The sequence below is a fragment of the Dyella sp. SG609 genome (genome assembly GCF_012275375.1).
GTDB lineage: Bacteria > Pseudomonadota > Gammaproteobacteria > Xanthomonadales > Rhodanobacteraceae > Dyella_D > Dyella_D marensis.
Map to the genome: position 1 here is coordinate 453,723 of NZ_JAAZQJ010000002.1, position 200,460 is coordinate 654,182.

A 200,460-nucleotide genomic window follows, 5' to 3' on the forward strand; every position below is an offset into this window, starting at 1 on the left:
CGGGGCAGAGGGATTCGAACCCACGACTTCCAGCTCCCAAAGCTGGCGCTCTACCAGGCTGAGCTATACCCCGATTTCGAACCCTCGACCGCTTTCGCAATGCCGAAGCTTTGAAATGCTACGGGTGACGCTTCGCCCAGTCAATCCGTATCGAAGCACACCGAACACATCTTTCGTCCGGTTCCTAGGAGCGGTGTTCTGCTCTTCGGATGCAAACCGTGATGCGAACATCACTGCCTGCCTTGTATGGCGCGCCCGGAGAGATTCGAACTCCCGACCACCAAGTTCGTAGCCTGGTACTCTATCCAACTGAGCTACGGGCGCGTTGTAAAACCTTTGCCATCTTCGCTTAACCACCGGAGTGGAAAGCGCCGAAGCGAGAAGCGGAATTATTCAGATTCGGACAGTGGTCGTCAATACTTTTTTCAGTTTTTTTTCACCGGATGCCGAAGCATTCATATCCCGGTGCCGACGACCCGCATCGAAGCCGCGCATTCTAACGGCCGAAAACAGGATCGCCTAGAGGGAAAGCAGAATGTGTTGCTTCGTTCTGCTTCGCGTGTCGCGCGGCATCCATCGATGATGGAAACGACGAGGGCGGCCATCGCCGCCCTCGTTGCCATCGCCATGCCCTGCCCGCTCAGCCGTGCGGATGACGGCTCTGCGTGGCCGGGTCGCCCACCTTGGCGCCGGCATCGCCGCGCGGCGGCGGAGGCGGCGGCGTGGAACCGGTGGCGGACTTGGTCCAATCCGCCGGCGGGCCCGGCACGCGGCCGGCCATGATCTCGTCGATCTGGTGCGCGTCGATGGTTTCGTACTGCAGCAGCGCTTCGGCCATCACGTGCAGCTTGTCGATGTTGTCGGTGAGCAGCTGCTTGGTGCGCGCGTAGTTGCGGTCCAGGATGGCGCGCACTTCCTCGTCGATCTTGCGCGCGGTCTCGTTGGAGACGTTCTTGTGCTGCGTGACGGCGCGGCCGAGGAACACTTCGTCCTCTTCCTCGCCGTAGGTGACCGGACCGAGCGTGTCGGACAGGCCCCACTTCGTCGCCATGTTGCGCGCCATCTTGGTCGCGCGCTCGATGTCGTTGGACGCACCGGTGGTGACCTTGTCCTCGCCGAAGATCAGCGCCTCGGCCACGCGGCCGCCGTACAGCGAGCACAGCTGCGATTCGATCGCCACGCGGTTCATGCTGTACTTGTCGCCTTCCGGCAGGTACATGGTCACGCCCAGCGCGCGGCCGCGCGGAATGATGGTGACCTTGTAGACCGGGTCGTGCTCCGGCACCAGGCGGCCGACGATGGCGTGGCCGGCCTCGTGATACGCGGTGAGCTTCTTCTCGTCCTCGCTCATGGCCATGGAGCGGCGCTCCGTGCCCATCAGGATCTTGTCGCGCGCCTTGTCCAGATGATTCATGCGCACGTCGCGCGCGTTCTCCCGCGCGGCGAACAGCGCCGCTTCATTGACCAGGTTGGCCAGGTCCGCGCCGGAGAAGCCCGGCGTGCCGCGCGCGATGGTCATGGCGTCGACGTCGGCGGAGGTCGGCACCTTGCGCAGGTGCACCTTCAGAATCTGCTCGCGGCCCTTCACGTCCGGCAGGCCGACCACCACCTGGCGGTCGAAGCGGCCCGGACGCAGCAGCGCGGGGTCGAGCACGTCGGGGCGGTTGGTCGCCGCGATCACGATCACGCCTTCGGTGCCTTCGAAGCCGTCCATCTCCACCAGCAGCTGGTTGAGGGTCTGCTCGCGCTCGTCGTGGCCGCCGCCCAGGCCGGCGCCGCGGTGGCGGCCGACTGCATCGATTTCGTCGATGAAGATGATGCAGGGCGCGTGCTTCTTGGCCTGGTCGAACATGTCGCGCACGCGGCTGGCGCCGACGCCGACGAACATCTCGACGAAGTCGGAACCGGAGATCGAGAAGAACGGCACCTTGGCCTCGCCCGCGATGGCTTTCGCGAGCAGGGTCTTGCCGGTGCCCGGCGGGCCGACCATCAGCACGCCGCGCGGAATCTTGCCGCCCAGCTTCTGGAACTTGCCCGGGTCGCGCAGGAACTCGACCAGTTCGCCGACTTCCTCCTTCGCTTCGTCGCAACCGGCGACGTCGCTGAAATTGACCTTGATCTGGTCCTCGCCCTGCAGCTTGGCGCGCGAACGGCCGAAGCTCATGGCGCCGCGCCCGCCGGCGCCGGCCTGCATCTGGCGCATGAACCAGATGAAGACACCCACGATCAGGATGATCGGCAGCCAGTTGAGCAGCAGGCCCAGCAGGGAGAAGCCGTTGTTGGCCGGCTCCTGCCGCACCTCGACGCCCTTGTCCTGCATCTGCTTGACCACCGAACTGGTGGAGAAGCCGAGCACGGGGGCCACGGTGCGGAAGGCGCTGCCGTCCTTGAGCTTGCCGCTGATCGTGGCCGGCTGGTCGGCGCTGATCACGGCGGTGGACACGTTGCCGTTGTCCACGCTCTGTACAAAGCTGCTGTACGGCAGGTCGGAGGACGACGCGCCATGCGGATTGAAGCTCTGGAACACCGTGAGCAATACCACGGCGATGATCAGCCAGAGCAACAGATTTTTAGCCATCTCATTCATGCACGGTTCTCGCCCGGTTGAGCGCCACTGACCTTTCTTCCTGTGGCCAGCGCATAGACCTCACGCGAACGGGCGCGGGAGGCTTTGGGTTTACGCATAGTTACGCGCGAAAACTCCGTGCGCAAGCTACGCAAGTAATCGTCGAAGCCAGCTCCCTGGAATAACTTGATCAGGAACGAACCGCCCGGTTTCAGCCAATGGCGGCTGAAATCCAGCGCCAGCTCGGCCAGATCCATAGCCCGGATCTGGTCGGCCAGCGCGACACCACTCATATTGGGGGCCATGTCGGATAGGACAAGATCGAGCTGCTGGCCCTCCAGGCGGCTCTCCAGCTCGCGCAGGACGGACTCCTCGCGGAAGTCGCCCTGCAGGAAATCCACCCCGGCGATGCCCTGCATGGGCAGGATGTCCAGGGCCACCACCTTGCCGGTGTCGCCCAGGCGCTGGCGCACCAGCTGGGACCATCCGCCCGGGGCGGCGCCCAGGTCGACCACGCGCATGCCCGGCTTGAGCAGGCGGTCGCGCTCGATCAGTTCTTCCAGCTTATAGACGGCACGGGAGCGCACGCCCTCGGCCTGGGCTTTCTTCACATAGACGTCATCGAAGTGTTCCCGCAGCCAGCGGGAACTGCTTTTGCTGCGGGACATGGGTCGGCAACGGCCACAGATAGGGGGTAACGGGGCGGCATGATACCCTTGTCGGTCCATTCGCCGCGAATCCGAGACTGAACGCATGTCGCTCTCCCCCTCCCAGCGCCGCTATCTGCGCAGTCTGGCCCACGACCTCAAGCCGGTGATCCTGCTCGGGGCCAAGGGCGCGACCGAGGCCGTGGTCAAGGAACTGGACCTGGCCCTGACCCACCACGAACTGGTGAAGGTGAAGCTGTCCGGCGGCGACAAGGACGAGCGCCAGGAGCAGATCGACTTCCTCGCCGGCGGCACCCGCGCCGAGAACGTGCAGCAGATCGGCCATATCGTGGTGCTGTTCCGCCGCAACGAGGACGAGCCCAAGCTCGCCCTGCCGCGCTGAGCCGGCCCGCATGGACCTTTCGCTCGACCGCCCCGGCGAATACCTGTACGTGCGCCGGGTCGGCGCGCGCAGCGTCACCGTCGTCGATCGCGAGTTCACCCGCAGCCTGGTGCTTTCCCCGGAAAAAGCCATCGAGAACTGGCCGGTCACCCACGCCGGCCAGCTGGATGCCGGCCACGTCGACAGCATCCTGGCGCTGGACCCCGAAGTGGTGGTGCTGGGCACCGGGGAGCGCCAGGTGTTCCCCGCCGCCGCCTTCCTGGCCGGCTTCCTGCGCAAGGGCGTGGGCGTGGAAGTGATGGACAACGCCGCCGCGGCGCGTACCTACGACCTGCTGGCCGGCGAGCGCCGCCGCGTGGTCGCGGCTTTTATCCTGCCGGAAGCCTGAGCGCCGCCGCTCAGCGCGACGGCAGATAGCCCAGCGGGTCGACCGGATTGCCGTCGCGGCGGATCTGGAACTGCAGTTCGTCCCGCGTCGCGCCGGTGGAACCCATCTCGGCGATCTGCTGGCCCGCGCTGACGCGCTGGCCTTCCTTCACCAGGCGCTTGCTGTTGTGCCCGTAGGCCGACAGGAAGCTGTCGTTGTGCTTGATGATCACCAGCTCGCCATAGCCGACCAGGCCATTGCCGCTGTACACCACCACGCCATCGGCGGCGGCGCGGATCGGATCGCCGGACTTGCCCAGGATCTCGATCCCCGGAATCGCATCGCCCGACTGGTAACGCTTACCCAGTGAACCGTCCGCCGGCCAGCGCCAGTTGATACCGGCGCTGGAGCGTGTGGCGCCTGGGGCCACAGCCTGCGGAGGAACCGGCGGTGGCGTCGCGGCAGCCGCCGCGGTGTGCGCGGTCGCCGGGGAGCCGGCCACCGGCACGACGGTGACCGCCGTCGAAGCCGGAGCAGGCACCGCCACGGGCGCCGTGGACGGTGCGGACTTGGCCGGGACCGACGCCACCGGAGCCTCGGCCGGCGTCGCCGCCGGATTGTTCTGCACGTTCTGGAAGCCGCCGCCGCTCGGGGGATTGGCCGGCACGAGCACCACCGGGTGGCTCGGCGGCTTCGGCAGCGTGGCCGCAACCGCCGCATGGCTGGCCGCCGGTGCAGCCGCTCCATTGGGCGACAGCTTCAGCGTCTGCCCCGGCCAGATCGTGTACGGCGCGGCGATGCCGTTCCACGAAGCCAGGTCGCGGAAGTCCACGCTGTTGCGGAAGGCGATCGAATACAGCGTGTCGCCCTTTACTACCTTATAAGTGCCGCCTGGCGCCGCCGCGCGTACAGCCGCCGGCGCCACCGTGCGCCCCTGCGTGCCCGCAGCCGGTTCGACCACCACCGAGCTGCGTGGCGAGACGCAGGCGGCGAGCAGCAGGGAGAGCGCGGCGGGGACGAGGTAGCGGCTGGGTCCGTTCATGCGGTGAGCATAGCGAGGCAAAGGGTGATTTTCATGCGGATGTCCTGTTTCGGACTTCGCCCTAAGCTCAATGGCGCAGCACCCACCACAAGAGCAAACCGGCCAGGATTACCACCGCGGCCCAGCCGATGCGCTCGATATGCTTGTGCAGGATGCGCTCGGCGCGTTCGCCGAAGATGCGGATCAGCAGCGCCAGCAGCCACACGCGCTTGCCGCGGCCCACCGCCATGCACACCAGGAATGGAACGATCGGCACGCCGACGATGCCGGCTGCCCAGGTGACGAACTTCATCGGCACCACCGGCTGCAGCGCGGCCAGCGCCAGCACCACCAGCAGCCCCAGCCAATGCGTGTTCATCTGCGCGCGCAGGCTTTCCACGCCCTGCTCGATCGGCGCCAGCAGGTGCAGCGCCTCCAGCACCGGATGCAGCGCCTGGAACGCCCAGTGGCCCAGCGCATAGCCGACCAGCGAGCCGAGCAGCGAGAACACGAGGCTCAAGTTGGCGTAGAAGAACGCCTTGTGCCGCTTGCCCAGCATCATCGGCGCCAGCATCACTTCCGGCATGATCGGAAAGATGAAGGCTTCGACGAAGCTCAAGCCGCACAGGTAGTAGACCGCCCTGGGATGGCGCGCCCAGGTCAGGGCGCGTGCGTACAGCGTTCCGAACAAGCGCATCTAGCGTCCTTCAAGCGAGGGCAGCATCAGCCGATGCCGCCGAGCAGCGGCACGAAGCTCACCGGTCCGAGTTCTTCCTGCACGAAGTCGCCCTGCCCGTCGCCGCGCATGCGGATCAAGGTCTGATGGCTGGGCGAACCCACCGGCGCCACCAGCACGCCGGTCGGGCTGAGCTGGTCGAGCAGCTGGGTGGGAATGGTGTCGCCGGCGGCGGTGAGGATGATGGCGTCGAACGGCGCCTCGTCCGGCCAGCCGAGCTTGCCGTCGTCGTGGCGCGAGCGCAGGTTGGCCAGGCCCAGCTGGCGGAAGCGCCGGCGCGCCTGGCGCAGCAGTTCCTCGATGCGCTCCACCGTGTACAGCTGCGGCACCAGCGCGGCCAGCACCACCGCCTGGTAGCCGGAGCCGGTGCCGATCTCCAGCACCTTCTGCGGCGTGCCGAATTCCAGCAGCGCCTCGGTCATGCGCGCCACCACCCAGGGCTGGGAGATGGTCTGGCCATGGCCGATCGGCAGCGCGGTGTTCTCGTAGGCGCGCGAGTGCAGCGCCTGGTCGATGAAGTGATGGCGCGGCAGGTTGCGGATCACCTCGATCACGCGCGCATCCTTGATGCCGTCTTCCTTCAGCTTGGACGCCAGCCGGTCGCGGGCGCGCTGCGAAGTCATGCCTTCGCCTTTGAGCGCGGACGGCGGCAGCGGGTGCACGTTCATGGTCACGCCACCTTCGCTCCGCTGCCGGCGCCCATGCGGTCGCTGAGCGCGGTCATCCAGCTGCTCACCTTCTCCAGCGCCTGGAAGCGCGTGAGGTCGACGTGGATCGGCGTGACCGAGACGTAGCCGCGGCGCACCGCGTCGAAATCGGTGCCGGGGCCGGCGTCGTCCACGTCGCCGGCCGGGCCGATCCACCAGATCGGCTTGCCGCGCGGGTCGGTCTGCCGGATGCACGGCGCGGAACGGTGGCGCTTGCCCAGGCGGGTGACTTCGAAGCCGTGGATCTGTTCCCACGGCAGGTCGGGCACGTTGACGTTGAGGATGGTGTCGGCCGGCAGCGGGTCCACCAGCAGGCGTTCCATCAGCATCAGCACGGCGCGCGCGGCACAGTCGTAGTGCTCGCCGTGGTGGTCCTTGCTCACCAGCGAGACGGCGATCGCCGGCAGGCCGAGGAAACGGCCTTCCATCGCGGCGGAGACCGTGCCGGAATAGATCACGTCGTCGCCGAGATTGGCCGAGTTGTTGATGCCGGACACCACGATGTCGGGCTCGTCGTCGAGCAGGCCGGCCAGCGCCAGGTGCACGCAGTCGGTCGGCGTGCCCGCCACGCGGTAATAGCCGTTGTCCATCCGCAGCACGCGGATCGGCGCGTCGAGGGTGAGTGAATTGCTGGCGCCGGAGCGGTCCCGGTCGGGAGCCACCACGGTGACCTGGCCGACCGCGCCGAGGCGTTCGGCCAGCACGCGGATGCCGGGAGCATCCACACCGTCGTCGTTGCTTACGAGAACTCGCATTGTCATCCGTTCGAAAAACCCAGGAGCCGGCGCGTTCCCCGGCACGCCAGCGATACGCGGAAGTCTACCCGAGCGGGCCAGGGGTTTCATCGCCGACGATGTCACGTCCCGGTTGCACCGTGTCCTGGTCTACGATGTCGCGATGAAACGCCGCCCGCCCACCGTGAACGACGACGACGCGCGCCTGTTCCGCGAGGCGATCGGCGAAGTCCGCCGTCTCGACCCCGCCGAGCCGGCACCGGCCGCGCCCCGTCCCGAGCCGCGCGCGCACATGCTGGAAGCGGACGAAGCCGCGGTGCCGGGCGAATTGCTCGACATGGCCTTCGATCCCGGTCTCATGGAGGTCGGCGAGGAGCTCAGCTACCTGCGCGACGGCTATCCGCCGAAACTGCTGCGCCAGCTCAAGCGCGGCCAGTTCAGCGTGCAGGACGACATCGACCTGCACCAGATGAATGCCGCGGCGGCCACCGCGACCATCGCCGACTTCCTCGCCGAGGCGCACGAGCGCGGCTTCCGCTGCGTGCGCATCGTGCATGGCAAGGGCCTGCGCTCGAAAAGCGCCGGGCCGGTGCTGAAGGTGCTGACGGACCGCCTCCTGCGGCGGCGGGACGACGTGATCGCGTTTGCTTCGGCACGGCCGATGCAGGGCGGCACGGGTGCCGTGGTCGTATTGCTGAAGGACTGAACTCTTCTCCCCTCCGGGGAGAAGATGCCGGCAGGCAGATGAGGGGTCGCTCTAGCGACAGTTTGTCTACGAAGTGAAGAAAAGCTCTTAGGCTTTCCCGACCTTCCGCTCACCGCTCCGCCCGGCCCCTCACCCCAGCCCTCTCCCCGGAGGGGAGAGGGGGTTAGGTTGTGGCGAGTTCGCGCACTACTACGGTGGCATACGCACCGGCCGGCAAGCCGAACGTCAGTTCCAGCGCATCCTCGCCCAGCCACTGCCAGCGCAGCTGATCGGGAATGAGCCGCAGCGGGCGGCGTTCCTGGTCCATCCGCGCGGCCACCAGCCCCGCGACGAGATCCGCATTCGCCGCGGCCATCGCACTTTCCAGTTCAGCCAATTCACCGCCCGCCGGCGTCTCGCCCTGCCCCCACAGCGGCCCGGACGGATGGATGTCGCCGCGCGCCAGCCGCTCGGCCAGCACGCCGTCGAACGGCTCCGGCCCGAACCACGAACGGCTGCCGGCCAGCGACCACAGCTCGCCGTCCAGCGGCTTATCCCAGGCATCGCGCTCCACGCGCGCGGCCAGCACTTCGTTGAACAGGTGCGAGCGCGCGGCGGACAGCAGGAACTGGCGCTTGTCGCGGTCCACCCGGCGCCCGGCGAACATCGCGCGCGCCTGCTCCACATTGCCGCCGCCGCGGCCGAAGCGCTGCTCGCCGAAATAATTCGGCACGCCGCGCGCGGCGATGCGCTCCAGCACTTCCTCCGCACGCGCGCGGTCGCCCTGCACCTGGCGCAGCACCAGCACGAAGCGGTTGCCGCGCAGCGCGCCGCGCTTGAGCTTGCGCTTGTGCCGCGCGGCCGACAGCACCTGCACGTCCGCATGCGGAAACGCCGACCAGTCCGGATCGGGCTTGCCGGCCAGCTGCACCGAGAAGGCCTGGCGCGTGACCGCGTGACGGTCCTTCAGGCCCGCATAGCCCACGGCCACCTGCGGCACGCCCGCGTAGTTCGCCAGCTCGCGCGCCACCCAGTCGGTAGTGGCGCCGCGCTTTTCCACCAGCAGCAGCGCGTGCTCGCCTTCGCCGTCGGCTTCGTAGCCGAGGATCTCCTCCACGCGGAAATCCTCGGGCGTGCTGCGCAACTGGGCGCTCAGCGGCGGGGTGCCATGGGCGTAGGGAAGATCGCTCATCGAATGGATACCGAAAAAAGAAAACGCGTCAGACCAGGAACACCGTGGCCAGCCCGAGGAAAATAAAAAAGCCGCCGCTGTCGGTCATCGCCGTGATCAGCACGCTCGAACCCAGTGCCGGATCGCGCCCGCGGCGCGCCATCAGCATAGGGATGCCCACGCCGCAGAACGCCGCCAGCAGCAGGTTGAGCGTCATCGCCGCGGTCATCACCAGGCCCAGCGCCAGATGCCCGTACAGCGCCCACGCCACCAGGCCGATCACGCCGCCCCAGACCAGGCCGTTGGCCAGCGCCACGCCCATCTCCTTGCGCCATAGCCGCTTGGCGCTGGCGGGCGTGATCTGGTCCAGCGCCAGCGCGCGCACGATCATGGTGATGGTCTGGTTGCCGGAATTGCCGCCGATGCCGGCCACGATCGGCATCAGGGTGGCCAGCGCCACCAGCTTCTGGATCGAACCTTCGAACAGGCCGATCACGCGCGAGGCGATGAATGCCGTGACCAGGTTGATCGCCAGCCAGGTCCAGCGGTTGCGCACCGATTTCCACACCGAGGCGAAGATGTCTTCTTCCTCGCGCAGGCCGCCGCGGCTCAGCGCCTCGCTCTCGCCTTCCTCGCGGATCACGTCGACCATGGCGTCGATGGTGATGCGGCCGATCAGGTGGCTGTTGTCGTCCACCACCGGCGCGGTGACCAGGTCGTAGCGCTCGAAGGCCTGCGCGGTTTCGTAGGCGTCGTCGGCCGGGTGGAAGGTGTTGACGTCCGGCGCCATCACCTCGCTCACCATTTTTTCCGGCGAATTGACCAGCAGCCAGTGGATCGGCAGCACGCCGGTGAGCAGGTTGTCGTGGTTCACCACGAACAGCTTGTCGGTCTGCGCGGGCAGCTCGTCGAAGCGGCGCAGATAGCGCAGCACCGTTTCCAGGCTGACGTCCTCGCGGATGGTGACCATCTCGAAGTCCATCAGCGCGCCGACCTGGTCGTCGGCCCAGGACAGCGCCGACTGCAGCTGCTCGCGCTGCTGCGCGTCGAGGCTGGCCATCAGCTCGGGCAGCACTTCGGTGGGCAGGTCTTCCACCAGGTCTGCCAGCTCGTCCGCTTCCAGCGGCTCGACCGCGGCGAGGATCTCGCGCTGGTCCATGTCGGCGATCAGCGATTCGCGGACGGCGTCGGAGACTTCGAGCAGGATCTCGCCGTCGCGGTCGGCCTTCACCAGCTGCCAGACGGCAAGGCGGTCTTCCAGCGGGAGGGCTTCGAGGACGTAGGCGATGTCGGCCGGATGCAGGACGTCGAGCTGGCGCTGCAGTTCCGACAGGTGCTGGCGGTGCAGCAGGTTGTCGACCAGCTCCTGGTGCGGACCGTGCTGCGCGTGCGCCACCTGCTCCACCAGCTTGTGCCGGCGCAGCAGTTCGTTGATGCGCTCCAGCTGCTCGTGCAGCCGGCCGGCGGAGCCGCGGGCCTCGGCCTCGCTCACGCCAGCACCAGCAGCGCGCAGGCCTGCGCGGCGATGCCCTCGCCGCGGCCCGTGAAGCCGAGCTTCTCGGTGGTAGTGGCCTTGATGCTCACGCGGTCGACCTCGCAATGCAGGTCTTCGGCCAGCAGCTCGCGCATGGCCTGCGCGTGCGGGCCGACCTTGGGCGCTTCGCAGATCACCGTCACGTCGACGTTGCCGATCGCGTAGCCGCGCTCGCGCATGAGCGTGTAGGCGTGGCGCAGGAACAGCCGGCTCTCGGCGCCGCGCCAGCGCTCCTGCGAAGGCGGGAAATGCCGGCCGATATCGCCCAGCGCCAGCGCGCCGAAGATGGCGTCGCACAGCGCGTGGATCACCACGTCGCCATCGGAATGCGCCACCACGCCGCGGCTGTGCGGCACGCGCACGCCGCCGAGCATCACATGGTCGCCGTCGCCGAAGGCGTGCACGTCGAAGCCCTGGCCGATCCGCATCATGCGCGCGCCCTCACGCCGTCCTGTCCAGAAGAAACTCGGCCAGCGCGAAATCGGCGGCCGTGGTCACCTTGATATTGTCCTCGGCGCCTTCGACGAGCAACGGGGCATGGCCCGCGCGCTCCATCGCCATCGCCTCGTCGCTGGGCTTGAAGCCGCCCGCCGCCGCCGCGCGCAGGGCCACGGCCAGTTCGGCGCGGCGGAACAGCTGCGGAGTGAAGGCGCGCCAGCGTTCCTCGCGCGGCTCGGTCGCCACGCTGCGGTGCGCGGCGTCGGCACGCTTGAGCGTGTCGCGCAGCGGCGCGCCGAGCAGGCCGCCGCCGGCCGGCACAGCCAGCTCGATCAGCCGGGCGATGTCGGCCGCGCGCACGCAGGGGCGCGCGGCGTCGTGCACCAGCACGAAATCGTCGGGTTTCACTTCGGCCGGCAAGGCATCCAGGCCGGCCAGCACCGAATCGCAGCGCTCGGCGCCGCCGAGCGTGGTCAGCACCGGCTTGCCGCCGATGCGCCCCAGGCCGGGCCAGCGGTCGTCGCCCGCGCCCAGCACCACCATCACGCCGGCAATGCGCGGATGCGTGGCCAGCCGCGCCAGCGTGTGTTCGATCAGCGGCCGGCCGGCGAGCGGCAGGTACTGCTTGGGAATGTCGCCACCGACCCGGGCGCCGCGCCCGGCGGCCGGCACCACGCACCACAGGGAAGCCATGTCAGTGTCCGCCGCTGCTGGCGGCGGGCGCCGGTGCCGCGCTGGCGGCGGCGCCCGGCTGCTCGACCACCTGGTAGAAGGTCTCGCCCGGCTTGATCAGGCCCAGTTCGCCGCGCGCGCGCGCCTCGACCGCCTGTTCGCCGTGCTTGAGATCGTCCACGTCCGCGCCCAGCGCCTGGTTGCGCTGGAGCAGGCGCTGGTTGTCCTCGGTCTGCTTCTTCACCGCGGCGCGCAGGGTTTCCACCTCGTGCACGCCGCCGTTGCCGGTCCACAGTTTCACCTGCAGACCGATCAGCACGAGCAGCAGGATGAGGGCGATCCAGCGCAGCATGGCCGTGGACTTCGCTCCCTCAGCCCGGCAGCCTGGCCAGGCTCGGGAACGCGTTGCGGCCGGCGTACTGCGCGGCGGCGCCGAGCTGTTCCTCGATGCGCAGCAGCTGGTTGTACTTGGCCACGCGATCAGTGCGGCACAGCGAACCGGTCTTGATCTGCGTGGCGGTGGTGGCCACGGCGATGTCGGAGATGGTGGTGTCCTCCGTCTCGCCCGAGCGGTGCGACACGATCGCGGCGTACTTGGCGGCGTCGGCCATGGCGATGGCTTCCAGCGTTTCCGACAGCGTGCCGATCTGGTTGACCTTGATCAGGATGGCATTGGCGATGTGCTTGTCGATGCCTTCGCGGAAGATCGCCGGATTGGTCACGAACAGGTCGTCGCCGACCAGCTGCACCTGCTTGCCGATGCTGTCGGTGAGCAGCTTCCAGCCGTCCCAGTCGCCTTCGGCCATGCCGTCCTCGATGGTGACGATCGGGTACTGCTTCGCCCAGCTGGCGAGCAGGTCGACGAACTGCGCGGGCGTGTAGACCTTGCCCTCGCCTTCCAGGTCGTACTTGCCGTCCTTGAAGAACTCGGAGCTGGCCACGTCCAGGCCGAGCAGGATGTCGCTGCCGATCTTGTAGCCGGTGTGGTTGACCGCTTCGAGAATGGTGTCCAGCGCCTCGATGTTCGAGCGCAGGTTCGGCGCGAAGCCGCCCTCGTCGCCCACCGCCGTGTTCAGGCCCTTGCCCTTCAGCACGCTCTTGAGCGCGTGGAAGATCTCGGTGCCGGCGCGCAGCGCCTCGGCGAAGCTGGGCAGGCCGACCGGCAGCACCATGAATTCCTGCACGTCGACGTTGTTATCGGCATGCGCGCCACCGTTGATGATGTTCATCATCGGCACCGGCAGCGCGCCGGGCTTGCCGGTGGTGCCGTTGATGGTGGCCAGGTACTGCCACAGCGGGCGGCCCTGCTGCGCGGCCACCGCGTGCGCGGCGGCCATCGACACGCCGAGGATGGCGTTGGCGCCGAGCTTGCCCTTGTTCGGCGTGCCGTCGAGCGCGATCAGCCTGGCGTCCAGGCCCTTCTGGTCGGCCGCGTCGAAACCCTTGAGCGCACCGGCGATGGCGCCGTTGACGTTGCCCACCGCGTTCTTCACACCCTTGCCCAGATAGCGCGACTTGTCGCCGTCACGCAGCTCCACCGCTTCGCGGGTACCCGTGGAGGCGCCGCTCGGCACCGCCGCGCGGCCGAAGCCGCCGCCGGCCAGGGTCACTTCCGCTTCGAGCGTGGGATTGCCGCGGGAGTCGAGGATTTCGCGGGCGTGGATGCGGGTGATGTCGGTGCTCATGCAGTTCCTGTCCAGAAAGGGCGAAGGGGACGAACTAAAGCGGGGAATGAAACTTGAAGGATCAAAGCGTCTGTTCGAGGAAGCCATGCCGCTTGGTCACGGCATCCAGCTCCATCAGGGTTTCCAGCAGCGCTTCCATCTTGCCGAGCGGCCAGGCGTTGGGGCCGTCGCTCAATGCCTTGGAGGGATCCGGATGGGTCTCGGCGAACAGGCCGGCCACGCCCACGGCGATCGCCGCGCGCGCCAGCACCGGCACGAATTCGCGCTGGCCGCCGGAGCTGGTGCCCTGGCCGCCGGGCAGCTGCACCGAGTGGGTGGCGTCGAACACCACCGGGCAGCCGGTGTCGCGCATCACCGCGAGCGAGCGCATGTCCGACACCAGGTTGTTGTAGCCGAAGCTGGCGCCGCGCTCGCACACCAGGATGTCGTCGTTGCCCACGGCCTTGGCCTTGTCCACGACGTTCTTCATGTCCCACGGCGCCAGGAACTGGCCCTTCTTGATGTTCACCGGCTTGCCGGCGCGCGCCACCGCCTGGATGAAATCGGTCTGGCGGCACAGGAAGGCCGGCGTCTGCAGCACGTCGACCACCGCGGCGACTTCGGCGAACGGGGTGTATTCGTGCACGTCGGTGAGCACCGGCACGCCGACCTGGCGCTTCACTTCGCCCAGGATGCGCAGGCCCTCTTCCATGCCCAGCCCGCGGAAGCTGCTGCCGGAGGAACGGTTGGCCTTGTCGAAGCTGGACTTGAAGATGAAGTTGATGCCGAGCCGGCCGGTGATTTCCTTGAGCTTGCCGGCGGTGTCCACCTGCAGCTGCTCCGACTCGACCACGCAGGGGCCGGCGATCAGGAACAGCGGCTGGTCCTGGCCGACCTCGAAACCGCACAACTTCATGCGACGTTCTCCCTGGTGTTCGGGGTGGTTGCCGAGGCCAGGCGCTCGCCTTCGCGCACCGCCTTGTGCTCGCGCGCGGCGCTCACGAAGCCGATGAACAGCGGGTGGCCATCGCGCGGCGTGGAGGTGAATTCCGGATGCGCCTGGCAGCCGAGGAACCACGGGTGCTGCTGCTGCGGCAGCTCGACGATCTCCACCAGCAGGTCGTCCATCGACTTGCCGGAGATCACCAGCCCCAGGTCTTCGAACGACTGGCGGTAGCGGTTGTTGAACTCGTAGCGGTGGCGATGGCGCTCGCGCACCACTTCCTGGCCGTACAGCTCGCGCGCCAGGGTGCCGGCCTTGAGCCGGCATTCCTGCGCGCCCAGGCGCATGGTGCCGCCGAGGTCCGAGCGCTCGGTGCGGGTTTCCACTTCGCCGGCGGCGGTGGTCCACTCGGTGATCAGCGCGATTACCGGGTTGGGCGTGTTGCGGTCGTTCTCGCTGGAATCGGCGTCGGCGTGGCCGGCCACGTGGCGGGCGAAATCCACCACCGCGGCGTGCATGCCGTAGCAGATGCCGAAGTACGGCACGCCGTGCTCGCGGGCGTATTTGGCGGCCAGCACCTTGCCTTCGAAGCCGCGCTTGCCGAAGCCGCCCGGCACCAGGATGGCGTCGACGCCGCCCAGTACCTTGGCCGCGCCCTCGGCTTCCACCTGCTCGGAATCGACCCACTGCAGGTTCACCCGGGTCTGCTGCTTGATGCCGCCGTGGCGCAGGGCTTCGCCCAGCGACTTGTAGGCGTCCTTGTGCTCGACGTACTTGCCGACGATGGCCACGTTGACCTCGTCCTTGGGATGCTCCACCGCTTCCACGGTGCGCTGCCAGGCGGAAAGGTCGGCCGGGCCGGCGTCGAGGCCCAGGCGCTTGACCACGATCTCGTCCAGGCCCTGCTTGTGCAGCCACAGCGGCTGCTTGTAGATGATGTCCACGTCGGTGGCGCTGATCACCGCGTGCTCCGGCACGTTGGTGAACAGGGCGATCTTGCGGCGCTCGCCGTCGGGCAGCGGCTGCTCGCAGCGGCACAGCAGCACGTCCGGCTGGATGCCGATCGAGCGCAGTTCCTTCACCGAGTGCTGGGTGGGCTTGGTCTTGATCTCGCCGGCGGCCTTGATGTACGGCACCAGGGTGAGGTGCATGAACAGGCACTTCTCCGGACCGTGCTCGATGCGCAGCTGGCGGATCGCCTCCAGGAACGGCAGCGACTCGATGTCGCCCACCGTGCCGCCGATCTCCACCAGGGCCACGTCGAAGCCGCGGGTGGCCTCGTGGATGCAGTGCTTGATCTCGTCGGTGATGTGCGGAATCACCTGCACGGTGGCGCCGAGGTAGTCGCCGCGGCGCTCCTTGCGGATCACCGACTCGTAGATCTTGCCGGTGGTGATGGAGTTCTTGCCGGTGAGGCGGGTGTGGACGAAGCGCTCGTAGTGGCCCAGGTCCAGGTCGGTCTCGGCGCCGTCGTCGGTGACGTAGACCTCGCCGTGCTGGAAGGGGCTCATCGTGCCGGGGTCGACGTTGATGTACGGGTCGAGCTTCATCATGGTGACCGAGAGGCCACGCGCTTCCAGAATGGAAGCCAGCGACGCCGCGGCGATGCCCTTGCCAAGCGAGGACACCACACCGCCGGTGACGAAAATCAGGGGGGTCATGGGATGCAGCCGTGCTGGAAATCGGCATTTTAGCGGAGGTCGCTCCGGGCCGCGAGCGCTACGTTGAAAATTCCTCCGGCGGTTCATCGAGCCGCGCTCCACGGAATCGGGCGCGGATCGGCTCGATCCGACTGCTAGCATGAACGGATGAGCGAACCCATTCCCTCCCGCCTCGCCCTGTTGCGCCAGGCCATGCGCCGCCACGGCGTCGATGCCTGCCTCGTCCCCAGCGCCGATCCGCACCTGTCCGAATACCTGCCGGCCCACTGGCAGGCGCGGACCTGGCTGTCCGGCTTCACCGGTTCGGCCGGCACCCTGGTGGTGACCGCGGACTGGGCCGGGCTGTGGACCGATTCGCGCTACTTCGCCCAGGCCGAGCGCGAACTGGCCGGCACCGGCGTGGAACTGATGCGCCAGCGCACGGCCAACGTGCCCGAGCCGCAGGAATGGCTGCACCAGCAATTGCACGAGTCCCAGGTGCTGGCCGTGGCCGGCGACAGCCTGCCGCTGTCCAGCCGCACGCGCATCGAACGCCAGTTCGAAAGCACCGGCGCGCGCCTGCGCACCGACCTGGACCTGCCCGGCGAAGCCTGGAACGACCGCCCGCCCCTGCCCGCCGCGCCGGTCACCGAACACCCGATCCGCTACGCCTGCATCGCCCGCGCCGACAAGCTGGCGCGCCTGCGCACCGCCATGCGCAAGCTTGGCGCCAGCCATCACCTGGTCTCCAGCCTGGACGACGTGGCCTGGCTGACCAACCTGCGCGGCAGCGACGTGGAGTGCAATCCGGTTTTCCTCGCCCACCTGCTGGTGGCGGCGGAAGGCCCGGCCGTGCTGTTCGTCGACCGCGGCAAGCTCACCGACGCGCTGGTCGGCGCGCTCGCCGCCGACGGCGTGCGCATCGCCGACTACGCCACGGTCACCGACGCGCTCGGCGAACTGCGCGAAGGCGACCGGCTGCTGCTGGATGCCGGCCGCGTGGCCTGCGCCGTGGCCGATGCGATCGCGCCGGCCGCGCAGCTGATCGACGCGGCCAATCCGTCCACCCCGATGAAGGCGCGCAAGAGCGCGGCGGAGCTCGATCACGTGCGCGAGGTGATGCGCCGCGACGGCGCCGCCCTGTCCCGCGCGTTCCGCCGGCTGGAGGAACGCCTCGCCGCCGGCATGCGCCAGACCGAGCTGGACGTGCACGCCCTGCTGCGCGAGGAGCGCTCGGCCCAGCCCGACTTCGTCGGCGAAAGCTTCGCCACCATCGCCGGCTACCAGGCCAACGGCGCCCTGCCGCATTACCGCGCCACGCCCGAACACCACAGCACGCTCAGGCCGCAGGGCCTACTGCTGGTGGATTCCGGCGGCCAGTACCTGGGCGGCACCACCGACGTCACCCGCGTGCTGGCCCTGGGCGAGACCACCGCCGAGCAGCGCCGCGACGCCACCCTGGTGCTGAAGGGCCTGATCGCGCTGTCGCGCGCCCGCTTCCCGAAGGGCGCCAGCGGCCCGCAGCTGGACGCGCTGGCGCGTGCGCCGCTGTGGGCCTCGGGCATGGACTACGGCCACGGCACCGGCCATGGCGTGGGCTATTTCCTCAATGTGCACGAGGGGCCGCAGAGCATCCGGCCGCCGACCAGCGGCCCGCTGGTGGCGCTGGAGCCGGGCATGATCAGCTCGATCGAGCCGGGCCTGTACAAGCCGGGCCGGCATGGCATCCGCCACGAGAACCTGGCGGTGGTGGCCGAGGCCGACCAGACCGAGTTCGGCGAATTCCACGCCTTCGAGACCCTGACCCTGTGCCCGTTCGACCGCCGCGCGCTGGAGCCGGGCCTGCTCAACCCCGAGGAGCGCGCCTGGCTGGACGACTACCACGCCCGCGTGCGCGCCGCGCTCAGCCCGCTGCTGGAAGGCGCCGACCTGGTCTGGCTGGAGCGCCATTGCGCACCGCTGTGACGCGCAAACTGGCTTGACCTCCTTGGCCGGCCACCCCATTCTCCCGCGGCTTTCCCCGCTTAACTTCCGGCAGAACCCCCGAGCATGAGCAGTCGCTACAACGCCGCCGACATTGAAGTCCTCTCCGGCCTTGACCCGGTCAAGCGCCGGCCGGGCATGTACACCGACACCAGCCGCCCGAACCACCTGGCGCAGGAAGTCATCGACAACTCGGTGGACGAGGCCCTGGCCGGCCACGCCAGCGCGATCGAGGTGATCGTCTACACCGACGGCTCGGTGCAGGTCAGCGACGACGGCCGCGGCATGCCGGTGGACATCCATCCGGAGGAAGGCATTCCCGGCGTGGAGCTGATCCTCACGCGCCTGCATGCGGGCGGCAAGTTCTCCGGCAAGAACTACAACTTCTCCGGCGGTCTGCACGGCGTGGGCGTATCGGTGGTGAATGCGCTGTCCAGCCGGGTGGAAGTGACCATCCGCCGCGACGGCAACGAATACCGCATGGCCTTCGAGCACGGCGACCGCGCCAGTGCACTGGAAGTGATCGGCAGCGTGCCGAAGAAGAAGACCGGCACCACCGTGCACTTCTGGCCCGACCCGAAGTACTTCGATTCGCCGAAGATCCTGCTCTCCAAGCTCAAGCACCTGCTGCGTGCCAAGGCCGTGCTGTGCGCGGGCCTCAACGTCAAGCTCACCGACGAGGCCAGCGGCGAAGTGGTGTCCTGGCACTACGAGGACGGCCTGCGCGACTACCTGCGCGGCGAGCTGGAAGGCGCCGAGACGCTGCCGGCCGAGCTGTTCGTGCATCACGTGCAGCGCGACACCGAAGGCCTGGACGTGGCCCTGGCCTGGCTGCCGGAAGGCGAGCTGGTACAGGAGAGCTACGTCAACCTGATTCCCACCGCGCAGGGCGGCACCCATGTGAACGGCCTGCGCAGCGGCCTGACCAATGCGGTGCGCGAGTTCTGCGACATCCGCAACCTGCTGCCGCGCGGCGTGAAGCTGGCGCCGGAAGACGTGTGGGAACGCTTGTCCTTCGTGCTGTCTGCCAAGCTGCAGGATCCTCAGTTCGCCGGCCAGACCAAGGAGCGCCTCTCTTCGCGCAACGCCGCCGCCCTGGTGGAAGGCGTGGTGCACGACGCCTTCAGCCTGTGGCTGAACCAGAACGTGGAGCTGGGCGAGCGCATCGCGCAACTGGCGATCGAGCGCGCCAGCGCGCGCCTGAAAGCCTCCAAGCAAGTCATCCGCAAGAAGATCACGCAGGGCCCCGCCCTGCCCGGCAAGCTGGCCGACTGCAGCGCCACGGACCTGAGCCGCACGGAGCTGTTCCTGGTCGAAGGCGACTCCGCCGGCGGCAGCGCCAAGCAGGCGCGCGACAAGGATTTCCAGGCGATCCTGCCGCTGCGCGGCAAGATCCTCAACACCTGGGAAGTGGAATCCGGCTCGGTGCTGGGCTCGGAGGAAGTGCACAACCTGGCCGTGGCGATCGGCTGCGACCCGGGCAAGGACGACCTGAGCGGCCTGCGCTACGGCAAGGTGATCATCCTGGCCGACGCCGACTCCGACGGCCTGCACATCGCCACCCTGCTCAGCGCGCTGTTCCTGCGCCACTTCCCCGCCCTGGTGCGCGAGGGCCACGTGTTCGTGGCGATGCCGCCGCTGTTCCGCGTGGACGTGGGCAAGCAGGTGTTCTACTGCCTGGACGAGAACGAGAAGGCCGCGATGCTCCAGCGCATCGAGCGCGAGAAGATGAAGGGCCAGGTCAGCACCACCCGCTTCAAGGGCCTGGGCGAGATGAACCCCGGACAGTTGCGCGAGTCGACCATCCACCCGGATACGCGCCGGCTGGTGCAGCTGACCGTGGAGGATGGCGAGGGGACGGCGAAGCTGATGGATATGCTGCTGGCGAAGAAGCGGGCCAGCGATCGCAAGGCTTGGCTGGAAGAGAAAGGCGACCTCGCCACGCTTGAGGTGTAAGCCTTACCCTCAACGCACTGCACTCGCGACACCGTCATCCCGGCGCAGGCCGGGATCCAGTAACGTTGCCGTTTGGTTGTCGCGAGAAGCTCAAAGACCGCAGCTGGTGATGCTCAGGCTTGCATGCAGCGCCCGGTTACTGGATCCCGGCCTGCGCCGGGATGACGGTGTAAGAAACGGTGCTAACTTAGCCGGACTTCATCCGAGCCTTCCACCATGGCCCTGACGCCACCGCTGGACCTGCAACGCTGGATCGACGAACACCGCCACCTGCTCAAGCCGCCGGTGGGCAACAAGTGCATCGTCGACGGCGACTTCATCGTGATGATCGTCGGCGGCCCGAACGCGCGCACCGACTACCACTACGACGAAGGCCCGGAATTCTTCTACCAGCTCGAAGGCGAGATGGTGCTGAAGGTGCAGGACGACGGCGCCGCGCGCGACATCCCGATCCGCGCCGGCCAGATGTTCTACCTGCCGCCGCGCGTGCCGCATTCGCCGCAGCGCATGCCCGACTCGATCGGCCTGGTGATCGAGCGCCGCCGGCTGGCGGACGAGAAGGACGGCCTGCTGTGGTTCTGCCCGCAGTGCAACCACAAGCTGTTCGAGGAATATTTCGCGCTGGAAAGCATCGAGCGCGATTTCCCGCCGGTGTTCGAGCGCTTCTACCGTTCGCTCGAAGCGCGCACCTGCACGCAGTGCGGCACCGTGCATCCCGCGCCGGCCCAATATGCGTAGGTTGGGGTGACAACCCCAACACAAGGGCGCGGCCGGCGTAACGATGTTGGGGTTGTCACCCCAACCTGCCGAGCCATTTCTTAGCCATGCGCCGCAGCGATTCGTCCGCGGCAGCATCGCCCGCGATCTCCGCCACCGGCTTCCACGCCAGCGCCAGCGATTCCTCGCTCACCGCGAACGCCTCGCTGCCGCCGGCGCGCACCACGTAGCGCACGTCGTAATGCCAGTGGCCCGGCTCGCCGGCGCGCTCGGGAATCCAGTGGCAGTCCAGGTCGAACGGCAGCGGTTCCACCGCCAGCTGGGTCAGGCCGGATTCTTCCTCCGCCTCGCGCAGCGCCACGCCGGCCAGATCGGGGTCGCCGTCGGCGTGCCCGCCCAGCTGCAGCCAGCGGCCGAGCTTGCGGTGATGGGTGAGCAGTACCCGCGCGCCGTCCGCGCTGACCAGCCAGGCCGAGCCGGTGAAATGCCCCACCGCATGGGTGCGCTCGAATACCGTCGGCGCCGAGCGCAGGAATTCGCCGAAGCGGGCGGCGACTTCGCCCTCGTCCGGATGGGCCTGCGCGTAGCCGTTCAAATGCGCGGAAAAAGCCTGGCGGTGATCGTGCATGACTTGCGACACATAGGAATAGGATGAACCTGCGATTGTAGCTGCGGCGCGACTTGTACCCCTCCCATGGCTCGGCTAAGGTTCGGTGCTTCCGCGCCGAGCGCAACCAGCTCGTGGCGTCGAAATCCTTTGCCGGACAAGCCCGTAGGGCCAGTCATTCGGTAGTCGTCCGAAAAATTACAAGCAGCCATTCCCGGAGGGGGGAACCCATGCTGAAAAACCTGTTTGCGACGACGCAGATCTCGCCTGCGTCCGCCGATCTGCCGGAGGGCGGCGCGCACGGCGAGGCCACCCTCAAGCGCGCGCTCACCGCGCGGCACCTGGTCCTGCTGGGCATCGGCGCGATCATCGGCGCGGGCATCTTCGTCATCACCGGACAGGCCGCGGCCCAGCATGCCGGCCCCGCGATCGTGCTCAGCTTCGTGTTCGCCGGCATCGCCTGCGCCCTCGCCGCGCTCTGCTACGCCGAGTTCGCGGCGATGCTGCCGGTGTCCGGCAGTGCTTACTCCTATTCCTACGCCACGCTGGGCGAATACGTCGCCTGGTTCGTCGGCTGGAGCCTGGTGCTGGAATACCTGTTCACCGTGGCCACGGTGGCGGCGGGCTGGTCGGGCTATTTCAACAAGCTGCTGGCCCTGATCAGCGGCTGGATCGGCCAGGACGTGAGCCTGCCGCAGACCCTGGCCGCGGCGCCGTTCACGGTGGTCGACGGACATATCCAGGCCACCGGCATGTTCATCAACCTGCCGGCGGTGGCGATCATCGCCGCCATCACCGGCCTGTGCTACGTGGGCATCACCCAGTCGGCCTTCGTCAACTCGATCATCGTGGCGATCAAGGTCACCGTGATCCTGCTGTTCATCGCCTTCGCCACCAAGTACATCAACCCGGACAACTGGCATCCCTTCATCCCGGCCTCCGAAGGCGCGTCCAAGTACGGCTGGGCCGGCGTGGGCCGCGCGGCCGCCATCGTGTTCTTCTCCTATATCGGCTTCGACGCGGTCTCCACCGCGGCCGGCGAGGCGAAGAACCCGCAGCGCGACATGCCGATCGGCATCATCGGCTCGCTGATCCTGTGCACCATCCTGTACATCATCGTCGCCGGCATCCTCACCGGCATCGCCGACTTCCGCCTGCTCGGCACGCCCGAGCCGGTGTCCACCGCGCTGGACAACTACCCGAGCCTGCACTGGCTGCAGATCATCGTGGTGATCGGCGCGGTCACGGGCCTGAGCTCGGTGATGCTGGTGATGCTGATGGGCCAGCCGCGCATCTTCTATTCGATGGCGCGCGACGGCCTGATCCCGGCGGTGTTCGGCCGCATCCACCAGAAGTTCCGCACGCCGCACGTCGGCACCGTGGTGGTCGGCGTGCTCGCCGCCGCGCTGGGCGGCCTGTTCAACATCGGCGTGCTGGGCGAGATGGTGGCGATGGGCACCCTGCTGGCCTTCGCCACCGTGTGCGTGGGCGTGCTGGTGCTGCGCTATACCCGCCCGGAACTGCCGCGCGCCTTCCGCGTACCGGTGCCGTGGATCGTCTGCCCGCTCGGCGCGCTGGCCTGCATGGCGCTGTTCCTGCAGTCCTTCCTGGAGCACTGGCGCTGGATGCTGGCCTGGATCGCGATCGGCCAGGCGATCTACTTCCTCTACGGCTATTCGCACAGCAAGCTGCGCAAGCCGGCCGCCTGATCCATCCCGCCTCCGAGGGCCGGCTCCGCGCCGGCCTTCTCTTTTATAGTCGGCCCGATCCGACACCCGCATCACCCAGGTCCACGCATGCTCAAGCAGCTTCTCGCCCGCAAGACCGATTTCTCCGACGCCGACGACTGCCACGGCGGGCCGGCCCTGCGCCGCACCCTGGGCAAATGGGGCATTACCGCCCTGGGCATCGGCGCGGTGATCGGCACCGGCATCTTCGTGGTGACCGGACAGGCGGCAGCGGAGCATGCGGGCCCGGCGGTGCTGATCTCGTTCATGCTGGCGGCGATCTGCAGCGGCTTCACCGCGCTGTGCTATGCGGAATTCGCCACGCTGATCCCGATCTCCGGCAGTTCGTATTCCTACGCCTACGCCACCCTAGGCGAACTGGTGGCCTGGTTCATCGGCTGGAACATGGTGCTGGAGTACGGCATCTCCGCCTCCGCGGTGGCGGCGAGCTGGACCGGCTATTTCACCAGCCTGCTCGACCACGTCGGCATCCACCTGCCGGTGGCGCTGACCGAGGCGCCGCTGGCGTTCAAGGACGGGCACCTGGTGTCCACCGGGCATCTGCTCAACCTGCCGGCGGTGGCGATCGTGCTGGCGCTGACCTGGCTGTGCTACGTCGGCATCCGCGAATCCTCGGGCCTGAACGTGCTGATGGTGGCGCTGAAGGTCGGCCTGATCATCGTGGTGGTGGTGGCCGGCTACCGCTATATCGATCCGGCCAACTGGCATCCCTTCATTCCCGCCGAGCAGGAGCCGGGCAAGTACGGCTGGTCCGGCATCATGCGCGGCGCGGCGATGGTGTTCTTCGCCTACATCGGCTTCGAAGCCACCTCCACCGCCGCGCAGGAATGCAAGAACCCGCAGAAGGACCTGCCGTTCGGCACCCTGGTCTCGCTGGTGATCTGCACCGTGCTGTACCTGGCCATGGCGGCGGTGCTCACCGGCCTCATTCCGTATACCGAACTGGGCACCAGCGAGCCGGTGGTCACCGCGATCCGCAACCATCCGGAACTGGGCTGGCTGCGCCTGGTGGTGGAGATCGGCGCGATGATCGGCCTGTCCTCGGTGATCCTGGTGATGATCATCGCGCAGCCGCGCATCTTCATGATCATGTCGCGCGACGGCCTGCTGCCGCCGGTGTTCAACCGCATCCATCCCAAGCACCGCACGCCGCATCTCAATACGGTGATCACCGGGGTGGGCATCGCCATCCTGGCCGCGGTGTTCCCGCTGGACCTGCTGGCCGACCTCACCTCGATGGGCACCCTGATCGCCTTCGTGGCCGTCTGCGCCGGCGTGCTGATCCTGCGCTACACCTCGCCGGAACTGCCGCGCCTGTTCCGCGTGCCGGCGGCCTGGTTCGTCTGCACCGCCGGCGTGCTCAGCTGCCTGGCCCTGCTGTACTTCATGGCCTGGTTCAACTGGTTGCTGATGATCGCGTGGACGGTGATCGGCCTGTGCATCTACTTCGGCTACGGCCGGCGCCACAGCCGCCTGCGCCGCGCCTCCTGAGGCGATCTCCGCCGAACGCCCGCCAATGGCGGGCTACGGCGCCAAAGATCAGCGTATGGTGCTCAACTGAACAGAACTGCCGCGAAATGCGCAATCGACGCGGATTTTTGATGCTCAGTCACGAATAACGCCATAAGCTATTGTTTTTTCTCGTTTTAACGAGACTTTTTCGGGAAAAATTTTTCGCCCGGATGCCCCAAACGGCGGTTTGGGGAGTAACATCTGCCGTCCGTGGGTAGATCACTTGGCAGTGGGCCCCGGATTGCCGCCCGGCGCGTCAGGCGGGTCAGCTCCTCGGCCTGACGCGTCCGGGTTGCATCTTCTCTCCGGCTCGATCTCCGATCGCCGATGGATGCCTCCAGACACTCTCTTCAAACGCGCTACGGCGCGTTTTTTCATGTCCGCCGCGCAAAGAAAAAGGCCGGCACCAGGGCCGGCCTCTTTATGCATGCCGCGATCGCTCAGGCTTTCTTGGAATGCGACACGCACCAGCCCTTCGCATTCACCGACTTGCCCGGGAACAGCTGGCAGGGGCCGTAGCCCGAAGCGCCGCCGGAATAGAACTGGCAATTGGCGCACACGTCGCCGGCCTTGTGCTTGGCGTCCTTGGTGGTGCCCGCGTCCTCGACGTAGCCCAGCGCCTTGGCGGTCGGATCGTCCGGGCTCACATGCGGCAGGTCGGCGGCGCGCGCCACGCGCGGCAGCGTGCCGATCACCGCGGCGACGGCGACGGTGCCGCCGGCGATCTTCAGGAACTGGCGGCGGGACTCGAGTGTTTTGTCGTTCGACATTGGGGACAACCTCCGTCTTGGGGACATGGCGCCGCGCCGGGCGGCGAATCGGCGGCCATGGTACGCCCGGCCTGCACAACACCATGAGAATGGCTCGCATTCGGCGCCGCGGCTGTCAAAAGGGCGTGCGGACCGGCGTGCTATAGTCCCCTGCCATTTGGACGTCCATATCGCAATGAGCCAGGTCCTTCCCTCCTCCATCGCGCCGGAACTGTTCGCCGAACGCGCCGACGCCATCGCCGACGCCGCGCGCGAACTCGCGCTCGCCGGCTGGACGCCGGCCACCAGCAGCAACTTCTCCATGCGCATCGACGCGGAGCACGCGGCCATCACCATCTCCGGCCGCGACAAGGGCAAGCTCGGCCGCGCCGACATCATGCTGATCGACATGCACGGCAAGGCCGTCGGCACCGCCGCGCGCCCCAGTGCGGAAACCGAACTGCATACGCAGATCTACCGCCGCCTGCCGCCGATGAACGTGGTGCTGCACACCCACTCGCGCACGCAAAGCGTGGCCTCGCGCCTGTTCGCGAACGAGGGCGTGGTGCGGCTGCAGGGCTGGGAGCTGCAGAAGGCCATCGCCGGCGAGACCACCCACGACGCCGTGCTGGACATCCCGGTGTTCCCCAACACCCAGCACATGCCCGAGCTGGTGGCCCAGGTCGATGCCTGGCTCGACAGCGGCAAGCCGCTGCACGCCTACTTGATCAACGGCCACGGCATCTACACCTGGGGCAGGGACATGGCGGAAACCCGCCGCCACCTGGAAGCCCTGGAATTCCTGCTGGGCTGCGAACTCGATCTGAGGAGATTGTCCGCATGAGCCGCCTGCGCATTTTCGACGACCAGCGCCCCGACGCGCCGCTCGCCGTCCACACCGAACACGCCGATATCGCGCGCGAGCTGGGCCGGGTGGGCGTGCGCTTCGAGCAGTGGGAAGCCGGCCAGCCGATCGCCCCCGGCGCCAGCCAGGACGAAGTGATCGCCGCCTACCGCGCCGACATCGACCGCCTGATGCACACCGAGGGCTACCAGGCCGTCGACGTCATCAGCCTGAAGCCCGACCATCCGGACCGCGCCGCGCTGCGCCAGAAGTTCCTGAGCGAGCACACCCACAGCGAGGACGAAGTGCGCTTCTTCGTCGCCGGCGCCGGCCAGTTCACCCTGCACATCGACGGCAAGGTCTACGACGTGCTGTGCGAACAGGGCGACCTGATCGGCGTGCCCGACGGCACCCGCCACTGGTTCGACATGAGCGAGGCGCCCTACTTCGTGGCGATCCGCCTGTTCACCAACAAGGAAGGCTGGGTCGCCAACTTCACCGGCGAGGACATCGCCCAGCGCTTCCCGCGCATGCTGCCGCACGCCTCGGGGAAGGCGGCCGCCTGAACCGCTCCGCGCCCCGGCGGCGCGGCTAAGCTTGCCACTCCGGGCCCGGCTGCACGGGCCCGCGTTTCCGTCATCGCTTCCACGGCTATCCGCATGACCGTCATCCGCGCCATCGTCACCGACATCGAAGGCACCACCAGCTCGATCAGCTTCGTCAAGGACGTGCTGTTCCCCTATGCGCGCAAGCGCCTGCCGGCCTACGTGGAAACCCACGTCGACACGCCCGAGGTGCAGCACTGGCTGCACGAGGCGGCCAAAGAAGCCGGCCTGGTCGAGGCCAGCCGCCAGGAGATCATCGAGCTGCTGCTGCGCTGGATCGACGAGGACCGCAAGTCCACCGCGCTGAAGGCGCTGCAGGGCATGATCTGGAAGGACGGCTACGCCAGCGGCGAATACCGCTCGCACATGTATCCGGAAGTGGCCGCCCGCCTGCGCGAATGGCGCGGCGAAGGCCTGCGCCTGTACGTGTATTCCTCCGGCTCGGTGGCCGCGCAGAAGCTGCTGTTCGGCTACAGCGAAGCCGGCGACCTCACCCCGCTGTTCGCCGGCTATTTCGATACCGAGACCGGCCCCAAGCGCGAGCAGGCTTCCTACGCGAAGATCGCCGAGGCGATCGGCGAGCTGCCGGAGCACCTGCTGTTCCTGTCGGACATCGTGGAGGAACTGGACGCCGCCAAGGCCGCCGGCTTCCACACCGCCTGGCTGCTGCGCCCGCCGCTCGCGGTGCCGGCCGCGCCGCGCCACCCCGCCTATACCGATTTCGACGCCATCCAGCCCTGAGTTCGCGTCTGCCGCCATGCGCATTGCCCTGACCGCCCTGCTCGCCTTCGCCGCCGGCGTGCTGCTCACCTTGCTGGTGCACCGCGCCGCGCCCGCGCTGGCGGCGCATCACGATGCCCTGCCGGTTGCCGCGGCAACAGTCGCCAAGGCCGCGCCTGCCGTGGCCAGCTCCGCCGAGCTGCCCGCCCCCGCCGCGGAAGACGAAGCCGACCGCTGGCCGGAAAAAGGCTCGACGCCGGAGCAGGTCGCCTATGCCCAGCCGCGCATGCTGCGCGAGGCCATCGCCAAGCTGGGGCCGCGCGTGGCCGGCACGCCGAATCTTTATCTGGTGGCCTTTGCCGGCGACGGCGGCGAGGACGTGTTCCACAACGAAGTGGAATACGCCGGCAAGCTGTTCGCCGACCGCTTCGGCGCCACCGTGCATCCGCTGCTGCTGGCCAACAGCCCCGACACGCTGGAAACCCGCCCGCTGGCCACCTGGAGCAACCTCGAAAGCGCGCTCGATGCGCTGTCGGGCGTGATGAACAAGAACGAGGACATCCTCGTGCTCTATCTCACCTCGCACGGCGATCCGGACCACAACCTGCTGGTCGACATGGACCCGCTGCCGCTGGACCAGATCGGCGCGCCGGACCTGGCCGGCATCCTGGCCAAGCATCCGTTCAAGTGGAAAGTGGTGGTGGTGAACGCCTGCTACTCCGGCGGTTTCGTGCCGCCGCTGAAGGGCCCCGGCACACTGGTGCTGACCGCCGCGCGCGCCGACCGCAGTTCGTTCGGTTGCGGCAGCGATTCGGACATCACGTATTTCGGTCGTGCGTGGCTGGTGGATGCGATGAATCGCACGGCGGATTTTATTGCCGGGTTCCAGCAGGCGAAGGGGGAGATCGCGCAGTGGGAGACGCGCGATCACCTGACGCCGTCGGAGCCGCAGATCGACGTGGGCGCCGGTATTGCGGACCAGCTTGCGCGCTGGCGCGGGCATGTGAAGCCTGGGGCGGCGGTGGCGTTTGAGCCATCGCATGGGGATGTGCCGCCTGCGGCGCGGTAGCTCGCCCTTCTTGCTCGTCATCCCGGCGCAGGCCGGGATCCAGTAACGGTATCGTTTGATTTTCGCGGTGACGCGATTTGGCCGCTTATGCAGCGGGCATTTCGGACGCCTGCCGGCGCCCGAGTCACTTTCTCTTTGCTGGCTCAAAGAGAAAGTAACCAAAGAGAAATAGCCTTAGAGCAAAGGCTCGCGACGCGACTAGAAGGAGCAGTGGACGGCTGCGGTAACCTGATTAACCTGGGTCTACACGAAACATCAGTGCGTTTACGTAACGGCTGCTTCAACGTGCCGTGGCCGAGAGGATGTTCAAGAACTGAGGCCAGCTTTTGAGCTGCCTGTTACCTCAACCTCCCAGTACGAATCCTTCTCCCTCCGGGAGAAGGTGGCGGCAACCGGATGAGGGTTCGGGCGGAGCGCAGCGTTACACCCCGCGACGCTGGCGTAGGTTGGGGTGAGCGTAGCGAACCCCAACGTGGCGAAGCGCGTGAAGGTGCGGGTGTTGGGGTTCGCCTGCGGCTCACCCCAACCTACGCCGGCAAGATTTGGCCTTGCGCTCCGCCCGGCCCCTCACCCTGCCCTCTCCCCGGAGGGGAGAGGGATGAAAGCGTGAGGTAGGCAGGAACGAAGAACCAAAGCCAGCCTCAGTTCTTGAACATCCTCTCGGCAACGGCACGTTGAAGCACCCGCTACGTAAACGCACTGTCGTTTCGTGTAGACCCAGGTTAATCAGGTTACCGCAGCCGCCCACTGCTCCTTCTAGTCGCGTCGCGAGCAGTGGCTCTTAGGCCATTTCTCTTTGGTTACTTTCTCTTTGGGCCAGCAAAGAGAAAGTGACCCGGGCGCCGGCAGGCGCACGGAATGCCCGCTGCATAAGCGGCCAAATCGCGACAACCACACCTAGTCGCTACTGGATCCCGGCCTACGCCGGGATGACGAGCAAGGACTCCACCAACCCCTTAGTGGCGCTGGCTATGCCGCGCCTCCAGCACACGGCACACCTCACGCATGCCGAGGCCACGCGCGCGCAGCACCACCATCAAGTGGAACACCAGATCAGCGGCCTCGCCGAGCAACGCCTCATCATCCTGCGCCACCGCAGCGAGAGCGGTCTCCACCCCCTCCTCACCCACCTTCTGCGCCATACGGCGAATACCACCCTCAAACAGACGCGTGGTGTAGCTGCCCTCCGGGCGCTCAGCGTGGCGCCGCTCCACCAACCGGTCGAGCACGGCCAGAAAGCCCAACGGCGGCGCCACCCCCACCTGCTCGCCGAAGCAGCTCGACGTGCCGAGATGGCAAGTCGGTCCCTGCGGTTCCGCCTGCACCAGCAGCGTGTCTGCGTCGCAATCCACGCGCAGCGACTTCAACGCCAGCACGTGTCCCGAGCTCTGGCCCTTGGTCCACAAACGCTGCTTGCTGCGGCTGAAGAACGTGACCTGGCCGGAATCCCGCGTCTTCGCCAAAGCCTCGGCATTCATATAGCCGAGCATCAGCACCTCGCCGGTCAGCCAGTGCTGCACCACCGCGGGCAGCAGGCCGTCGCCCTTGCTCCAGTCCAGTCGCGCGAAGTCGGTGTTGAAGTCGGTCATGGTCGATTCCGGTCAGAGACGTGTCGCAATGCCCGCGCCACGCAGGTAGTGCTTGAGCGCGGGAATGGCGATCGTGCCGCTGTGGAACACGCTGGCCGCCAATGCGCCGTCCACGTCGGCCACCGCGAACGCATCGCGGAAATGCTCCGGCGCACCCGCGCCGCCGGAGGCCACCAGCGGCACGCGGCACAACCTGCGTGCGGCGTGCAGCTGCTCCAGGTCGTAGCCTTCGCGCACGCCGTCGCTGCCCATGCAATTGAGCACGATCTCACCGGCGCCCAGGTGCTGGGCCTCCTCGATCCAGTCCAGCGTGCGCCGCGCCAGGGCCTGGGTCTTGCCCGGGTCGCCGGTGTACTGGCGCACGCGCCATTCGCCGTCGGCGTCGCGCAGGCTGTCAACGCCGACCACCACGCATTGCACACCGAATGCATCGGCCAGTTCGCCGATCAGCGCGGGCCGTTCCAGCGCGGGCGAGTTGACCGAGATCTTGTCGGCGCCGGCGTGCAGCACGGTGCGCGCTTCTTCCACGCTGCGGATGCCGCCGGCCACGCAGAACGGGATGTCGATCTCGCGCGCCACGCGCTCGACCCAGCCGCGGTCCACGCTGCGCCCTTCCGGGCTGGCGGTGATGTCGTAGAACACCAGTTCGTCGGCGCCTTCGTCGCGGTAGCGCATGGCCAGCTCGACGATCTCGCCCATCACCACGTGGTCGCGGAAGCGCACGCCCTTGACCACCTTGCCGTCGCGCACGTCCAGGCAGGGAATGATGCGGCGGCTCAGCATGCCAATGCCTCCTCGATGGTGAAGCGGCCTTCCAGCAGGGCGCGGCCCAGGATCACGCCCTGCGCGCCCGCGTCACGCGCCGCCACGATGTCTTCTATGGAGCGCACGCCGCCGGAAGCCTGCACGGCCAGCGCCGGCACGCTGCGCGCGAGCTCGCGGTAAAGCTCCAGGTTGAACCCGGCCAGCATGCCGTCGCGGTCGATGTCGGTGCACAGCAGCTGCTGGGCGCCGCGCTCGGCGTACCAGGGTGCCAGTTCGTCCAGCGAGCGGGCTTCCAGTTCGGTCCAGCCGGCGCTGGGCAGGGCCCAGCGCCCGTCGATGCGGCGCGTGTCCAGCGCGATGGTGAACCGCTCCGCGCCGTACTCGTGCAGCCAGCCGCCGACCCGTTCGGGCTCGCGGATGGCCACGCTGCCGAGCACCACGCGCGCCACGCCGGCATCGAACAGGCGGCGCAGATCGTCCTCGCCGCGCACGCCGCCGCCGGCCTGCACGTGCATGCCGTCGCGGGCGATCGCCTCGATCACGCGCAGGTTGTCCAGGCTGCCGGAACGGGCCCCGTCCAGGTCCACCACATGCAGCCACATGGCGCCCGCGCCGGCGTAGCGCAGGGCCAGCGCGCGCGGCTCGAACTCATAGGTGGTCTGCTGGGCGTAGTCGCCCTGGCGCAGGCGCACCACGCGGCCGGCGCGCAGATCGATGGCGGGGATGACGGTAAAGCTCATAGTTCGAGGAAGTTCTGCAGGAGCCTGGCGCCGACGGCGGCGGAACGCTCGGGGTGGAATTGCATGCCGTGGAAATTGCCGCGCGCGACGACGGCCGAGAACGCACCGCCGAAATCGGCGCTGGCCAGCGTGTGCTCGCCCGGCGGCAAGGCGTAGCTGTGCACGAAGTAGGCCCAGCCTTCGTGCCCCGGTCCGTTCCCGAGCCCGGCCACCAGCGGATGCCCGCGCTCGACGCGCAGCTTGTTCCAGCCCATGTGCGGCACGCGCAGCTCCGGCGTGTCGGCGAAACGGCGCGCCGCGCCGGGGATCACGCCCAGGCACTCGGTATCGCCTTCTTCCGAGCGCTCGAACAGCAATTGCATCCCCAGGCACACGCCCAGCACCGGCTGGGTGAGCGAGCGCATCAGCTCCACCAGCCCCAGCTCGCGCAGGCGCGCCATGCCGGGGCCGGCGGCGCCGACGCCGGGCAGGATCACCTTGTCGGCGGCGCGGATCGCCTGCGCATCGGCGGTGAGCGCCGCATCCGCGCCCAGCCGCTGCAGGGCGTAGCGCACCGAGCCGATATTGGTGCCGCCCGCATCGACCAGCACCACGGCCATTACAGCGCTCCCTTGGTGCTGGGCAGCTCGCTGCCCTCGCGGCGGATGGCGTCGCGCAGGGCGCGCGCCACCGCCTTGAAGCAGGCCTCGACCATGTGGTGCGCGTTCTCGCCGTAGACGCTCAGGTGCAGGTTCGCGCCCAGGGTCTCGCACAGCGAGCGGAAGAAATGCGGCACCAGCTCGGTCGGCACCTCGCCCACGCGTTCGCGCGGGAAATTGCCGTCGAACACGAAGTACGGGCGGCCCGAAAGATCCAGCGCCGCGCTGGCTTCCGATTCGTCCATCGGCAGCACGAAGCCGTAGCGGCCGATGCCACGCTTGTCGCCCAGCGCCTGCCGCAACGCCTGCCCCAGGGCCAATGCGCAGTCCTCGATGGTGTGGTGCTCGTCGATATGCGTGTCGCCGTCGCACTCAAGTTCCAGCGCGAAGCCGCCGTGCTTGCCGATCTGCTCCAGCATGTGGTCGAAGAAGCCCAAGCCGGTGCGGGCCTTGGGCTCGGCCACGCGGTCCAGGTCCACGCTTACCGTGATGCGGGTTTCCTTGGTGTTGCGCACGACCGTGGCGGTGCGCGGCGCATCCAGCAGCTGGTGCGCGATCTCTTCCCACGACTGGCCCTTGGGCCCGACCAGGAAGCCGCGCACGCCCATGTTGGCGGCGAACTGCAGGTCGGTCTGGCGGTCGCCCACCATGGCCGAGAGGCCGCGGCTCCAGCTGTCGTCGGCCAGGTAATGGCGCAGCATGCCGACACCGGGCTTGCGCGTGTCCAGCCCGTCGCGCGGGAAGCTGCGGTCGATCAGCACTTCGCGGAAGCGGATGCCCTGCGAGGACAGGATGCGCATCAGCAGCTCGTGCGGGCCGGTGAAATGCGCCTCGGGGAAGCTGTCGGTGCCCAGGCCGTCCTGGTTGGTGACCATCACCAGCTCGTAGCCGGCGGCCACGCAGCGCTGCAGCGCGGCGATCACGCCGGGCAGCAGGGCGAGTTTCTCGTAGCTGTCGATCTGTTCGTCGGCCGGTTCCTCGATCAGGCAGCCGTCGCGGTCGACGAAAAGCATCTTGCGGCTCATACGCGTCCTCCATTCAGCACTTCGAGCACACGCGTATTCTCCGCCGGAGTACCCAGGGTAATGCGCAAGGCATCGGCAAGATTCGGATAACGCCGTACGTCGCGGACCACGATCCCGGCCGCGAACAGGCGCTGATAGGCGCCGCCGGCATCGTCGAAGCGCACGGCAAGGAAATTCGCCTGCGAAGGCAGCACCTCGCGCACGCCCGGCACGGCGGCCAGCGCGGCGGCCATGCGGCTGCGCTCTTCACGCACGATGCGGATATGTCCGGCCGCTTCCGCCTGGCCCGGCACCGACAGGCCGTCCAGCGCCGCCGTCACGCAAGGCAGCGGCAGCGGATACGGCGGAATGATCCGACGCAACAGGGCGATCACCTCGGCATTTGCCAGCAGCGTACCGACGCGCGCGCCGGCCAGCGCCCAGGCCTTGGACAAGGTGCGCAGCACGGCGAGGTTGTCGTAAGTGTCGATCAGCTCCGCCACGCTGCCGCCATCGGCGAATTCGACATAGGCCTCGTCCACCACCAGCAGCGCGCGGCCGGCCAGCTCGCGCGCCAGGCGCTCGATGGTGGCGCGCGGCACCGGCTGTCCGGTGGGATTGTTCGGCGTGCAGACGAAGACCAGCTTCACCGCCGGCGTGATGGCGGCCAGCAGAGCGTCGGCATCCACCGTGAAATCGGCGGCGAGCGGCACCTCCACGATGCCCGCGTCCTGGATGCGCGCGCACACCGAGTACATGCCGAAGGTCGGCGGCTGGATCGCGATGGCGTCGCGCCCCGCGCGGCAGAACGCGCGCACCAGCAGGTCGATCGCCTCGTCGCTGCCGCGGCCGACCAGCAGTTGCTCCTCGCGCACGCCGTAGAGCTGGGCCAGCGCCTGCAGCAGCGCGGCCGGCTGCGGATCGGGATAGCGGTTGCAGCCCTGCCCCGCCGCGCCCGCCGGCGCCCAGGCCGATTCGTTCGCATTGAGCAGGATGGCGCCGCCGCTGGCTTCCATGCGCGCTGAGGAATACGGCTGCATGGCGCGGATCTCCGGACGCGCCAGATCGAGCACGCTCATGCCTTCGCCTCCAGCGCGGCCAGGCGCAGCGTCACCGCGCGGCGGTGCGCTTCCAGTTGCTCGGCGGCGGCCAGGGTCGCGGTGCAGGGGCCGATCGCGCGCAGGCCGTCGGCGCTCAGTTCCTGCACGGTGATCTGCTTCTGGAAACTGGCCACCGACACGCCGCTGTAGCTGCGCGCATAGCCGTAGGTGGGCAGCACGTGGTTGCTGCCGCTGCAGTAGTCGCCCACCGATTCCGGCGTCCAGGCGCCGAGGAAGATCGAGCCGGCGCTGTCGATGCCGTCCAGCAGCGCGCGCGGCGCGGCCACCTGCAGGATCAGGTGCTCCGGCGCGTAGCGGTTGCTTACCGCCACCGCCTGTTCCAGCGAATCGACCAGGATCAGGCGGCTCTGCGCCAGCGCCTGCGTCGCGATGTCCGCCCGCGGCAAGGCCGCGCACTGGTTGTCGACTTCCACCGCCACGCGGTCCAGCAGCGCATCGGAGGGACTGAGCAGGATCACCTGCGAGTCGGGGCCATGCTCCGCCTGCGACAGCAGGTCGGCGGCGACGAATTCCGGATCGGCCTGGCCGTCGGCGATCACCAGCACTTCCGAAGGACCGGCCGGCATATCGATCGCGGCGCCGTCCGGGTCGCCGGATACTTGCAGCTTGGCCTCGGTGACCCAGGCATTGCCGGGGCCGAACAGCTTGTCGCAGCGCGGCACGGTTTCCGTGCCATAGGCCATGGCGGCGATCGCCTGCGCGCCGCCCAGCTTGAACACGCGGTGCACGCCGGTGACGCGCGCGGCATACAGCACCGCCTCGTCGCAGCGGCCGTCCGCGCGCGCGGGCGAGCACAGCACGATCTCGCGGCAGCCGGCGATGCCCGCCGGCACGCCGAGCATCAGCGCGGTCGACGGCAGCGGCGCGCTGCCGGCCGGCACGTACAGGCCGACTTTGGCGATCGGACGCAGCACGCGTTCGACGCGCACGCCCGGGGCGGTGTCCACGGCGACGGGTCGCGGCGCAGACTCGCGATGGAAGGCCGCGATGCGCGCGGCGGCTTCTTCGATGGCGGCCTTGAGCTCCGGTGCGAGCGCCGCTTCGGCGGCGGCGAATTCCTCCGCTGTCACCTCGATCGCCTCGATCGCGCAGCGGTCGTACTTCGCGCTCAGCTCGCGCAAGGCGGCATCGCCTTCGGCGCGCACCTTGGCGACGATCGCCTCGACGCCGCGGCGCAGTTCCTCCGCGCGCGACTGCGCGGGACGGGCCAGTGCCTGCACCTGCGCCGCGGGATCGAGCGCATTCCAGTCCAGTCGTTTCATGCCAGCATCTTCTCCACCGGCAGCACGAACATCTCGCGCGCGCCGGCCTTCTTGATCTCTTCCAGCTGCCGCCAGCTCACCTCGCCCGCGCACAGCGCCTGCAGCATCAGCTGGTCCGGCTGCCCCGCCACCGGCAGCAGGGTCGGCTGCGGGCCGCCCGGCAGCAGGCGGGTCACCGCGTCCAGGTGCTGGCGCGAGGTCTGCAGCAGCAGCAGGCGCGACTCGCGCACCTGCATCACGCCGTCGAGGCGCTTAAGCAGCAGCTCGATCATGTCGCCGCGCTCGTCGGTGGGCAGCACCTTGGGGCCGGCCAGCACCGCCTCGCTTTCCAGCAGCACGTCGGCCTCGCGCAGCTGGTTGGCGACCAGGGTGCCGCCGCTCTGCACCAGATCGCAGATCAGGTCGGCCGTGCCCAGCCGCGGCGCGATCTCGACCGAACCGGCCAGGGTCACCACGCCGGCGTCGACGCCGCTGCGGCGCAGCCAGTCGCGCAGCAGTCCCGGATACGAGGTGGCGATGCGCAGCCCGGCCAGCTGCGGCGGCTGCTCGTAGTTCATCTCTTGCGGCACCGCGATCGACAGCCGGCAGCGGCCGAAGCCGAGCGGCCGCCATTCGGCCAGCGGTTCGGTCTCGCGCCCGTCGGTAAGCGAGTACTCGCTGAGCACGTTGCGGCCGACGATGCCGAGGTCGCACACGCCCTGGGCGATCAGCCCCGGGATGTCGTCGTCGCGGACCAGCAGCAGGTCGACCGGCTCGCCTTCGCCGAACAGGAACAGCTTGTCGCGGCTCTGGCGGAAGCTGAGGCCGCAGCGGTTGAGCAGGTCCAGCGCCGGCTCGGTCAGCCGGCCGGATTTCTGCATGGCGATACGCAGGCGGTCACGCGGTTTCATGCACGCCCCTTCTTCGCCGCCCGGCGGCGCGACGCACGGGCCGCGGCGGCGAGATAGCCGCCATTGCCCTGGTTGAGGAAGCGCGCCACGCGCCCGATGGTGGTGATGCTCACCGCCGTGCGCTCGTGGATCTCCCGGTACGGCACCTCGTCCAGCAGATACGGCACCACCCGCCAGCGATCCACCAGCACTTCCAGCTCGGCCGGCGTGCACAGGTCGCGCAGGAAGGCGCTCATCTCCTCGGTGTTCTTCAACGACAGCAAGGCCTCGCTCAGACTGAGCTCGGCGGACTCGGCAGGCAGTTCGGGATCCAGCGATCGACGCTTCATAATGTACTAACGCGTTAATACAGTGGAGCAGACTATAACCCGCTTGTGCGCTTGCAGCAAGCCCGCTACCCGGGGCTTATTGCCCACCCGGACCGCCACACCCGCAACGACCGCTTCACCCGCCCAAGGCCTACAATCCGCGACTTTCCGCCCCAACGCGCCCCATGACCGACACGCGCCCCGTCGCCCCGACCGCCCATCTCCTCCTGCTCACCACCACCGTCTTCGCCCTGGTCTGCGGCGCCGCCCAGTTCTGGCGGCACGACCTCGACCCCATCGCCATCCCCCTCAGCTTCTATCTCACCGGTCCCGGCGGCGCCTACGTGCGCCTGGCGTATTACCTGATCTCGGCCGGCCTGCTGGGCTTTGCCTTGGGCGGATACCGCGCAACATCGCCACCACTGCGCAGCCGCCTGGCCTCGACGCTGTTCGCAGGCGCCGGCCTGGCCCTGCCCGTCGTCGCACTCACCGAGCTATTCCTCGGCTCACCGTACGAACAACCGGCACGCCTGATTCACGGCCTCGCCGCGCAGGCCACGTTTCTGTGGCTGAGTTTCGGGATGCTGCTGTTGAATGCACGCTGGCGACGCGATGCCCTGCTGCGCACAGGCAGCACGGCGGGATGGATCGTGGCGTGGCTCGCGACCGTGGTGCTGTGGTCCCACGTATTCCTGCGCGACCTGCCGCATGGGCTGATGCAGAAGCTGACGATCGGCTTGATTCTGGTGTGGCTCGCATGGGCGGCGCGGCATATGCGGCGCGCGGCTGGCGTCAGATAAAGGGCTTTGGCTCGATGCGTGTTGCCGCAAGCCTTGGCCCCTCACCCTGCCCTCTCCCCGGAGGGGAGAGGGGTGATGTCGTGAGGCAGGCAGGAACGAAAAGCAAAAGCTGGCCCCGGTCGCTGAACGTCCTCTCGGCAACGGCACGTTGAAGCACCCGCTACGTAAACGCACTGTGGTTTCGTGTAGACCCAGGTTAATCAGACTACCGCAGCCGCCCACTGCTCCTTCTAGTCGCGTCGCGAGCCTTTGCTCTAAGGCTATTTCTCTTTGGTTACTTTCTCTTTGAGCCAGCAAAGAGAAAGTGACCCGGGCGCCGGCAGGCGCACGGAATGCCCGCTGCATAAGCGGCCAAGTCGCGACAACCTCACCTAGTCGCTACTGGATCCCGGCCGACGCCGGGATGACGAGTAGGGAGGCCTACGCCAGGACGACGAGCATTCAGCCGACAGCGCGCCGCTGCACCAGCTCGCACACCGTGCGCACATCCCCATCCATCGCGCGATCACGCGACATAAACCCAATGTGCCCACGCAACACATCGTGCGCCTTGCGCACCGCCTCCCCCGCGTGGAAATCCCCCACCCCGGCCAAGGCCGAGGTCAACTGCTGCACCTCCGCAGCAAACTGCGCGTAATGCGCATGATCCTCCCGCGGCGCATTCGCCACCTTGGCCGCCAGCGCCCTCCAGTCGCCACGCGCCGCCAACCGCCGCGCGGCATTCAACATCGCCTGGCGCAAATCCAGCGCCTGCGCCGCCGTATACAACTCCAACGCAATCACATGGCTGAGATCATCCAGCATCTCCAGCACATGCCGCGCCTCATTGGCGCCCATGGAGACATGATCCTCGGCATTGGCACTCGTCGGCACCGAGTAGACGCTGGCCGGATGCGCCCGCGTCGCCAGATCGTTGACCAGCGCCGCCGCCGTGTACTGCACGATCATGAAGCCCGAGTCGGTACCGTCCTCGTTGCCGGTAAGAAACGCCGGCAGCCCGTCGTTGGTCGCCGGATCCACCAGCTTGTTGAGCCGGCGCTCGGAAATCGAAGCCAGCACCGGAATCGCGGCCTTGACGTAGCTCATCGCCAGCGCCAGCGGCATCCCATGGAAATGGCCCGCCGAAATCACCTGCTCCTCGATGAACTGCGCACCCTCCGCGTCCGGGAAGATCAGCGGATTGTCGGTCACCGCATTGAGCTCGATATCGATCACGCGGCAGGCCTGCGCCCAGGCATCGCGCACCGCGCCATGCACCTGCGGCATGCAGCGCAGGCAATAGGCGTCCTGCGGCTGGTGCTTCTTGCCGCCCTTGAACGGCAGGAAGCGGCTGTAGAAGGCCTCGCGGCCGTGGCGCTGATTGGCCGGCACCCAGTCCCAGCCGATGTCGAAGCTGAGCGCCTGGTCTTCCGGCGCCGTCCACGCATCGGAAGCCCACTGCTTGAAGCGCGGCACCAGGTGGTAAGGAATATCCACCAGCGTGCTTTCGGTCAGCAGCTCGCGCACGTGCCCGGCGGCTTCCACCTGGCCGGGATGCGGGCGCAGCGCGTGCACTTCCGGGCGCAGCGCGCCGCTGCGGCCGGCGAAGGCGTCCAGCGTCATGGCGGCGGCCAGGTCCGCGGTGTCCAGCAGGTATTCCAGCGTGTCCAGCGCCAGCGCGGCGGTGGCCAGCATCTGCGCGGTGCCGTTGTTCAGCGCCAGGCCTTCCTTGAAGGACAGGCGGATCGGCACCAGGCCCGCGCGCTCCAGCGCTTCGGCGCCAGGCAGGCGCTCACCCTGGTAGAACGCTTCGCCGCCGCCGAGCAGCACGATGGCCAGGTGCGACAGCGGGGCGAGATCGCCGCTGGCGCCGACCGAGCCCTTCTCCGGCACCACCGGCACCACGCCGCTGTTGAGCAGCGCGGCCAGCGCGCGCAGGGTTTCCACGCGGATGCCCGAATGGCCGCGCATCAAGGTATTGATGCGGATCACCAGCATGGCGCGCACCACGTCCTCGGCGAACGGCTTGCCCACGCACACGGCATGGGTGGTGATGAGGTTGTGCTGCAGTTCTTCCAGCAGCGTGCCTTCCGGCTTTTCAGGGTGGCCGCCGGGCAGCTCATCGCGCAGGCGATGCGCGCCCAGCAGCTTGTCCGCGTTGCTGCCGAAACCGGTGGTGACGCCGTAGGTCGGCTCGCCGCAGCTCACCTTGTCGGCGAGGAAATCCGCGGCGCGCTGCACGCGCGCCAGCTGCGCCTCGTCCAGCACCACCGGCACGCGCTCGCGCGCGGCGGCAACCAGTTGCGCGCGAGTGAGGCTGCTGCCATCGAGTCGGATCTGCTCACGCTCATGGATATGGCTCATAGGTGTGCTCCGCGCCGGTGGGCGCTGGTCTCATGGGGAATGGGGATGCGGCAAGAGGAACCGCGCGGACGCCATCGGCGACGGCGTCCGCGCCGGGATCACGGCGCGATCTCGGCCTGCGCCAGCTCGACGCGCAGCGTCTTGATCAGTTCCGCGCGGGCGACTTCGAACTGGTCCTCGCGGCGCATGTCCTTCACCGTGACCACGCCCTTGGCCAGTTCGTCCTCGCCCAGCACCAGCACGAAGCGGATGCCCGCGCGGTCGGCGTACTTGAACTGCCTGGCCAGCTTGCCGCCTTCCAGCACCACCTCGGTGGCGATGCCGGCGCCGCGCAGTTCGCTGGCCACGGCCAGGTAGTCGGCCATGCGCGACTCGTCCATCTGCGTGACCAGCACGTCCACCGTGCTGCGCGCGGTGCTGACCAGGCCGGCTTCGCGCAGCTGCCAGTACAGGCGGGTCAGGCCGATGGAGATGCCCACGCCCGGCAGGCGCGACTTGGTGTACTGGCCGGCGAGGTTCTCGTAGCGGCCGCCGGAGCAGATCGAGCCGATCTGCGGGTAGTCGTTGAGCGTGGTCTCGTAGACGGTGCCGGTGTAGTAGTCCAGGCCGCGCGCGATCGACAGGTTCAGCGCGAAATGCGATTCCGGCACGCCGAAGTCGCGGATCAGGCCCAGCACTTCCTTCAGCTCCGCACGGCCCTGCTCCATCGACTCCGGACCCGCGCCGAGCGCGTCGAGCTGCTCGAACGCCTCGCGCACCGAGCTGGAACGCACCTGCACGAAGGCGAGGATCTTCTCGGCCACGTCGGCGGCCAGGCCGAAGCTTGCGCCGGTGAGCGTCTCGCGCACGTAGTCGGCGCCGCGCTTGTCCAGCTTGTCCACTTCGCGCAGCACCAGGGTCTGCTGCTCGGCGTCGCTCACGCCCAGGCTCTCGAAGAAGCCGCGCATCAGCTTGCGGTTGTTGAGCTGGATGGTGAACGCGCCGATGTTCAGCTCGCGGAATACGCTGTAGATGACCGCCGGCAGCTCGGCGTCGTAGCGCACCGACAGGCCGTCCTTGCCGATCACGTCGATGTCGCACTGGTAGAACTCGCGGAAGCGGCCGCGCTGGGCACGCTCGCCGCGGTACACGCGCTGCATCTGGTAGCGGCGGAACGGGAAGCTCAGGTCGTGCTCGTGCTCGGCCACGTAGCGGGCCAGCGGCACGGTGAGGTCGAAGCGCAGGGCAAGCTCGGGCTTCTCGCCCTGCTCCAGCGACCCGGTGGACTGCACGAAATACACCTGGCGCTCGGTCTCGCCACCGGTCTTGGTCAGCAGCACCTCGGAGAACTCCATCACCGGCGTTTCCACCGGCAGGAAACCGAAGCGCTCGTAGTTGCGGCGGATCGTGTCGAGCATGCGCTGGAACGCGATCTGGTCGAGCGGCAGCAGCTCGAGTACACCGGGCATGGTGCGGGCCGGGGTAAGCGCCATGAAATCCTCTGCTTCGAAAGGGAAACGCTGCCGGCGCCATGGCGCGCGGCGGTAGCCGCATAGGTTAGCAGAAGGCCTGCGCGGCCCTTCGCCGGGCGCGGCGCGGAATCGGAATGTTCCGGACCTGTTGCGAAGTCCGCCGAGGGTCATTAAGATACGCGGCTCCCACGGGGTGTAGCTCAGCCTGGTAGAGCGCTACGTTCGGGACGTAGAAGTCGCATGTTCGAATCATGTCACCCCGACCAATTCGATGATCAAGCCGGCCCAGCGCCGGCTTTTTCATGTCCGCGCTTCGCCGCGGCAACGCAGGCAGCTCAGTCGAGCAGCGCCAGTTCGGCCAGCCGGTCCATTTCCTCGGCGTCGAAGCCCGCTTCCAGCCGCGCCTGCCGGTTGAACGGTCCGCGCGGCGTGCGGCCCATGTAGCCGCGCAGCAGATCCAGGAAGGCCTGGCGCGGCTCCAGCCCGTCGCGTTCGCAGCAGTGGCGGAACCAGCGCGTGCCGGCGGCGACGTGCGCCACTTCCTCGCGCAGGATCACTTCCAGGATCGCGATGGTGCGCTCGTCGCCCGCGCCGCGCAGGCGCTCGATGATGCCGGGCGTCACGTCCAGCCCGCGCGCTTCCAGCACGCGCGGCACCAGGGCCATGCGCGCGGTGTCGTGATGCGCGGTCTTCTCGGCCATTTCCCACAGGCCGTTGTGCGCGTCGAAATCGCCGTAGGCGTGGCCCAGTTCCGCCAGGCGCTCGCTGAGCATGTCGAAGTGGCGCGCCTCGTCGTGGGCGCAGCTGGCCCAGTCGCGGTAGTAGGCGCCGGGCTTGCCGCGGAAGCGGTAGACCGCGTCCCAGGCCAGGTTGATCGCGTTGAATTCGATATGCGCCACGGCATGCACCAGCGCCGCGCGGCCTTCGGAGCTGCCGAGGCCGCGGCTGGGCACCTTGCTGGCGTGGACCAGCAGCGGGCGTTCGGGGCGGCCGGGCGCGCCGATGGGTTCGGGCGCCGGCGAGGCCGGATCCGGCTGCAGTTCGCCGGCCAGCAAGGCGTTCCAGGCCGCGTGCGTCAGGCGCACTTTCTCCGCCGGATCGGTGGCGTCGAGGCAGCGCTTCGCGGCTTGGTACAGGTCGTTCATGACGCAAGTGTAGGTTGGGGTGAGCCGCAGGCGAACCCCAACATCGCGATGCGCACGGCGGTGGCGGTGTCGGGGTTCGCCTGCGGCTCACCCCGACCTGCCCGTTGCGGCAGGGTGCTTACGCGCTGCGGCGCGCCGCCTTCGCATCGTCCGAGCGCAGCATCTCGATCTGTTCCAGATACTGCTTGTCCAGCCCGGTGACGTATTCGCCGTTGAAGCAGGAGGCGTCGAAGTGGGTCAGCGACTCGTTGCCGTCCTGCACCGCCCAGAACAGGTCCTTCAGGTCCTGGTAGATCAGCCAGTCGGCGCCGAGCACCTGCTCCACTTCCTTCTCGGTATGGCCGGCGGCGACCAGTTCCGACGCGGCCGGCATGTCGATGCCGTACACGTTCGGATAGCGCACCGGGGGCGCGGCGGAGGCGAAGAACACGTTGCGCGCGCCGGCATCGCGCGCCATCTGGATGATCTGGCGCGAGGTGGTGCCGCGCACGATGGAGTCGTCCACCAGCAGCACGTTCTTCTTGCGGAATTCCAGCTCCACCGGATTGAGCTTGCGGCGCACCGATTTCACGCGCTCGCCCTGCCCCGGCATGATGAAGGTGCGGCCGATATAGCGGTTCTTGACGAAGCCCTCGCGGAACGGCACGCCCAGCGCCTCGGCCAGCGCGCTGGCGGCGGTGCGGGCGGTGTCGGGGATGGGAATGACCGCCTCGATGCCGTGGTCCGGACGCTCGCGCAGGATCTTCTCGGCCAGCTTCTGGCCCATGCGCAGGCGCGCCTTGTAGACCGAGACGTTCTCGATCATCGAGTCCGGCCGCGCCAGGTACACGTATTCGAAGATGCACGGCGCATGCGTGGCGCCCTCGGCGCACATGCGGCTGAACAGCTGGCCGTCGACGCTGATGAACACCGCCTCGCCCGGCGCCAGGTCGCGCAGGCGCTTGAAGCCGAGGATGTCCAGCGCCACCGACTCCGACGCCACCGCGTATTCGCGGCCTTCCGCGGTGACGCGCTCGCCCAGCACCAGCGGACGGATGCCGTTGGGATCGCGGAAGGCCAGCAGGCCGTAGCCCAGGATCAGCGCCAGGCAGGCGTAGCCGCCGCGCGCGCGGGCGTGCACGCCGGCCACGGCCTTGAAGATGTGGTCGGGCGTGAGCGCCATGCGGTCCTGGATCTGCAGCTCGTGCGCCAGCACGTTGAGCAGCACTTCGGAATCCGAATCGGTGTTGATGTGGCGGCGGTCGTCCTCGAACATCTCGCGCCGCAGCGTTTCGGTGTTGACCAGGTTGCCGTTGTGCGCGAACGCGATGCCGTAGGGCGAGTTCACGTAGAACGGCTGCGCTTCCGAGGAACCCTCGGAACCGGCGGTGGGATAGCGGCAATGGCCCATGCCGATGCGGCCGCGCAGGCCGGTCATCGCGGTCTGGTTGAACACGTCGCGCACCAGGCCGTTGCCCTTGTGCAGGCGCAGCCGCGCGCCCTCGACGGTGGCGATGCCTGCCGCGTCCTGGCCGCGGTGCTGCAGCACGGTCAAGCCGTCGTAGAGGGCCGATGCCACCTCGGTGGTACCGACGATGCCGATGATTCCGCACATGGTTGTGATGCCTGTAAGTGCTTTAAGGATTCGTTGTCTGGCGCGGGGCGGCTTCCACTGCCTTGGGGTCGCGCGCGGCGCTCATGGCGGCCGGGTCGCGCGGTACCGCGGCGTCCGCGCCGGGCGCGCGCGCTGCGCTGCGGGCCGGTGCGGGCGCCAGGCCCTGCAGTGCCGCCGGCAGGCCTTGCAGCTGGCCTTGCCATTGGCTGGGCAGTTGCGGCAGCTGGCTGGGCAACTGGGTCGGCAGCCGCAGCTCCGGCAGCTTGTCCGGCAGCGACGGCAGTCCGTCCATCGCCGTCGACGGCTGCTGCAGGAAGCGCCGGGCGCTGCTCGGCACCTGCTGGTTCAGCCAGCCGGCCACGCCGGTGAACTGCGGCAGCAAGGCCGACTGCTGCCACCACGGATCGCGCGTCAGCGCGGTGAGGCTCACCAGGAACACGCCTACCGTCACCACCAGCACGCCGCGCGCCAGGCCGAACAGCATGCCCAGCAGGCGATCCGTGCCGCTCAGGCCGGTGCCCTGCACCAGCCTGGCCACCAGGAAGCGCACCACGATGCCCAGCACCAGCACGCCGACGAAGGTGGTGGCATAGCCGGCTGCCAGGCGCGCCGAAGGCAGGCTGATCTTGTTCGCGTACAACTCCGCCACGTGCGGACCGAAGGTCCAGGTGATCCACGCCGCGGTGACCCAGATCAGCAGGCCCAGCACCTCGGAAATGAGGCCGCGCCACAACCCGATCAAGACCGAGATGCCCAGTACCGCCAGGATGATGTAGTCGGCCCAGTTCATGGCGGCGCTGGCCTCGATGCTCAGGGCGCGGAGACGACGTTGCCGGCGAGGCCGAGCTTGGTCTTGATCTGGTCGCGCACGCGCACCGCGTCGTCGCGCTGGGTCTGCGGGCCGGCGCGCACGCGCCACAGCTGCTTGCCGCTGGCGTTCACGGTGTCGACGTAGCCGTCGAAGCCGTTGGAACGCAGCTTGTCGCGCAACGCGGTGGCGTCGGCCTGGCTGCCCATCGCGGCTACCTGCACCGCCCAGCCGCCCGCGCGGGCGGCGGGCGCAGGCGCGGCGGCGGCCGGCTTGGCGGCGGGCGCCGCCGCGGCCGCGGCCGGAGCGTCGTCCTGCGCCGGCGTGCTGGCGCTGCCTTCGAGGCGGGCCGGGGCGCCGGGGATGGTCTGGGTGATCTTCAGGCGCGCGGCCTCGGCGGCGGCGCGGGTGTCGAACGGGCCGGCGGTGACCAGGGTCAGCTGCTTGCCCGCCTGGTTGAGCGGGCGGCTGGACACCGGATAGCCGAGCGCGCGCACGCGCTGGGTCAGGCTTTGCGCGCTGGCAGCGGAAGCGTAGGCGCTGAGATTGAGGGTGTAGCGGCCATGCGCCGCGGTCGCGGCCGGCAGGTCGGCGGCGGGTGCCGGGGGGGTGGCGGCGGGCTTGGTCTGCGCGGGAATCGCCGGCTGCGCGGCCGGCTTCGGCGGCGCGGCGGCCTGGTTCGGGATCACCGGCTGGCCGGGCGCGCCCGGGCGGGTGACCGTGGTCGGCGCCGGCTGCTGGCCGGCGGCAGGGTCGGTCTCGACGTCGCGCGGGCGGTTGGAACCGATCTCCACCGTGGCCAGCTTGTCCGAGCCGGCCGGCGTGGCGGCCTGGCCCGCGGCCGAGGAAGCCGCGGCCGGCGCGGCGGCGGCCGTGCCGGCGGTGGCGGCGCCCGGGGTCAGGCTCATGGTGCGCGTCTGCAGGTCGCGGTCCGGCGCCGGCGGGATGGCCAGGCTGACCGTTTCGTCGCCGCCGGTCTTGGGCGGCGTGCTGGAAAAGAACATCGGCACGAACAGAACCGCCAGCGCGATCAGGACGGCGGCACCCAGCAGACGTGTTTTCAAGACAGGCTCCAAGGCGGCAAAAGCGCAAACACGAAACGGCGGGATTATACCTGACGTGGACGATCACCCATGCGGACGCGGGAATGACCGTTTCGAGCGTTCAGTTCTGCAGCACCGCGGCGGCGACGAAGAAGGAACCGAACGCCAGGATGCGCTCGCCCGGAAGTGCCGCCGCACGCGCCGCGGCGAGCGCGCTGCCCACGTCGGCGTGAAGATCGAACGCGGCCGGCGGCAGCGCCATCTGCAATTCCTTGCGCAAGGCCTCCGCCGGCAGGCCGCGCGGCGTATCGCGCTCCAGCCCCGCCAGGTGCCAATGCCCGATGCGCGCGCCCAGCGCGGCGATCACGCCGCCCACGTCCTTGTCCGCCAGCGCGCCGTACACCGCATGCACGCGCCCGCCAGGATGCGCGTCCAGCCATTCGGCCAGCGCGCGCGCCGCCTGCGGGTTGTGGCCGACGTCGACGATCAGCGCCGGATCGCCGCCCAGCGCCTGCAGCCGCGCGGCGACGGCGGCGGTCTTCACGCCTGCGGCCGCGGCTGCCGCGAGCGCGGCGGACGGTATCGGCGCGTGCGTACCTTGCGCATGCAGCGCGGCGATCGCCGCCGCCGCATTGGCGTACTGCACCGGAGCGGCCAGCGATGGATCCGGCAGCCCGAACGCCGTGCCGTCGGCATGCCGCCAGGTCCAGCCCTGTGCATGGCGTTCCACCCGGAAATCCACGCCCGCCCGCTCCACCCGCGCGCCGATGGCGGCCAGCGCCTGCAGCAGGCCGGCCGGCGGCGCCGCCTCGCCCACGATCGCCGGGCGGCCGTGGCGGGCGATGCCGGCTTTCTCGCGGCCGATGCTGTCGCGGTCGTTGCCGAGCCAGTCCATATGGTCCAGATCGACGGTGGTGATCACCGCGACGTCGGCGTCGACGATATTGATCGCATCCAGCCGCCCGCCCAGCCCCACTTCCAGCACGGCGGCGTCCAGGTCCGCGCGCGCGAACAGGTCCAGCGCCGCCAGCGTGCCGAATTCGAAATAGGTCAGCGGAATATCGCCGCGCGCCGCCTCGATGCGTTCGAAGCTGTCGACCAGGGCCTGGTCGCCGGCATCCTGGCCGTCGATGCGGATGCGCTCGTTGTAGCGCAGCAGATGCGGCGAGGTGTAGCAGCCCACGCGGCGTCCGGCCGCGCGCAGCATCGCTTCGAGCATGGCCACGGTGGAACCCTTGCCGTTGGTGCCGCCGACGGTGACGATCCAGCGCGCCGGCGCCGGCGCGCCCATGCGCCGCCACACTTCGCGCACGCGCTCCAGGCCCAGCTCGATGCTGCGCGGGTTGACGCTTTCCTGATAGCTCAGCCACTCGGCCAGCGTGCGCGACATACAGGTGTTTCCAGATAGAGAGTCAGGCGTCCAGCGGACGCAGCCAGAAGCGCAACCGGTGGCTGCTCGGCGCGGCGGCGCCGGCTTCCTTCCAGTCCAGTGCGCAGAACATGTCGTCCTGGCGCGCATAGCCGCGCTTGTGCCAGAACGCATCGTTGGGGCGGTAATCGGCGGGGCGGCGCGGATCGTCGTGCGCGCGTTCCACCGCGCAGAAGGCGGTCAGGCGGAAACCGCTCAGGCGCCGCGCATGCGCTTCGCGTTCGTCGAAGAAGCGGTGGCCCAGGCCCTGGCCGCGATAGGCGGACAGCAAGACCGACTCGCCGAAATAGAACACCTCGTGCAGCGGCCATCCACGTTCGAGAAACGGCCGGTGGAAGGCCTCGCCGTCATCGGCCAGCGGCAGTCCCGTGGAAGCACCGACCACGCGGCCGCCGTCCAGCGCCAGCACGAACACGCTGCGCGGCGAGCGCGCGTAGGCGGTGAGGTAGCGCTGCTCGTAATCGGCATCGCCTTCGTACAGATACGGATACTCGCGGAACACCGCGATGCGCAGCCGCGCCAGGTCGCCCAGATAAGGGGCCACTGCCTCGCCGCTGCAGGTGATCACCTCGAGCGCCATGCTCAGCCGCCGACCTGGGCGATCCAGTCGTTGAGGTTGTAATAGTTGCTGACGCGGGCCAGCTTGCCGTCGCGGACGTCGAAGAACGCCCCGCCCGGCAGCACGTAGCGCTGGCCCCGCGCGGGCGGCAGGCCTTCGTCGTCGGCGAGGTATTCGCCGTGCACCACGTATTCGGCCGCGGCATGCGCGCCGTCGGCGCTGACCATCACCACGATGTCCTTCAGCTGCTCGCGGTAGCTGCGCTCCATGCGGCCGAGAAAGGCCTTGAACGCATCGATGCCGGTCTCGCGGCCGCCCTGGTTGATGTCGTGGGCGACGTCGCCGGCGAGACAGCCGAGCATGGCGGGCCAGTCGGCGGCATTGAACGCGGCGTAGTAGCGGCGGATCAGGGATTCGGTGGGGGACATGGAGGCTTTGGATTGCGGTTCGTGCGGCAAAGATTAATGCATCGCGCGCCCTACCCCCTCTCCCCTCCGGGGAGAGGGCTGGGGTGAGGGGCCGGGCGGAGCGGTGAGCGAAGGGTCGAAAAGACCTAGGGCTTTTCATTTCTTCGTAGAACCGCCATCGCGAGCACCCGCCCCTCATCTGCCTGCCGGCATCTTCTCCCCGGCGGGGAGAAGAGTTCTATCGATGGGTTTTGCGTAACCCTGCCGATACCAGCCTGCGCAGCACACGCTCCTGCAAACTGCCCTGCCCGATCAATTCCATCCGCACCAGCGCCTCGCCCTCGCCCTCCACCGGCTCCCCCGGCTGGAACAAGGCACGCAGCAACTCCCAGCGCCCGCGCCACGACCCGCTCTTCGACTTCAACCACCCCAGCGCCGGCAACAGCCGCTGTTCCACCTCGGTGAAGTCGCTGCCGAACGGGAAGGCCGGAAACAGGCCGCGGCGCTCCATCGCGCCCAGCGCCTCGCGCAGATGCTCCGGCGTGTTGAGGCGCCACTTCTCCGGAATCTGGAAATCCGGCGACAGCTTGCCCGCCGACTTCGCCTCCGCGCACAGCGCGTCGAGGAAGCGCGCATCGCTGATCGCCAGCATCGCTTCCACGCATTCGTTGTCGGACTTGCCGCGCAGGTCCGCCACGCCGTACTCGGTGACGAACAGATCGCGCAGATGCCGCGGAATGGTGCAGTGGCCGTAGTTGAAACGGATATTGGTCTCCACCGTGCCGCGCACCTTGCGGGTGGCGCGCAGCAGCAGGGCGGAACGTCCGTCCGGCAGCTCGTGCGCCATCGCCACGAAGTTGTACTGCCCGCCCACGCCGCTGACCACGCGGCCGTCTTCCAGGCCGTCCGACACCGCCGAGCCCAGCAGGGTCGCCATCATGCAGGTGTTGAAGAAGCGCGCGCCGCGGCGCTGCAGCGAGGCCAGCGCCTGGTGGTTGCCGTACAGCTGGTTGACGTTGGAGACGCGGCACATGTCGATCGCATCGGGATCGGCCGCCTCGGTTTCGTCCAGCCAGCGGTACAGCTCCCGCGTGCCGAGAAAGAACGCGCCGCGCAGGTAATGCCCGCCGGGCGTTTCCGGCGCCAGCCGCCCCGCCGCCGAAGCGCGCTCCAGGCCTAAGTTGTCCCAGCTGCGCCGCCGCAGGATGCCGGCGCGCTGCAGATGCATGAAGCCGTCCATCACCATTTCGCTGGCGCCGTACAGGCCGGTGTCGAACGGCGCCAGCCCGCCGAAGCGCGCGGCCAGCGCGTGGGTGGCGCCGCGCGGATCCAGCGCCACCAGGGCGCGGCGCCAGTGCACGTTGTCGCGCTGGCGCAGCAGCAGCGCATGCACCAGTGCGTCGGACAGCGCGCCGATGCCGATCTGCAGGCAGCCGCCGTCCTTCACCAGCGCGCTGGCGTGCAGGCCCAGCGCGTATTCGGCCAGGTCCACCGGCTGGCGCGGCAGGGCGAACAGCGGGGCGGCGGTTTCCGGCCGCAGTTCCAGGTCGAAGAAGTTTGCTTCCACTTCGGCGTGGCCGCTGAGGTACGGCAGATCCGGATGCACCACCGCCACGCACAGCGGCCGCGCGCGGCCGGCGGCCCGGGCCTGGTCGAGGAAATCCAGGGTGAGGTCCGGATTGCACGAAAGGCTGTAGCGCACGCCTTCGGGCGTCTCGCGGCGCGCGACCAGCTGCACCAGCAGATTGATGTCCTGCACCACCAGGTCGCGCGCGACGTGCGTGTAGTTCTGGCTGATGTAGTTGCGCTGCGCGCTGCCGGACTGCAGCAGCGCGCCGGACTGCATGTAGAACTCGTGCACCGCCACGTTCGTGGGCAAGGCATTGCGCGCCTGGTCCACGGCGTATTGCGGGTCTTCCGTGTCGAGGCCGAAGTGGCGGTCGAGAAAGGGTTTGGCGAAGCGCTCTTCCAGCCCCGGCTGCGGACGCGGACGGGTCAGCGACAAGGCGGTGTACAGCGTCATGGAGCGCGAGCCGTCGGCCTGGGTCAGCCGGTACAGCGCGTTGAGCAGCCCGTGCGGCTTGCCTAATCCGAGCGGCGCGGCGATGCGCAGATCGGGACCGAGCCGTTCGGCGATGTGCCGTGCGCAGGCTTCCGTGTCGGTACGACATTGCTCTGGCGTCATGGGCGCGGAGCATGCCAAAACGCAGTACATGCTGCATAGCCGGCGCTTTCATGCCCCCTTCACCCGCCGCGGCAGTCACAAGCCATGCCCTACACTGCCGGCATGAACTTCGCCGCGTCCCCGACCTCCCCCACCCGGCGCCTGGCCGAACAGGCGCTCAGCCGCGCCGCCGGCGCGCCGCTGCTGCCGGGCAACCGCATCGACCTGCTGATCGACGCGGCCGTGCATTTCGAAACCTGGCTGGCGGCGATCCGCGGCGCGCGCAAGCGCGTGCTGCTGGAGAACTACATCATCCGCGACGACGAGGTCGGCCGCGCCTTCCGCGACGCGCTGGTGGAGCGCGCCAGCAGCGGGGTGACGGTGGCGGTGGTGTACGACTGGATGGGCTGCCTGGGCCAGTCGCGCGCCAGCTTCTGGGCGCCGCTGCGCGCCGCCGGCGGCCAGGTGCGCAGCTTCAATCCGCCGCAGCTGGGCCAGCCGTTCGGCTGGATCAGCCGCGATCACCGCAAGCTGCTGGTGGTGGACGGCGAAAAAGGTTTCCTGTCCGGCGTGTGCATCAGCCAGAAATGGCTGGGCGATCCGGCGCGCGGCATCGCTCCGTGGCGCGACACCGGCGTGGCGCTGCACGGCCCGGCGGTGGCGGAGCTGGAACTGGCCTTTGCGCAAAGCTGGTCCTGCATCGGCGAACCGCTGCCGGACTTCCCGCTGGAACCGGTGCAGCCGGCCGGCGAGGTGGCGCTGCGGGTGATCGCCACCCAGCCCTCCACCGCCGGCATGTACCGCATGGACCAGCTGATCGCCGCGATGGCGCGCAAGACGCTGTGGCTGACCGACGCCTACTTCGTCGGCGTGGCGCCCTACGTGCAGGCGCTGGCTTCGGCGGCGAAAGACGGCGTCGACGTGCGCCTGCTGGTGCCCGGCAGCAGCGATATCCCGGTGGTCGCCGGCATGTCGCGTTCCGGCTACCGGCCCCTGCTCAAGGCCGGCATCCGCGTGTTCGAGTGGAACGGCTCGATGCTGCACGCCAAGACCGCGGTGGCCGACGGCCAGTGGGCGCGGGTGGGTTCGTCCAATCTCAATATCGCCAGCTGGCTGAGCAACCGCGAGATCGACGTGGCGGTGGAAGACGCCGCCTTCGCCCAGCAGCTGGCCGCGCAGTACGAGCAGGACCTGGCCAATGCCACCGAGATCGTGCTGACCCCGCGTCCGAACCGCCCGTACAAGGACCGCGTCAGCGCCTCCGCCCGGCCTACCCGCACCGGCCGCATGGGCGGCAGTTCCAGCCGCGCCGCCGCCGGCGCCCTGCGCATCGCCAACACCATGGGCGCCGCGCTCAGCGACCGCCGCGTACTGGGCGACACCGAGACCGGCCCGCTGCTGGCCGGCACCGCCGCGCTGGCGGCGCTGGCGGCGGTGGCGATCCTGTGGCCGGCCGTGGTGGGCTGGCCGATCGCGCTGCTGGCGGCGTGGTTCGCGCTGAACTTCGGCATCCGCGCCTGGCGGGCGCGGCGCAGGCACCAGCGGCGGATCGAGGCGGCGGACGAGCCGGACGCCTGAGCGGGCGTAGGTTGGGGTGAGCCGCAGGCAAACCCCAACGTTGCCGCACCGTTGGGGTTCGCCTGCGGCTCACCCCAACCTACACTTCAACACTTTGCGGCAAGCTCATGACAGCGCGGCAGTTCCTGCGCTAGTCTCCCGCTTTCCATGCCCGCCCCCGACGCTCCCACGCCGCCCTCGCGGCACATCCTTACGCCGAGCACGCTCAACCGGCTGGTGCGCGACCTGCTGGAGGATGCGCTGCCGCTGGTGTGGATCGAAGGCGAGCTGTCGAACGTGGCGCGGCCCGCCTCCGGGCACCTGTACTTCACCCTGAAAGATGCCAACGCCCAGGTGCGTTGCGCCATGTTCCGCCCCAAGGCCATCGGCCTGCGCTTCCGCCCCGCCGACGGCGCCCACGTGCTGGTGCGCGCCCGCGTCGGCCTGTACGAACCGCGCGGCGAATTCCAGCTGGTGGCCGAGCATATGGAGCCGGCCGGCGAAGGCGCCCTGCAGCGCGAGTTCGAACAGCTCAAGGCCAGGCTCGACGCCGAAGGCCTGTTCGACCGCTCGCGCAAGCGCCCCCTGCCCGCCTTCGCCCGCCGCATCGGCGTGATCACCTCCGCCACCGGCGCCGCCGTGCGCGACGTGCTGAGCGTGCTGTCGCGCCGCTGGCCACTGGCCGAAGTGGACGTACTGCCAGTGCCGGTGCAGGGCCGCGAAGCGCCGCCGGCGATCGTCTCGATGCTCCGCCGCGCCTCCGCCAGCGGCCGCTACGACGTGCTCCTGCTGACCCGCGGCGGCGGTTCGCTGGAAGACCTGTGGGCCTTCAACGACGAACAGGTCGCGCGCGCCGTGCACGCCAGCGCCGTGCCGGTGGTGTCGGCCGTCGGCCACGAAGTCGATTTCAGCATCGCCGACTTCGTCGCCGACCTGCGCGCGCCCACGCCTTCGGCCGCCGCCGAACTGCTGGTCCCCGACGCGCAAGCGCTGGAACGCCACCTGCGCCAGCTGCGCCAGCGCCTGGCCACCCTGCAGCAACGCCGCCTGCACGCCCTGATCCAACGCACCGACCACCTGCTTACCCGCCTGCAAGCCCAACGCCCGCAAGCCCGCCTGCAACGCGACCGCGAACGCCTGTCCCACCTGCGCCACCGGCTGGTCGTGGCGATGCGCGAAACCCTGCGCGAAGACAGCCGCCGCCTGGAACGCAACCACGCCCGCCTGCTCACCCGCCATCCCCGCCACCGCCTGCCGCTCTACACCCAACAACTCGCACAACAGCAACGCCGCCTGCACCAGGCCATCGCCCGCATCCTCGAACGCCACCGCGCCACCCTGACCCAGACCGGCCGCGCACTGCACGCCATCAGCCCCCTGGCCACCCTCGACCGCGGCTACGCCATCCTGTTCGACGAACAGGGCCGAGTCATCCGCTCCGCCGCATCCGTCACGCCGGATGAGCGCGTCCGGGCGAAGCTGGCCGATGGGGAGCTGATGTTGAAGAACGAGGGGCAGCGCTCCTAAGCGCTCACCGCAGGCTTCAACTCCTCGCTCCGCCCGGCCCCTCACCCCGCCCCTCTCCCCGGAGGGGAGAGGGAGAAGTGATGTGGCGCCGCATACAGGAACGAAGAGCAAAAGCTGGCCTCGTTCCTTGAACGTCCTCTCGGCCACGGCACGTTGAAGGACGCGTTACGAAACCGCACTGGTGTTTCGTGTAGACCCAGGTTAATCAGGTTACCGCAGCCGACCACCGCTCCTTCTAGTCGCGTCGCGAGCCTTTGCTCTGAGGCTATTTCTCTTTGGTTACTTTCTCTTTGAGCCAGCAAAGAGAAAGTGACTCGGGCGCCGGCAGGCGTCCGAAATGCCCGCTGCATAAGCGGCCCATTCGCGTCACCGCGAAAATCAAACGATACCGTTACTGGATCCCGGCCTACGCCGGGATGACGAGCAGGTCAGGATGACGCGCAGCAAATAACAGACCCCCAAATTCCATATAACCAAACCCACCCCATCTCACACCTTTTAAACGAGAACGAGCGCATCCTGCCCGGCCATCCCCCCGATGGAACGCGAATGCATGAAAGCAGCAGCGTTATTCGTAAAAGCCCTCGAAGCCGAAGGCGTAAGACGCATCTTCGGCGTCCCCGGCGAAGAAAACCTCGACCTCGTCGAAGCCCTCCGCGACTCCAAGATCGAACTGATCGTCACCCGCCACGAACAAGCCGCCGGCTTCATGGCCGCCACCTGGGGCCGCCTCACCGGCGAAGCCGGCGTAGCGCTGTCCACCCTCGGCCCCGGCGCCACCAACCTGGTCACCGCCGCGGCCTATGCGCAGCTCGGCGCCATGCCGATGATGATGATCACCGGCCAGAAACCCATCCGCACGCACAAGCAGGGCCTGTTCCAGCTGGTCGACGTGGTCGACATGATGCAGCCGCTGACCAAGTACACGCGGCAGATCGTCTCCGCGCCGACCATCCCCGCACGCGTGCGCGAAGCCTTTCGCCGCGCCGAAGAGGAACGCCCCGGCGCCGTGCACCTGGAACTGCCGGAAGACATCGCCCGCGACGAAGTGGACGAAGCCATCCTGCTGCCCACCGAATACGCGCGCCGCCCCTCGCCCGACGACGCCGCGCTGGTGCAGGCCGGCGAGGCCATCACGTCCGCGAAGCACCCGATCCTGATGATCGGCGCCGCCGCCAACCGCCAGCGCACCGCGGTGGCGCTGCGCACCTTCATCGACAAGCTCGGCATCCCGTTCTTCACCACCCAGATGGGCAAGGGCGTGGTCGACGAGGACCACCCGCTGTGGCTGGGCAATGCCGCGCTCTCCGATGGCGACTTCGTGCATCGCGCGATCGACGCCGCCGACGTGATCGTCAACGTCGGCCACGACGTGGTGGAGAAGCCGCCGTTCTTCATGCACAAGGGCCGGCGCACCGTCATCCACATCAACTTCTCCTCGGCGGAAGTGGACACGGTCTATTTCCCGCAGATCGAAGTGGTGGGCGACATCGCGCATACGGTGGAACGCCTGACCGACGCGCTGACCCCGCAGGCGCACTGGAACTTCAAGTACTTCGACAAGGTGCGCGAGGCTTTCCACCGCCAGCTGGCCGAGCACGAGAACGATCCGCGCTTCCCCATCCACCCGGTGCGGCTGGTCGCCGACACGCGCCGCTACATGCCCGACGACGGCGTGCTGTGCCTGGACAACGGCATGTACAAGATCTGGTATGCGCGCTACTACCGCGCCCGCCAGCCCAACACCGTGCTGCTGGACAACGCGCTCGCCACCATGGGCGCCGGCTTGCCCTCGGCCATGGCGGCCAAGCTGGTGTACCCGGAGCGCAAGGTGCTGGCGATCTGCGGCGACGGCGGCTTCATGATGAATGCGCAGGAGCTGGAAACGGCGGTGCGCCTGAAGATGGACCTGGTGATCCTGCTGCTGCGCGACGACGCCTACGGCATGATCCGCTGGAAGCAGGCGGAGATGGGCTACCAGGATTTCGGCATGCAGTTCAGCAACCCGGACTTCGTCAAGTTCGCCGAAGCGCACGGCGCGCATGGCCACCGTCCGCAGAATGCGGACGAGTTCCTGCCCACGCTCAAGCGCGCCTTCGACCAGGGCGGCGTGCACCTGATCGACCTGGCCATCGACTACAGCGACAACCACCGCATCCTCAACGAAGAGATCCGCCGCCTCAGCGCGGCGGTGTGACCGGAGCGCCTGCATGCTTGAGAAAAAATATCCCTACTACCTGGCCAACAAGGCGCAGACCTCCAAGGAATGGATGGACGTGCTGGACAAGTACAGCGGCAAGGTCGCCACGCGCGTGGCGGTGCCGGATGCCAAGGCCACCGAGCAGGCGATCGCCGCCGCGGTGAAGGCCACCGAGCCGATGCGGCAGTTCAAGCCCTGGGCGCGCCAGGCCGTGCTGCAGCATTGCGTGCAGCGCTTTACCGAGCGGCGCGACGAGCTGGCTTATGCGCTGTGCGTGGAAGCGGGCAAGCCGATCAAGGATTCGGCCGGCGAAGTCACCCGCCTGATCGAAACCTTCGGCATCGCCGCCGAGGAAGCGGTGCGCACCAACGGCGAAACCATCAACCTGGAAATCGCCAGGCGGCTCGATGGCTACCACGGCTATACAAAGCGCGTGCCGCTGGGGCCGGTGTCCTTCATCACGCCGTTCAACTTTCCGCTCAACCTGGTGGCGCACAAGGTGGCGCCGGCCATCGCGGCCGGTTGTCCGTTCGTGCTGAAGCCGGCCGAGCGCACGCCGATCGGTGCGCTGATCATCGGCGAGGTGCTGGCGGAAACCGATCTTCCCAAAGGTGCATTCTCCATCCTTAACCTCGACGGCAAGCACGCCTCGCCGCTGGTGGAAGACCCCCGCTTCAAGCTGCTGTCCTTCACCGGCAGCCAGATCGGCTGGGACCTGAAGACCCGCGCCGGCCACAAGAAGGTGACGCTGGAACTGGGCGGCAATGCGGCCTGCATCGTCGATGCGGACCAGCAGCCGCGGCTGGACCACGTGATCGAGCGGCTGGTGTTCGGCGCGTTCTATCAGTCGGGCCAGAGCTGCATCAGCGTGCAGCGCATCTACGTGCAGGAGAGCCTGTACGACGAGCTGAAGAAGCGCCTGGTCGCGGCGGTGAAAAACCTGAAGTCCGGCGATCCGAAGAAGAAGGAAACCTTCCTCGGCCCGATGATCGACGAAGCCGCGGCCGAGCGGCTGCATGGCTGGATCGAGGAAGCGCGCAAGGCCGGCGCCAAGGTCCTGTGCGGCGGCAAGCGCAAGGGACCGATGCTGGAGGCCACCTTGATGGAGGGCGTGCCGCGCGACGCGAAGGTCAACCGGCAGGAAGTGTTCGGGCCGTTCGCGCTGCTGGCGCCGTTCAAGACGCTCGACGAAGCGATCGCGATGACCAACGATTCCGACTACGGCCTGCAGGCGGGCATCTTCACCGACAGCCTGGCTCATGCGATGCGTGCGTGGAACGAGCTGGAACAAGGCGGCGTGATCGTCAACGACGTGCCGAGCTTCCGCGTGGACAATATGCCGTATGGCGGCGTGAAGCTGTCCGGCGCAGGGCGCGAAGGCGTGCGCTATGCGATCGAGGATATGACTGAGATTCGGTTGATGGTGATGAGAGAGAGCTGAAAGACAGAACTCTTCTCCCCTCCGGGGAGAAGATGCCGGCAGGCAGATGAGGGGCGGGGCTTGCCATGTAGGATCGACAGGGCGCTGCTCGCGCTCTCTTCCCGCATCTACGCTCCGCCCGGCCCCTCACCCCAACCCTCTCCCCGGAGGGGAGAGGGAGCAGAAGCGGGTCACGCCACACTTGCTTCCACCCTCAACCGCACCACATCCCGCAGCGGCGGCGCGCCGAAATGCCGGCTGTATTCGCGGCTGAACTGCGACGGGCTTTCATAGCCCACGCGATGCGCCGCGGTCGCCACGTCGCAGCGCTCCGACAGCAACAACCGCCGCGCCTCCTGCAGCCGCAGCTGCTTCTGGTACTGCAAGGGACTGACCGCCGTCACCGCGCGAAAGTGGTGATGCAGCGACGAGGTCGACATGTTCACCTGCGCCGCCAGATCGTCGATGCGCAACGGCCGCTGATAGTGCTCGCGCAGCCACTGGATGGCGCGGGTGATCTGATGCCCCTGGCTGCCCGCCGTGGCGATCTGCGCCAGGCGCGCGCCCTGCTCTCCCGTCAGCAGGCGATACAGCAGCTCGCGTTCCAGCAGCGGCCCCAGCACCGGCAGGTCTTCCGGCGTCTCCAGCAGGCGCACCAGGCGCAGCACCGGATCGAGCAGGTCGCCGGTGACCGGGCTCAGCGCAATGCCGCGCGAGGGAGCCGACGCGCGCGCCGCGCGCACTTCGGGCAGCAGCTCGCGCACGCGCGGCAGGTCGAAACGGATCTTGAGGCACAGGCAAGGCTCGTCCGGCGCCGCGCGCGACACCTGCGCCAGCACCGGCACGTCCACCGAGGTGAGCAGATAGCGGCCCGGCTCGAACACCAGCGCTTCCTGGCCCAGCACGATCTGCTTGGCCCCGCGCAGGGCGATGCCGAAGCTGGGCTCGTACAGGGTGCAGGTGGGCGTACTGGTGGAGTCGGCGCGGAACACCGTGAGCGAGCCCCACGGCGTGTCGTGGGTGCCCTCGCCGGGGGCGTATCGTTCAATCCGCGCTGTCAATTCCTCGCAACATTCCTGCAGATGCGGCGGGATCGATTCGTATAAAGGCTTGTGCTGCATGGGCTTGCACCGTATAGCGACAGGCGGATTTTGCCTATTTCTACGGCTGCCGGCGACCTTCCCAAACGACTTTGCAGGATCGGGCAACGATCTCGCAGTATCCGGCTAACCGGGCGCGGGAGCGGCGACTCATACTTTTCAGGTCACCAGCCACCCTAATGACCTAGGAGCACGCCCCCATGGCCCTGACCATCCAAGGCTACGCCGCGCAGTCCGCCACCACCCCGCTGGCACCGCACCGCTTCGAGCGGCGCGATCCGCGCCCGGACGACGTGGTGATCGACATCCTGTATTGCGGCGTCTGCCATTCCGACATCCACCAGGCCCGCAACGAGTGGCACAACAGCATCTATCCGATGGTGCCGGGCCACGAAATCATCGGCCGCGTCAGCGCGGTCGGCGCCGAGGTCAACAAGTTCAAGGTCGGCGACATGGTCGGCATCGGCTGCATGGTCGACTCCTGCCAGCACTGCGGCGCCTGCCACGCCGGCCTGGAGCAGTACTGCGCCGAAGGCGCCACCTGGACCTACAACGGCATCGACCGCCGCGACGGCATGCCGACCTTCGGCGGCTATTCCGAGCGCATCGTGTCGTCCGACAAGTTCGTAGTGAGCATCTCCGACAAGCTCGACCCCAAGGCCGCCGCGCCGCTGCTGTGCGCCGGCATCACCACCTGGTCGCCACTGCGCCACTGGAAGATCGGCAAGGGCAGCAAGGTCGCCATCGTCGGCCTGGGCGGCCTGGGCCACATGGGCCTGAAGTTCGCCAAGGCGATGGGCGCGGACGTCACCCTGTTCACCCGCACCCCGGACAAGGAAGCCGAAGCGCGCCGCCTGGGCGCCGACCACGTGGTGCTGTCCACCGATCCGGCGCAGATGAAAGCGGTGTCGCGCGCGTTCGACTTCATCCTCGACACCGTGCCCAGCCCGCACGACCTCAACCCCTACCTGGAAACGCTCAACATCGACGGCACGCTGTGCCTGGTCGGCCTGCTCGAACCGATCGAACCGGCGGTGGCCGCGCACAACGTGGTGATCGGCCGCCGCGCGATCGCCGGCTCCGCCATCGGCGGCATCGCCGAGACGCAGGAGATGCTCGATTACTGCGCGGAGCACGGCATCGTGTCGGATATCGAGATGATCGATATCCAGAACATCAACCAGGCGTACGAGCGCATGTTGAAGAGCGATGTGCGGTATCGGTTCGTAATCGACCTTGCTTCGTTGAAAAAAGCGGCCTGAATCCCGCCTCAGTCAGCCCCCTCTCCCCGCCGGGGAGAGGGTTGGGGTGAGGGGGACCTACAGAGCGCTGAAGCGGCGACATCAAAGCAAGCGACGCTTCGTCGATCTTCCTCCGCGAGCACCCGCCCCTCATCCGGCTGCCGCCACCTTCTCCCCGGCGGGGAGAAGGGTTTCATTCTTCAGCGCCCCATCTCTTCGAGCTCCATCCCCTTCGTCTCCCGCACCGCCTTCACCACGAACACCAGCGACACCAGCGCGAACAAGGCATACAAGCCATAGGCGAAGCTGAGCCCCAGCTCCGACAGCGCCGGAAAACTGCTGGTGATGATGAAGTTCGCCCCCCACTGCGCCGCCGCGGCCACCGCCAGCGCGATCGCGCGGATGCGGTTGGGGAACATCTCGCCCAGCAGCACCCACACCATCGGGCCCCAGCTCAGGCCGAAGAACACCACGTAGGCATTGGCCGCCACCAGCGCCACCACGCCCCACGGCGCCGGCAGGCTCAGCGCCGCGCCACTGCCGGTGGCCTGCGAGAAGCACCACGCCATCAGGCCCAGCGTCACCGCCATGCCGGCCGAGCCGATCGCCAACAAAGGTTTACGCCCGATGCGGTCGACCAGGGCGATCGCCACCAGGGTCACCAGCACGTTGACCACCGAGGTCACCACGCTGATCGAAAACGCATCGGACTCGCTGAAACCCACCGAATGCCACAGCGTCGACGAGTAATAAAAGATCACGTTGATGCCGACGAACTGCTGGAACACCGACAGCAGGATGCCCACCCACACCACCGGCAGCAGTCCGGCCATGGAGCCGCGCAGGTCGCGCAGGCCGGGGCGGTATTCGGAACGCAGGCTCTGCGCAATGTCATCGAGCTTGTGGCCGAGCGCCTGCTCGTCGTGCAGATCGAGCACCTGGCGCAGCACCTGCTTCGCTTCGTCCATGCGCCCCTTGGCCACCAGGTGCCGCGGCGATTCCGGCACGCCCAGCACCAGCGAGCCGTAGATCAGCGCCGGCAGCACCGCCACCAGGAACATCCAGCGCCAGGCCTCCAGGCCCAGCCACAGCTTGTGCGCGGCGCCGCCAGCCGTACCGGCCAGCCACGCATCGCTGAGCAAGGCGGCAAAGATGCCCAGCACGATCGCCAGCTGCTGCAGCGAGCCGAGCCGACCGCGCACATAGGCCGGCGAGACTTCGGCGATATAGGTCGGCGCGATCACCGAGGCCACGCCCACGCCGACACCACCGACCAGGCGCCACAGCACCAGGTCCCATACGCCGGTCACCAGCCCCGAACCCACCGCACTCAAGGCAAGCAACACCGCCGCCACCTGCATGGTGCGCACGCGGCCCCAGCGGTCCGCCAGCGGACCGGCATACCACGCGCCCAGCGCCGAACCGAGCAGCGCGCACGACACCGCGAAACCGATGCTGCCGGCGCCCAGCCCGAAGCTGCCGCGCACCGCATCCACCGCGCCGTTGATCACCGCGGTATCGAAACCGAACAGAAATCCGCCCAGTGCCGCCGCCGCGGCGATCAGCACCACCCGCGCGGTCGCGCGGCCCTCCCCTTCGACCCTCTCTGCCTTCATGCCGCGGCGCTCCCCTTGCCGTATGTCGGAATCAAAATGCCGGAAACAAACCGGGCCGATTCTGCGTTGCGTGCGTGCGCCGCGTCGATGAATACGTATGCAGCTTTTGCTGCCGCGCAACACGTTTTGCATGCGAATCGAGCCGCCATGCGCGCCACGGCGATGTGCGCCGGTTAAGCTGCGCAGCTTCCCCGTGCATTGGAACGAACCGATGTCGCTGATCGTACTGCTGCTGCTCTGCCTGCTCGCATACCTGGCCCGCCGCAAACGCCCGCGGCTGGCCCGCACCTTGGGTGTGATCGCGTTGCTGCTGGTGTTCGCCGTGGGTTGCGGACCGGTGCCGGACTGGCTGATGCGCGGATTGCAGGGCGACTACGCCAGTGCGCCCTCGTTCCCGTGGGGCGCGCGCAACGCGATCGTGCTGCTGGGCGCCGGCACCTTCAAGGATCCGGCGCACGGCACGCTGGAGCCGAGCTTCTTCGCCGACGGCCGCATTCTCGCGGCGGTGGCGCAGTACCAGTCATGCCACGCCGCGGGCGGCGACTGCAAAGTGCTGGCGAGCGGCGGCGACGCGCAGGGCAACGGCGCACCCGAGGCCGCGGTCTATCGCGATGCGCTGGTGCATGCCGGCGTGCCCGCCGCCGACGTGCTGGTGGAAGACCGCAGCCTCAGCACCTGGCACAACGCGCAGTACAGCAAGCCGCTGCTCGCCGCCTACGCGCCCCAGCGCACCGTGCTGGTCACCTCCGGCCTGCACATGCGCCGCAGCCTGCTGTACTTCGCCCATTTCGGCATCGAGCCGGTACCGGTGCGCGGGGACTTGCTCGAGCCGCTGTGGTCGATCTATCCGCTGTCGTGGAATTTCACGGTAGCGGATGCGGCGCTGCATGAGTATGTGGGGATCGCGCGGTATCACGTGTACAACGCGCTGGGGATGAATGCGCCGAAGGTGAAGTAAATGCTCGCCGGGTGGCGCCAGTCGCAGGAAGCGCGACCGCCGGCTGGCATCATCCCTCCTCCAACCTGCAGGACTCGAAGCCCATGACCACCCTCGTCTTCGTCCACGGCTGGAGCGTCACCAACACCTCCACCTACGGCGCCCTGCCGCAGCGACTGCAGCAACAAGCGGCCGCGCAAGGCATGGGCGTGCGCATCGCGGACCTGTGGCTGTCCAAGTACGTGAGCTTCGACGACTCGGTGACCATGGCCGACCTGGTGCGCGCCTTCGATCACGCGCTGCGCGACCTGCATCTGGATGGCCCGAGCTTCGCCTGCATCACCCATTCCACCGGTGGACCGCTGGTGCGCGAATGGCTGCGCGCGCAGCGCGAGCGGCCGGGGGCGTACAGCACCATCCGGTTGACGCATCTGGTGATGCTGGCGCCGGCGAATTTCGGTTCGGCCTTGGCGCAATTGGGCAAAGGATTGCTAGGGCGCATGCGCTCCGCCTTCGACGGCGTCGAACCCGGGCAGCGCATTCTCGACTGGCTGGAACTGGGCAGCCCCGAATCGCTGTCGCTCAATGTGGACCACATCCACGGCAGCGATCCCGCGGACCAGGGGCAGTTCCTGTTCGTGCTGACCGGCGACCGCCCCGACCGCGCGATGTACGACCACGTCAACAGCTATACCGGCGAGGATGGCTCCGACGGCGTGGTGCGCATCGCTTCCGCCAACCTCAACGCGGCGCACGCCGTTCTCACCTGCAAGAGCAGCGGCGCGAACGCGGACGTGCTGGGCCTGAACCTGGTGCATGCGCCGCGCACGGCGTTCAAGCTGATTCCCGGCGCGTCCCACTCCGGCGAAACGCAGGGCATCATGACCGCCGCGCCCGCCGCCACCATCGACGCCGTGCTGCGCTGCCTGCACGTGGCGGACCGCGCTGGCTACGCGGCGCTGTGCGCTGCCTTCGAGGCGGAGAACCTGCAGCGCGATGCCGACAAGGTGGAACTGGAACCGGTCGGCCCGTTTCCGCCGCGCGTGCATATCCACGATCCACGCAGCCTGCTGATCGTGCGCCTCGCCGACGAGGCCGGCGAAGCGCTGCCGGATACGCGCTTCCTGCTCGCCGCCGATACGCCGGCCAATCCGGACTGGATGCCGCGCGGCTTCATGCTCGACCGCCAGGCCAACAGCCGCGCGCCGGCGGTGATTTCGTTCTTCCTCAACTACGCGCTGCTCAACGGCGACTCGCGCGTGGCCGATCCGCGCAACAGCCGGCAGACCTTGCGGCCGGTGGCGGATGGACGCCGTCCGTATACCGCGCTGATCCAGCCCACCCTGGTCACGGGGCTGGTGCACCATCTGCCGGCATCGACGGTGGACGACCTGTTCGCCGCGCTGGGCCCGCACCAGACCACCGTGCTGGACGTGGTGCTGCCGCGCAAGGTGCACGAGGGTGTGTTCCGCCTCACCCAGAACCTGGCGCCGGAGGATTTCCGCAAGCCCGACCCGGGCGCCGTGATCGGCTGAAGCAACCCCGCCGGCCGCGTGGCGGCGTTGCATCCGGTGATGACGACCTGCGCACCCGCCCTGCCCGCCGCTTACCCGCGCGGCCGATTTCGCTTACCCTCGCCGGCCATGGATACCGCGGTGGACGAGGACGCGACGCTGATGCTGGCCTACGCGCAGGGCGACCTGGCTGCGTTCGAGGCCCTGTACGCGCGCCATCGCGGCACCTTGTACCGCTTTTTACTGCGCGCCTGCCGCCAGCCTGCGGTGGCCGACGAACTGTTCCAGGAAACCTGGAGCCGCGTGATCGCCGCGCGCGAGCGCTACCAGCCGCAGGCGAAATTCACCACCTGGCTGCTGCAGATCGCGCATAACCTGCTGGTGGACAGCTACCGGCGCAAGCGGCCGACGCTGGATGGCGAAGCGGGCGAGCACGCGATCGCGCAGATGGAAGCGCCGCCGCAGGAGCAGCCCGAGCATGCGCTGTCGGATTTCGAACAGCGCCGCCGCCTGCAGCGCGCCATCGAGCAATTGCCGGACGAGCAGCGCGCCGCCGTGCTGCTGCGCCTGGAGCAGGAACTGAGCCTGGAGGAGATCGCCGAGGTCACCGGCGTGGGCCGCGAAACCGTGAAGTCGCGCCTGCGCTATGCCATGAACAAACTGCGCGAGCAGCTGGCCGAATGAATACGCAGCTTCCCCCCGACAACGACAACGATCTCCCCGATAAGGGCAGCCTGCCCGGCGAAGACGAGCTCGGCGCGCTGTACCGCAAGCTCCCGCGCAAGGAGCCCGGCCCCGCGCTCGACGCCGCCGTGCTGCGCGCGGCCGCGCAGGCGATCCGCGCCGACCAGCCGGCGGCGGCCAGCGCGCACGCGCCGAAACGGCCGCGCTGGCCGATCGCGCTGGGCAGCGCGGCGGTGCTGGTGCTCGCGGCGGGACTCGGCTGGCGCATGCGCGACATGCCCGCCAGCGTGCCGGCCGCGCAGCCGGGTGCGGTGACGGTGCAGGAAGCGGCGAAACCGGCGGCGCCCACGGTGGCAGCTGCGCCCGCGCCTGCACCGGCGTCCGAGGTCCAGGGCGAGGTTGCGGAAAGCCCCGTTTCCCTGCCTGAGAAAACCGCGCCGCCGGGCATCGTTGCCGCGAGAGTCCGCCAGGCCGATGCCGTGGCGGCAAAGCGTGCGGCTCTCCCCGCTTCCGCCATGCACAACGCGCCGTTGCAGGAGCGGGCCGCGCTCGCCTCCGCGCCGATGGCCGCGGCACCCGCCCCTGCCGAACAGCCCGCCCCTGCCGAACAGCCCAGGCCCGCCGCAGCTGCCGCCGAGCTGCGCGCCTACGCACCGAAACCGGCCGAGCCTGTCGCCCAGGGCTATGCCGCCAACCAGCAGGCCGCGGACCGCGGTGCCGAAGCCGCAGCGGACGTCATGGCGACACCGGCCGCACCGCCGCCCGCCGACGACACCGCCCGCAACGTCAGGGACACTCCCGCGCAGGAACTGGACAAGATCCGCCGCCTGCTCGCCCGGCGGCATCGCGACGAAGCGCGCCAGCGCCTCGCCGACTTCCACCGCGACCACCCCGACTACACGCTGCCCGACGACCTGCGCACGCTGCTGCTCACGCCATGAGCCTGAGCTATACGCTGGCCGGTCCCTGCCAGCATCTGGAAGACATCAAGAAAAGCCGCTTCCTCGCCCAGGCCGCACCGGTGGATACGCCGGAGGCGGCGCTGGCCTTCGTGCGCCAGGTGAGCGACGCGGCCGCCACGCATAACTGCTGGGCCTACCGCATCGGCCAGGACTACCGCTTCAACGACGACGGCGAACCCGGCGGCACCGCGGGGCGGCCGATCCTGCAGGCGATCGAAGGCCAGGGCATCGACCGCGCGGTGGTGGTGGTCACGCGCTGGTATGGCGGTATCAAGCTCGGGGCGGGCGGGCTGGCGCGGGCTTATGGAGGGACAGCGGCCGAATGCCTGCGTCTCGCCGAGCGCCTGGCGATCGTGGCGATGGCACGGCTCGCTCTGTCATGCGAATTTGCCGAGCTGCCTTTGCTGAAGGCGCGGCTGAAGGAGTGCGAGGCGCAGATCGAGGAAGAGCGCTTCGGCGCCGCTGGCGTCGAACTGGTGCTGCGCCTGCCGGAAAGCCGCGTGGCGGAAGCGCAGGCGCGGATTGTCGATATCACGCGCGGGCGCGCGTCGGCACGCCGGCTGGATTGAACGCGGAGCCCCCCGTAGGTTGGGGTGAGCCGAAGGCGAACCCCAACAGACCGTACCCGTAATCGCACGCGTTGGGGTTCGCTGCGCTCACCCCAACCTACGCCCACCCCGGGAAAGAACGGGCGCACCGCTCCGCCGACCCCGGCACACGCTTCGCCGACTGCCCGCAAAACGCCACGAAACAGCGCTTGCCACCGCCTCGAGGCATTCCGAGAATCGCGTGCTTCGCACACCGCACCCTCAATGGACTGAACCTGCCATGCACCGCCTGCCCGGCCTCGACCTGCTGCGCGCCATCGCCATCGTGTGGGTGATGCTGTTCCATTCCTACATCGTCGGCGGCCTGGGCGACTCGTGGAGCTGGCTGGAAAACAACGGCTGGGCCGGCGTGGATCTGTTCTTCGTGCTCAGCGGCTATCTGATCGGTTCGCAGTGGCTCAAGCCCCTGGCCGACGGCAGGCCGCCGGCATTCGGGCGCTTCTATCTGCGCCGCGCGCTGCGCACCATGCCGGCCTTTTTCGCGGTGCTGGCGGTGTACTTCGCGTTTCCTTCCACGCGCGAGGCGCCGGGCATCCAGCCGCTGTGGCAGTTCCTCAGCTACACGGTCAATGTCCTGATCGACTACCGGCACAACCAGGCGTTCTCGCATGTGTGGTCGCTGTGCGTGGAAGAACATTTCTACCTGCTGTTCCCGCTGCTGGCCTGGTGGGTGGCGCGGCGCGGTTCGCTGCGTGCGTTCGTGGCGCTGTGCCTGTTGCTGCTGGCCGGCGGCATGGCGCTGCGCGGCTGGCTGTGGCTGCACATGGGCGAGCGGCCGTTCGTCGAGGTGATCTACTACCCGACCTGGAACCGGCTCGACGGACTGCTCGCCGGCGTCGTGCTCGCCACCATGCAGGCCTATCGTCCGGCCTTGTGGGCCGCGCTGCAGGACCGCGCGAATACCGCGCTGCTCGCGGGCCTCGCGCTTAGCGGCATCGCGCTGGCGATCTTCCAGGACCGCGCCGGCATGCTCGCCTCGGTGCTCGGCTATCCGCTGCTTTCGTGGGGCCTGGCCCTGATCGTGGCCGCGGCCACCAGCCCGGCCTGCTGGCTGGGCCGCCAGCGCGTGCCGGGCGCGGGCTGGCTGGCGCTGGTCTCGTACAGCCTCTATCTGGATCACAAGCTGGTGTTTCACGCGGTGCAGGGCTGGCTTGCCGCGCATCCGTCGATCCAGGGCGCGGGCGCGTTCGCACTCTATGCGGCCTGCACGCTGGCTGGCGGCGCGCTGCTGCATTACGCGGTGGAAGCGCCGTTCCTGCGCCTGCGCGACCGCCTGCAGCGCCGCCCCGCCGCGCGCCCGGCGCTGGCGCCGACGTCGGCCGGGGCCTGAGCGCCGACGTTGTCGCAGCATCACCCTTTTTGCCATGGGCATGTGATTGAATCACCGATCCGGACCCCCAATGTCCCAACGGTCCAGACCCGGCGAACCCCATGAGCGAACCCCAGGCGAACGACTCCTCCCCCAAGCGCCGGCTCGGCGCGCTGCGCCAGCTCTGGCCCTTCCTCAAGCCGCATCGCGCACTGGCGATCGGCTGGCTGGTGTTCCTGGCGATCTCCTCCGGCTCCACCCTGGTGCTGCCGATGGCGGTGCGCCACATGATCGACCGGGGTTTCGGCGCCTCCAACGCGGCCACCATCAACCTCACCTTCCTGGGCCTGTTCGGCGTGGCGCTGGTGCTGGCGGCGTCCACCGCGGCGCGCTACTTCTGCATCACCCTGCTGGGCGAGCGCGCGCTGGCCTCGATGCGCTCCAAGCTCTATGGACACGTGATCCGGCTCGACGTCGGCTTCTTCGAGCGCAGCCGCGTCGGTGAACTGATTTCGCGCCTGGGCACCGACACCGAAGTGGTGCAGGCGCTGATCGGCTCGGGCATCTCGGTGGCCCTGCGCAGCATGGTCACCCTGGTTGGCGCGGTGGTGGCGATGGTGTGGACCATCCCGCGCCTGGCCGGTTTCACCGCGCTGGTGATCCCCGCGATGATGCTGCCGATCCTGGTGTTCGGCCGCCGCGTGCGCAAACTCTCGCGCGCCAGCCAGGACCGCCTGGCCGACGCCGCCGCGATTGCCAACGAAACGCTCAACGCCGCGCCCGCGGTGAAGGCCTATGCGCGCGAGGACATCGAGAGCACGCGCTACGGCAGCGCCATCACCCGCGCCCTGGCCACCGCGCGCAAGCGCATCGGCACGCGTTCGCTGCTGACCGCGGCGGTGATCGTGCTGATGTTCGGCGCGATCACCCTGGTGCTGTGGATCGGCGCGCGCGACGTGCTGGCGGGCGACCTCACCCCCGGCCTGCTGAGCCAGTTCGTGCTGTATGCGATTTTCGCGGCCGGCTCGGTCGCCGGCCTGGCGGAAGTGTGGGGCGACGTGCTGCGCGCAGGCGGCGCGATGGAGCGCATCGGCGAACTGCTCGGCGAGCGCGCCGAAGTGACCAGCCCGGCGCAGCCCCAGCCGCTGCCGAAACCGGTGAGCGGCGCGCTGCATTTCGAGCACGTGGCCTTCCACTATCCCAGCCGCCCGGATGCACCGGCGCTGCACGATTTCGAGCTGCGCATCCGCCCCGGCGAGACGGTGGCCCTGGTCGGCCCCTCCGGCGCCGGCAAGAGCACGGTGCTGGCCCTGCTGCTGCGCTTCTACGACCCGCAGCACGGCCGCATCACGCTGGACGGCGTCGACCTGCGCGCCCTGGCGCTGCCGGACCTGCGCGGCGCCATCGCCCTGGTGCCGCAGGAAACGGTGATCTTCAGCGGCACCGCCGCCGACAACATCCGCTTCGGGCGCCAGGACGCCAGCGACGACGAAGTGCGCGAGGCCGCGCGCGCGGCCGAGGCGCACGAGTTCATCAGCGCGCTGGATGGCGGCTATGGCTCGGAACTGGGCGAGCGCGGCGTGCGCCTGTCGGGCGGACAGCGCCAGCGCGTGGCGATTGCGCGCGCGATCCTGCGCGACGCGCCGCTGCTGTTGCTGGACGAGGCGACCTCGGCGCTGGATGCGCAGTCCGAGGCGGCGATCCAGCAGGCGCTGGAGCGGCTGGAGAAGGGACGCACCACGCTGGTGATCGCGCATCGCCTGGCCACCGTGCAGCGCGCCGACCGCATCGTGGTGATGGATGGCGGGCGCATCGTGGCGCAGGGCACGCATGAGAGCCTGCTGGCGGAAGGCGGGCTGTATGCGGAGCTGGCGAAGCTGCAGTTTGCGGCATAGCCACCTACTGGACCCTTCTCCCCGCCGGGGAGAAGGTGGCGGCAGCCGGATGAGGGGCGGGTGCTTGCGACGGAAGATCGACGAAGCGTTGCTCGTGTTTAAGCAGCCGCATCTGCGCTCCGTAGGTCCCCCTCACCCCAGCCCTCTCCCCGGAGGGGAGAGGGGGTAACGGCGCGTCACCCTTGCAGGGCGGCGACCAGCGCGCGCACTTGCTCCACGTCGCTGCGGATCTCGCCGCCTTCCATATCGTGCAGTTCCGGGCGCTGGTGCCGCATGCCGGAAGGCAGCTGGCGCTTGGCCGATGCATGCAGTTCGGTGGCACCGGTCGCTTGCGCCAGCGCCGCAATGTTCTGCGGCGTCACGCCCGCTCCCGGCATCACCGCGATGCAGCCGTCCGACCGCTCCACCAGCCGGCGGATCAGCGGCGCGCCATCCATCGCGCTGGCCCGCGCGCCCGACGTCAGCACCCGCTCGCAACCGAGCGCGATCACGTCTTCCAGTGCCTGCTCCGGATCCGCCGTGAGATCGAATGCCCGATGGAAGGTCACCCCCATCCCGCCCGCGGCGCGCACCAGCGGCTTGCAGCGCTCGCTGTCGACGCGGCCGTCCGCATCGAGCACGCCGATCACCACGCCGTCGCAGCCGAGCGCGGCGCAGGTGTCGATATCACGCTGCATCATTTCGCATTCGACGTCGCTGTAGAGAAAGTCGCCCGCGCGCGGACGCACCAGCACGTACAGCGGAATATGCAGGCGCTCGCGCACCATCGCGACCAGGCCGGCGGAGGGCGTGAGTCCGCCCAGTTCCAGGCCGGTGCACAGTTCCACGCGCCCCGCGCCGCCTTCCTGCGCGGCCAGCGCGGAGGCGACCGAATTGGCCGCCACTTCGAGCACGTAGCGGCCAGCCATCAGTACACGCTCTTGGACGGGAACAGCGCGTCCTGCTTGCCGCCGTCGCACACGGCGTAGCTGAAACCGGACTGGATCGCGAACGCGCCCACGTCGCCCTCGCGGTTGATGGCGAGGAAACCCACCTGCAGATCCTTCGAAGCCTGCGGGCGCTTCTTGACGATGCGCATCACCGCTTCCTCGCAGGCCTGCTGCGGCGAGCGGCCCTGGCGCATCAGTTCCACCACCAGGAAGCTGCCGGCGTTGCGGATCACTTCCTCGCCCACGCCGGTGGAGGTGGCGCCGCCGACGTCGCCGTCGACATACAGGCCCGCGCCGATGATCGGGCTGTCGCCGACGCGGCCGCGCAGCTTCCAGGCCATGCCGCTGGTGGTGCAGGCGCCGGCCAGGCGGCCCTGCGCGTCGATGGCGAGCATGCCGATGGTGTCGTGGTTGTCCTTGCCGCCGGCGCCCTTGCCGTAGTCGCGCACTTCGCTGTTGGCGCTGGGCTGGTAGTGGGCGGTCTTCAGCCACTCGTGCCAGGCTTTTTCCGATTCCGGGGTGAGCAGCTTTTCCTTCTTGAAGCCCTGCTCGATCGCAAACTGCTGCGCGCCTTCGCCCACCAGCAGCACGTGCGGGGTGCGTTCCATCACGCGGCGCGCGACCTGGATCGGATGGGCGATGCCTTCCAGCGCGGCGACCGCGCCGCAGCTGCCGTCGCCGTCCATGATGCTGGCGTCGAGGCTGACGTGGCCGTCGCGGTCCGGATAGCCGGCGCGGCCGACGCTGTGATTCTTGAGATCCGCCTCCGGGATCATCACCCCGGCTTCCACCGCGTCCAGCGCGCGGCCGCCCTTGGCCAGCACCGCCCAGGCGGCGAGATTGGCGGGCACGCCGAAGTCCCAGGTGGAGATCACCCGCGGCTTGCGGCCGCCGCTGACGCCGCCGGTGTTGGCCCCGGCCGCTGCCGGCGCGATGCGGGAAGCCAGCGCCGCGGCGGTGACGCCCAGTGCTGCGGTCTTGAGAAAGCGGCGGCGGTCGGCCATCGGGGCGTCTCCAGGCAGAGGGGAAAAATGGTCGCCCGAGAGTACAGGCGAACGCCCGCGGCCGGCATGTCCGGCCGCGGGACTTTACCGGTCAGAAGTCGTAACTCACGCCGAAACGCACGTAGCGCGGCGACTCCGCCACTTTCACCGTGTCGTACAGGTCGTTGAGCTTGTCCGGCGTATTGCTGCTGTTGTAGCGCGTGTACAGCACCAGCGGACGCTGCTGGTTGAGCACATTGAACACGCTTACGTTGAACGCCAGCTTGTGGTCCGCGAAAGCCGGGCGGTAGGTGACGTTGAGGTCGACGCGGTAGGTCCACGGCAGGTCGCCCATCGAGCCGGGCACCGAGGGCTTGCCGTTGCACCAGTGGTAGTACGAGCCGTAGCCGTCGGGCTGCGACTGGTCGGTGCCATAGAAGCCCAGGCAGTTGTGCGGGCCGCCGGAGGACAGGTTGGCCACGCCGGAAACCATCCATTCCGGCGAGATGCGGTACACGCCGTAGGCCTTGATCTGGTGCGTGCGGTTGTTGCCGAGCACGCCGTTGGCGCGGTCCATCACGTACGAGTTATCCCAGTCCTGGGTCACGCCCACCGAGTCGTTGCCGCGCGACACCTGCAGCAGGCCTTCGGAATTGCCGTAGCTGCGCGAGAACACGTAGCTGATGCGGCCGCCCCAGTTGTCCTTGCCCAGCGGATGCTCCAGGAAGGCCTCCAGCGCGTAGTACTTACGCTTCGGTCCCTGCGCGAAACCCCAGTCGCCATTGCTCATCGGCACGCGCACATAGCCTTGCGTGGTGAGCACGTCGAAGTCGTTGGTCTTGCCGGGATTGAAGATGTAGCAGGCGCCGCGGTTGGCGGTGATCTGGTCGTCGGTGAGGTTGTACATCGCCTTGGTCTTGGCGATGAGCAGGTTGGAGCTGTCGCAGACGTCGTCGGAGATCTGCCGCAGCACGCGGAAGGTGCCCTTCACGCCGGTGATCCACTCCGGCGTGATCGCCTTGGTGGCGCCCAGGATGAACTCGTCCTGGTATTCGGCGCCCAGGTTGGTGGAAGCCACCGTGCGCGGATCGGGCGCCTGGCCGGTATGGCCGTTGACGTCGTAGTAGCCGAACGGCGTCAGGCCGGTGGGCATGCCGTTGGAATCGATGCCGGTATAGGTGTAGTAGCTGCGGTTCCAGGCGTAGCCGGTGGCGCCGTCGTATGCGGTGTTGTTGTTGATCGCCAGGTAGTAGCGGCCGGCGTTGCCGTAGACCTTCAGGCTGGCGTCGCCGTACACGTCCCAGCTGAAGCCCAGGCGCGGCGACCAGTTATGGTTCTGCGAAGTGAATTTCTGCCCGCTGTTGTTGTAGTTGGCGAAGGCGTCGTTGCGCAGGCCGATGTTGAGCAGGAAGCGGTCGGTCACCTGCCAGGTGTCTTCGATGTACTGCGCGTGCTCCACGGTCTTGACGCCGGCCGCGCCGGTGACCACTTCCTTCATCACGTAGTAGCCGTTGCCGCCCGGCGCGCCGATCCCGTTGGCCGGGTCGACCGGCGCGCTGGCGTCGTTGTTGTGCGCATAGGTCCAGGTCAGGCTGTTGCTGCCCTGATCGATGGTGCGCGGGGTCTGGTCGTCGATGCCGGCATTGAGCTTGTGGTCGCCCAGGCGCCATTCCAGGTCGATGCGCAGATTGGTGTTCTGCGACCCCTGGGTGGGCGCCGGCACCGAGAACGTCGACTGCGTATTGCCGACCGGACGGCCGCCGGTGAGCGCGAGGTTCTGGTCCTGGATGTTCTGCAGGTACGGCAGGTTCGGGTCGTAGCTGACCGGCGCCGAATAGTCGTGCAGGCGCATCTTGCCGTACATCGCGCTCAGCGTGATGTTGTCGGCGAGATAGCCGGTGTACTTGACGATGTAGGCATCGCCGCCGGTCTTGGTGCGGTCGGAGTACGACTGGAAGGCGCCCGCGCGGTGCGTGTCGTAGTCGAACGCGTAGTTGCTGCCGGAACCGTGCTGCTCGCTCTGGATGCCGGTGAGTTCGAGCAGGTGGTTGTCGGTGATGTTCCAGTTGAGCTTGGCGTACCACTTCGGCGTGCGGTAGCTGTAGTTGCTGCGCGAGGGGCTGCTGGCGTCGCTGGTGGAGGTGTTGCTGCCCTGCTCCTTGTCGGCCTCGGCGGCGACGAAGAAGTACAGGCGGTCCTTGATCAGCGGGCCGCCGACGTAGGCGCTGTAGGTGGTGCGCCAGGATTTGTCGTCCTGGCGGTACTGGTACAGCTTGCCGGCGTAGCGGTTGCGCGCGTAGACGATGTCGTCCGGCGAGGACATCAGCGAGCGCGGCGTCCACTGCGCCTGCGCGCCGAAATGCCACTCGTTGGTGCCACTCTTGCCCACCTGGCTCAACACGCCACCGTCGGAGCGGCCGTACATCGAGCTGTAGCCGCCGGTCAGCACTTCCTGCTGGTCGATCGCGCCGTAGGGCAGCTGCAGCGCGCCCTGGCCCTTGTACGGGTCGGTCGTGTTGAAGCCGTTGATGTAGTACGCGTTCTCCGCGCCGGACGCGCCGCCGAAGGAGACCAGGTCGCCGCCGCCGCCGATGCGGCTGGTGAAGTTGGACCCGGAAGTGACCGTGCCCGGCGCCAGCAGGGCGATGTCCTCGGCGGTGCGCGACAGCGGCAGCGCGTCCAGCTGCTGCGCGGTGATCACGGTGCGCGAATCCACGCTGCTCACGTCGATCGGCGGCAGCGCGCTGGCGGTGACCTGCACGCCCTGCAGATTGGTGGCGCCCGCCGCGGCGGTGCCGGCGAAATCGACCTGGGTGCCGCTGCTGACGCGCAGCGAAACCTGGTCGCGCGTGGCCACCACGGCGCCCTGCCGTTCCAGCATCACCTTGTAGTTGCCCACCGGCAGCGCGCCGGCCTGGTAGCGGCCGTCCGCGCCGACCGGGATGCGGCGCGACACACCGTTGTCGCCCTGCACGATCACCGTGCTGCCGGCGGCATCGCTGCCAGCATTGCCGAAGATCGAACCGGTGGTCGCCTGCGCGAAGACCGTGCCGCTCAGGGCCAGGCCCAGCACGCACGCCAGGATATTGCGGGACAGCTCGTGCCCCCGATGCTTGCTTGCCAACATGCCTTCACCTCCCAATGAATGTTGTTGTCAGGTCCCGTCCACGCGATCGGCGGCGGGCTTGGTTCGCTGCGCGGGCGCCGGGCCCGCGCCTTTCAGGCCTCGTCGCGCGCGGCCAGGCCGGCCGCGCCCAGCACGCCCAGGCGGCCGTGTTCGATCAGCCGCACGGGTACGCCGGCGAGGAACCCGCGCATCACGCCCTTGTTGAAGAAGCGCTCGCGGAACGCGCTTCGCGGCAGGAATTCGCGCAGTTGCGGCAGGATGCCGCCGGCCAGGTACACGCCGCCGGAGGCCTTGAACAGCACGGCCAGGTCACCGACGAAACCGCCGAGCATGGCGCAGAAGATGTGCAGGGTGTCGAGCGCGAGCGCATCGCCGCCGTCGAGCGCGGCGGCGCTGATCTGTTCGGGCTGCGTGTGGATCGCCGGCAACCCGTCCAGTTCGGCAACGGCGCGGTAGAGATTGACCAGGCCCGGGCCGGACAGCGCGTGGCCGGTGTGCACGTAGTCGCGGCCGCGCCCGAGCAGCCGCAGCAGGGCCATCTCGCGCTCGTTGCCCGGCGCCAGCGCCACGTGGCCGCCTTCGCTGGGCAGCACGGTGGCGCCGTTCCCGTCCGGCAGCAGCAGCGCGCAGCCCAGGCCGGTGCCGGGGCCGACCACCGCGACGGGGCCGGCGGCCGCGGGCGCGTCGATCACCGCCAGGCTTTCGCCGGCGCCGAGATATTGCGTGGCATAGGCCAGCGCCTCGAAATCGTTGACCACACGCAGGCTGCGCAGGCGCAGGCGTTCGCGCAGCTCGGCCAGGCGCACGGGCCAGCGCAGGTTTTCCGCCACCAGTTCACCGTCGCGCACATAGCCGGCGACGGCGATGGCGGCTTCGTCCACGGCATGGCCGGGATGGCGGGCGAGGAAGTCGGCGAAGATCTCGGCCAGGCCCGGCCAGTCGGCGCCCGCATAGCGCTCGTAGGCCAGCACGCCGCCGGCGCCGGCCGGCGCCGCGGCATCGACCAGGCCGATGCGCGCATGCGTGCCGCCCACGTCCGCCGCCAGCATCACCCGCGGCTCAGGCGCCACGGCTCCCCACGCACGATCCCGCATCGATGCTCCCCGTCATTGCTCCGACACGGCGGTGCCGTGTCGCTGTCATCGGATCGATGCTAAGGCGGAATGGTAACGTTATCAACGGTTGCTGGAGATACGGCCGAGGCTCGGCCGTGCGCTGGGTCACAACCATCCGCGCTGGTCGCTTACTCCTTATATATATGGAGTAATGCGTCATCCCGGGCGGCGCCGGCGGCCTGAAGCGGGATCCTTGCCGCCCACGCCGCGCGGCGCGAACGTCGATTCGATCCGCCTCATTCTTGGTAACGCTACCTGCGATGGCCGCATGGAACGGAAGTCGCGTCGCCCGCGCGCCGCCGCTTGGGCTAGGATGGAACGTCGCCGCCAGGGGGAGCGTTGCGTTGCGTAGGCCCACGATCAAAGACGTCGCCAGCCTTGCCGGCGTGTCGCCCATGACGGTGTCGCGCGTGATCAATCTCGAGCCGACCGTGCATGCCGACACCGTGCAGAAAGTGCGCCGCGCGATCGAGACCCTGCACTACCGCCCCGACGCCACCGCGCGCAGCCTGCGCGGCACCCGCTCGTTCACCATCGCCCTGGTCTACGACGACAACCCCAACGCCAACTACATCCTCAGCCTGCAGAACGGCGTGCTCGGCGCCTGCCGCGAGCGCGGCTACGAGCTGCTGATCTATCCCTGCGACCCGCGCTCGCCGCGCCTGGTCGACGAACTGTCCCTGCTGGCCAAGAACGCGCGCCTGGCCGGGCTGGTGCTGACCCCGCCGATGTCGGAGAACGCCCGCCTGCTGGCCAAGCTCAAGGCCAACGACGTGGCCTATGCGCGGATCATCGCCGCGCGCGGCGACCCGAAGGACGGCGCGCCCTGCGTCTACGTCGACGACCACAAGGCGGCGTACGCGATCACCGCCTACCTGATCCAGCTCGGCCACACCGCCATCGCCTTCCTGTGGGGCGACCCGCACTACCGCTCCAGCCCGGAGCGCTACGAGGGCTATGCGGACGCGATGAAGGAGCACGGCATTCCCGTGCGCAAGAAATACGTGCTGGAAGGCACCTACACCTTCGAGGACGGCTTCCGCCGCGCACGCAAGCTGCTGGCCGGCAAGGACGCGCCCAGCGCGATCTTCGGCAGCAACGATGAGATCGCCGCCGGCGCGCTCGCCGCCGCGCGCTCGGCGGGGCTGGACGTGCCGTGGGACCTTTCCATCGCCGGCTTCGAGGACAACCCGTTCTCGCGCCAGGCCTGGCCCGCGCTCACCACCGCCAGCCAGTCGACCAGCGAGATCGGCCGGCATGCGGCCTCGCGCCTGCTGGAGCAGCTGCAGAAGGGCACCCTGCCCGGCAGCGAGCGCTTCGTGCCGGAGCTGGTGATCCGCGGCTCCACCGCGCCGCCGCGGGCGGAACGCCGCGCGCCGGCCGCGGCCGGCGCATAAAAAATCCCGCATCTTGCGATGCGGGATTCTTTCTATCTAACCGGTGGCCGACGCAACGCCGGCGCGGCGGATCAGCCTGCGATCTCGACGCCCGAAGCCTGGGCACCCTTCGGGCCCTGAGTCACTTCGAACTTCACGCGCTGGCCTTCCTGCAGGCTGCGAAAGCCCTTGGAGTTGATCGCCGAAAAGTGGACGAACACGTCCTCCCCACCGTCCTCAGGCGCGATGAAACCAAAGCCCTTGGCGTCGTTGAACCACTTGACCGTACCGAAACGCATTGCGTGAACCTCTGAATCATGGATTGGATGCACCATGGCTTCCTGCAGAACCACCACAACCCCTTGGTTCGCCGCCCCTGGCACGGGCGGAAGTATCAACATGTTTCAGGTCAAAGCGCAATATGCGGGTGCGTATAGCGCGGACGGGGTAGGCCGGACTGCTCAAGCTTTGAGCAAGGCTTCCAGAATCCGGGGCACTTCCGCGGTCGCTGCCTTAAGGTGCGCGAAAATCTCGTCAATGCTGATCTCGGCCTCATCGCCGCAGCCGGCGGCGAAATTCGCCACCAGGGCCAGGCAGGCGTAAGCCAGTTCCAGCTCGCGCGCCAGGGCGGCTTCGGGCATGCCGGTCATGCCGACCAGGTCGCAGCCGTCGCGCTTCATGCGCGCGATCTCGGCGCGCGTCTCCAGGCGCGGCCCCTGGGTGGCGCCGTAGCAGCCGCCGTCGATCACCGCGATGCCGGCCTGCCCTGCGGCATCCACCAGCCGGCGGCGCAGCGCCCCGGTGTACGGCTCGCTGAAGTCGATGTGCTTTACCTCGGCGCCTTCGACGTCGCAGAAGCTGGTGTAGCGGCCGTGCGTGTAGTCGATGACCTGGTCCGGCACCACGATGGCGCGCGGCCCCATATCGTCGCGGATGCCGCCGACGGCATTGACGCCGATCACAGTTCGCGCACCGAGCGAATGCAGCGCCCACAAATTGGCACGGTAATTGACGCGATGCGGCGGCACGCCGTGGCTCTCGCCGTGGCGCGCCAGGAAGGCCACGCGCTTGCCGGCGAAGTCGCCGATCACCACGTCGGCCGAGGTCTTGCCGTAAGGCGTGTCGACGCCGTGGCGCGTGGTGTTCTCAAGGCCCGGGAAGCTGTAGAGGCCGCTGCCGCCGATGACGGCCAGATCGATAGTCACGGTGAGGTCTTCCTTCGTTTCGTACGGCGTAGGTTGGGGTGAGCGCAAGCGAACCCCAGCGCGGGGGATGGCAGCCAGGGGCAACATTGGGGTTCGCTTGCGCTCACCCCGACCTGCCCGTCTCTGCCGCCAGCCGCGTGGCGAAAGCCTGCAGGTGGCGCGCCAGCGCCTCGCGCGTGCGCTCGTCGGCAAGCTGCCCGTCGATGATCTTGGTGTGCGCCTGGAACACCAGCACGTCGCCCTGCGGCTCGGTGCGCGCGCCGGCGCGGCGCAGCACCAGGCGCAGCGAGTCCTGCGCGCGCACGGTGCCGGTGGCGCCGGGGCTGGCGCCGACGATGCAGACGAGCTTGCCGGCCAGCACCGCGGCCTTGCGCTCATGGCCGGGCCGCGAGATCCAGTCGATCGCGTTCTTCAGCACGCCGCTGATGCCGCCGTTGTATTCCGGGCAGGCCAGCAGCAGGCCGTCGGCCGCCTCGACCGCGTCCTTCAAGGCCTTGACCGGCGCGGGGTCGCCCTGCTCTTCCACGTCCTGGTCGAACAGCGGGATGTCGTGCAGACGGTGCACGCCGATGGCCATACCGGCCGGCGCGAGCTGCTGCGCGGCGTGCAGCAGCGCGGTGTTGAACGAAGCGGCGCGCAGGCTGCCGGAGATGCCGAGAATGTTCACGCGTTTCCCTTGCGGCGCCGCTCAGCGCAGCGCGTAGATGCCGGGCAGGTTGCGGCCCTGCTCGTAGTAGTCCATGCCGAAGCCGAACACGTAGCGGTCCGGCAGCTCCACGCCGTTGAAGTCGGCGGCGATGCCTTCGACCAGGCGGTCGTGCTGCTTGCTGCACAGCGAGACCACCAGCACGCGGCGCGCGCCGCGGCGCAGGCAGTCGTCGCGCACGGCCTTGAGGGTGTGGCCTTCGTCGAGGATGTCGTCGACCAGCAGCACGGTGCGGTCCACCAGCGACACCTGCGGCTCGCGCAGCCAGTGCAGCTCGTTGCCGGTGGTGGCGCCGCGGTAGCGGGTGGCGTGCACGTAGTCGAACTCGACGTCGGTGCGGATCGCCAGCGCCAGATGCCCGCCGAACACCAGCGCCCCGTTCATCACGGTGAGGAACACCGCGCGCTCGCCGTCGAGCGCGGCGTCGATGCGCCGGCCCATGTCGGCGATCACGCCTTCCAGCGTGGCGCGGTCGAACAGCAGGTCGGCGTTGGCCAGGGCGTCGGCCAGCGGGGGAATGGTGCGGGTCGCGTCGGTGCTCATGCCTTGCCTTCCTCGGCGTCCAGCGCCGTGATGCGCGCGATGAAACGCTCGCGCTGCGGGTTGTCGGTCAGTCCTTCCCAGGTGGCGCCCAGCGCGCCGCGCAGCGCGGCCAGGCGCTCCGGCGCGGCGGCGGCGCGGCCCCGCACGGCGGCGATGGCCTCGTCCACCACGTCGGGGAAACAGGCCAGCACCAGGTCGCAGCCGGCGTCCAGGTGCGCGGCCACGCGGGCGGCCGCGCCGCCGGCCGCACCGGCGGCGGCCATGCTGATGTCGTCGCTGATCACCGCGCCGCGGAAACCCAGCTCGCCGCGCAGCACCTGCTGGATCCACACCGTGGAGAAACCGGCCGGCTGCGCGTCGACGGCCGGATAGACCACGTGGGCCATCATCACCGCCTCGACCCGCGCCTCGATGCCTTCGGCGAACGGGTGCAGGTCCTCGCGGCGGATCTGCTCCAGCGGGCGCGGATCCACCGCCGCCGCCTTGTGCGTGTCCACCGCCACCGAGCCATGCCCGGGAAAGTGCTTGAGCACCGCCGCCATGCCGCCCAGGTGCATGCCGCGCACGTAGGCCTGGCCCAGTTCGGCGGCCACCGCGGGGTTGGCGTGGAAGGCGCGCGTGCCGATGGCGGCATTGCCGCGGGCCAGGTCCACCACCGGCGCGAAGCTGAAATCCACGCCGATCGCGCGCATCTCGCTGGCCATCACCCAGGCGTGTTCCTCGGCCAGGCGGACCGCCTCGTCGGGGTTGCGCTCATGCACCGCGCCGATGCGCGCCAGCGCCGGCAGGCGGGTGAAGCCTTCGCGGAAGCGCTGCACCGGGCCGCCTTCCTGGTCGACCGCGACGAGGAAGTCCTCGCCGGCCACCTCGCGGATCGCTTCGATCAGCGCGCTCACCTGCTCGCGCGAGGCGAAGTTGCGCGCGAACAGCAGCACGCCGGACACGCCCGGCGCCACCAGCTGGCGGCGCTCGCCTTCGCTCAGTTCCAGTCCGGCCAGGCCGATCATCAGCATCAGGCTTGCTCCTCCGCGTCGTCGGCAGCGCGTTCGGCCGCGGTCCACCGCGCGTACGGATGCTCGATCAGGTTGACGTTGTAGTAGCGCGCCAGCGCGCTCACCTCGCGCCCCAGCCAGGCGGGACGGGGGAACGGCGCGTCCGGCGCGTCGAGCTCCACTTCGGCGACCACCAGGCCGGCGTTGTCGCCCAGGAATTCGTCGATCTCGAACGTTACGCCGTCCACGGTGACAAGGTGACGAAACTTCTCCAGCACGCCGCCGCACAGGCGCGCCAGCAGGGCCTCGGCGTCGGCCACCGGAATGGGGTATTCGAATTCGGCGCGCTGGATGCCCAGCTCCGCCGACTTGATGTTGAGCCAGGCCCGCTCGCCGGCGATGCGCGCGCGCACCGAGGCGCGCGCCAGCCCCGCGCGCAGCGCTTCGGCGCCGACCAGATAGCCCTGGGCGATGCGTTCGCTGCTGCCCGCCTGAGTGCGCCAGCCGTCGCCGCGCAGAAGAAACTTGCGTTCGATCTCCACGCCCATGGCGTCAGCCGCGCTCGAACAGGGCGATGGATTCCACGTGCGCGGTGTGCGGGAACATGTCCATCACGCCGGCGGCGCTGAGCCTGAAACCGTGCTTCTGCACCAGGATGCCGGCGTCGCGCGCCAGCGAGCCGGGGTGGCAGGACACGTAGACGATGCGCTGCGTCTCGCGGTGCGGCAGGTACTCCAGCACCTTGTCCGCGCCGGCGCGCGGCGGATCGAGCAGCAGCTTGTCCCAGGCCTGGCGCGCCCACGGCGCATCGCGCTGGTCGTCGAACAGGTTGGCGACTTCGAAGCGCGCGTTGCCGAGGCCATTGCGCATGGCGTTCTGCGCCGCGCGCTCGACCAGGCCGTGCTCGCCTTCCACGCCGACCACCTCGGCCACGCGGCGGGCGATCGGCAGGGTGAAGTTGCCGAGGCCGCAGAACAGGTCCAGCACGCGGTCGGTAGGCTGCGGATCGAGCAGCTCCAGCGCGCGCGCCATCATGCGGCGGTTCATGCCGGCGTTGACCTGCACGAAGTCCAGCGGACGGAATTCCAGCTCCACCTCGGGCACGCCCTCGCCCGCCTCGACGCGGAAGGCCAGGCGCGGCTGCTCCGGCCATAGCGGATGCACGCTGCTGATACCGCCGGGCTGCAGGTAGATGGCGAAAGCGTGGGCCTGGGCGAAGGCCGTCAGCTTGGCCAGGTCCGACTCGCTCAACGGCTTGAGATGGCGGAACACCAGGGCGACGGTGTCGTCGCCCGCGGCGAATTCGATCTGCGCGATATCGCCGGCGGCTTCCAGCGACCCGACCAGTTCGCCGAGCAGGCCGATCTTCGGCCCCAGCGCCGGATGCACCACTTCGCACTGCTCGATGTCGGCGACGAAGCGCGGGTTGTCTTCTTCGCGGAAACCGACCAGCACGCGGCCCTTCTTCACCACGTTGCGCACCGACAGGCGGCCCTTGCGGCGATACGCCCAGGGCTGGTCGGTGAGCGGCGGCAGCCACGCGGCCGGCGCCACCTTGCCGATGCGCTCGAAGTTCTCGGCCAGCACGCGCTGCTTGGCGGCGATCTGCGACTCGGCATCCAGGTGCTGCAGCGCGCAGCCGCTGCACTGGCCGTAGTGGCGGCAGCGCGGTTCGACGCGGTGCGGCGAGCGCGTGCGCAGCTCCACCACTTCGGCTTCGTCGAAGCTGCGGTGGCGGCGGCGGATGCGCAGCAGAACTTCTTCGCCGGGCAAGGCGCCGGAGACGAATACGGCCTTGCCGTCGATGCGGGCGACGCCGCGGCCATCGTGGCTCAGATCGGTGATGGTGGCTTCGAACTCTTTCATCGTGACCCTGAAGCAAGCGCGCCCGGATCATGCGGTCCGGGCGGCGCGGAAAAAAACAGATGAAGCGCGCGGAGAGTTACTTCTGCTTCCAGGCGCCCGAGGGGTCCTGATAATACCAGCCGGACCGGGCCCGCTCGATCCAGCCCTTGGCGAAGGTGGCGCGGATCTGCGCTTCCCACTCCGGATGGCCGTTGGCATTGGCCACTTCGCGGTACAGCGCGCTGCGGTCGCGGTTCTCGTCGGCCACGCTGGCGTTGACTTCGGCGCGCTGGTTCAGCGGCACCTTGGAGGCGTCGCGCACGGCGACCAGGCCGTCCTTGGTGAAGCCCACCGCACCGCTGTCGAACAGCGTGCCCAGGCTGCCCTGGAAGCGCTGCTGCATGCGGCCGCGGATCGCCTCGGTGGTGGCGGTCTGCACGCGCACGTCCGGAGTGTCAGCCGCATAGGCGGCCGGAATCAGCAGGTCCAGCAGCATCGCCGAGGGCTGCTTGCCGGGCTTCTCGGCGGGCTTGGGCGGGTCCTTGCCGTCGTTGTTCTGGCTGGCCGGCTTGGCGTTGTCCAGCACGGTGCCGATGAACTGGTCGGCGGCCTTCTGCGCGGCGGCCTCGGGGAAGTAGACATTGATGGTGACGCAACCGACCAGCGCGACGAACAGCGAGGTCAGCAGGACGTAGGCGAGCTTGCGCATGATCGACGCTCCATGGAAGGGATGGGAGAACTTCATGTTCGGGGCAAGTGGTTCGAGGCCGGGCTTCAGTGAACTTCGGGACCGCCGCTCTCGGCGGCGGACTTGAGCCGGCGCACCAGGGTCGGCCAGTCCACCTGGGTCTGGTGGCCCACCACCTGCAGGCGCGGCAGCCCGCTGCCTTCGACGATAGTGTAGCCATCGCCGTCGCTGTCCAGTCCGCTCATGCGGCACACCGTGCCCTGCAGCGCGCAGTTGAGGCCGATGCGCTTGTAGCTGAAATTCTTGAACAGCCGCAGCATCGCGCCCTGCAGGCCGGCGGCGATGCCGCCGCCGCCCACTGAGACCAGGCTGTTGACCGCGCGCTGGCTGATCCGGCCGCCGCCGCCGGCAAGCAGGCGCGCGTCGAAGGAGACCGGATTCCAGTTCACCACGCGCAGGTTCTGCACGCTGCCGTCCATGCGGCCGGTGATGCTGCCGATGTCGAACACGCTGGTGATCGCGCCCAGGTCCAGCTGGCGCAGGGCCAGGTCGCCGGCCAGCACCGGGCTGTTGCCGAACGGGTCCTGCAGCGACATGCGGGTGACGTCGACGAAGCCGTCGAACACGTTCATCGACAGGCCGCCTTCGAGTTCGATGCGGTCGTCCACCCAGCGCAGCGCGGGAATCGCGCCGCCCAGGGTGCCGGGGAATTCCGGCCAGCCCATGGCGCGGCTGAAGGCGGCCATGTCCACGCCGGTCAGCGCCAGCGAGGTGGACAGGCGCCGGCCCCTGGCCGCGGCCGGGCGCCAGTCGAGGTCGGCCACGTGCAGGCGCCCGCCGAGCAGCGGCACGTCCATCGCCTTCTGCAGGCCGAGGCTGCCGTCGCGGCTCTGCCAGCCCATCTGCGCCGCGCCGTGCGCCAGGCGGTAGACCTGCGCGCTGCGCCAGCTCAGCGTGGTGGCCGGGCGCGTGCCGCGCAGCGCCCAGTCCATGCCGCCGCGCACGCCGCTGAGGGCGAGGCGGCCATCGCCGTCGGCGATGTCGAGGCCGTCGGTATCGAAGGAGAACGCGCGCAATCCGTCGGCGGCCATGTCCAGGGTGGCGGCGAGCTGGCCGCTGATGCGCGCGTTGCGCAGGCCCATGGTGGCGAGCCAGGCCTGGCCGTAGCGCTGGTAGGCGGCGGGGAAGCTGGCCTGGAAGCGGTCGAGCTTGAGCTTCTGCAGTTCGCCCTTGGCGTCGAAGGCGAGCGAGCCGTCCAGCTGCAGCGCGTCGGCGTCGCCCACGCGCAGGCGGCTGAAGTCGAGCACGCCGTTGCGCGCGCTGGCATCCAGGCCCAGTTGCACCGGATGGTCCGGCAGGCGCGCGTAGATCGGGCCGAGCAGCAGTTCGCCGCCGCGCAGGCTGGCATCCAGGCCGATGCGCGCGGGGCCGCCGATGGTGTCCACATTGAGCCGTCCGCTGCCGTTGAGGCGCTGGCCGGCGAGCGTGCCGGACGGCGTATCGAAACCCAGCTCCGCCAGGCCGAACTGGCCGGAGGCCTGCACGCCGCCGTTCTGCACGTCCAGCGCCAGCTCCGCATCCAGCCGCCCCGCGGTGGCGCGGCCGGACCACATGGTGGCGAGCAGCCCCTGCAGCCAGCCGGCCGGCAGGCCCTTGAGGCTGATCTGCGCATGGGTGGGCTGGTCCAGCGGCAGCGCGGCGCTGGCCAGCGACTTGCCCTGGTTCACGTCCACCTGCAGCGTGTTGGCCGCGTCGTCCAGCACCAGGTTGACCTTGGCGTCGTTCCAGGCCCCGCCCGGCGCGCCGGCCAGGCGCAGGTCGCCGTCAAACAGCCAGCGCAGGTGCGGGTCGCGCGACAGCGCGCCCTGCATGTCCAGCCCGACGCGGCGCCAGCCCAGCACCGGGAGTTCCGCCTTGGCCGCGCGCAGGGTGAGCTGCAGGCCGCCGTTGCCGTCCTCGGCGATGCGCATCTGCACGTCCTGCAGGCGCAGGCCCGGCACCGCGACCTGCCTGGCCTCGAGCACGATGTCCGCACGGGCCGGCAGCGCCACGGCGAAACCGAACACGATGCACAAATAGAACAAAAGGTGGCTTGATGTCGGGCGCATGTCGCGCCATTCTGCCAAAACCAGCTGAACGACATGGACTCGTCATGTTCAACACCCCCTCAAACGGCAGGTCGGCCGTTCCCGCGGGCAATCCTTCGGGTCATCCTTCAGGCCATCCTTCCGGCGCTCATGCCTTGCGTGTCCTGGTAGCCGACGACGATCCGGCCAGCCGCCTCTTCCTGGTCGAAGCGATGCGCACCCTGGGCCTGGAAGCCGAAGCCTGCGACGACGGCGCCGCCGCCATCGCCCGCGGACGCCGCGAAGCCTACGACCTGCTCCTGCTCGACTGCCGCATGCCCGGCGCCGGCGCCCAGCAAGTCCTGACCGAACTGCGCGGCGACCCCGCCGCCCCCTCCGCCGAAAGCACCGCCGTGGCCACCAGCGCCGAGATGGACGCCGCCGAACGCCAACGCCTGCTCTCCGGCGGCTTCACCGAAGTCCTGCAGAAACCCTGCGACCTGGCCGACCTGCGCCGCATCGTCGCCCTCGTCCAACCCGACTGCCAGCCCCTCCTGGACGACGCCCAGGGCCTGGCCAGCACCGGCAGCGAACCGATCATGCGCGCCATGCGCGCCCTGCTGCGCGACGAACTGGTCGGCATCTACCAGGACCTTGCCACCGCCGTCCTCACCGAAGCCGGCTTCGGCGACCGCCTGCACAAACTGCGGGGCTCCTGCGGCTTCTGCGGCGCCACCGCTCTCGCCGCACGCGTGGTGCAGCTGCAGGAACAGTTCAAACTCGGGCGCGCGATTCCACCGGCGATGCACGAGCGGTTCCGGGCGACGTTGCTGGAGACGATCGAGGCGCTGGGCGCGGGCGCTTGAACTGACGCCAGATTTGCGTCGTGCTTCGAACAAGCCTCTGCGCAAGCCCCGGCCCCTCACCCTGCCCTCTCCCCGGAGGGGAGAGGGGTGATGTGGTGAGGCAGGCAGGAGCGAAGAGCAAAAGCTGGCCTCAGTCCCTGAACATCCTCTCGGCAACGGCACGTTGAAGCACCCGTTACGTAAACGCACTGCCGTTTCGTGTAGACCCAGGTTAATCCGGTTACCGCAGACGCCCACCGCTCCTTCTAGTCGCGTCGCGAGCCTTGGCTCTCAGGCCATTCTCTCTTTGGTTACTTTCTCTTTGGGCCAGCAAAGAGAAAGTGACTCGGGCGCCGGCAGGCGTCCGAAATGCCCGCTGCATAAGCGGCCAAGTCGCGACAACCACACCTAGTCGCTACTGGATCCCGGCCTACGCCGGGATGACGAGCGGAGCAGGATGACGAGCAGAGCAGGATGACGAGAATCAGCGACGCGACAACGCCGCCGAAAGTACGTGCCACGCACGCAACTCAGCACCACCAAGATGAAAGCGAATCACCTCCCGCATCATCGCGCGCAGCGCCGACAACCCAGCCGCATCCGGCATCAAATCCGCCGCCAGCGCCAGCAAATCACTCCCCCGCAACGCATGCGGAAGATCCGCCCGACACGCCGTAGGCCCAACCTCCACCCGATAACGGTAATGTCGATCCGGATCGACCGCCTCCCCCGACTCCCCCTCGTAATCGAGCTGCAACCCATACCCGATCGCATCCAGCAGATCGCGCTCAAACCGCCGCAGCGTCCACGCCAACGGCTCCCCACTCGCCATCCGCGCCAGCGTCGCCGCATACGCCTGGAACAGCTCCGGATGCGGATCCTGACGCCCCGTCAGCCGCACCACCAATTCATTGAGATAAAGCCCGGCGAGACCGGCATCGCCACCAAGCCGCTGCGGCGCCCCCGCATGCTCAGCCCCCTGCAAGGTCGCCAACTCACCGCGCAGTAACAGATCCATCGCCAACGGCTGAAACGGCTCCAGCTGCGACCGCTGCAGCTTCGCGCGCTCGCGCCGCACGCCGCGCGCCACCACGCCGATCCGGCCGTGCTCCAGCGTCAGGCATTCCAGCAGCAGCGAAGTCTCCCGATAGGGCCGCGCATGAAGCACGTAGGCGGGCTGCTGGAGGAGTTGCATGGCCTGAGCGCAGGGAACGGGGATCGGGGAACCGGTAGATGAGGCGCCGCAAGCTTATCGAGCGCTTCCGTTCCCCGGTTCCTGTTCCCTGTTCCCCATCAATCCGTATAGCCGAACTTCTTGAGCATGCTCTCGTCGTCGACCCAGCCCTCGCGCACCTTCACCCACAGGCGCAGGTAGATCTTGCGCTCGAACAGCTGCTCCATCTTGCGGCGCGCGGCCGAGCCGATCGCCTTGAGCTGCTGGCCGCCGTTGCCGATCACGATGGCCTTCTGGCCGTCGCGCTCCACCCAGATCACGGCATGGATTTCGGCCACGCCGTCATCGCGGTCCTTGAACTGCTCGATCTCCACCGTGGTGGCGTACGGCAGTTCCTGGTCCAGGCGCAGCATGAGCTGTTCGCGCACCATCTCGGCGGCGAGGAAGCGTTCGCTGCGGTCGGTGATCTCGTCCTCGCCGTACATCGGCGCGCGCACCGGCAGGCGCTTCAGGATGCCCTGCTCCAGCTCTTTCAGGCCTTTTTCCTTCAGCGCGCTGACGTAGTAGACCTCGTCGAAACTGTGCTGCTCCATCAGGCCGGCCACGAAGGGCAGCATGGCGGATTTGTCCTTGGCCAGGTCGACCTTGTTGATCGCCAGCAGGCGCGGGATCTTCTGCTCGGCCAGCGCCTCGTACAGGGCCTGGTCCTCGTCGGTCCAGCGGCCGGACTCGATCACCTGCACGGCGAGCTCCACTTCGCCGATCGCCGAGCGCGCCGCGCGGTTGAGGCTGCGGTTCATCGCGCGCTTGGCGCCGCGGTGCAGGCCGGGCGTGTCGACGTAGAGAATCTGCCCCGCCTCGTTGGTGGCGATGCCCAGGATGCGGTGCCGCGTGGTCTGCGGGCGGGGGCTGACGATGGACAGGCGGAAGCCGATCATCGCGTTGAGCAGGGTGGACTTGCCCACGTTGGGCCGGCCCAGCAGCGCGACGGCGCCGCAGCGGAAATCCTCGTGCGGCAGCTCGGCCGGCGCGGGGGTTTCGAAATCTTGATCGTGGTCGCTCATGGTCTGGTTTCCTGCAATTGGCGCAGCACGGCCTCGGCCGCGTCCTGCTCGGCGGCGCGGCGGCTGCCGCCGCGGCCCTCCGCGGTGACCGGCATGGGTTCGGCGATGATGCAGGAGACGTCGAACGTCTTCGCGTGATCCTCGCCGTAGCTGTCGGTCAGTTCGTAGTGCGGCAGCGGCCAGCCGCGGGCCTGCAGCCATTCCTGCAGGCGGGTCTTGGCGTCCTTGGACGAGCGCGGAATGGCCGCGACGCGCTCGGCGAACAGGCCCCGCACCACCTCGCGGCACTGGGCGAAATCGCTGTCCAGGTAGACGGCGGCCACCAGGGCCTCGAAGGCGTCGGCGAGGATGGAATCGCGGCGGTAACCGCCGCTCTTCAACTCGCCCGAGCCCAGTTTCAGCGCGTCGCCCAGTTCCAGCTCGCGCGCGATCAGCGCCAGCGCCTGGCCGTTGACCAGCTGCGCGCGCAGGCGCGACAGCTCGCCTTCGCTGGCGTTGGGGTGCGCTTCGTAAAGCAGTTCGGCGACCACCACGCCAAGCAGGGCGTCGCCGAGGAACTCCAGCCGCTCGTTGTTCGGCTTGCCGGCGCTGCGATGGGTCAGGGCCAGTTGCGCCAGCGCCGGGTCGCGGAAACGGTAAGTCAGCTTGGCCAAAAAAACCTCAGTAACCGATGTTGCCCTGCAGAGGCACGGTCTTCTCGAAGTGCAGCAGGAAATCGATGTTGTACATAAAGGGCACGCGCTTGTCGTACTCGATCTTCAGCAGCGCGGCGTTGTTGGCGCGCGAGATGGTGATGTCCTTGGGCTTGATGGTGGCATCGTCCACGTACTGGAAGCCCAGCTTGAACATCAGGTCGCGGCGGATGTCGTCCAGCGTGCGGCCTTCGGTGCCGGCGGTGGCCACCTGGTTCATGGCCTTGCTCACGCCCATGAACTCGGCGTAGGACGGCACCAGCTTCATCGCCATGAAGCCGAAGAAGGCCACGACGATCAACACCACAAGAAACCCGATCAGGGTGATACCCGACTGCTTTGCTTTCATAGTCCCCTCGCTATGCCGACCGGCGGCGGCCCCGCTTGTATGGAAATGGTGCCACGTTGCCGGCCCGCCGGCATCGCGCAGGCGGATTCTGGCGCCACGGCGGGCCGGCGTCACGCCGCGCGACCCGACCGCTGTCACGCTTTGCTTAGTGAATCACACGGCCCATGCGCGAGAAGTCGACCCAGCCGGCGTCCGGCCCCTTCACGCTCAGCCAGATCAGGAAGGCCTTGCCCGCCAGGTTCTGCTCCGGCATGCAGCCCCACCAGCGGCTGTCGGTGCTGTTGTAGCGGTTGTCGCCCATCACCAGGTAGCAGCCCTGCGGGATCACCGACGGCACCTTGTCGTTGGGGATCGGCGGCGGGCGGTTGTAGGCCGGCATGCGCGCGGTGAGGTGGTTCACCACCGTGCCCTCCTCGGTGCGCAGGTGCTCGTTCCACACCGTCGCGCCCATTTCCAGCATCAGGCGGTCTTCTTCGCGCTTGGGGTTGCCCATGTAGGGGCCGACTTCCTCGGCATCGACCGCCTGGCCGTTGATCAGCAGCTGGTCGCCCTGCATCTCGATGCGGTCGCCCGGCAGGCCGATCACGCGCTTGATCCAGTTCTGGCTGGGCACCGGCGCCTGCGGGTTGGCGCAGGTCTGGTCGCCGCTGCGCACCAGTTTGCCGTCCACGCCGCACAGGTAGCCCGGGAAGCGGAACACCACCACGTCGCCGCGCTTGGGCTCGCCCAGGGCCAGGAACTTGTTGTTGAAGGCCGGCATGCGCAGGCCGTAGGCGAACTTGTTCACCAGGATGAAGTCGCCCACGTCCAGGGTCGGCATCATCGAACCCGACGGAATGCGGAACGGCTCGGCCACGAACGAGCGCAGCAGCAGCACCACCAGCACCACCGGGAACAGCGAGCGCGCCCAGTCCACCGAGACCGGGTCCTGCGGCTCCTGCCCGGCCGTCTCGGCCCTGGCCTTGCGCGACTTGTAGAACAGCAGGCGGTCCAGGCCCCAGACCACGCCGAACAGCACGGTCAAGGCAAGCAGAATCGCCGAAAAATCGAAATCCATGAGGGCTCCTTCAGAGCGTCAATCGCGGAGGGGTTCTCGCGGCCGGTGCACTGCGCCGGCGGTGTTGCGGTGGCCCCCTGTTCGTTCCATGTCCTGCCCGCGCCTTATTTGTCGACCTTGAGCACGGCGAGGAAGGCCTCCTGCGGAATCTCCACGCGGCCCACCTGCTTCATGCGCTTCTTGCCTTCCTTCTGCTTCTCCAGCAGCTTCTTCTTGCGGCTGACGTCGCCGCCGTAGCACTTGGCCAGAACGTTCTTGCGCAAGGCTTTCACGGTGGAGCGCGCGATCACCTGCGCGCCGATCGCCGCCTGGATCGCCACGTCGAACTGCTGGCGCGGGATCAGATCCTTCATGCGCTCGACCAGGTCGCGGCCGCGGCGGTCCGCGTGGCTGCGGTGCACGATCAGCGACAACGCATCGACGCGGTCGCCGTTGATCAGCACGTCGGTGCGCACGAACGGGCCGGCCTCGAAGCGCTCGAAGTGGTAGTCCATCGAGGCATAGCCGCGCGAAACCGACTTCAGGCGGTCGAAGAAATCCAGCACCACCTCGGCCAGCGGCAGCTCGTAGCTGATCTGCACCTGGGTGGCCAGGTACTGGATGGAGCGCTGGATGCCGCGCTTCTCCTCGCACAGCGTGATGATGTTGCCGATGTAGTCGGCCGGCGTGAGGATGTTGGCGACGATGATCGGCTCGCGGATCTCCTCCACCTGCGGCGAGGCCGGCAGCTTGGCCGGGTTGTCCAGCAGCATCACCGAGCCGTCGTTCTTAAGGATCTCGTAGACCACGGTGGGCGCGGTGGTGACCAGGTCCAGGTCGTATTCGCGCTCCAGGCGCTCCTGCACGATCTCCATGTGCAGCATGCCGAGGAAGCCGCAGCGGAAGCCGAAGCCCATCGCCTCGGAGCTTTCCGGCTCGAAGAACAGCGCGGCGTCGTTGAGGCGCAGCTTTTCCAGCGCCTCGCGCAGCGCCGGGTAGTCGTCCGCGGAAACCGGGAACAGGCCGGCGAACACGCGCGGCTGCATGGTCTGGAAACCCGGCAGCGGCTTGTCGGCGGGCTTGCCGGCGTGGGTGAGCGTGTCGCCCACCGGCGCGCCGTGCACGTCCTTGATGGACGCGGTGATCCAGCCCACTTCGCCGGCGGCGAGGCGCTCCAGCTTCTTGCGCTTGGGGGTGAACACGCCCACTTCGCTCACTTCGTGCGTGCGGCCGGTGGACATCACCAGCAGCTTCTCGCCGGGGCGGATCTCGCCCTGCATCACGCGCACCAGCGAGACCACGCCGAGGTAGTTGTCGAACCAGGAGTCGATGATCAGCGCCTGCAGGCGGTCGGTGTCGCGCGGCTTCGGCGGCGGGATGCGCGCGACGATGGCCTCGAGCACTTCCACCACGTTCTGGCCGGTCTTGGCGCTGACCGCCACGGCGTCGTCGGCGTCGATGCCGATGACCGCTTCGATCTCGCCCTTGACCTTGTCCGGGTCGGCGGTGGGCAGGTCGATCTTGTTGAGCACCGGCACCACTTCCAGGCCCATCTCCACCGCGGTGTAGCAGTTGGCGACGGACTGCGCCTCCACGCCCTGGGCGGCGTCGACCACCAGCAGCGCGCCTTCGCAGGCGGCCAGCGAGCGGCTTACTTCATAGGAGAAGTCGACGTGGCCGGGGGTGTCGATGAAATTCAGCTGGTAGGTCTTGCCGTCGCGCGCCTTGTACGGCAGCGACACGGACTGGGCCTTGATGGTGATGCCGCGCTCGCGCTCGATCGGGTTGCTGTCGAGCACCTGGGCTTCCATCTCGCGCTCGGCCAGGCCGCCACAGATCTGGATGATGCGGTCGGCAAGCGTCGACTTGCCGTGGTCGATGTGGGCGATGATGGAGAAATTGCGGATCAGTTCCATGGAACACGCTGGCTGCGGTCACCGCCTGCGCGGAGCACAGGCAGCGTATCACCGGGATGGCGATACGAACCCGGCATTATCGCATGGAAAGCGCATCGGCCGGGCGGCGGGGGCCGGAATGCGGCGGGGCGGCCCGGAGGCCGCCCCGCCGTCGGTATCACCGGTCAGGAGATCACTCCTCCTCGCCGGCCTTGGGGATGGTCAGGCCGACGAAGCCGCTCTGGTCGCCGTGGCGCACCAGCAGCAGCGCGGTATCGCCGGGCTTGAGCTCCTTGGTGGCTTCGCGGAACGCCGCCGCCGTGCCAACCCGGCGCTGGTTGACCATCAGGATCACGTCGCCCGGCTGCAGGCCGGCGCGGGCCGCGACCGGACCGTTGACGTCGCTGACCAGCACGCCCTCGCCCGCCTTCAGTCCGAGCTGCTGGCGGGTGTCGCTGTCCAGGTCCTGCACCGCCAGGCCCAGCGCGGTGGAGCCGCCACCGGTGGCCGGCGCTTCCTTGCCCGCGGCGGCAGCGATGGCCTTGCCGTCGCGCTTCATCTCGCCGACGGTGACCGGCACGTCCTGCTTCTTGCCGTCGCGCAGGATGCTGAGGGTGGCCTTGCTGCCCGGCGCGGTCATGCCGACCAGCGGCGGCAGGTCGGCGGCCTGGGTGATCGGCTGGCCGTTGTAGCCGACGATGATGTCGCCCGGCTTGATGCCGGCCTTGTCCGCGCCACTGCCCGGATTGACCTGGGTCACCGCCGCGCCGGAATTGCTGCCGAGCTTGAGCGCCTTGGCGATGTCGTCGGTGATCGGCTGCATCATCACGCCGAGCTGGCCGCGGGTGACGTAGCCCTTTTCCTTGATCTGCTTGACCACGTTCATGGCCACGTCGATCGGGATCGAGAACGCCACGCCCAGATAGCCGCCGGTGTTGGAATAGATCTGCGAGTTCACGCCGACCACCCGGCCCTGCAGGTCGAACAGCGGGCCGCCGGAGTTGCCGCGGTTGATCGGCACGTCGGTCTGGATGAACGAGGTGTAGGGCTGGTCCTGGCTGCCCAGGTTGCGGCCCACGGCGCTGACGATGCCCTGGGTCACGGTGTAGTCGAAGCCGAACGGCGAGCCGATCGCCAGCACCCACTGGCCGGGCTTGAGGCTGCGCGAATCGCCGATGCTCACCGACGGCAGGCTGCCGCCGGCATCCACCTTCAACAGGGCGATGTCGTACTGCGGGTCGCTGCCGATCACCTTGGCGGTGAGGGTGCGGCGGTCCTGCAGGCGCACGGTGACCTGGTCGGCATCGTCCACCACGTGGGTATTGGTGAGGATGTAGCCGTCGCTGGAAATGATGAAGCCGGAGCCGAGCGAGGTGCGCTGCTGTTCTTCCGGCGACGGCACCATCGGCATGCCGAAGAAGCGGCGGAAGATGTCCAGCTGGGGGTCGTCCGGCGGCATCGCGCCGCGGCCGCGCGCCTGGGGTGCGGCCTTGCGCGCGCTCTTGCCGCTGTACTTGGCTTCGACGTGGACCACGGCCGGGGCGTTCTTCTGCACGATGCCGGTGAAGTCCGGCAGGCTGGCCGCGGGGGCCGGCGCGGGACTCGCCGCCTGGGCCTGCGCTCCGCTCGCCACGGCAAGCGACACCAGCGCGCAGCCCAGCGCGCGACGCAGGTTCGTTCGACTCATGTGTTCCTCCTTTCCAAGGTGTGGGAATCGGGCTGGACGCGGAGCGCGCCCGTGCAACGTCCGGCCCCTGGGGGCCGGACGGACATCACTGCATGGGGGACAACAAGAAAGGCCATCGGGGCGGGCATGGACACACCGCCGCGATTACTGCGCCTGCGGTTCCTGCGCGGACTGCGCCTGGGGAATCCGCTGCTGCACCTGCGGGGCGAGCAGCAGGTAGCTGCCGTCGCCGTTGTTGATCGCGCGGTAGCGATCCAGCTGGTACGGGTTCTGGCGGTTGCGCGAGTACAGGAAGGTGGCGCCGTCGTCGCCGCCGACCGTGGCCGAAGCCTGCTGGGTCAGCGCCGAAGGCAGGCCGGCGTAGTTGTTGAGCCATTCCGGTGCGGCGGCCGGCACGTCGGCGCGGGCGGTGGCCGTGGCGGCGGACTGCGTCACGGCGGCCCGCTGGCTGCCGGCGGTGGCGACGCGCGGCGTGGCGTTGTCGCTGCCGGGGCCGACCGGCTGGGTGACCATGAGGGCGGCGACGGCGACCGTCGCGGCGATGGCGCCGCCGGCGGACCAGCGCAGCCAGTGGCGGCGCCTGCCGCTGCCGACCGCGATGGTTTCCTGCTCGATCGCCACCAGCACGCGCGCCGAGAAACCGGCGGAGGCGAGCGGCGGCAACTGGTGGCGCAGGCCGTCGCGCGCCACGTGATAGCGCGACCAGGCTTGCTGCAGGGCAGCGTCGTGGTCGAGCCGGCGCAGCAGGAAGCGCAGTTCCTCCTGGGTCAGTTCGCCGTCGATGCCGGCGGACAGCATGCCTTGGGAAGGATGTTCGCGATGGTTGTCAGTCATGTCAGGTCCTCACGGTCCGACAGCAGGGGCCGCAGTTTCTCGTCGATTGCTTCGCGTGCCCGGAAGATACGCGAACGCACCGTACCGATCGGGCAGCCCATCGCCTCGGCGATTTCTTCGTAGCTCAGGCCGTCCACCTCGCGTAGCGTGATAGCGGTCCGCAGCTCTTCGGGCAGCGCTTGGACAGTGGAAAAAACCGTTTGTTCAATTTCCTGGCGCAGGAGTTCGCGCTCGGGCGTGGCGGTTTCCTGCATGCGGTCGGAACCGGGCACGAAGACCGCATCGTCCACCGAGATGTCGTCGGCCGGCGGACGCCGCCCCAGGGCCACCAAGTGGTTCTTCGCCGTATTCACGGCGATCTTGTACATCCAGGTATAGAAAGCGCTCTCGCCGCGGAACGAGCCGATCGCGCGCCAGGCGCGCACGAACGCCTCCTGGGCCACGTCCTCGCACTCGGCGTAGTTGTTCACATAGCGGGAAACCAGCGCGATGACCTTGTGCTGGTACTTGCGCACCAGCAGGTCAAAGGCCCGCTTGTCCCCTTTTTGGACCCGCTCGACCAGGGCGCTGTCCAGTTCGTTTTCGCCCATCCGGGCCGTCTCCTTCTGACTACCGCTGCCACCGCTTGGAGGGATTCCGCCGGCTCGGGACGGTTCGCTAGGACAAGAAACATGCCGCCGAGTTCAGCGCCCCGCGCAGATAAGGCATCCGCCCCGGCCGGCTCCGGCGCCATCGTACCCAACGCGACTGGCGTCCCGGCGGCCGACCGCCCTGCTGCAGATATAGGGACGCACCACGGCCAGGCAAGCGGCAATCGCCTCACTCCTCGCCGGCATCCGCCGTGGCCAGCAGGCGCTGGCGTTCGTGCAGCAGCTTTTCGAAGGCCGGCGTCGGCAGCGGCCGGCAGAACAGATAGCCCTGCAGTTCGTCGCAGCGGTTGGCGCGCAGGAAATGCAGGTGCTGCTCGATCTCCACGCCCTCGGCCACCACGCCGCGCTTCAGGCGATGGGCCATTTCGATGGTGGCGCGCACGATCGCCTCGTCGTCCGGGTCCACGCCGATATTGCGCACGAAGCTCTGGTCGATCTTGATGCGGTCGGCCGGCAGCTTGCGCAGGTAGTCCAGCGAGGCGGCACCGGTGCCGAAGTCGTCGATGGCGATGCGGCAGCCCAGCTTGTGCAGGCCGTGCAGGTTCTCCACCAGGTTGGGGGCGGCCTTGATGCTGATGCTCTCGGTCACCTCCATTTCCAGCAGGCCCGGATCCAGGCCGCTCTCCTGCAGCGCCGACGCCACGATGTCGAGCAGGTTCGGCTGCATCAGCTGCACCGCCGAGAGATTCACGCCCAGGCGCAGCCGCAGGCCGAACTTGCGCTCCCACTCCTGCGCCTGCTTGCAGGCGGTGCGCAGCACCCATTCGCCGATCGAGACGATCAGGCCGGTCTCCTCGGCCAGCGGGATGAAGAAGCCGGGGCCGATGAAGCCGAGCTCCGGATGCTCCCAGCGCACCAGCGCCTCCATGCCGACGATGTCCTCGCTGGCCGCGTCCACCTGCGGCTGGTAGAACACGCGCAGCTCGCCATTGTGCTCGGCGTGGCGCAGGCCGGATTTCAGCGCCATGTTCTGCTGCTGCGCCTGCTCGGCGCTGATCTCGTAGATCTGGTAGTTGTTGCGGCCCAGGCTCTTGGCCGCGTACATCGCCTCGTCGGCGTGCTTTAGCAAGGTCTCGGCGTCCGGCGCGTCGTCCGGGAAGAAGCTCACGCCGATCGAGGCGGTGACCTGCAGCTCGGTGCCGTCGTCGATGCGGAACGGCGCTTCCATCACCTGCACGATCTTCTCGGCGACGCGCAGCACGTCCTCGCTCTTCACGATGTGCCGCAGGATCACCACGAACTCGTCGCCCGCGTAGCGCGCCACCGTGTCCGACGCGCGCACGCTGGTGCGCAGGCGCTGGGTGGTGGTGATCAGCACCTGGTCGCCCACCGCGTGGCCGAGGGTGTCGTTGATGGTCTTGAAGCGGTCCAGGTCGACGAACAGCATGGCGAAGCATTCGCCGGTGCGGTTGGCCTCGCGGATGATGGTGTCGAGGCGGTCGTTGAACAGCAGGCGGTTGGGCAGGCCGGTGAGCGCGTCCAGCAGGCCTTCGGCGCGGCCCTGCTCGCGGGTGCGGCGCAGTTCCAGCGCATGGGCGAAGCGCGCCGCCGCGCAGCGCAGCACCGGTTCCACGATGGCCAGCTCGCCGAACGGCTGCCGCGTGCCGGCCAGCAGCGCGCCGAGCACGCTGTGGCGTTCGTCCAGCAAGGGCAGGCCGGCGAAGCCGCTCAGGTCGAGTTGTTCCAGCAGCGGATCCATCGCGGCCAGGCGGCGCGCGCCGCCGGGGTGCAGCATCGGCTGCCCGGACAGCACCAGGCGCAGCGAACTCTGCAGCTGCGGGCTGGGCCAAAGCTGCTCCTCGCCGCTCCAGCATTGCGCCAGCTGCAGCGGCGCGCCGCCGTCTTCCGGACGCGCCGACCAGATCGCCAGATAGTCCAGCCCCATGTCCTCGAACAGCATCCGCGCCGCGGTGGCGATGCTGTCGTCGGCGCTGCTGCTGGCGAACAGGCGCGCCAGCATGGCCAGCGCCACTTCGGCGCGCGCGCCGGCGCGGTCGCTGCGGAACACGAAGGCCACGGCGTCGCGGCCGGCGTGGCGGATCTGCCGCGCGCTGGCCTCGCCGCTGTCCTCGCCCTGGCGCGAGCGGCGCCGGCAGGGATGCCAGCGGCGCGAATCGTCGGCCAGCGCCTGCTCCGGCGCCAGGCCCTGGAACTGCAGCAGCTCGGCCAGCGGCTGGCCGACCAGGCGCTCACCGGACAGGCCGCTGCGGCGCAGCAGCGCGGGGCTGACTTCGAGCAGGCGGCCGCGCTCGGCATCGACGATCAGCCACTCGCTGTCCACTTCGTCGAAGGCGAAGCGGTAGTCGCCGCCGCCGTGCGCCGCCTCGCCCTGCGCGGAAGCCGGCAGGATCGCGCCGGTGCGCTGCAGGCGCTGCCAGCGCGCGATCAGCTCGCTGTCGATCTGCGCGGCATACAGCCAGTCGGAAACCCCGGCCGGCAGCTGGGCCGGCTTGATCGCCGCGCCCTCGGTCAGCACCACGATCACCGGTGCCTCGGCGCAGGCCGGCAGGCGGCGCAGTTGTTCCACCGAGGCCAGCGCGTCGCGCGCGTCGCCTTCCAGCACCATCACCACCAGGGCCAGCTTGGGGCGGCCTTCGAGCAGGATGCCGGCGTGGGTGGTGTCGCGGGCGGAATGCACGGCGAGGTGGCCGTCGCGGTCCAGCGCGTCGAACACGGCGCGGCGCAGCTCGCGCTGCGCCGCCACCACCATGATGCCGCCGGGGGCGGACACGGCCGCGTTCAAAGCAGCCACCGGCCATCGCGCAGGCGCGGCCGGAGCGCGGGCTTGACCTGGCAGCTGAGCCGCACGATCACGTCGCTCAGTCCTTCCACCAGCGATTCGGGGGCATCCAGCAGCACCACCCGGCGCACGTGGCCGGTGGGCGTGCGCGCCAGCTGGCGCAGCAGGGCCACGTCCGGCGCGGCCAGCGGCAGCGGCAGCCGGCGCAACAAGTAAATGCCGAAGTGATTGCTCTGCTGGATGTAGCGCAGCACCTGGCTCAGCCGCGCATGCGGCGCCTTGTCGGCGTGCTCCTCGCGCAGGTTGCCCAGGCCTTCCTCCGGACTCCACAGATAGATGGCCTGGCCGGTGCGGCGGACCAGGCTGCGGAACTGCCCGATCAGGGCGTCGCCGTCCGCGTCTTCCAGCGAGACCAGGCAGCCGCGCGCGCCCAGGATGCGCTCGAGGATATCGGCACCTGGCTGGACGGCTGGGGCGGCAATGGAGGTGTTCATTGGGCAGCTAAGTTACGCGGTCCGCGGGGCTACGCCTAGCGCCCGAAAGAGCCTCCGCGCATTCGCCGGCGGGTTTCTTGCGTCAGCGCACAGGCCGGTCTTTTACGCCACTTTCATGGACTTGCGCACCACCCCGGACCATCTCGCAATCCACGCTACGGCAGGGTATGGTGCCTGCCTTTCCATGCTGGACCTGACTCATGTTCGAAGGACTGCGCTTCAACCACTGGAAGACGAGCCTGGACGACAGCGGCATCGTCACCCTGACGCTCGACCGCGCCAACAGCAGCGTCAACGCGCTCTCGCGCGAGGTGCTGGACGAGCTCGGCCAGATCGTGGAGCGCCTGTCGATCGAGAAGCCGGCCGGCGTGCTGATCCATTCGGCCAAGCCGGGCGGCTTCGCGGTGGGCGCGGACATCAAGGAATTCGTCGAATACGCCAAAGACGGCACGGTGCTGCAGAACATCGAGAACGGCCAGCGCGTGTTCGAGTCGCTGGCCCGCCTGCCCTGCCCCACGGTCGCCGCCATCCACGGCGCCTGCATGGGCGGCGGCACGGAGCTGGTGCTGGCCTGCCGCCAGCGCATCGCGGCGGATGACGAGAAGACCCGGATCGGCCTGCCCGAAGTGATGCTCGGCATCCACCCCGGCTGGGGCGGCACGGCGCGGCTGCCGCGCCTGATCGGCGCACTCGACGCGCTGCCGGTGATGCTGACCGGCAAGGCGCTGTCGGCCAGGCGTGCCGCCGCGCTCGGCGTGGTCGACCGCCTTGCGCCCGCCGGCGAACTGCTGGCCGAAGCGCGCGCCCTGCTGCGCCGCCCGCATGTGCGCCCCGCCGTGCAGCGGCTGAAGGCCTGGGCCACCAATACCTGGCCGGCGCGGCAGATCCTGGCGCCGATGGTGCTGAAGCAGACCGCCGCCAAGGTGCGCAAGGAGCACTACCCCGCCCCGTTCGCGCTCATCAACGTATGGCAGCGCGGCGGCTCCAGCATCCAGCAGCGGCTGAAGCTGGAGGCGCGCTCGGTGGCCAAGCTGGCCGAGACCAGCACCGCGCGCAACCTGATCCGGATCTTCCTGCTGCAGGAACGCCTGAAGGGCCAGGGCGCCGGCGCGGAGCACGGCATCGAGCACGTGCACGTGGTGGGCGCCGGCGTGATGGGCGGCGATATCGCGGCCTGGGCGGCCTTCAAGGGTTTCCAGGTGACCTTGCAGGACCGCGAGATGAAGTTCATCCAGCCCGCGCTGGACCGCGCGCGGGCGCTATACGAGAAAAAGCTGAAGACGCCGGAGAAGGTCGAAGAAGTGGCGCGCCGCCTGCGCGCCGACGTCGAGGGCAAGGGCGTGGCCGCGGCGGATCTCGCGATCGAGGCGATCTTCGAGAACGCCGAGGCGAAGAAGGCGCTGTACGCCACCATCGAGCCGCAGTTCCAGGCGGACGAGATCCTCGCCACCAATACCTCGAGCATTCCGCTGGACGAACTGCGCCAGGGCCTGCGCGCGCCGCAGCGTTTCCTGGGCCTGCACTTCTTCAATCCGGTGGCGCAGATGCCGCTGGTGGAAGTGGTGCGCCACGACGGTCTCGACCCCGCGATCGAGAAGCGCGCGCTGGCCTTCTGCAAGGCGATCGGCAAGCTGCCGGTGGCGGTGAAGGGGACGCCGGGCTTCCTGGTCAACCGCATCCTGATGCCTTACCTGCTCGAAGCCATCCGCCTGTACAACGAAGGCGTGCCCGGCCCGGTGCTGGACAAGGAAGCGAAGAAATTCGGCATGCCGATGGGGCCGATCGAACTGGCCGATACCGTGGGCCTGGACGTCTGCGCCTCCGTGGGCAAGGAGCTGGCGCCCTTCCTCGGCCTGGAACTGCCGCCCGGCATCGAGGACAAGCTCGCCGCCGGCAAGCGCGGCAAGAAGGACGGCCAGGGTTTCTACGTGTGGCAGGAAGGCAAGCCGCAGAAGCCTGAAGTGGATCCCGACTACGCCGCGCCCGCCGACCTGCAGGAGCGCATGCTGCTGCCGATGGTCAACGAGGCCGTGGCCTGCCTCGCCGACGGCGTGGTGGACGATGCCGACCTGCTCGATGCCGGCGTGATCTTCGGCACCGGCTTCGCGCCGTTCCGCGGCGGCCCGATCCAGTACGTGCGCAGCGAAGGCGCCGGCGTGGTCAAGGGCAAGCTGGAACGGCTGGCGCAGCGGCATGGCGAGCGCTTCGCGCCGAAGCAGGGTTGGGACTTGCCGATCCTGGCGCAGCCGCCGGAAGCCTGAAGACAAGTCATGAAATGAAAAAGGCCGGCGTCATCGCCGGCCTTTTCTTTGCTCGTCATCCCGGCGCAGGCCGGGATCCAGTAGCGTTGCCGTCCGAGTGTGCGAAAAAGCTCCAGAGCGAGCTTTGGGATGCCTTCACTACGATGCGGCACATCGCCGCTGGATTCCGGCCTGCGCCGGAATGACGTCCATACGTAGTCGCGTGCCGCGATTCCCTGCGTCTCAGGTAGCGCTTACCAGACCAGATCGTCCGGCACGCCATCTTCGCCCACGCCACCCGTGCCCGGCTCCGGCAGCAGCGCCAGCAAATGCGCATCGATCTCGCGCACCTGCTCGGCGATGGCGCGGCTCACCACCAGGTAATGGCCGCCCTGCTGCACCACGCCCAGCTCGCCCGCATTGAGCGCGGCCAGCTGCGCCTGGTCGACGTAGACGCGGCGGATCTTGCCGCCGTATTCGAAGTGGCGCGCATGCTCGGCGTCCTTCTTGTTCAATGCCTGGCCCTGCAGCAGTTGCTGGACCTTCTGCTTGCGCTCGCGCTTGAGCCGCGCTTCCTCGGCCGCCGCCTGCTCGGCCTGGCGGCGCTCGGTGCTTTCGGCCTGCTTGCGGATCGCATAGGCCTTGGCCAGGTCGATCTCGCCGTCGCGCGGCGGACGCGCGGACTGTTGCTGGGGCTTGCCGCCCGGCTTCGCCTGCGGGTTGCCGGGCTTGCCGCCTTGGCTTTTGAAGGGCTTTTGCGCCAGCCTGCCGGCGGGCGGCTGCGATGCGCGCTTCTCGTCGCGCACCTGTTTGACGATGCCGCTCTTGAGCAGCTGATCGCGCAGGGAATCGGCCATGATCGATAAACCTGTCTTGCGTGTGGATCGGAACGTGGGACTAGCGAAACATCAGTAATGCGGCGGCGGCGGCTCGCTGTGCGGGTCGTGCGACTGCGAGCTGCGCAGTGCCAGCAGCTCGTCGCGCAGGTCGCGCAGGATCTGCTCCAGCTTGAGGATGCGCTGCGCCTGCTCGGTCTCGGTGGCGACCAGGGCGTTCACCGTGTCGTCGAGAAAGGTCAGGCGCACTTCCAGTTCGGTCAGGCGTTGTTCGAGCGATACCGACACGTCACACCCTCAGGCTGCGGCCGCGGCCGATGCCGTAATAGGCCAGGCCGGCTTCCTCGACCGCGGACGGGTCGTACAGATTGCGGCCGTCGAAAATGGCCGGGCTCTTGAGCGCGGCGCGGATGCGCGCGAAATCCGGACTGCGGAACGCCTTCCACTCGGTGACGATGGCCAGCACGTCCGCGCCTTCCAGCGCCTGATAGGCGCTGTCGCACAGCACCAGATCCGCGCGGTCGCCGTAGATGCGATGGGTTTCCTCGCGCGCTTCCGGGTCGAACGCGCGCACGCTGGCGCCGGCGTCCCATAGCGCTTCCATCACGCGGCGGCTCGAGGCCTCGCGCATGTCGTCGGTGTTCGGCTTGAAGGCCAGGCCCCACAGCGCGATGGTGCGGCCCTTGAGGTCGCCGTCGAAATGGCGCGAGACCAGCTCGAACAGCTTGCCCTTCTGGTCGTTGTTCACCGACTCCACCGCGCCGAGCAGGCGCGCCGGATAGCCCACGCTGCGCGCGGTGCGTTCCAGCGCCTGCACGTCCTTGGGGAAGCAGGAGCCGCCGTAGCCGGCGCCGGGGTAGATGAAGTGATAGCCGATGCGCGGATCCGAGCCGATGCCCTGGCGCACCAGTTCCACGTCGGCGCCGACGCGCTCGGCGATGTTGGCGATCTCGTTCATGAAGCTGATCTTGGTCGCCAGCATGGCGTTCGCCGCGTACTTGGTCAGCTCGGCGGAACGCTCGTCCATCACCACCGTGCGGTCGTGGTTGCGGTTGAACGGCGCGTACAGCTTGCGCAGCACGCCCACCGCGCGCTCGCTGGAGCTGCCGATGATGATGCGGTCCGGGCGCAGGCAGTCTTCGACCGCGTCGCCCTCTTTCAGGAATTCCGGGTTGGAGACCACGTCGAAATCGACCTGGACGCCGCGCGCCGAGAGTTCGTTCGCCACCGCTTCGCGCACGCGGTCGGCGGTGCCTACCGGCACGGTGGACTTGTTCACCACCACGGCGTAGCGGTCCAGGTGCTGGCCGATGGTGCGCGCCACGCCGAGCACGTAGGTGAGGTCGGCGCTGCCGTCCTCGTCCGGCGGCGTGCCGACGGCGATGAAGAGCACCTGGCCGTGCGCGATGGCCGGCGCGGCGTCGGTGGTGAAATCCAGCTGGCCGCTGGCGTGGTTGCGCTTGACGATGGGTTCCAGGCCCGGCTCGTAGATGGGGATCTCGCCGCGCTTCAGGCGCTCGACCTTGGCCGCGTCGATATCCACGCAGACCACGTGGTTGCCCATCTCGGCCAGGCAGGCGCCGGTGACCAGGCCCACGTAACCGGTGCCGAAAATGGTGACTTTCATCGTATGCAGGGTTCCGCGATGCGTTAGACCGCAGATTCTAGCAGGGGGTCCTGCCGCATCGGACTGCCGGCTTTTCCGAAATCCATGCCGGGAAAAGCAACGGGGCGCGAATCGCTTCGCGCCCCGTGCCTGATCTGCTGCGAACCGCGGACGCTTACTTCGCGCCGCCCTGGTCGCCAGCGGCGCCGGCCGGCGTCGGGCCGGTCTTCACCAGGGTCACGTCGAAGATGATCGTCGAGTTCGGCGGGAAGCCGTTCTGCGGCTGCGCGCCATAGGCGATGTTCGACGGGATGAACAGCTTGTAGTGGCCGCCCACCTGCATCAGCTGCAGGCCTTCGCGGAAGCCCGGGATCACGCCGGAGAGCGGGATCGAGGCCGGACCGGTGCTGCCCTCGTGCTTGGACGAATCGTCGAACACTTCGCCGTTGACGAAGCTGCCGACGTAGTTCACCTGCACGGTGTCGTTCGGACCCGGACGGGCACCGGTGCCCTGGCTGATCACCTGGTACTGCAGGCCCGAGGCGGTGGTCTTCACGCCGGCGGCGGTCTTGTTCTTGGCCAGGAAGGCATCGCCGTCGGTCTTGTTCTTGGCGGCAACCTTCTCGTACTCGGCCTTGGCCTTGGTCTGCAGATTGGCGACGAACGCGTCGCGCACCTGCTTCGCTTCAGCCTCGCTCATGGTCGGCTTCTGGCCGGACAGGGCGGACTGCACAGCGCGGGCCACGGTGGCCGGATCCACTTCCTCGCGCACGAGCGGGGGCAGCTGGCTGGCCAGGTCCCAGCCGACCACGTAGCTGGCCTTGGTCTTGTCGACCGCGCCGGCCGCCGGAGCGGCGGTCTTGGCGGCCTGGGCGTGCGCGCCGGCGGTGAGGCCCAGCGCAACCGCCAGGGCGGCGGCCGTCAGCGTGGGACGCAAGAATTGCTTCATTTGAAACTCCCTCGTTTTTGGATGTCCCGGTGCTCACCGGACGGGCCTCCCGGATGGAGGCAGCGCCACGCATTGTGAGGCGCCTTACCGGTCTTAGCAACGATGTCGAATGTCGACCATCAGGCCATATAAAGGTTCAAAGCACGTGACATCGTGGCATTTTGCGATTTTCTTCACGAATGCCCGTTCGGCCGGCCGTCGCGTTCCAGCGTGTCGCGCAGCGCCGCCTGCAGGCGCGCGTGCACCTGGACCAGTACACGCCATAGCAGCCAAGTCAGCGCCAGGCCGACCAGAACCAGCACCAGCGCCACTTCCCGCGGCGGCAGGATGGTCGAGGCCAGGGCCGCCACCAGCAGGCCGAGCACCCACATCGCGGCCAGCGGCACGATGCGTGCCAATACGGAGCGGATCTTGACGTTGAGCGCGCCGCCGAGCCGCTCCGGAATGCTCAGCTCCGCCAGCAGCATGCCCAGCGCCGCGGCCTTGCGGTACGCCGCCACGATCATCGGCAGCGACAGCAGCGCGGCGACCGACCAGGCCAGCGTGCGCTCGGTGAGCGGACGCTGGTTCAACCATTCCCAATGGAAAAACTGCCGGCGATACAGATAGGCCATGATCAGGAACACGGCCACCACCAGCATCATGTTGATGAGCACGTGCCACACCAGGCGGCGGATCATCTTCATCACGATCGCGCCCTGCCCGCTCAGGCTCACATTGCCCATCCAGTCGGTGTACGCGCCGAACATGCCGCTGACACCGGCGGGCATGCGCCGCCCGAGGAAACCCGCCAGCGGATCGGCGCCGCGGATCAGGTACGGCGTAAGAAAGGTGGTAATGGCCGACACCGCCACCGCGACCGGATACAGAAAACTGCTGGTCACCTTCAAGGTCAGGCCGAGCGAGGCGATCACGAACGAGAACTCGCCGATCTGCGCCAGCCCCATGCCCACCCGCAGCGAGGTGCGCCCGCCGTTGCCGGCGACGAAGGTGCCGAAGCTGCAGGTGATCACCTTGCCCAGCACCACCACGATGGTGACCACGGTGATCGGCAGCGCGTACTGCTTCAGCAGCGCCGGATCGATCAGCATGCCGATGGCGACGAAGAACACCGCGCTGAACATGTCGCGCACCGGGGTGATGATGCGCTCCACCCGCGCCACGCTGTCCGATTCGCCCACGATCGCGCCGATCAGGAAGGCGCCCAGCGCGATGCTGTAGCCCATTTCCGTCACCAGCAGGCAGAAGCCGAAGCACAGGCCCAGCACCGCCACCAGCAGCACGTCGTCGCGCGCCACCCGCGCGATGTAGTCGACCACCCGCGGCACCAGCAGCAGGCCCACCACCAGCGATACCACCATGAACAGCATCAGGCGCCCGACCGCTTCCATCGCCTGGCCCGCTTCCAGGTCGCCGGTGCTGGCGATGCCGGTGAGCAGCGCCATCAGCACCACGGCGAGCACGTCCTCGATGATGAGGATGCCGAAGATCAGCTGCGCGAAGCGTTCGCGCTTGAGGTCGAGGTCGTCCAGCGCCTTCATGATGATGGTGGTGGAGGAGATCGACAGCATCGCGCCCAGGAACATCGAGTCCATCGGCGTCCAGCCGAAGAAGCGGCCGATCTCGTAGCCGATCCACACCATCAGCACGATCTCGCACAGCGCCGCCACCAGCGCCGCGCCGCCTACCGCCCTGAGCTTCTTGAGGCTGAATTCCAGGCCCAGCGCGAACAGCAGCAGGATCATGCCCAGCTCGGACAGCGTGCGGATGGTGTCTTCGTCGTGGATGAAGATCACCGGCGAGGTATACGGCCCCACCAGCACGCCCGCGATGATGTAGCCGAGCACCACCGGCTGGCGCAGGCGCTGGAAGATCACCGTGGTGAGGCCGGCGACCAGCATCACCGTGGCGAGATCCTGGATGAAGTGCAGATCGTGCATGGGCGCTTCCGTGTCGAGTCATCGCAAGACTACACGGAGGTGTCGGAAGCGCGGCTTCACGCCCTCCACGCTCGCTTGCTCGCCGCCCCGACGCAGGACTGACACGCCGCGCGAACATTTGTGAAAATTTTTGTTCGCGGATGCTTGACGAAACCCCGATCCCTATCTATTCTTTCGGGCTCCACAGCAGTGGGGCCATAGCTCAGCTGGGAGAGCGCCTGCATGGCATGCAGGAGGTCGGCGGTTCGATCCCGCCTGGCTCCACCAATAAATTTTAGATTACGTCCCCATCGTCTAGAGGCCTAGGACATCACCCTTTCACGGTGGCGACCGGGGTTCGAATCCCCGTGGGGACGCCAATCCAAGCCGCTACTTTAAAGAGTGACGGTGCAGGTTGGGAATCAGGGGCCTCTTGGTTTTACTGGTTTCAGCTGTTCGAAAATGCGGAGCGGTAGTTCAGTCGGTTAGAATGCTGGCCTGTCACGCCGGAGGTCGCGGGTTCGAGTCCCGTCCGCTCCGCCACTTTTCCAAGGAACCCGCCTGGCGCGGGTTTTTTGTTGCGCGCGATTCCGCGCCCTCTTCCACCCCCGGCGAACCTACAGCTCGTGCCCCGGCGGCAAGTCCACCGGCTTGTGCTGCGCCAGCGGCTCCAGCGTGCCGCGCGAATGCCCCTGCTCGGCCAGGTACTCCAGCCAGCGCGAGAGGAAGCCGTTCATGCGCAGGCGATGCTGCAGCACCGTGTGCGCCGGCGGAAACGGCCCCAGCACCTGCCACAGATGGCGGCCCGGATGGCAATGCAGCGCCTCGGCCACGTGCGCGTCGGTGTACATGCGCAGCTGCGCCGACGGCGACGGCTGCCCGGTGTTGGCATCGAGGAAGTCGTAGGTCAGTTCCAGTTCCAGCGTATAGGGATGGCGTTCCTGCACCTGCAGGCGCACGTCCAGCCCGTCGTCCACGCTCGACACATAGAAGCCCGGCGCCAGTTCATGCGGTGCGAACAGGTGCGCCAGGCGATGGTAGTTCTCCGCATACAGTCCCATCAGGAAGCCGAAGCGATCCGGCAGCAGGGACTGGCGACTGTCCAGCACGGCACTCATAAGGACCTTGGGTACTCCTTCGAAGTCAGAACATGGTCCGCTCGATACCGAAGCGGTCAAGGATCTTGCTGGCGATTTCCTCGATCGACGTATGCGTGGTGTTGAGGCTGGGGATGCTTTCCCGCCGCATCAGCTTCTCGGCCTGCTCCAACTCCCAGCGGCACTGCTGCAGGGTCGCATACCGGCTGCCGGCGCGCCGCTGCTCGCGGATCTGCGCCAGGCGCTGCGGGTCGATGGTCAGGCCGAACAGCCGGTCCCGGTAGGGACGCAGCCGCACCGGAAGCTCCAGCTTGTCCAGGTCGTCGTCGGTGAGGGGGTAGTTGGCGGCGCTCACCCCGTAATGCAAGGCCATGTACAGGCAGGTCGGCGTCTTGCCCGAGCGGGATACGCCGACCAGGATCAGGTCGGCCTGGGCATAGTCCACGTCGATGCCGTCGTCGTGGGACAAGGCGTAGTTGGTGGCATTGATGCGCGCCTCGTACTTGTCGAAGTCCACCATGCCGTGCGAGCGGTTCACCGCACCCGAGCGCTTGGCGCCCAGCTCGTCTTCCAGCGTGCCGATGAACGGCGCGAACACGTCCAGCATCAGCGCCCCGCTCGCCGCCACTATCTCGCACAGGTCGCGCGAGGCCATGGTGTTGACCACGATCGGCCGCTCGCCACTTTGGGCGAAGCGCGTCTTGATGCGCAGCGCGGCGGCCTCCGCTTTTTGCGCGTCGTCCACGAACGGCAGGCGATGCTTGTCGAATTGCACGCCCTCGAACTGGGCCAGGATGCTGTTGCCGATCGTCTCCGCTGTAATACCAGTGGAATCGGAGATGTAAAAAACGGTACGCCGCATACCAGTTCCGCCGGGCCTGCAAAAGTTGGGCGCCACCTTAGCGCAAGCACGAATCCCTGTCTTTGCTTGACCCTCGCCTGACTGGTATGCAGTTGGCGCGGCAGTGGGCGGCAATGGTCTTCTTGTGCCGTGCACCATCGGCGGCGGACAATACCAGTTCTTTGCGGCCGATTTTTGGCTGCTCCAGGCCTACCCCTACGAGCTCTTGAGGAGACTCCCTTGAACGATCTGGTGCTTTGGCTCGACTCGCTGCGCATGACCGACCTGGGCAAGGTCGGCGGCAAGAACGCGTCGCTCGGCGAGATGATCGGCAACCTGGCCAAGCTCGGGGTATCCGTGCCCGGCGGCTTCGCCACCACCGCCGACGCGTTCCAGCAGTACCTGGACAAGAGCGGCGTGGCCAAGCGCATCCAGGCGCGCCTGACCGGCCTGGATGTCGACGACGTCGACGCGCTCATCGCCGCCGGCAAGGAAATCCGCGAGTGGGTCACCGAGACGCCGCTGCCGGCGGACCTGGACCAGGCCATCCGCGAGGCCTACGCCAAGCTTTGCAAGGACGCCGGCGCCGACGACATCGCCGTGGCCGTGCGCTCCTCCGCCACCGCCGAAGACCTGCCCGACGCCTCGTTCGCCGGCCAGCAGGAAACCTTCCTCAACGTGGTCGGCATCGACGACGTGCTGCACAAGGTGAAGGAAGTCTTCGCCTCGCTCTACAACGACCGCGCCATCGCCTACCGCGTGCACCAGGGCTTCAAGCACGAGGACGTGTTCCTCTCGGCTGGCGTGCAGCTGATGGTGCGCTCGGACGTCGGCGCCTCCGGCGTGCTGTTCACCCTGGACACCGAATCGGGCTTCCGCGACGTGGTCTTCGTCACCGGTTCCTACGGCCTGGGCGAGATGGTCGTGCAGGGCGCGGTCAATCCGGACGAGTTCTACGTGTTCAAGCCCACCCTCAAGCAGGGCAAGCCGGCCGTGCTGCGACGCCAGCTCGGCGCCAAGCAGCTGCGCATGGTGTATTCGTCCGCGCCGGGCGAGCGCGTCAAGACCGAGCCGACGCCGGACGAGCTGCGCAACCGCTTCTGCATCAGCGACGCCGACGTGGAAGAGCTGTCCCGGCAGGCGCTGATCATCGAGCAGCACTACGGCCGCCCGATGGACATCGAATGGGCCAAGGACGGCAACACCGGCAAGCTCTACATCGTGCAGGCCCGCCCGGAGACGGTGAAGTCGCGCGCGCACGCCACCCAGCTGGAGCGCTTCCACCTCGGCGAGAAGGGCAAGGTGCTGGCCGAGGGCCGCGCCATCGGCCAGAAGATCGGCGCCGGCAAGGCGCGCGTGGTGCGCAGCCTCGCCGACATGAACAAGGTGCAGCCCGGCGACGTGCTGGTGGCCGACATGACCGACCCCGACTGGGAGCCGGTGATGAAGCGCGCCTCCGCCATCGTCACCAACCGCGGCGGCCGCACCTGCCACGCGGCGATCATCGCGCGCGAGCTGGGCGTGCCCGCCGTGGTGGGCACCGGCAATGCGCTGGAAAAGATTCCCGACGGCGCCGACGTCACCGTGTCCTGCGCCGAAGGCGACACCGGCACCATCTACGAAGGCATCCTCAAGTTCGACCGCGTCACCGCGGATCTGGGCGCCATGCCCGAGGCGCCGCTGAAGATCATGATGAACGTGGCCAACCCCGAGCGCGCCTTCGACTTCGGCCTGCTGCCGAACGCCGGCATCGGCCTGGCCCGCCTGGAAATGATCATCGCCAGCCATATCGGCGTGCATCCGAAGGCGCTGCTGGAATACGCCAAGCAGGACGCCGCCACCAAGGCGAAGATCGACGAGCGCATCGCCGGCTACGCCGACCCGGTGTCGTTCTACGTCGACCGCCTGGCCGAAGGCATCGCCACCATCGCCGCCTCGGTGTTCCCCAAGCCCGTGATCGTGCGCCTGTCCGACTTCAAGTCGAACGAATACGCCAACCTGCTCGGCGGCTCGCGCTACGAGCCGCACGAAGAGAACCCGATGATCGGCTACCGCGGCGCCAGCCGCTATGTCGACACCGGCTTCGCCGAGTCGTTCGCGCTGGAGTGCAAGGCGGTCAAGCGCGTGCGCGAAGTGATGGGCCTGGACAACGTGTGGGTGATGATCCCGTTCGTGCGCACCCTGGGCGAAGGCCGCAAGGTGGTCGAGGTGCTGGCAAAGAATGGCCTCAAGCAGGGCGCCAGCGCGCACGGCGAAGAGGCGCTGAAGATCATCATGATGTGCGAGGTGCCGTCCAACGCGCTGCTCGCCGATGAGTTCCTGGACATCTTCGACGGCTTCTCGATCGGCTCCAACGACCTCACCCAGCTCACCCTGGGCCTGGACCGCGATTCCAGCATCGTCGCCAGCCTGTTCGACGAACGCGACCCGGCGGTGAAGAAGCTGCTGGCGATGGCGATCAAGACCGCGCGCGACAAGGGCAAGTACGTCGGCATCTGCGGCCAGGGTCCGTCGGACCATCCGGACCTGGCCGAGTGGCTGATGGATCAGGGCATCGAGTCGGTGTCGCTCAATCCGGACACCGTGGTGGACACCTGGCTGCGCCTGGCGAAGAAGAAAGCCGGCTGAGCACGGTTTGCGGCAGGACCTTGAAAGGGACGGTGGCGATCACCGTCCCTTTTTTTGTCCGGAACTTCGCCGCCCGGCGCCGGTCTTCCCGCTTGGCGCCTATCGCCTCATGCCAGGGGAACGGGAATGGAACGGCTGAAGCAATGCCTCGCGAGAAACCGCGGCTTTATCGTTTTCATGTTCTGCATGCTGGTGTTCCGCAGCGCGGTGGCGGACTGGAATGTCGTGCCCACCGGCTCGATGCAGCCGACGATACGCATCGGCGACCGCATCGTGGTGGACAAGGCGGCGTATGACATCCGGCTGCCGTTTACGCATGTGTCGCTGCTGCATCGGGGCGATCCTGCACGAGGCGACATCGTGGTGCTGGAATCGGACAAGGCCGGCGAGCGGCTGGTGAAGCGGGTGGTCGGCGTGCCGGGCGACGTGGTTGCGCTGCGCGGCAACCGGCTTTACGTCAACGGGCGGTTTGCGGATTACCGGCCGATGCATGTCGATGGCATCGGCGACGATGCGTGGGATCCGGCGATCTATGTCGCGGAAAATGTCGATGGACGCAGCCATGCGGTGCGCTGGTCGCAATACAACGCGAGCGCGGATCGCAACTTCGGGCCGGTGACCGTGCCGCCGCATCAGTATCTGATGATGGGCGACAACCGCGACAACAGCCGGGATTCGCGTTACTACGGCTTCTTTCCGCGCAACGAGATCACGGGAAGAGCGACGCGCGTGGCGATATCGCTCGATCCGGATCATCACTATCTGCCGCGTAGCGGGCGGTATTGGGCCAGGCTGGAATAGCCCGCTCAATTGGTCCGGGCGAGAATCACCGTGATGTTGTCGCTGCCGCCGGCTTCCAGCGCCGCAAGCAGGAGGTGATCCACACATTCCTGCGCGGCGAGATCGCGCCGCTCCACGATGCCGGCGATCACGGCATCGCTCACTTCCTCGGTCAAGCCATCGCTGCACAGCAGAAACGCCATGCCCGGCTCGAGCTTGCCCCGCGCCAGACCGATATGCAGCTGATCCACCGCGGTGATGCCGAGCGCCTGGGTGATGACGTTGCGCTGCGGATGGCGTGCGGCCTGGGCCGGATCGAGCGTGCCGGCCGCGACCAGTTCCTGCACCAGCGAGTGGTCGTGGCTGATCTGCTTCAGCCCGTTCTTCCACAGATAGATGCGGCTGTCGCCCACCCAGGCCACTTCGTAGTTGCCCGGGCTCAGCCGCAGCGCCGCGATGGTGGTGCCCATCGGCAACGCATCGCGATAGCCGCGCGCCTGCGCCATCAAGCGTTCGTCCGCGCCCTTGATCGCTTCGACCAGGCTGTGGCCACGGGTCACCAGGTCGGCCACTGCATCGCGCACCAGGGCCGAAGCCACTTCGCCATGCTGATGCCCACCCATGCCGTCGGCGACCAGGAACAGGCCCTGCCCCGCGTCGGCGTAATAGGTGTCCTCGTTGCGCGCACGCCGCAGGCCGACGTGGGTGCCGTGTCCAAACTCGATCATGGGCATCCGGAAAAAAAGTCTGCGCGGAGCATGCCCCATGACCAGGGAGTTGTCACGATGAACCGCCTGGCGTATGATCGCCGGCTCGCGCGGACCACCGTGTGACCCCTTTGGAGAGGTGGCAGAGTGGTCGAATGTACCTGACTCGAAATCAGGCGTACGTGTAAGCGTACCGTGGGTTCGAATCCCACCCTCTCCGCCAGATACGCAAAACGCCCCGCAAGGGGCGTTTTGCGTATCTGGCGGAGAGGGTGGGTGGAGAGAACCGGTTGCTCGGCAAGCCGAGCAACCGGTTCGACAAATTTGTCAGGAACAAATTTGGACAGCCGCAGGCTGGCCCCGCAGCGCGCAGCGCGAAGGGGTTCGGCCCATGGATGGGCCGAACAATCCCACCTTCCCCACCGAAGCGCGCCCTCCATCGAAGCCAAACAAAAAACGTCCCTTCCGGGGCGTTTTGCGTATCTGGCGGAGAGGGTTGGTATAGAGAACCGGTGACTCGGCAAGCCGAGTCACCGGTTCGACGAATTCGCCGGGAGCGAATTCGGACAGCCGCAGGCTGGCCCCGCAGCGCGCAGCGCGAAGGGGTTCGGCCCATGGATGGGCCGAACAATCCCACCCCTCCCAACCGAAGCACGCGCCCTATCGAAGCCAAACAAAAACGCCCCTTCCGGGGCGTTTTGCAGACCCAGCCGTGCGCAACAAGCAACCCTCAAGAAGCCACCACCTCCCCCACCACCGCTTCCTCTTTGCGCCAGATGCTCACCCCACCCGCACTCTTGTCCAGCGCGTCCAGCCGCAGCTCATGCGCCGCCACTTCGTCGGCATTCGCACGCAACACCTTCGGCCGCCGGCTAAGCACCGCCGGCAGGATCACCTGCGCGGCGCCCTGCTGCTCCGGCGCGCTCTCGAACGCCAGGTCCAGCGCGACCTGCCCCGAGGTCATGGCCAGGTAGACCTCGGCCAGCAGCTGGGAGTCGATCAGGCCGCCGTGCAGGTCGCGGGCGGAGTTATCCACGCCCAAGCGCTTGCACAGCGCGTCCAGGCTGTTGCGCTGGCCGGGGAAACGCTCGCGCGCCATTGCCAGGGTGTCGATCACCGGGCAGCGATCGGTAATGCGGCCGTAGTTGCCGTCAAGGCGAGCCAGTTCGGCGTCGAGGAAGCCCAGGTCGAAGCTCGCGTTATGGATGATCAGCTCAGCCCCATCGATAAAGGCCAGAAACTCACCGACCACATCGGCAAACCGCGGCTTATCGAGCAGGAACTCATCCTCGATACCGGTGACCTGCTTCGCACCCTCGTCAATCAACCGATCCGGATTGAGATACGTCTGGTAATGGCGCCCGGTAGGACGGCGCTCGACCATCTCGATGCACGCGATTTCGATCAGGCGATGCCCCTGGCGGACTTCAAGACCGGTGGTTTCGGTATCGAGGACGATCTGCCTCATCGCGTGCTCCTGTACTGCTCGGCCTGTTCGCGCGCGGCCACGTCGACGCGCTCGTTCTCCACATGGCCATTATGGCCGCGCACCCATTGCCAGCGCAGCTGATGCGTCGCGGTGGCAGTGGCAAGCCGCTGCCACAGGTCCTGGTTCTTCACCGGCTTCTTGTCGGCGGTCTTCCAGCCGTTGGCGCGCCACTTCGGCACCCATTCCTCGATGCCTTGCATGACGTAGCGCGAGTCGGTGGTGAGCGTCACCTTGCACGGGCGCGTCAGCGCCTCCAGCGCGGCGATCGCGGCCATCAGCTCCATGCGATTGTTGGTGGTGTCCGGCTCACCGCCTGCGATCAGGCGTTCGGTCCCCCTCGCGCGCAGCAGGGCGGCCCAGCCGCCCGGCCCCGGATTGCCGAGGCATGCGCCGTCGGTAAAAGCTTCCACTTCGGTCATCGTTACCTGCAATGGTTCGTCAGTCATGCGTCGGACGGGGCGCCGCGCCGCGCCCCGGGCGCCAGTTTCACGTTCACCGGCGCGGGTACCAGCGCCGGCTTCAATTTCGGCAGGATCGCCACCCGGCGGTTCTTGCGTGCGATCAGCACATACGCGCCACCCAGCGGATGCACGCCGCGGGCCTTGGCGCCGGCGTTGGGCCAGACATGCCCCACCCGCTCGACGCGTTCGATCTCCAGCTCTCCTGCCCTGACCCAGCGCTCCAGCGTCAGCGGCGAGGTGATCGCCGGCATGGTGGTATGGCGGCGCTGCCAGTACACCCAGGGCAGCCAGGCGCTGAGCGGATGCAGGCCGGTCACCGCCAGCACGCCGCCCGGCGCCAGCACGCGGCAGGCTTCCTGCAGCAGGGACTGCGGCACCGGCGCCACTTCCATCGCATGGCGCAGCAGCACCAGCCCGAAGGCGTCGTCGGCGAACGGCAGGGGCTCGTCGGCCCTGGCCTTCACGTCGCCCTGGTAACGCTTGCCGACCAGGCGCATGCGCGTCCAGTAGCCCAGCAAAGGCAGCACCGGCGGATGGTCGTGCGACAGCGCGGACAGCAGCAGCGCATGCGACCCCGCGCAGCGCTGCAGCAGCGGCGCCATGGCGGCGGCTTCCTCCGCCAGCAGGTGGCGTAGGTGCGCACTGGCGTAGATGTCGGGGTCGCGCTGCAGCATGAGATCGGGGCCAACGGTCAGGCGGAGAGTGTAAACGCTGCCCCTGCTCACATGGGTGCCGCCTACTCCGGCACAAGACTGAACACGCCGGCCCCGGTTAACGCCCGGCTAACGAGCAACCCTCCCGCCCGCTTTATAGTCCCGCACTTCGCGCAAGCCCGGATGCCTGCGCCAGTCGATACGAAAACGCAGTGGAGTCCCCCTTGCACGTCGTACCGCTACCGGCGCTAGCCGACAATTACATCTGGTTGCTGTACGACGATGCCGGCGACGCGATCGCGGTCGACCCCGGCGAAGCCGCTCCCGTGGAAGCCGCGCTCGCCGAGCGCGGACTGCGCCTGCGCGCGCTGCTGCTCACGCATCACCATAACGACCATATCGGCGGCGTCGGCGAATTGCTGGCGCGCCATCCGGTGCCGGTGTACGCGCCGCACGACGAGCGCATCGGCCACGTCACGCAGCGCGTGGCCGATGGCGACACCGTGCATATCGCGCAGCCGGCGGCGCAGTTCCGCGTGCTGGAGATTCCCGGCCATACCCGCAGCCATATCGCCTACGTGGGCAATGGCGTGCTGCTGTGCGGCGACACGCTGTTCAGCATGGGCTGCGGCCGTATGTTCGAAGGCACGCCGCAGCAGATGCTGGCCTCGCTGGACCGCCTGGCCGACCTGCCCGGCGACCTGAAGGTCTGCTGCGCGCACGAATACACCGCCGCGAACGGGCGCTTCGCGCAGACGGTGGAACCGGCCAACCCGGCACTGGCGCAGCGCATCGAACAGGTCCGCGCCCTGCGCGAGCGCGCGCAGCCCACGCTGCCGGTGGCGCTCGCCACCGAGCGCGCCACCAACCCTTTCCTGCGCGTCGACAGCGACGCCGTGGCGCAATGGTGTACGCGCCACGGCGCCGGCAACGACCGCGTTTCGCGCTTCGCCGCTTTGCGCGCCGCCAAGGATGAGTTCCGCGCATGACACGTCCCAGTCTCCGCCTTCTTCCCGCTTCGCTCGCGCTCTGCCTGGCCGCCTGCGCCAGCGGTCCGCAGCAGCAGGCACCGGCAAGCACCGCCGGCGCGCCGCGCGTGGTCAAGCCATCCGGCAAGCCCGCGGTGGACAACGTCGCCAGCCGCGTCGACGCACCCGCCGCGCCGCAGGACAGCGGCAATGTGTGGGACCAGCTGCGCGGCAGCTTCCAGATGGCCGACTGCGATGCGGACCCGGCGATCATGGACTGGGCCCGGCGTTACACGCAGAACCCTTCCGCCTTCGAAGCGCAGATGCGCGACGTGATGCCGCGCCTGATGTACGTGCAGCAGATCGCCGCCAGGCATGGCGTGGCCGGCGAGTTCGCCCTGCTGCCGTGGGTGGAAAGCCATTACCGCCCGGTGCCCGGCGTGAAGGGCAATCCGGCCGGCATGTGGCAGATCATGCCGGTGACGGCCAATGCGCTGGGCATGCGCGTGGACAAGAATTTCGACGGCCGCCTGGACATGCCCGCTGCCACCGACGCCATCATGGCCCTGCTCAAGCGCTATCACGACGATCTCGGCGACTGGCGCATGGCCGACTACGCCTTCAATGCCGGCGAGTTCGCCGTGCGCGGCATGGTCAGCCGCTACGGCATGCCCGGCGAGGAGCCGGCGATTCCCAAGATGCCGGTCAAGCGCGTCACGCGCGAACACCTGGCCAAGCTGCTGGCCATTTCCTGCGTGGTGCGCGAACCGCAGCGCTTCCATGTGGAACTGCCGCTGATCGCGCCGGAACAGCAGCTGGTGTCGGTGGACCTGGACCGCTCGATGCCGCTGGCGCAGGCGGCCAATCACGCCGGCATGTCGGTGGATGAACTGAAGAACCTCAACGCCGGTTTCCGCAACGGCTATGTCGACAAGCGCGCGGCTTCCTATCTGGTGATGCCGAGCGGCCGCGTCGAGCAGTTCCGCAATTCGCTGCTGCAGAACGGCAACAACCTCGCCAGCGCGGACAGCAATGACAACCGCCTGGCCGCGGCGGCGAACGGCCCTTCCGCCGCGCAGGACGACAGCGCCGCCGCTTCTTCGCGCACGCATACGGTCAAGGCCGGCGAAACGCTGTGGAACATCGCGCGCCACTATTCGCTGGACGTCAACCAGATCAAGCGCTGGAACGGGCTGCAGAGCTCCACGCTGCGGCTGGGCCAGGTGCTGAAGCTCAGCGCGCAGGGCTGACCGGCCGCGCAACGCGCCAGACTGGCGTCGCGCCATGGCGCGCCCGCGCGGCGCGTCCGCTGATGGCGGACGCGGCGGCGCCATCCTCACGCTCGGTTATCGGTGCATGACCGCAATACCGGAGCCCCTGGCGGTATCGCGGCATCGGACTGTGACGCCACCGGATTGCGGCCTGCGCCGGAATGACGGCAATGGGTGCCATCGTGGCCGGAAACAAAAAAGGCGGCCTCACGGCCGCCTTTTCCGTTGCGCTGCCAGGTCGCTTACATGCGATCCGTAGCGACCTTGATCTCGGTCTTCGCCTTCAGCGCGTCGATGAACTCCTGCGTCGCCGAGGCGCCGTACACGCGCGCCATCTGCTGGCGCAGCATGTCGCGCTGCTGGGCCGGCAGCTTGGACAGGTCGGCGTCCTGCACCTTGTCCAGCGCCACCAGGTCGTAGGAGCCGTCCAGCTGCGCCACGCTGGTGAACTGCGGCTTGCCCGGCGCGGGATGCGGCAGCTTGAACGCGGCGTCCAGCAGCTCCGGCGCCACGTCGGCCGAGCCGCGGGTGGCTTCGGCGGAAGTCTTCAGCGGCGCGCCGACCGAGGCGGCCACGGCGGCGATGTCCTCGCCCTTCTGCAGGCGGGCCAGCAGCTCGTCGGACTTGGCCTTGGCGGCGGCGGCGACGCGCTCGTCCAGGATCTTCTGGCGCACGGTGTCGCGCACCTCGGCCAGCGGCTTGACCGCGGCGGAGACGTGCTTGTCGACGTGGATCACCACGGCGTGGTCGTTGCCCAGGTCGATCAGGCCGGAATTGTTGCCCTGCGCCAGCACGTCGTCGGCGAATGCGGCCTGCGCTACCTTCGGGTTGGCGGCAATGCCCGCCCCGCCCTGGCGCGCGAACAGCTCGGTGGTCTTGATCGGCAGGCCCAGCGCCTGCGCGGCGGGTTCCAGCGAACCGGGGTTCTGGTAAGCGCTGTCGGTGAGCTTGCCGGCGATCTCGTTGTACTTGCGGTCGCGGTCGCCGGTGAGCGCTTCCTTCACCAGCTGCTCGCGCACCTCGGCGAACGGCTTGGGCTGGCCGTTGCGCACGTCGCGCAGCCACAGCACGTGATAGCCCTCGTCGGACAGCACGGGCTTGGACACCTGGCCCTTCTGCAGCTTGAACAGCGCCTCGTCGAAGGCGGGGTTGGCCACGCCCTTCTCCAGCCAGCCGAGATCGCCGCCGGTGCGCTTGGAACCCAGGTCGTCTGAGGACTGCCCGGCCAGCTTGGCGAAGTTGTCCGGCGTCGCTTCGCCGGCCAGCTGCTCGGCCTTGGCCAGCGCGGCCTTCTGCTGCTCCGGCGAGGCGTTCTTCGGCACGTTCACCAGGATGTGCGAGACCAGGCGCTGCTCCGGCATCATGAAGCGCTGCTTGCCTTCCTCGTAGCGCTTCTTGAGGTCGTCCTCGCTGGGCTGGGTGTCCAGCTTCAGGTCGTCGCCGCTGACTTCGATGTACTTCACCGAGACCTGCTCGGGATTCATGAAGTCGCCCTGGTGCGACTTGTAGTAGGCGTCGATCTGCGCGTCGTCGACCTTGACGTCGGTCAGCGCCGGGCGCGGCAGCGCGAAGTAGCGCAGGTCGCGGCGCTGCATGCTCAGGTTGAGGTAGCGGTCGATGTCGGCGTCGGTGACCAGGGTGGACGCGGTGATCGCGTCGGGCAGCTGGGCGACGTCGAGCTCGTTGCGCAGCTCCGCCTCGAACTGGCCGGGCGTGCGGCCCATGCCGGCGAGGAAGGCGCGGTACAGGCCGGCGTCGAACTTGCCGTTCTGCTGCAGGCCCGGGAAAGCCATGATGGCGTCGCGCAGCTGCTGGTCGGAGATGCGCATGCCCATCTTCTCGGCGGCATCCACCAGCAGGCGCTGGTCGATCATCGCGTTGACCACGCGCAGCTTGTTCTCCGGCTTCTCGAACGCGGCGGGGTCGAACTGCTCGCCCTGCTGCTGGACCATCTGCTGGCGCAGGTTGTTCATGCGCTGCTGGAAGTCCTGCTGGGAGATCTCATGCTTGCCCACCTTCGCCACGAAGGTCTCGGTGTGCGACATGAAATACGACTCGATGCCGAAGAACGAGATGGCGAAGACACAGATGCCGAGGATGATGATCGACGGCCAGCCGTGCAGCTTGGTACGTAGTGCCTGCAACATGGGAATCTTCCCGTCAGGGTTGATCGAGTGCGCCCGACCCGGCGCGGTCCATAAAAAGCAAGGGCGCCACGCGGGCGCCCTTGCGAACTGTGGCGGAGCGGACGGGACTCGAACCCGCGACCTCCGGCGTGACAGGCCAGCATTCTAACCGACTGAACTACCGCTCCGCAGTTTTCTGGTGGGTGCTGTAGGGATCGAACCTACGACCATCGCCTTGTAAGGGCGGTGCTCTACCGCTGAGCTAAGCACCCGAAACCAAGCGAGAAGCCGCTTAGTTTAGGGCATCCTTCAGGGTCTTGCCAGCCTTGAAAGCCGGAACCTTCGAGGCCTTGATCTTGATCGTCTCGTTGGTGCGCGGGTTGCGGCCGGTACGGGCGGCGCGCTTGCGCACGGTGAACGTGCCAAAGCCCACGACCGACACATCGTCACCTTTCTTCAGCGCCTTCTGCACGGTCTCGAAGAAAGCCTCGAGCGCGCGGCCGGCGTCGGCCTTGGTGAGTTCGGCCTTCTCGGCAATGGCATTGATCAGATCGGTTTTATTCATTGAGACACTCCCTTAAACGTTATGCGGCCCGCGTGGTCAGTCTGGGACGAGACGACGCCGACTAGGATGATTTGGCGACCGGTGGGCGCCGCCCCGCGACCCCGCATCATGCGCTTGACGACGACGCGCCTGGATTGCGGTGCCGCTCTTTATACCAGTGGCCCCTAGGGTCCGCAATACAAGCAATACCAAGGCTTTCAGGCTTTTCGAAGGTCTCGCCGGCACTTGCCGGAAGGGGTGCGAAACGTTACCCGGCGCACATGCGAAGCAGTATTCGCGCAACAAAAAAGTGGCATGCCAGAGGCATGCCACTTCGGCTTGCTTACGATGACCAGTGCGCCGCTCAGTGCGGACGAACGGGCGTCTCGGCGGAGTCCTCGTTGCCGTCGACTTTCTTCTCGACCTTCGCGGCAGCTTCCGCTTCGCCGGCCTGGCGCGGCTGCAGCGGACGCTCCAGCGCGATGTCGAGCACTTCGTCGATCCAGCGCACCGCGTGGATCTCCAGCTGGCCGGTGATGTTGGACGGAATGTCGGCGAGGTCCTTCTTGTTCTCTTCCGGAATGATCACCGTGGTGATGCCGCCGCGATGCGCCGCCAGCAGCTTCTCCTTGAGGCCACCGATCGGCAGCACGCGGCCGCGCAGGGTGATCTCGCCGGTCATCGCCACTTCGGAGCGCACCGGCACCTTGGTCAAGGCCGACACCAGCGCCGTGCACATGGCGATGCCCGCGCTCGGGCCGTCCTTCGGCGTGGCGCCTTCCGGCACGTGGATGTGGATGTCGAGGTTCTGGTGAAATTCCGGGTCGATGCCGAAGCGGTCCGCGCGCGCGCGCACCACGGAGAGCGCCGCCTGGATCGATTCCTTCATCACGTCGCCGAGCTGGCCGGTATGCACCAGGCGGCCCTTGCCCGGCACGATCGAGGCTTCGATGCTGAGCAGATCGCCGCCCACCTGCGTCCACGCCAGGCCGGTGACCAGGCCCACTTCGTTCTGCAGTTCCTTGCGGCCGAAATCGAAGCGGCGCACGCCGAGGTAATGCTCGAGGTTCCCGGAGGTGACCTTGATCGCCGACGGCTTCTTCGCCTTGGCGGTCTTCGCCGTTTCCGGCTTGGCGGCCTTGGCCTTCGACACCTTCTTCGCCTCGCCCAGGGTGAGCTCCTTCACCACCTTGCGGCAGATCTTGGACACCTCGCGCTCGAGGTTGCGCACGCCGGATTCGCGCGTGTAGTAGCGCACGATGTCGCGGATGGCTTCGCCGTCCACGCTGAGTTCTTCCGGCTTCAGGCCATTGGCCTTCAGCTGCTTCGGCAGCAGGTACTTCTGAGCGATTCCCAGCTTCTCATCCTCGGTGTAGCCGGGGATGCGGATGACTTCCATGCGGTCCAGCAAGGGGCCGGGGATGTTGAGCGAGTTGGCGGTGGCGATCCACATCACCTCGGACAGGTCGAGATCGACCTCCAGGTAATGGTCGTTGAAGGTGTGGTTCTGTTCCGGATCCAGCACCTCGAGCAGGGCCGAGGACGGATCGCCGCGGAAGTCCATCGACATCTTGTCGATTTCGTCCAGCACGAACAGCGGGTTCTTGATGCCGACCTTGTTCAAGTTCTGCACGATGCGGCCCGGCATCGAACCGATGTACGTGCGGCGATGGCCGCGGATTTCGGCCTCGTCGCGCACGCCGCCCAGGCTCATGCGGACGAACTTGCGGTTGGTCGCCTTGGCGATGGACTGGCCGAGCGAGGTCTTGCCCACGCCGGGCGGGCCGACCAGGCACAGGATCGGGCCCTTCATGGTGTTCACGCGCTGCTGCACGGCGAGGTATTCGAGGATGCGCTCCTTGACCTTCTCCAGGCCGAAGTGGTCGGCATCGAGCACGTCCTGCGCCAGCTGCAGGTCCTTGCGCACCTTGCTGCGCTTCTTCCACGGCACGCCGACCAGCCAGTCGAGGTAGTTGCGCACCACCGTGGCTTCGGCCGACATCGGCGACATCTGGCGCAGCTTGCTGAATTCCTGGCGCGCCTTGGCCAGCACCGGCTTGGGCATGCCGGCGTTGTCGATCTTCTTCTGCAGTTCCTCGACTTCGTTCGGGCCTTCCTCGCTCTCGCCGAGCTCCTTCTGGATGGCCTTCATCTGTTCGTTGAGGTAGTACTCGCGCTGGCTCTTCTCCATCTGCGACTTCACGCGGCCGCGGATGCGCTTTTCCACCTGCTGCAGATCCATCTCGCCGTCGACCAGGCCGATCAGCAATTCGAGGCGCTGGCCGACGTCGGCGGTTTCCAGCACCTTCTGCTTGTCGGCCATGCGCACGGACAGATGCGCGGCGATGGAGTCGGCCAGGCGCGAGGGATCGTCGATGCCGGACAAGGTGGCCAGCACTTCCGGCGGCAGCTTGCGGCTCTGCTTCACCAGCTGCTCGAACAGCGAGACCAGCGTGCGCGACACCACGTCGAGCTCGCGCTCCTTGGCGCTGTACTGCGGCTCGATGATGCGTGAGGTTGCCATCAGCATGCCACCGTCTTCCTGGTACTTCTCGACGGATACGCGCGCCTGGCCCTCGACCAGCACCTTCACGGTGCCGTCGGGCAGCTTCAGCAGCTGCAGCACGCCGGCGAGCGTGCCGATCTGATGCAGGTCGGCGACCGCGGGGTCGTCGATGTCCGGGCTCTTCTGCGCCACCAGCAGGATCTGGCGCTCGCCTTCCATGGCGCGCTCCAAAGCGCGCATCGATTTGTCGCGGCCCACGAACAGCGGGATGACCATGTGCGGATAGACCACCACGTCGCGCAGCGGCAGGACCGGAAGCGCGTCCAGCGCGGCACCGGTGGCGACGGGAAGGGGGGCATTTTTTGCCATGTGAAATGGTTCCCTCTGGGGACTAAAACGACTACGCCCCGACACTGCGCCGGAGGCATCTGATCGTCAAGTGGAGGCCGGGGCGTTGTCATACAAGTGCATGCGCGGCAACGAAAAGCAAAACGGCCTGTAGCAATGAAACAGCCACGAAAACCTGGGCCTCAAAAAAAACGGCCCCGGATTGCTCCGGAGCCGTTCGTTCAGCCTGGAAAGACTGTTCAGGCCGCGTCGCCGCTCTCGCCCGCCACGCGCTGCTGCTGCAGGTTGCCGCGATAGATCAGGTAGGGCTCGGCCTGGCCGTTGATGACGGCGTCGTCCACGACCACCTTGCTGACGTGCTCCAGCGAGGGCAGCTCGTACATGGTGTCGAGCAGCACCTGCTCCAGGATCGTGCGCAGGCCGCGCGCGCCGGTCTTGCGCTTGAGCGCCTTGCGGGCGATCGCCTGCAGGGCCTCCGGGCGGAATTCCAGCTCCACGCCTTCCATCTCGAACAGCTTCTTGAACTGCTTGGTGACGGCGTTGCGCGGCTCGGTGAGGATCTTCACCAGGGCCGGCTCGTCCAGCTCGTCCAGGGTCGCGACCACCGGCAGGCGGCCGACGAATTCCGGGATCAGGCCGAAGCGGACCAGGTCCGCCGGCTCCACGTCCGCCAGCACCTTGCCGAGGTTCTCGGTGCGCTCCTTGCTGCGCACTTCGGCGGAGAAGCCGATGCCGGTCGTTTCGGAACGCTGCTGGATCACCTTCTCCAGTCCGGCGAACGCGCCGCCGCAGATGAAGAGGATGTTCTTGGTGTCGACCTGCAGGAATTCCTGCTGCGGATGCTTGCGACCGCCCTGCGGCGGCACCGAGGCCAGCGTGCCTTCGATCAGCTTCAGCAGGGCCTGCTGCACGCCTTCGCCGGACACGTCGCGGGTGATCGACGGGTTCTCGCTCTTGCGCGAGATCTTGTCGATTTCGTCGATGTAGACGATGCCCGACTGCGCCTTGTCGACGTCGTAGTCGCACTTCTGCAGCAGCTTCTGGATGATGTTTTCCACGTCCTCGCCCACGTAGCCGGCTTCGGTCAGCGTGGTGGCGTCGGCGATCGTGAACGGCACGTTGAGCAGGCGCGCCAGCGTCTCGGCCAGCAGCGTCTTGCCGGAGCCGGTCGGGCCGATCAGCAGGATGTTGGACTTGCCCAGTTCGACGTCGTCGCTCTTCTGGCGCGATTCCATGCGCTTGTAGTGGTTGTACACGGCCACCGCCAGCGCCTTCTTGGCGCGGGTCTGGCCGACCACGTACTGATCGAGCGTCTCCATGATCTCGCGCGGCTTGGGCAGCTGGCTGCGCCCGGAGGCGGCCTTCTCCTCCAGCTCCTCGCGGATGATGTCGTTGCAAAGCTCCACGCACTCGTCGCAGATGAACACGGAGGGACCCGCGATCAGCTTGCGCACTTCATGCTGGCTCTTGCCGCAGAAGGAGCAGTAGAGAATCTTGCCGCTGTCGTTGGAACGGCCCTGCCGCTCGTCAGTCATGCTGTAACCCTGCTGTAAATCGGTTGCGACGCGAGAATAGCACAGGGTTCCGCGTCCGATTCCAGACGCAGAACCCGGCCCTCAAGCACTGTAACGGCCGCGGATCAGGCGGACTTGACCGTTTCGCCGGCGCGGCGGTCCAGCACCTGGTCGATCAGGCCGTAGTCGCGGGCGGCCTCGGCGCTCATGAAGCGGTCGCGCTCCATGTCCCGCTCGATCTTGTCCAGCGGCTGGCCGGTGTGCTGTACGTAAATATCGTTAAGGCGGCGGCGCAGGTACAGGATTTCCTGGGCCTGGATCTCGATATCCGTGGCCTGGCCGCGGGCGCCGCCCGACGGCTGGTGGATCATCACGCGCGAATTGGGCAGCGAATAGCGCTTGCCCTTGGCGCCGGCCATCAGCAGCAGCGAGGCGGCGCTGCAGGCCTGGCCCACGCACATGGTGCTGACGTCGGGCTTGATGAACTGCATGGTGTCGTAGATCGCCAGGCCGGCGGTAACCGCACCGCCCGGGCTGTTGATATACAGATGGATGTCCTTGTCCGGGTTTTCGGACTCCAGGAACAGCATCTGCGCGACCAGCAGGTTGGCAACCTGGTCGTTGACTTCGCCGACGAGGAAGATCACGCGCTCTTTCAGCAGGCGCGAATAAATGTCGTACGAACGCTCGCCACGCGCCGTCTGCTCGACGACGATGGGGACCAGGTTGAGGTTCTGGATCGGGTCCATGGCCATGCTTGTCGCTCTCCGGGTTGATACGCCTGACATTGCTGATGGATCGTGCTGGAAACCGCGCCAAACCGCCATCCGGGCGGAAATCGCGCGTTCCTGCGGCACGTGGTTCGTCGCTGCCCGCTCCGCGGCCGGACCATCAAGGCCGGCCGCGTCGACTCCTTAAAACTCCAAGGAACAGCGGGCTGTCGATCGATACCCGCCTCAGGCGCTGACCGGGCGCATCACCTCGTCGAAGCTCAGGTTCTCGTCGGTGGTCTTGGCGTGATCCGCCACCCACAGCGCGACCTGGTCTTCCATCACGCGGTTCTGCAGCCCGGACATCAGTTGGGGGTCGGAGTTGTACAGTTCAATGACCTTTTCCGGCTCCTCGTAGGTCGAGGCGATCGCGGCGAGCTGCTCGGCCAGGCGGGTGCGGTCCAGCTTCAGCTCCTGCTTGCGGGCCAGCTCGCTCATCAGCAGGCCGGCGATCACGCGCTTGCGGGCCATCGGCGCGGCGGCCTCGACCAGCTGCGGCGGCGGCTGCTGGCCGCGCGGCACGCTGCCGGCGGCGAGCTGCTGGGCCTCGGACTGCACCATGATGTTCGGCACTTCCAGGCCGTCGTGGGCGTCGGCCAGCTTCTCGGCCACCTGGGACTTCAGGCGCGCCATCAGGGTGGCCTTGAGCTCGCGCTCCAGGTTGTTGCGCACTTCCTTGCGGAACTGCTCCAGGTCGCCGTCGGCGATGCCGAACAGCTTGGCGAACTCGCCGTCCACGGTGGGGAGCTTGGGTTCCTGCACCTTCACGATCTTGAACGAGACCTTGGCGGTCTTGCCGGCCAGGTTCTCGTTGCGGAAATCGGCGGGGAATTTCACGTCGGTCTCGAACTCGTCGCCGGCCGAGCGGCCGGTCAGGGCCTCGTCCAGCGCCTTGAACAGGGTGCCGGAGCCCAGCACGCTGCCGGCGCGCTCCAGGCCTTCGGCCGGGAAGCGGTAGTCGCCGGCGGTGGCGCTGTACTCGAACATCACGAAGTCGCCCTCGGCCGAGGCGCGGGCCACTTCGTCGAAGCTGCGGCGCTGGGCGCGCAGGGTCTCGATCATCTTCTCGATGTCGGCGTCGGTCACTTCGGCGACCGGGCGCTTGATCTCCAGCGCGGCCACGTCGACTTCCGGGAACTCCGGCATGATTTCGAAGGTGGCGGTGTAGGTGATCTCGCCGTTTTCCGGCTGGCCGGTGGTGTCCACCGAGGGGTTGGCGACCGGACGCAGGTTCTCCTGGTTCACCGCCTCGCGCAGGGTGCTGCCGATCAGGTCGGACAGTACCTCGCCGCGCACCTGCGCGCCGAAGCGCTGCTGGATCACCGTGGTCGGCACCTTGCCCGGACGGAAGCCCTTCAGGCGCACCGTGCGGCCCATCTCGGCGATGCGAGCGCTGACCTGCGACTCGAAGCGCTCCGCGGGGAACTTCACCGTGAGCTTGCGCTCGAGCTTGCCAACGTTTTCAACCGAAACCTGCATGACGTCTCCTGAATACCCGAAAGTGCGCGCCGACCGCGCCCGGCGGTCGTGCCGCCCGCAATGAAAACCACCAATTCGATAAGGGATGGTGCGAAAGGAGGGACTCGAACCCTCACGGGGTTAACCGCTGGAACCTAAATCCAGTGCGTCTACCAATTCCGCCACTTTCGCTCGGACCGACCCGGGGAAAGACGCCTAAGCTGCGGATACCGCGAGGAATTCACGCAGGCACCTGGCCTGCCCCGTCCCCCGTCCGTACCCGGGCCCCTCGCCCTAAGTCGATGATTCCCTTACACGAAAGCGGGCCATTTTACGGTTGCGCGCGGCGGCAAGACAAGCCGATGGCGGCTTGTCCACGCCTTTATATAAAGATGCCGCCCGCTCAATGGCTTGCGCGCCGCAAGCCGCGCGGGCGCGGTCTCACAGCTCGCGGAGAACGCGAAAGCCCACCCGTCCGCTGCGTACATTGCCGTCGGCGCCCTGCCGGTAGGCCGAGCGCACCTGGTCCGGCGAGCTGCCCCAGGAGCCGCCGCGCACCACCCGGGTCGAGCAGCCGGGGTTGACCCAGGCGCTGCCGTCGGTGGGCGCGCGCACGTAGCTGTCGTGCCAGCAGTCCATCACCCACTCCGACACGTTGCCGTCGATATCGAACAAGCCGTATGGGTTGGCTTCGAAGCTCATCACCGGCGCCGGCCCCCAGTAGCCGTCGCGGTACTTCTCGAACGCATTGCTCCAGCGCCGGCCGCTCTGCGAGCGGTCGCCCGCGCCGGTGAGGTTTTCCACCTTGCGGGTGGGCGTGCCGTTGCCCCACCAGTACTTGGTGGTGGTGCCGCCGCGCAGCGCGTATTCGAACTCGGCCTCGCTGGGCAGGCGGTAGCGCTTGCCGGTGCGCTGGCTGAGCCAGTCGACGTAGGCCTTGGCGTCGTTCCAGGAAATGTTCACCACCGGCAGGCGCTCGTCGGTGGCGGCGCGGCCGGCGTAGTCGCTCTGCCAGGTGGCGTCAGGATCGTCGCGCAGCGCGCCGCTGCGTTCGTCGTAGACGCTGGCGCCGCCGAGCTTCTGCGAGTCCGGCTGGTAGCCGCTGGCGCGCACGAATTCGCGGAACTGGCCGATGGTGATTTCCGCGCGCGACAGCGCGAAGCCCTTGCCGATGGCGACCTGGTGCTGCGGCGTCTCCGCGCCCGCATGGCCTTCCTCGCCATCCGGCGCGCCCATGCTGAAGCTGCCGGTGGGAATGACCACCATCGACGGCGTCTGCCCCGGCAGATCCACATAACGGTCGGCGAACACCTGCCCCGGCTTGTAGCTGGCGTAGAGGCGCGCATTGGTCAGGCGTTCCTGCAGGTCGGCGAGGCCCTGCAGGTCTGGCGCCAGCTCCTTCACCTGCTCGGCCAGCTGCAGCGCCAGCGCCTGGTCGCCGCCGTCCAGCGCCGAACGCGCCTGCGCCAGCAGGTTGGCGGCGCGCTGGTGGCGGATGCCGTCGACGCGGCCCTGCACGTCCTGCAGCGCGGGCGAGCCGGGCAGGATGGTGGCCGCCTCGGTCAGCGCATCGCCGGCGCCCTTGAAGTCGTTGCTGGCCACCGCGGCCAGGGCGCGATCGAGCACCGCGCGCTGCACCTGCACGATGCCCTGCGCGGCCACCGCGTTTTCGGCATCGAGCTGCTGCACCTGGCGATACAGCTCCAGCGCATTGCCGCCCTTGGGCGCGTCCACCTTGCCCTGCTGCAGCAAGGCTGCCGCCTGCGCCAGCATCGGCCGCACCTGGGCCAGTGTCTTGAGCCTGGCCTCGGCCTGGGCCACGTCGTCCTTGCTGTCGGGCACGCTCTTCAATGCGTCGAGCAGGTCCTTGGCCGACTCCTCGTCGCCGACCAGGATGTCCTGGCCGATCTCCGCCACCAGGCGCGCGCGCACTTCGTACAGGCCCTGCGCGGCGGCGCGGCTGTCGGGTTTCAGCTTCAGCGCTTCGGCGAACAGCGCGGCGGCGCCGTCCTTGTCGCCGGCCAGCTGGCCGTTGCGCAGCGCCTTGGTGGCCTTGTCCAGCAGCGCTTCGACTTCGGGCGTATCCGCGCTCTTCTGCTCGGGCAGGCTTTCGTTCTTCCTGCTCATGCGCGCCACGATCACATCGGTCGGGGCCAGCGTCACCGGCGGGCCGGCATCGAGTTCGGCCTGCGCCGTGCTCGCCGGCGCGCGGCCGGTGCCGAGCGGCGCGGCGGCGGGGCCGAGGTTCATGGCGCGCTGCGTCTGCACCCGCGTCGGGTCGACATGGAACACGCGCGGAAAGAAGTGATAGACCAGCGCCATCCCGAGCATGACCACGCCAAGCGCTCCGCCCAGGGCGCGCTGGCGTTGTACGGTTTCCTTGCTCGGCATGGTGCGTGTCCTTGGGGCAGCCTGCTAAGGTGCGCCGCTAACCATAGGCACAAACCCCTGACAGGACAATGAGCGATGCATGTCCCTCAGGCTGCGAAGGAAGCTTCGATGCAACTTCCCGTTATCCCGGCGGCGGACTGGATCACCAGCCGCGCTGCGCTCGAGCAATGGCTTGCCGCGCTGCCCGCCGACGCCGCGCTCGATCTCGACACCGAGTTCATGCGCCGCAACACGTTCTATCCGCAGCTGGCGCTGCTGCAGCTGGGCTGGAACGGGCGCTACGCGCTGGTCGATCCGCTCGCCTTCGACATCGGCGACGCGCTGCGCCCGCTGCTCGGCAACGGGCAACTGCTCACCGTGATGCACAGCGGCAGCGAAGATCTCGAAGCGCTGGCCCCGCTGCTGCCCGGCGGCCCCGCGCGGCTGTTCGACACCCAGATCGCCGCGGCCTTCGTCGGCATGGGCCTGGGCATCAGCTATCGCGCGCTGGTGGCCGAACTGGTCGGCGCCGAACTGGACAAGGGCGAGACGCGCTCGGACTGGATGCAGCGTCCGCTCACCGAATCGCAGCGCGCCTACGCCACGCTCGACGTGGTCTATCTCGAACCCGTGCACGAGCAGCTTGCCGCGCGCCTGGAGCAGCGCGGCCGCGGCGCCTGGCATGCGGAAGACTGCGAACGCCTCAAGCGCCGCGCCTGCGTGCGCGAAGGCGATCCGCAGCCGCAGGAGAATTTCCGCGGCGCCGCCGAATGGCAGCCCGCGCAGCAGGCGCGCCTGCGCCGCATCCTGCTGTGGCGCGACGCCACCGCGCGCCAGCAGGACCGCCCGCGCCCCTGGCTGCTGGAAGACGCCCAGGCCATGAACCTGGCGCAGCTGCCGCCGCAGAGCATGGCCGAACTCGACGAACGCACCCGCGGCCAGCGCGCCCTGCGCAGCCCGCAGCGCACCGAGCTGTTTCATCTGTTGCAGCAGCCGGTCACCGAAGAAGACATCGCCGCCACCGCGCCGATTCCCGGCACGCCGCAGGGCGAGGCGAAGAAGGCGCTGGCCGCGATGAAGGACGCCGTCGACAGCACCGCGCTGGCGCTGGACCTGCCCCCCGGCCTGCTGTGCCCGCGCAAGGTGCTGGAGACCTACGTCGTCACCCGCGCCTGGCCGGAATTCCTGGAAGGCTGGCGCCGCGAACACCTGCACGACCGCCTGGCAAGCCTGCTGCCCGGCTGAGGCTTGCGCGAGGGGGCTTGGCGGCCCCCGGTGCCGCTGCTAATATCCGCGGCTCGCGTGGGGCGGTAGCTCAGCTGGGAGAGCGTCGCGTTCGCAATGCGAAGGTCGGGAGTTCGATCCTCCTCCGCTCCACCATTCATTCCAGACATAAAGCCCCGAAAGACCAGCGCTTTCGGGGCTTTTTCGTTGCCCGCCGTTCTTCCCTCGCCCGTTTACCCCACCGCGCCTCATGCTGCGCGCGGGGCTTGCTCGCACCTCGTCAGGCTGAGCAGCGCAGGTCCAGCATCAGGTGGCGCACGTTGCCTGGGCCGGACTGTCGATGGTGCCGGTGGCGTTGATGCGGTAAGCAGAGCAGTCGGCATTCTCCTCGCGCCCGTCTTTGATCGCGCACTCGGCCTGGATGGTGAAACCCATGCGGCCATTGAGAGCCGCCCGCGCGACGGAAACGTCCTGGCAGTTCTCCGACACTCGCGCCAGAACCGTGTCGTTGCGAAGGACGAACGCAAGCAACCCGCGATCCGTGGAGACATCGTCGCTGGCATAACTGGCGGAAAAGGGGCCCAGGACGGCAAAAGCAGCCACCGGGATCACCGCTATCGTCCGGAACTTCCGATTCATATCCATCTCCTTTGGTTGCATAGGGGCCAGCTGGCCGTGACTCGCAAACGCATGATGAAGCGAGCGTCTGATGCGCCAATGACCGATTAAAGGCCAGAATCGGCCGGCCCCTCGCCTTCCGGCATATCCGTCAAGAAGTCACCAAGCCGCCCGGCGATGCGTGGCCAGTCAGCGGGCTGAGGAAGGCGGCGCCATCCGCTGCGGCACGCCTGCCACGTTCGACGAGACCAGCCCCAGTCCCTGCCAGAAGTCCGCCGGATACGACAGCGTGGGCCGCCCCACCCAGCCGCGCACCACGTCCAGCTCATAGCCGCCGTCCACGCGCTTGTATGCCACCGAGTTGAGCGCGATGGCATCCCAGTCGCCGGCGTAGCGGATATCGCGCAGGGCATCCGGGTAGTGGCCGTAGCGCACCTTGTACAGCTCGATCAGCGCGATGGCGGTCTTGAAGTTCTGGTCGCCGAACTTGGCGTCCGCTTGCTGTTTCATGGAGCAGCCCGCGCCGAGGAAAGCTGCTCCAAGCACCACCGCAAGCATGCATGCACGCAATTTCATTCCATTCTCCTTTTGCGATCCGAAGGAACCCTAGCGGCGGGCCGCGCGCCGCGGCCTTCCCGCCGGCTTGCCGTCCGGCGGGCCGCAGACCTCCCGAACGCATTCGCGCAGCCATTGGTGCACCGGATCCGCATGCAGGCGCGGATGCCACAGCATCGAGATGTTCAAGACCGGCGTCGCCACCGGCAACGCGAAGCTGTGCATGCCTTCGCGCAGATTGCCGGTATGGCGTTCCGGCACGCTGGCGATCAGGTCGGTCTGCCGCGCCAGCGACAGTGCGGTGGCGAAGCCGCCGACGATGGTGGCGACTTCGCGCGCCAGCCCCAGCGCGGCGAGCGCGGCGTCGATCGGTCCCTTTTCGCGGCCGCGCCGCGACACGCTGATATGGCGCCCGCCCGCATAGCGCGCCGCGGTGAGCCGGCCGCGGCCAAGCGGATGGCCATGGCGCACCACGCCGACATAGCGGTCGCGGAACAGCGCCTGCACGCGCATCTCGGGGCCGGCGTTGGAGTCGACCACGCCGGTTTCCAGGTCGACGATGCCGTCGCGCAGCGGCGCGCTGTCCTTGTCCGGCTTCTGCATGAAACGCAGGTGGATGCCCGGCGCTTCGGCGGCGATGCGGGCGATCAGCGCGGGGCCGAAGTTCTCCACGAAGCCCTCGCTGGTGCGCAGGGTGAAGGTGCGCGCCAGCTGCTCCAGCCGCGGCCTGACCGCGGGGCGCAGCACTTCCTCCGCACCCAGCACGAGCTGGCCGACCCGGTCGCGCAGTTCCAGCGCGCGCGGCGTCGGCACCAGGCCGCGGCCGGCGCGCACCAGCAGCGGGTCGCCGGTGGCTTCGCGCAGACGGGCCAGTGCGCGGCTCATCGCCGAAGGGCTCAGCCGCAGCCGCCGCGCGGCGCGCGCGACGCTGCCTTCGGCCAGCAGCACGTTGAGAGTGACCAGCAGGTTGAGATCGGGCATGGACATGCGCGCCACCATGGCAGCGGCGATACCTGGCGTCAAACGCACGGATAAAGTGCAAATGCTGCGCCTTCCGCCATGCCACGAGCGGCATTAATTTGCCGACATCCACGCTGCCGGAGTCGCCCGCTTCATGTCCAAGCCGCTTGTTTCCGCCCAGGGCGAATGCGCCATCGAGGGCACCACGCGCCAGCCCGCCGCGCCCTGGGCGCTGGCCGGCCTGGCGCTGTCCATGCTGCTGCCCTCGCTGGACACCAGCATCGCCAACACCAGCCTGCCGCTGCTGGCGAAAGCGTTCGACGCGCCGTTCCAGCAGGTGCAATGGGTGGTGCTGGCCTATCTGCTGGCGATCACCACGCTGATCGTCGGCGCCGGACGCCTGGGCGACCTGGTCGGCCGCAGGCGCCTGCTGCTGGTGGGCATCTTCTGCTTCACCTTCGCTTCGATGCTGTGCGGCGTGAGCGGGCAGCTGTGGGTGCTGATCGCGGCACGCGCGGAGCAGGGACTGGGCGCGGCGATCATGCTCGCGCTCACCATCGCCAGCGTCAGCGAAGCCGTGCCCCGCGACCGGATCGGCCGCGCGATGGGCCTGCTCGGCACCATGTCGGCAATCGGCACCGCGCTGGGGCCGTCGCTGGGCGGCGTGCTGGCGGCGGCGTTCGGCTGGCCGGCGATCTTCCTGGTCAATGTGCCGCTGGGGGTGCTGGCCTTCGTGCTGGTGTCGCGGCATATGCCGCGGGAGCGCACCGCCGACAAGCCGGCGAGCGCCGGTTTCGACCCGCTCGGCACTGTGCTGCTGGCGGTGGCGCTGGCGGCGTATGCGCTCGCCATGACACTGGGCCACGGGAAGTTCGGCGCGCTCAATCTCGCGCTTCTGCTGGCCGCCGTTGCGGGCGCCGCGTTGTTCGCCTACGCACAGACGCAAGTGGCCGCACCGCTGATTCGCCTGTCGATGCTGCGCGATGGCGACCTGAGCGCGGGGCTGGCGATGAGCGCGCTGGTGTCGGCGGTGATGATGACGACGCTGGTGGTCGGGCCGTTCTACCTGTCGCGGGCGCTTGGCCTGGCGCCGCTGTGGGCGGGCCTGGTGTTGTCCTCCGGCCCTTGCGTCACCGCATTGAGCGGCGTGCCGGCTGGCCGCCTGGTGGATCGCCTGGGTGCGCGCCGCACGACCGTGCTCGGCCTGATCGGCATCGCCATCGGCACCTCGTTGCTGTCCCTGTCCACCTTGTGGCCGCTCGGCGTAGCCGGCTATATCGGCCCCATCGTGATCACCACGCTCGGCTATGCGCTGTTCCAGGCTTCCAACAACACCGCGATGATGACGGGCGTGGCGCAAGGCCAGCGCGGCGTGGTGTCGGGGATGCTCAGCCTGTCGCGCAATCTCGGCCTGGTGACGGGTGCGTCGGCGATGGCCGGGATATTTGCGTGGGCGGTGGGCAGCGGCGATGTCGCACATGCCGCGCCAACCGCGGTGGCATTCGGCATGCGCACGACCTTCGGCGTGGCCGCGGCCTTGATGGTGCTGGCGATCAGAGTTTCAGCCCGGCGTAGGTTGGGGTGAGCGCAGCGAACTCCAACCTACGCCGGCACCGCCTCGCACGTCCGTTGGGGTTCGCGTTCGCTCACCCCAACCTACGCCGGATGTTTCTACGCGGGGTGCGATGCTTTCAACCGGCGCGGCTTGATCGCTTTGTCGACGTGCTTCGCGGGAGCATCCCGCCGGCGCCGCTTCGCCACCGAACGCCACGCCACGGTGGCGACGCCACCGGCGGAACTCACTCCGCCGGCGATCAGCCACGCGGTACCGATGCATAAAGGACACATAAGCCGCCCTCCTCAATGTTCGCCGCAGCAGGGCGGCACGGCCGCGGTCACCCCGGGCCACTCGCCGACGCCGCCCGGCAGCATGTCGAAGAAATGCCACAGCACGCAGAAGTCGTCGCCGGGACTGAAGCCGGTGTCGGATACGCGCAAGATGGCGTCGCCGTCGCGGCGGAACACCGACAGCCCCGGCAGCCAGCCGCCCTTGGGCGATACATAGCCCATGTCCCTGGCAAAGCTGCTGCCTTCGTGGCTGAGTATCGGGAATGTCCAGCCGCGCAGCTCCGCCATGCGCTTCTGCACCGAAGGACGATCCGGACTGGTCACGGCGAAACCCGCGCGCGTCACCACATGCTGGTGGATGCCGTTGTAGCCATCCGCCCACAGCGTGCAGTACGAACAGGCCACGCCCATGTTGTGCACCACGATCAGGTCTTCGTGTTCGCCGAACAGCTCGGACAGGCGCACCTTGCCCTCGCTGCCGTTGAACTCGTAATCGTCCACCCGCTGCGGCTCCACGCTGGCCAGCGTGTCGCGCATCTGCTCGCGGATGGCGGCGATCTGGCGGCGGTAGTCGGCGAGCTTGCCGCTCACGTCGTTGTATTTCATGGCGGTGTTCCTTGGCGCTCAGGTGCCGTAGGCGATGCGGTGCTTCACCCAGGCCATCGGGTACGACAGGCTTTCCTCGTTGCGGCCCAGCGGCGAAGCATCCAGGTACTGGTAGGCGGCGTTGAAGATGTCGATGCCGCGCGAGTAGGTGGAATAGGTGTGGTAGACCTTGCCGTCCTCGTCCTTGAAGAACGCGCTGACGCCGGGGTAATCGGTGCCGCTTACCTTGATGCTGCCGTAGTTGTAGTAAGCCTCGCCGCGCTCGAGCACGTCGGGCCGGAACGACACCTGGTAGTCGTAGTTGAAATCGTCCAGCGAGGACACCCAGGGGAAAGCCCAGCCGAACTCGCGCGCCTGCTTCTGCAGCTTGGCCAGCGGCGCGCGCGAGATCGCCGCGAAGGCGACGTCGTGCTGGGCCAGGTGCGGCACGATGCCGTTGAAGTTGTCGGCCCAGAACGCGCAGCTCTTGCAGCTGATCTCCCACTCCGGCGCGTACATCAGGTGATAGACCATCAGCTGGCTGCGATCGCCGAACAGATCGGCCAGCGTGGCCCTGCCCTGCGCCGTCTCGAACGCATAGTTCTTCTCGACCAGCTCCCACGGCAGCTCCTGGCGCTGCCGGGTGACTTCGTCGCGCAGATGGGTGAGTTCTTTCTCTTTGGCGAGGAAGAGCTTGCGGGCCTTGAGCCATTCCTCGTGACTGACGATGCGATGCTGAGCCATGACCATTACCTCGGGATAAGGGGGAGTTGGGGCTTGCATGGACGGCGCGCCGTCGCGGCGCGCTTATTTCCTGCCTGGCGTGCGCTTCTTCGCGGCTTTGCGCGCCGGCTTCGCGGCCGCCGCGGCGCGGCGCTCGTCGATATCCGCCAGGGTGACGGCGAGCAGGTCGAACTGCTGCTGCCAGTATTTGCTGTAGCGGTTCATCCATACCGCCGCTTCCAGCATGGGGCCGGCATCCAGGCTGCAGCGGCTGATCCGGCCGGTGCGTTCCTGCTGGATCAGGCCGGTGCGCACCAGCACCTGGATATGGCGCGATACGGCCTGCAGCGAGATATCGAAAGCGGCGGCGATTTCCGATACCAGCAAGGCCTGGCCGTCGAGCCGTTCGAGGATGTCCCGGCGTACCGGATCGGAAAGCGCGAAGAACACCTGGTTGAGGCGTTCCCGGGCCAGCTCGGGGTGTTCGCCCGAGGCGTCGACGAGGTGCAGAAGCTGCTGGATATTCATCATGGGGGATGAATATCAACTCATTCGTTGATAATCAACAATGAAGTTGATTTTTTAGACGATCGAGCTATCCAGATCATTGGGATAGCTCAATCGACTCAGCATCAGCGCCGGACAGAAGTCCGACCGGCGCTCCCTCGCCTCAGAACCGGTAACTGAACATCACCGACGCCGCCTGCGCCGACGCATGCCCCACCTTGAGCAGCGCGTCGTAGCTCAGCGACAAGGTCGACGCCCGCGTCGGATGCATCGCCACGCTCGCGCCCAGCGTGGCGTAGGAGCGCGGCAGATCCGTGCCGGGTGCGGCGAACAAGGTGCCGTCCTGCGCCGCCACCGTCACGCCGCGGTGGCGGCCGGCGGTTTCGGTGGCGTAGCCGGCGCGCAATTGCAGATCCAGCGGCTTGCCGTCGTTGTCGAAGGACCGGTCGAACGACAGCCCGACATACGGCTGCAGGCTGCGCGCGCTGTCCACGCCTACGCGCAGGTTCTGCCCGCGCGCGCCGTCTTCGCCGAAGGCATTGCCGTGGAAGTAGGCGTAGCGCGCGCCGATGCTCGGCGTCAGCGTGCCGCCGCCCACCGCAAGCGGCATGGCCGCCTGCAGCGCCGCGGTGAATTCGTGCCCCACGTGATCGCCTTCGGCCACGCCGATGCCGCCGAAGTTGCGCTTCTGCGAGAGGTCGTCGAAGGCGTAGCCCACCGTGCCGGACAGGCGCACCGCACCCAGCGGCTGCGCGCCGTAAAGGGCCAGGCGCACGGTGTCGGTCTGCGCGGTGTCGCCGGTCACGTTCTCGCGCAGGTTGCTGTGCGAGAAGCCCGCCGCAACGCCGACGGTGGCATCGCCCAGCGGACGATCCACACCCATCATCAGGCCGTACTGGTCCATGTGGAAACCGGGTTGCCCGCTGCGTCCTTCGATATCGGTGCCGGCACCCGATGCGGTCACCCACAGGCCGTCGCCCTTGCGCGACCGGTCATCGAGCAGCGCGCGATCCACCAGCGAAGCATTGGCGGACTGCGCGCGCAGCAGCGCGGCGGTGCCGAGCGCGGCGTAGTTGGAGGTCTGCGTGGGTGCGATCACGGTTGGCCCGGTCGGCCCACTCGGGCCGGTCGGCGTCGCCAGGTTCAGGCCGACCTGGTTCGCGCCGTAGGTGACCGTGGGCGTAAGCGTGCCGAGCGCGGCGCCATTGGCATACGTATTGGTGACGTTGCCGAACGTGCCGGTGACGCTGCCGCCCGCCGTCACGATGGTGTACTGGTGCGCGGCATAAGTGCCCGGATCGTAGATAAGCGCCAGCGTGCCGCCCAGGCTGGCGTTGCCGCCCACCTTCAGCAACGAGGCATCGGTCGGACTCACTTCGATGGACAGCGTGCCGTTCGCCGACTGCGCGTAGTTGCCGGCCACCGTCAACGTACCGATGGATCCACCCGGCGCCACCATGCCGTCGTTGGTGACGCTGCCGGTGATGCTGCCATGGCCCTGCAGCTTGCCTTGCGCGCCCACCGCCACGTCGCCGCCGAGAACCGCGCCGGGCGAACTGGCATCGCCAACCGCCAGCGTGCCAGCCGTCACATTGGTCTTGCCGGTGAACGCGCTGCTGTCGCCATTGACGGTCAGCACCGCACTGCCCTGCTTGTTCAACACGCCGCTGCCCGTGAAGCTGCCGGCGAACGTGCCGCCGCCGAGGTTCAAGGTGTTGGCGCCGAGCGCCACGCGGCTGCCGCCGACGCCGGCCAGCGTGGCGATGGTCTGCGCGCCGGCGGCGGAGATATCGAAGCTCGCGCCGCTGCCGTTCAAGGCGAGCGCCGTCGCCGGCACCAGCGAGCCGCTGCCGGCCAGGGCCAGGGTGCCGCCGGTGACGGTGGTGGCGCCGGTGTAGGTATTGGCGCCGGTCAATGTCTGCGTGCCACCGCTCAAGCTCAGCCCGCCCGTACCGCCGATCGCTCCGCCGAAGCTGCCGTTCGCCTGCGTCAGGGTCAGCGACTGGCTGCCGAGATTCACGCTGCCGGTACCGGCCAACCCGGCGATCGACGTACCGGACGTGGTCGCCGAGATATCGAAGTTGCCATTGGCGAGCGTGACGCCGCTCGATGCCGCGATGCTGCCGCCGCCCTGCAGCAGCAGCGTGGCGCCGTTGATAGTGGTCGCGCCGGTGTAGGTGTTCACGCCGGTCAGCGTCTGCGTGCCGCCGCCCAGCGTCAGTCCGCCCGCGCCGCCGATCACCCCGTCGAACGTGCCGGCGGCCTGCATGATCGTCAGCACGCTGCCGCCGAGATTCACGCTGCCCGTGCCGGTGAGGTTGGCGACCGATGCGCCGCTGCTGCTCGCGGCGATATCGAAGGTGCCGTTCGCCAGCGCAAGCCCGCTGGATGCCGCGATGCTGCCGCCGCCCTGCAGCGCGAGAGCGCCGCTGACGGTCGTTGCGCCGGTATAGGCGTTATTGCCCGTCAGCGTTTCGGTACCGGCGACGTTCAGACCGCCCGCTCCGGAAATCGCGCCACCGAACTGGCCACTGCCCACCAGCGTGAGCGCCTGGCTGCCGAGGTTCACCGCACCGCCGCCGCCAAGCGCGTGGATCGTCGCGCCGGTGTTCGCGGCCGTCACGTCGAGCGTGCCGTCGACCGTCACCGCGCTGGAGGAAGCGATGCTGCCCGCGCCGGTCAGTGCCAGCGTGGCGCCGGTGCCGATCGCGGTCTGGCCGCTGTACGCCTGCGCGGCGCTGAAAGCCTGCGTACCGCCGGTGATGGCAACGCCGCCGGTTCCTGTCATCGCGCCGTCGTAGCTGCCGCTTGCACTGGTGAGCGTCAACGTCTGCGCACCGAGATTCACGCCGCCATTGCCGGTGAGCGCCTTGATGCTCGCACCGGCCGTCGTACCCGAGATATCGAAGCTGCCGCCATTCGCCACGCCGCTCGACGCCGCGATGCTGCCCGTCCCCGTCAAGGCCAGCGTGGCGCCCTGCTGGATCGTGGTGGCACCGGTATAGGCATTGCTGCCGCTGAGCGTCTCCGTGCCGCCGGCCACGACCAGGTCGCCCGCGCCAGTGATGTTGCCGCCGAAGTTGCCGGCCGCCTGCGTCAAGGTGAGCGTGTGCAAGCCCAGATTGACCTGGCTGTTGGCGCCGCTGCCGCTGAGCGTGGCGATGGATGCGCCGTTCGTCGCACCCGTGATGTCGAACAGGCCATTCGCCACCACCCCGCTCGACGCGGCAATGCTGCCGTTGCCGGACAAGGCCAGCGTACCGGCGCTGTCGATGGTGGTCAGCCCGGTATACGCGTTGACGCCGCTGAGGAATTGCGCGCCGCCCGCAATGGTGAGCCCGCCGCTGCCGGAGATGATGCCGTCGAACGCGCTGCCGCCATTGGCGATGGTGAGCGTCTGCGCACCGAGCGTGACGGCGCCGCTGCCGGAAAGCTGCTGGATGCTCGCACCCGCGGTCGTTCCCGCGATATCGAACGTACCGTTGTTCGCCACACCGCTGGACTGCGCGATGGAGCCGGCGCCGCTCAGCGCCAGCGTGGCGCCATTGTCGATCGCGGTGGCGCCGGTGTAGCCGTTGTTGCCGCTCAGCGTCTGTGTGCCCGCACCGATCTCGATGCCGCCCGTACCGCCGATGGCGCCGCTGAAGCTGCCGCTGGCCTGGGTAATCGTCAGCTGCTGTGCACCGAGATTGACCGCGCCACTGCCGGTCAAGCTGCTGATGCTCGCGCCATTGCTGGTGGCGGAGATATCGAAGGTGCCATCGCTCGCCACCCCGCTCGACGCCGCGATGCTGCCCAAGCCGCTCAACGCCAGCGTGGCGCCGCTGCCGATGCTGGTGGCGCCGGTGTATGCCTGCACGCCCGAAAACGTCTGCGTGCCACCGCTGACGGTCAGCCCGCCGCTGCCGCCGATCACGCCGGCATAGGTGCCGCCGCCATTGGTCAGCGTGAGCGTCTGCGCACCCAGCGCGACATTGCCATTGCCGGACAGGCGGGTGATCGATGCACCGCTGCTGGTGCCGGAGATGTCGAAGCCGCCGCCGTTCAATACCAGGCCTGCCGAACTGGAAATACTGCCCGTGCCGGTGAGCGCGAGCAGGGCGCCATTGGCGACGGTGGTCTGGCCCGTATACGCATTGCTGCCGCTCAGTGTCTGCGTGCCGCCCGCGATGGTCAGGCCGCCGCTGCCCGCGATGCCGCCTGCGAAATCGCCGCTGGCGTCGGTGATGTTGAGGTACTGCGAACCCAGCGCCACCGCGCCGCTGCCGGTCAGCGCGGCGATCGCCACGCTGCCGCTGCTGCCGGAAATATCGAAGTTGCCGTTATTCACCAGGCCGCTGGAACTGGCGATGCTGCCGGCGCCGGCCAGCGCCAGCGTGGCGCCGGCATCGATGGCGGTCTGGCCGGTGTAGGTGTTGACGCCGGAAAAGCCCTGCGTGCCGCCGGCTACCGTGACGCCGCCCGAGCCGGAAATGACACCGGCAAACTGCGAACTGGCCTGGGTCAGGGTCAGATCCTTGGCACCCAGCACGACCGAGCCCGCACCGGCGAGCGATGCGATGCTGCTGCCGCTGGCCGTGGTGCCGGATATATCGAAGCTGCCATCGGCAGTAACCAGCGATGACGAAGCGATACTGCCCGCGCCGGTCAACGCAAGCGTCGCACCGGCGCCGATGCCGGTCGCGCCGGTATAGGCCTGCGCGGCGGTCAGCGTCTGCGCGCCGCCGGCGATCGACAGGCCGCCGCTGCCGCTCGCGACGCCGTCGAAGCTGCCGCTCGCATTGGTCAGCGTCAACGTCTTGCTGCCGAGCAGGATATTGCCGGCGCCGCTGATGGCCGTTACCGAAGCGCCGGCGTTGGTGCCGCTGATATCGAAGTTACCGTTCACTGCCACGCCGCTCGAAGCGGCGATGCTGCCGTTGCCGCTCAGCGCCAGCGTGCCGCTGTTGATGGTGGTGGAACCGGTGTACGTATTGATGCCCGACAGCGTCAGCGTGCCGCTGCCGTTCTGTTCCAGATTGCCGGTGCCATCGATGGCGCCGCCCAGCGATACCGCATCGCTGCGGTTGAAGGCGAGCGTGCCCAGGTTGTGCACATTGCCGACGATCGAACCGGTGGTGCCGCCGTTGCCGATCTGCAAGGTGGAACCGGTGTCGATCGAGGTGCCGCCGGTGTACGTACCCGTGCCGGAAAGCGTGAGCGTGCCGGCACCGGTCACGGCCAGGGCGCCTGCGCCGGAGATCGGGCCGGAGAACTGCAGCCCATCCGCGCCATCCATGTCGCCGGTGAGGATGGAACCGGCGCCTAGCGTGATCGCGTTGTCCAGCACCATGTTCACGTCCTGCGCGAACACGCGCGCCTGCGCGCCCGCCGCGAGGTCGATGCCGCCGGTGATGCTGCTGCCGTCGAACATGGTCAGCGCATTGCCGGTGCCGTTGAACTGGATCGCCAGTGCGGTGCTGCCGTCCGGGTTGAGTCCGCCGCTGATGCTGCCGCCGGGGCCGTTGACGATGGTGTTGCCGTTCCAGGTGACCACGCCGATGCCGCCCTGTCCGCCCACGGCACCGTTGCCGCCGGCGATGCTGCCGTCGTTCTGCAGCGTGGCGAACTGGCCGACCAGGTTGACGCCCGCACCGCCGCTGCCGCCGTGCGCGGAGTTGTCGGCGCTGCCGGTGCCTGCCACCGCGCCGTTGCCGCCCTGGATGCCGCCGCTGTTGGTGGTCGAGCTGTTCTGGCCCAGCACCAGCACGCCATCGCCGCCCGCGCCGCCGCCGCCGTTGTTGCCGCCGCTGCCGCCCGCGCCGCCGGAGCCGCCGGTGACCTGGCCATCGATCTGGATGTCGGCATCGTCCGCCACCGCCAGCACGCCGGCACCGCCGCCGCCGCCGCCCGCGCCATTGCTGGCGCCGCCGCTGGTACCGTTGCCGCCCGCGCCGCCGCTGCCGCCCGCCACCGCCGCGCCGCCCTGCACGTTCAACTGGATGCCGGCAGCGGTAAACGTCACGCCCGCACCGCCGCCGCCACCGCCGCTGGCGAAATTGAAGCCGTTGGCACCGGCCGCGCCCGTGCCGCCATTCGAGGTGGCAGTAATGTCGAGCGTGCCGCCGCCGGTGGTGCCGACGCTGCCGCCGGCGCCGCCGGCGTTCTCGCCCGCCGCGCCCGCGCCGCCTACGCCATTGGCACCCGCCGGCGCACCGACGACCTGGTCGGTTGCGCCGGTGCCTGAATTGAACACGCTCGCGCCACCGCCGCTGCCGTTGCCCGCGCCGCCACCACCGGTGCGTTGCGGAATGCCCGCGCCGCCCGGCGCGCTGCAGGAAGGAATATCGCTGGCGTTGGAGCTGCACGCGGCCCACGCCGTCGACGAGATCATGGCCAGGCTCACCGCCAGCGCGAGGGCGCGCAGCACGGGCGCAATCCGCGCCCCGCTTCGGCCGGACACGCCGCTGCTTGCATGCGCCAGTTCGGAAGCCACCTGCAGCAGGCGCAGCGAACGATTCCAGACGAGCCGGTAGATGCGGTTCATGGCGGTACCCCTGTTTATGGGTCGATCGATCGGCCACTCGCGGCATGGCGCCGGGGCCGCTTGCAGCAAGCATGGGCGGATGGCATAGACCGATCGTTCGGGGTGCGTGCGGAACCGGCTTGCAGCACAAAGCTTCGCGTCGCGCGATGGAAGCGATTCCATCGGCGTTCCCCAACGACCGCTACCAACATCCCCTGGATTCGACTTCGCGCCGTGCCTTCCGCCGGATGGAGGAACAGCGCCCCCTTGTCGAGCCGGGGGCCTGAACGCCGCACTCCATGGCGACGGGCCGTCGACTCGCGTGGCGTATGGTGCACGCGCACATGTGGCCCGGCAATGTAACTTCCGGCCGGTGATGCGCCCGGCAGCAGCGGCGGCGGGCACTGGCTATGATCTGCCGTTTCCCCACGCCAGGAGTGTGCCGTGTCGCGACGTCCCGCCTGCTGTCTCGCTGTTGCCGTGCTCGCCTTCGCCGGCTGCGCCCATGCCGCCGATACGCCCGCCGGCGTGCGCTATCTCGATCCCGCCGGCTTGTCCAAGCCCACCGGCTATACCCACGTGGTGGACGTGCCGGCCGGCGCGCGCACGCTGTATCTGTCCGGCCAGATCGCGCTGGATGCGAAAGGCAACCTGGTCGGCGCCGGCGATTTCGCGGCACAGGCCGAGCAGGTCTTCGCCAATATCGATACGGCGCTGAAGGCGTCGGGCGCGAGCTTCCGCAATGTCGTGAAGCTCAACATATACGTCACCGACATGACGCAGCTCAAAGCGCTGCGTGCGGCGCGCGACAAGTACGTCGACGTGCAGCATCCGCCGGCGAGCACCTTGGTCGAGGTGAGCAAGCTGGGGCGCGAAGGCTTGCTGCTGGAAGTCGAAGCGACGGCCGTCGTGCCGTAACGCTACCCCCTCTCCCCGCGGGGAGAGGATCGGGGTGAGGGGGCCTACGGAGCGATGAAGCAGGAGCACAAAAGCAAGCGACGCTTCGTCGATCTTCTACCGCAACCACCCACCCCTCATCCGGCTGTGCCACGTTTAGCCGCCCAAACACTTGCCCTCTCCATATAAGAATCATTATCATTTGAGGCTGACAACCCCGCAGCAAGCCACGTCGCTCCGCCGACCCAGCCGCTCCTTCTTCATCAACGGTGCCTCCCGCGTGGAAGCTCCGTGCCCAAGGACGCACCCGTGGCCGGCCACTCCCCCGCTTCTCCCTCGTTCCACCGCAGCGCTCTCGCCCTCGCCTGCCTGCTCGCCCTCGCCTGCCTGCTCGCCTTCGCCGCACCGGCGCTCGCCACCGAACCGCCCGCCACCGACAGCGACCACAAGGACCAGCGCCGCGTCACCACGCTCGAAGGCGTGAGTGCCACCGCCAATGTCGACGACCACGGCTACACCGTGCCCGCCGCCAGCGGTGCGACGCGCCTGCCGCTGTCGCTGCGCGAGACGCCGCAGTCGGTGAGCGTGGTCACGCGCGCGCAGATGGACGACTTCGGCCTGAACAACATCAACGACGTGCTCGGCCGCACCACCGGCATCAACGTCGAGAAGATCGAAACCGACCGCACCTACTACAGCGCGCGCGGCTTCGACATCACCAACTTCCTGACCGACGGCCTGGGCATGCCGTTCGCCAACGGCGGGCAGGAAGGCGATATCGACACCGCCATCTACGACCATATCGAAGTGCTGCGCGGCGCCAACGGCCTGCTCTCGTTCACCGGCAATCCCTCGGCCACCATCGACTTCGTGCGCAAGCGCCCCACCGCCGACCTGCAGGGCAGCGTGGGCGCCACCGTGGGCAGCTGGAACAACCGGCGGCTGGACGGCGACCTGTCCGGCGCGCTCAATGCATCGAAGAGCGTGCGCGGCCGCGTGGTACTGGCCGATCAACAGAGCGACAGCTATCTCGACCGCTATGCGGTACGTAAGAAAGTGGCCGCCGGCATGCTGGAAGCGGACCTGACGCCCAACACCCTGCTCTCGGCCGGCATCACCTGGCAGAAGAATGCGCCGAAGAGCCCGATGTGGGGCGCGCTGCCGCTGTACAACACCGACGGCACCCCCACCGACTACCGCCGCTCCACCAGCACCGCCGCCGACTGGTCGCGCTGGGACATGAGCAACACGCAGTCCTACCTGTCGCTGTCGCACGACTTCGCCAACGGCTGGAGCGTGAAAGCCGCGCTCAACTACCGCCGCCTGGCCGGCGCCAGCGAGCTGTTCTACATCTATGGCACGCCGGATGCGGCCACCGGCCTGGGCCTCTTCAGCTACCCCTCGCAGTACAACAGCACCGAGAAGCAGTACTACGCCGATGTCTACGCCAGCGGCCCGTTCTCGCTGGGCGGCCGCGAACACGAGCTGGTGCTGGGCGTGAACGCGGGCAAGAGCGACGTGGACCAGCTCTCCGGCTACTCCACCGACATCGGCACCGCGCTGCCGCCGCTGTGGGACTGGAACGGCCGCTACGCCAAGCCCGCCTTCAACGCCTACTACAACAGCGCGCAGTTCCACATCCGCCGCCGCAGCGCCTATGCCACCGCGCGCTGGAACCTGGCCGACTCGCTGAAGCTGATCACCGGCGCCACCCTCACCCATGTCGAGAGCACCGGCCAGAACTACGGCGTGCCGCATGCGTACGAGAAAACCAAGGCCACGCCCTTCGTCGGCGCGGTCTACGACCTCAACGCGCACTACTCGCTGTATGCCAGCTACGCCAAGCTGTTCAATCCGCAGACCGAAGTGGACGTCAACAACCGCGTGCTCGCGCCGGTCACCGGCGACAATCTCGAAGCCGGCATCAAGGGCGCCTGGATGGACGACCGCCTCAACGCCTCGTTCGCGGTATTCCGCTCGCGCCAGAACAACTACGCCGAATCGGTGGGCATCAACCCGGCCACCGCGCAGAACTACTACCGCGGCATCAACGCCACCTCCACCGGCTACGAATTCGATCTCGCCGGCCAGATCACCCCGGACTGGGAAGCCAGCGCCGGCATCACCCAGCTCGGCATCGAGGACGACCAGGACCGCAACGTGCGCACCTACGTGCCGCGCCGCACGCTGCGCATCCACACCACCTACCGCTTGCCGTGGATGCCCGGCCTGAAAGTGGGCGGCTCGCTGCGCTGGCAGGACCGCATCGTGCGCGACCAGCTGGCGCTGGATACGCAGGGCCGCGAGATCTACACCACCCAGGGCAGCTATGCGCTGCTGGGCCTGATGGCGCGCTACGACTTCGATCCTTCGTGGAGCGCCACGCTCAACCTGGACAACCTCACCAACCGCAAATACATCGCCAGCCTGTACTGGGCACAGGGCTACTACGGCGCGCCCACCAACTGGCAGTTGAACGTGACGTACCGGTTCTGAGCCATGGTGCCCGCTGCCCTCCTGCTGTGTTTCGCCAGCGCGCTGCTGTTCTACCTGGCCAGCCCGCAGCAGCGCCTGCGCGCCCGGCCGCTGCCGTCGTGGATACGGCTGGCGGCATTGGCGTTCGCGGCCAGCGGCGCCGGTGCGTGGATCGACGTGCTGGGCCTGGGCGCGGGGCTGTTCACCGCGCTTACCGCACTGATGCTCGGCTGGGTCGGCCTGCCCTACGCGGCGTGGTATGCCTCGCGCGGGGAGCGGCGATGATCGCGCGCTGCCTGGCCGGCACCGTGCTCGGCTTTCCGCTGTCGGGGATGCTGCTGGCGCTGTGCCTGTTCTGGCTGCCCCGGCATGGGCAGGATTGGTTGATTCCCGTGCTGCTGCTGTTCTTCCCGCTGTGGGTGGGCGTGATGGCGGGCAGCTATATGTTCCGCAGCGGCGCGCGCGCATGGCTGATGCTGGCTGCCGCCAATGGCGCGGCGTTCGCTCTGCTATGGCTGTCGCGCCACGTCGCCGGCGCCTGAGGCCTGCATGAAATCCTCCACCATCCGCACCTTCCAGACCGTCCACACCTGGACCGGCCTGCTCGCCGGCTTCGCGCTGTTCGTGGCGTTCTATGCCGGCGCGCTCACCGTGTTCCATCACGACATCGCGCTGTGGCAAAGCCCGCCGTGGCGCAGCGAACCGGCGCGCGACGTCTCCGTGCAGACCATGATCGACCGCCTGCTCGCCGCGCATCCGAAGGCCGCCAAGGATTTCGGCATCGTGCTGGCGCCGCCGGGCACCGCCCAGGGTCCGTATGCGTACTGGAACGATGGCGAGGAACATTTCGCCACCGCCGACAAGCTGGACCGCCCCACCGACGACGCAGGCGCCACCCGCGGCCAACTGGCCGACTTCGTCTACGCGCTGCACGATTCGCTGGGCATTCCGGTGGTGGGCCTGTACCTGATGGGCATCGTCAGCGTGATCTACGGCCTGGCGCTGATCTCCGGCCTGCTGATCCACCTGCCGCAGCTGCTGGGCGACCTGTTCGCGCTGCGCCCCGGCCGCAACCTCAAGCGGCTATGGCAGGACGCGCACAACGCCATCGGCGTGCTGAGCCTGCCCTTCCACATCATTTTCGCGGTGACCGGCGCGCTGATGTGCCTGTTCGTGCCGCTGTTCGCCGCGCTCAACCTGATCGCCTTCGACGGCAAGCTGGACGATGCCTTCGCCAAGGCGATCAGCACCGCGCCGACGGTGCAGGCCAGCGGACGCGCGGCACCGATGCTTTCGGCCGAGGCGCTGATCGAACGCGCGCGCGCCTCGGCGCTGTCGCTCGGCGTCACCCGCTTCGAACCGGACTACGTGCACTACGACCACTACGGCGACGCCAACGCCCTGGTGCAGGTGCGCGGCGTGTCGGAGCGCACGCTGGGCACCTACGGCACCATCGCGCTCAACGGCGCCACCGGCGCGGTGCTGGAGCAGCACGTGGGCGCCGCGCACAGCGTCAACGGACTGGTCAATTCCTCGATCTATGCGCTGCACTTCGGCAACTTCGGCGGACGCGCGGTGCAGTGGCTGTATTTCCTGCTCGGTCTGGCGGGCGCGTTCCTGTTCTATTCCGGCAATTTGTTGTGGATCGAATCGCGGCGCAAGCGCCGCCACGCCGAACAGCCGCGCAAGACGCTGGTGATGGCGCGCGCCACCCTGGGCGTGTGCCTGGGCACCTGCGCCGGGATTGCGGCGGCATTCGCGGCGACGATGCTTGCGCAGGCGCTGGGCATCGATCCCGCCATGCCGCAGCAAGCCGCCTGCTATGGCGTGGTGGCGCTGGCGGTGGCGTATGCCTGCATGCGTCCGGTGGCGCGGGCCGCGGTGGAGTTGCTGCTGTTCACCGCGGCGGCGCACGTGGCGGTGGCGATCGCCGACCTCATCCGTAACGCGCCGGCGTGGAGCCAGCCATGGACGCCGCAGTCGCTGGCGGTGCTGGGCGTGGACCTCACCGGCATCGCCCTGGGCATCGGCTTTGCGTGGCTGGCGCGGGCCAGCCGGCAGCGTGCGCTGCATGGGGATGCCCATAGCGTATGGGCCGCCTCTTCCGCTCGGCCAGGCATGCACGCCGAAGTCTGAAGAACCTGCCGGTCACGCGTACTTCACGCGTATAGAAATCATCGATCGGTGCAATTCGATCAATCAATTATTCATGGCCGCCGGCGAGGCATAGGCTCGCGGCAGGCGGCTTCATTACCAAGGGGGACACGTCAGGCCGCCTGCTACCCAACGCAAGGGAGGCCCCATGAAACGCGCAACCGTAAAGCACGGACGGCGACTCGCGCTGGCGATCGCCGTGACCTTCGCCGTGGCCGGATCGGTGCAGAGCCAGCAAGCCGACTCTTCCCGCAAGCCGCCGCCGAGCAGCTACGCGCCGGTGATCGAACCGGATTTCGCCACCACCATGCAACGCATGTCGCAGGCCAAGGCCGGCGTCATGCAGCGCCAGAAGAACCTGCTGCAGGAACGCTACGACCTTGCCGACAAGCCGGCCAAAGGCGTGACCATGTCGCGCGGCAAGCCGGTGCAGGAAGGCGTACGCGTGAAACTCCGCTCCGGCACCAGCTGGCAGCAGCTGGCCGACCTGTCGCCGGACGAGATCAAGAGCAAGGACCTGTTTCCGTCCGGCTTCCTGCCCCTGCCGCATCCCAACCATCCCGAAGGCGGCATGGTGTTTCCGCATTTCGAGATCGAGCGGATCAAGCAGCAGGACAACCGCGACCTGACCCGCTTCGACCTGGACTTCGACCTGCCGGACCACATCCTGCCGGAGTTCCCGCAAGCGATCTTCCTCACCACGCGCCCGGACCTGGGCGATGTCTCCAAGGGCAAGCTGGTCACGCTGGACAATTACTACGAGCTGTTCAACGGCCTTCTCAATCCGAAGCAGCTGGAAGGCCTGCGCCTGCTGGTCACGCCGTTTCCGCAGCAGCAGTTCAATGCCACCGGCGACCGGCGTTCCGCGCGGCCCAGCCTGGGCGTGGCCTGTTTCGATTGCCATGCCAACGGCAGCACCAATGGCGCCACCCACCTGGTGGGTGACATCCGCCCGCAGGAATTCCGCCACCGCATCGAGACACCGTCGCTGCGCGGCGTGAACATCCAGCGGCTGTTCGGCTCGCAGCGCGCCTTGAAGACGGTGGAGGATTTCACCGAGTTCGAACAGCGCGCGGCCTACTTCGACGGCGATCCGGTGATCGCCACCAAGAAGGGCGTGAACATTCTGGAGCGCGGCAGCCAGGTGCATTTCATGGCGGAGTTCCAGGAGATCCTGGATTTCCCGCCCGCGCCCAAGCTGGCCTGGGACGGCAAGCTCGATCCCGCGAAAGCGAGCGAGCAGGAGTTGCGCGGGCAGGCGGTGTTCTTCGGCAAGGGCCAGTGCAGCGGCTGCCATACGCCGCCCTACTACACCGACGGCAACATGCATAACCTGCAGGCGGAGCGCTTCTACAAGCCACGCATGATCAACGGCATGATGGCCGGCGCGGACGGCCCGATCAAAACCTTCGCGCTGCGCGGCATCAAGGACACGCCGCCGTATCTGCACGATGGGCGGCTGCTGACGCTGGACGACACGGTGGAGTATTTCAACCTGGTGCTGGGCACGAAGTTGAACGAGCAGGAGAAGCAGGACCTAGTGGCGTTCATGCGGGTGCTGTAGGCATCAACGCCGGCGTAGGTTGGGGTGATAACCCAACGTCGTCGCATCCACGATGCGCAGCGATGTTGGGGTTGTCACCCCAACCTACGGCTTGGGCAGCGCATAGGCGACCAGGGCGTCGCCCATCTTCGTTCCCAGCGAACCATGGCCGCCGGCCATGATCACCACGTATTGCCGCCCGGTCTGGTCGGAGACATAGCTCATCGGCGTCGCCTGCCCGCCTGCGGGCAGCCGCGCCTGCCACAGCTGGCGGCCGTCGCGCACGTCGTAGGCACGCAGATAGTCGTCCAGCGCAGCGCCCATGAAGGCCACGCCGCCGCCGGTGGCGATCATGCCGCCGAGGCTCGGCACGCCCAGCGGCAGCGGAATCGGCAGGGGCGCGTTGTCCACCACCGTGCCATTGCGATGCATCCACACCTTGCGCATGGTGCGCAGGTCCACCGCCGCCACATAGCCCCACGGCGGCGCCTGGCAGGGAATGCCCAGCGGCGACAGCAGCGGCTGCAGGTCGACCGCGAACGGCGTGCCCTGCATCGGCTGCAGGCCGTGCTCGACGCCGGTGGAACCCTTGGCGCTCTTGGCTTCTTCCTTCTCGCGCGTGATCAGCCGCGACACGAAGGCCATGTAGTTGGGATTGCCCACCAGCAGCTGCCGCGCGGGATCCACCGCCACGCCGCCCCAGTCGAACACGCCGTAGTTGCCCGGATACACCAGCGAGCCCTGTTCCGAGGGCGGCGTAAAGATGCCGTCGTAGCGCAGCCGCTTGAACTTGATGCGGCACACCAGCTGGTCATAGGGATTGGTGCCCCACATATCCGCTTCGCGCAGCGGACGCTCCGGCGTGAAGCTCAGTGCGGAGAACGGTTGCGTGGGCGAAGTGCGGTCGCCGGTGGCCGCGCCCTGCGGCACCGGCTGCTCCGGCGCCGGCACGATGGGCTTGCCGTCGCGCCGGTCCAGCACGTAGATATCGCCGCGCTTGGTCGACGCCACCAGCGCCGGCCGCTTGCCCTGCGGCGTGTCCAGGTCGACCAGGCTGGGCTGGCCGCCGATATCCATGTCCCACAGATCGTGATGCACGGTCTGGTAGACCCAGCGCAGCTTGCCGGTGGCGATCTCCAGCGCCACGATCGCGCTGCTGAAACGCTCGCCTTCGGGATAGCGGTCGCCGCCCCACATGTCCGGCGTCTGGTTGCCCATCGGGATATAGACCAGGCCGAGCTTCTCGTCGACGCTGGACACGCTCCACGAGTTCGGCGAATTGTGCTTGTAGTGCGCGCCGGCCGGCAGCGGCTCGGTGCTGGCGGGATCGGCCGCATCCCAGTTCCACAGCAGCTTGCCGCTGGTGACGTCGTAGCCGCGGATCACGCCGGAGGGTTCGTCGGTCGATTCGTTGTCGGTGACGCTGGCCGACACGATCAGCACATTGCGCGTGACCGTGGGCGGCGAGGTGGGATTGAGAAAACCGCGCCGCGTCATCGCCATGCCCTGGTTCAAGCCGATCGCGCCGTGGTCGCCGAAGTCGGTGCAGGGCTGGCCGTTGTCGGCATTGAGCGCGATCACGGTGGCATCGGCGGTGGGCGCGAAGATGCGGCGCGGGCAGCTGTCGAAATGGATCGCCTCGGCCACCACCGCACCCTTAGGCGTCGGCGGCGGCGCCACCGGCGCCACGCCTTCGGCCGCAGCCTGCGCGGCATAGGCGCCGGAATCGTGATACGCCACGCCGCGGCAGATCATGTGCTGATAGCCCTTGGCATCGCGGTTGATCTTCGGGTCGTAGCGCCAGCGTTCCTTGCCGGTGTCGGGATCGAGCGCAATCACGATGTTGTGCGGCGTGCACAGGTACAGCATGCCGTTGGCTTTCAGCGGGGTCACTTCATTGGCGATCTCGGTGGGATCGCCGGGGCCCTTGAGGTCGCCGGTGTGGAAGGTCCACGCCACCTGCAGTTTCGAGACGTTTTCCGGCGTGATCTGCGCGGCCGGCGCGTACCGGTCGCCGTAGCCGGAGCGGCCGTAGGCGGTCCAGTCGTTCGGCGGCGTGCCGGTGGCATCGGCGGACGGAGGCGCGCCCACGCTCTCGTCGGCCATGGCGCCGGCGAGCGTGTGGTAGTCGGTGAAGTACGCCACCGCGCCCACCGCCACGCTTGCGGCCATCGCCACCCACAGCGGCAAGGTGCCCGTCGCCCAGCGCAAGGCCGCTTCCGGATCCGGCTCCAGGCGCCGCGACACCCACGGCAACAGCAACCACGCGCCCAGCACGAACCACACCGCCAGCCGCGGCACCAGCTGCCACCAGTCGAAGCGCACCTCGTAGATCGCCCACAGCAAGGTGGCAAGCAGCAGCAGCGCGTGCAGGCCCAGCGCCAGGCCGCTCCCTCGCCACGCCAGCCAGCCGGTGGCGATCAGCACCGCGCCGGCCAGCACGTAGTACGGCGAACCGCCGAGCACGAGCAGCCACGCGCCACCGGCCAGCAGGGCCAGGCCCAGGAGTACGAACACTGCCGCGGTGATCCACAGCGCGGCGGCCGGTCGGGACTTCGTCTCCATTCGCTCTTCCCTTGTCGCGTATCGAACGGCGGGGCATCGCCAGATGGCCCGCGCCACATGGTCGGCAAGCCGCCGTTGGGGTTTCGTGACGCCAAGCGCGTGCTTGCCGCAGCGCCCGACTATGGCGCATGCCGATGAACGCACACCGAGCCGCGCGGGCCGACCGCGTACGCGCTGGGAAAAAGCACGCCGCCCCGCCGCTTTCTCGCGCCGGGTCCGCTTCCTCTATACTTGCCGCCCGTTGCCCCCGTAGCTCAGTTGGATAGAGCGTCCCCCTCCTAAGGGGAAGGTCGTACGTTCGAATCGTATCGGGGGCACCACTCTTCGCTGGCGGCGGGCCGGCTTGTCACTAAGCGGCCTCGCCCGCCACCGGCTCCAGCGGCCTGCGCGCGATGCGCTGCTTGAGCGCCATCGCCGGCGCCTCCACCAGCCGCCAGGACAGCATGCCGGCCAGCAGCGCCAGCGGCGCGGCCAGCACGAACATCTTGTACGGACCGGCCGACGGCAGGTAATGCGCGATCACCTGCTGGATGGGAAACGCGTAGAGATAGACGCCATAGCTGTAGTCGTCGATCCAGCGCGGCAGCGCCAGCTTGCGTCCGTAGCCGATCACCAGCGTGCCGTAGGCCAGGGTCAGATAGCACAGCGGATAGAACGCGCGGGTATCGGCGGAAAGAAAGGTCATCGCCAGCAGCGCCACCGCCAGCGCCGGGCTGTAGGGAATGAAGCGGCGGTTGACGTACACCAGGCCGCCGAAGCAGAACATCGCCGCGAGCTTATATTCCCAGACCCCATGCGCAATCATCGGCAGAAAGTCGAAGAACGCGGATGCGATCAGCAGCACGGCCAGCGCATTCAACGCCGCGCGCGACTTGTACGCCGCCAGCGCGGCCAGGCCCACCAGGATGTACAGCCGCACCTCCACCGGGATGGTCCACAGGCTGCCGTTGATCACGCCGGCGAAGGCGCCGTCGCGCAAGGTCACGCCGGGAAGATCGCCCGCGATGCGATAGGTGGTGGCGTTGGTGAGCAGATAGCGCCAGGTGGTGGGCGAGGAGAAATACTCCGGCAGGCTCAGCGACGTGAACACCGTGCCCAGCACGAAGGTCATCACCAGCGCGCAGACGATCAGGCCCGGAAAAATGCGCAGCGCGCGCTTGGCGAAATAGCTGGCGGCGGAACGGCTTTCCACGCAGCTCTTGGTCACCAGGAAACCGCTGATCACGAAGAAGATGAAAAGCCCGATCCGGTGGCTGAGGATTTCCGGGTCGCGCGACACCAGCGAAGCCAGGTCCACGCAGGAAGCGCATTCCGCGGCCAGGCGGAACGAATGGCCGTAGACCACCAGCATCGCCGCCAGCAGGCGCAGCAGCAGGAAGTTGTTGGACTGCTGGTCTGCGCGTTCCGCGCATATCGCTTCGAACGTCTTCAAGAGGACTCCTCGCAACGGCGGCAGGGCCGCGGCCGTTTTTTTCCGCGCGGAGGATACGCCAGAACCATGTCGTATCCCTGTCACGCAAATCCCCCCGGGTGAGGCCCTGCCGGCCCGATGGCGCGGCGCACCATCCGCCGCCGCCGGCCGTGCCTCGGGCCTACCCGTGCCGGCCTGCTAGAATTGCCCTTTTCCACCCATCCCTAATCACCCATCCCAAACCACCTCCGCGCCCCCAGGCGCCACGGTCCAGGAGCAAGCATGTCCCACGAAATCCTCAAGGCGCTCGGCATCGGCGCGGAGCATTCCGGCACCTATCTCGGCCAGGGCGAATGGTCCCGCACGGCGGACGCCGGCGCGCTGCAGCCGGTGAATCCGGCCACCGGCGAGGTGATCGGCACCGTGCACGCCTCCAGCGCCGCCGACTACGAAACCATCGTCAAGCGCGCCCAGGAAGCCTTCAAGACCTGGCGCACCACCCCGGCCCCGCGCCGCGGCGAAGCCGTGCGCCTGTGCGGCGAAGCGCTGCGCAAGCACAAGGATGCCCTCGGCTCGCTGGTCGCGCTGGAGATGGGCAAGATCAAGCCCGAAGGCGACGGCGAAGTGCAGGAGATGATCGACATCGCCGACTTCGCGGTGGGCCAGAGCCGCATGCTCTACGGCTACACCATGCATTCGGAGCGCCCCGGCCACCGCATGTACGAGCAGTACCACCCGCTGGGCCTGGTCGGCATCATCAGCGCGTTCAACTTCCCGGTGGCGGTGTGGGCGTGGAACGCCTTCCTCGCGGCGATCTGCGGCGACATCTGCATCTGGAAGCCGTCGCCGAAGACCCCGCTGTCGGCCATCGCCACCATGAAGATCTGCAACGAGGCGCTGCAGGCCGGCGGCTTCCCGGACATCTTCTTCCTGTTCAACGACGCCGGCACCGACCTCTCGCAGGGCTTCGTCGACGACAAGCGCATCCCGCTGATCAGCTTCACCGGTTCCACCAAGGTCGGCCGCATGGTCGGCGAGCGCGTGGCGCGCCGCATGGGCCGCTCGCTGCTGGAGCTGGGCGGCAACAACGCCATCATCCTGGACGCGAGCGCCGACCTTAAGCTGGCCATTCCGGCCATCGTGTTCGGCGCGGTCGGCACCGCCGGCCAGCGCTGCACCACCACGCGCCGCCTGTTCGTGCACGAGTCCATCGTCGGCGAAGTGACCGACAAGCTGGTCGCCGCCTACAAGCAGGTGGAAGGCAAGATCGGCGACCCCACCCTGGCCACCACCCTGATGGGCCCGCTCAACAGCCAGGACGCCGTGCAGGCGTATCTCGGCGCGGTGGAGAAGGCCAAGGCCAGCGGCGGCAAGGTGCTGACCGGCGGCGCCGCGCTCACCGACCGCAAGGGCAACTTCGTGCTGCCGACCATCGTCGCCGGCGTCAAGAACAGCGACGAGGTGGTGCAGACGGAAACCTTCGCGCCGATCCTCTACATCATGCCGTTCAAGAGCCTGGACGAAGCGATCGAGCTGCAGAACGACGTGCCGCAGGGCCTGTCCTCGGCGATCTTCACGCGCGACCTGAAGGCGGCGGAGCAGTATCTGTCCGCGGCCGGCTCGGACTGCGGCATCGCCAACGTCAATATCGGCACCTCCGGTGCGGAAATCGGCGGCGCCTTCGGCGGCGAGAAGGAGACCGGCGGCGGCCGCGAATCCGGTTCGGACGCGTGGAAGGTGTACATGCGCCGCCAGACCAACACCAGCAACTATTCGGATTCGCTGCCGCTGGCCCAGGGCATCAAGTTCGACCTGTAAGTGCGACGGCGCCCGGCCACGCGCCGGGCGCTTTTTCCATAGGTAACGGTGGCTCCCTGAGGTCCCAAGGACTAGCGCCATGACCGATCTGCAAGCCACGGAACGATTCAGCAACCGCGTCGAGGACTACGTCCGCTACCGCCCGGATTACCCCAGGGCGATGCTGGACTGGCTGCAGCGCGAGCACGGCGTGACGCCGCAGTGGCTGGTCGCCGACGTCGGCGCCGGCACCGGCATCTCCAGCAAGCTGTTTCTCGATGCCGACTACCGCGTGATCGCGGTGGAACCCAATGCCGCCATGCGCGCGGCGGCGGAGAAATGGCTGGGCCTGGACCAGCACTTCCGCGCCCTGGACGGCCGCGCCGACAAGACCGGCCTGGCCGCGCACAGCGTGGACCTGGTGTCGGTGGCGCAGGCCTTCCACTGGTTCGACGAAGACGCCACCCGCCACGAGTTCGCGCGGATCCTGCGCCCGCACGGGCTGGCGGCGATCTACTGGAACAGCCGCCGCCTGACCGGCACGCCGTTCCTGGAAGGCTACGAGGCGCTGCTGCAGCGCTACGGCACCGACTACACCAGCGTGGCCGAACGCTACGCCGACGAGCCGCGCATGCGCGCCTGGTTCGGCGACGGTTACCGCGGCAGCGGCAGTTTCGAGCATCGCCAGCAGCTGGATTTCGACAACCTGCGCGGGCGCTTGATGTCCTCCTCGTATGCGCCGAAGGAAGACCATCCGCAGCACGCGCCGATGATGCAGGCGCTGCGCGAGCTGTTCGACGCCACCGCGCGCGACGGCCAGATCAGTTTCGATTACGACACCCGCGTCTACGTGGGCCACCCAGGCTAAGCACCGCACGCATGTATTCCTATCTTCGCCCCCTGCTGTTCGCGCTCGACGCGGAAACGGCGCACCGCGTCACGCTGTACGGGCTGGACGTGGCCCACCGCAGCAACTTCCTGCACGTGCTGGCCCGGCCGCCGCAGGCCTTGCCGGTCCACGTGTTCGGCATCGACTTCCCCAACCCGGTCGGCCTCGCCGCCGGCCTGGACAAGAACGCCGACCATCTCGATGCGCTCGGCGCGCTCGGCTTCGGCTTCGTCGAAGTGGGTACCACCACGCCGCGCCCGCAGCCGGGCAACGACAAGCCGCGCATGTTCCGCCTGCCGCGGCACGAGGCGGTGATCAACCGGCTGGGCTTCAACAATGCCGGCGTGGATGCGCTGGTGCGCAACGTGCAGCGCTCCAACTACCGCGGCGTGCTGGGCATCAATATCGGCAAGAACAAGGACACGCCGAACGACAAGGCGGTCGACGACTACCTCTTCTGCCTGGAGCGCGTGTATGCGCACGCCAGCTACGTGACGGTGAACATCTCCTCGCCGAACACCCAGGGCCTGCGCGACCTGCAGGAAGAAGCCACGCTGCGCCGCTTTATCGAAACGCTGCGCGAGGCGCAGGAGCGCCTGGGCGCGCAGTCCGGCCAGCGCAAGCCGATGCTGCTGAAGATCGCGCCGGACCTGGCCGAGGCGGAGCTGGACGGCATCGCCGAGGTGCTGCTCGCCACCGGCATCGACGGCCTGATCTGCACCAACACCACCATCGAGCGCGGCCCGGTGGCCAGCTCGCCGCACGGCAACGAAACCGGCGGCCTGTCCGGGCGCCCGCTGTATGCGCGCTCCACCGAAGTGCTGCGCGGCATGCGCCGCCGCCTGGGCGAGCGCGTGCCCATCGTGGGCGTGGGCGGCATCCTCGACGGCGCCGATGCGGCCGGCAAGATCGCGGCGGGCGCGGCGCTGGTGCAGCTGTATTCCGGCATGGTGTATCGCGGCCCGGAACTGATCGGCGAATGCGTGGACGAAATCCGCCGCCAGGGCGAGCACGACGATGCCGGCTGACCGCTACGCGCTGCCGCCGGAACGCACCGACATGGGCGGCTACGCGCTGATCGAAAACGCCCCGCTGGGCCAGCGCAACACGCTGCGCGTCAATGCGCGCGCGCGCCTGCTGGCCGAGGTCACCGAAGCGGCTAGGCTGCCGGAGCTGCTGGACTTCCCCGCCGTGCGCAGCGGCCCGCTGCTGGTGCTGGGCGAAGGCAGCAACCTGCTGCTGGCCGGCGACGTCGACGGCACCGTGGTGGCCATGGCCAACCGCGGCGTGCAGGTGGAGCAGGCAGGCGAGCTCACCCGCATCGCGGTGGCCGCGGGCGAGCGCTGGGACGACTTCGTGCGCTGGACCCTGGGCCAGGGCTTCGCCGGCCTGGAAAACCTGATCCTGATCCCCGGCACGGTCGGCGCCGCGCCGATCCAGAACATCGGCGCCTACGGCACCGAAGTGGCCGAGTTCATCGAAAGCGTGGAAGCCTGGGATACGCGCGAGCGCCGCGTGGCGGTGCTGAGCCGCGACGACTGCGCCTTCGCTTACCGCGACTCGCTGTTCAAGCGCGAACCCGGCCGCTACATCGTCACCGCGGTGCGCTTCGCCCTGCCCCGCGCGCACGCGCTGCGCCTGGACTATGCCGGCATCCGCGAGGAACTGGCGCGCATGGGCGTGGACAAGCCCGCGCCGTTCCACGTCGCCGAGGCGGTGGTGCACCTGCGCACGCGCAAGCTGCCGGACCCGGCGGTGATCGGCAATGCCGGCAGCTTCTTCAAGAATCCCGTCGTCGCTGCGGCCGTGGGCGAAGCACTGAAGCGCGACCATCCGGAACTGGCCGCCTGGCCGGGCGCGGACGGGCGCTGGAAGCTCTCCGCCGCCTGGCTGATCGAAGCGGCCGGCTTCAAGGGCCAGCGCGACGGCGACGCCGGCATCTCCAACCGCCATGCGCTGGTGCTGGTCAACCACGGCCAGGCCAGCGGCGCCCAGCTGTGGGCGTTCGCGCAGAAGGTGATCGCCGGTGTGCACGCCAGGTTCGGTGTGACGTTAGAGCCCGAACCGGTGGTCGTCGGCAAGGGATAAACCATGAGGCTGGCAGGGAAGATCGCGCTGCATCTGTTGCTGATATTCGCGGTGCTGATCATTCCGCCGCTGGTTTACGACCAGGCGTCCAAGCATATCCGCGGCGAATCGCCCTGGCTCTACGCCGGCGGCCTCACTTATCCGCTGTACCTGGGCTGGTGGATGACGCGGATCGGCCATCCGCGCATCCGCGCCATCCTGCTGCACCTGCTCGCCTTCGCCACGCTGTTGTCGGCGCTGGTGCTGGTGCTCGATCCGCGTACCGCCGGCTTCGCGCCGTTCCTGCCGGCCGTGGCGACCCTGCCCTGCATCGCGCTGGCCGTGCTGCGCGCCTGGCAGGGGCGCGGCGAGCAGGCGCGCACGCATGTGTATGCGCTGTTGCTGCTGATTCCGTTCGCGCTGTTCCTCACCGCGCTGATCGTGATCGGCATGTCGCTCACCGCCATGCACGGCATGCGCTGGTAAGCCGCCGGCTCAGGCCGCGCCGGCGGCCTTGCGCCTGGGGCCATCGAGGTTCGGCAGCAGCACGGTGATCACGCCAAGCAGCGGCAGGTAGGCGCACAGGCCGTAGACGAAATCGATGCCCTGCGCGTCCGCCACCTTGCCCAGCACCGCGGCGCCGATGCCGCCCATGCCGAAGGCGAAGCCGAAGAACAGGCCGGAGATCATGCCCACGCGGCCGGGAATCAGCTCCTGCGCATAGACCAGGATGGCCGAGAACGCCGAGGACAGGATCAGGCCGATCACCACCGTGAGCACGCCGGTCCAGAACAGGCTGGCGTGCGGCAACAGCAGGGTGAACGGCGCCACGCCCAGGATCGAGGCCCAGATCACCCACTTGCGCCCGATGCGGTCGCCCACCGGTCCGCCGATCAGCGAACCGGCCGCCACCGCGAACAGGAACACGAACAGATGCGTCTGCGCGTTGGGCACCGACACGCCGAACTTGTGGATCAGATAAAAGGTGTAATAGCTGGTGATGCTGGCGATGTAGAAGTACTTGGAGAAGATCAGCAGCCCCAGGATCGCCACCGCGCCGGCCACGCGGCCGCGCGTCAGCGTCACCGTTGCGTGGCGCGCCTTGGCCTTGCCGCGCGCCGCGTGGTGGTCGCGGTACCACGCGCTCACCTGCAGCAGCACCACGATCGCTAGCAGCGCCGCCAGCGCGAACCAGGCCACGCTGCCGCGGCCGTGCGGCACGATGATCCACGCCGCCAGCAGCGGCCCCAGCGAGGCGCCGGTATTGCCGCCGACCTGGAACAGCGACTGCGCCAGGCCGTGGCGTCCGCCCGAGGCCATGCGCGCCACGCGCGAGGATTCCGGATGGAACACCGACGATCCCGTGCCCACCAGCGCCGCGGCCACCAGCAGCAGGCCGAAGTTCGGCGCGTTTGCCAGCAGCAGCAGGCCGCACAGGGTGAAGCCCATGCCCACCGGCAAGGAGAACGGCATCGGCTTGCGGTCGGTGATCATGCCCACCATCGGCTGCAGCAGCGAGGCGGTGACCTGGTAGGTCAGCGTGATCAGGCCGACCTGGGCGAAGCTCAGGTGGAAGCCTTCCTTCAGGATCGGATAGATGGCCAGGATCAACGACTGGATCATGTCGTTGAGCAGGTGGGCGAAGCTGATCGCGCCGATGATGCCGAATTCGGTCTTCGGCTCGGTCTTGGGCGCGGCGGCCGGCAGGGGGAGATCTTCGACGCGGGTCTGCATGGGAGCGGGCGGGTCTGTGGGGGACGGTGGGTGCGGCGGCTTGCCGCGCACAGGCCAGCACCTTAAATTGGGCCTTGCCGGCCCGCTCACGCCAGCGGGTCAATATCCGTCGAATTCGGGCCATCCCCATGCGCCAGACCCGCGTCAACCACTACGAGGACGTGCCGCGCGCCATCGTCGCCACCGGCAACGACTACCCCGCCCGCTTCGTGCTGCCCGCCCATGCGCACAAGCGCGCCCAGCTGCTGTACGCGGCCACCGGCGTGGTCAAGACCATCACGCCCGAGGGCAGCTGGATCGTGCCGCCGCGCCGCGCGCTGTGGATTCCGGCCGGCGTGATGCACGAAGTGCATATGGACGGCGAGGTGAGCACGCGCAGCGCCTACCTGCAGCCGGAGGTGGCGCGCCATCTGTGGCCGCACTGCCAGGTGATCGCCGTGTCGCCGCTGCTGCACGAGCTGCTCGAAGCCGCCGTCGACCTGCCCGTGGAATACGCGCTGGACAGCCGCGACGGCCGCCTGATGGCGCTGCTGCTGGACGAGATCGCCGCCATGCCCACCCTCGCCCTCAACACCCCGTTGCCGGCCGAGCCGCGCCTGCACAAGCTCTGCCGCGCGCTGCTGGATGCGCCGGCGCTGGATCTGGATATCGACGCGGTGGCGGCCAAGGTGGACATGAGCCGGCGGCATTTCACGCGCACGTTCCGGCAGCAGACGGGGATGAGTTATGCGGCGTGGCGGCAGCAGGCGTGCCTGCTGGCGGCGTTGACGCGGCTGGGGCGGGGGCAGTCGATTACTGAGGTGGCGGTGGAGCTGGGGTATGGGAGTGCGAGTGCGTTTACGGCGGCGTTTCGGCGGGTGCTGGGGGAACCACCGAGCCGGTATATGGCGGGAGAGCAGCGGCCGCGCGCCAAGGGTGCTCCGACCTGAAACAGCACGGCGCAGATTGGGGTGAGCGCAGCGAACCCCAACACCGCACCGCCAGGCGCCTCGCATTGTTGGGGTTCGCTGCGCTCACCCTAACCTACGCCGGCCGCGTTAGAGGCAACCCGCCCCCACCAGCGCACTACGCAGCGCATCCACCACCGGCGTCGCCGGCACCTCGCCGAGAAACCGCCGCAGCTTCGCATCCTCCAGCCGCGCCTCGTGCTTCCACAAATAGCGCATCTTCCACAGTTCGCGCAGCGTCTCCACGAACGGCTGCGCCACTGCCACCATCCACCATGGAAAGCGCGCCGCGCGCACCGTCGCATCGCCGGTCGCCGCGCGCACCGCGTCGACCATCTGGTGGCCGTCGAGCCAATAGCCGCCGAAATGGAATGCAGCGAACGGCTCCAGCTCGTCGGCGCGATCGAGCAGGCGCGCCAGCGTTTCGGCCACGTCGGGCAGATACGCCCAGGCGTGGCCCAGCTCCGGCGGTCCCGGATAGCTCACCGCGCGCACCTTGCTGCCGGCCTTCACCAGCCCCTGCGAAAACCAGCTGTTGCCCGTATTGCGCGGGCCGATGAAGTCGCCGCAGCGCAGGATCAGCACCGGCGCGCCTTCGTTCGCCGCCTGCGCCAGCCGCTGCTCCATCGCCACGCGCAGTTCGCCCTTGCGGCTGGCCGGATGCTGGGGCGCATCCTCGGTAAGCACCGGGAAGGCGTCGAGGCCGTAGTTGTAGATGGTGCCCGGCAGCACGATGCGCGCGCCGGCTGCTTTTGCCGCGGCGATGGTGTGGTCCAGCATCGGCAGCACCAGTTTCTCCCAGCCGCGATAGCCCGGCGGATTCACCGCATGCACGATCACGTCGGCGCCGGCCGCGGCGCGCAGCACGTCGGCCGCCACCATCGCATCGCCCTGCACCCACTCGATGCCTTCCAAGCTGCCGGGCTGGCGCGCCAGCGCGCGCACATGCCAGCCATGGCGCAGCAGGGCCATGCAGGTCTCGCCGCCCACGCCGCCGTTGGCGCCTACCACCAGTACCGTCTTCGTGCGCTTCATCGTGTCGTCCTCCGTTGGGATGGGCCAAGCTTGGCCTTGGGGCGCCCATAAGAAAATCCACGAAGACCGAACATCTGCTATACAAATATGCATGGACAAGCCCGAACCCTCCTGGGACCTCTACCGCTCCTTCCTCGCCGTGATGCGCGCAGGCAGCCTGTCCGGCGCCGCGCGCGCCCTGGCCATGACCCAGCCCAGCCTGGGCCGGCATATCCGCGAGCTGGAAGCGGCGCTGGACGCCGCGCTGTTCACCCGCTCGCCGCAGGGCCTGCTGCCCACCGAGCTGGCCTTGCGCCTGGTGCCGCATGCGGAAGCGATGGCCTCGGCGACGGCGGCGCTGCGGCGTGCGATCGGCGCGGGCGAAGATGCCGTGCGCGGCGTGGTGCGCCTCACCGCCAGCGAAGCGATCGGCACCGAAGTGCTGCCGCCGATGCTGACCGAGTTCCGCCGCGAACACCCCGGGGTGACCATCGAGCTGGTGGTCACCGACCGCGCGCAGGACCTGCTGCGCAAGGACGCGGACCTGGCCATCCGCATGGCCCGCCCCACCCAGCAGGCGCTGATCGCGCGCCAGCTCGCGCGCATCGAGCTGGGCCTGTTCGCGCATCCGCGCTATCTGCGCCGGCACGGTGCGCCGGCCACGCTGGACGAGCTGCGCGAACACAGCCTGATCGGCTTCGACCAGGAACCGCCGTACCTGCGCACGCTGCGCCCCAAGCACCTGCCCTGGACGCGCGAGCATTTCGCGCTGCGCACCGACCACCCGCTGGCCGCGCTGGCGGCAATGCGTGCCGGCTACGGCATCGGCATCTGCCAGGTGCCCTTGGCCGCGCGCACGCCGAAGCTGGTGCGCCTGCTGGCGCAGGAACTGTCGATCCCGATGGAATGCTGGGTGGTGATGCACGAGGACCTGCGCCGCCAGGCCGCCGTGCGCAGCCTGTTCGACTATCTCGGCGAAGCCTTGAATGCTTACGCGCAAAGCTGAGCGCCGTCACGCCGCCGTCAAATTTCCGCAGCAATATGACGGTTTGCGAAATGGCCCGGACTGACCGCCGGGCTTACGGCATGCCTGCCGCGGCAACGGGGTAGGATGCCTGTTCCCACACCCCGTCCGCGGGGATCAGGAAGCACCCGATGTCCAGCAGCGAAAACCGCCCCAGCCTCACGGTCGAAGAAGCGCCCGCCACCGCCATGCCCGCGGGCGACGCGCAGGGCGCGCCGCCGGATCTCAACGACAGCAGCCTGTACATCCACCGCGAGCTGTCCCAGCTGCAGTTCAACATCCGCGTGCTGGACCAGGCGCTGGACGAGCGCAAGCCGATCCTGGAGCGCCTGAAGTTTTTGCTGATCTTCTCCAGCAACATGGACGAGTTCTTCGAGATCCGCGTGGCCGGCCTGAAGAGCCAGATCGCCTTCGACCACGAGATCGTCGGCCCGGACGCCATCGCCCCGCGCCGCGCGCTCACCGAGATCAGCGAGATCGCACACAAGCAGATCGAGCGGCAGTACACCATCCTCAACGAGAGCGTGCTGCCGGAGCTGGCGCGCCACGGTATCCGCATCGTGCGCCGCAACGAGTGGTCGCATAAACAGAAGCTGTGGGTGCGCCGCTATTTCCGCCACGAGGTGGCGCCGCTGGTCACGCCGATCGGCCTGGACCCGACGCATCCCTTCCCGCTGCTGGTCAACAAGAGCCTCAACTTCATCGTGCAGCTGGAAGGCGTGGACGCGTTCGGCCGCGACTCCGGCCTGGCCGTGGTGCCAGCCCCGCGCGTGCTGCCGCGCCTGATCCGCCTGCCGGACGACGTGTGCGAAGGCGGCGAGAACTTCGTGCTGCTGTCCTCGATCATCCACGCGCATACCGAGGAATTGTTCCCCGGCATGTCGGTGCGCGGCTGCTATCAGTTCCGCCTGACCCGCAACGCCGACCTCACGATCGATCCGGAAGACGTGGAAGACCTCGCCCGCGCGCTGCGCGGCGAGCTGTACTCGCGCCGCTTCGGCGACGCGGTGCGCCTGGAAGTTGCCGACAACTGCCCGAAGGAACTCACCGATTATCTGCTGAAGCAGTTCGGCCTTACCGCGGCGGAGATGTACGAGGTCAACGGCCCGGTCAATCTCACCCGCCTGATGGGCCTGGCCAACAAGTCGCATGCGCCGCAGCTGCTGTATCCGCCGTTCACGCCGGCCATCCCCAAGGCGCTGAAGAAAGAGGAAGACCTGTTCCAGGTGATCGGCAAGCAGGACGTGCTGCTGCTGCATCCGTTCGAATCCTTCGCGCCGGTGGTGGATCTTCTGCACCAGGCCGCGAAAGACCCGAACGTGCTGGCGATCAAGCAGACGCTGTACCGCAGCGGCGCCAACTCCGAGATCGTCGACGCGCTGGTGGATGCCGCGCGCGCGGGCAAGGAAGTGACCGTGGTGGTGGAGCTGCGCGCGCGCTTCGACGAGGAGTCCAACCTCACCCTCGCCTCGCGCCTGCAGCAGGCGGGCGCGATGGTGATCTACGGCGTGGTGGGCGTGAAGACGCATGCCAAGCTGATGCTGATCCAGCGCCGCGAAGGCGACGAACTGGTGCGCTACGCGCACCTGGGCACCGGCAACTACCACACCGGCAATGCGCGCCTGTACACCGACTACAGCCTGCTCACCTCCGACCAGGCGCTGTGCGAGGACGTGCACAAGCTGTTCAGCCAGCTCACCGGCATGGGCAAGGTGCTGCGCATGAAGAAGCTGCTGCATGCGCCGTTCACCCTGAAGAAAACGCTGCTGGAACTGATCGCGCGCGAGACCGCGCATGCGCAGGCCGGCCGCGCCGCGCAGATCATCGCCAAGGTCAACGCGCTGACCGACCCGAAGGTGATCCGCGCGCTGTACAAGGCCAGCATGGCCGGGGTGAAGATCGAACTGATCGTGCGCGGCATGTGCTGCCTGCGCCCCGGCGTGCCGGGCGTGTCGCACAACATCCGTGTGCGCTCGATCGTGGATCGTTTCCTGGAACACAGCCGCGCCTACTGGTTCGCCAACAACGGCGACGACGAACTGTTCCTGGCCAGCGCCGACCTGATGGAGCGCAACCTCGACCGCCGCGTCGAAACCGGCTTCCCGATCGAGAGCAAGAAGCTGCAGCAGCGCGTGAAGAAGGAACTGGAACTCTACCTCGCCGACAACAGCAGCGCGTCGGTGCTGCAGGCGGACGGCCATTATCACCGCCTCGCACCGTCCGGCCAGGCGGTACGCAATGCGCAGGCGCAGCTGCTGGAGCGCATCTGCGGCGTGGGCGCCAACCCCGTCGAATAGGCCGCCACGTGCAGGCTTCGTGAAGGGCCAGGCGAGCGTGATGGAGTTCTGGTTTGACCTGATATCCCGGTGCTAGTCTCGATCGGCCGCATTGTCGCGGCTCAATCGCAAAGGGCATTCACATGGAACTTCAGGAACTCACCGTGCGTGAAGAAGGCGTGATTGCAGCTGACGTGTTCGGCGTGCCGATGGACGCGCCGATGCAGAAACAGGCCCCCATGCAGAAGCGTGCGCCGAAGACCCGGTTCGACGGCGATATCGGCACCTTCGGCGGCCGCAACGACGGCGGCGGCTGAGTCGCCGCGCAACGTGACCACGCGCCCTCACGGGTGACCGCCAAGCCGCCTCGCCAACGGGGCGGCTTTTTCATGCCGGTATGGCTGGCCCGCCTTTCATGGACGGAACATGCTCAAGGCCACGATCGCGCTTGCCGATCTTGCATTCGATCCGCGCTGGGACGGCCAGGCCGTCGCCTTCGGCGCCAGCCGCATCGAACCGTTCGCGCATCCCGCGCTGGAAACCCTGCTGGTGCGCACCGACGGCCAATGGTTTGCCACCGTGCGCGAGCGCCGCACCGAAGGCGGCGCGCCGGCGCGGCAACTGGACGTCGACGCGGCCGAATTCGAACAGCGCTACCGCGAATGCCTGCTGTGGCCGCTCGATTACGCCATGGTCGAAGCGGCGCAGGCCGGGTGCCGCCTCAAGCTGCGCGCAGGCGTGTTCGGCGCGTTGCCGGTGTATGCGCGCGCCACGGACGACCGGCTGGAACTGTCCTGGGATGCCGGCGACCTGACCCGCGCGCCGACCGCGCTGGACTTCGAAATAGCGAGCCATCGCCTCGCGCTGCACACGATCTACTCGGCGCGGCAGATCGCGGTCGGCATCGTGATGCTGACCGAACGCGCCTCGCTGTCCGTCGAACCTGGCAAGGCCAGCTATCACTATCCGCCGCCGGTGCAGGTCACCACGCTGGCGCAGGCGCGCGAGCGCGACGCATGGCTGGCTTCATTCGCCGCGCAATTGCGCGAAGCAGTCGATGCGCGCCCGTTCGTCGCGGCACGCAGCGCACTCGAACTCAGCGGCGGCATGGACTCGGCCACGGTGGCCTGCGGCCTGGCCGCGATCGCCGCACCGCGCAGCAGCCTCGGCATCCTGCTCGAAGGCGAGACCCGGCCGCCGCAGTTGAAGCGCCGCGGGGCTATCGTGGAACGACTTGGGCTGCACGACGAAACGGTGGAGATCGCTGCGCGGTCCCCAAGCCTCGACCTGCGCCCGGTGCCGGGACAGCGGCTGGGCTTCAATCAGGAGTATTACCTGGAGGCCTGCGCCGCACTGTGGGATCGCGCCGCGTCGCTCGGTTGCGACCGGCTCTATACCGGCGTGGGCGGCGACGAGCTGTTTCCCGACTACCTGCACGAACTGGCCAGCGAAGGCGACACGCTCGAAGCGCAACGCGAGCGCACGCACCGCGCACAAGTCGACACGCTGCTCACGCCGCGCGCGCGGGAGGCCGCGCGCGGCCTGCACAGCTTCGGCGCGCCAGCCGGCCCGGTGCCGGCCACCGCGCTCGCCGCGCAGGCCTGCCGCGCAGCGGATATCGCACGGCGCGGGCTGTGGCCGGTGAATCCATTGAGCGATCCGCGCCTGGCGCGGTTCTGCCATCAGCTCCCGCTCGAGCAACGACGCGGGCGCGCCCTGATGCAGCGCTATCTGCAGCAGCAGCTCGGCGAGGATACGTTTCCGGCCGGTTATCGGAAGGAGACGTTCGAGCAGGTGTTTCCAGCTTTGATCGCGGCACAGGCGGGCATGCTGACGGAACAGTTGCGCGAATGCGCGCTGGCGGATCTTGGGCTGGTCGACCGGCGTGGCGTGATGGCGCTGCTCGACGCGGTAGCGGCCAGCCAGGCGCGTGCGCCGACGGCGGTGCTGGTGTCGTTTCTGTGGATGGAGCGGTTGGCGAGGCAGTGGGGGTGACTATGGAACCCTTCTCCCCTCCGGGGAGAAAGTAGCGGCAGCCGGATTAGGGGTGGGTGCTCGCGATTACGCTTCTACGAAAAGAAGAAAAGCTCTTGAGCTTATCGAGACCCTCCACTCACCGCTCCGCCCGGCCCCTCACCCCGACCCTCTCCCCGGAGGGGAGAGGGAGCAAACTGCGCTTCAGCGAAAACGCTTTATCCATGCCACGTACTTGTCCACGAACCCTTGCAGGAACTTCTTCGTGCCGTCGCTCGAAATATTCCCCTCGCCGTCGATCAACCCGTCCTTGTACGCAATGAACACCTCCGGCTGCGCCAGCAAGGGCACGTCCACATAGGCCAGCACATTGCGCAGATGCTGCTGCGACAAGGCCGAGCCGGTCGCGCCGATCGAGGCGCCGATCACCGCGCCGGGCTTGCCCGCGAAGGAATTCGTCCCCCACGGCCGCGAGGCGATGTCGATCGCGTTCTTCAGCACGCCGGGAATCGAACGGTTGTATTCGGGCGTCACGAACAGCAGCGCATCCGCCGCTTCCACCGCCTGCTTCAGCTGCTGGCACGCGGCCGGATAGTCGCCGTCGAAATCCTGGTTGTAGAGCGGCAACCCGCCGATGTCGATGTGCTCGAACGAAAGATCCTTCGGCGCCAGCTTTTCCACCGCACGGGCGAGTTTGCGGTTGATCGAATCCTGGCGAAGGCTGCCCACGAAGACGGCGACCTTGGTGCTCATGGCGAATGCTCCTTCCGGGAAAGGGAACGCCCAAGCTTGCGGAGCCGCGGTCAAGGCAAGGTGACGCCTGGATGGCACGCCCCATGCTTTCTTTCCTAGGCCATTCGTCCGAATGGGTCAGCCGCCGCGACTCGGCCAGAATCCAAGGCCAGACCGCACGGCAGAGCCGGGCCAGGATGGCCGCGGACGCCAGGCGGGCCGGCAGGGGGGTGTGGTGGTGGCAGGCTGGTTACCAGGAACGCACAGGTGGCGGCGATGGTTCGTCCTCGCGCTGCTGCTGCTCGTGCCATGGCGCGCCATGCCGCAGCCCGCGGCCGCGATGGAGGCGGCCTGGTGCGCGGCGCGGCCCGGCGACACGCCGGCCGGCGTGCTGGCCGCCTTCGACCGCGGCGAGCTGCGCGCCTTCGACCCGTCCGCGATGACTCCCATCCTCAATCCCGGCGAAGCCGCCTGGGTGGTGCTGCGGCCGCTGCCGACGCCGCTGGTCGAGGAGCGCGCGCTCACCATCGAACCGCCGCCGCTGACGCCCGTGACCCTGTACGCGCGCGGCGAACCCGCGCGCCGGCTGGCCCTGGACGATTTCGACGCGCCGCTGCACGGCCACGGCCGGCTGGCCTGGCGCATGCCGGCCGACACGGGCGCCACCGCGCCGATCCTGCTGCGCTTCGAAGCCAATGCCGCGGCCAGCGCGCCGATGCGCTTCGGCTTGCAGCCCTGGGCCGACTATCTGCGCGACGACGCCGGCTGGCTGATGTTCGCCAGCGCCTGCTTCGCGGTGATGCTGGCGATGGCCGCGTTCGCGCTGTGCCTGGCGCTGATGCTGCGCGACGCCACCTTCGGCTGGTATGCCGGCTATGTGTGCTGCTACGCGGCGATCCAGGGCATCCAGACCGGCTATGTGTTCCATCCGATGGAGTGGGCCTGGCTGGCCGGCACCGCGCAGGTGGCCGCGCCCACGGCGGCGCTGCTGTCACTGGCCTTCGCCGCGGTGTTCGTGGCGCGCTTCTGCGATCTGCAGCGCTTCGCGCCGGCGCTACACGCCACCACGCTGGCGCTGGCGCTGGGCGCGCCGCCGCTGGTGCTGATGCGCAGCAGCCATATCGATGCGCTGATCGCGCCGGCCCGCGCCCTGCACTACCCCATGCTGCTGATCGGCGCGGTGCTGCTGCTGTGCGCCGGCGTGGTCGCCGCCGTGCGCGGCTCGCGCAGCGCGCGCTATTTCCTGCTCGGCTTCACGCCGCTGCTGGCGCTCACCGTGCTCGACAGCGCGCAGGCCAACGGCGCCCTGCCCGGCATGGGCTGGCTGGACGATGCGGCCCTGGCCGCCGGCGCGGTGCAGGCGGTGGTGCTGGCGCTGGGCCTGGCCGACCGCGCGCTGGCCATGCGCCACGACACCGACGTGGTGCGCGAACTGGCCGACGTCGACGCGCTGACCCGCGTGCTCAACCGCCGTGCCCTGAGTGAAAGCCTGCAGGCGGCGATGTCCTGCCACGGCGAGCCGCTGGCCCTGCTGTTCCTGGACCTGGACTGCTTCAAGTCGCTCAACGACAGCCAGGGCCACCACGCCGGCGACTGCGCGCTGGCCGCCGTGGCCGCCGCGCTGCGCCACGAGCTGCGCCCGCAGGACCTGCTCGGCCGCCACGGCGGCGAGGAATTCCTCGCCGTGCTGCGCGGCGTGGAGCTGCCGCAGGCCATCCACGTGGCGACGCGGCTGTGCCGGCGCGTGCACCGGCTGGAAATTCCCGTGGACGGCCGCCAGCAGCTGCTGACGGTCAGCATCGGCATCGCCATGCACCGCGCCGACGATACGGTGGAAACCCTGGTCGAGCGCGCGGACCACGCGATGTACCGCGCCAAGCTCGAAGGCCGCAACCGCGTGCGCGTGGACGAGAAGCTGATGGCCTGCCGCTCGCGCGAGCGGGCGGCGCTGCGTTCGACGGAGCAATCCTGAACCGCGGACGCGCCGGCATGCGCCTCGCGCCACGGCCATCGATCAGGCACTCTGGTAGAGCCATTGCTTCAGCGCCGCTTTTATCTTCGCGTCGGGCCGGCCCAGCCAGGTGAGCTCGTCACGGCTTTCGTCGGCGCCGCCGTCGTCAAGATCGGACCGGTCGCGGCGGGCCCGCGCGAACACACCCCACATCGCATGGCTCTTCTCGTCGTACGCCAGCACCAGACGCTCGGTGGCGCAGTCGTGCGGCTTGCAGCCGTGCGCGACGAGCAAGGTCCGGCCGTCCGCCCGCATGTCCTTCGCGGGCGCGGCGGTGCCGCCGTCGCGGGTCCATGCAGGAAGCGCCTTGATTCCGGCGAGCGCCTCGAAGGCGATGGCGAAATCGGCCCGTTCCAGCAGATCGGACAGATAGGGGCCAAGCACCGATACTTCCGGCCCGGCTCCGTCCGCCGGCTCTGCATCGATCCCCATCGGAAATGCCGCCGATACACTGCCGCCATGCGCCGGAGCGGCAGGGATGATCGGACTGGCGACCCGCACCCTTACCTCCCGGTCCCCATCGTCCTGCGAGCAGGCGGCGATAGCGAGGACCGAAGCGATCACGAAAGCCCGAGCGGGCATGTTCATGCTGATTTTCCTTCCACGGCGGATACGGCAGCTTGTTGGTGCAGGCTGCGTGAAAAGCACCGCACCATAGCCACCGCCATCGCACCGCGTCGGCAGGAAAATTCCAGTGGCCGCGCCAGGCCGCGGCCGGCATCGGGCATCACTCGGGGTAGTACAGCCTCTTCTTCAAGGCATCCTTGAACTGATCGTCCGGCTCGCCCAGCCAGCTCAGCTGGTCGTTGCTGCCGTCGCTGACATCGGCCGGCGCTTCGCCCTGGCGCCGCGCGAACACGCCCCACATCGCATGCGTCTTCTCGTCGTACAGCAGCACGATGCGTTCGCTCGGACAGTCGTGCGGCTTGCAGCCGGCGGCGGCGAGCAGGCTCTTGCCGTCGACCGCGACTTTCTGCGCCGGCGTCGACGTGCCGCCCTGCTCTGTCCAGTCGGGCAGCTCCTTCGCGCCCTTCAGCGCATGGAACGCCGCGGCGAAATCGCTCTGCTGCAGCAGGTCGAACAGATACGGGCCAGCCGAAGCCGGCGTGGCGGCGGAAGACGCGGCAGCGGCACTGCTGCCGGGCGCGGGCGCCAGATTGCTCGCGGCAGCGGTGGCGGTGGTGGATAGGGCCGGCGTCGACGGCGAGGTCGCCGGGTTATCCGCGGTGTCGTCCTGCGAGCACGCGGCGACGGCGAGGACCGAGGCGATCACGAGCGCGTGAACGGCATGTTTCATGGCTGCCTCCCTTCGTTATTCGTTCGAAGGACTTCGACCATACGGCGCGAGGGCTGAATCGCCACCCTTGCGGTCCCATGCCGTGAACCAGATCACGTGCATCGTGCGGTTGGGGTTCGCCTGCGGCTCACCCCAACCTACGCCATGCGGTCGGCCGCGGCCACGATCTCCGCTTCGCCCGGCAGGACCAGCAACGCGGCACCGGCCAAAGGCGTGTACGTGTCGGCGCCCACCACGCGCTGCAGCGGCGTCGCGCCGCAACCTCCTTCGACGATGGCGGTGATGATGCCCTCGCCCACGCCGGCGCTGCGGCGGCCTTCGTCGAGCACCAGGATGCGCTTCGCACTGCGCGCCTGCTCCACGATGAACGCATCGTTGAGCGGCGCCAGCCAGCGCAGGTCCACCACGCGCGTGCGCCAGCCGCGTTTCTGTTCGATCTCGCGCGCGGCGCGCAGCGCCATCGGCACGCCGTTGCCGAAGGTGAACACCACCAGGTCGTCGGCGTCCTGTTCGTAGACGCGGCCTTCGCCCAGCGGCAGCGCCTCGCCCGGGGCGGGATAGGCGTACTGCCACAGGCCGTCGCCGGCTTCGTACAGGTCCTTGGTCATGTACAGCGCGATCGGCTCCAGGAACGCGCACACGCGCCCGTCCACCTTGGCCAGCGCCATCAGCGTGCGCAGCATGGCCGCTGCGTCATCGCCGCGGCTGGGGCAGCCCACCACCAGGCCGGGGATGTCGCGCAGCGCGGCGATCGAGTTGTCGTTGTGGAAGTGGCCGCCGAAGCCCTTCTGGTAGCCCAGCGAGGCCACGCGCATCACCAGCGGATTGCGGTACTGGTCGTTGGAGAAGAACTGCAGGCTGCAGGCTTCGCCGCGGATCTGGTCGCAGGCGTTGTGGAAATACGCCAGGTACTGGATTTCCGGCATGGGCAGCATGCCCATGTTGGCGTAGCCCTGGGCCAGGCCCAGGATCACCGTTTCGTCGAGCAGCGTGTTGAACACGCGGTTGCCCTTGAAGGTCTTGAACAGGCCCTTGGTCACCGTGTACACGCCGCCCTTCAGCGCCACGTCCTCGCCGAACAGCAGCGACTCCGGATACTTCGCCATCACGTCGTGCAGCGCCTGGCCGATCTGGATCGCCAGATGACGCGGCGGCTGCTTCTCCGGCAGCTTCTCTTCGCCGCCGAACACCTCGGCGCGGCGCGCGGCGTAATCGGCGCGTTCGGCTTCGGCCTTCACCGCGGCCGGCGTGTACGGCGCCAGCGGCTTCATCACTTCGGCCAGCGTGCCCAGGCGCGGACGGCGGTCGGCATCTTCGGCGGCGGCGAAGCACTGCTTGCGCGTGGCTTCGTACAGCTCCAGCAGCGACTCGCGCGTGTACAGGCCCGAAGCGAGCGCGATCTCGGCCGAGCGCAGCAGCGGGTCCGTAGCTTCCAGCGCGAACAGCTCCTCCACGCTGCGCCACTCGATCTCGAAATCGGTGCCGGCGTGGCCCATCACGCGCGTGGTGCGCAGATGCAGGAAGGTCGGGCGGCGCGTGCGGCGGCAGTGCTCCACCGCGGCCTGCACCTGGCCGTAGCCTTCGGCCAGGTCCAGGCCGTCGGCGTAGAAATAATCCAGGTCCGGGCGCCGGCTGAAATTGTTGGCGATCCAGCCGCTGGGCGTCTTCACCGAGATGCCGATGCCGTTGTCCTCGCACACGAACAGCACTGGCGCGGGCAGCTTCTGGTAGGCCGTCCACCCTGCCGCGTTGAACGCGGTCTGCGCGGTGGCGTGATTGGAGGAGGCATCGCCGAAGGAGCAGATCGCGATGCTGTCCTCCGGCACCGGCAGCGTGTGGCCGATGCGGCGCGCCTGTTCGATCGCCACCGCGGTGCCGAAGGCTTTCGGCAGATGCGAGGCGATGGTCGAGGTCTGCGGCAGCACCCACAGCGGCTTGCTGCCCCACACCTTGTGGCGGCCGCCGGAGGCGGGGTCTTCCATGCTGGCGGCGAAGGACAGCGCCGAATCCATCACCGGATCCATGCCCGGCAGCTTGCGGAAGCGCTCGGCCATGAAGCCGCCGGAGCGGTAATGCAGGAAGGCCGGATCGGTATGGCGGGTGAGCCGCGCCACCATCGCATTGCCTTCGTGGCCGCTGGAGCCGATGGTGTAGAAAACCTTGTTTTGCACGCGCAGCACGCGGGCCATCAGGTCCAGATGGCGCGAGATCAGCTGCGAGCCGAGCAGGTCGCGGAAGCCCTGCGCGTCCAGCGCGCTGCCCGGCAGCACCGGCTCGCCGTCGCGCGGCGCGGCCTGCGCCTGGCCCTGCCAGAGCTGTACGAACTCGATGAAGTTCTGGTCGACGATCTCGGCGCGGTTGAAGCCTTTGTGGCGGGCATTCAGGGAGAACGGAAGCGCGGTCATGGCGTGTCGGGTTCGGTAGGAAGGGAAAGAAGGAAACGCTGGCGTCAGCTCGCGGTGCCCGGCAATGCGCGCAGCAGCGCGGCGCGATGCAGGTCTTTCGGGCGGGCGAAGCTTTCGAGGATGCGGATCTGTTCGGGGATGCTGGGCACGGGCACGTCCAGGCCGGCGACGCGCACCTGCACGGTCTCGTGCACCGCCACGGGCTGCCAGCCCTGCCCCGCGTTGAGTTCCAGCGCACCCATCACTTCCACCGGCATGCCAGGAAAGCGGAAGCGCGCGAAATGCGAGCGGAAGCGTTCGGCGCCGGCGGGTTCGTAGCTGGCTTCGAGGCGGTCGCGCCAGGCGTCCGTGAGGCGCGCGGCATCGGCGGCGCTGGTGAGCAGGTCGAGGTCGGCCACGCTGACATCGGCGCCGGCCAGGCGGGCGGCGGCGCTGCCGATCAGCTGCCAGGGGTCGCGGCACAGCTGCCGCAGCTGCGGCACGGCGTCGAGGATCACCTGCTCCAGTGCGTCGCGCATGCGGCTCGTCAGGCGCGCCGGCGGCGGCGCCACTCCTCGCGGCTCTGACCCCAGATATCGATGGCCACGTCCTGGAACGGCTCCGGCAGGCGGCCCGGGCCGCGCTTGCGCGAACCCAGGCGCATGGCCAGCGCCTGCGAGGCGGTATTGGCGGGGTCGATGCTGTGGATCACGTCGGTCCAGCCCAGATGCTCGAAGGCCCAGTCCATCGCCGCCGCCGCGCCCTCCGCCGCATAGCCCTTGCCCCAGGCCGCGCGCGCCAGGCCCCAGCCCACTTCGGGGCCGGGCCAGCCTTCCGGCTGCCAGGGGCCGAGCCGGCCCAGCCACTGGCCGGTGGCCTTCTCGATCACCGAGAACATGCCGTAGCCCTGGATCGACCAGGCCCCGACCATGGTCAGGAACCCGCGCCAGGCCACCGCGCGCGGCTGCTGACCGCCGATGAAGCGGGCCGATTCCGCATCGGCCATGTTCGCGGCCCAGCCGTCGAAATCCTCGGCCCGCGGCGGACGCAGCAGCAGGCGCTCGGTTTCGATGCGCAGTTCGACCCAGGCGGTATCCGGCGCCCCCATCGGCGTCAGAACGCGTTGATGCCGGTGAGCTCGCGGCCCACCACCAGCTGGTGCACGGTTTCCGTGCCCTCGTAGGTGATCACCGATTCCAGGTTCAGCGCATGGCGGATCGCCACGTGCTCGGTGGTGATGCCGGCGCCGCCCAGGATGTCGCGGCATTCGCGCGCGATGTCGATGGCCATGCGGCAGTTGTTCCACTTGGCCAGCGAGACCTGGGTCGGCTGCATGGTGCCGGCGTCCTTCAGGCGGCCCAGCTGCAGCGACAGCAGCTGCGCCATGGTGATGCGGCGGGCCATCTCGGCCATCTTCAGCTGCACCGCCTGGTTCGAGGCCAGCGGCCGGCCGAACAGCACGCGCTCCTGGGTGTAGTCCAGTACTTCCCTGAGGCAGGCCTGGGCGGCGCCGATCGGGCCCCAGGTGATGCCGTAGCGGGCCTGGGTGAGGCAGCCCAGCGGGCCCTTCAGGCCCTTTACGTTGGGCAGGCGGTTGGCTTCGGGCACGCGCACGTTGTCGAAGAACAGCGCCGAGGTGACCGAGGCGCGCAGGCTCATCTTCTTGTGCACTTCCTGGGCGGTGAAGCCCTGGGTGTCGGTGGGCACGATAAAGCCCTGGATGCCGTCCTCGGTCTGCGCCCACACGATGGCGATGTGCGCCAGGTTGCCGTTGGTGATCCACATCTTGGCGCCGTTGATGACCCAGTCGCCGCCGTCCTTTCTGGCGTTGGTCTTCATATTGGCCGGATCCGAGCCGCCGTGCGGCTCGGTGAGGCCGAAGCAGCCGATGATCTCGCCGGCGGCCATCTTCGGCAGGTAATGCAGCTTCTGCTCCTCGGTGCCGTAGGCGTAGATGGGGTACATGCACAGCGAGCTCTGCACCGAGGCGAAGCTGCGCAGGCCCGAATCGCCGCGCTCCAGCTCCTGGCAGATCAGGCCGTAGCTGACCCCGTTCATGCCGGCGCAGCCGTATTTCTCCGGAAGGGTGGCGCCCAGCAGGCCCAGGCTGGCGATGTCCGGCACCAGTTCCTTGGGGAAGCGGCCCTGGTCGAACGCGTCGCCGATGATCGGCAGCACGCGCTCGTCCACGAAGCGGCCCACGGTGTCTTGCACCATGCGCTCCTCGTCGGTGAGCAGCGAGCGGACGTCGTACAGGTCGAGCGGGTTCAGGCGGGCGGACATGCGGATGTTCCGTGCGGTCGGTGGGAAGCCGCCGATTCTAGCGGGGCGGTTCGGGCCGGGTCATGACGAGGTGCAGCAGATGTGCCTCTGCCCCCTCTCCCCTGCGGGGAGAGGGCCGGGGTGAGGGGGACCTACGGAGCGGTGAAGCGGCACGGGTTAAGCGTGCGTCGCTTCGTCGAACCTTTATCGCGAGCACCCACCCCTCATCTGCCTGCCGGCATCTTCTCCCCGCAGGGGAGAAGAGTTCGGCATTCAAGGCCGCTTATGGGACCATGACCCTTTCCCCTTCCACCCCTCCCCATGCTCAAAGGCGTCCTCCTCGGCTTCGCCTGCTACGCCGCCTACGCGATCAGCGATGCCTTCGTGAAATCCCTGCACGGCGGCCTGCCGGCCTTCGAGGCGGTGTTCTTCGGCGCCGTGCTGATGCTCAGCGCCCTGCCCTTGATCCGGCGGCCGGGGGACCGCTGGATCGAGGTGTTCCAGGCCCGCAAGCCGTCGCTGTGGTGGATCCGGGCGGTTTCCGGCGCCGTCTGCAATATCACTGCCGTGATCGCCTTTACCGCGCTGCCGATGGCCGAGGCCTTCGCGTTGATCTTTCTGTTGCCGATCTTCGTCACCCTGCTGTCGGTGCTGTTCCTGAAGGAGCACGTGGGCTGGCGCCGCTGGTCGGCGGTGGTGGCGGGCTTCCTGGGGGTGCTGGTGGTGCTGCGGCCGGGCTTCCGCGCGCTCGGCGTCGGGCACCTGGCGGCCATGACCTGCGGCCTGTTCGGCGCGGTGTCGGTGGTGGCGCTGCGCATGGCAGGCGCGCACGAGAAGCGCATCAGCCTGTACGGCGCCGGCGTGATCGGCCCGCTGCTGACGGGCGGCGTGCTGATGCTGCCGCATTTCGTCTGGCCCGATGCCCATCAATGGCTGCTGCTGGCCGGCTATGGCCTGCTCGCCGGACTGGCCGGCGTGCTGCTGATGCTGGCGACCCAGCATGCGCCGGCCAACCGGGTGGCGCCGACCCAGTACAGCCAGATGCTATGGGCGATCGGCTTCGGCTATTGGCTGTTCGGCGACCGGCTGGACTGGCCGATGCTGATCGGCATCGGGCTGATCCTGGGGTCGGGGCTGTTCACCCTGGTGCGCGAGGAGCGCGTCACGCCGTGGTGGCGGCGAACTAAGCTGGTCTAGTTCATATCTCGCGCGGGGGGCCCGCGCTCAGCTTCATATCGCGCGGGAGGCCCGCGCTCAGGCTCATATCGCGCGGGGGGCCCGCGCTCAGCTGTTACTGACCCCGTGCGGCACGTGCCCCGCCGCCACGTATCTGCGCGCGGACTCGATATTGGCCGGTGAGTCGTCGAAGAAGATGTCCGCGCCGAAGGCTTCCAGGAACGGGCCCTTGTCGCGTCCGCCGAGGAACAGCGCTTCGTCGATACGCACGCCCCAGCGGCGCAGCGTGAGGATCACGCGCTTGTGCGCCGGTGCGGAGCGTGCGGTGACCAGTGCGGTGCGGATCGGCGAGGTCTCCGCCGGAAACGCCGCCTGCAGCCGATGCACCGCGGTGAGAAAGCCGCGGAACGGCCCGACCGACAGCGACTCCTCCGCCCGCTCGCGTTCGTTGCGGTGGAATGCATCCAGCCCTTCCTCGCGCGACACCCGCTCGCCTTCGTCGCCGAAGATCACCGCATCGCCGTCGAAGGCGATGCGCAGCTGCTCGGTCGCACGCGGCGGCGCCACCGACGGCAGGATGGTGGCGGCGGCCACGCCGGCGGCGAGCGCGCGGCCGACGTCCTCGGCGTTGGCGGACAGGAACAGGTCGGTCTTGAACGGTGCGATGTAGTCCGATGTCGGCGCGCCGCTGGTGAATGCCGCGCGGCTGATGTCCAGGCCGTAATGCTGGATCGCATTGAAGATGCGCAGCCCCGTATCGCCGGAATTGCGCGACAGCAGGATCACTTCCACCGGAGGCACATTGCCGCCGAGCTTGTTCAGGCCCAGCAGCTTCTGCACCAACGGGAAGGCCACGCCGGGCTTGAGGATCTCGTTCTCGTGGTCGATCTGGAACGCGCGGTAGGCATCGAGCCCGTCGCGCTCGAACAGCGCGTGGCTGTCGCCGAGGTCGAACAGCGCGCGCGAGGAAATCGCCACCACCAGGCGGTTGTCGCTGGCGGCTTTCGGATCGTGGGCGTCGGGGTGCGGGGTGGTCATGGCGTGATTGTGCACGTGATCAGTCCGGTGCGAACTGCTCATCGAGGATGCGCTGTTCCAGATTGTGCTCCGGATCGAACAGCAGGCGCACGCCCGGCCCCGCCGACTGCCGCACCGTCACCGAGCGCACGTCGCGCACTTCGTGGAAATCCGCGGTGGCGCTGACCGGCCGTTTGTTCGGATCGAGCACGCGCAGGCTGACCTGGGTGCGGTGCGGCAGGATCGCCCCGCGCCAGCGGCGCGGGCGGAACGGGCTGATCGGGGTGAGCGCCAGTACATTGGCATCGAGCGGCAGGATCGGGCCATGCGCGGAAAGGTTGTAGGCGGTGGAACCGGCTGGCGTGGAAACCAGGATGCCGTCGCACACCAGCGCATCCAGCTTCACGGTTTCGTTGAGCTTGATTTCCAGATGCGCGGCCTGGTTGCTCTGGCGCAACAGCGAGACTTCGTTGAAGGCCAGCGCGTGGTGCTTCTCGCCCTTGGCGCAGACCACGTCCATCTCCAGCGGATACAGCACCGCCGCATGTGCCCGCTCGATGCGCCCGGGCAGATCGTCCACGCGATGCTTGTTCATCAGGAAGCCGACGCGGCCGAGCTTCATGCCATACACCGGGATATCCAGCGGCAGATGCGCATGCAAGGTGCGCAGCATGAAGCCATCGCCCCCCAAGGCCACGATCGCCTGCGCCTGCTCCGGCGGCACCTCGCCGTAACGCTCCACCAGTTTGCGGCGAGCCTGCTGGGCGACCGAGGTTTCGCTGGCGACGAAGGCGTAGGCCATGGGGGCGTGGGCGGCGGTGGACGGGCCGCCAGTTGAGCCTAGATGGGCGATGGGTGCAAGAGCTGGCGCGGCCAGCGATGGGCCAGTCCTGGTTTTTTCCGGTTCATTGCCGCCGAGCGGATTTCTACGATGCACATCCCTCATCGCACCCGGCGTGCGTGCGCGAGGTTCCTTCGATGCCCAGCTACCGCCAGGTGTGCGGTAGGCGTTGGCGCGTGCACGCACATTCGAATCAAGTGGAGATGCTTTAAGTGAATACGATCTACAAGGTTGTACGGAATGCTTCGACCGGCAAGTGGGTGGTGGCATCCGAGCTTGCCCGCTCCCGCGGCAAGAAGCACCAGAAAATCCATCTGACGAAAGCCGCAATCATCAGCATCGGCATGCTCATGGCTGCAGGAATGGGTTCGAGCGCGACCGCCGGTACGACGAACACTCTTTTCGTCAACGACGGGACTGACACCGGCTGTGGCGCTTTCAATGAATCTTCCGGAACCCAGGTTGGCTCCACCAGTGGCGGAAATGCACCTTGCTCGGTTCAAAGCATCGCTGAACTCAAAGCCACCGGCGCAGCCGCCGGTACGGTGGTCATCAATGGCTATGGCACGTTCATCAACGGCAAACTATCGATTGACGGCGTGTTCGACCTGAACTCGCACAAGATCACCTCACTCTCGGCCGGCACGAATGCCTCCGACGCGGTGAACCTGAGCCAGCTATCGCCAGTGGTTAATGCCCTCGGCGGCGGCGCCAAGATCGATGCCACCACTGGCGTGGTAACCGGTCCGACCTACAATCTGACCAATGGCGGCACGCAGACCACGGTGGGTGGTGCGCTGACTGGCTTGGACAACGCCATCACCACAATCAACAGAAACTACAAAGTCAACTCTTATCCCAACACGGCTGATGCGATCGCCACCGGCACCGGTGCCATTGCGATAGGCGGCGGGGCGATCTCGGGTAAGGAAACGGGCACCGTGGACTCCATTGCCATTGGCCTTAAAGCCAAGGCAGATGCGAACAACGCCATTGCGCTGGGTCGACTGGCGCAAGCCAGCGGAGCGCACTCGTCGGCTCTTTCCGACAGCGCCAAGGCTCTCAGCGACGACTCGCTGGCAGTTGGTTACAGCGCCTCTGTGGCCGCCACAGCCACAGGCGGCACCGCGCTGGGTGCTAATGCGTCGGTCGGTGAGAACGCTACCGGTTCGGTGGCACTCGGCAAGGATTCGACCGCCACCGAAGCCAACACCATCTCCGTCGGCAACAGCACCACCAAGCGCAAGATCGTCAACGTCGCCGCCGGCACGCTGTCGGAGACCAGCAACGAAGTGGTGATCGGCTCGCAGCTCTACGCCACCAACCAGAACGTCACCACCAACGCCAACAACATCAGCGCCCTGCAGAGCCAGATCAACAACGGCTCGGTCGGCCTGGTGCAGCAGAACGCCACCACCAAGAAGATCACGGTCGCATCGGAGGTCGAAGGCGATACCGTGGACTTCTCCGGCAAGAAGGCTGGCGCCGCGATCTCACGCAAGCTCACCGGCCTGAGCAATGGCGAGTTGTCCAGTACCAGCACGGATGCCGTGACGGGTGCGCAGCTGTACGCCACCAATCAGAACGTGACTGCCAACAGCAGCGCTATCGCGTCCAATACGAGCAACATCAGTTCGCTGCAGACCCAGATCAACGACGGTTCGATCGGCCTGGTCAAGCAGGACGCCACTACCCAGGCGATCACCGTTGGCGCGGCGGGCGGCGGTACCAGCATCAACTTCGCCGGCAGCGCCGGCGGCCGCGTGCTCACGGGCATCGCCAACGGCACGGCCGACAGCGATGCGGTGACCATCGCGCAGTTGAAGGCCGCCGGCCTGGTCGACGGCAACGGCAAGTCGCTGCTGGCGCTGGTCTACGACGACCTGACCATGGGCAGCGCCATGCTCGGCGGCAGCAAGGGTACGGTGATCCGCAACCTGGCCAACGGCTCGGTGGCGCACGGCAGCATGGAGGCGATCAACGGCGGCCAGCTGTTCGACTTCCAGCAGGACGTGCAGAACCAGATGAATGCGCTCAACGGGCAGATCAATGCGCTCAACGACCAGGTGAGCCATATCCAGGAAGGCATCAACAACGGCTCGATCGGCGGCACCGGCACCGGCGGCGACAGCGCCTCGCTGGGCGTGGGCGCCAATGCGTCCGGCGATCACAGCACGGCGGTGGGCACGGGCTCGAACGCGTCCGGCGCCGGCAGCACGGCCACCGGCGCGGGCTCCAGCGCCTCCGGCGACAACAGCACGGCCAATGGCGCCAACGCCATCGCCTCGGGCGGCAACAGCACCGCCAATGGCAACGGCGCGCAGGCCACCGGCAACGACAGCACGGCCAGCGGCGCTCATGCCATCGCCTCGGGCGAGGGCTCGACCGCCAACGGCACTAATGCAGTGGCTTCCGGCAACAACAGCACGGCGCTGGGCTCCAACAGCAGCGCCACCGGCAGCAACTCGGTGGCCCTGGGCGCCAATTCCAGCGCCGACCGCGACAACACCGTGTCGGTCGGCTCGGAAGGCAACGAACGCCAGATCACCAATGTGGCCGCCGGCACCCAGGCTACCGACGCCGCCAACTGGGGCCAGGTGCAGGACGCCGTGCACGGCGTGCAGGACTGGGCGACCCGCCGCTTCGAGCAGGTCGACGGCCGCATCGACCGCATGGGTGCGATGGGCGCCGCCTATTCGCAGATGGCCTTCAGCGCGACGGGTGTGAACACGCCCAACCGCGTCGGTGTGGGCGTAGGCATGCAGGGTGGCAAGTCGGCGGTGGCGCTGGGTGTGTCGCACCAGTTCTCGCCGAACGTCAACGTGTCCTTCGGCGGTTCGGCCTCCGGCAAGGAGGCCTCGGTAGGCGCCGGCATGGCGATCGGCTGGTAAGCAGCAGCAAGCGAGGGCAGTCCCTTGGGCCGGCATCGAAAGATGCCGGCCTTTTTTTTGCGTCCGGCATTCGGCGGTTATCCGTTTGGCTCCATTCCGGTACGCGCGCGGGCGGTTCTGCGAATGGCGCGACCACCGTCACCGCCGTCAGCCGGCGCACGGACGAGCATGGCCACGCTGCTGCCGACTGGGCAGGGGACATGCCACTCGTGGGGGCAAGACACGAGGAAGCGAACATGGCCAGCGGCAGCAGCGCTTATCGCGAACAACCCGTCGCCCGGCGCCTTGCGCCCGCGCGGCGGCGTTGCGCGCCTTCTCCAAGCACCGTTCACCTACTCGCAAGCGCTACCCATGAGTCCCAGATACCCGATCCGCCTCAACCGGCACGGCACGCCATGCGTGCATGCCACGCGCCATACCGGCCGCGGTGCCGCCAGACGCCCGGGCCAAGGCGGCGACCTGCTCGCCGTCGGCTTCGGCGCCCTGGCTTTATGCGTCACCATCCAGATCCGCGCCAACGTGCTCGAAATCTGCGACGGCAACACCGCCACCACCATCACCGCAGGTTCCACCGCGAAAGTCGGCAAATGCAACGCACAGGGAAAGAACGGCACCACCTTCCTGCTCGCCAGCAACGGCGATGGCGCGGCGGTGCACGGCCATGACAACGGCACGCTGACCCTGCGCGGCAACAACGGCGTGCAGATCCACGGCCAGGCCTCGCTCAACGGCAACAAACTCACCAGCCTCGCGGCCGGCACCGCCGACGCCGACGCGGTGAACTTCGGCCAGTTGCGGCCGTTGCAGGATTCGCTGAAACAAGCGAGCGGCACGCTGGGAACCTTGGAGAAAAACCTCGGCGCCGCCAGCAGCAGCATCGCCAGCCTCAGCACCGGCCTCGATGGCGCCAACAAGCATATCGCCGGACTCAAGAGCGGCCTCGATACCAGCAACAGCAGCATCGCCAGGCTCAGCGGCAACCTCGACACCGCCAACAGCCACCTGGCCGGCCTCAATAGCAGGCTGGACACCAGCAACGGCAACATCGCCAGGCTCAGCAGCCACCTCGACACCGCCAACAACGATCTGGTGAATCTGAAGAGCGGCCTCGCCACAGCCAGCAGCAGCATCGCCAGGCTCGACAGCGATCTGGGCGCGAGCAACGCCCATATCACCCGCTTGCTTGGCGTACTCGGCGGCGGCGCCACGGTCGATGCCGCCGGCAACGTGGTGCAGCCCATCTACAGGATCCAGGGCCGCGAGCACACCGGCGTGGATGGCGCGTTGAATGCGCTCGACGCCGGCCTGGATAACGCCAACGCCCATATCGCCAGGCTCGACGGCGGCTTGGGCAACGGCTCCGCCGGCCTGCTGCGGCAGGCCGCGCCAGGCGAGGACATCATGCTGGCCAAGGATCTCGATGGCGAACGCCTGAATATCGCCGGCAGTTTCGACGATGCGACCGCGGGCGGCGGCACGGTGAAGAAGATCAAGGACCGCCGCCTCACCGGACTCGCCGCCGGCAGCGCCGACAACGACGCGGTGAATCTCGGGCAGCTCAAGGACAGCGGTCTGTTCGATCGCGATGGCACCGCGCGCCACGCCGTGATCTACGACGGTGCGGACAAGGCGACGGTGAGCCTCGGCGGCAGCGGCGGCACCGTGCTGGCCAATGTCGCTCCCGGCCTGATCGCCGCCGGCAGCACGCAGGCGGTCAATGGCGGACAGCTCCACACGCTGCGCGAAGACCTGCAAGGCCAGCTGCATGGACTGGACGGACGCGTCGGCCAGCTGGAAACATCCGGTGCCGGTACCGGCCATCACGACGACACGTCCCGCACCGCCAACGACACCGCGACAGCCGCTCCGGCCAAGAGCCAGAACGACAACGCCAACCATCGCGCGGAAACAGGCACCGCCAGCCACACCGTGGCGGACCGCGGGCACACGGCATCGTCAACTCCGGCAGCGCAACCCCGCCCGATCGCCCACGTCGCCCCCGGCACCGCACGCACCGACGCCGCCAACTGGGGCCAGGTGCAGGATGCCATCGGCGACGTGCGGCACTGGACCCGCCGCCGCTTCGCGCAGATGGATCGCCGCATCGCCGGCATGGGCGCGATGGGTGCGGCGATGGCGCAGATGGCGTTCAGTGCGCAGGGCCTGGCGAAGGCCAACCGCGTGGCCGTGGGCGTGGGCAGGCAAGGCAGCCGCTCCGCCGTGGCGCTCGGCTATTCGCACCAGCTGCATGCGAATCTCAACCTGTCGCTGGGCGGCGCGGCAAACGGCGACGACACCTCGATGGGTGCCGGCCTCGCACTGGGCTGGTAAGCGCGGCCCGCCAAAAAGAAGGCCGGCATCCGCGGATGCCGGCCTTCCCGTTCAACGCTTCCGCATGGGCGCGGAAGCCTTCGCAGCCACTACCGCTTACGCGCTCACCGGCACCGCGGCCAGCTGCGCCAGGCGGCGCACCGCCACCGAGGCGATCGGATAATCCGCGTTCTGCGTGAGGATCTCCGCCAGCATGTTGCGCGTGTACTTCAGCGTCGCATCGTCGCGCTGCAGCCATGCCTGCACCGGCGAGACGTCCTTGGCCTGGCCGGCGAGCGCCAGCACCTGCAGGGCCAGCGCGCGATGCTGGTGGTTGAGCTCATCCAGCAGCGAACCGCGGGCCTGCGCATGCCAGTGGCCTTCCACCGGCAGCGCCTCGATCTGGCTGCGCAGCCATTCCAGGTCCAGCGCCTCGCCCAGCTCGTAGAACACGCCGGCCACCTTGTCCACCGGCTGGCCGCTCTGCTGCGCCACTTCGACCATGTCGAGCATGGCGCGCAGCTCGGGGATGCGCGCCATGCGCACCGACAAGCCGGTGGGAAGACCTAAGCCTTCCCATTTCTCCTGGCTGGTGCCGAAGTCGGCCTTGCCGGTGGGCGTCAGTGCGTCGGGCACCGCTTCGTACAGCGCGGCGACGCCGGCCTGGTAGCGGTCGACGTTCGCGGCGATTTCCAGCGTGCCGCCCGGACGGCTCAGCAGCCAGCGGGTGAGATGGCGCAGCAGCGACCAGATCTGCATGACGGCGTCGAGCTGGGTCTCCTCCGCCACCTTGCTGTCCAGCGCCTCGATCTCCGCCCACAGGTCGCGCGCGCCGAGAATCTCGCGGGCCGCCGTATAGGCCTTGGCGATCGCCGCCGGGCCGTGGCCGGTGTCTTCCTGCATGCGCATCATGAAGGTGGCGCCCATGCGGTTGATCGTCGAGTTGGTCACCGCGGTGGCGATGATCTCGCGCTTCAGGCGATGGCGCTGCATGTGCTCGGCGTACTTCTCGTGCAGCGGCTCGGGGAAGTAGCGCACCAGCTCCTTGGAGAGGTACGGGTCTTCCGGCACGTCCGAGTCGAGCAGCTGCTGGAACAGCTTGATCTTGTCGTACGACAGCAGCACCGACAGCTCCGGACGCGTCATGCCCTGGCCGCGCGTCTTGCGCTCGGTCAGCTCCGCCTCGCTGGGCAGGTTCTCGACCTGGCGGTCGAGCAGGCCCTCGCCTTCCAGGATGCGGATGAAGTGGGCCATCGAACCCAGGCGGCGCACCGACTGGCGCTCCATCAGGGTGATCGCCTGGTTCTGGCGGTAGTTGTCCCACAGCACCAGCTGGCCGACCTCGTCGGTCATCGCGGCCAGCTGCTGGTTGCGCGCGGCGGTGTCCAGCTCGCCGCGCTGCACGGCGTCGTCGAGCAGGATCTTGATGTTCACCTCGTGGTCGGAGGTGTCCACGCCGGCGGAGTTGTCGATGAAGTCGGTGTTGAGCAGCACGCCGTGCTGGGCGGCTTCGATGCGGCCCTTCTGGGTGAAGCCCAGGTTGCCGCCCTCGCCCACCACCTTGCAGCGCAGCTCGCCGCCGTTGACGCGCAGCGCGTTGTTGGCGCGGTCGCCGGCGTCGGCATGGCTCTCGCTGCTGGCCTTGACGTAGGTGCCGATGCCGCCGTTCCAGAGCAGGTCCACCGGCGCCTTGAGGATGGCGTTGAGCAGCTCGTTCGGCGCCATCTGCGTGACGTCGCCCTTGATGCCCAGCGCGGCGCGCACTTCCGGCGACACCGGCACGGCCTTGAGCGTGCGCGGATAGATGCCGCCGCCGGCGGAGATCAGCGACTTGTCGTAATCCTCCCAGCTCGAACGCGGCAGCTTGAACATGCGCTCGCGCTCGACGAAGGAACGCTCCGCGTCCGGGTTCGGGTCCAGGAAGATATGGCGATGGTCGAACGCGGCCAGCAGGCGGATATGGCGCGACAGCAGCATGCCGTTGCCGAATACGTCGCCGGACATGTCGCCGATGCCCACGCAGCTGAAGTCCTGCGTCTGGCTGTCGCGGCCCAGCGCGCGGAAGTGGCGCTTGACCGACTCCCAGGCGCCCTTGGCGGTGATGCCCATGCCCTTGTGGTCATAGCCGTTGGAGCCGCCGGAGGCGAACGCGTCGCCCAGCCAGAAGCCGTGCTCCAGCGAGATGGCGTTGGCGATGTCGGAGAACGTCGCCGTGCCCTTGTCGGCCGCCACCACCAGGTAGGGGTCGTCCGCGTCGTGGCGCACCACGTCGTGCGGCGGCACCACCTTGCCTTCGACCAGGTTGTCGGTGATGTCGAGCAGGCCGCTGATGAACATGCGGTAGCAGGCGATGCCCTCGGCCAGCTGCGCATCGCGGTCGCCGCCGGCCGGCGGACGCTTCACCACGAAGCCGCCCTTCGAACCCACCGGCACGATCACGGTGTTCTTCACCATCTGCGCCTTGACCAGGCCCAGCACCTCGGTGCGGAAATCCTCGCGGCGGTCGGACCAGCGCAGGCCGCCGCGCGCCACCGCGCCGAAGCGCAGGTGGATGCCTTCCACGCGCGGCGCCGACACGAAGATCTCGCGGTACGGCACCGGCTTGGGCAGGTCGGGCACGCGGTGCGAATCGAACTTGAAGCTGATGTAGCCGCGGTGCGCGCCTTCCCACTGCTGGAAGAAGCTGGTGCGCAGGGTGGCGCGGATCAGCGCCATGAAGCTGCGCAGGATGCGGTCGTCGTCCAGGCTGGAGACGTTCTCCAGCAGCACGCCGATGGTTTCCTCGATCACCTTGATCTGCTCGGCGCGCGGCTGTGCCAACGCCCCGACCAGGCCGTCGATCAGGGCCGGATGCGCGTGGCGCACGCTTTCCGGGATCAGCGCCTGCATCTCGCCGGCCAGCGCGGCCTGCGCGTTCTTAAGTTCCAGCGCTTCCAGCGCCTCGCGGCGCGGATCGAACTTGGCCAGGAACAGCTCCACCAGCAGGCCGGCGATGGCCGGATAGCGGTTGAAGGCGTCTTCCATGTAGTTCTGCGAGAACGCCACGCCGGTCTGCAGCAGGTACTTGCAGTAGCCGCGCAGCATGGCGACCTGGCGCCAGCTCAGCTTGGCCCCGAGCACCAGGCGGTTGAAGCCGTCGTTCTCGGCGTTGACGCGCCAGATCTGCTCGAAGGCGTCCTCGAACAGGCTGCCGACCTGCTCCACCGAGAACGTGAGGTTGCCCACCGGCTGCACCTCGAAGTCCTGGATGAACAGCGGCGTGCCGCCGGTCTTCACGTCATACACGTGCTCGGTGAGCACGCGCAGGCCGAGGTTCTCCAGCTGCGGCAACACTTCGGACAGCGCGATGTCGGCGCCGCTGCGGTAGACCTTGAAGCGCAGTTCTTCCGGACGCTGCTCCGGGTGATAGAACGACATGCGCACCGCGTCGTCGCCCTTCAGCAGGGCCAGCTGGCGCACGTCCTCGGCGGCGGCGGCGGGCAGCACGTCTTCCACGTAGCCGGCCGGCAGGGCCTTGCCGTAGCGGTTGGCCAGCACCACGCCGTCGTGGTCGCCCATCAGCTTGACCAGGGCGTCGCGCAGGTCGTCGTGCCAGTTGCGCACGATCGCGGCCACGCCCTGCTCCAGCGCCGCGGCGTCGTAGCTCACGTGGTCGCCGATCTTCGGGCGCACCACGATGTGCAGGCGGGCCAGCGCGGCCTCGCCCATCAGCACGGAGGAATCGATCTGCTCGCCGTGCAGCGCGTCGCGCAGCATGTTCTCGATGCGCTCGCGCACCGAGGTGTTGAAGCGCTCGCGCGGCACGAACACCAGGCAGGTGAAGAAGCGGCCGTAGCGGTCGCGGCGCACGAACAGGCGCGTGCGGGCGCGCTGGCGCAGTTCCAGGATGCCGATGGCGGTGGCGTAGAGCTCGTCCTCGTTGCTCTGGAACAGCTCGTCGCGCGGCAGCGTCTCCAGGATGTGGCGCAGCGACTTGCCCGAGTACGAATCGCGCTTCAGGCCCGAACGGGCCATCACCGCTTCCACGCGCTGGCGCACCAGCGGCACGTCCTGCGGGCGCGCCATGTAGGCATTGGAGGAGAACAGGCCGAGGAAGCGCTGTTCGGCCACCGGCTTGCCGCTGGCGTCGAAGCGCAGCACGCCGACGTAATCCATGTGGCCCTGGCGGTGCACGTGCGAGCGCGCATTGGTCTTGGTCAGGATGATCGCGTCGGTGGAGCCGGACTGCGGCAGTTCGCTGGCCGCCATGCTGCGCAGCGAACGCGGCGCCATCGAGCGCTCCTGCTTGTGCAGGATGCCGAGGCCCGAGCCTTCGACCGAGCGCAGCACTTCGTCGCCGGCGGCCTGGGTGACTTCGTATTCGCGATAACCGAGGAAGGTGAAGTTGTCGTCGGCCAGCCAGCGCATGAATTCGACCGCTTCTTCCACCGAATCGCGGTTCAGCGGCAGCTGGCGGTTCGGCAGGTCGGCGGCGATGGCCAGGGCCTGGTCGCGCATGCGGCTCCAGTCGGCGACCGAGGCGCGCACGTCTTCCAGCGAGCTCTCGATCTGCGCCTTGAGCTGGGCCATCTCGGCCTCGTCGGCGAGGCGGTCGATCTCGAAGTGCATCACCGACTCGGGCGCGCCGTCGTCGGCGCCCAGGCGCTGCAGGCGGCCGGCGGCATCGCGCGCGGCCTTCACCACCGGATGGATCACCGCATGGATCTGCAGGCGGGTGGACACGATCATGCTCACCGTGTCGACCAGGAAGGGCATGTCGTCGGTGGCGATCTGCACCACGCTGCGGCCCGCATGCCCGGCCTGCGGATTGAACACGCGCACCGAGGCGCGGCCGGTCTGGCGCTGCTGCACGAACTCGAGCAGGCCGCCGATCAGCGCGGCCCATTCGCTTGCGGTGTGCAGTTCGAGGTCGCCGGCGGCGACGCGGGAGAAAAAGGCGCTGATAAAAAATTGCGCCTCATCAAGGCGCTGGTTGGGGAAACCGGTTTTTTTCAGTTCATCCAGAACTTCAGCCTGGATCGATGTTTCGCTGGCCGCACGAATTGCGTTCATGGCATCTATTGGCAGTGACGGAGATGGGGCAGAAAAGCCGCAAAAGGATACGCTCGCACCAAGGCGATAGCCACCTGCATTGCGGCAATCACTTCAGCCTGCGGTTCGGCAGACGATCGTTTTGCGCAAGCGTGCGTTGCGGCTCGATCAGCGGTGCGCGTGGATGCATGCGCACTGCGGTGCGGAGCGATGCGCACGTGTGTTCGTCGACGGATGCGGATCGACGATGCGAGCGATGCCTTGCCGCTGCATCGGAAAGAGGCCGCGCGCGTGCTTCGCTGCGCCGCAGCACGCCAAGCCGGCTTAGGGGCGAGAAACCCGGATAAAAATACCGGCTCGATATCCGGAACGCGGCGGCCGCGGCGTGGTCGCCGCCTGCCGGCTCAAGAATTCCTCTGAGGGAGCATTCCACCCGGATCGCTAGATAGACCATGCGCCGACGCACGGTCCCCGTCACATCCCGTCACACCCCCTTCGCGGCGAAAACACGAAGAATTCAGGGCTAGACCATTCGTCAAAGCAAATTGTAAACTGGCCGGTATAGTCAAGCCCGCTGCCCGTCCGGAGCACCGCATGCGTTGTTCACAGCCGTCGTTCAGCCGCAAGCTGTCCGGCGGCACTAGGCAGGCATGCTGCGCCACGGAAAGCTACGCGCCTGGCAGCCGATCCGGGGATCGGCGAGACCCGCACACCCGATACCTATAAATGGAGTCCCCATGAAGTCCTCGTCACTGCGCACACCCCTGCTGTGCCTTGGCCTGCTGGCGCTGGCCGCCTGCGGAGGCAAGAAGGAACAAGGCCCGCCGCAGATGCCGCCGCCGGAAGTCGGCGTCGTCAAGGCCCAGCCGGTTTCCGCCCCGCTCAACAAGGACCTGGTGGGACGCCTCTCCGCCTTCCGCAGCGCCGACGTCCGCGCCCGCGTGGCCGGCGTGCTGCTCAAGCGGGTCTATGAGGAAGGCACCGACGTCAAGAAGGGCCAGGTGCTGTTCGAGATCGATCCGTCGGTCTACCAGGCCAACTTGAACTCGGCCCAGGCCAACCTCGCCTCGGCCCAGGCCACCTACGCCAATGCCCACAAGGCCGCCGAGCGCGCCCGCCAGCTGCGCCCGCAGGGCTACGTGTCGCAGGCCGATCTCGACAGCGCCGAAGCCAGCGAGCGCAGCTCGTCCGCCGCGGTGAAGCAGGCGCAGGCCTCGGTGGAAAGCGCCCGCATCAGCCTGGGCTTCACCCGCGTCACCGCGCCCATTGACGGCCGCGCCGGCCAGCAGCAGGTCACCGAAGGCGCCATCGTGGGCAACGGCAACGCCGATGCCGGCGCCAGCTCCACCCTGCTCACCACGGTCGACCAGCTCGATCCGCTGTACATCAACTTCACCGTCAGCGCCGCCGACCTCGACCGCCTGCGCCGCGCCCAGAGCGCCGGCCACGTGAGCCTGGCCGACCCGACCAAGACCACGGTCGACGTGATCCTGCCCGACGGCAGCAAGTACGAGCACCAGGGCCAGCTCGACTTCTCCGGCGCCACGGTCGACCCGACCACCGGCACGGTCAACCTGCGCGCGCAGCTGGCCAACCATGACAAGCGCCTGCTGCCCGGCACCTACGTCACCATCAAGGCGAACCTCGGCCAGCAGAACAACGTGTTCCTGGTGCCGCAGCAGGGCGTGGCGCGCGACGTCGCCGGCGCCTACGTGCTGGTGGTGAACCAGGAGGGCAAGGTGCAGCGCAAGGACGTCACCGCCAACGACCTGAGCAACGGCAACTGGATCGTCACCGGCGGCCTCGCCGCGGGCGACCAGGTGATCGTGTCGGGCCTGCAGGCCGTCCAGCAGGGCGCGCCCGCCAAGGCCTCGCCGTGGACGCCGGGCCAGAACGCCGGTCCGCCGAACGGCGCGCCGGGCGGTCAGCCCGCGGCCGGCAAGCACTGACGGGAGTCGACCGACATGCCCAGTTTTTTCATTGACCGCCCGATTTTCGCGTGGGTGGTAGCGATCCTCATCACCATGGTCGGCACGATTGCGATGCTGAACATGGGTATCGAGTCCTACCCCAACATCGCGCCGCCGCAGGTGGTGGTTAACGCCACCTTCCCGGGCGCCAACGCGGACACGGTGGAGAAGAACGTCACCCAGGTGATCGAGCAGCAGCTCACCGGCATCGACCACCTGCTGTACTTCTCCTCTTCCTCGAGCTCCAACGGCTCGGCCTCCATCACCCTCACCTTCGAGACCGGCACCAATGCCGACATCGCCCAGGTGCAGGTGCAGAACAAGGTCTCGCTGGCCCAGCCGCGCCTGCCTACCGCCGTGACCCAGCAGGGCGTGGTGGTGGCGAAGAACAATCCGGACTTCCTGATGTTCGTCTCGTTGGTCTCGACCAACCCGGACATCGACGGCAACCGCCTGGCCGACATCATCGCCTCGCAGGTCGCCGACCAGGTCGGCCGCATTCCCGGCGTCGGCAGCACCCGCGTGATCGGCGCCGAATACGCGGTGCGCATCTGGCTGAACCCGGACAAGCTGCAGGGCTACGGCCTCTCGGCCAGCGCCGTGCGCGACGCCGTGTCCACCCAGAACGTGCAGTTCGCCGCCGGCTCGCTGGGCGCCGACCCGGCGCCGGCCGACCAGGGCTTTACGGCCACGGTGTCGGCGGAGGGCCGGTTCTCCTCGCCCGAGGAGTTCGGCAACATCATCCTGCGCGCCAACAGCGACGGCACCGTGGTGCGCCTGAGCGACGTCGCCCGCGTCTCGTTCGGTCCGCAGTCCTACGGCCTGGCCTCCACCTGGAACGGCCAGCCGGTCGGCGGCCTCGGCGTGCAGCTGCTGCCGGGCGCCAACGCGCTCGACGTGGCCACCGCCGTGCGCGCCAAGATGGACGAGCTGTCCAGGGACTTCCCGCAGGGCGTCACCTGGTTCGCGCCGTACGACACCACGCCGTTCGTGAAGGTGTCGATCAACGAAGTGGTGCACACCCTGGTGGAGGCGATCATCCTCGTCTTCCTGGTGATGCTGATCTTCCTGCAGAACATCCGCGCCACCATCATCCCCACCCTGGTCATCCCGGTGGCGCTGCTGGGCACCTTCATCGGCCTGATCGCGCTGGGCTTCACCATCAACCAGCTGACCTTGTTCGGCATGGTGCTGGCGATCGGCATCGTGGTGGACGACGCGATCGTGGTGATCGAGAACGTCGAACGCATCATGACCGAGGAGCACCTCCCGCCGAAGGAGGCCACCCGCAAGGCCATGGGCCAGATCACCGGCGCGGTGGTGGCGATCACCGTGGTGCTGGCGGCGGTATTCGTGCCGTCGGCCCTGCAGGCCGGCGCCTCGGGCGTGATCTACAAGCAGTTCGCGCTGACCATCGCGGTGTCGATGGGCTTCTCCGCGTTCCTCGCGCTGTCGTTCACCCCGGCGCTGTGCGCCACCATGCTGAAGCCGACCCACGACCAGAAGAAGAACGTCGTGTACCGCGGCTTCAACAAGATGTTCGACTGGGTCACCCACACCTACAGCGGCCATATCTCCAGCGCCGCGCGGCATGCGCCGCGGTGGATGATCGTGTTCGCGCTGATCACCGCGCTGGCCGGCTTCCTGTACACCAAGCTGCCCACCAGCTTCGTGCCCAGCGAGGACCAGGGCTTCGCGCTGGCCATCGTGAACCTGCCGCCGGGCGCCACCCTCAAGCGCTCCGAGCAGGTGATGGCGGAGATGCGCGAGCGCATCAAGAACAGCCCGCTGAACGACTCGATCGTCGGCATGTACCAGATCAGCGGCTTCAGCTTCGTCGGCCAGAGCGAAAGCGCGGGCATGGCCTTCATCAAGCTCAAGGACTGGAGCGAGCGCAAGATCACCGCGGACGAGCTGATCATGCAGGCCAACGGCGTGCTGCACGGCATCCGCGACGCGCAGATCTTCGTGGTGAACCTGCCGACCATCCGCGGCCTCAGCCAGTTCGGCGGCATCGACATGTACCTGCAGGCGCGTGCCGGCCAGACCCACGGCGAGCTGATGCAGGCCATGGGCATGGTGCTGGGCAAGTCGCAGGGCAACCCTGCCCTGCTCGGCACCCGTCCGAACTCGCTGCCCGACGCTCCGCTGTGGAACCTCAAGGTGGACCGCGTGCAGGCCGAGTCGATGGGCCTGTCGGTCAGCGACGTGTACACCGCGATCCAGCTCACCCTGGCGCCGATCTACGTCAACGACTTCGTCTACGGCGGCCGCGTGAAGCGCGTCTACCTGCAGGCGGACCAGCCGTTCCGCATGGGCCCGGACGCCTTGAACCACGTGTTCACGCCCAGCGCGCTGGCCAGCACCGGCAGCAGCAGCGCCGCGCGTTCGGCCACCAACCCCTACAACATGATCCCGATCTCCAGCGTGGTGCATTCCGACTGGGGCACCGGCTCGCCGGCGCTGACCCGCTACAACGGCTACGCCGCCGTTGAAATCGTGGCCAGCGAAGGCAAGGGGTACTCCACCGGCCAGGCCATGGGCGCGCTGCAGAACATCGTCGACAAGGACCTGCCCAAGGGCTTCGGCGCCGACTGGACCGGCCAGTCCTACCAGGAAATCCTGGCGGGCAACTCGGCCACCCTGCTGCTGGTGCTGTCGATCGTGATCGTGTTCCTCTGCCTCGCGGCGCTGTACGAGAGCTGGTCGATCCCGGTCGCGGTGCTGCTGGTGGTGCCGCTGGGCCTGCTCGGCACGGTGGTGTTCTCCATGCTGCGCAGCCTGCCGAACGACATGTACTTCAAGATCGGCATGATCACGGTGATTGGCCTGGCGGCGAAGAACGCCATCCTGATCGTGGAATTCGCGGTGGAACAGCAGCAGCAGGGCAAGTCGCTGTTCGACGCGGTGGTCACGGCCTCCCGCCTGCGACTGCGCCCGATCCTGATGACCTCGATGGCCTTCATCCTGGGCGTGTTCCCGCTGGCGGTGTCGACCGGCGCGGGCGCCAACTCCCGCCATGCGATCGGCACGGGCGTGATCGGCGGCATGCTGTTCGCCACCTTCCTGGGCCTGCTGCTGATCCCGGTGTTCTACGTGGTGGTGCGCCGCGCCCTGGGCGACAAGCTGGACGAGAGCTCGCACAAGGTGCGCCAGGCGCACGGCGGTGGCGGCGACGCAGCCTCCGGGCACTGATCGCCAGCTACCCTGCAACAAACAGAAGCCCCGGCCATGCCGGGGCTTTTGTTTTATGCATCCGCCGCATCGAAGCCGTTGGTTGGCCAAAGCCCCGATGGTCAAATCTAGTAATCGTAAGTCTCGGACCGGAAGATCTGGTTGAGGATCCAGTAGTCCTCGGTCGTCGGCATGATTTGAAAGAACTCCCAGAAGCGCGTGGGATACTGGTTGATCCGCAGGGTTCCTTTTACAAGGACGCAGATCCCGCCATTCATGCTCGGCTGCGCGTAGGTTTCCTCGACTTCATAAGTCACCGCGGTAATGGACTGCAATTTTCCGATGATGGCGCCAGCCCCCTGGTAGTTCTCTCCTTCAAAGGTGAGCAGGGAACCGTCGTGGTAGAACGGCGCCAACGTATGCGGGTCGGTCTGCAAGCCGTGGTAGTACCGCCGGGAAAAAGCGCTGGCGACCACGTTGGTATCTACGCCGGGGTTCATGACTGCATCCTTTTGCATGTTCTCGGCGCCGAGCTTACGACGCCATCCGGCCGCAGGCATGCCGCGCATCCCATAAAAAAGCCCGGCGGTCACCCGCCGGGCTTGATCGATCCCGCTTGCCGAAAGGCTCAGCGCAGGCCGGTTTCGGCGCGCGCGATCACCAGGCGCTGGATCTCGCTGGTGCCTTCGTAGATCTCGGTGATCTTGGCGTCGCGGAAATAGCGCTCCAGCGGCATTTCCTTCGAATAGCCCATGCCGCCATGGATCTGCACGGCCTGGTGGGCGATCCACATGGCCGCCTCGGAAGCGACCAGCTTGGCCACCGAAGCCTCGGTGCCGAAGCGGCCGCCGTGCTTCTCGGTCTGGCCCTTGGTCCAGGCCGCGCGCAGGGTCAGCAAGGTGGCGGCGTCGAGCTTGCACTTCATGTCGGCGATCTTGGCCTGGGTCATCTGGAACGTGCCGATCGGCTGGCCGAAGGCCTTGCGGTCGCGCGACCACTGCAGGGTGGCCTCGTAGGCGGCGCGGGCGATGCCCACCGCCTGCGAGGCGATGCCGATGCGGCCGGCGTCGAGCACGCCCATGGCGATGGAAAAGCCCTTGCCCTCCTCGCCCAGCAGGTTTTCCTTGGGGCAGACGTAGTCGCTGAATTCGATCTCGCAGGTGGCCGAAGCGCGGATGCCGAGCTTGGGCTCGGTCTTGCCGGCCATGAAGCCCGGCAGCTGGGTGTCGACGATGAAGGCCGACACGCCCTTGGCGCCGATGCCCGGCGTGGTGATGGCGAACAGCACGATGTAGCGCGCCACCGGGCCGGAGGTGATCCAGCTCTTCTTGCCGTTGATCACCCAGTCGCCATTGGCATTCTTCGTCGCGCGCGTGTGCATGGCCGAGGCATCGGAGCCGGACTGCGGCTCGGTCAGCGCATAGGCGCCGATCGCCTCGCCCTGGGCGATGGCGCGCACGTACTTCTGCTTCTGCTCCTCGTTGCCGTGCTTGAGGATGCCGTTGCAGAACAGCGAATTGTTCACCGACATCACGGTCGAGGTGGCCGCGTCGGCCGCGGCGATCTCGATCATCGCCAGCACGTAGGCGACCGGGTCCATGCCGGCGCCGCCGTACTCGTGCGGCACTTCGATGCCCATCAGGCCGAGCTGGCCCATCTCGCGGATGTTCTCCAGCGGGAACTCGCCCTTGGCGTCCAGCTCGGCGGCGACCGGCACGATGCGCTTCTGGGCGAAATCGCGGGCGATGGACTGAATCGAAAGCTGGTCTTCGGTAAAGCTGAAATCCATGGGGGACTCCGGGGAAGGGCAAAGGAAAAAAGCTAGCCCGCTATTTTAGCCGGCGCCGGGAAAAGGCCCCTGTGCGGTGCAGCAGAAGGACTGCCGCCCCGCCAGCCGGCCCGCGTGGAGGCCGCCCTGGAATTTGTCCCTTGACGCCCTCCCGGTCCCGCCCTAGCCTTTTGCATCTTTCCATCGCGATATAAGGATGCGGCATGGATCTCGCCACCGCTTCCAGCGTTCTGCGCCTGCTGGCCGACCCCACCCGGGTGCGCCTGCTGGCCCTGCTCGAACGCGAAGAACTCACCGTCGCCGAGCTGGCCGCCGTGCTGCGCCTGGCCCAGCCGCGCGTGTCCACCCACCTGGCCAAGCTGAAAGAGGCCGAGCTGGTGCGCGACCGCCGCGCCGGGGTGTCCGCCTATTACCGCGCCAATATGGAAGGCGACGAGCGCCAGCACGACCTGATCCGCTCGCTGCGCGACAGCATCGACGACGCCCTGCTGCGCGAAGACGCCGACCGCCTGCCCACCGTGCTGGCCCAGCGCGCCGGCGAGGCCGGCTGGGCCGACACCGTGGCCGGCGACATGGAGCGCCACTACTCGCCCGGCCGCACCTGGGAAACCCTGGCCCGCTCCCTGCTGCAGCTGCTGGAGACCGGCGACGTGCTGGACATCGCCTCCGGCGACGGCATCACCGCCGAGCTGCTGGCGCCGCATGCGCGCTCGATCGTCTGCGTGGATTCCAGCGACCGCGTGGTCGAAGCCGCCGCCCAGCGCCTGCAGCCCTTCGCCCACGTGGAAGTGCGCCAGGGCGACATGCACGCGCTGGATCTGGGCGAACGCCGCTTCGACCTGGTGCTGATGCTGCACGCCCTCACTTATGCCGAGCGCCCGGCGCAGGCCGTGGCCGAGGCCTCGCGCCTGCTGCGCCCCGGCGGCCGCCTGCTGGCGGTGACCCTGGGCCGGCACGACCACCGCGCCGTGGTGGAGCCCTTCGACCACCGCAACCTGGGTTTTTCCCAGGACGAACTCTCCGGCTTCGCGCGCGGCGCGGGCCTGGAAGACATCAGCTGTACCCGCCTGAGCCGCGAGCGCAAGGCCCCTCATTTCGAGGTGATCAGCCTGCTCGCCCGCAAGCCGTAAGGAGAACATCCGCATGAGCGCCCTGCCCTGGCTCCACCCCGACCGCGTCGCCCTGCTCGAGGCGGCGCTGCGCCAACGCATCCTGATCCTCGACGGCGGCATGGGCACCATGCTGCAGGGCCATCGCCTGGACGAGGAAGGCTTCCGCGGCGAGCGTTTCGTCGAAGGCCGCGACCATGCGCACGAGGCGCATCACGACCATCCCGGCTGCGACCTCAAGGGCAACAACGACCTGCTCACGCTGACCCAGCCGGCGATCATCCGCGGCGTGCACGAGGCTTATCTCGAAGCCGGCGCCGACCTGGTCGAGACCAATACCTTCAACAGCACGCGGATCAGCCAGGCCGACTACCAGCTGGAACACCTGGCGCACGAGCTGAACCTCGAAGGCGCGCGCCTGGCCCGCGCCGCCTGCGATGCCTGGACCGCGAAGACGCCGCACCAGCCGCGCTTCGTGATCGGCGTGCTCGGCCCCACCAGCCGCACCGCCTCGCTGTCGCCGGACGTCAACGACCCGGGCTTCCGCAACGTCACCTTCGAGGAACTGGCCGCCAACTACACCGAGGCCGCGGCCGGCCTGATCGACGGCGGCGCCGACCTGATCATGGTCGAGACCATTTTCGACACGCTCAATGCCAAGGCCGCGCTGTTCGCCATCAGCGAACTGTTCCGCGAACGCGGCGCGCGCCTGCCGGTGATGATCTCCGGCACCATCACCGACCGCTCCGGCCGCACGCTTTCGGGGCAGACGGCCGAGGCGTTCTACTACTCCGTCGCGCATGCGCGCCCGCTCACCGTGGGCCTGAACTGCGCGCTCGGCGCGGCCGACCTGCGCCCGCACGTGCAGACCCTGGCCCAGGTCGCCGACTGCTTCGTCAGCACCCATCCCAATGCCGGCCTGCCGAACGCGTTCGGCGAATACGACGAAACCCCCGAGCAGATGGCCGCGGTGATCGGCGGCTTCGCCCGCGACGGCCTGCTCAACCTGGTCGGCGGCTGCTGCGGCACCACGCCGGCGCATATCAAGGCGATCGCCGAAGCGGTGCGCGACTGCGCGCCGCGCGCCCTTCCTTCCATCGACGCCGCCGAAGCCGCCTGATCCGATGAGCACACGCCATACCCGCCTGTCCGGCCTGGAACCGCTGGTCATCACGCCCGACCTGCTGTTCGTCAACGTCGGCGAACGCACCAACGTCACCGGCTCCGCGCAGTTCCGCAAGCTGATCAAGGAAGACCGCTACGAGGAAGCCGTCGAGGTGGCGCGCCAGCAGGTGGCCAGCGGCGCGCAGATCATCGACGTCAACATGGACGAAGGCCTGATCGATTCGGAAGCAGCGATGACGCGCTTCCTCAACCTGATCGCCGCCGAACCGGACATCGCCCGCGTGCCGGTGATGGTCGACTCGTCCAAGTGGAGCGTGCTCGAAGCCGGCCTGCGCTGCCTGCAGGGCAAGGGCATCGTCAATTCCATCTCGATGAAGGAAGGCGAGGAGCTGTTCCTCGAGCACGCGCGCAAGGTGCAGCAGTACGGCGCCGCCGTGGTGGTGATGGCCTTCGACGAACAGGGCCAGGCCGATACCTGCGAACGCAAGGTGGAGATCTGTTCGCGCGCCTATGCGCTGCTCACCGGACAGCTCGACTTCCCGCCCGAAGACATCGTGTTCGACCCGAACATCTTCGCCATCGCCACCGGCATCGAGGAACACAACAACTACGCGGTGGACTTTATCGAAGCCACCCGCGAGCTGAAGCGGCGCTTCCCGCTCAGCCATATTTCCGGCGGCGTCTCCAACGTGTCGTTCTCGTTCCGCGGCAACAACACCGTGCGCGAGGCGATCCATTCGGTGTTCCTGTACCACGCCATCAAGGCCGGCATGGACATGGGCATCGTCAACGCCGGCGCGCTGATGATCTACGACGAGGTGCCGGCCGAGCTGCGCGAGCGCGTCGAGGACGTGGTGCTGAACCGCCGCGCCGACGCCACCGAGCGCCTGCTGGAGATCGCCGACAACTACAAGGCGAAGAAAGGCGAGGTGGTGGTCGAGAACCTGGCCTGGCGCGAGAAGCCCGTGCGCGAGCGCCTCAGCCACGCCCTGGTGCACGGCATCGACGCCTTCGTCGAGGCCGACACCGAAGAGGCGCGCCAGCTCGCCGCGCGCCCGCTGGACGTGATCGAAGGCCCGCTGATGGACGGCATGAACGTGGTCGGCGACCTGTTCGGCGCCGGCAAGATGTTCCTGCCCCAGGTGGTCAAGTCCGCCCGCGTGATGAAGAAGGCGGTGGCCTACCTGCTGCCGTATATCGAGGAAGAAAAGGCCCGCACCGGCGACGTCGGCAAGAACAACGGCACCATCGTGATGGCTACGGTGAAGGGCGACGTGCACGACATCGGCAAGAACATCGTCGGCGTGGTGCTCCGCTGCAACAACTTCGAGGTGATCGACCTGGGCGTGATGGTGCCGGCGCAGAAGATCCTGGACACCGCGCGCGAGCACAAGGCCGACCTGATCGGCCTGTCCGGCCTGATCACGCCCTCGCTGGAGGAAATGAGCCACGTCGCGCGCGAAATGCAGCGGCAGGAATTCAGCATTCCCCTGCTGATCGGCGGCGCCACCACCTCGCGCGCGCATACGGCGCTGAAGATCGACCCGCATTACAAGGCGCCCACCGTGTGGGTGAAGGACGCCTCGCGCGCCGTCGGCGTGGCGCAGTCGCTGGTCAGCAAGGACCTGGTCGACGCCTTCATGGCCAAGGTGCGCGCCGACTACGAGGAAGTGCGCGAACGCCACCGCAACCGCGGCCCCGGCAAGAGCCTGGTGCCGCTGGAGAAGGCTCGCGCGCAGCGCTACAGCTGCGACTGGGCCGCGTACGAGCCGCCGCAGCCACGCCAGCCGGGCGTCACCGTGCTCGACGACTACGACCTGGCGGAACTGCGCAGCTACATCGACTGGACGCCGTTCTTCCAGGCCTGGGAACTGGCCGGCCGCTATCCGGCCATCCTCACCGACGACGTCGTCGGCACCCAGGCCAGCGAACTGTTCCGCGACGCGCAGGCGATGCTCGACCGCATCGTCGCCGAGCGCTGGCTGACCGCGCGCGCGGTAATCGGCTTCTGGCCCGCGGCGCAGGTCGGCGACGACACCGAGGTCTACGCCGAAGACGGCCGCAGGCTCGCCATGCTGCGCCACCTGCGCCAGCAGGCGGACAAGCCGGCGGACCGTCCGGATCTCTGCCTGGGCGACTTCATCGCGCCGAAGGAAGCCGGCAAGCGCGACTGGGTCGGCGGCTTCGCGGTCACCGCGGGCATCGGCATCGAGGCACATATCGCCCGCTTCGAAGCGGACCACGACGACTACTCGTCGATCCTGCTCAAGGCACTGGCCGACCGCCTGGCCGAGGCTTTTGCCGAACGCATGCACGAGCGCGTGCGCCGCGAGTTCTGGGGCTATGCGCCGGACGAGGCGCTGGATAACGAAGCGCTGATCGACGAAAAATACCGCGGCATCCGCCCCGCTCCCGGTTATCCGGCCTGCCCCGACCACACCGAGAAAAGCACGCTGTTCAAGCTGCTGGACGTGACCGCCAACACCGGCATCGAGCTGACCGAGGGCTACGCGATGTATCCGACGGCGGCGGTGTCCGGCTGGTACTTCTCGCATCCGGACAGCCAGTATTTCGTGGTGGGACGGTTGACCCGCGAGCAGGTCGAGGATTACGCGAAGCGTAAGGGTTGGACTCGCGAGGAGGCGGAGAGGTGGCTGGCGCCGAACTTGGATTACGATCCGGATTGAGGGTGAGGGGCTGGCGCCCCTTTTTGCTCGTCATTCCGGCGTAGGCCGGGGTTCAATTTCTGTCGCCTGGTTTTTTGCGTTACCGCGACTTGGCCGCTTATGCAGCGGGCATTTCGGACGCCTGCCGGCGCCCGAGTTACTTTCTCTTTGCTGGCCCAAAGAGAAAGTAACCAAAGAG

162 protein-coding genes and 12 tRNA genes (1 of these 174 cut by a window edge) are annotated in these 200,460 nt (G+C 68.2%); 66 read left to right on the forward strand and 108 right to left on the reverse strand.

Features of this window, described 5'->3' with window-relative positions; all coding sequences use genetic code 11:
- From FHW85_RS05415 to rlmE, 4 genes are all read right to left on the reverse strand, one after another.
- Positions 1 to 73 (reverse strand) — tRNA-Pro (locus tag FHW85_RS05415) (it extends 4 nt beyond the left edge of the window).
- 174 nt (positions 74 to 247) lie between these two features.
- A tRNA-Arg gene (locus FHW85_RS05420) sits at positions 248 to 324 on the reverse strand.
- A 316-nt stretch (positions 325 to 640) separates the two neighbouring features.
- On the reverse strand, positions 641 to 2,587 hold the full coding sequence (gene ftsH, locus FHW85_RS05425) for an ATP-dependent zinc metalloprotease FtsH (protein ID WP_208399865.1): 1,947 nt from the start codon (positions 2,585 to 2,587) through the stop codon (positions 641 to 643).
- The gene (gene rlmE / locus FHW85_RS05430) at positions 2,584 to 3,234 is read right to left on the reverse strand and encodes a 23S rRNA (uridine(2552)-2'-O)-methyltransferase RlmE (RefSeq protein WP_167257513.1); all 651 of its coding nucleotides are present in this window, start codon (positions 3,232 to 3,234) and stop codon (positions 2,584 to 2,586) included. The genes ftsH and rlmE overlap by 4 nt, the downstream gene beginning before the upstream one ends.
- Before the next feature lie 85 nt (positions 3,235 to 3,319).
- Between rlmE and yhbY the strand changes: the two genes are divergently transcribed.
- Entirely contained in the window at positions 3,320 to 3,616 is a 297-nt protein-coding gene (gene yhbY, locus FHW85_RS05435; RefSeq protein ID WP_167257512.1) for a ribosome assembly RNA-binding protein YhbY, read from the forward strand.
- A 10-nt stretch (positions 3,617 to 3,626) separates the two neighbouring features.
- Complete coding sequence (locus FHW85_RS05440) at positions 3,627 to 4,004, forward strand: Mth938-like domain-containing protein (protein WP_167257511.1); 378 nt, start codon at positions 3,627 to 3,629, stop codon at positions 4,002 to 4,004.
- 10 nt (positions 4,005 to 4,014) lie between these two features.
- Here the strand turns inward: FHW85_RS05440 and FHW85_RS05445 are convergent, their stop codons facing one another.
- The 4 genes from FHW85_RS05445 to surE form a co-directional block, all read right to left on the reverse strand.
- Positions 4,015 to 5,025, reverse strand: a complete 1,011-nt coding sequence (locus FHW85_RS05445) for a peptidoglycan DD-metalloendopeptidase family protein (RefSeq protein ID WP_168647596.1) — start codon at positions 5,023 to 5,025, stop codon at positions 4,015 to 4,017.
- Positions 5,026 to 5,092: 67 nt separating this feature from the next.
- Positions 5,093 to 5,701, reverse strand: a complete 609-nt coding sequence (locus tag FHW85_RS05450) for a DedA family protein (RefSeq protein ID WP_168647597.1) — start codon at positions 5,699 to 5,701, stop codon at positions 5,093 to 5,095.
- Between the two features lie 26 nt (positions 5,702 to 5,727).
- Positions 5,728 to 6,408: a protein-L-isoaspartate(D-aspartate) O-methyltransferase gene (locus FHW85_RS05455; RefSeq protein WP_167257508.1), complete on the reverse strand. Its 681-nt coding sequence runs from the start codon at positions 6,406 to 6,408 to the stop codon at positions 5,728 to 5,730.
- A 2-nt stretch (positions 6,409 to 6,410) separates the two neighbouring features.
- Positions 6,411 to 7,202, reverse strand: a complete 792-nt coding sequence (gene surE / locus FHW85_RS05460; RefSeq protein ID WP_167257507.1) for a 5'/3'-nucleotidase SurE — start codon at positions 7,200 to 7,202, stop codon at positions 6,411 to 6,413.
- A 142-nt stretch (positions 7,203 to 7,344) separates the two neighbouring features.
- On the opposite strand from surE, the gene FHW85_RS05465 reads away from it, so the two are divergent.
- A complete protein-coding gene (locus tag FHW85_RS05465; protein ID WP_167257506.1) occupies positions 7,345 to 7,887 on the forward strand; it encodes a Smr/MutS family protein in 543 nt (180 codons plus the stop codon).
- Positions 7,888 to 8,050: 163 nt separating this feature from the next.
- Here FHW85_RS05465 and truD read toward each other — a convergent pair whose 3' ends face one another.
- From truD to FHW85_RS05505, 8 genes are all read right to left on the reverse strand, one after another.
- The gene (gene truD, locus FHW85_RS05470) at positions 8,051 to 9,058 is read right to left on the reverse strand and encodes a tRNA pseudouridine(13) synthase TruD (RefSeq protein WP_168647598.1); all 1,008 of its coding nucleotides are present in this window, start codon (positions 9,056 to 9,058) and stop codon (positions 8,051 to 8,053) included.
- 28 nt (positions 9,059 to 9,086) lie between these two features.
- Complete coding sequence (gene mgtE / locus FHW85_RS05475) at positions 9,087 to 10,529, reverse strand: magnesium transporter (protein ID WP_167257504.1); 1,443 nt, start codon at positions 10,527 to 10,529, stop codon at positions 9,087 to 9,089.
- A complete protein-coding gene (gene ispF / locus FHW85_RS05480) occupies positions 10,526 to 10,999 on the reverse strand; it encodes a 2-C-methyl-D-erythritol 2,4-cyclodiphosphate synthase (protein ID WP_167257621.1) in 474 nt (157 codons plus the stop codon). Before ispF ends, mgtE begins: the two co-directional genes overlap by 4 nt.
- A 13-nt stretch (positions 11,000 to 11,012) precedes the next feature.
- The gene (gene ispD, locus FHW85_RS05485; RefSeq protein WP_168647599.1) at positions 11,013 to 11,702 is read right to left on the reverse strand and encodes a 2-C-methyl-D-erythritol 4-phosphate cytidylyltransferase; all 690 of its coding nucleotides are present in this window, start codon (positions 11,700 to 11,702) and stop codon (positions 11,013 to 11,015) included.
- Position 11,703: 1 nt separating this feature from the next.
- Positions 11,704 to 12,033, reverse strand: coding sequence for a cell division protein FtsB (gene ftsB / locus FHW85_RS05490; protein WP_167257502.1), 330 nt, complete (start codon positions 12,031 to 12,033; stop codon positions 11,704 to 11,706).
- A gap of 19 nt (positions 12,034 to 12,052) precedes the next feature.
- Positions 12,053 to 13,366, reverse strand: a complete 1,314-nt coding sequence (eno, locus tag FHW85_RS05495) for a phosphopyruvate hydratase (RefSeq protein WP_167257501.1) — start codon at positions 13,364 to 13,366, stop codon at positions 12,053 to 12,055.
- 61 nt (positions 13,367 to 13,427) lie between these two features.
- A complete protein-coding gene (gene kdsA / locus FHW85_RS05500) occupies positions 13,428 to 14,261 on the reverse strand; it encodes a 3-deoxy-8-phosphooctulonate synthase (protein ID WP_167257500.1) in 834 nt (277 codons plus the stop codon).
- Positions 14,258 to 15,949: a CTP synthase gene (locus FHW85_RS05505; protein WP_167257499.1), complete on the reverse strand. Its 1,692-nt coding sequence runs from the start codon at positions 15,947 to 15,949 to the stop codon at positions 14,258 to 14,260. The genes kdsA and FHW85_RS05505 overlap by 4 nt, the downstream gene beginning before the upstream one ends.
- A 147-nt stretch (positions 15,950 to 16,096) precedes the next feature.
- Between FHW85_RS05505 and FHW85_RS05510 the strand changes: the two genes are divergently transcribed.
- From FHW85_RS05510 to FHW85_RS05520, 3 genes are all read left to right on the forward strand, one after another.
- Complete coding sequence (locus FHW85_RS05510; protein ID WP_168647600.1) at positions 16,097 to 17,893, forward strand: aminopeptidase P family protein; 1,797 nt, start codon at positions 16,097 to 16,099, stop codon at positions 17,891 to 17,893.
- Positions 17,894 to 17,977: 84 nt separating this feature from the next.
- Positions 17,978 to 19,867 (forward strand): DNA topoisomerase IV subunit B, encoded by a 1,890-nt coding sequence (parE, locus tag FHW85_RS05515; protein WP_168647601.1) that lies wholly within the window; start codon positions 17,978 to 17,980, stop codon positions 19,865 to 19,867.
- Between the two features lie 216 nt (positions 19,868 to 20,083).
- The gene (locus tag FHW85_RS05520) at positions 20,084 to 20,605 is read left to right on the forward strand and encodes a 3-hydroxyanthranilate 3,4-dioxygenase (protein WP_168647602.1); all 522 of its coding nucleotides are present in this window, start codon (positions 20,084 to 20,086) and stop codon (positions 20,603 to 20,605) included.
- A gap of 55 nt (positions 20,606 to 20,660) precedes the next feature.
- Here the strand turns inward: FHW85_RS05520 and FHW85_RS05525 are convergent, their stop codons facing one another.
- Positions 20,661 to 21,212 carry an NUDIX hydrolase gene (locus tag FHW85_RS05525; RefSeq protein WP_168647603.1) on the reverse strand — a complete coding sequence of 184 codons (552 nt, stop codon included), beginning with the start codon at positions 21,210 to 21,212 and terminating at the stop codon, positions 20,661 to 20,663.
- Between the two features lie 209 nt (positions 21,213 to 21,421).
- Between FHW85_RS05525 and FHW85_RS05530 the strand changes: the two genes are divergently transcribed.
- Together FHW85_RS05530 and FHW85_RS05535 are read left to right on the forward strand one after the other, a co-directional pair.
- Positions 21,422 to 22,900, forward strand: a complete 1,479-nt coding sequence (locus FHW85_RS05530) for an amino acid permease (protein ID WP_167257494.1) — start codon at positions 21,422 to 21,424, stop codon at positions 22,898 to 22,900.
- Positions 22,901 to 22,987: 87 nt separating this feature from the next.
- Positions 22,988 to 24,430, forward strand: coding sequence for an amino acid permease (locus FHW85_RS05535; protein ID WP_167257493.1), 1,443 nt, complete (start codon positions 22,988 to 22,990; stop codon positions 24,428 to 24,430).
- Between the two features lie 461 nt (positions 24,431 to 24,891).
- Here FHW85_RS05535 and FHW85_RS05540 read toward each other — a convergent pair whose 3' ends face one another.
- Positions 24,892 to 25,221, reverse strand: coding sequence for a high-potential iron-sulfur protein (locus tag FHW85_RS05540; RefSeq protein ID WP_168647604.1), 330 nt, complete (start codon positions 25,219 to 25,221; stop codon positions 24,892 to 24,894).
- Positions 25,222 to 25,396: 175 nt separating this feature from the next.
- Here FHW85_RS05540 and FHW85_RS05545 point away from each other — a divergent pair, with 175 nt between their 5' ends.
- The 4 genes from FHW85_RS05545 (at position 25,397) to FHW85_RS05560 (ending at position 28,438) form a co-directional block, all read left to right on the forward strand.
- Positions 25,397 to 26,044: a methylthioribulose 1-phosphate dehydratase gene (locus tag FHW85_RS05545; protein WP_168647605.1), complete on the forward strand. Its 648-nt coding sequence runs from the start codon at positions 25,397 to 25,399 to the stop codon at positions 26,042 to 26,044.
- Complete coding sequence (locus tag FHW85_RS05550) at positions 26,041 to 26,610, forward strand: acireductone dioxygenase (RefSeq protein ID WP_167257490.1); 570 nt, start codon at positions 26,041 to 26,043, stop codon at positions 26,608 to 26,610. Before FHW85_RS05545 ends, FHW85_RS05550 begins: the two co-directional genes overlap by 4 nt.
- Positions 26,611 to 26,703: 93 nt before the next feature.
- Positions 26,704 to 27,390 (forward strand): acireductone synthase, encoded by a 687-nt coding sequence (gene mtnC, locus FHW85_RS05555; protein WP_167257489.1) that lies wholly within the window; start codon positions 26,704 to 26,706, stop codon positions 27,388 to 27,390.
- Between the two features lie 16 nt (positions 27,391 to 27,406).
- Positions 27,407 to 28,438 (forward strand): C13 family peptidase, encoded by a 1,032-nt coding sequence (locus FHW85_RS05560; protein WP_168647606.1) that lies wholly within the window; start codon positions 27,407 to 27,409, stop codon positions 28,436 to 28,438.
- A 956-nt stretch (positions 28,439 to 29,394) separates the two neighbouring features.
- Here the strand turns inward: FHW85_RS05560 and hisIE are convergent.
- Genes hisIE through FHW85_RS05605 form a run of 9 tightly spaced genes read right to left on the reverse strand, consistent with a single transcriptional unit; the run spans position 29,395 to position 36,776 of the window.
- Positions 29,395 to 30,027, reverse strand: coding sequence for a bifunctional phosphoribosyl-AMP cyclohydrolase/phosphoribosyl-ATP diphosphatase HisIE (gene hisIE, locus FHW85_RS05565; RefSeq protein WP_168647607.1), 633 nt, complete (start codon positions 30,025 to 30,027; stop codon positions 29,395 to 29,397).
- A gap of 12 nt (positions 30,028 to 30,039) precedes the next feature.
- The gene (gene hisF / locus FHW85_RS05570) at positions 30,040 to 30,810 is read right to left on the reverse strand and encodes an imidazole glycerol phosphate synthase subunit HisF (protein WP_168647608.1); all 771 of its coding nucleotides are present in this window, start codon (positions 30,808 to 30,810) and stop codon (positions 30,040 to 30,042) included.
- Entirely contained in the window at positions 30,804 to 31,532 is a 729-nt protein-coding gene (gene hisA / locus FHW85_RS05575) for a 1-(5-phosphoribosyl)-5-[(5-phosphoribosylamino)methylideneamino]imidazole-4-carboxamide isomerase (RefSeq protein ID WP_168647609.1), read from the reverse strand. The genes hisF and hisA overlap by 7 nt, the downstream gene beginning before the upstream one ends.
- Complete coding sequence (gene hisH / locus FHW85_RS05580) at positions 31,529 to 32,131, reverse strand: imidazole glycerol phosphate synthase subunit HisH (RefSeq protein ID WP_167258698.1); 603 nt, start codon at positions 32,129 to 32,131, stop codon at positions 31,529 to 31,531. Before hisH ends, hisA begins: the two co-directional genes overlap by 4 nt.
- A complete protein-coding gene (gene hisB / locus FHW85_RS05585) occupies positions 32,131 to 33,195 on the reverse strand; it encodes a bifunctional histidinol-phosphatase/imidazoleglycerol-phosphate dehydratase HisB (protein ID WP_167258700.1) in 1,065 nt (354 codons plus the stop codon). Before hisB ends, hisH begins: the two co-directional genes overlap by 1 nt.
- Positions 33,192 to 34,253, reverse strand: coding sequence for a histidinol-phosphate transaminase (gene hisC, locus FHW85_RS05590; protein WP_168647610.1), 1,062 nt, complete (start codon positions 34,251 to 34,253; stop codon positions 33,192 to 33,194). The genes hisB and hisC overlap by 4 nt, the downstream gene beginning before the upstream one ends.
- Positions 34,250 to 35,557, reverse strand: a complete 1,308-nt coding sequence (hisD, locus tag FHW85_RS05595; protein ID WP_167258704.1) for a histidinol dehydrogenase — start codon at positions 35,555 to 35,557, stop codon at positions 34,250 to 34,252. Before hisD ends, hisC begins: the two co-directional genes overlap by 4 nt.
- Positions 35,554 to 36,447 (reverse strand): ATP phosphoribosyltransferase, encoded by an 894-nt coding sequence (hisG, locus tag FHW85_RS05600; protein ID WP_167258706.1) that lies wholly within the window; start codon positions 36,445 to 36,447, stop codon positions 35,554 to 35,556. Before hisG ends, hisD begins: the two co-directional genes overlap by 4 nt.
- Positions 36,444 to 36,776 (reverse strand): YerC/YecD family TrpR-related protein, encoded by a 333-nt coding sequence (locus tag FHW85_RS05605; RefSeq protein ID WP_167258708.1) that lies wholly within the window; start codon positions 36,774 to 36,776, stop codon positions 36,444 to 36,446. The genes hisG and FHW85_RS05605 overlap by 4 nt, the downstream gene beginning before the upstream one ends.
- A gap of 164 nt (positions 36,777 to 36,940) precedes the next feature.
- On the opposite strand from FHW85_RS05605, the gene FHW85_RS05610 reads away from it, so the two are divergent.
- The gene (locus FHW85_RS05610; protein WP_168647611.1) at positions 36,941 to 37,555 is read left to right on the forward strand and encodes a DUF998 domain-containing protein; all 615 of its coding nucleotides are present in this window, start codon (positions 36,941 to 36,943) and stop codon (positions 37,553 to 37,555) included.
- Positions 37,556 to 37,996: 441 nt separating this feature from the next.
- Here the strand turns inward: FHW85_RS05610 and FHW85_RS05615 are convergent, their stop codons facing one another.
- Both FHW85_RS05615 and hisS read right to left on the reverse strand, forming a co-directional pair.
- Complete coding sequence (locus tag FHW85_RS05615) at positions 37,997 to 39,898, reverse strand: aromatic amino acid ammonia-lyase (protein ID WP_210427710.1); 1,902 nt, start codon at positions 39,896 to 39,898, stop codon at positions 37,997 to 37,999.
- Positions 39,899 to 39,996: 98 nt separating this feature from the next.
- Positions 39,997 to 41,370 (reverse strand): histidine--tRNA ligase, encoded by a 1,374-nt coding sequence (gene hisS / locus FHW85_RS05620; RefSeq protein ID WP_168647612.1) that lies wholly within the window; start codon positions 41,368 to 41,370, stop codon positions 39,997 to 39,999.
- A gap of 168 nt (positions 41,371 to 41,538) precedes the next feature.
- Between hisS and FHW85_RS05625 the strand changes: the two genes are divergently transcribed.
- Positions 41,539 to 41,615: transfer RNA gene (locus FHW85_RS05625), tRNA-Pro, on the forward strand.
- A 69-nt stretch (positions 41,616 to 41,684) separates the two neighbouring features.
- Here the strand turns inward: FHW85_RS05625 and FHW85_RS05630 are convergent.
- The 8 genes from FHW85_RS05630 to FHW85_RS05665 all read right to left on the reverse strand — a co-directional run bounded on the left by FHW85_RS05630 (position 41,685) and on the right by FHW85_RS05665 (position 50,519).
- Positions 41,685 to 42,494, reverse strand: a complete 810-nt coding sequence (locus tag FHW85_RS05630; RefSeq protein ID WP_168647613.1) for a ferritin-like domain-containing protein — start codon at positions 42,492 to 42,494, stop codon at positions 41,685 to 41,687.
- Between the two features lie 118 nt (positions 42,495 to 42,612).
- Positions 42,613 to 44,088 (reverse strand): amidophosphoribosyltransferase, encoded by a 1,476-nt coding sequence (gene purF / locus FHW85_RS05635; RefSeq protein ID WP_167258716.1) that lies wholly within the window; start codon positions 44,086 to 44,088, stop codon positions 42,613 to 42,615.
- A 22-nt stretch (positions 44,089 to 44,110) separates the two neighbouring features.
- Positions 44,111 to 44,878: a CvpA family protein gene (locus FHW85_RS05640; RefSeq protein ID WP_167258718.1), complete on the reverse strand. Its 768-nt coding sequence runs from the start codon at positions 44,876 to 44,878 to the stop codon at positions 44,111 to 44,113.
- Positions 44,879 to 44,898: 20 nt separating this feature from the next.
- Positions 44,899 to 45,960: an SPOR domain-containing protein gene (locus FHW85_RS05645; protein ID WP_168647614.1), complete on the reverse strand. Its 1,062-nt coding sequence runs from the start codon at positions 45,958 to 45,960 to the stop codon at positions 44,899 to 44,901.
- A gap of 100 nt (positions 45,961 to 46,060) precedes the next feature.
- The gene (gene folC, locus FHW85_RS05650) at positions 46,061 to 47,329 is read right to left on the reverse strand and encodes a bifunctional tetrahydrofolate synthase/dihydrofolate synthase (protein WP_168647615.1); all 1,269 of its coding nucleotides are present in this window, start codon (positions 47,327 to 47,329) and stop codon (positions 46,061 to 46,063) included.
- Positions 47,330 to 47,351: 22 nt separating this feature from the next.
- Complete coding sequence (locus FHW85_RS05655; protein WP_168647616.1) at positions 47,352 to 47,948, reverse strand: GNAT family N-acetyltransferase; 597 nt, start codon at positions 47,946 to 47,948, stop codon at positions 47,352 to 47,354.
- 2 nt (positions 47,949 to 47,950) lie between these two features.
- Positions 47,951 to 48,355: a ketosteroid isomerase-related protein gene (locus tag FHW85_RS05660; protein WP_167258726.1), complete on the reverse strand. Its 405-nt coding sequence runs from the start codon at positions 48,353 to 48,355 to the stop codon at positions 47,951 to 47,953.
- A gap of 217 nt (positions 48,356 to 48,572) precedes the next feature.
- A complete protein-coding gene (locus FHW85_RS05665; protein WP_168647617.1) occupies positions 48,573 to 50,519 on the reverse strand; it encodes an acetyl-CoA hydrolase/transferase C-terminal domain-containing protein in 1,947 nt (648 codons plus the stop codon).
- A gap of 84 nt (positions 50,520 to 50,603) precedes the next feature.
- Between FHW85_RS05665 and FHW85_RS05670 the strand changes: the two genes are divergently transcribed.
- From FHW85_RS05670 to FHW85_RS05685, 4 genes are all read left to right on the forward strand, one after another.
- A complete protein-coding gene (locus FHW85_RS05670) occupies positions 50,604 to 52,076 on the forward strand; it encodes a phospholipase D-like domain-containing protein (protein WP_246866655.1) in 1,473 nt (490 codons plus the stop codon).
- A 147-nt stretch (positions 52,077 to 52,223) separates the two neighbouring features.
- Entirely contained in the window at positions 52,224 to 53,582 is a 1,359-nt protein-coding gene (xseA, locus tag FHW85_RS05675; RefSeq protein ID WP_168647618.1) for an exodeoxyribonuclease VII large subunit, read from the forward strand.
- A gap of 553 nt (positions 53,583 to 54,135) precedes the next feature.
- Entirely contained in the window at positions 54,136 to 55,779 is a 1,644-nt protein-coding gene (locus FHW85_RS05680) for an acetolactate synthase large subunit (RefSeq protein ID WP_167255428.1), read from the forward strand.
- A gap of 13 nt (positions 55,780 to 55,792) precedes the next feature.
- Positions 55,793 to 57,223: an aldehyde dehydrogenase family protein gene (locus FHW85_RS05685; protein ID WP_168647619.1), complete on the forward strand. Its 1,431-nt coding sequence runs from the start codon at positions 55,793 to 55,795 to the stop codon at positions 57,221 to 57,223.
- 170 nt (positions 57,224 to 57,393) lie between these two features.
- Here the strand turns inward: FHW85_RS05685 and FHW85_RS05690 are convergent, their stop codons facing one another.
- The gene (locus tag FHW85_RS05690; RefSeq protein WP_168647620.1) at positions 57,394 to 58,323 is read right to left on the reverse strand and encodes an AraC family transcriptional regulator; all 930 of its coding nucleotides are present in this window, start codon (positions 58,321 to 58,323) and stop codon (positions 57,394 to 57,396) included.
- A 179-nt stretch (positions 58,324 to 58,502) separates the two neighbouring features.
- Between FHW85_RS05690 and FHW85_RS05695 the strand changes: the two genes are divergently transcribed.
- Complete coding sequence (locus FHW85_RS05695; RefSeq protein WP_168647621.1) at positions 58,503 to 59,564, forward strand: NAD(P)-dependent alcohol dehydrogenase; 1,062 nt, start codon at positions 58,503 to 58,505, stop codon at positions 59,562 to 59,564.
- A gap of 179 nt (positions 59,565 to 59,743) precedes the next feature.
- Here the strand turns inward: FHW85_RS05695 and FHW85_RS05700 are convergent, their stop codons facing one another.
- Positions 59,744 to 61,159, reverse strand: a complete 1,416-nt coding sequence (locus tag FHW85_RS05700; RefSeq protein WP_168647622.1) for a sugar porter family MFS transporter — start codon at positions 61,157 to 61,159, stop codon at positions 59,744 to 59,746.
- A gap of 220 nt (positions 61,160 to 61,379) precedes the next feature.
- Between FHW85_RS05700 and FHW85_RS05705 the strand changes: the two genes are divergently transcribed.
- The 7 genes from FHW85_RS05705 to FHW85_RS05735 all read left to right on the forward strand — a co-directional run bounded on the left by FHW85_RS05705 (position 61,380) and on the right by FHW85_RS05735 (position 69,068).
- Positions 61,380 to 62,117, forward strand: coding sequence for a YdcF family protein (locus FHW85_RS05705; RefSeq protein WP_343203676.1), 738 nt, complete (start codon positions 61,380 to 61,382; stop codon positions 62,115 to 62,117).
- Between the two features lie 83 nt (positions 62,118 to 62,200).
- Entirely contained in the window at positions 62,201 to 63,631 is a 1,431-nt protein-coding gene (locus FHW85_RS05710; RefSeq protein WP_168647624.1) for a phospholipase, read from the forward strand.
- Between the two features lie 108 nt (positions 63,632 to 63,739).
- Positions 63,740 to 64,294: an RNA polymerase sigma factor gene (locus FHW85_RS05715; protein ID WP_167255443.1), complete on the forward strand. Its 555-nt coding sequence runs from the start codon at positions 63,740 to 63,742 to the stop codon at positions 64,292 to 64,294.
- Positions 64,291 to 65,235 carry a hypothetical protein gene (locus tag FHW85_RS05720; RefSeq protein ID WP_168647625.1) on the forward strand — a complete coding sequence of 315 codons (945 nt, stop codon included), beginning with the start codon at positions 64,291 to 64,293 and terminating at the stop codon, positions 65,233 to 65,235. Before FHW85_RS05715 ends, FHW85_RS05720 begins: the two co-directional genes overlap by 4 nt.
- The gene (locus FHW85_RS05725; protein ID WP_168647626.1) at positions 65,232 to 65,825 is read left to right on the forward strand and encodes a YigZ family protein; all 594 of its coding nucleotides are present in this window, start codon (positions 65,232 to 65,234) and stop codon (positions 65,823 to 65,825) included. Before FHW85_RS05720 ends, FHW85_RS05725 begins: the two co-directional genes overlap by 4 nt.
- Positions 65,826 to 66,084: 259 nt before the next feature.
- Positions 66,085 to 67,194: an acyltransferase gene (locus FHW85_RS05730; protein WP_168647627.1), complete on the forward strand. Its 1,110-nt coding sequence runs from the start codon at positions 66,085 to 66,087 to the stop codon at positions 67,192 to 67,194.
- 101 nt (positions 67,195 to 67,295) lie between these two features.
- On the forward strand, positions 67,296 to 69,068 hold the full coding sequence (locus tag FHW85_RS05735) for an ABC transporter transmembrane domain-containing protein (RefSeq protein ID WP_168647628.1): 1,773 nt from the start codon (positions 67,296 to 67,298) through the stop codon (positions 69,066 to 69,068).
- Positions 69,069 to 69,244: 176 nt separating this feature from the next.
- Here the strand turns inward: FHW85_RS05735 and FHW85_RS05740 are convergent, their stop codons facing one another.
- The 4 genes from FHW85_RS05740 to FHW85_RS05755 form a co-directional block, all read right to left on the reverse strand.
- A complete protein-coding gene (locus tag FHW85_RS05740; protein ID WP_168647629.1) occupies positions 69,245 to 69,976 on the reverse strand; it encodes a copper homeostasis protein CutC in 732 nt (243 codons plus the stop codon).
- A complete protein-coding gene (locus tag FHW85_RS05745) occupies positions 69,976 to 71,001 on the reverse strand; it encodes a N(4)-(beta-N-acetylglucosaminyl)-L-asparaginase (protein WP_167255456.1) in 1,026 nt (341 codons plus the stop codon). Before FHW85_RS05745 ends, FHW85_RS05740 begins: the two co-directional genes overlap by 1 nt.
- A 91-nt stretch (positions 71,002 to 71,092) precedes the next feature.
- On the reverse strand, positions 71,093 to 74,107 hold the full coding sequence (locus tag FHW85_RS05750) for a TonB-dependent receptor (protein ID WP_168647630.1): 3,015 nt from the start codon (positions 74,105 to 74,107) through the stop codon (positions 71,093 to 71,095).
- Positions 74,108 to 74,199: 92 nt separating this feature from the next.
- Positions 74,200 to 75,201 (reverse strand): glucokinase, encoded by a 1,002-nt coding sequence (locus tag FHW85_RS05755; RefSeq protein ID WP_168647631.1) that lies wholly within the window; start codon positions 75,199 to 75,201, stop codon positions 74,200 to 74,202.
- 365 nt (positions 75,202 to 75,566) lie between these two features.
- Between FHW85_RS05755 and FHW85_RS05760 the strand changes: the two genes are divergently transcribed.
- The gene (locus FHW85_RS05760; protein WP_168647632.1) at positions 75,567 to 76,619 is read left to right on the forward strand and encodes a LacI family DNA-binding transcriptional regulator; all 1,053 of its coding nucleotides are present in this window, start codon (positions 75,567 to 75,569) and stop codon (positions 76,617 to 76,619) included.
- 71 nt (positions 76,620 to 76,690) lie between these two features.
- On the opposite strand, the gene FHW85_RS05765 is transcribed toward FHW85_RS05760, so the two are convergent.
- The 9 genes from FHW85_RS05765 to FHW85_RS05805 form a co-directional block, all read right to left on the reverse strand.
- Positions 76,691 to 76,897 (reverse strand): cold-shock protein, encoded by a 207-nt coding sequence (locus FHW85_RS05765; protein WP_049620931.1) that lies wholly within the window; start codon positions 76,895 to 76,897, stop codon positions 76,691 to 76,693.
- A gap of 162 nt (positions 76,898 to 77,059) precedes the next feature.
- Positions 77,060 to 77,803: an S-methyl-5'-thioinosine phosphorylase gene (locus FHW85_RS05770; RefSeq protein WP_343203673.1), complete on the reverse strand. Its 744-nt coding sequence runs from the start codon at positions 77,801 to 77,803 to the stop codon at positions 77,060 to 77,062.
- Between the two features lie 103 nt (positions 77,804 to 77,906).
- Positions 77,907 to 78,470 (reverse strand): NADPH-dependent FMN reductase, encoded by a 564-nt coding sequence (locus FHW85_RS05775; RefSeq protein ID WP_167255466.1) that lies wholly within the window; start codon positions 78,468 to 78,470, stop codon positions 77,907 to 77,909.
- A gap of 21 nt (positions 78,471 to 78,491) precedes the next feature.
- Complete coding sequence (locus FHW85_RS05780) at positions 78,492 to 79,052, reverse strand: hypoxanthine-guanine phosphoribosyltransferase (protein WP_167255468.1); 561 nt, start codon at positions 79,050 to 79,052, stop codon at positions 78,492 to 78,494.
- Positions 79,049 to 80,065, reverse strand: a complete 1,017-nt coding sequence (nagZ, locus tag FHW85_RS05785) for a beta-N-acetylhexosaminidase (protein ID WP_168647634.1) — start codon at positions 80,063 to 80,065, stop codon at positions 79,049 to 79,051. Before nagZ ends, FHW85_RS05780 begins: the two co-directional genes overlap by 4 nt.
- Positions 80,065 to 80,592, reverse strand: coding sequence for a CYTH domain-containing protein (locus FHW85_RS05790; protein ID WP_168647635.1), 528 nt, complete (start codon positions 80,590 to 80,592; stop codon positions 80,065 to 80,067). Before FHW85_RS05790 ends, nagZ begins: the two co-directional genes overlap by 1 nt.
- A gap of 4 nt (positions 80,593 to 80,596) precedes the next feature.
- Complete coding sequence (rlmD, locus tag FHW85_RS05795; protein WP_168647636.1) at positions 80,597 to 81,910, reverse strand: 23S rRNA (uracil(1939)-C(5))-methyltransferase RlmD; 1,314 nt, start codon at positions 81,908 to 81,910, stop codon at positions 80,597 to 80,599.
- 76 nt (positions 81,911 to 81,986) lie between these two features.
- Positions 81,987 to 82,598 (reverse strand): YdbL family protein, encoded by a 612-nt coding sequence (locus tag FHW85_RS05800; protein WP_167255476.1) that lies wholly within the window; start codon positions 82,596 to 82,598, stop codon positions 81,987 to 81,989.
- Positions 82,599 to 82,663: 65 nt separating this feature from the next.
- Positions 82,664 to 84,685, reverse strand: coding sequence for a hypothetical protein (locus tag FHW85_RS05805; protein ID WP_168647637.1), 2,022 nt, complete (start codon positions 84,683 to 84,685; stop codon positions 82,664 to 82,666).
- Positions 84,686 to 84,819: 134 nt separating this feature from the next.
- Here FHW85_RS05805 and FHW85_RS05810 point away from each other — a divergent pair, with 134 nt between their 5' ends.
- Positions 84,820 to 85,509 carry a response regulator gene (locus tag FHW85_RS05810; RefSeq protein ID WP_243868075.1) on the forward strand — a complete coding sequence of 230 codons (690 nt, stop codon included), beginning with the start codon at positions 84,820 to 84,822 and terminating at the stop codon, positions 85,507 to 85,509.
- A 463-nt stretch (positions 85,510 to 85,972) separates the two neighbouring features.
- Here FHW85_RS05810 and recO read toward each other — a convergent pair whose 3' ends face one another.
- The 11 genes from recO to FHW85_RS05865 all read right to left on the reverse strand — a co-directional run bounded on the left by recO (position 85,973) and on the right by FHW85_RS05865 (position 98,103).
- Positions 85,973 to 86,683, reverse strand: coding sequence for a DNA repair protein RecO (gene recO, locus FHW85_RS05815; RefSeq protein WP_168647639.1), 711 nt, complete (start codon positions 86,681 to 86,683; stop codon positions 85,973 to 85,975).
- Between the two features lie 98 nt (positions 86,684 to 86,781).
- Positions 86,782 to 87,726 (reverse strand): GTPase Era, encoded by a 945-nt coding sequence (era, locus tag FHW85_RS05820; RefSeq protein ID WP_168647640.1) that lies wholly within the window; start codon positions 87,724 to 87,726, stop codon positions 86,782 to 86,784.
- On the reverse strand, positions 87,723 to 88,379 hold the full coding sequence (gene rnc, locus FHW85_RS05825; RefSeq protein ID WP_167255486.1) for a ribonuclease III: 657 nt from the start codon (positions 88,377 to 88,379) through the stop codon (positions 87,723 to 87,725). Before rnc ends, era begins: the two co-directional genes overlap by 4 nt.
- 7 nt (positions 88,380 to 88,386) lie before the next feature.
- Positions 88,387 to 88,767 (reverse strand): DUF4845 domain-containing protein, encoded by a 381-nt coding sequence (locus FHW85_RS05830; protein ID WP_167255488.1) that lies wholly within the window; start codon positions 88,765 to 88,767, stop codon positions 88,387 to 88,389.
- Positions 88,768 to 88,912: 145 nt separating this feature from the next.
- Positions 88,913 to 89,824, reverse strand: coding sequence for a signal peptidase I (lepB, locus tag FHW85_RS05835; RefSeq protein WP_168647641.1), 912 nt, complete (start codon positions 89,822 to 89,824; stop codon positions 88,913 to 88,915).
- Positions 89,825 to 89,928: 104 nt separating this feature from the next.
- Entirely contained in the window at positions 89,929 to 91,719 is a 1,791-nt protein-coding gene (gene lepA, locus FHW85_RS05840; RefSeq protein WP_167255492.1) for a translation elongation factor 4, read from the reverse strand.
- Positions 91,720 to 91,891: 172 nt separating this feature from the next.
- Entirely contained in the window at positions 91,892 to 93,385 is a 1,494-nt protein-coding gene (locus tag FHW85_RS05845; protein ID WP_168647642.1) for a DegQ family serine endoprotease, read from the reverse strand.
- A 144-nt stretch (positions 93,386 to 93,529) separates the two neighbouring features.
- Positions 93,530 to 94,219, reverse strand: coding sequence for a sigma-E factor negative regulatory protein (locus FHW85_RS22470; protein ID WP_167255496.1), 690 nt, complete (start codon positions 94,217 to 94,219; stop codon positions 93,530 to 93,532).
- Complete coding sequence (gene rpoE, locus FHW85_RS05855; RefSeq protein ID WP_167255498.1) at positions 94,216 to 94,809, reverse strand: RNA polymerase sigma factor RpoE; 594 nt, start codon at positions 94,807 to 94,809, stop codon at positions 94,216 to 94,218. The genes FHW85_RS22470 and rpoE overlap by 4 nt, the downstream gene beginning before the upstream one ends.
- 229 nt (positions 94,810 to 95,038) lie before the next feature.
- Positions 95,039 to 97,579, reverse strand: coding sequence for an EAL domain-containing protein (locus tag FHW85_RS05860; RefSeq protein ID WP_168647715.1), 2,541 nt, complete (start codon positions 97,577 to 97,579; stop codon positions 95,039 to 95,041).
- A 29-nt stretch (positions 97,580 to 97,608) separates the two neighbouring features.
- Positions 97,609 to 98,103 carry a hypothetical protein gene (locus tag FHW85_RS05865; protein WP_167255500.1) on the reverse strand — a complete coding sequence of 165 codons (495 nt, stop codon included), beginning with the start codon at positions 98,101 to 98,103 and terminating at the stop codon, positions 97,609 to 97,611.
- Between the two features lie 200 nt (positions 98,104 to 98,303).
- Here FHW85_RS05865 and FHW85_RS05870 point away from each other — a divergent pair, with 200 nt between their 5' ends.
- The gene (locus FHW85_RS05870; RefSeq protein ID WP_168647643.1) at positions 98,304 to 100,364 is read left to right on the forward strand and encodes a 3-hydroxyacyl-CoA dehydrogenase NAD-binding domain-containing protein; all 2,061 of its coding nucleotides are present in this window, start codon (positions 98,304 to 98,306) and stop codon (positions 100,362 to 100,364) included.
- Positions 100,365 to 100,597: 233 nt separating this feature from the next.
- Here FHW85_RS05870 and FHW85_RS05875 read toward each other — a convergent pair whose 3' ends face one another.
- The 5 genes from FHW85_RS05875 to FHW85_RS05895 all read right to left on the reverse strand — a co-directional run bounded on the left by FHW85_RS05875 (position 100,598) and on the right by FHW85_RS05895 (position 105,674).
- A complete protein-coding gene (locus FHW85_RS05875; protein WP_168647644.1) occupies positions 100,598 to 101,200 on the reverse strand; it encodes a DUF2058 family protein in 603 nt (200 codons plus the stop codon).
- A gap of 51 nt (positions 101,201 to 101,251) precedes the next feature.
- Positions 101,252 to 101,467 carry a SlyX family protein gene (locus FHW85_RS05880; protein WP_167255506.1) on the reverse strand — a complete coding sequence of 72 codons (216 nt, stop codon included), beginning with the start codon at positions 101,465 to 101,467 and terminating at the stop codon, positions 101,252 to 101,254.
- A 1-nt stretch (position 101,468) separates the two neighbouring features.
- Positions 101,469 to 102,806 carry a UDP-glucose/GDP-mannose dehydrogenase family protein gene (locus FHW85_RS05885; RefSeq protein WP_168647645.1) on the reverse strand — a complete coding sequence of 446 codons (1,338 nt, stop codon included), beginning with the start codon at positions 102,804 to 102,806 and terminating at the stop codon, positions 101,469 to 101,471.
- 154 nt (positions 102,807 to 102,960) lie between these two features.
- The gene (locus FHW85_RS05890; protein ID WP_167255510.1) at positions 102,961 to 103,734 is read right to left on the reverse strand and encodes an FKBP-type peptidyl-prolyl cis-trans isomerase; all 774 of its coding nucleotides are present in this window, start codon (positions 103,732 to 103,734) and stop codon (positions 102,961 to 102,963) included.
- 173 nt (positions 103,735 to 103,907) lie between these two features.
- Positions 103,908 to 105,674, reverse strand: coding sequence for a cation:proton antiporter (locus tag FHW85_RS05895; protein ID WP_167255512.1), 1,767 nt, complete (start codon positions 105,672 to 105,674; stop codon positions 103,908 to 103,910).
- Positions 105,675 to 105,865: 191 nt separating this feature from the next.
- On the opposite strand from FHW85_RS05895, the gene FHW85_RS05900 reads away from it, so the two are divergent.
- The 3 genes from FHW85_RS05900 (at position 105,866) to FHW85_RS05910 (ending at position 106,196) form a co-directional block, all read left to right on the forward strand.
- Positions 105,866 to 105,941, forward strand: a tRNA-Ala gene (locus FHW85_RS05900).
- Between the two features lie 16 nt (positions 105,942 to 105,957).
- Positions 105,958 to 106,033: transfer RNA gene (locus FHW85_RS05905), tRNA-Glu, on the forward strand.
- Between the two features lie 86 nt (positions 106,034 to 106,119).
- A tRNA-Asp gene (locus FHW85_RS05910) sits at positions 106,120 to 106,196 on the forward strand.
- A 74-nt stretch (positions 106,197 to 106,270) separates the two neighbouring features.
- Here FHW85_RS05910 and FHW85_RS05915 read toward each other — a convergent pair.
- The gene (locus FHW85_RS05915) at positions 106,271 to 106,771 is read right to left on the reverse strand and encodes a DUF1249 domain-containing protein (RefSeq protein ID WP_167255514.1); all 501 of its coding nucleotides are present in this window, start codon (positions 106,769 to 106,771) and stop codon (positions 106,271 to 106,273) included.
- A 25-nt stretch (positions 106,772 to 106,796) separates the two neighbouring features.
- Positions 106,797 to 107,612 carry a pyruvate, water dikinase regulatory protein gene (locus tag FHW85_RS05920; RefSeq protein WP_167255516.1) on the reverse strand — a complete coding sequence of 272 codons (816 nt, stop codon included), beginning with the start codon at positions 107,610 to 107,612 and terminating at the stop codon, positions 106,797 to 106,799.
- Between the two features lie 219 nt (positions 107,613 to 107,831).
- On the opposite strand from FHW85_RS05920, the gene ppsA reads away from it, so the two are divergent.
- Positions 107,832 to 110,219 carry a phosphoenolpyruvate synthase gene (gene ppsA, locus FHW85_RS05925; RefSeq protein ID WP_168647646.1) on the forward strand — a complete coding sequence of 796 codons (2,388 nt, stop codon included), beginning with the start codon at positions 107,832 to 107,834 and terminating at the stop codon, positions 110,217 to 110,219.
- A gap of 126 nt (positions 110,220 to 110,345) precedes the next feature.
- Complete coding sequence (lepB, locus tag FHW85_RS05930; protein ID WP_168647647.1) at positions 110,346 to 111,020, forward strand: signal peptidase I; 675 nt, start codon at positions 110,346 to 110,348, stop codon at positions 111,018 to 111,020.
- Positions 111,021 to 111,025: 5 nt separating this feature from the next.
- On the opposite strand, the gene FHW85_RS05935 is transcribed toward lepB (FHW85_RS05930), so the two are convergent.
- A complete protein-coding gene (locus FHW85_RS05935) occupies positions 111,026 to 111,727 on the reverse strand; it encodes a protein phosphatase 2C domain-containing protein (RefSeq protein WP_168647648.1) in 702 nt (233 codons plus the stop codon).
- Between the two features lie 112 nt (positions 111,728 to 111,839).
- Between FHW85_RS05935 and FHW85_RS05940 the strand changes: the two genes are divergently transcribed.
- Positions 111,840 to 111,929: transfer RNA gene (locus tag FHW85_RS05940), tRNA-Ser, on the forward strand.
- 507 nt (positions 111,930 to 112,436) lie between these two features.
- Here FHW85_RS05940 and dnaQ read toward each other — a convergent pair.
- The 3 genes from dnaQ to FHW85_RS05955 are packed head-to-tail and all read right to left on the reverse strand — an operon-like array spanning position 112,437 to position 114,330.
- Positions 112,437 to 113,174, reverse strand: coding sequence for a DNA polymerase III subunit epsilon (gene dnaQ / locus FHW85_RS05945; protein ID WP_168647649.1), 738 nt, complete (start codon positions 113,172 to 113,174; stop codon positions 112,437 to 112,439).
- Complete coding sequence (rnhA, locus tag FHW85_RS05950; protein ID WP_168647716.1) at positions 113,171 to 113,614, reverse strand: ribonuclease HI; 444 nt, start codon at positions 113,612 to 113,614, stop codon at positions 113,171 to 113,173. Before rnhA ends, dnaQ begins: the two co-directional genes overlap by 4 nt.
- A 23-nt stretch (positions 113,615 to 113,637) precedes the next feature.
- Positions 113,638 to 114,330 (reverse strand): methyltransferase domain-containing protein, encoded by a 693-nt coding sequence (locus FHW85_RS05955; protein WP_167255526.1) that lies wholly within the window; start codon positions 114,328 to 114,330, stop codon positions 113,638 to 113,640.
- Between the two features lie 203 nt (positions 114,331 to 114,533).
- Between FHW85_RS05955 and gloB the strand changes: the two genes are divergently transcribed.
- Together gloB and FHW85_RS05965 are read left to right on the forward strand one after the other, a co-directional pair.
- Complete coding sequence (gene gloB / locus FHW85_RS05960; protein ID WP_168647650.1) at positions 114,534 to 115,298, forward strand: hydroxyacylglutathione hydrolase; 765 nt, start codon at positions 114,534 to 114,536, stop codon at positions 115,296 to 115,298.
- On the forward strand, positions 115,295 to 116,527 hold the full coding sequence (locus FHW85_RS05965; RefSeq protein ID WP_343203594.1) for a LysM peptidoglycan-binding domain-containing protein: 1,233 nt from the start codon (positions 115,295 to 115,297) through the stop codon (positions 116,525 to 116,527). Before gloB ends, FHW85_RS05965 begins: the two co-directional genes overlap by 4 nt.
- A 263-nt stretch (positions 116,528 to 116,790) precedes the next feature.
- On the opposite strand, the gene FHW85_RS05970 is transcribed toward FHW85_RS05965, so the two are convergent.
- From FHW85_RS05970 to FHW85_RS06015, 10 genes are all read right to left on the reverse strand, one after another.
- Positions 116,791 to 118,695 carry a SurA N-terminal domain-containing protein gene (locus tag FHW85_RS05970; RefSeq protein ID WP_167255530.1) on the reverse strand — a complete coding sequence of 635 codons (1,905 nt, stop codon included), beginning with the start codon at positions 118,693 to 118,695 and terminating at the stop codon, positions 116,791 to 116,793.
- A 90-nt stretch (positions 118,696 to 118,785) separates the two neighbouring features.
- Positions 118,786 to 118,862: transfer RNA gene (locus tag FHW85_RS05975), tRNA-Asp, on the reverse strand.
- A gap of 9 nt (positions 118,863 to 118,871) precedes the next feature.
- Positions 118,872 to 118,946: transfer RNA gene (locus FHW85_RS05980), tRNA-Val, on the reverse strand.
- A gap of 20 nt (positions 118,947 to 118,966) precedes the next feature.
- The gene (locus FHW85_RS05985; RefSeq protein ID WP_019465590.1) at positions 118,967 to 119,239 is read right to left on the reverse strand and encodes an HU family DNA-binding protein; all 273 of its coding nucleotides are present in this window, start codon (positions 119,237 to 119,239) and stop codon (positions 118,967 to 118,969) included.
- Positions 119,240 to 119,582: 343 nt separating this feature from the next.
- A complete protein-coding gene (lon, locus tag FHW85_RS05990; RefSeq protein ID WP_168647651.1) occupies positions 119,583 to 122,093 on the reverse strand; it encodes an endopeptidase La in 2,511 nt (836 codons plus the stop codon).
- A 218-nt stretch (positions 122,094 to 122,311) separates the two neighbouring features.
- Positions 122,312 to 123,607 carry an ATP-dependent Clp protease ATP-binding subunit ClpX gene (clpX, locus tag FHW85_RS05995; protein WP_167255534.1) on the reverse strand — a complete coding sequence of 432 codons (1,296 nt, stop codon included), beginning with the start codon at positions 123,605 to 123,607 and terminating at the stop codon, positions 122,312 to 122,314.
- Positions 123,608 to 123,711: 104 nt separating this feature from the next.
- The gene (clpP, locus tag FHW85_RS06000; RefSeq protein ID WP_167255536.1) at positions 123,712 to 124,341 is read right to left on the reverse strand and encodes an ATP-dependent Clp endopeptidase proteolytic subunit ClpP; all 630 of its coding nucleotides are present in this window, start codon (positions 124,339 to 124,341) and stop codon (positions 123,712 to 123,714) included.
- A 201-nt stretch (positions 124,342 to 124,542) separates the two neighbouring features.
- Positions 124,543 to 125,835: a trigger factor gene (gene tig / locus FHW85_RS06005; protein WP_168647652.1), complete on the reverse strand. Its 1,293-nt coding sequence runs from the start codon at positions 125,833 to 125,835 to the stop codon at positions 124,543 to 124,545.
- A gap of 86 nt (positions 125,836 to 125,921) precedes the next feature.
- Positions 125,922 to 126,006 (reverse strand) — tRNA-Leu (locus FHW85_RS06010).
- 249 nt (positions 126,007 to 126,255) lie between these two features.
- Positions 126,256 to 128,205 (reverse strand): formylglycine-generating enzyme family protein, encoded by a 1,950-nt coding sequence (locus FHW85_RS06015; RefSeq protein WP_168647653.1) that lies wholly within the window; start codon positions 128,203 to 128,205, stop codon positions 126,256 to 126,258.
- 108 nt (positions 128,206 to 128,313) lie between these two features.
- Between FHW85_RS06015 and rnd the strand changes: the two genes are divergently transcribed.
- A complete protein-coding gene (gene rnd / locus FHW85_RS06020) occupies positions 128,314 to 129,429 on the forward strand; it encodes a ribonuclease D (protein WP_167255542.1) in 1,116 nt (371 codons plus the stop codon).
- A gap of 59 nt (positions 129,430 to 129,488) precedes the next feature.
- Positions 129,489 to 129,564 (forward strand) — tRNA-Ala (locus FHW85_RS06025).
- Between the two features lie 150 nt (positions 129,565 to 129,714).
- Here the strand turns inward: FHW85_RS06025 and FHW85_RS06030 are convergent.
- From FHW85_RS06030 to FHW85_RS06040, 3 genes are all read right to left on the reverse strand, one after another.
- Positions 129,715 to 130,047, reverse strand: coding sequence for a hypothetical protein (locus FHW85_RS06030; RefSeq protein WP_168647654.1), 333 nt, complete (start codon positions 130,045 to 130,047; stop codon positions 129,715 to 129,717).
- A 168-nt stretch (positions 130,048 to 130,215) separates the two neighbouring features.
- Entirely contained in the window at positions 130,216 to 130,536 is a 321-nt protein-coding gene (locus FHW85_RS06035; RefSeq protein WP_246866657.1) for a hypothetical protein, read from the reverse strand.
- Positions 130,537 to 130,632: 96 nt separating this feature from the next.
- Entirely contained in the window at positions 130,633 to 131,568 is a 936-nt protein-coding gene (locus tag FHW85_RS06040) for a LysR family transcriptional regulator (protein ID WP_167255548.1), read from the reverse strand.
- A 127-nt stretch (positions 131,569 to 131,695) separates the two neighbouring features.
- Between FHW85_RS06040 and FHW85_RS06045 the strand changes: the two genes are divergently transcribed.
- The gene (locus FHW85_RS06045; RefSeq protein WP_168647656.1) at positions 131,696 to 133,126 is read left to right on the forward strand and encodes an MFS transporter; all 1,431 of its coding nucleotides are present in this window, start codon (positions 131,696 to 131,698) and stop codon (positions 133,124 to 133,126) included.
- A gap of 275 nt (positions 133,127 to 133,401) precedes the next feature.
- Here FHW85_RS06045 and FHW85_RS06050 read toward each other — a convergent pair whose 3' ends face one another.
- From FHW85_RS06050 to FHW85_RS06065, 4 genes are all read right to left on the reverse strand, one after another.
- Positions 133,402 to 133,995 carry a DUF899 family protein gene (locus FHW85_RS06050; RefSeq protein WP_168647657.1) on the reverse strand — a complete coding sequence of 198 codons (594 nt, stop codon included), beginning with the start codon at positions 133,993 to 133,995 and terminating at the stop codon, positions 133,402 to 133,404.
- Positions 133,996 to 134,013: 18 nt separating this feature from the next.
- Positions 134,014 to 134,718, reverse strand: a complete 705-nt coding sequence (locus tag FHW85_RS06055; protein WP_168647658.1) for a thioredoxin family protein — start codon at positions 134,716 to 134,718, stop codon at positions 134,014 to 134,016.
- A 63-nt stretch (positions 134,719 to 134,781) separates the two neighbouring features.
- Positions 134,782 to 135,228 carry a metalloregulator ArsR/SmtB family transcription factor gene (locus FHW85_RS06060; protein WP_168647659.1) on the reverse strand — a complete coding sequence of 149 codons (447 nt, stop codon included), beginning with the start codon at positions 135,226 to 135,228 and terminating at the stop codon, positions 134,782 to 134,784.
- Between the two features lie 139 nt (positions 135,229 to 135,367).
- Positions 135,368 to 141,730: an autotransporter-associated beta strand repeat-containing protein gene (locus FHW85_RS06065; RefSeq protein ID WP_168647660.1), complete on the reverse strand. Its 6,363-nt coding sequence runs from the start codon at positions 141,728 to 141,730 to the stop codon at positions 135,368 to 135,370.
- A 423-nt stretch (positions 141,731 to 142,153) separates the two neighbouring features.
- On the opposite strand from FHW85_RS06065, the gene FHW85_RS06070 reads away from it, so the two are divergent.
- The 6 genes from FHW85_RS06070 (at position 142,154) to FHW85_RS06095 (ending at position 148,799) form a co-directional block, all read left to right on the forward strand.
- Positions 142,154 to 142,627, forward strand: coding sequence for a RidA family protein (locus FHW85_RS06070; protein WP_210427712.1), 474 nt, complete (start codon positions 142,154 to 142,156; stop codon positions 142,625 to 142,627).
- Positions 142,628 to 142,897: 270 nt separating this feature from the next.
- On the forward strand, positions 142,898 to 145,102 hold the full coding sequence (locus FHW85_RS06075; protein ID WP_343203674.1) for a TonB-dependent siderophore receptor: 2,205 nt from the start codon (positions 142,898 to 142,900) through the stop codon (positions 145,100 to 145,102).
- A gap of 3 nt (positions 145,103 to 145,105) precedes the next feature.
- Positions 145,106 to 145,366, forward strand: a complete 261-nt coding sequence (locus FHW85_RS06080; protein ID WP_167255560.1) for a hypothetical protein — start codon at positions 145,106 to 145,108, stop codon at positions 145,364 to 145,366.
- Positions 145,363 to 145,623: a hypothetical protein gene (locus tag FHW85_RS06085; protein WP_168647661.1), complete on the forward strand. Its 261-nt coding sequence runs from the start codon at positions 145,363 to 145,365 to the stop codon at positions 145,621 to 145,623. The genes FHW85_RS06080 and FHW85_RS06085 overlap by 4 nt, the downstream gene beginning before the upstream one ends.
- Positions 145,624 to 145,630: 7 nt before the next feature.
- Entirely contained in the window at positions 145,631 to 147,217 is a 1,587-nt protein-coding gene (locus FHW85_RS06090; protein WP_168647662.1) for a PepSY-associated TM helix domain-containing protein, read from the forward strand.
- A gap of 166 nt (positions 147,218 to 147,383) precedes the next feature.
- Positions 147,384 to 148,799, forward strand: coding sequence for a cytochrome B6 (locus FHW85_RS06095; protein ID WP_167255566.1), 1,416 nt, complete (start codon positions 147,384 to 147,386; stop codon positions 148,797 to 148,799).
- Between the two features lie 84 nt (positions 148,800 to 148,883).
- Here FHW85_RS06095 and FHW85_RS06100 read toward each other — a convergent pair whose 3' ends face one another.
- Positions 148,884 to 151,343, reverse strand: a complete 2,460-nt coding sequence (locus FHW85_RS06100; protein ID WP_168647663.1) for a membrane-bound PQQ-dependent dehydrogenase, glucose/quinate/shikimate family — start codon at positions 151,341 to 151,343, stop codon at positions 148,884 to 148,886.
- 243 nt (positions 151,344 to 151,586) lie between these two features.
- Here FHW85_RS06100 and FHW85_RS06105 point away from each other — a divergent pair.
- Positions 151,587 to 151,663: transfer RNA gene (locus tag FHW85_RS06105), tRNA-Arg, on the forward strand.
- 29 nt (positions 151,664 to 151,692) lie between these two features.
- On the opposite strand, the gene FHW85_RS06110 is transcribed toward FHW85_RS06105, so the two are convergent.
- Positions 151,693 to 152,775 (reverse strand): acyltransferase, encoded by a 1,083-nt coding sequence (locus tag FHW85_RS06110; protein WP_168647664.1) that lies wholly within the window; start codon positions 152,773 to 152,775, stop codon positions 151,693 to 151,695.
- 261 nt (positions 152,776 to 153,036) lie between these two features.
- On the opposite strand from FHW85_RS06110, the gene FHW85_RS06115 reads away from it, so the two are divergent.
- The 5 genes from FHW85_RS06115 (at position 153,037) to FHW85_RS06135 (ending at position 157,993) form a co-directional block, all read left to right on the forward strand.
- Positions 153,037 to 154,572 carry an aldehyde dehydrogenase family protein gene (locus FHW85_RS06115; protein ID WP_167255572.1) on the forward strand — a complete coding sequence of 512 codons (1,536 nt, stop codon included), beginning with the start codon at positions 153,037 to 153,039 and terminating at the stop codon, positions 154,570 to 154,572.
- Between the two features lie 79 nt (positions 154,573 to 154,651).
- Positions 154,652 to 155,419 (forward strand): class I SAM-dependent methyltransferase, encoded by a 768-nt coding sequence (locus FHW85_RS06120; RefSeq protein WP_168647665.1) that lies wholly within the window; start codon positions 154,652 to 154,654, stop codon positions 155,417 to 155,419.
- An 11-nt stretch (positions 155,420 to 155,430) separates the two neighbouring features.
- Positions 155,431 to 156,468, forward strand: coding sequence for a quinone-dependent dihydroorotate dehydrogenase (locus FHW85_RS06125; protein WP_168647666.1), 1,038 nt, complete (start codon positions 155,431 to 155,433; stop codon positions 156,466 to 156,468).
- 31 nt (positions 156,469 to 156,499) lie between these two features.
- On the forward strand, positions 156,500 to 157,528 hold the full coding sequence (gene murB / locus FHW85_RS06130; protein WP_168647719.1) for a UDP-N-acetylmuramate dehydrogenase: 1,029 nt from the start codon (positions 156,500 to 156,502) through the stop codon (positions 157,526 to 157,528).
- A gap of 3 nt (positions 157,529 to 157,531) precedes the next feature.
- On the forward strand, positions 157,532 to 157,993 hold the full coding sequence (locus tag FHW85_RS06135) for a hypothetical protein (protein WP_168647667.1): 462 nt from the start codon (positions 157,532 to 157,534) through the stop codon (positions 157,991 to 157,993).
- A gap of 9 nt (positions 157,994 to 158,002) precedes the next feature.
- Here FHW85_RS06135 and FHW85_RS06140 read toward each other — a convergent pair whose 3' ends face one another.
- A complete protein-coding gene (locus FHW85_RS06140) occupies positions 158,003 to 159,241 on the reverse strand; it encodes an MFS transporter (protein ID WP_168647668.1) in 1,239 nt (412 codons plus the stop codon).
- 128 nt (positions 159,242 to 159,369) lie between these two features.
- Here FHW85_RS06140 and FHW85_RS06145 point away from each other — a divergent pair, with 128 nt between their 5' ends.
- Positions 159,370 to 160,170, forward strand: a complete 801-nt coding sequence (locus FHW85_RS06145; protein WP_167255582.1) for a helix-turn-helix transcriptional regulator — start codon at positions 159,370 to 159,372, stop codon at positions 160,168 to 160,170.
- Between the two features lie 108 nt (positions 160,171 to 160,278).
- Here the strand turns inward: FHW85_RS06145 and FHW85_RS06150 are convergent, their stop codons facing one another.
- Positions 160,279 to 161,223: an NAD-dependent epimerase/dehydratase family protein gene (locus FHW85_RS06150; protein ID WP_168647669.1), complete on the reverse strand. Its 945-nt coding sequence runs from the start codon at positions 161,221 to 161,223 to the stop codon at positions 160,279 to 160,281.
- A gap of 91 nt (positions 161,224 to 161,314) precedes the next feature.
- On the opposite strand from FHW85_RS06150, the gene FHW85_RS06155 reads away from it, so the two are divergent.
- From FHW85_RS06155 to FHW85_RS06170, 4 genes are all read left to right on the forward strand, one after another.
- Positions 161,315 to 162,208 (forward strand): LysR family transcriptional regulator, encoded by an 894-nt coding sequence (locus tag FHW85_RS06155; protein WP_168647670.1) that lies wholly within the window; start codon positions 161,315 to 161,317, stop codon positions 162,206 to 162,208.
- Positions 162,209 to 162,414: 206 nt separating this feature from the next.
- Positions 162,415 to 164,523 carry a polyphosphate kinase 1 gene (ppk1, locus tag FHW85_RS06160; RefSeq protein WP_210427722.1) on the forward strand — a complete coding sequence of 703 codons (2,109 nt, stop codon included), beginning with the start codon at positions 162,415 to 162,417 and terminating at the stop codon, positions 164,521 to 164,523.
- 122 nt (positions 164,524 to 164,645) lie between these two features.
- Positions 164,646 to 164,819 (forward strand): hypothetical protein, encoded by a 174-nt coding sequence (locus tag FHW85_RS06165; RefSeq protein WP_167255590.1) that lies wholly within the window; start codon positions 164,646 to 164,648, stop codon positions 164,817 to 164,819.
- Positions 164,820 to 164,928: 109 nt separating this feature from the next.
- Positions 164,929 to 166,497, forward strand: a complete 1,569-nt coding sequence (locus FHW85_RS06170; protein ID WP_168647672.1) for an asparagine synthase-related protein — start codon at positions 164,929 to 164,931, stop codon at positions 166,495 to 166,497.
- 183 nt (positions 166,498 to 166,680) lie between these two features.
- Here the strand turns inward: FHW85_RS06170 and FHW85_RS06175 are convergent, their stop codons facing one another.
- On the reverse strand, positions 166,681 to 167,229 hold the full coding sequence (locus tag FHW85_RS06175; protein WP_168647673.1) for an NAD(P)H-dependent oxidoreductase: 549 nt from the start codon (positions 167,227 to 167,229) through the stop codon (positions 166,681 to 166,683).
- 298 nt (positions 167,230 to 167,527) lie between these two features.
- On the opposite strand from FHW85_RS06175, the gene FHW85_RS06180 reads away from it, so the two are divergent.
- Entirely contained in the window at positions 167,528 to 169,180 is a 1,653-nt protein-coding gene (locus FHW85_RS06180) for a diguanylate cyclase (RefSeq protein ID WP_168647674.1), read from the forward strand.
- A gap of 42 nt (positions 169,181 to 169,222) precedes the next feature.
- Here FHW85_RS06180 and FHW85_RS06185 read toward each other — a convergent pair whose 3' ends face one another.
- The 6 genes from FHW85_RS06185 to FHW85_RS06210 all read right to left on the reverse strand — a co-directional run bounded on the left by FHW85_RS06185 (position 169,223) and on the right by FHW85_RS06210 (position 175,183).
- Positions 169,223 to 169,807, reverse strand: coding sequence for an Ivy family c-type lysozyme inhibitor (locus tag FHW85_RS06185; RefSeq protein ID WP_168647675.1), 585 nt, complete (start codon positions 169,805 to 169,807; stop codon positions 169,223 to 169,225).
- A 139-nt stretch (positions 169,808 to 169,946) separates the two neighbouring features.
- Positions 169,947 to 170,516 (reverse strand): Ivy family c-type lysozyme inhibitor, encoded by a 570-nt coding sequence (locus FHW85_RS06190; protein ID WP_168647676.1) that lies wholly within the window; start codon positions 170,514 to 170,516, stop codon positions 169,947 to 169,949.
- A gap of 137 nt (positions 170,517 to 170,653) precedes the next feature.
- Positions 170,654 to 172,921: a thiamine pyrophosphate-dependent enzyme gene (locus FHW85_RS06195; protein ID WP_168647677.1), complete on the reverse strand. Its 2,268-nt coding sequence runs from the start codon at positions 172,919 to 172,921 to the stop codon at positions 170,654 to 170,656.
- Positions 172,922 to 172,965: 44 nt separating this feature from the next.
- Positions 172,966 to 173,439, reverse strand: coding sequence for a hypothetical protein (locus FHW85_RS06200; protein ID WP_168647678.1), 474 nt, complete (start codon positions 173,437 to 173,439; stop codon positions 172,966 to 172,968).
- Positions 173,440 to 173,447: 8 nt separating this feature from the next.
- Positions 173,448 to 174,008 (reverse strand): GNAT family N-acetyltransferase, encoded by a 561-nt coding sequence (locus tag FHW85_RS06205; protein ID WP_167255607.1) that lies wholly within the window; start codon positions 174,006 to 174,008, stop codon positions 173,448 to 173,450.
- A gap of 5 nt (positions 174,009 to 174,013) precedes the next feature.
- Positions 174,014 to 175,183 carry an acyl-CoA dehydrogenase family protein gene (locus tag FHW85_RS06210; RefSeq protein WP_168647679.1) on the reverse strand — a complete coding sequence of 390 codons (1,170 nt, stop codon included), beginning with the start codon at positions 175,181 to 175,183 and terminating at the stop codon, positions 174,014 to 174,016.
- 300 nt (positions 175,184 to 175,483) lie between these two features.
- Here FHW85_RS06210 and FHW85_RS06215 point away from each other — a divergent pair, with 300 nt between their 5' ends.
- Positions 175,484 to 176,359: a DMT family transporter gene (locus FHW85_RS06215; RefSeq protein ID WP_168647680.1), complete on the forward strand. Its 876-nt coding sequence runs from the start codon at positions 175,484 to 175,486 to the stop codon at positions 176,357 to 176,359.
- 87 nt (positions 176,360 to 176,446) lie between these two features.
- Here FHW85_RS06215 and FHW85_RS06220 read toward each other — a convergent pair whose 3' ends face one another.
- Both FHW85_RS06220 and FHW85_RS06225 read right to left on the reverse strand, forming a co-directional pair.
- On the reverse strand, positions 176,447 to 177,376 hold the full coding sequence (locus tag FHW85_RS06220; RefSeq protein WP_168647681.1) for a 5'-nucleotidase: 930 nt from the start codon (positions 177,374 to 177,376) through the stop codon (positions 176,447 to 176,449).
- Between the two features lie 19 nt (positions 177,377 to 177,395).
- The gene (locus FHW85_RS06225; protein ID WP_168647682.1) at positions 177,396 to 178,157 is read right to left on the reverse strand and encodes an NAD kinase; all 762 of its coding nucleotides are present in this window, start codon (positions 178,155 to 178,157) and stop codon (positions 177,396 to 177,398) included.
- A 638-nt stretch (positions 178,158 to 178,795) separates the two neighbouring features.
- On the opposite strand from FHW85_RS06225, the gene FHW85_RS06230 reads away from it, so the two are divergent.
- Complete coding sequence (locus FHW85_RS06230; protein ID WP_343203675.1) at positions 178,796 to 181,087, forward strand: YadA-like family protein; 2,292 nt, start codon at positions 178,796 to 178,798, stop codon at positions 181,085 to 181,087.
- Positions 181,088 to 181,438: 351 nt separating this feature from the next.
- The gene (locus FHW85_RS06235) at positions 181,439 to 183,418 is read left to right on the forward strand and encodes a YadA-like family protein (RefSeq protein ID WP_168647684.1); all 1,980 of its coding nucleotides are present in this window, start codon (positions 181,439 to 181,441) and stop codon (positions 183,416 to 183,418) included.
- A gap of 96 nt (positions 183,419 to 183,514) precedes the next feature.
- On the opposite strand, the gene FHW85_RS06240 is transcribed toward FHW85_RS06235, so the two are convergent.
- Positions 183,515 to 188,449: an NAD-glutamate dehydrogenase domain-containing protein gene (locus FHW85_RS06240; RefSeq protein ID WP_168647685.1), complete on the reverse strand. Its 4,935-nt coding sequence runs from the start codon at positions 188,447 to 188,449 to the stop codon at positions 183,515 to 183,517.
- 88 nt (positions 188,450 to 188,537) lie between these two features.
- Positions 188,538 to 188,882: a hypothetical protein gene (locus tag FHW85_RS06245; protein ID WP_168647686.1), complete on the reverse strand. Its 345-nt coding sequence runs from the start codon at positions 188,880 to 188,882 to the stop codon at positions 188,538 to 188,540.
- A 283-nt stretch (positions 188,883 to 189,165) separates the two neighbouring features.
- Between FHW85_RS06245 and FHW85_RS06250 the strand changes: the two genes are divergently transcribed.
- Both FHW85_RS06250 and FHW85_RS06255 read left to right on the forward strand, forming a co-directional pair.
- Positions 189,166 to 190,377: an efflux RND transporter periplasmic adaptor subunit gene (locus tag FHW85_RS06250; protein WP_168647687.1), complete on the forward strand. Its 1,212-nt coding sequence runs from the start codon at positions 189,166 to 189,168 to the stop codon at positions 190,375 to 190,377.
- A gap of 15 nt (positions 190,378 to 190,392) precedes the next feature.
- Entirely contained in the window at positions 190,393 to 193,593 is a 3,201-nt protein-coding gene (locus FHW85_RS06255) for an efflux RND transporter permease subunit (protein WP_167255622.1), read from the forward strand.
- 107 nt (positions 193,594 to 193,700) lie between these two features.
- Here the strand turns inward: FHW85_RS06255 and FHW85_RS06260 are convergent, their stop codons facing one another.
- Together FHW85_RS06260 and FHW85_RS06265 are read right to left on the reverse strand one after the other, a co-directional pair.
- The gene (locus tag FHW85_RS06260; RefSeq protein WP_168647688.1) at positions 193,701 to 194,165 is read right to left on the reverse strand and encodes a nuclear transport factor 2 family protein; all 465 of its coding nucleotides are present in this window, start codon (positions 194,163 to 194,165) and stop codon (positions 193,701 to 193,703) included.
- Positions 194,166 to 194,200: 35 nt separating this feature from the next.
- Positions 194,201 to 195,361: an acyl-CoA dehydrogenase family protein gene (locus tag FHW85_RS06265; RefSeq protein WP_167255626.1), complete on the reverse strand. Its 1,161-nt coding sequence runs from the start codon at positions 195,359 to 195,361 to the stop codon at positions 194,201 to 194,203.
- Between the two features lie 203 nt (positions 195,362 to 195,564).
- On the opposite strand from FHW85_RS06265, the gene FHW85_RS06270 reads away from it, so the two are divergent.
- The 3 genes from FHW85_RS06270 to metH are packed head-to-tail and all read left to right on the forward strand — an operon-like array spanning position 195,565 to position 200,282.
- Entirely contained in the window at positions 195,565 to 196,491 is a 927-nt protein-coding gene (locus FHW85_RS06270) for a metalloregulator ArsR/SmtB family transcription factor (protein WP_167255628.1), read from the forward strand.
- Positions 196,492 to 196,504: 13 nt separating this feature from the next.
- Positions 196,505 to 197,590, forward strand: a complete 1,086-nt coding sequence (locus tag FHW85_RS06275) for a homocysteine S-methyltransferase family protein (RefSeq protein ID WP_168647689.1) — start codon at positions 196,505 to 196,507, stop codon at positions 197,588 to 197,590.
- A 4-nt stretch (positions 197,591 to 197,594) separates the two neighbouring features.
- Positions 197,595 to 200,282 (forward strand): methionine synthase, encoded by a 2,688-nt coding sequence (gene metH / locus FHW85_RS06280; protein ID WP_168647690.1) that lies wholly within the window; start codon positions 197,595 to 197,597, stop codon positions 200,280 to 200,282.
- Positions 200,283 to 200,460: the final 178 nt, after the last annotated feature.

Bases quoted from the DNA above. Each gene is read 5' to 3' on its own strand.
- ftsH (WP_208399865.1), bottom strand. From the start codon at position 2,587: ATGAATGAGATGGCTAAAAATCTGTTGCTCTGGCTGATCATCGCCGTG.
- rlmE (WP_167257513.1), bottom strand. From the start codon at position 3,234: ATGTCCCGCAGCAAAAGCAGTTCCCGCTGGCTGCGGGAACACTTCGAT.
- yhbY (WP_167257512.1), top strand. From the start codon at position 3,320: ATGTCGCTCTCCCCCTCCCAGCGCCGCTATCTGCGCAGTCTGGCCCAC.
- FHW85_RS05440 (WP_167257511.1), top strand. From the start codon at position 3,627: ATGGACCTTTCGCTCGACCGCCCCGGCGAATACCTGTACGTGCGCCGG.
- FHW85_RS05445 (WP_168647596.1), bottom strand. From the start codon at position 5,025: ATGAACGGACCCAGCCGCTACCTCGTCCCCGCCGCGCTCTCCCTGCTG.
- FHW85_RS05450 (WP_168647597.1), bottom strand. From the start codon at position 5,701: ATGCGCTTGTTCGGAACGCTGTACGCACGCGCCCTGACCTGGGCGCGC.
- FHW85_RS05455 (WP_167257508.1), bottom strand. From the start codon at position 6,408: ATGAACGTGCACCCGCTGCCGCCGTCCGCGCTCAAAGGCGAAGGCATG.
- surE (WP_167257507.1), bottom strand. From the start codon at position 7,202: ATGCGAGTTCTCGTAAGCAACGACGACGGTGTGGATGCTCCCGGCATC.
- FHW85_RS05465 (WP_167257506.1), top strand. From the start codon at position 7,345: ATGAAACGCCGCCCGCCCACCGTGAACGACGACGACGCGCGCCTGTTC.
- truD (WP_168647598.1), bottom strand. From the start codon at position 9,058: ATGAGCGATCTTCCCTACGCCCATGGCACCCCGCCGCTGAGCGCCCAG.
- ispF (WP_167257621.1), bottom strand. From the start codon at position 10,999: ATGCGGATCGGCCAGGGCTTCGACGTGCACGCCTTCGGCGACGGCGAC.
- ispD (WP_168647599.1), bottom strand. From the start codon at position 11,702: ATGGCTTCCCTGTGGTGCGTGGTGCCGGCCGCCGGGCGCGGCGCCCGG.
- ftsB (WP_167257502.1), bottom strand. From the start codon at position 12,033: ATGCTGCGCTGGATCGCCCTCATCCTGCTGCTCGTGCTGATCGGTCTG.
- eno (WP_167257501.1), bottom strand. From the start codon at position 13,366: ATGAGCACCGACATCACCCGCATCCACGCCCGCGAAATCCTCGACTCC.
- kdsA (WP_167257500.1), bottom strand. From the start codon at position 14,261: ATGAAGTTGTGCGGTTTCGAGGTCGGCCAGGACCAGCCGCTGTTCCTG.
- FHW85_RS05505 (WP_167257499.1), bottom strand. From the start codon at position 15,949: ATGACCCCCCTGATTTTCGTCACCGGCGGTGTGGTGTCCTCGCTTGGC.
- FHW85_RS05510 (WP_168647600.1), top strand. From the start codon at position 16,097: ATGAGCGAACCCATTCCCTCCCGCCTCGCCCTGTTGCGCCAGGCCATG.
- parE (WP_168647601.1), top strand. From the start codon at position 17,978: ATGAGCAGTCGCTACAACGCCGCCGACATTGAAGTCCTCTCCGGCCTT.
- FHW85_RS05520 (WP_168647602.1), top strand. From the start codon at position 20,084: ATGGCCCTGACGCCACCGCTGGACCTGCAACGCTGGATCGACGAACAC.
- FHW85_RS05525 (WP_168647603.1), bottom strand. From the start codon at position 21,212: ATGCACGATCACCGCCAGGCTTTTTCCGCGCATTTGAACGGCTACGCG.
- FHW85_RS05530 (WP_167257494.1), top strand. From the start codon at position 21,422: ATGCTGAAAAACCTGTTTGCGACGACGCAGATCTCGCCTGCGTCCGCC.
- FHW85_RS05535 (WP_167257493.1), top strand. From the start codon at position 22,988: ATGCTCAAGCAGCTTCTCGCCCGCAAGACCGATTTCTCCGACGCCGAC.
- FHW85_RS05540 (WP_168647604.1), bottom strand. From the start codon at position 25,221: ATGTCGAACGACAAAACACTCGAGTCCCGCCGCCAGTTCCTGAAGATC.
- FHW85_RS05545 (WP_168647605.1), top strand. From the start codon at position 25,397: ATGAGCCAGGTCCTTCCCTCCTCCATCGCGCCGGAACTGTTCGCCGAA.
- FHW85_RS05550 (WP_167257490.1), top strand. From the start codon at position 26,041: ATGAGCCGCCTGCGCATTTTCGACGACCAGCGCCCCGACGCGCCGCTC.
- mtnC (WP_167257489.1), top strand. From the start codon at position 26,704: ATGACCGTCATCCGCGCCATCGTCACCGACATCGAAGGCACCACCAGC.
- FHW85_RS05560 (WP_168647606.1), top strand. From the start codon at position 27,407: ATGCGCATTGCCCTGACCGCCCTGCTCGCCTTCGCCGCCGGCGTGCTG.
- hisIE (WP_168647607.1), bottom strand. From the start codon at position 30,027: ATGACCGACTTCAACACCGACTTCGCGCGACTGGACTGGAGCAAGGGC.
- hisF (WP_168647608.1), bottom strand. From the start codon at position 30,810: ATGCTGAGCCGCCGCATCATTCCCTGCCTGGACGTGCGCGACGGCAAG.
- hisA (WP_168647609.1), bottom strand. From the start codon at position 31,532: ATGAGCTTTACCGTCATCCCCGCCATCGATCTGCGCGCCGGCCGCGTG.
- hisH (WP_167258698.1), bottom strand. From the start codon at position 32,131: ATGGCCGTGGTGCTGGTCGATGCGGGCGGCACCAATATCGGCTCGGTG.
- hisB (WP_167258700.1), bottom strand. From the start codon at position 33,195: ATGAGCCGCAAGATGCTTTTCGTCGACCGCGACGGCTGCCTGATCGAG.
- hisC (WP_168647610.1), bottom strand. From the start codon at position 34,253: ATGAGCGTGCTCGATCTGGCGCGTCCGGAGATCCGCGCCATGCAGCCG.
- hisD (WP_167258704.1), bottom strand. From the start codon at position 35,557: ATGAAACGACTGGACTGGAATGCGCTCGATCCCGCGGCGCAGGTGCAG.
- hisG (WP_167258706.1), bottom strand. From the start codon at position 36,447: ATGAAACCGCGTGACCGCCTGCGTATCGCCATGCAGAAATCCGGCCGG.
- FHW85_RS05605 (WP_167258708.1), bottom strand. From the start codon at position 36,776: ATGAAGCGTCGATCGCTGGATCCCGAACTGCCTGCCGAGTCCGCCGAG.
- FHW85_RS05610 (WP_168647611.1), top strand. From the start codon at position 36,941: ATGACCGACACGCGCCCCGTCGCCCCGACCGCCCATCTCCTCCTGCTC.
- FHW85_RS05615 (WP_210427710.1), bottom strand. From the start codon at position 39,898: ATGAGCCATATCCATGAGCGTGAGCAGATCCGACTCGATGGCAGCAGC.
- hisS (WP_168647612.1), bottom strand. From the start codon at position 41,370: ATGGCGCTTACCCCGGCCCGCACCATGCCCGGTGTACTCGAGCTGCTG.
- FHW85_RS05630 (WP_168647613.1), bottom strand. From the start codon at position 42,494: ATGAACGACCTGTACCAAGCCGCGAAGCGCTGCCTCGACGCCACCGAT.
- purF (WP_167258716.1), bottom strand. From the start codon at position 44,088: ATGTGCGGAATCATCGGCATCGTCGGTACCACCGAGGTGGCATCGGCC.
- FHW85_RS05640 (WP_167258718.1), bottom strand. From the start codon at position 44,878: ATGAACTGGGCCGACTACATCATCCTGGCGGTACTGGGCATCTCGGTC.
- folC (WP_168647615.1), bottom strand. From the start codon at position 47,329: ATGTCGCGCACGCTGGCCGAGTGGCTGAGCTATCAGGAAAGCGTCAAC.
- FHW85_RS05655 (WP_168647616.1), bottom strand. From the start codon at position 47,948: ATGGCGCTCGAGGTGATCACCTGCAGCGGCGAGGCAGTGGCCCCTTAT.
- FHW85_RS05660 (WP_167258726.1), bottom strand. From the start codon at position 48,355: ATGTCCCCCACCGAATCCCTGATCCGCCGCTACTACGCCGCGTTCAAT.
- FHW85_RS05665 (WP_168647617.1), bottom strand. From the start codon at position 50,519: ATGACGCCAGAGCAATGTCGTACCGACACGGAAGCCTGCGCACGGCAC.
- FHW85_RS05670 (WP_246866655.1), top strand. From the start codon at position 50,604: ATGCCCTACACTGCCGGCATGAACTTCGCCGCGTCCCCGACCTCCCCC.
- xseA (WP_168647618.1), top strand. From the start codon at position 52,224: ATGCCCGCCCCCGACGCTCCCACGCCGCCCTCGCGGCACATCCTTACG.
- FHW85_RS05680 (WP_167255428.1), top strand. From the start codon at position 54,136: ATGAAAGCAGCAGCGTTATTCGTAAAAGCCCTCGAAGCCGAAGGCGTA.
- FHW85_RS05685 (WP_168647619.1), top strand. From the start codon at position 55,793: ATGCTTGAGAAAAAATATCCCTACTACCTGGCCAACAAGGCGCAGACC.
- FHW85_RS05690 (WP_168647620.1), bottom strand. From the start codon at position 58,323: ATGCAGCACAAGCCTTTATACGAATCGATCCCGCCGCATCTGCAGGAA.
- FHW85_RS05695 (WP_168647621.1), top strand. From the start codon at position 58,503: ATGGCCCTGACCATCCAAGGCTACGCCGCGCAGTCCGCCACCACCCCG.
- FHW85_RS05700 (WP_168647622.1), bottom strand. From the start codon at position 61,159: ATGAAGGCAGAGAGGGTCGAAGGGGAGGGCCGCGCGACCGCGCGGGTG.
- FHW85_RS05710 (WP_168647624.1), top strand. From the start codon at position 62,201: ATGACCACCCTCGTCTTCGTCCACGGCTGGAGCGTCACCAACACCTCC.
- FHW85_RS05715 (WP_167255443.1), top strand. From the start codon at position 63,740: ATGGATACCGCGGTGGACGAGGACGCGACGCTGATGCTGGCCTACGCG.
- FHW85_RS05720 (WP_168647625.1), top strand. From the start codon at position 64,291: ATGAATACGCAGCTTCCCCCCGACAACGACAACGATCTCCCCGATAAG.
- FHW85_RS05725 (WP_168647626.1), top strand. From the start codon at position 65,232: ATGAGCCTGAGCTATACGCTGGCCGGTCCCTGCCAGCATCTGGAAGAC.
- FHW85_RS05730 (WP_168647627.1), top strand. From the start codon at position 66,085: ATGCACCGCCTGCCCGGCCTCGACCTGCTGCGCGCCATCGCCATCGTG.
- FHW85_RS05735 (WP_168647628.1), top strand. From the start codon at position 67,296: ATGAGCGAACCCCAGGCGAACGACTCCTCCCCCAAGCGCCGGCTCGGC.
- FHW85_RS05740 (WP_168647629.1), bottom strand. From the start codon at position 69,976: ATGGCTGGCCGCTACGTGCTCGAAGTGGCGGCCAATTCGGTCGCCTCC.
- FHW85_RS05745 (WP_167255456.1), bottom strand. From the start codon at position 71,001: ATGGCCGACCGCCGCCGCTTTCTCAAGACCGCAGCACTGGGCGTCACC.
- FHW85_RS05750 (WP_168647630.1), bottom strand. From the start codon at position 74,107: ATGTTGGCAAGCAAGCATCGGGGGCACGAGCTGTCCCGCAATATCCTG.
- FHW85_RS05755 (WP_168647631.1), bottom strand. From the start codon at position 75,201: ATGCGGGATCGTGCGTGGGGAGCCGTGGCGCCTGAGCCGCGGGTGATG.
- FHW85_RS05765 (WP_049620931.1), bottom strand. From the start codon at position 76,897: ATGCGTTTCGGTACGGTCAAGTGGTTCAACGACGCCAAGGGCTTTGGT.
- FHW85_RS05780 (WP_167255468.1), bottom strand. From the start codon at position 79,052: ATGAGCACCGACGCGACCCGCACCATTCCCCCGCTGGCCGACGCCCTG.
- nagZ (WP_168647634.1), bottom strand. From the start codon at position 80,065: ATGCTGATGATCGGCCTGGCCGGACTGGAACTGAGCGAAGGCGAGCGC.
- FHW85_RS05790 (WP_168647635.1), bottom strand. From the start codon at position 80,592: ATGGGCGTGGAGATCGAACGCAAGTTTCTTCTGCGCGGCGACGGCTGG.
- rlmD (WP_168647636.1), bottom strand. From the start codon at position 81,910: ATGAAAGAGTTCGAAGCCACCATCACCGATCTGAGCCACGATGGCCGC.
- FHW85_RS05800 (WP_167255476.1), bottom strand. From the start codon at position 82,598: ATGCGCAAGCTCGCCTACGTCCTGCTGACCTCGCTGTTCGTCGCGCTG.
- FHW85_RS05805 (WP_168647637.1), bottom strand. From the start codon at position 84,685: ATGCGCCCGACATCAAGCCACCTTTTGTTCTATTTGTGCATCGTGTTC.
- recO (WP_168647639.1), bottom strand. From the start codon at position 86,683: ATGCAACTCCTCCAGCAGCCCGCCTACGTGCTTCATGCGCGGCCCTAT.
- era (WP_168647640.1), bottom strand. From the start codon at position 87,726: ATGAGCGACCACGATCAAGATTTCGAAACCCCCGCGCCGGCCGAGCTG.
- FHW85_RS05830 (WP_167255488.1), bottom strand. From the start codon at position 88,767: ATGAAAGCAAAGCAGTCGGGTATCACCCTGATCGGGTTTCTTGTGGTG.
- lepB (WP_168647641.1), bottom strand. From the start codon at position 89,824: ATGGATTTCGATTTTTCGGCGATTCTGCTTGCCTTGACCGTGCTGTTC.
- lepA (WP_167255492.1), bottom strand. From the start codon at position 91,719: ATGGAACTGATCCGCAATTTCTCCATCATCGCCCACATCGACCACGGC.
- FHW85_RS05845 (WP_168647642.1), bottom strand. From the start codon at position 93,385: ATGAGTCGAACGAACCTGCGTCGCGCGCTGGGCTGCGCGCTGGTGTCG.
- FHW85_RS22470 (WP_167255496.1), bottom strand. From the start codon at position 94,219: ATGACTGACAACCATCGCGAACATCCTTCCCAAGGCATGCTGTCCGCC.
- rpoE (WP_167255498.1), bottom strand. From the start codon at position 94,809: ATGGGCGAAAACGAACTGGACAGCGCCCTGGTCGAGCGGGTCCAAAAA.
- FHW85_RS05860 (WP_168647715.1), bottom strand. From the start codon at position 97,579: ATGGTGGTGGCGGCGCAGCGCGAGCTGCGCCGCGCCGTGTTCGACGCG.
- FHW85_RS05865 (WP_167255500.1), bottom strand. From the start codon at position 98,103: ATGAACACCTCCATTGCCGCCCCAGCCGTCCAGCCAGGTGCCGATATC.
- FHW85_RS05870 (WP_168647643.1), top strand. From the start codon at position 98,304: ATGTTCGAAGGACTGCGCTTCAACCACTGGAAGACGAGCCTGGACGAC.
- FHW85_RS05875 (WP_168647644.1), bottom strand. From the start codon at position 101,200: ATGGCCGATTCCCTGCGCGATCAGCTGCTCAAGAGCGGCATCGTCAAA.
- FHW85_RS05885 (WP_168647645.1), bottom strand. From the start codon at position 102,806: ATGAAAGTCACCATTTTCGGCACCGGTTACGTGGGCCTGGTCACCGGC.
- FHW85_RS05890 (WP_167255510.1), bottom strand. From the start codon at position 103,734: ATGAAGCAATTCTTGCGTCCCACGCTGACGGCCGCCGCCCTGGCGGTT.
- FHW85_RS05895 (WP_167255512.1), bottom strand. From the start codon at position 105,674: ATGCACGATCTGCACTTCATCCAGGATCTCGCCACGGTGATGCTGGTC.
- FHW85_RS05915 (WP_167255514.1), bottom strand. From the start codon at position 106,771: ATGAGTGCCGTGCTGGACAGTCGCCAGTCCCTGCTGCCGGATCGCTTC.
- FHW85_RS05920 (WP_167255516.1), bottom strand. From the start codon at position 107,612: ATGCGGCGTACCGTTTTTTACATCTCCGATTCCACTGGTATTACAGCG.
- lepB (WP_168647647.1), top strand. From the start codon at position 110,346: ATGGAACGGCTGAAGCAATGCCTCGCGAGAAACCGCGGCTTTATCGTT.
- FHW85_RS05935 (WP_168647648.1), bottom strand. From the start codon at position 111,727: ATGATCGAGTTTGGACACGGCACCCACGTCGGCCTGCGGCGTGCGCGC.
- dnaQ (WP_168647649.1), bottom strand. From the start codon at position 113,174: ATGAGGCAGATCGTCCTCGATACCGAAACCACCGGTCTTGAAGTCCGC.
- rnhA (WP_168647716.1), bottom strand. From the start codon at position 113,614: ATGACCGAAGTGGAAGCTTTTACCGACGGCGCATGCCTCGGCAATCCG.
- FHW85_RS05955 (WP_167255526.1), bottom strand. From the start codon at position 114,330: ATGCTGCAGCGCGACCCCGACATCTACGCCAGTGCGCACCTACGCCAC.
- FHW85_RS05965 (WP_343203594.1), top strand. From the start codon at position 115,295: ATGACACGTCCCAGTCTCCGCCTTCTTCCCGCTTCGCTCGCGCTCTGC.
- FHW85_RS05970 (WP_167255530.1), bottom strand. From the start codon at position 118,695: ATGTTGCAGGCACTACGTACCAAGCTGCACGGCTGGCCGTCGATCATC.
- FHW85_RS05985 (WP_019465590.1), bottom strand. From the start codon at position 119,239: ATGAATAAAACCGATCTGATCAATGCCATTGCCGAGAAGGCCGAACTC.
- lon (WP_168647651.1), bottom strand. From the start codon at position 122,093: ATGGCAAAAAATGCCCCCCTTCCCGTCGCCACCGGTGCCGCGCTGGAC.
- clpX (WP_167255534.1), bottom strand. From the start codon at position 123,607: ATGACTGACGAGCGGCAGGGCCGTTCCAACGACAGCGGCAAGATTCTC.
- clpP (WP_167255536.1), bottom strand. From the start codon at position 124,341: ATGGCCATGGACCCGATCCAGAACCTCAACCTGGTCCCCATCGTCGTC.
- tig (WP_168647652.1), bottom strand. From the start codon at position 125,835: ATGCAGGTTTCGGTTGAAAACGTTGGCAAGCTCGAGCGCAAGCTCACG.
- FHW85_RS06015 (WP_168647653.1), bottom strand. From the start codon at position 128,205: ATGCCGAGCAAGGAAACCGTACAACGCCAGCGCGCCCTGGGCGGAGCG.
- rnd (WP_167255542.1), top strand. From the start codon at position 128,314: ATGCAACTTCCCGTTATCCCGGCGGCGGACTGGATCACCAGCCGCGCT.
- FHW85_RS06030 (WP_168647654.1), bottom strand. From the start codon at position 130,047: ATGAATCGGAAGTTCCGGACGATAGCGGTGATCCCGGTGGCTGCTTTT.
- FHW85_RS06035 (WP_246866657.1), bottom strand. From the start codon at position 130,536: ATGAAACAGCAAGCGGACGCCAAGTTCGGCGACCAGAACTTCAAGACC.
- FHW85_RS06040 (WP_167255548.1), bottom strand. From the start codon at position 131,568: ATGTCCATGCCCGATCTCAACCTGCTGGTCACTCTCAACGTGCTGCTG.
- FHW85_RS06045 (WP_168647656.1), top strand. From the start codon at position 131,696: ATGTCCAAGCCGCTTGTTTCCGCCCAGGGCGAATGCGCCATCGAGGGC.
- FHW85_RS06050 (WP_168647657.1), bottom strand. From the start codon at position 133,995: ATGAAATACAACGACGTGAGCGGCAAGCTCGCCGACTACCGCCGCCAG.
- FHW85_RS06055 (WP_168647658.1), bottom strand. From the start codon at position 134,718: ATGGCTCAGCATCGCATCGTCAGTCACGAGGAATGGCTCAAGGCCCGC.
- FHW85_RS06060 (WP_168647659.1), bottom strand. From the start codon at position 135,228: ATGATGAATATCCAGCAGCTTCTGCACCTCGTCGACGCCTCGGGCGAA.
- FHW85_RS06065 (WP_168647660.1), bottom strand. From the start codon at position 141,730: ATGAACCGCATCTACCGGCTCGTCTGGAATCGTTCGCTGCGCCTGCTG.
- FHW85_RS06080 (WP_167255560.1), top strand. From the start codon at position 145,106: ATGGTGCCCGCTGCCCTCCTGCTGTGTTTCGCCAGCGCGCTGCTGTTC.
- FHW85_RS06085 (WP_168647661.1), top strand. From the start codon at position 145,363: ATGATCGCGCGCTGCCTGGCCGGCACCGTGCTCGGCTTTCCGCTGTCG.
- FHW85_RS06090 (WP_168647662.1), top strand. From the start codon at position 145,631: ATGAAATCCTCCACCATCCGCACCTTCCAGACCGTCCACACCTGGACC.
- FHW85_RS06095 (WP_167255566.1), top strand. From the start codon at position 147,384: ATGAAACGCGCAACCGTAAAGCACGGACGGCGACTCGCGCTGGCGATC.
- FHW85_RS06100 (WP_168647663.1), bottom strand. From the start codon at position 151,343: ATGGAGACGAAGTCCCGACCGGCCGCCGCGCTGTGGATCACCGCGGCA.
- FHW85_RS06115 (WP_167255572.1), top strand. From the start codon at position 153,037: ATGTCCCACGAAATCCTCAAGGCGCTCGGCATCGGCGCGGAGCATTCC.
- FHW85_RS06120 (WP_168647665.1), top strand. From the start codon at position 154,652: ATGACCGATCTGCAAGCCACGGAACGATTCAGCAACCGCGTCGAGGAC.
- FHW85_RS06125 (WP_168647666.1), top strand. From the start codon at position 155,431: ATGTATTCCTATCTTCGCCCCCTGCTGTTCGCGCTCGACGCGGAAACG.
- murB (WP_168647719.1), top strand. From the start codon at position 156,500: ATGGGCGGCTACGCGCTGATCGAAAACGCCCCGCTGGGCCAGCGCAAC.
- FHW85_RS06135 (WP_168647667.1), top strand. From the start codon at position 157,532: ATGAGGCTGGCAGGGAAGATCGCGCTGCATCTGTTGCTGATATTCGCG.
- FHW85_RS06140 (WP_168647668.1), bottom strand. From the start codon at position 159,241: ATGCAGACCCGCGTCGAAGATCTCCCCCTGCCGGCCGCCGCGCCCAAG.
- FHW85_RS06145 (WP_167255582.1), top strand. From the start codon at position 159,370: ATGCGCCAGACCCGCGTCAACCACTACGAGGACGTGCCGCGCGCCATC.
- FHW85_RS06150 (WP_168647669.1), bottom strand. From the start codon at position 161,223: ATGAAGCGCACGAAGACGGTACTGGTGGTAGGCGCCAACGGCGGCGTG.
- FHW85_RS06155 (WP_168647670.1), top strand. From the start codon at position 161,315: ATGGACAAGCCCGAACCCTCCTGGGACCTCTACCGCTCCTTCCTCGCC.
- ppk1 (WP_210427722.1), top strand. From the start codon at position 162,415: ATGCCCGCGGGCGACGCGCAGGGCGCGCCGCCGGATCTCAACGACAGC.
- FHW85_RS06165 (WP_167255590.1), top strand. From the start codon at position 164,646: ATGGAACTTCAGGAACTCACCGTGCGTGAAGAAGGCGTGATTGCAGCT.
- FHW85_RS06170 (WP_168647672.1), top strand. From the start codon at position 164,929: ATGCTCAAGGCCACGATCGCGCTTGCCGATCTTGCATTCGATCCGCGC.
- FHW85_RS06175 (WP_168647673.1), bottom strand. From the start codon at position 167,229: ATGAGCACCAAGGTCGCCGTCTTCGTGGGCAGCCTTCGCCAGGATTCG.
- FHW85_RS06180 (WP_168647674.1), top strand. From the start codon at position 167,528: ATGCCGCAGCCCGCGGCCGCGATGGAGGCGGCCTGGTGCGCGGCGCGG.
- FHW85_RS06185 (WP_168647675.1), bottom strand. From the start codon at position 169,807: ATGAACATGCCCGCTCGGGCTTTCGTGATCGCTTCGGTCCTCGCTATC.
- FHW85_RS06190 (WP_168647676.1), bottom strand. From the start codon at position 170,516: ATGAAACATGCCGTTCACGCGCTCGTGATCGCCTCGGTCCTCGCCGTC.
- FHW85_RS06195 (WP_168647677.1), bottom strand. From the start codon at position 172,921: ATGACCGCGCTTCCGTTCTCCCTGAATGCCCGCCACAAAGGCTTCAAC.
- FHW85_RS06200 (WP_168647678.1), bottom strand. From the start codon at position 173,439: ATGCGCGACGCACTGGAGCAGGTGATCCTCGACGCCGTGCCGCAGCTG.
- FHW85_RS06205 (WP_167255607.1), bottom strand. From the start codon at position 174,008: ATGGGGGCGCCGGATACCGCCTGGGTCGAACTGCGCATCGAAACCGAG.
- FHW85_RS06210 (WP_168647679.1), bottom strand. From the start codon at position 175,183: ATGTCCGCCCGCCTGAACCCGCTCGACCTGTACGACGTCCGCTCGCTG.
- FHW85_RS06215 (WP_168647680.1), top strand. From the start codon at position 175,484: ATGCTCAAAGGCGTCCTCCTCGGCTTCGCCTGCTACGCCGCCTACGCG.
- FHW85_RS06220 (WP_168647681.1), bottom strand. From the start codon at position 177,376: ATGACCACCCCGCACCCCGACGCCCACGATCCGAAAGCCGCCAGCGAC.
- FHW85_RS06225 (WP_168647682.1), bottom strand. From the start codon at position 178,157: ATGGCCTACGCCTTCGTCGCCAGCGAAACCTCGGTCGCCCAGCAGGCT.
- FHW85_RS06235 (WP_168647684.1), top strand. From the start codon at position 181,439: ATGAGTCCCAGATACCCGATCCGCCTCAACCGGCACGGCACGCCATGC.
- FHW85_RS06240 (WP_168647685.1), bottom strand. From the start codon at position 188,449: ATGAACGCAATTCGTGCGGCCAGCGAAACATCGATCCAGGCTGAAGTT.
- FHW85_RS06245 (WP_168647686.1), bottom strand. From the start codon at position 188,882: ATGGTCTATCTAGCGATCCGGGTGGAATGCTCCCTCAGAGGAATTCTT.
- FHW85_RS06250 (WP_168647687.1), top strand. From the start codon at position 189,166: ATGAAGTCCTCGTCACTGCGCACACCCCTGCTGTGCCTTGGCCTGCTG.
- FHW85_RS06255 (WP_167255622.1), top strand. From the start codon at position 190,393: ATGCCCAGTTTTTTCATTGACCGCCCGATTTTCGCGTGGGTGGTAGCG.
- FHW85_RS06265 (WP_167255626.1), bottom strand. From the start codon at position 195,361: ATGGATTTCAGCTTTACCGAAGACCAGCTTTCGATTCAGTCCATCGCC.
- FHW85_RS06270 (WP_167255628.1), top strand. From the start codon at position 195,565: ATGGATCTCGCCACCGCTTCCAGCGTTCTGCGCCTGCTGGCCGACCCC.
- FHW85_RS06275 (WP_168647689.1), top strand. From the start codon at position 196,505: ATGAGCGCCCTGCCCTGGCTCCACCCCGACCGCGTCGCCCTGCTCGAG.
- metH (WP_168647690.1), top strand. From the start codon at position 197,595: ATGAGCACACGCCATACCCGCCTGTCCGGCCTGGAACCGCTGGTCATC.